General features: G+C 39.6%; 258 protein-coding genes, 5 pseudogenes, 1 riboswitch and 2 other annotated features (1 of these 266 cut by a window edge). Of the genes and pseudogenes, 214 read left to right on the top strand and 49 right to left on the bottom strand.

Annotated features, from left to right (window positions below; genetic code table 11):
- On the top strand, positions 1-867 hold the 3' end of the coding sequence (locus G6554_RS03085) for a DNA internalization-related competence protein ComEC/Rec2 (RefSeq protein ID WP_166238640.1). 1452 nt of this gene lie to the left of the window's left edge; 867 of the gene's 2319 nt are visible here — the last part of the coding sequence; its start codon lies beyond the left edge, outside the window; the stop codon is at positions 865-867.
- 68 nt (positions 868-935) lie between these two features.
- Here the strand turns inward: G6554_RS03085 and G6554_RS03080 are convergent, their stop codons facing one another.
- On the bottom strand, positions 936-1070 hold the full coding sequence (locus G6554_RS03080) for a YqzM family protein (RefSeq protein WP_166238638.1): 135 nt from the start codon (positions 1068-1070) through the stop codon (positions 936-938).
- Positions 1071-1363: 293 nt separating this feature from the next.
- On the opposite strand from G6554_RS03080, the gene holA reads away from it, so the two are divergent.
- Positions 1364-2380 (top strand): DNA polymerase III subunit delta, encoded by a 1017-nt coding sequence (gene holA / locus G6554_RS03075; protein ID WP_166238636.1) that lies wholly within the window; start codon positions 1364-1366, stop codon positions 2378-2380.
- 42 nt (positions 2381-2422) lie between these two features.
- Here holA and rpsT read toward each other — a convergent pair whose 3' ends face one another.
- Positions 2423-2683, bottom strand: coding sequence for a 30S ribosomal protein S20 (gene rpsT, locus G6554_RS03070; RefSeq protein WP_166238634.1), 261 nt, complete (start codon positions 2681-2683; stop codon positions 2423-2425).
- Positions 2684-2890: 207 nt separating this feature from the next.
- On the opposite strand from rpsT, the gene gpr reads away from it, so the two are divergent.
- The 12 genes from gpr (at position 2891) to mtaB (ending at position 17218) form a co-directional block, all read left to right on the top strand.
- Positions 2891-4009: a GPR endopeptidase gene (gene gpr / locus G6554_RS03065; protein WP_166238632.1), complete on the top strand. Its 1119-nt coding sequence runs from the start codon at positions 2891-2893 to the stop codon at positions 4007-4009.
- Positions 4010-4129: 120 nt separating this feature from the next.
- The gene (gene spoIIP, locus G6554_RS03060) at positions 4130-5335 is read left to right on the top strand and encodes a stage II sporulation protein P (RefSeq protein ID WP_166238630.1); all 1206 of its coding nucleotides are present in this window, start codon (positions 4130-4132) and stop codon (positions 5333-5335) included.
- 19 nt (positions 5336-5354) lie between these two features.
- A complete protein-coding gene (locus G6554_RS03055; protein WP_166238628.1) occupies positions 5355-5681 on the top strand; it encodes a DUF3679 domain-containing protein in 327 nt (108 codons plus the stop codon).
- A gap of 119 nt (positions 5682-5800) precedes the next feature.
- Complete coding sequence (lepA, locus tag G6554_RS03050; RefSeq protein WP_166238626.1) at positions 5801-7636, top strand: translation elongation factor 4; 1836 nt, start codon at positions 5801-5803, stop codon at positions 7634-7636.
- Positions 7637-7763: 127 nt separating this feature from the next.
- Positions 7764-8903: a radical SAM family heme chaperone HemW gene (hemW, locus tag G6554_RS03045; RefSeq protein ID WP_166238624.1), complete on the top strand. Its 1140-nt coding sequence runs from the start codon at positions 7764-7766 to the stop codon at positions 8901-8903.
- Between the two features lie 92 nt (positions 8904-8995).
- Positions 8996-10027 (top strand): heat-inducible transcriptional repressor HrcA, encoded by a 1032-nt coding sequence (gene hrcA / locus G6554_RS03040; RefSeq protein WP_166238887.1) that lies wholly within the window; start codon positions 8996-8998, stop codon positions 10025-10027.
- Positions 10028-10132: 105 nt separating this feature from the next.
- Positions 10133-10723, top strand: a complete 591-nt coding sequence (gene grpE / locus G6554_RS03035) for a nucleotide exchange factor GrpE (RefSeq protein ID WP_166238622.1) — start codon at positions 10133-10135, stop codon at positions 10721-10723.
- A gap of 29 nt (positions 10724-10752) precedes the next feature.
- Positions 10753-12582, top strand: coding sequence for a molecular chaperone DnaK (dnaK, locus tag G6554_RS03030; protein WP_166238620.1), 1830 nt, complete (start codon positions 10753-10755; stop codon positions 12580-12582).
- 308 nt (positions 12583-12890) lie between these two features.
- Positions 12891-14021 (top strand): molecular chaperone DnaJ, encoded by a 1131-nt coding sequence (dnaJ, locus tag G6554_RS03025; RefSeq protein ID WP_166238618.1) that lies wholly within the window; start codon positions 12891-12893, stop codon positions 14019-14021.
- Positions 14022-14038: 17 nt separating this feature from the next.
- The gene (gene prmA / locus G6554_RS03020; RefSeq protein ID WP_166238616.1) at positions 14039-14980 is read left to right on the top strand and encodes a 50S ribosomal protein L11 methyltransferase; all 942 of its coding nucleotides are present in this window, start codon (positions 14039-14041) and stop codon (positions 14978-14980) included.
- A gap of 107 nt (positions 14981-15087) precedes the next feature.
- Positions 15088-15837: a 16S rRNA (uracil(1498)-N(3))-methyltransferase gene (locus tag G6554_RS03015; RefSeq protein ID WP_166238614.1), complete on the top strand. Its 750-nt coding sequence runs from the start codon at positions 15088-15090 to the stop codon at positions 15835-15837.
- A gap of 7 nt (positions 15838-15844) precedes the next feature.
- A complete protein-coding gene (mtaB, locus tag G6554_RS03010) occupies positions 15845-17218 on the top strand; it encodes a tRNA (N(6)-L-threonylcarbamoyladenosine(37)-C(2))-methylthiotransferase MtaB (RefSeq protein ID WP_166238612.1) in 1374 nt (457 codons plus the stop codon).
- A 37-nt stretch (positions 17219-17255) separates the two neighbouring features.
- Here the strand turns inward: mtaB and G6554_RS03005 are convergent, their stop codons facing one another.
- A complete protein-coding gene (locus tag G6554_RS03005) occupies positions 17256-18197 on the bottom strand; it encodes a Na/Pi symporter (RefSeq protein WP_166238610.1) in 942 nt (313 codons plus the stop codon).
- 169 nt (positions 18198-18366) lie between these two features.
- On the opposite strand from G6554_RS03005, the gene rpsU reads away from it, so the two are divergent.
- The 24 genes from rpsU (at position 18367) to G6554_RS02885 (ending at position 40162) form a co-directional block, all read left to right on the top strand.
- Positions 18367-18540: a 30S ribosomal protein S21 gene (gene rpsU / locus G6554_RS03000; RefSeq protein ID WP_007087607.1), complete on the top strand. Its 174-nt coding sequence runs from the start codon at positions 18367-18369 to the stop codon at positions 18538-18540.
- A gap of 15 nt (positions 18541-18555) precedes the next feature.
- Positions 18556-19002, top strand: coding sequence for a GatB/YqeY domain-containing protein (locus G6554_RS02995; protein WP_166238608.1), 447 nt, complete (start codon positions 18556-18558; stop codon positions 19000-19002).
- 129 nt (positions 19003-19131) lie between these two features.
- Positions 19132-19767, top strand: coding sequence for an NfeD family protein (locus tag G6554_RS02990; RefSeq protein WP_166238606.1), 636 nt, complete (start codon positions 19132-19134; stop codon positions 19765-19767).
- Between the two features lie 20 nt (positions 19768-19787).
- Complete coding sequence (floA, locus tag G6554_RS02985; RefSeq protein ID WP_166238604.1) at positions 19788-20783, top strand: flotillin-like protein FloA; 996 nt, start codon at positions 19788-19790, stop codon at positions 20781-20783.
- Between the two features lie 33 nt (positions 20784-20816).
- A complete protein-coding gene (locus G6554_RS02980) occupies positions 20817-21272 on the top strand; it encodes a hypothetical protein (RefSeq protein WP_166238602.1) in 456 nt (151 codons plus the stop codon).
- Positions 21273-21355: 83 nt separating this feature from the next.
- Entirely contained in the window at positions 21356-21658 is a 303-nt protein-coding gene (gene yqfC / locus G6554_RS02975; RefSeq protein ID WP_166238600.1) for a sporulation protein YqfC, read from the top strand.
- Positions 21655-22848: a sporulation protein YqfD gene (gene yqfD, locus G6554_RS02970; protein WP_166238598.1), complete on the top strand. Its 1194-nt coding sequence runs from the start codon at positions 21655-21657 to the stop codon at positions 22846-22848. The genes yqfC and yqfD overlap by 4 nt, the downstream gene beginning before the upstream one ends.
- Positions 22845-23825 carry a PhoH family protein gene (locus tag G6554_RS02965; RefSeq protein WP_166238596.1) on the top strand — a complete coding sequence of 327 codons (981 nt, stop codon included), beginning with the start codon at positions 22845-22847 and terminating at the stop codon, positions 23823-23825. The genes yqfD and G6554_RS02965 overlap by 4 nt, the downstream gene beginning before the upstream one ends.
- Before the next feature lie 207 nt (positions 23826-24032).
- Positions 24033-26207, top strand: a complete 2175-nt coding sequence (locus G6554_RS02960) for an HD family phosphohydrolase (protein ID WP_166238594.1) — start codon at positions 24033-24035, stop codon at positions 26205-26207.
- 50 nt (positions 26208-26257) lie between these two features.
- On the top strand, positions 26258-26674 hold the full coding sequence (gene ybeY, locus G6554_RS02955) for an rRNA maturation RNase YbeY (RefSeq protein ID WP_481747897.1): 417 nt from the start codon (positions 26258-26260) through the stop codon (positions 26672-26674).
- On the top strand, positions 26658-27041 hold the full coding sequence (locus G6554_RS02950; protein ID WP_166238589.1) for a diacylglycerol kinase family protein: 384 nt from the start codon (positions 26658-26660) through the stop codon (positions 27039-27041). The genes ybeY and G6554_RS02950 overlap by 17 nt, the downstream gene beginning before the upstream one ends.
- Positions 27042-27238: 197 nt before the next feature.
- Positions 27239-27640, top strand: a complete 402-nt coding sequence (locus tag G6554_RS02945; protein WP_166238587.1) for a cytidine deaminase — start codon at positions 27239-27241, stop codon at positions 27638-27640.
- Positions 27630-28550: a GTPase Era gene (era, locus tag G6554_RS02940; RefSeq protein ID WP_166238585.1), complete on the top strand. Its 921-nt coding sequence runs from the start codon at positions 27630-27632 to the stop codon at positions 28548-28550. Before G6554_RS02945 ends, era begins: the two co-directional genes overlap by 11 nt.
- A 159-nt stretch (positions 28551-28709) precedes the next feature.
- Positions 28710-28853, top strand: a complete 144-nt coding sequence (locus G6554_RS02935) for a YqzL family protein (protein WP_007087594.1) — start codon at positions 28710-28712, stop codon at positions 28851-28853.
- A gap of 36 nt (positions 28854-28889) precedes the next feature.
- The gene (gene recO / locus G6554_RS02930; protein ID WP_166238583.1) at positions 28890-29642 is read left to right on the top strand and encodes a DNA repair protein RecO; all 753 of its coding nucleotides are present in this window, start codon (positions 28890-28892) and stop codon (positions 29640-29642) included.
- Between the two features lie 50 nt (positions 29643-29692).
- Positions 29693-29879 (top strand) — a binding site (T-box leader).
- Between the two features lie 59 nt (positions 29880-29938).
- Positions 29939-31321, top strand: coding sequence for a glycine--tRNA ligase (locus G6554_RS02925; RefSeq protein ID WP_166238581.1), 1383 nt, complete (start codon positions 29939-29941; stop codon positions 31319-31321).
- 112 nt (positions 31322-31433) lie between these two features.
- Positions 31434-32063 carry a transcriptional regulator CcpN gene (gene ccpN, locus G6554_RS02920; protein WP_166238885.1) on the top strand — a complete coding sequence of 210 codons (630 nt, stop codon included), beginning with the start codon at positions 31434-31436 and terminating at the stop codon, positions 32061-32063.
- Between the two features lie 28 nt (positions 32064-32091).
- A complete protein-coding gene (locus G6554_RS02915; protein ID WP_166238579.1) occupies positions 32092-32901 on the top strand; it encodes a pyruvate, water dikinase regulatory protein in 810 nt (269 codons plus the stop codon).
- Between the two features lie 394 nt (positions 32902-33295).
- On the top strand, positions 33296-35104 hold the full coding sequence (gene dnaG, locus G6554_RS02910) for a DNA primase (RefSeq protein ID WP_166238577.1): 1809 nt from the start codon (positions 33296-33298) through the stop codon (positions 35102-35104).
- Between the two features lie 45 nt (positions 35105-35149).
- Positions 35150-36283: an RNA polymerase sigma factor RpoD gene (gene rpoD / locus G6554_RS02905; protein ID WP_166238575.1), complete on the top strand. Its 1134-nt coding sequence runs from the start codon at positions 35150-35152 to the stop codon at positions 36281-36283.
- A 259-nt stretch (positions 36284-36542) separates the two neighbouring features.
- Positions 36543-37682 carry an acyl-CoA dehydrogenase gene (locus G6554_RS02900; RefSeq protein WP_166238573.1) on the top strand — a complete coding sequence of 380 codons (1140 nt, stop codon included), beginning with the start codon at positions 36543-36545 and terminating at the stop codon, positions 37680-37682.
- A gap of 189 nt (positions 37683-37871) precedes the next feature.
- On the top strand, positions 37872-38237 hold the full coding sequence (gene cccA, locus G6554_RS02895) for a cytochrome c550 (protein WP_166238571.1): 366 nt from the start codon (positions 37872-37874) through the stop codon (positions 38235-38237).
- Positions 38238-38328: 91 nt separating this feature from the next.
- A complete protein-coding gene (locus G6554_RS02890; protein ID WP_166238569.1) occupies positions 38329-39060 on the top strand; it encodes a tRNA (adenine(22)-N(1))-methyltransferase TrmK in 732 nt (243 codons plus the stop codon).
- Positions 39047-40162, top strand: coding sequence for a Nif3-like dinuclear metal center hexameric protein (locus G6554_RS02885; RefSeq protein WP_166238567.1), 1116 nt, complete (start codon positions 39047-39049; stop codon positions 40160-40162). The genes G6554_RS02890 and G6554_RS02885 overlap by 14 nt, the downstream gene beginning before the upstream one ends.
- A 43-nt stretch (positions 40163-40205) precedes the next feature.
- On the opposite strand, the gene G6554_RS02880 is transcribed toward G6554_RS02885, so the two are convergent.
- Both G6554_RS02880 and vrrA read right to left on the bottom strand, forming a co-directional pair.
- Entirely contained in the window at positions 40206-41153 is a 948-nt protein-coding gene (locus G6554_RS02880) for a 4-hydroxy-3-methylbut-2-enyl diphosphate reductase (RefSeq protein WP_166238565.1), read from the bottom strand.
- 139 nt (positions 41154-41292) lie between these two features.
- Positions 41293-41985: a VrrA/YqfQ family protein gene (gene vrrA / locus G6554_RS02875; protein WP_166238563.1), complete on the bottom strand. Its 693-nt coding sequence runs from the start codon at positions 41983-41985 to the stop codon at positions 41293-41295.
- Between the two features lie 260 nt (positions 41986-42245).
- On the opposite strand from vrrA, the gene G6554_RS02870 reads away from it, so the two are divergent.
- Complete coding sequence (locus tag G6554_RS02870) at positions 42246-43562, top strand: DEAD/DEAH box helicase (RefSeq protein ID WP_166238561.1); 1317 nt, start codon at positions 42246-42248, stop codon at positions 43560-43562.
- 22 nt (positions 43563-43584) lie between these two features.
- On the top strand, positions 43585-44478 hold the full coding sequence (locus G6554_RS02865; RefSeq protein WP_166238559.1) for a deoxyribonuclease IV: 894 nt from the start codon (positions 43585-43587) through the stop codon (positions 44476-44478).
- Positions 44479-44507: 29 nt separating this feature from the next.
- Here G6554_RS02865 and G6554_RS02860 read toward each other — a convergent pair whose 3' ends face one another.
- Positions 44508-44765: a DUF2624 domain-containing protein gene (locus G6554_RS02860; protein ID WP_166238557.1), complete on the bottom strand. Its 258-nt coding sequence runs from the start codon at positions 44763-44765 to the stop codon at positions 44508-44510.
- Between the two features lie 172 nt (positions 44766-44937).
- Here G6554_RS02860 and G6554_RS02855 point away from each other — a divergent pair, with 172 nt between their 5' ends.
- The 3 genes from G6554_RS02855 to zur are packed head-to-tail and all read left to right on the top strand — an operon-like array spanning position 44938 to position 46966.
- A complete protein-coding gene (locus tag G6554_RS02855; protein WP_166238883.1) occupies positions 44938-45711 on the top strand; it encodes a metal ABC transporter ATP-binding protein in 774 nt (257 codons plus the stop codon).
- Complete coding sequence (locus tag G6554_RS02850) at positions 45708-46559, top strand: metal ABC transporter permease (RefSeq protein ID WP_166238555.1); 852 nt, start codon at positions 45708-45710, stop codon at positions 46557-46559. The genes G6554_RS02855 and G6554_RS02850 overlap by 4 nt, the downstream gene beginning before the upstream one ends.
- Complete coding sequence (zur, locus tag G6554_RS02845) at positions 46556-46966, top strand: zinc uptake transcriptional repressor Zur (protein ID WP_166238553.1); 411 nt, start codon at positions 46556-46558, stop codon at positions 46964-46966. The genes G6554_RS02850 and zur overlap by 4 nt, the downstream gene beginning before the upstream one ends.
- A 34-nt stretch (positions 46967-47000) precedes the next feature.
- Here zur and G6554_RS02840 read toward each other — a convergent pair whose 3' ends face one another.
- A complete protein-coding gene (locus G6554_RS02840; RefSeq protein ID WP_166238881.1) occupies positions 47001-47609 on the bottom strand; it encodes a hypothetical protein in 609 nt (202 codons plus the stop codon).
- 182 nt (positions 47610-47791) lie between these two features.
- Here G6554_RS02840 and G6554_RS26170 point away from each other — a divergent pair, with 182 nt between their 5' ends.
- Positions 47792-48274, top strand: coding sequence for a DUF308 domain-containing protein (locus G6554_RS26170; RefSeq protein WP_166238551.1), 483 nt, complete (start codon positions 47792-47794; stop codon positions 48272-48274).
- A 45-nt stretch (positions 48275-48319) separates the two neighbouring features.
- Here G6554_RS26170 and ispG read toward each other — a convergent pair whose 3' ends face one another.
- The 4 genes from ispG to G6554_RS02815 all read right to left on the bottom strand — a co-directional run bounded on the left by ispG (position 48320) and on the right by G6554_RS02815 (position 51562).
- Complete coding sequence (ispG, locus tag G6554_RS02830) at positions 48320-49420, bottom strand: flavodoxin-dependent (E)-4-hydroxy-3-methylbut-2-enyl-diphosphate synthase (RefSeq protein WP_207342968.1); 1101 nt, start codon at positions 49418-49420, stop codon at positions 48320-48322.
- 117 nt (positions 49421-49537) lie between these two features.
- The gene (locus tag G6554_RS02825; protein WP_166238547.1) at positions 49538-49870 is read right to left on the bottom strand and encodes a hypothetical protein; all 333 of its coding nucleotides are present in this window, start codon (positions 49868-49870) and stop codon (positions 49538-49540) included.
- A 102-nt stretch (positions 49871-49972) separates the two neighbouring features.
- Positions 49973-50749: a DUF1189 domain-containing protein gene (locus tag G6554_RS02820; protein ID WP_166238545.1), complete on the bottom strand. Its 777-nt coding sequence runs from the start codon at positions 50747-50749 to the stop codon at positions 49973-49975.
- Between the two features lie 117 nt (positions 50750-50866).
- On the bottom strand, positions 50867-51562 hold the full coding sequence (locus G6554_RS02815) for a Crp/Fnr family transcriptional regulator (protein WP_166238543.1): 696 nt from the start codon (positions 51560-51562) through the stop codon (positions 50867-50869).
- A gap of 470 nt (positions 51563-52032) precedes the next feature.
- Here G6554_RS02815 and G6554_RS02810 point away from each other — a divergent pair, with 470 nt between their 5' ends.
- From G6554_RS02810 to G6554_RS02705, 22 genes and pseudogenes are all read left to right on the top strand, one after another.
- A complete protein-coding gene (locus G6554_RS02810; protein ID WP_166238541.1) occupies positions 52033-52641 on the top strand; it encodes a superoxide dismutase in 609 nt (202 codons plus the stop codon).
- A 111-nt stretch (positions 52642-52752) separates the two neighbouring features.
- Positions 52753-53976, top strand: a complete 1224-nt coding sequence (locus G6554_RS02805) for an MFS transporter (protein ID WP_166238539.1) — start codon at positions 52753-52755, stop codon at positions 53974-53976.
- Positions 53977-54106: 130 nt separating this feature from the next.
- The gene (locus G6554_RS02800; RefSeq protein WP_166238537.1) at positions 54107-56260 is read left to right on the top strand and encodes a peptidoglycan D,D-transpeptidase FtsI family protein; all 2154 of its coding nucleotides are present in this window, start codon (positions 54107-54109) and stop codon (positions 56258-56260) included.
- Between the two features lie 263 nt (positions 56261-56523).
- The gene (locus G6554_RS02795; RefSeq protein WP_166238535.1) at positions 56524-57447 is read left to right on the top strand and encodes a phosphate ABC transporter substrate-binding protein; all 924 of its coding nucleotides are present in this window, start codon (positions 56524-56526) and stop codon (positions 57445-57447) included.
- Positions 57448-57594: 147 nt separating this feature from the next.
- The gene (gene pstC, locus G6554_RS02790; protein ID WP_308110912.1) at positions 57595-58449 is read left to right on the top strand and encodes a phosphate ABC transporter permease subunit PstC; all 855 of its coding nucleotides are present in this window, start codon (positions 57595-57597) and stop codon (positions 58447-58449) included.
- On the top strand, positions 58449-59333 hold the full coding sequence (gene pstA / locus G6554_RS02785) for a phosphate ABC transporter permease PstA (protein ID WP_166238531.1): 885 nt from the start codon (positions 58449-58451) through the stop codon (positions 59331-59333). The genes pstC and pstA overlap by 1 nt, the downstream gene beginning before the upstream one ends.
- 191 nt (positions 59334-59524) lie before the next feature.
- Complete coding sequence (gene pstB / locus G6554_RS02780; protein ID WP_166238879.1) at positions 59525-60331, top strand: phosphate ABC transporter ATP-binding protein PstB; 807 nt, start codon at positions 59525-59527, stop codon at positions 60329-60331.
- A 12-nt stretch (positions 60332-60343) separates the two neighbouring features.
- The gene (gene pstB, locus G6554_RS02775) at positions 60344-61117 is read left to right on the top strand and encodes a phosphate ABC transporter ATP-binding protein PstB (protein ID WP_166238529.1); all 774 of its coding nucleotides are present in this window, start codon (positions 60344-60346) and stop codon (positions 61115-61117) included.
- Positions 61118-61130: 13 nt separating this feature from the next.
- A complete protein-coding gene (gene phoU, locus G6554_RS02770; RefSeq protein ID WP_166238526.1) occupies positions 61131-61790 on the top strand; it encodes a phosphate signaling complex protein PhoU in 660 nt (219 codons plus the stop codon).
- A 315-nt stretch (positions 61791-62105) separates the two neighbouring features.
- Positions 62106-62615 (top strand): DUF4912 domain-containing protein, encoded by a 510-nt coding sequence (locus G6554_RS02765; RefSeq protein ID WP_166238524.1) that lies wholly within the window; start codon positions 62106-62108, stop codon positions 62613-62615.
- Positions 62608-63867, top strand: a complete 1260-nt coding sequence (locus tag G6554_RS02760) for a glycosyltransferase family 4 protein (protein ID WP_166238522.1) — start codon at positions 62608-62610, stop codon at positions 63865-63867. Before G6554_RS02765 ends, G6554_RS02760 begins: the two co-directional genes overlap by 8 nt.
- Positions 63868-63881: 14 nt before the next feature.
- Positions 63882-64508 (top strand): hypothetical protein, encoded by a 627-nt coding sequence (locus G6554_RS02755; RefSeq protein ID WP_166238520.1) that lies wholly within the window; start codon positions 63882-63884, stop codon positions 64506-64508.
- Between the two features lie 62 nt (positions 64509-64570).
- Positions 64571-64720: a 50S ribosomal protein L33 gene (gene rpmG, locus G6554_RS02750; protein WP_166238518.1), complete on the top strand. Its 150-nt coding sequence runs from the start codon at positions 64571-64573 to the stop codon at positions 64718-64720.
- 235 nt (positions 64721-64955) lie between these two features.
- Positions 64956-65522 (top strand): 5-formyltetrahydrofolate cyclo-ligase, encoded by a 567-nt coding sequence (locus G6554_RS02745; protein ID WP_166238516.1) that lies wholly within the window; start codon positions 64956-64958, stop codon positions 65520-65522.
- Positions 65519-66304: a DUF92 domain-containing protein gene (locus G6554_RS02740; RefSeq protein WP_166238514.1), complete on the top strand. Its 786-nt coding sequence runs from the start codon at positions 65519-65521 to the stop codon at positions 66302-66304. The genes G6554_RS02745 and G6554_RS02740 overlap by 4 nt, the downstream gene beginning before the upstream one ends.
- Positions 66305-66325: 21 nt before the next feature.
- Positions 66326-67279: an L-lactate dehydrogenase gene (locus G6554_RS02735; RefSeq protein ID WP_166238512.1), complete on the top strand. Its 954-nt coding sequence runs from the start codon at positions 66326-66328 to the stop codon at positions 67277-67279.
- A gap of 90 nt (positions 67280-67369) precedes the next feature.
- Positions 67370-67567, top strand: a complete 198-nt coding sequence (locus G6554_RS02730; RefSeq protein WP_242637748.1) for a hypothetical protein — start codon at positions 67370-67372, stop codon at positions 67565-67567.
- A 163-nt stretch (positions 67568-67730) separates the two neighbouring features.
- Positions 67731-69293: a rhomboid family protein gene (locus tag G6554_RS02725; RefSeq protein WP_166238509.1), complete on the top strand. Its 1563-nt coding sequence runs from the start codon at positions 67731-67733 to the stop codon at positions 69291-69293.
- 9 nt (positions 69294-69302) lie between these two features.
- Entirely contained in the window at positions 69303-69512 is a 210-nt protein-coding gene (locus G6554_RS02720; protein ID WP_166238507.1) for a YqgQ family protein, read from the top strand.
- Positions 69513-69521: 9 nt separating this feature from the next.
- On the top strand, positions 69522-70496 hold the full coding sequence (locus G6554_RS02715) for an ROK family glucokinase (protein ID WP_166238505.1): 975 nt from the start codon (positions 69522-69524) through the stop codon (positions 70494-70496).
- A 118-nt stretch (positions 70497-70614) separates the two neighbouring features.
- Positions 70615-71487, top strand: a pseudogene (locus tag G6554_RS02710) (M14 family metallopeptidase); the annotation flags it as partial.
- 254 nt (positions 71488-71741) lie between these two features.
- Entirely contained in the window at positions 71742-72797 is a 1056-nt protein-coding gene (locus G6554_RS02705; protein ID WP_166238501.1) for a YqgU-like beta propeller domain-containing protein, read from the top strand.
- Between the two features lie 25 nt (positions 72798-72822).
- Here G6554_RS02705 and G6554_RS02700 read toward each other — a convergent pair whose 3' ends face one another.
- The gene (locus G6554_RS02700; RefSeq protein ID WP_166238499.1) at positions 72823-72999 is read right to left on the bottom strand and encodes a DUF2759 domain-containing protein; all 177 of its coding nucleotides are present in this window, start codon (positions 72997-72999) and stop codon (positions 72823-72825) included.
- A gap of 210 nt (positions 73000-73209) precedes the next feature.
- On the opposite strand from G6554_RS02700, the gene G6554_RS02695 reads away from it, so the two are divergent.
- Positions 73210-73845 (top strand): MBL fold metallo-hydrolase, encoded by a 636-nt coding sequence (locus G6554_RS02695; protein ID WP_166238497.1) that lies wholly within the window; start codon positions 73210-73212, stop codon positions 73843-73845.
- Positions 73846-74009: 164 nt separating this feature from the next.
- The gene (locus tag G6554_RS02690) at positions 74010-75101 is read left to right on the top strand and encodes a class I SAM-dependent methyltransferase (RefSeq protein WP_166238495.1); all 1092 of its coding nucleotides are present in this window, start codon (positions 74010-74012) and stop codon (positions 75099-75101) included.
- 30 nt (positions 75102-75131) lie between these two features.
- On the opposite strand, the gene G6554_RS02685 is transcribed toward G6554_RS02690, so the two are convergent.
- The 13 genes from G6554_RS02685 to G6554_RS02630 all read right to left on the bottom strand — a co-directional run bounded on the left by G6554_RS02685 (position 75132) and on the right by G6554_RS02630 (position 82177).
- Positions 75132-75374, bottom strand: a complete 243-nt coding sequence (locus G6554_RS02685) for a DUF2626 domain-containing protein (protein WP_066385429.1) — start codon at positions 75372-75374, stop codon at positions 75132-75134.
- A gap of 84 nt (positions 75375-75458) precedes the next feature.
- Positions 75459-76157, bottom strand: a complete 699-nt coding sequence (locus G6554_RS02680; protein WP_166238493.1) for a helix-turn-helix transcriptional regulator — start codon at positions 76155-76157, stop codon at positions 75459-75461.
- A 230-nt stretch (positions 76158-76387) separates the two neighbouring features.
- Positions 76388-76573 carry a YqzE family protein gene (locus G6554_RS02675; RefSeq protein ID WP_166238491.1) on the bottom strand — a complete coding sequence of 62 codons (186 nt, stop codon included), beginning with the start codon at positions 76571-76573 and terminating at the stop codon, positions 76388-76390.
- A 61-nt stretch (positions 76574-76634) separates the two neighbouring features.
- A complete protein-coding gene (gene comGG, locus G6554_RS02670; RefSeq protein ID WP_166238489.1) occupies positions 76635-77018 on the bottom strand; it encodes a competence type IV pilus minor pilin ComGG in 384 nt (127 codons plus the stop codon).
- Positions 77015-77482, bottom strand: a complete 468-nt coding sequence (comGF, locus tag G6554_RS02665; RefSeq protein ID WP_242637752.1) for a competence type IV pilus minor pilin ComGF — start codon at positions 77480-77482, stop codon at positions 77015-77017. Before comGF ends, comGG begins: the two co-directional genes overlap by 4 nt.
- Complete coding sequence (locus G6554_RS02660) at positions 77439-77750, bottom strand: hypothetical protein (protein ID WP_166238487.1); 312 nt, start codon at positions 77748-77750, stop codon at positions 77439-77441. The genes comGF and G6554_RS02660 overlap by 44 nt, the downstream gene beginning before the upstream one ends.
- Before the next feature lie 10 nt (positions 77751-77760).
- The gene (comGD, locus tag G6554_RS02655) at positions 77761-78201 is read right to left on the bottom strand and encodes a competence type IV pilus minor pilin ComGD (RefSeq protein ID WP_166238485.1); all 441 of its coding nucleotides are present in this window, start codon (positions 78199-78201) and stop codon (positions 77761-77763) included.
- Entirely contained in the window at positions 78201-78518 is a 318-nt protein-coding gene (gene comGC, locus G6554_RS02650; protein ID WP_166238483.1) for a competence type IV pilus major pilin ComGC, read from the bottom strand. The genes comGD and comGC overlap by 1 nt, the downstream gene beginning before the upstream one ends.
- A 20-nt stretch (positions 78519-78538) precedes the next feature.
- Complete coding sequence (gene comGB, locus G6554_RS02645) at positions 78539-79615, bottom strand: competence type IV pilus assembly protein ComGB (RefSeq protein WP_347564273.1); 1077 nt, start codon at positions 79613-79615, stop codon at positions 78539-78541.
- Positions 79557-79913, bottom strand: a complete 357-nt coding sequence (locus G6554_RS02640) for an ATPase, T2SS/T4P/T4SS family (protein WP_481747893.1) — start codon at positions 79911-79913, stop codon at positions 79557-79559. Before G6554_RS02640 ends, comGB begins: the two co-directional genes overlap by 59 nt.
- 50 nt (positions 79914-79963) lie before the next feature.
- Positions 79964-81418 (bottom strand): recombinase family protein, encoded by a 1455-nt coding sequence (locus G6554_RS02635; protein WP_166238481.1) that lies wholly within the window; start codon positions 81416-81418, stop codon positions 79964-79966.
- A gap of 109 nt (positions 81419-81527) precedes the next feature.
- A complete protein-coding gene (locus G6554_RS25945) occupies positions 81528-81656 on the bottom strand; it encodes a hypothetical protein (protein ID WP_278187239.1) in 129 nt (42 codons plus the stop codon).
- Positions 81657-81844: 188 nt separating this feature from the next.
- Complete coding sequence (locus G6554_RS02630; RefSeq protein WP_166238479.1) at positions 81845-82177, bottom strand: helix-turn-helix domain-containing protein; 333 nt, start codon at positions 82175-82177, stop codon at positions 81845-81847.
- A gap of 222 nt (positions 82178-82399) precedes the next feature.
- Between G6554_RS02630 and G6554_RS02625 the strand changes: the two genes are divergently transcribed.
- The 51 genes and pseudogenes from G6554_RS02625 (at position 82400) to G6554_RS02375 (ending at position 116258) form a co-directional block, all read left to right on the top strand.
- Positions 82400-82591: a helix-turn-helix domain-containing protein gene (locus tag G6554_RS02625; RefSeq protein ID WP_207627494.1), complete on the top strand. Its 192-nt coding sequence runs from the start codon at positions 82400-82402 to the stop codon at positions 82589-82591.
- 161 nt (positions 82592-82752) lie between these two features.
- Entirely contained in the window at positions 82753-83424 is a 672-nt protein-coding gene (locus G6554_RS02620) for a Rha family transcriptional regulator (protein ID WP_166238477.1), read from the top strand.
- A 121-nt stretch (positions 83425-83545) separates the two neighbouring features.
- Positions 83546-83701, top strand: a complete 156-nt coding sequence (locus G6554_RS02615; protein ID WP_166238475.1) for a hypothetical protein — start codon at positions 83546-83548, stop codon at positions 83699-83701.
- A gap of 32 nt (positions 83702-83733) precedes the next feature.
- Positions 83734-83913, top strand: a complete 180-nt coding sequence (locus tag G6554_RS02610) for a hypothetical protein (protein ID WP_166238473.1) — start codon at positions 83734-83736, stop codon at positions 83911-83913.
- 55 nt (positions 83914-83968) lie between these two features.
- Positions 83969-84202, top strand: a complete 234-nt coding sequence (locus tag G6554_RS02605; protein ID WP_166238471.1) for a YqaI family protein — start codon at positions 83969-83971, stop codon at positions 84200-84202.
- 107 nt (positions 84203-84309) lie between these two features.
- On the top strand, positions 84310-84615 hold the full coding sequence (locus G6554_RS02600) for a hypothetical protein (RefSeq protein ID WP_166238469.1): 306 nt from the start codon (positions 84310-84312) through the stop codon (positions 84613-84615).
- Complete coding sequence (locus tag G6554_RS02595; protein ID WP_166238467.1) at positions 84612-86594, top strand: AAA family ATPase; 1983 nt, start codon at positions 84612-84614, stop codon at positions 86592-86594. Before G6554_RS02600 ends, G6554_RS02595 begins: the two co-directional genes overlap by 4 nt.
- Positions 86594-86776, top strand: coding sequence for a hypothetical protein (locus G6554_RS02590; RefSeq protein ID WP_166238465.1), 183 nt, complete (start codon positions 86594-86596; stop codon positions 86774-86776). The genes G6554_RS02595 and G6554_RS02590 overlap by 1 nt, the downstream gene beginning before the upstream one ends.
- Positions 86769-87656, top strand: coding sequence for a recombinase RecT (locus tag G6554_RS02585; RefSeq protein ID WP_166238463.1), 888 nt, complete (start codon positions 86769-86771; stop codon positions 87654-87656). The genes G6554_RS02590 and G6554_RS02585 overlap by 8 nt, the downstream gene beginning before the upstream one ends.
- Entirely contained in the window at positions 87656-88357 is a 702-nt protein-coding gene (locus G6554_RS02580; protein ID WP_166238461.1) for an MBL fold metallo-hydrolase, read from the top strand. Before G6554_RS02585 ends, G6554_RS02580 begins: the two co-directional genes overlap by 1 nt.
- 10 nt (positions 88358-88367) lie before the next feature.
- Entirely contained in the window at positions 88368-88571 is a 204-nt protein-coding gene (locus G6554_RS02575) for a hypothetical protein (protein WP_166238459.1), read from the top strand.
- 100 nt (positions 88572-88671) lie between these two features.
- On the top strand, positions 88672-88848 hold the full coding sequence (locus G6554_RS02570) for a hypothetical protein (protein WP_166238457.1): 177 nt from the start codon (positions 88672-88674) through the stop codon (positions 88846-88848).
- A 92-nt stretch (positions 88849-88940) separates the two neighbouring features.
- The gene (locus tag G6554_RS25665; protein ID WP_207342965.1) at positions 88941-89987 is read left to right on the top strand and encodes a conserved phage C-terminal domain-containing protein; all 1047 of its coding nucleotides are present in this window, start codon (positions 88941-88943) and stop codon (positions 89985-89987) included.
- Positions 89956-90741, top strand: a complete 786-nt coding sequence (locus G6554_RS02555; RefSeq protein WP_166238455.1) for a DnaA ATPase domain-containing protein — start codon at positions 89956-89958, stop codon at positions 90739-90741. The genes G6554_RS25665 and G6554_RS02555 overlap by 32 nt, the downstream gene beginning before the upstream one ends.
- A 28-nt stretch (positions 90742-90769) precedes the next feature.
- Positions 90770-91024 (top strand): hypothetical protein, encoded by a 255-nt coding sequence (locus tag G6554_RS02550; protein WP_166238453.1) that lies wholly within the window; start codon positions 90770-90772, stop codon positions 91022-91024.
- Positions 91017-91358: a hypothetical protein gene (locus G6554_RS02545; protein ID WP_166238451.1), complete on the top strand. Its 342-nt coding sequence runs from the start codon at positions 91017-91019 to the stop codon at positions 91356-91358. The genes G6554_RS02550 and G6554_RS02545 overlap by 8 nt, the downstream gene beginning before the upstream one ends.
- Positions 91355-91678: a hypothetical protein gene (locus G6554_RS02540; RefSeq protein ID WP_166238449.1), complete on the top strand. Its 324-nt coding sequence runs from the start codon at positions 91355-91357 to the stop codon at positions 91676-91678. The genes G6554_RS02545 and G6554_RS02540 overlap by 4 nt, the downstream gene beginning before the upstream one ends.
- A 234-nt stretch (positions 91679-91912) precedes the next feature.
- Positions 91913-92728 carry a DNA adenine methylase gene (locus G6554_RS02535; protein ID WP_166238447.1) on the top strand — a complete coding sequence of 272 codons (816 nt, stop codon included), beginning with the start codon at positions 91913-91915 and terminating at the stop codon, positions 92726-92728.
- 50 nt (positions 92729-92778) lie between these two features.
- Positions 92779-92982 (top strand): hypothetical protein, encoded by a 204-nt coding sequence (locus G6554_RS02530; protein ID WP_207627514.1) that lies wholly within the window; start codon positions 92779-92781, stop codon positions 92980-92982.
- Positions 92982-93227: a hypothetical protein gene (locus G6554_RS02525; protein ID WP_166238445.1), complete on the top strand. Its 246-nt coding sequence runs from the start codon at positions 92982-92984 to the stop codon at positions 93225-93227. Before G6554_RS02530 ends, G6554_RS02525 begins: the two co-directional genes overlap by 1 nt.
- Entirely contained in the window at positions 93224-93751 is a 528-nt protein-coding gene (locus tag G6554_RS02520; RefSeq protein WP_166238443.1) for a dUTP diphosphatase, read from the top strand. Before G6554_RS02525 ends, G6554_RS02520 begins: the two co-directional genes overlap by 4 nt.
- On the top strand, positions 93751-94137 hold the full coding sequence (locus G6554_RS02515; RefSeq protein ID WP_166238441.1) for a YopX family protein: 387 nt from the start codon (positions 93751-93753) through the stop codon (positions 94135-94137). The genes G6554_RS02520 and G6554_RS02515 overlap by 1 nt, the downstream gene beginning before the upstream one ends.
- The gene (locus G6554_RS02510; RefSeq protein WP_166238439.1) at positions 94127-94309 is read left to right on the top strand and encodes a hypothetical protein; all 183 of its coding nucleotides are present in this window, start codon (positions 94127-94129) and stop codon (positions 94307-94309) included. The genes G6554_RS02515 and G6554_RS02510 overlap by 11 nt, the downstream gene beginning before the upstream one ends.
- A gap of 1 nt (position 94310) precedes the next feature.
- Positions 94311-94670 (top strand): annotated as a pseudogene (locus G6554_RS02505) (DUF1064 domain-containing protein); the annotation flags it as partial.
- 5 nt (positions 94671-94675) lie between these two features.
- Positions 94676-94891: a hypothetical protein gene (locus tag G6554_RS02500; protein ID WP_166238435.1), complete on the top strand. Its 216-nt coding sequence runs from the start codon at positions 94676-94678 to the stop codon at positions 94889-94891.
- Positions 94892-94910: 19 nt separating this feature from the next.
- Positions 94911-95123, top strand: coding sequence for a hypothetical protein (locus G6554_RS02495; protein WP_166238433.1), 213 nt, complete (start codon positions 94911-94913; stop codon positions 95121-95123).
- 181 nt (positions 95124-95304) lie between these two features.
- Positions 95305-95574, top strand: coding sequence for a hypothetical protein (locus G6554_RS02490; protein ID WP_166238431.1), 270 nt, complete (start codon positions 95305-95307; stop codon positions 95572-95574).
- Positions 95555-95728, top strand: coding sequence for a hypothetical protein (locus tag G6554_RS02485; RefSeq protein ID WP_166238429.1), 174 nt, complete (start codon positions 95555-95557; stop codon positions 95726-95728). The genes G6554_RS02490 and G6554_RS02485 overlap by 20 nt, the downstream gene beginning before the upstream one ends.
- Positions 95716-96183 carry a sigma-70 family RNA polymerase sigma factor gene (locus G6554_RS02480; protein ID WP_347564271.1) on the top strand — a complete coding sequence of 156 codons (468 nt, stop codon included), beginning with the start codon at positions 95716-95718 and terminating at the stop codon, positions 96181-96183. Before G6554_RS02485 ends, G6554_RS02480 begins: the two co-directional genes overlap by 13 nt.
- Positions 96184-96439: 256 nt before the next feature.
- Positions 96440-96580, top strand: coding sequence for a hypothetical protein (locus G6554_RS02475; protein WP_166238151.1), 141 nt, complete (start codon positions 96440-96442; stop codon positions 96578-96580).
- Between the two features lie 43 nt (positions 96581-96623).
- Complete coding sequence (locus G6554_RS02470; RefSeq protein WP_166238427.1) at positions 96624-97046, top strand: terminase small subunit; 423 nt, start codon at positions 96624-96626, stop codon at positions 97044-97046.
- Positions 97009-98511, top strand: a complete 1503-nt coding sequence (terL, locus tag G6554_RS02465; protein WP_207342966.1) for a phage terminase large subunit — start codon at positions 97009-97011, stop codon at positions 98509-98511. The genes G6554_RS02470 and terL overlap by 38 nt, the downstream gene beginning before the upstream one ends.
- 141 nt (positions 98512-98652) lie before the next feature.
- Positions 98653-98859 carry a hypothetical protein gene (locus G6554_RS02460; protein WP_166238425.1) on the top strand — a complete coding sequence of 69 codons (207 nt, stop codon included), beginning with the start codon at positions 98653-98655 and terminating at the stop codon, positions 98857-98859.
- A complete protein-coding gene (locus G6554_RS02455; RefSeq protein ID WP_166238423.1) occupies positions 98860-99093 on the top strand; it encodes a hypothetical protein in 234 nt (77 codons plus the stop codon).
- Positions 99086-100858 carry a portal protein gene (locus G6554_RS02450; RefSeq protein ID WP_166238421.1) on the top strand — a complete coding sequence of 591 codons (1773 nt, stop codon included), beginning with the start codon at positions 99086-99088 and terminating at the stop codon, positions 100856-100858. The genes G6554_RS02455 and G6554_RS02450 overlap by 8 nt, the downstream gene beginning before the upstream one ends.
- Positions 100851-100988, top strand: a complete 138-nt coding sequence (locus tag G6554_RS02445; RefSeq protein WP_166238419.1) for a hypothetical protein — start codon at positions 100851-100853, stop codon at positions 100986-100988. The genes G6554_RS02450 and G6554_RS02445 overlap by 8 nt, the downstream gene beginning before the upstream one ends.
- 182 nt (positions 100989-101170) lie before the next feature.
- Positions 101171-101962 carry a hypothetical protein gene (locus tag G6554_RS02440; RefSeq protein ID WP_166238416.1) on the top strand — a complete coding sequence of 264 codons (792 nt, stop codon included), beginning with the start codon at positions 101171-101173 and terminating at the stop codon, positions 101960-101962.
- Positions 101963-101977: 15 nt separating this feature from the next.
- Positions 101978-102808: a major capsid protein gene (locus G6554_RS02435; protein WP_166238414.1), complete on the top strand. Its 831-nt coding sequence runs from the start codon at positions 101978-101980 to the stop codon at positions 102806-102808.
- Positions 102809-102824: 16 nt separating this feature from the next.
- Positions 102825-102956: a hypothetical protein gene (locus tag G6554_RS25940; protein ID WP_278187240.1), complete on the top strand. Its 132-nt coding sequence runs from the start codon at positions 102825-102827 to the stop codon at positions 102954-102956.
- Positions 102957-103020: 64 nt separating this feature from the next.
- Positions 103021-103410 carry a phage tail fiber protein gene (locus G6554_RS02430; protein ID WP_166238412.1) on the top strand — a complete coding sequence of 130 codons (390 nt, stop codon included), beginning with the start codon at positions 103021-103023 and terminating at the stop codon, positions 103408-103410.
- Positions 103410-103661, top strand: coding sequence for a hypothetical protein (locus G6554_RS02425; protein WP_166238411.1), 252 nt, complete (start codon positions 103410-103412; stop codon positions 103659-103661). The genes G6554_RS02430 and G6554_RS02425 overlap by 1 nt, the downstream gene beginning before the upstream one ends.
- Positions 103658-104704: a hypothetical protein gene (locus G6554_RS02420; RefSeq protein ID WP_166238409.1), complete on the top strand. Its 1047-nt coding sequence runs from the start codon at positions 103658-103660 to the stop codon at positions 104702-104704. Before G6554_RS02425 ends, G6554_RS02420 begins: the two co-directional genes overlap by 4 nt.
- Positions 104704-105423: a hypothetical protein gene (locus tag G6554_RS02415; protein ID WP_166238407.1), complete on the top strand. Its 720-nt coding sequence runs from the start codon at positions 104704-104706 to the stop codon at positions 105421-105423. Before G6554_RS02420 ends, G6554_RS02415 begins: the two co-directional genes overlap by 1 nt.
- Positions 105423-107030, top strand: a complete 1608-nt coding sequence (locus tag G6554_RS02410) for a right-handed parallel beta-helix repeat-containing protein (RefSeq protein WP_166238405.1) — start codon at positions 105423-105425, stop codon at positions 107028-107030. The genes G6554_RS02415 and G6554_RS02410 overlap by 1 nt, the downstream gene beginning before the upstream one ends.
- Positions 107031-107108: 78 nt before the next feature.
- The gene (locus G6554_RS02405; protein WP_166238403.1) at positions 107109-108920 is read left to right on the top strand and encodes a DUF2460 domain-containing protein; all 1812 of its coding nucleotides are present in this window, start codon (positions 107109-107111) and stop codon (positions 108918-108920) included.
- Between the two features lie 8 nt (positions 108921-108928).
- Entirely contained in the window at positions 108929-109495 is a 567-nt protein-coding gene (locus tag G6554_RS02400; protein WP_166238401.1) for a hypothetical protein, read from the top strand.
- Between the two features lie 12 nt (positions 109496-109507).
- Positions 109508-110401, top strand: a complete 894-nt coding sequence (locus tag G6554_RS02395; RefSeq protein ID WP_166238399.1) for a hypothetical protein — start codon at positions 109508-109510, stop codon at positions 110399-110401.
- 10 nt (positions 110402-110411) lie between these two features.
- Complete coding sequence (locus tag G6554_RS02390) at positions 110412-114830, top strand: LPD38 domain-containing protein (RefSeq protein ID WP_166238397.1); 4419 nt, start codon at positions 110412-110414, stop codon at positions 114828-114830.
- A complete protein-coding gene (locus G6554_RS02385) occupies positions 114811-115053 on the top strand; it encodes a hypothetical protein (RefSeq protein ID WP_166238395.1) in 243 nt (80 codons plus the stop codon). Before G6554_RS02390 ends, G6554_RS02385 begins: the two co-directional genes overlap by 20 nt.
- Before the next feature lie 39 nt (positions 115054-115092).
- Positions 115093-115494, top strand: coding sequence for a phage holin family protein (locus G6554_RS02380; RefSeq protein WP_207342967.1), 402 nt, complete (start codon positions 115093-115095; stop codon positions 115492-115494).
- Positions 115494-116258: a peptidoglycan recognition protein family protein gene (locus G6554_RS02375; protein ID WP_166238393.1), complete on the top strand. Its 765-nt coding sequence runs from the start codon at positions 115494-115496 to the stop codon at positions 116256-116258. The genes G6554_RS02380 and G6554_RS02375 overlap by 1 nt, the downstream gene beginning before the upstream one ends.
- Before the next feature lie 18 nt (positions 116259-116276).
- Here the strand turns inward: G6554_RS02375 and G6554_RS02370 are convergent, their stop codons facing one another.
- Entirely contained in the window at positions 116277-116549 is a 273-nt protein-coding gene (locus G6554_RS02370; protein ID WP_166238391.1) for a hypothetical protein, read from the bottom strand.
- Positions 116549-116749 (bottom strand): helix-turn-helix domain-containing protein, encoded by a 201-nt coding sequence (locus G6554_RS02365; RefSeq protein WP_166238389.1) that lies wholly within the window; start codon positions 116747-116749, stop codon positions 116549-116551. The genes G6554_RS02370 and G6554_RS02365 overlap by 1 nt, the downstream gene beginning before the upstream one ends.
- A gap of 175 nt (positions 116750-116924) precedes the next feature.
- Here G6554_RS02365 and G6554_RS02360 point away from each other — a divergent pair, with 175 nt between their 5' ends.
- The 4 genes from G6554_RS02360 (at position 116925) to G6554_RS02345 (ending at position 119412) form a co-directional block, all read left to right on the top strand.
- Positions 116925-117104 carry a hypothetical protein gene (locus G6554_RS02360; RefSeq protein ID WP_166238386.1) on the top strand — a complete coding sequence of 60 codons (180 nt, stop codon included), beginning with the start codon at positions 116925-116927 and terminating at the stop codon, positions 117102-117104.
- 302 nt (positions 117105-117406) lie between these two features.
- Entirely contained in the window at positions 117407-117556 is a 150-nt protein-coding gene (locus G6554_RS02355; protein WP_166238384.1) for a hypothetical protein, read from the top strand.
- Between the two features lie 112 nt (positions 117557-117668).
- Entirely contained in the window at positions 117669-118844 is a 1176-nt protein-coding gene (locus tag G6554_RS02350) for an FtsK/SpoIIIE domain-containing protein (RefSeq protein WP_166238382.1), read from the top strand.
- Positions 118771-119412: a hypothetical protein gene (locus tag G6554_RS02345; protein WP_166238380.1), complete on the top strand. Its 642-nt coding sequence runs from the start codon at positions 118771-118773 to the stop codon at positions 119410-119412. The genes G6554_RS02350 and G6554_RS02345 overlap by 74 nt, the downstream gene beginning before the upstream one ends.
- A 35-nt stretch (positions 119413-119447) precedes the next feature.
- On the opposite strand, the pseudogene comGA reads toward G6554_RS02345, so the two are convergent.
- The 3 genes and pseudogenes from comGA to G6554_RS02330 form a co-directional block, all read right to left on the bottom strand.
- Positions 119448-120158 (bottom strand): annotated as a pseudogene (gene comGA / locus G6554_RS02340) (competence type IV pilus ATPase ComGA); the annotation flags it as partial.
- 538 nt (positions 120159-120696) lie between these two features.
- Positions 120697-121488 carry a YqhG family protein gene (locus tag G6554_RS02335; protein ID WP_166238376.1) on the bottom strand — a complete coding sequence of 264 codons (792 nt, stop codon included), beginning with the start codon at positions 121486-121488 and terminating at the stop codon, positions 120697-120699.
- Positions 121466-123154, bottom strand: coding sequence for a DEAD/DEAH box helicase (locus G6554_RS02330; protein WP_166238374.1), 1689 nt, complete (start codon positions 123152-123154; stop codon positions 121466-121468). Before G6554_RS02330 ends, G6554_RS02335 begins: the two co-directional genes overlap by 23 nt.
- Positions 123155-123365: 211 nt before the next feature.
- Positions 123366-123452, top strand: a riboswitch (glycine riboswitch).
- A gap of 219 nt (positions 123453-123671) precedes the next feature.
- Between G6554_RS02330 and gcvT the strand changes: the two genes are divergently transcribed.
- The 3 genes from gcvT to gcvPB are packed head-to-tail and all read left to right on the top strand — an operon-like array spanning position 123672 to position 127597.
- Positions 123672-124775 (top strand): glycine cleavage system aminomethyltransferase GcvT, encoded by a 1104-nt coding sequence (gene gcvT, locus G6554_RS02325; RefSeq protein ID WP_166238372.1) that lies wholly within the window; start codon positions 123672-123674, stop codon positions 124773-124775.
- A gap of 22 nt (positions 124776-124797) precedes the next feature.
- Complete coding sequence (gene gcvPA, locus G6554_RS02320; protein WP_166238370.1) at positions 124798-126144, top strand: aminomethyl-transferring glycine dehydrogenase subunit GcvPA; 1347 nt, start codon at positions 124798-124800, stop codon at positions 126142-126144.
- Positions 126137-127597 (top strand): aminomethyl-transferring glycine dehydrogenase subunit GcvPB, encoded by a 1461-nt coding sequence (gene gcvPB / locus G6554_RS02315; protein WP_166238368.1) that lies wholly within the window; start codon positions 126137-126139, stop codon positions 127595-127597. The genes gcvPA and gcvPB overlap by 8 nt, the downstream gene beginning before the upstream one ends.
- A gap of 99 nt (positions 127598-127696) precedes the next feature.
- On the opposite strand, the gene G6554_RS02310 is transcribed toward gcvPB, so the two are convergent.
- Positions 127697-128080: a rhodanese-like domain-containing protein gene (locus tag G6554_RS02310; protein WP_166238366.1), complete on the bottom strand. Its 384-nt coding sequence runs from the start codon at positions 128078-128080 to the stop codon at positions 127697-127699.
- Between the two features lie 195 nt (positions 128081-128275).
- On the opposite strand from G6554_RS02310, the gene G6554_RS02305 reads away from it, so the two are divergent.
- From G6554_RS02305 to G6554_RS02270, 8 genes and pseudogenes are all read left to right on the top strand, one after another.
- Entirely contained in the window at positions 128276-129112 is an 837-nt protein-coding gene (locus tag G6554_RS02305; protein ID WP_166238364.1) for a lipoate--protein ligase family protein, read from the top strand.
- A gap of 318 nt (positions 129113-129430) precedes the next feature.
- Positions 129431-130873 (top strand): annotated as a pseudogene (locus G6554_RS02300) (vitamin B12-dependent ribonucleotide reductase); the annotation flags it as partial.
- Positions 130874-131532: 659 nt separating this feature from the next.
- A pseudogene (locus tag G6554_RS02295) lies at positions 131533-132651 on the top strand (vitamin B12-dependent ribonucleotide reductase); the annotation flags it as partial.
- 293 nt (positions 132652-132944) lie between these two features.
- Complete coding sequence (locus G6554_RS02290) at positions 132945-133679, top strand: urease accessory protein UreH domain-containing protein (protein ID WP_166238346.1); 735 nt, start codon at positions 132945-132947, stop codon at positions 133677-133679.
- A gap of 245 nt (positions 133680-133924) precedes the next feature.
- Entirely contained in the window at positions 133925-134131 is a 207-nt protein-coding gene (gene copZ / locus G6554_RS02285; protein WP_166238344.1) for a copper chaperone CopZ, read from the top strand.
- Positions 134132-134212: 81 nt separating this feature from the next.
- Positions 134213-136627 (top strand): heavy metal translocating P-type ATPase, encoded by a 2415-nt coding sequence (locus tag G6554_RS02280; RefSeq protein WP_166238342.1) that lies wholly within the window; start codon positions 134213-134215, stop codon positions 136625-136627.
- Positions 136628-136746: 119 nt separating this feature from the next.
- Complete coding sequence (locus G6554_RS02275) at positions 136747-137433, top strand: response regulator transcription factor (protein WP_166238340.1); 687 nt, start codon at positions 136747-136749, stop codon at positions 137431-137433.
- On the top strand, positions 137434-138810 hold the full coding sequence (locus G6554_RS02270) for a sensor histidine kinase (protein WP_166238338.1): 1377 nt from the start codon (positions 137434-137436) through the stop codon (positions 138808-138810).
- A 38-nt stretch (positions 138811-138848) separates the two neighbouring features.
- On the opposite strand, the gene G6554_RS02265 is transcribed toward G6554_RS02270, so the two are convergent.
- Positions 138849-140645 carry an urease accessory protein UreH domain-containing protein gene (locus G6554_RS02265; protein ID WP_166238336.1) on the bottom strand — a complete coding sequence of 599 codons (1797 nt, stop codon included), beginning with the start codon at positions 140643-140645 and terminating at the stop codon, positions 138849-138851.
- Positions 140646-140874: 229 nt separating this feature from the next.
- Between G6554_RS02265 and G6554_RS02260 the strand changes: the two genes are divergently transcribed.
- Positions 140875-141759, top strand: coding sequence for a patatin-like phospholipase family protein (locus G6554_RS02260; RefSeq protein WP_166238334.1), 885 nt, complete (start codon positions 140875-140877; stop codon positions 141757-141759).
- Between the two features lie 13 nt (positions 141760-141772).
- Here G6554_RS02260 and G6554_RS02255 read toward each other — a convergent pair whose 3' ends face one another.
- A complete protein-coding gene (locus G6554_RS02255; protein WP_347564270.1) occupies positions 141773-142165 on the bottom strand; it encodes an SA1362 family protein in 393 nt (130 codons plus the stop codon).
- Positions 142166-142222: 57 nt separating this feature from the next.
- A complete protein-coding gene (locus G6554_RS02250; RefSeq protein WP_166238330.1) occupies positions 142223-143167 on the bottom strand; it encodes a DUF1385 domain-containing protein in 945 nt (314 codons plus the stop codon).
- Between the two features lie 282 nt (positions 143168-143449).
- Between G6554_RS02250 and G6554_RS02245 the strand changes: the two genes are divergently transcribed.
- The 16 genes from G6554_RS02245 (at position 143450) to G6554_RS02165 (ending at position 155667) form a co-directional block, all read left to right on the top strand.
- Entirely contained in the window at positions 143450-143947 is a 498-nt protein-coding gene (locus G6554_RS02245) for a YqhR family membrane protein (RefSeq protein ID WP_242637920.1), read from the top strand.
- Positions 143948-144026: 79 nt separating this feature from the next.
- Entirely contained in the window at positions 144027-145088 is a 1062-nt protein-coding gene (locus tag G6554_RS02240) for a M24 family metallopeptidase (protein WP_166238328.1), read from the top strand.
- 21 nt (positions 145089-145109) lie between these two features.
- On the top strand, positions 145110-145667 hold the full coding sequence (efp, locus tag G6554_RS02235) for an elongation factor P (protein WP_166238326.1): 558 nt from the start codon (positions 145110-145112) through the stop codon (positions 145665-145667).
- Between the two features lie 370 nt (positions 145668-146037).
- A complete protein-coding gene (locus tag G6554_RS25660) occupies positions 146038-146484 on the top strand; it encodes a PCYCGC motif-containing (lipo)protein (RefSeq protein WP_347564269.1) in 447 nt (148 codons plus the stop codon).
- A 10-nt stretch (positions 146485-146494) separates the two neighbouring features.
- Positions 146495-147148 carry a c-type cytochrome gene (locus G6554_RS02220; protein ID WP_166238322.1) on the top strand — a complete coding sequence of 218 codons (654 nt, stop codon included), beginning with the start codon at positions 146495-146497 and terminating at the stop codon, positions 147146-147148.
- A 243-nt stretch (positions 147149-147391) separates the two neighbouring features.
- A complete protein-coding gene (locus G6554_RS02215) occupies positions 147392-148444 on the top strand; it encodes a hypothetical protein (RefSeq protein ID WP_166238320.1) in 1053 nt (350 codons plus the stop codon).
- Positions 148445-148457: 13 nt separating this feature from the next.
- Positions 148458-148910 (top strand): cytochrome c maturation protein CcmE, encoded by a 453-nt coding sequence (locus tag G6554_RS02210; RefSeq protein WP_166238318.1) that lies wholly within the window; start codon positions 148458-148460, stop codon positions 148908-148910.
- Positions 148911-148937: 27 nt separating this feature from the next.
- A complete protein-coding gene (locus G6554_RS02205) occupies positions 148938-150920 on the top strand; it encodes a heme lyase CcmF/NrfE family subunit (protein ID WP_166238316.1) in 1983 nt (660 codons plus the stop codon).
- Position 150921: 1 nt separating this feature from the next.
- The gene (locus tag G6554_RS02200) at positions 150922-151425 is read left to right on the top strand and encodes a cytochrome c-type biogenesis protein CcmH (protein ID WP_166238314.1); all 504 of its coding nucleotides are present in this window, start codon (positions 150922-150924) and stop codon (positions 151423-151425) included.
- 12 nt (positions 151426-151437) lie between these two features.
- Positions 151438-151818: a hypothetical protein gene (locus tag G6554_RS02195; RefSeq protein WP_166238312.1), complete on the top strand. Its 381-nt coding sequence runs from the start codon at positions 151438-151440 to the stop codon at positions 151816-151818.
- On the top strand, positions 151815-152810 hold the full coding sequence (locus G6554_RS02190) for a hypothetical protein (protein ID WP_166238310.1): 996 nt from the start codon (positions 151815-151817) through the stop codon (positions 152808-152810). The genes G6554_RS02195 and G6554_RS02190 overlap by 4 nt, the downstream gene beginning before the upstream one ends.
- Before the next feature lie 24 nt (positions 152811-152834).
- Positions 152835-153539: a heme ABC exporter ATP-binding protein CcmA gene (gene ccmA, locus G6554_RS02185; protein WP_166238308.1), complete on the top strand. Its 705-nt coding sequence runs from the start codon at positions 152835-152837 to the stop codon at positions 153537-153539.
- On the top strand, positions 153536-154216 hold the full coding sequence (locus G6554_RS02180) for a heme exporter protein CcmB (RefSeq protein ID WP_166238306.1): 681 nt from the start codon (positions 153536-153538) through the stop codon (positions 154214-154216). The genes ccmA and G6554_RS02180 overlap by 4 nt, the downstream gene beginning before the upstream one ends.
- A 3-nt stretch (positions 154217-154219) precedes the next feature.
- Positions 154220-154981, top strand: a complete 762-nt coding sequence (locus G6554_RS02175; protein WP_207343021.1) for a cytochrome c biogenesis protein — start codon at positions 154220-154222, stop codon at positions 154979-154981.
- 12 nt (positions 154982-154993) lie between these two features.
- A complete protein-coding gene (locus tag G6554_RS02170) occupies positions 154994-155125 on the top strand; it encodes a CcmD family protein (protein ID WP_166238304.1) in 132 nt (43 codons plus the stop codon).
- 32 nt (positions 155126-155157) lie between these two features.
- Positions 155158-155667, top strand: a complete 510-nt coding sequence (locus tag G6554_RS02165) for a TlpA family protein disulfide reductase (RefSeq protein ID WP_166238302.1) — start codon at positions 155158-155160, stop codon at positions 155665-155667.
- 52 nt (positions 155668-155719) lie between these two features.
- On the opposite strand, the gene G6554_RS02160 is transcribed toward G6554_RS02165, so the two are convergent.
- A complete protein-coding gene (locus tag G6554_RS02160) occupies positions 155720-156403 on the bottom strand; it encodes an SIMPL domain-containing protein (RefSeq protein WP_166238300.1) in 684 nt (227 codons plus the stop codon).
- Between the two features lie 208 nt (positions 156404-156611).
- On the opposite strand from G6554_RS02160, the gene spoIIIAA reads away from it, so the two are divergent.
- The 22 genes from spoIIIAA to spo0A all read left to right on the top strand — a co-directional run bounded on the left by spoIIIAA (position 156612) and on the right by spo0A (position 176028).
- Positions 156612-157538 (top strand): stage III sporulation protein AA, encoded by a 927-nt coding sequence (spoIIIAA, locus tag G6554_RS02155; RefSeq protein ID WP_166238298.1) that lies wholly within the window; start codon positions 156612-156614, stop codon positions 157536-157538.
- Positions 157535-158050: a stage III sporulation protein SpoIIIAB gene (gene spoIIIAB, locus G6554_RS02150; RefSeq protein ID WP_166238296.1), complete on the top strand. Its 516-nt coding sequence runs from the start codon at positions 157535-157537 to the stop codon at positions 158048-158050. The genes spoIIIAA and spoIIIAB overlap by 4 nt, the downstream gene beginning before the upstream one ends.
- 11 nt (positions 158051-158061) lie before the next feature.
- Positions 158062-158265 (top strand): stage III sporulation protein AC, encoded by a 204-nt coding sequence (gene spoIIIAC, locus G6554_RS02145; RefSeq protein ID WP_007084610.1) that lies wholly within the window; start codon positions 158062-158064, stop codon positions 158263-158265.
- A 16-nt stretch (positions 158266-158281) separates the two neighbouring features.
- Positions 158282-158671, top strand: a complete 390-nt coding sequence (gene spoIIIAD / locus G6554_RS02140) for a stage III sporulation protein AD (protein WP_308110909.1) — start codon at positions 158282-158284, stop codon at positions 158669-158671.
- Between the two features lie 31 nt (positions 158672-158702).
- Positions 158703-159902: a stage III sporulation protein AE gene (gene spoIIIAE / locus G6554_RS02135; protein WP_166238294.1), complete on the top strand. Its 1200-nt coding sequence runs from the start codon at positions 158703-158705 to the stop codon at positions 159900-159902.
- A 16-nt stretch (positions 159903-159918) separates the two neighbouring features.
- Entirely contained in the window at positions 159919-160548 is a 630-nt protein-coding gene (gene spoIIIAF / locus G6554_RS02130; RefSeq protein WP_166238292.1) for a stage III sporulation protein AF, read from the top strand.
- Positions 160541-161191, top strand: a complete 651-nt coding sequence (gene spoIIIAG, locus G6554_RS02125; protein ID WP_166238290.1) for a stage III sporulation protein AG — start codon at positions 160541-160543, stop codon at positions 161189-161191. Before spoIIIAF ends, spoIIIAG begins: the two co-directional genes overlap by 8 nt.
- A gap of 16 nt (positions 161192-161207) precedes the next feature.
- On the top strand, positions 161208-161762 hold the full coding sequence (locus G6554_RS02120) for a SpoIIIAH-like family protein (protein ID WP_166238288.1): 555 nt from the start codon (positions 161208-161210) through the stop codon (positions 161760-161762).
- Between the two features lie 252 nt (positions 161763-162014).
- Positions 162015-162530, top strand: a complete 516-nt coding sequence (gene accB, locus G6554_RS02115) for an acetyl-CoA carboxylase biotin carboxyl carrier protein (protein WP_166238286.1) — start codon at positions 162015-162017, stop codon at positions 162528-162530.
- A 14-nt stretch (positions 162531-162544) separates the two neighbouring features.
- The gene (gene accC / locus G6554_RS02110) at positions 162545-163900 is read left to right on the top strand and encodes an acetyl-CoA carboxylase biotin carboxylase subunit (protein WP_166238284.1); all 1356 of its coding nucleotides are present in this window, start codon (positions 162545-162547) and stop codon (positions 163898-163900) included.
- A gap of 19 nt (positions 163901-163919) precedes the next feature.
- On the top strand, positions 163920-164327 hold the full coding sequence (locus G6554_RS02105; RefSeq protein WP_166238282.1) for an Asp23/Gls24 family envelope stress response protein: 408 nt from the start codon (positions 163920-163922) through the stop codon (positions 164325-164327).
- A gap of 192 nt (positions 164328-164519) precedes the next feature.
- Entirely contained in the window at positions 164520-164918 is a 399-nt protein-coding gene (gene nusB / locus G6554_RS02100) for a transcription antitermination factor NusB (RefSeq protein ID WP_166238279.1), read from the top strand.
- A 37-nt stretch (positions 164919-164955) separates the two neighbouring features.
- Positions 164956-165813 carry a bifunctional methylenetetrahydrofolate dehydrogenase/methenyltetrahydrofolate cyclohydrolase FolD gene (folD, locus tag G6554_RS02095; protein ID WP_166238277.1) on the top strand — a complete coding sequence of 286 codons (858 nt, stop codon included), beginning with the start codon at positions 164956-164958 and terminating at the stop codon, positions 165811-165813.
- 71 nt (positions 165814-165884) lie between these two features.
- Entirely contained in the window at positions 165885-167243 is a 1359-nt protein-coding gene (xseA, locus tag G6554_RS02090) for an exodeoxyribonuclease VII large subunit (RefSeq protein ID WP_166238275.1), read from the top strand.
- Positions 167233-167463 carry an exodeoxyribonuclease VII small subunit gene (locus G6554_RS02085; protein ID WP_166238273.1) on the top strand — a complete coding sequence of 77 codons (231 nt, stop codon included), beginning with the start codon at positions 167233-167235 and terminating at the stop codon, positions 167461-167463. Before xseA ends, G6554_RS02085 begins: the two co-directional genes overlap by 11 nt.
- 3 nt (positions 167464-167466) lie before the next feature.
- Positions 167467-168360 (top strand): farnesyl diphosphate synthase, encoded by an 894-nt coding sequence (locus G6554_RS02080; protein ID WP_166238271.1) that lies wholly within the window; start codon positions 167467-167469, stop codon positions 168358-168360.
- A 130-nt stretch (positions 168361-168490) separates the two neighbouring features.
- A complete protein-coding gene (gene dxs, locus G6554_RS02075) occupies positions 168491-170386 on the top strand; it encodes a 1-deoxy-D-xylulose-5-phosphate synthase (RefSeq protein ID WP_166238269.1) in 1896 nt (631 codons plus the stop codon).
- A 3-nt stretch (positions 170387-170389) separates the two neighbouring features.
- Entirely contained in the window at positions 170390-171220 is an 831-nt protein-coding gene (locus G6554_RS02070) for a TlyA family RNA methyltransferase (RefSeq protein WP_166238267.1), read from the top strand.
- Between the two features lie 152 nt (positions 171221-171372).
- Entirely contained in the window at positions 171373-171822 is a 450-nt protein-coding gene (gene ahrC, locus G6554_RS02065) for a transcriptional regulator AhrC/ArgR (RefSeq protein ID WP_166238265.1), read from the top strand.
- A gap of 15 nt (positions 171823-171837) precedes the next feature.
- Positions 171838-173526: a DNA repair protein RecN gene (gene recN / locus G6554_RS02060; protein WP_166238263.1), complete on the top strand. Its 1689-nt coding sequence runs from the start codon at positions 171838-171840 to the stop codon at positions 173524-173526.
- Positions 173527-173652: 126 nt separating this feature from the next.
- The gene (gene spoIVB, locus G6554_RS02055) at positions 173653-174948 is read left to right on the top strand and encodes a SpoIVB peptidase (protein WP_166238261.1); all 1296 of its coding nucleotides are present in this window, start codon (positions 173653-173655) and stop codon (positions 174946-174948) included.
- Positions 174949-175236: 288 nt separating this feature from the next.
- The gene (spo0A, locus tag G6554_RS02050; RefSeq protein WP_166238259.1) at positions 175237-176028 is read left to right on the top strand and encodes a sporulation transcription factor Spo0A; all 792 of its coding nucleotides are present in this window, start codon (positions 175237-175239) and stop codon (positions 176026-176028) included.
- Between the two features lie 224 nt (positions 176029-176252).
- Here the strand turns inward: spo0A and G6554_RS02045 are convergent, their stop codons facing one another.
- The gene (locus tag G6554_RS02045) at positions 176253-176384 is read right to left on the bottom strand and encodes a YycC family protein (RefSeq protein WP_166238257.1); all 132 of its coding nucleotides are present in this window, start codon (positions 176382-176384) and stop codon (positions 176253-176255) included.
- A 37-nt stretch (positions 176385-176421) separates the two neighbouring features.
- Here G6554_RS02045 and G6554_RS02040 point away from each other — a divergent pair, with 37 nt between their 5' ends.
- A complete protein-coding gene (locus tag G6554_RS02040) occupies positions 176422-177150 on the top strand; it encodes a glycerophosphodiester phosphodiesterase (protein ID WP_166238255.1) in 729 nt (242 codons plus the stop codon).
- Positions 177151-177207: 57 nt separating this feature from the next.
- Here G6554_RS02040 and G6554_RS02035 read toward each other — a convergent pair whose 3' ends face one another.
- Complete coding sequence (locus G6554_RS02035; RefSeq protein ID WP_166238253.1) at positions 177208-177441, bottom strand: DUF2627 domain-containing protein; 234 nt, start codon at positions 177439-177441, stop codon at positions 177208-177210.
- Between the two features lie 189 nt (positions 177442-177630).
- Between G6554_RS02035 and G6554_RS02030 the strand changes: the two genes are divergently transcribed.
- From G6554_RS02030 to G6554_RS01955, 16 genes are all read left to right on the top strand, one after another.
- Complete coding sequence (locus tag G6554_RS02030) at positions 177631-179700, top strand: sigma-54 interaction domain-containing protein (RefSeq protein ID WP_166238251.1); 2070 nt, start codon at positions 177631-177633, stop codon at positions 179698-179700.
- 131 nt (positions 179701-179831) lie between these two features.
- Positions 179832-180737 (top strand): phosphate butyryltransferase, encoded by a 906-nt coding sequence (gene yqiS / locus G6554_RS02025; RefSeq protein ID WP_166238249.1) that lies wholly within the window; start codon positions 179832-179834, stop codon positions 180735-180737.
- A gap of 29 nt (positions 180738-180766) precedes the next feature.
- Entirely contained in the window at positions 180767-181870 is a 1104-nt protein-coding gene (gene bcd, locus G6554_RS02020) for a branched-chain amino acid dehydrogenase (RefSeq protein WP_166238247.1), read from the top strand.
- A 205-nt stretch (positions 181871-182075) separates the two neighbouring features.
- The gene (gene buk / locus G6554_RS02015; protein ID WP_481747892.1) at positions 182076-183194 is read left to right on the top strand and encodes a butyrate kinase; all 1119 of its coding nucleotides are present in this window, start codon (positions 182076-182078) and stop codon (positions 183192-183194) included.
- A 22-nt stretch (positions 183195-183216) separates the two neighbouring features.
- Complete coding sequence (lpdA, locus tag G6554_RS02010; protein ID WP_166238243.1) at positions 183217-184638, top strand: dihydrolipoyl dehydrogenase; 1422 nt, start codon at positions 183217-183219, stop codon at positions 184636-184638.
- A gap of 43 nt (positions 184639-184681) precedes the next feature.
- Positions 184682-185677 (top strand): thiamine pyrophosphate-dependent dehydrogenase E1 component subunit alpha, encoded by a 996-nt coding sequence (locus G6554_RS02005; protein ID WP_166238241.1) that lies wholly within the window; start codon positions 184682-184684, stop codon positions 185675-185677.
- 12 nt (positions 185678-185689) lie between these two features.
- Entirely contained in the window at positions 185690-186673 is a 984-nt protein-coding gene (locus G6554_RS02000; RefSeq protein WP_166238239.1) for an alpha-ketoacid dehydrogenase subunit beta, read from the top strand.
- Between the two features lie 15 nt (positions 186674-186688).
- Positions 186689-187978 (top strand): 2-oxo acid dehydrogenase subunit E2, encoded by a 1290-nt coding sequence (locus tag G6554_RS01995; RefSeq protein WP_166238237.1) that lies wholly within the window; start codon positions 186689-186691, stop codon positions 187976-187978.
- 136 nt (positions 187979-188114) lie between these two features.
- Positions 188115-189980, top strand: a complete 1866-nt coding sequence (locus G6554_RS01990; protein WP_166238235.1) for a methylmalonyl-CoA mutase subunit beta — start codon at positions 188115-188117, stop codon at positions 189978-189980.
- 37 nt (positions 189981-190017) lie between these two features.
- Positions 190018-192159, top strand: coding sequence for a methylmalonyl-CoA mutase (scpA, locus tag G6554_RS01985; protein WP_481747896.1), 2142 nt, complete (start codon positions 190018-190020; stop codon positions 192157-192159).
- Positions 192160-193278 (top strand): methylmalonyl Co-A mutase-associated GTPase MeaB, encoded by a 1119-nt coding sequence (gene meaB / locus G6554_RS01980; RefSeq protein ID WP_166238230.1) that lies wholly within the window; start codon positions 192160-192162, stop codon positions 193276-193278.
- Positions 193279-193382: 104 nt separating this feature from the next.
- Positions 193383-193820, top strand: coding sequence for a BrxA/BrxB family bacilliredoxin (locus G6554_RS01975; RefSeq protein WP_166238228.1), 438 nt, complete (start codon positions 193383-193385; stop codon positions 193818-193820).
- A 231-nt stretch (positions 193821-194051) separates the two neighbouring features.
- Positions 194052-194834 (top strand): transporter substrate-binding domain-containing protein, encoded by a 783-nt coding sequence (locus G6554_RS01970; RefSeq protein ID WP_166238226.1) that lies wholly within the window; start codon positions 194052-194054, stop codon positions 194832-194834.
- Between the two features lie 68 nt (positions 194835-194902).
- Positions 194903-195562, top strand: a complete 660-nt coding sequence (locus G6554_RS01965; RefSeq protein WP_166238224.1) for an amino acid ABC transporter permease — start codon at positions 194903-194905, stop codon at positions 195560-195562.
- Entirely contained in the window at positions 195555-196277 is a 723-nt protein-coding gene (locus tag G6554_RS01960) for an ATP-binding cassette domain-containing protein (RefSeq protein ID WP_166238222.1), read from the top strand. The genes G6554_RS01965 and G6554_RS01960 overlap by 8 nt, the downstream gene beginning before the upstream one ends.
- A gap of 181 nt (positions 196278-196458) precedes the next feature.
- Entirely contained in the window at positions 196459-196899 is a 441-nt protein-coding gene (locus G6554_RS01955) for a L,D-transpeptidase (protein WP_242637823.1), read from the top strand.
- Between the two features lie 46 nt (positions 196900-196945).
- Here the strand turns inward: G6554_RS01955 and prli42 are convergent, their stop codons facing one another.
- Positions 196946-197041, bottom strand: a complete 96-nt coding sequence (gene prli42, locus G6554_RS01950) for a stressosome-associated protein Prli42 (protein WP_166238218.1) — start codon at positions 197039-197041, stop codon at positions 196946-196948.
- Positions 197042-197199: 158 nt separating this feature from the next.
- Here prli42 and mce point away from each other — a divergent pair, with 158 nt between their 5' ends.
- The 4 genes from mce (at position 197200) to G6554_RS01930 (ending at position 201867) form a co-directional block, all read left to right on the top strand.
- Entirely contained in the window at positions 197200-197613 is a 414-nt protein-coding gene (mce, locus tag G6554_RS01945; protein WP_166238216.1) for a methylmalonyl-CoA epimerase, read from the top strand.
- 1 nt (position 197614) lies between these two features.
- Complete coding sequence (locus G6554_RS01940) at positions 197615-199165, top strand: acyl-CoA carboxylase subunit beta (RefSeq protein WP_166238214.1); 1551 nt, start codon at positions 197615-197617, stop codon at positions 199163-199165.
- Between the two features lie 217 nt (positions 199166-199382).
- Positions 199383-200504, top strand: coding sequence for a tripeptidase T (locus G6554_RS01935; RefSeq protein ID WP_166238212.1), 1122 nt, complete (start codon positions 199383-199385; stop codon positions 200502-200504).
- A gap of 85 nt (positions 200505-200589) precedes the next feature.
- The gene (locus G6554_RS01930; RefSeq protein WP_166238210.1) at positions 200590-201867 is read left to right on the top strand and encodes a DNA polymerase IV; all 1278 of its coding nucleotides are present in this window, start codon (positions 200590-200592) and stop codon (positions 201865-201867) included.
- 73 nt (positions 201868-201940) lie between these two features.
- Here the strand turns inward: G6554_RS01930 and zwf are convergent, their stop codons facing one another.
- A complete protein-coding gene (zwf, locus tag G6554_RS01925; RefSeq protein WP_242637824.1) occupies positions 201941-203407 on the bottom strand; it encodes a glucose-6-phosphate dehydrogenase in 1467 nt (488 codons plus the stop codon).
- A gap of 224 nt (positions 203408-203631) precedes the next feature.
- Here zwf and rnz point away from each other — a divergent pair, with 224 nt between their 5' ends.
- Positions 203632-204555 (top strand): ribonuclease Z, encoded by a 924-nt coding sequence (gene rnz / locus G6554_RS01920; RefSeq protein WP_166238208.1) that lies wholly within the window; start codon positions 203632-203634, stop codon positions 204553-204555.
- Positions 204556-204598: 43 nt separating this feature from the next.
- Here rnz and namA read toward each other — a convergent pair whose 3' ends face one another.
- From namA to proC, 3 genes are all read right to left on the bottom strand, one after another.
- Positions 204599-205618, bottom strand: a complete 1020-nt coding sequence (gene namA, locus G6554_RS01915) for an NADPH dehydrogenase NamA (protein WP_166238206.1) — start codon at positions 205616-205618, stop codon at positions 204599-204601.
- Between the two features lie 74 nt (positions 205619-205692).
- Positions 205693-206841 (bottom strand): glycosyltransferase family 2 protein, encoded by a 1149-nt coding sequence (locus tag G6554_RS01910; RefSeq protein WP_207627493.1) that lies wholly within the window; start codon positions 206839-206841, stop codon positions 205693-205695.
- 86 nt (positions 206842-206927) lie between these two features.
- The gene (gene proC / locus G6554_RS01905) at positions 206928-207770 is read right to left on the bottom strand and encodes a pyrroline-5-carboxylate reductase (protein ID WP_166238204.1); all 843 of its coding nucleotides are present in this window, start codon (positions 207768-207770) and stop codon (positions 206928-206930) included.
- A gap of 40 nt (positions 207771-207810) precedes the next feature.
- Positions 207811-208034, bottom strand: a binding site (T-box leader).
- Positions 208035-208203: 169 nt separating this feature from the next.
- On the opposite strand from proC, the gene G6554_RS01900 reads away from it, so the two are divergent.
- The 3 genes from G6554_RS01900 (at position 208204) to G6554_RS01890 (ending at position 213269) form a co-directional block, all read left to right on the top strand.
- Entirely contained in the window at positions 208204-209166 is a 963-nt protein-coding gene (locus G6554_RS01900; RefSeq protein WP_166238202.1) for an MBL fold metallo-hydrolase, read from the top strand.
- 33 nt (positions 209167-209199) lie between these two features.
- A complete protein-coding gene (locus G6554_RS01895) occupies positions 209200-209997 on the top strand; it encodes an SDR family NAD(P)-dependent oxidoreductase (RefSeq protein WP_166238200.1) in 798 nt (265 codons plus the stop codon).
- Between the two features lie 95 nt (positions 209998-210092).
- Positions 210093-213269 carry an SNF2 helicase associated domain-containing protein gene (locus G6554_RS01890; RefSeq protein WP_166238198.1) on the top strand — a complete coding sequence of 1059 codons (3177 nt, stop codon included), beginning with the start codon at positions 210093-210095 and terminating at the stop codon, positions 213267-213269.
- A 71-nt stretch (positions 213270-213340) separates the two neighbouring features.
- On the opposite strand, the gene G6554_RS01885 is transcribed toward G6554_RS01890, so the two are convergent.
- Positions 213341-213532 (bottom strand): YqzH family protein, encoded by a 192-nt coding sequence (locus G6554_RS01885; RefSeq protein WP_166238196.1) that lies wholly within the window; start codon positions 213530-213532, stop codon positions 213341-213343.
- Between the two features lie 148 nt (positions 213533-213680).
- On the opposite strand from G6554_RS01885, the gene G6554_RS01880 reads away from it, so the two are divergent.
- Both G6554_RS01880 and G6554_RS01875 read left to right on the top strand, forming a co-directional pair.
- Positions 213681-214940: a Y-family DNA polymerase gene (locus G6554_RS01880; RefSeq protein ID WP_166238194.1), complete on the top strand. Its 1260-nt coding sequence runs from the start codon at positions 213681-213683 to the stop codon at positions 214938-214940.
- A gap of 142 nt (positions 214941-215082) precedes the next feature.
- Entirely contained in the window at positions 215083-215418 is a 336-nt protein-coding gene (locus G6554_RS01875) for a YolD-like family protein (RefSeq protein ID WP_166238192.1), read from the top strand.
- 37 nt (positions 215419-215455) lie between these two features.
- Here G6554_RS01875 and G6554_RS01870 read toward each other — a convergent pair whose 3' ends face one another.
- Complete coding sequence (locus G6554_RS01870) at positions 215456-215662, bottom strand: CDGSH iron-sulfur domain-containing protein (protein WP_166238190.1); 207 nt, start codon at positions 215660-215662, stop codon at positions 215456-215458.
- Between the two features lie 145 nt (positions 215663-215807).
- Between G6554_RS01870 and G6554_RS01865 the strand changes: the two genes are divergently transcribed.
- Positions 215808-216140, top strand: a complete 333-nt coding sequence (locus G6554_RS01865; RefSeq protein ID WP_166238188.1) for an iron-sulfur cluster biosynthesis family protein — start codon at positions 215808-215810, stop codon at positions 216138-216140.
- Between the two features lie 22 nt (positions 216141-216162).
- Here G6554_RS01865 and G6554_RS01860 read toward each other — a convergent pair whose 3' ends face one another.
- From G6554_RS01860 to G6554_RS01850, 3 genes are all read right to left on the bottom strand, one after another.
- Positions 216163-217083 (bottom strand): alpha/beta hydrolase, encoded by a 921-nt coding sequence (locus G6554_RS01860; protein ID WP_166238185.1) that lies wholly within the window; start codon positions 217081-217083, stop codon positions 216163-216165.
- 137 nt (positions 217084-217220) lie between these two features.
- Entirely contained in the window at positions 217221-217361 is a 141-nt protein-coding gene (locus tag G6554_RS01855) for a hypothetical protein (protein WP_007084956.1), read from the bottom strand.
- 79 nt (positions 217362-217440) lie between these two features.
- Positions 217441-218343, bottom strand: coding sequence for a hydroxymethylglutaryl-CoA lyase (locus G6554_RS01850; RefSeq protein WP_481747895.1), 903 nt, complete (start codon positions 218341-218343; stop codon positions 217441-217443).
- Positions 218344-218491: 148 nt separating this feature from the next.
- On the opposite strand from G6554_RS01850, the gene G6554_RS01845 reads away from it, so the two are divergent.
- The 4 genes from G6554_RS01845 (at position 218492) to G6554_RS01830 (ending at position 221450) form a co-directional block, all read left to right on the top strand.
- The gene (locus G6554_RS01845; RefSeq protein WP_166238181.1) at positions 218492-219679 is read left to right on the top strand and encodes an acetyl-CoA C-acetyltransferase; all 1188 of its coding nucleotides are present in this window, start codon (positions 218492-218494) and stop codon (positions 219677-219679) included.
- A gap of 29 nt (positions 219680-219708) precedes the next feature.
- Positions 219709-220398 (top strand): CoA transferase subunit A, encoded by a 690-nt coding sequence (locus G6554_RS01840; protein WP_166238179.1) that lies wholly within the window; start codon positions 219709-219711, stop codon positions 220396-220398.
- 23 nt (positions 220399-220421) lie between these two features.
- Positions 220422-221090 carry a 3-oxoacid CoA-transferase subunit B gene (locus G6554_RS01835; RefSeq protein ID WP_166238177.1) on the top strand — a complete coding sequence of 223 codons (669 nt, stop codon included), beginning with the start codon at positions 220422-220424 and terminating at the stop codon, positions 221088-221090.
- Positions 221091-221195: 105 nt separating this feature from the next.
- Positions 221196-221450, top strand: a complete 255-nt coding sequence (locus G6554_RS01830; protein WP_166238175.1) for a YqkE family protein — start codon at positions 221196-221198, stop codon at positions 221448-221450.
- A 26-nt stretch (positions 221451-221476) separates the two neighbouring features.
- On the opposite strand, the gene G6554_RS01825 is transcribed toward G6554_RS01830, so the two are convergent.
- Positions 221477-222388: an aldo/keto reductase gene (locus G6554_RS01825; protein ID WP_166238173.1), complete on the bottom strand. Its 912-nt coding sequence runs from the start codon at positions 222386-222388 to the stop codon at positions 221477-221479.
- Positions 222389-222466: 78 nt separating this feature from the next.
- Positions 222467-222598 (bottom strand): Z-ring formation inhibitor MciZ, encoded by a 132-nt coding sequence (mciZ, locus tag G6554_RS01820; RefSeq protein WP_166238171.1) that lies wholly within the window; start codon positions 222596-222598, stop codon positions 222467-222469.
- Between the two features lie 72 nt (positions 222599-222670).
- Here mciZ and G6554_RS01815 point away from each other — a divergent pair, with 72 nt between their 5' ends.
- From G6554_RS01815 to G6554_RS01775, 9 genes are all read left to right on the top strand, one after another.
- Positions 222671-223225, top strand: coding sequence for an NUDIX domain-containing protein (locus G6554_RS01815; RefSeq protein WP_166238169.1), 555 nt, complete (start codon positions 222671-222673; stop codon positions 223223-223225).
- Complete coding sequence (locus G6554_RS01810; RefSeq protein ID WP_166238167.1) at positions 223222-224385, top strand: endonuclease Q family protein; 1164 nt, start codon at positions 223222-223224, stop codon at positions 224383-224385. The genes G6554_RS01815 and G6554_RS01810 overlap by 4 nt, the downstream gene beginning before the upstream one ends.
- Positions 224386-224524: 139 nt before the next feature.
- Entirely contained in the window at positions 224525-225169 is a 645-nt protein-coding gene (gene spoIIM / locus G6554_RS01805) for a stage II sporulation protein M (RefSeq protein ID WP_166238165.1), read from the top strand.
- A 111-nt stretch (positions 225170-225280) separates the two neighbouring features.
- Positions 225281-225745 carry a ferric iron uptake transcriptional regulator gene (gene fur, locus G6554_RS01800; RefSeq protein ID WP_166238163.1) on the top strand — a complete coding sequence of 155 codons (465 nt, stop codon included), beginning with the start codon at positions 225281-225283 and terminating at the stop codon, positions 225743-225745.
- A gap of 164 nt (positions 225746-225909) precedes the next feature.
- Complete coding sequence (locus tag G6554_RS01795) at positions 225910-226137, top strand: YqzK family protein (RefSeq protein ID WP_166238161.1); 228 nt, start codon at positions 225910-225912, stop codon at positions 226135-226137.
- 5 nt (positions 226138-226142) lie between these two features.
- Positions 226143-227036, top strand: a complete 894-nt coding sequence (gene xerD, locus G6554_RS01790) for a site-specific tyrosine recombinase XerD (protein WP_166238159.1) — start codon at positions 226143-226145, stop codon at positions 227034-227036.
- A 260-nt stretch (positions 227037-227296) separates the two neighbouring features.
- Positions 227297-228481 carry a phosphopentomutase gene (gene deoB, locus G6554_RS01785; protein ID WP_166238157.1) on the top strand — a complete coding sequence of 395 codons (1185 nt, stop codon included), beginning with the start codon at positions 227297-227299 and terminating at the stop codon, positions 228479-228481.
- Positions 228482-228496: 15 nt separating this feature from the next.
- Complete coding sequence (locus tag G6554_RS01780) at positions 228497-229318, top strand: purine-nucleoside phosphorylase (protein WP_166238155.1); 822 nt, start codon at positions 228497-228499, stop codon at positions 229316-229318.
- Between the two features lie 29 nt (positions 229319-229347).
- The gene (locus G6554_RS01775) at positions 229348-230652 is read left to right on the top strand and encodes a pyrimidine-nucleoside phosphorylase (protein ID WP_166238153.1); all 1305 of its coding nucleotides are present in this window, start codon (positions 229348-229350) and stop codon (positions 230650-230652) included.
- The last annotated feature ends 34 nt before the right edge of the window (positions 230653-230686 follow it).

The following is a 230686-nucleotide window of genomic DNA, read 5'->3' as shown; positions in this document are numbered from 1 at the left end:
TTTTTACTAGCTGCCATCCTATTTACTGTTCAACCTTTTTGGAACTGGGTAAATCCTTATGGAGAAGTGACCATGATTGATGTTGGTCAGGGAGATAGTATTTTGATCCATCTCCCACATGGAAAGGGTAACTATTTAATCGATACTGGTGGAACAATAAGCTTTGCTGAAGAAAAGTGGAGGAAGCGTTCCAAACCATTTGAGGTGGGACGGGATGTGGTACTTCCTTATTTAAAAGGAAAAGGAATTACACAAATTGACAAATTAATCCTTACACATGGGGATATGGATCACATTGGCGGAGCCCTATCCATTTTAACTGAGCTTAAGGTGAAGCAAATTCTAATGCCATCTATGACTGAACCGTCTACCACAGAGCTTGCTATCATCAAGGAGGCAAGGAAACAAGGAATTCCGGTCTTTAAAGTTTCAGTGGGTGATCAATGGAAAGAAAATAAAAGCGAATTCTTCGTCCTGTCTCCTGAAAAAAACTTTACCGGCGAAAGGAATAGCGGATCGATTGCTTTCGTTGCCCGTTTAGGGGGAGTCAGATGGTTTTTTGGCGGGGATCTTGATCAGGAAGGGGAGGAGAAAATAATAAAAAAATATCCTCATTTGACAATAGATGTTCTAAAAGCAGGTCATCATGGAAGTAAGACATCGAGCAGTGAGATTTTTATCAAGCATATTAAACCGAAAGTAGCGCTCATTTCTGCCGGTGAAAATAATCGTTTTGGTCACCCACATCAAGAAGTATTAGATCTTTTAAAAGAAACAAATAGCATTATTTTTCGTACTGATCAGCAAGGGGCGATTACCTACCGTTTTTATCATGGGAAAGGAACCTTTTCAACCTATCTGCCATAGTATAATGTATTCTAATAAAAAAGAACTGCACTTCATTGCAGCTCTTCGTTACCATATGTAGCTATTCATTATGAACCAATTAGCTTAACAACAGTTGCAATAATAAACATTAAAGCGAAAACACCGAAGGAAACCCCAAATCCAATTCCAGAATCAATCGCATCGTTACGCGTATATTGCGGATTTTTTTCAAATTCGTTCATAGTGCACCCCTCCTATTTCATCCTATAGTATAAGCCATTTGTTTGAAAAAATCCAGCTTTCCTTTTCTTGCTTCCTATATTGACAAGAGTTGTCAATATAGTATGACTCGGCAAAGGCTACACTATGATTACAAAAGGAACTCCGCCAGACAATACATGACCATAGGGGCATATATTGCAGGCGTTCATTATAGATCGGGAATTGGCACTTATTAGATAAGTGCTAATTCTCATTAAGTACTTGTCAAATTGTCCAAGCTTCATTACGATAAGATATGAGGGAGATGGACAAAATGGTAGTAGATATTTGGCGGAAAATTAAACAAAACGAAATTTCTCCTTTATATTTAATATATGGAATAGAGGCATTTTTAATAAATGAAACAAAACAATTACTGCTTAACCATATTTTAGACGAGGAAGAAAAGGACTTTAACTTTTCTGCATATGATTTAGATGAAACACCCATTGATGTGGCATTAGAAGATGCCGAAACCTTTCCTTTTTTAGGGGAACGTAAGGTTGTTTTTTTACATAATCCCACCTTTTTAACTGCGGAGAAATCAAGGGCGAAGGTGGATCATAATTTAGTGAAATTTGAGGCTTATCTGAAGGAGCCTGCTCCATATACGGTGCTAGTTATTTCAGCCCCTTATGAAAAATTAGATGAACGAAAAAAAATAACCAAGGAACTAAAAAGAAATGCAGAATTAGTTGAGGCCAAAAAATTAAATGAACATGAATTGAAAAATTGGGTAAAAGAACGAATTAAGGGCAGCGGTATTGAATTTGAGGCAAATGCGATTGAGCATTTGCTTACGCTTGTGGGCACAAATATGTTTATGCTAGCTGGCGAAGTTGACAAATTATCTTTATATGCCGCTGAGGAAAAGCGTGTTGATGTGCATTTGGTTGACAGGCTTGTGGCTAGGTCACTTGAACAAAATATTTTTACCTTGATTGAAAAAGTAGTACAGCGCCGGCTCGATGAGGCGTTACGCATTTATTATGATTTGTTAAAACAAAATGAAGAACCAATCAAAATTTTGGCGTTGCTGGCCGGTCAATTTAGGTTGATTTATCAAGTAAAGGAGCTTTCAAGAAGAGGTTATGGGCAGCAACAAATTGCCAGTTATTTGAAGACGCATCCTTTCAGAGTAAAACTTGCACTTGGACAAGCTGGTAAGTTTACCGACGAAGAATTATCAAACTTAATGAACCTTATTGCCGAAGCAGACTTCCAAATGAAAACGGGCGGGATGAATAAATCATTATTGATCGAGATGTTATTATTTAGGTTAAAAAAATAAAAAAAAACGATTCCTCTAGTGGGAATCGTTTTTTTGTGCTTATTAAAGAGCGTTTGATTTCTTCATTAGACGTGATTTTTTACGAGCAGCAGCATTTTTGTGGATAAGACCTTTTGCAGCAGCCTTGTCTAATTTACTAGCAGCAGTAACTAATGCTTCTTTAGCAGCAGTAGCGTCGTTAAGAGTAACAGCAGCTTCTACTTTCTTAACAGCTGTACGCATTGCAGATTTAGCAGTTGTATTTTGAGCATTTTTAGCTTCAGTTGTTTTTACACGCTTAATAGCAGATTTAATGTTAGGCATTCCATTCACCTCCTACAAAGAATCGAGACTATATGAACTCGACTGTACATTCATCCATAATAATTCAGAACAAGAAGTATTTTATCAAACAGGAGCCTATTTTGCAATACACAAATAAAACCGATAAACAATTAACCTGCATGTTTTATAGTGTATAGGGCAAAAATAGGAAATAGTTTCTATTTATAGCGTTAGGAGTGAATGAAAATGGAAGAGTCGATTGACTTAAGTCAGTACTCCGTTCGAACTGATTTGGCTATTGAAGCAAGGGAAATGGTGATTGCCGGGAAATCAGTGGGGCAAGAGGAAAACCTTTCGCAAATTGAAGGCGTCATTATCAAAGAAAAAGATGTTGACGATATAAAAATTTCATTGGTTGAGGTAACGAAACAAGGCGAAGAGCACCTTGGTAAAAAAGCTGGACGGTATTTAACGATGGAGGTTCAAGGCATCAGGCAGCAAAATACCGAGGTTCAGCAAAAGGTAGAGGAGATTTTTGCCCGAGAATTCGCTTATTTCTTGGAAGGATCAGGTATCAAGAAAACAGATTCCTGTCTTGTTGTCGGTCTTGGTAATTGGAATGTTACCCCCGATGCACTAGGTCCTATGGTCTGTGAAAATTTATTGATTACCCGGCATCTTTACCAGCTTCAACCTGAAAATGTCGAAGAAGGTTACCGTTCCGTTAGTGCCATGTCGCCAGGTGTGATGGGGCTGACGGGGATTGAGACAAGCGATATCATTTTCGGTATTGTTGAAAAGACAAAACCTGATTTTGTTATCGCCATTGATGCGTTGGCATCAAGATCAATTGAAAGGGTTAATTCGACCATTCAAATTTCCGATACTGGAATACATCCTGGGTCAGGCGTTGGTAATAAAAGAAAAGAACTAAGTAAAGAGACCTTAGGCATCCCTGTTATTGCGATTGGAGTTCCAACGGTTGTTGATGCCGTTTCGATTACTAGTGATACCATTGATTTCATTCTGAAGCATTTTGGAAAGGAATTGAGGGAAGGTAATCGTCCCTCTAGAGCGCTTGCCCCAGCTGGAATGAGCTTTGGGGAAAAAAGAAAACTAACGGAAGAGGATCTGCCTGAAGAAAAGCACCGGAAGACGTTTCTGGGAATGATTGGTACGCTGCCAGAGGATGAAAAAAGAAAATTAATTTACGAGGTACTTTCGCCAATTGGGCATAACCTAATGGTAACACCTAAAGAAGTAGATGTGTTTATTGAAGATATGGCCAACTTAATTGCCAATGGGTTAAATGCTTCACTTCATAGTGCAGTCGACCAAGGAAATGCCGGCTACTATACAAAATGAATCGTTACAGGAGCCTACTTGATAAAGCAGAGGCTCCTTTTTCATTCGACCAATTTTTTTGTTCTACCAATTCTAGTAATTACATATGATTTACTAGAATCGTTCATGCGAGGTGGAACTATGAAGAAGGCTAGAACATCAGGCACGTTTTTAATTGTTCAAGGGACAAGCTTACTAAAAATCTTTGCTGCACTATCATTATTTTTGATCTTGGTCTTTTCTATTAGCGGGCTCTTAACCTCGTTAAAGCCGCAATATAGAATTATGTCTGCCTCCGTAAATCAAGCGGCAACAAACGTAAATGGAGAATTGCTCTATCAATTAATGGGCTGGGAAAATCATCATTTTTTAAAAGCGGAAAATAATTGGGCCTCGGCTCCAAAACTAACCAGTTTGGTGTTTAAATTATCAAACAATATCAATCTTGATGATCCTCGAAGCCTTCTTGGAAGAGAACTTCCCGGGTTCTTTCAATTTGATGGAAAAATTCTAGTTGCAGGTGAAGGGACGAATTATACGAATATGCCGATTGAGTCATCACCTCCAATTGATATCATGAAGGCTGAGCGTGAGGCAGCATTGCAGAACTTAGAAGGATTAGATCAACCGACAAAGGAAAATTCATCACCATCGCCAGGACAAACAACCGGTAATCGAAACGTTGTATATGTTTATTTCTCCCATAATCGGGAATCCTATTTACCGTATCTTAAAGGTGTGACAAATCCGAATTTAGCGTACCATTCTCAAATCAACGTCACTAAGATTGGTGATCAGCTAAAATCGAGTTTAGAAGATCGAGGAATCGGAACAGTCATTGATAAAACAGATGTAATGGGGAATTTAACAAAAAAAGGATTGAAAATGCCAAGTGCTTACAAGGAATCTGGTAGTATTGTACAAGCTGCGATGGCCTCTAATCGTGATCTAACCTATCTTATTGATGTGCATCGAGATGCAAAACGTAAAGATCAAACAACCGTTACTATAAATGGAAAACCCTACGCAAAACTCTCATTTATCGTAGGTGGTAAAAATCCAAATTACGAAAAAAATGCGAAGTTAGTAACTGACCTTCATAATCTTTTACAAAGCAAATATAAGGGCCTAAGCTGGGGAGTAAAAATTCAAAATGCTTCTGGTAATAATGGGGTTTACAATCAGAATTTATCTGACAAAGCTATATTGGTCGAATTTGGCGGAGTTGATAATACGTTTGAAGAATTGAATAATTCAGCAGATGCCCTTGCAGATGTGTTTAGTGAATATTACTGGCAAGCAGAAAAAGTGAATCAAGATGATAATCAATCCACTGATAAACAATAGCGGCAGGGGAGCATTTCAAATGAAAATGTTTATGGTAAAAAGTGTGTTTGTTGCAGCACTCATGCTTATCTCCGTTTTAACCGGCATGCAGTTGGCGGGTAATGGGATTCATAAGTTGAAGGGGTATGAAGACCCAAATTTTCAACATGCTGTCTCTATCCATGAAACGAACAATAATATTAGTGCCTCTTTCCTTGGGAATGATGTTTCCAGTCATGATCTCGAGGCGAAAAAGAAAAAGCTAGAGGAAATAAGTGCATTTAATTTCTTCTCTTCGATGGGGAAGAAAATGTCTGACGGAATATCAGGCGCATCGGAAAAAATTATCCATCTCATTGCAGATTAATATGAAATTGCGGCGCCTTTGGTGCCGTTATTTTATTCTAAAAGCATTGATTTCCATCTTTCTCTGCTGATATAATCAAAAATAGTGTATATGTGCGAGAATAGTAGGAGTGAACTACCATGAATAGAGAAGACAGACTGAAACGCCAAGCAAAAATTAGAAATTTTTCGATTATTGCCCATATCGACCATGGGAAATCAACATTAGCTGACCGTATATTAGAAAAAACCAATGCTTTAACATCCCGTGAGATGAAGGATCAGCTTTTGGATTCAATGGATCTAGAAAGAGAACGTGGGATTACCATAAAGTTAAATGCTGTCCAGTTAAAATATAAAGCAAAAGATGGCGAAGAATATATTTTCCATTTAATTGATACACCGGGACACGTCGATTTTACCTATGAGGTATCAAGGAGTCTTGCTGCCTGTGAAGGGGCTGTCTTAGTTGTCGATGCAGCGCAAGGAATTGAAGCACAGACACTAGCGAACGTTTACCTTGCACTCGATAACGACCTTGAAATTTTACCAGTTATCAATAAAATTGATTTGCCTAGTGCTGAGCCGGAACGGGTTCGCAATGAAATTGAAGAGGTCATCGGACTAGATGCTTCGGAAGCGGTGTTAGCATCTGCAAAGGCTGGAATAGGGATAGAAGAAATCCTTGAACAAGTGGTAAAAGCGGTGCCGGCCCCAACGGGAGATCCAGACGCCCCATTAAAGGCCTTGATTTTTGATTCCTTATATGATGCCTATCGCGGTGTTGTTGCTTATATTCGTGTTGTGGATGGTACTGTTAAAGTTGGCGATAAAATCAAAATGATGGCAACCGGAAAAGAGTTTGAAGTAAATGAAGTGGGTGTGTTTTCGCCGAAAGCAACGATGCTGGAAGAATTAACTGTTGGTGATGTTGGCTTTTTAACAGCCTCGATTAAAAATGTCGGTGATACTCGTGTCGGGGATACGATTACAAACGCAAAAAATGGAGCTGTCGAGCCGCTTCCTGGTTACCGAAAGCTAAATCCAATGGTATATTGCGGTCTTTATCCAATCGATACAGCCCGATTCAATGATCTTCGTGAAGCACTTGAAAAGCTGCAATTAAATGATTCCGCTCTCCAATTTGAACCTGAAACCTCACAAGCCCTTGGCTTTGGTTTTCGTTGTGGATTCCTAGGACTGCTCCACATGGAAATCATCCAGGAGCGGATTGAACGGGAATTCAAGATTGATTTAATCACTACCGCCCCAAGTGTAATTTATCATGTCCATATGACTGACGGTTCTGAGGTGAAAGTTGATAATCCATCAAACCTGCCTGACCCGCAAAAAATTGACCGTGTGGAAGAGCCCTACGTGAAAGCAACAATGATGGCTCCGAATGATTATGTCGGTGCAATTATGGAGCTTTGTCAGTTCAAGAGGGGAATTTTCATTGATATGCAATACCAAGGTGAAAACCGGGTCAGTATTGTCTATGAAATTCCATTGGCCGAAATTGTTTACGATTTCTTTGATCAGTTAAAATCAAGCACAAGAGGCTACGCATCCTTCGATTATGAACTGATTGGATATAAACCATCCAGTCTTGTAAAAATGGATATATTGTTAAATGCGGAAAAAGTGGATGCATTAAGCTTTATTGTTCATAAAGATTTTGCATATGACCGTGGAAAAGTAATTGTTGAGAAATTGAAAGAACTCATTCCAAGGCAACAGTTTGAGGTTCCCATCCAGGCTGCAATTGGTCAAAAAATTGTTGCTCGTTCCACAATTAAAGCGATGCGTAAAAACGTATTAGCAAAATGTTATGGCGGCGATATCTCCCGTAAACGTAAACTATTAGAAAAACAAAAAGAAGGTAAAAAGCGGATGAAACAAGTAGGTTCCGTTGAAGTACCTCAAGAGGCGTTTATGGCAGTTTTAAAAATGGATGACAATAACGCAAAAAAATAAAAAACTAGCTGAGGTGAGGACAAGCCCCGATTTAAGGTGGTCCTGCCTCTTTTTATATGGGAAAGGGGCGGAGCGACGCAAGTGGGTAGCTTGGAACACTATATTATTTTTGTAAGGAAGTGGAAACATGATCAAAGCAGCATACCTTCATATCCCATTCTGTGAGCATATTTGCCATTATTGCGATTTTAATAAGGTATTTCTAAAAGGGCAGCCCGTGGATGATTATCTGCAGGCGCTAGACAAAGAAATGAAGTTAACACTTGAACAGGTGCCGACAGATTCATTACAGACTATCTTTGTTGGTGGCGGTACACCAACTTCCTTAAACGAACAGCAATTATATCGGTTCTGTGAGAGTGTGAATCGACATTTGCCCATGAGTGAGTCATTGGAATTTACTTTTGAAGCAAATCCAGGTGACTTAACGAAGGAAAAATTACAAATATTAAAAGATGCGGGAGTCAATCGAATCAGCCTTGGTGTTCAAACCTTTAATGAAACGTTATTAAAAAAAATCGGCCGTACCCATTCGGCGAGGGATGTATATCAAACCATTGATAATGCTAAAACGATTGGGTTTGAAAATATCAGCGTAGATCTTATTTTCAGTTTACCGACGCAAACGGTTCAAGATTTTAAAGAAACGTTAGCAGAGGCATTTACTTTAAATATCACCCATTATTCAGCATATTCATTGATCATTGAACCAAAAACAGTCTTTTATAATTTACTGAAAAAAGGCAAGCTCCCTACCCCGGGTGAGGATATCGAAGCAAGCATGTATGAAATATTGATGGAGGAAATGGAAAAGAACGGTTTTAATCAATATGAAATCAGCAATTTTTCCATACCGGGCTATGAAAGCAGGCATAATTTGACATACTGGAATAATGAATATTATTACGGGTTTGGGGCTGGTGCCCATAGCTATGTGAATGGGATTAGACGATCAAATTCGGGGCCGTTGAAAAGATATATCGAACAAATAAACGCATGTCAGCTACCAGTCTTTGAAGAACATCCAGTAACGAAAGCAGAACAAATGGAAGAAGAAATGTTTCTTGGTTTACGGAAAACAGCAGGCGTTTCAATTCCACATTTTATCGAGAAATTTTCATTGAATCCGCTTGATTTGTTTGAAAAGGAAATTCAGGATTTAGTCAATAAACAATGGATAGAAGTGAAGGATAATCATATATATTTAACTAAAAGTGGCCGTTTTTTAGGAAATGAAGTGTTTCAGGCCTTTTTAGGTGTAATCTAGGTTCTTTTTATTGACATCATATATCCTTTTTTGATAATTTATTAGTATAATTAGCACTCGGTAATGATGAGTGCTAACAGAGGTGATGAATGTTGTTAACAGATCGTCAATTGTTAATTCTGCAAGTTATTGTTGATGACTTTATTCGATCTGCCCAACCAGTCGGCTCAAGAAGCTTGTCGAAAAAGGAGGAAATTTCCTTTAGTTCGGCTACGATTCGTAATGAGATGGCTGACCTTGAAGAGTTGGGGTATATCGAAAAGACACATACCTCATCAGGTCGTGTGCCATCAGAAAAAGGTTATCGGTATTATGTAGATCATTTGTTGCCTCCTCAAGTTGTAAATCAGCAGGATATATCGATTATCAGGTCCATTTTTGCTGAAAAGATTTACGAGTTTGAAGAGATCATTCAAAGATCGGCCAAAATTCTTTCGGAGCTGACCAATTATACCTCGATTGTTCTTGGCCCAGCCGTAAGCATAAATAAGCTGAAAAAAATCCAAATCATTCCGTTGAACAAAGAGACAGCGGTAGCCATTTTTGTTACGGATACAGGACATGTTGAAAATCGAACCTTCTCATTACCAGTCTCTGTGGATGCAAGTGATTTAGAAAAAACGGTGAATATTTTAAATGATCGGCTTTCAGGTGTTTCTTTAGAGAATTTAAACGATAAGATTTATAAGGAAGTAGCGATGCTTTTAAGGCAGCACATTCATAATTATGATTTAATACTGCATACAATCGCTGATTCTTTAAAGATGCCAATCCATGAAAAGCTATTCTTTGGTGGAAAAACAAATATCTTAAGCCAACCGGAATTTCATGATATTTCAAAGATCCGTACACTCCTGATGATGATCGATCAGGAAGAATGGATTTATAATTTAATTCGAAAAGACTCTGCAGGAATCCATGTCAAAATTGGCACGGAAAATAATATTACTGCCATGGACAATTGCAGCCTAATCACTGCCTCCTATGCAGTTGGTCAAGAAAAATTGGGTACAATTGCTATCCTAGGTCCAACGAGAATGGAATATTCACGTGTAATCGGTTTACTCCAATTTTTAAGCAGTGATTTGACTGAAGTCTTGACAAAATTGTATCAAAATAATTAGCACTGGTAATATTGAGTAAGGGTGGAATGCCTTTAATTTCACCCCTTTTACCATGAAAATAGAGTTTTTTTACATGAAACGAACGCTTTAAGGGAGGTGAGTAAGTTGACGAATGAAAAGAATAATACCATTAATGAAGAAGTAGAAATCGAAGTTGAAAATACTGAAAATGTTATACTCACCGATGAAAATGCGGCTGAGGGAGAAGCAACAGAAAATGCCAATGTTGACCCAGTCGTAGAGCTTACGAAAGAAATTCAAATGCTAAATGGTAAGGTAGAGGAAGCAGAGAATCGGTATTTACGACTTCAAGCAGATTTTGATAATTTCCGACGTCGTTCTCGGTTAGATCAAGAGGCGAGTGAAAAATATAGAGCTCAAAAGTTAATTACAGATTTACTGCCAGCGCTTGATAATTTTGAAAGAGCCATGAATGTAGAAGTTGATAATGAACAAATAAAATCATTATTACAGGGAATGGAAATGATCTACCGTAGTCTTTTAGATGCCTTGAAAAAAGAAGGTGTGGAACAAATTGAATCCGTAGGGAAAGAGTTTGATCCCCATCAACATCATGCTGTTATGCAAGGTGAGGATGAGAATTTTGGATCCAATATTGTTACGGATGAACTTCAAAAAGGGTATCTATTAAAAGACCGTGTGATTCGCCCGGCTATGGTGAAAGTAAATCAATAAGTCTACATATATATTAGGAGGAATAGGCAATGAGTAAAATAATTGGTATTGACCTTGGTACAACAAACTCTTGTGTGTCCGTACTTGAAGGCGGGGAACCAAAAGTAATTCCGAATCCGGAAGGAAATCGCACAACTCCCTCTGTTATTGCATTTAAAAACGGTGAACGCCAAGTTGGGGAAGTGGCAAAACGCCAAGCAATTACAAATCCAAACACGATTATGTCGATTAAACGTCATATGGGAACAAATCATAAAGAGAATATTGAAGGTAAAGATTATACACCACAAGAGCTTTCTGCCATTATTCTTCAATATTTAAAATCCTATGCTGAGGATTATCTTGGTGAGCCTGTAACAAAGGCAGTTATTACAGTACCTGCTTACTTTAATGATGCAGAACGTCAAGCAACAAAAGACGCTGGGAGAATTGCCGGCCTTGAAGTTGAGCGAATCATTAATGAGCCTACTGCTGCCGCATTAGCATACGGTTTAGATAAAACAGATCAAGATCAAACGATTCTTGTTTATGACCTTGGCGGAGGTACATTTGACGTTTCAATTCTTGAACTTGGTGACGGAGTATTTGAAGTAAAATCAACTGCCGGCGACAATCGCTTAGGCGGGGACGATTTTGACCAAGTGATTATTGATTATTTAGTGGAACAATTCAAAAAGGAAAACGGCATCGACCTTTCAAAAGATAAAATGGCATTACAACGCTTAAAAGATGCCGCTGAAAAAGCGAAAAAAGATCTATCTGGTGTAACTTCAACACAAATTTCTTTACCATTCATCACTGCGGGTGCTGCGGGTCCACTTCATCTTGAAGTAACTATGTCTAGAGCAAAGTTTGATGAACTATCTGCGAGTCTTGTGGAACGGACAATGGGTCCAACACGTCAAGCACTCAGTGATGCGGGATTATCACCATCACAAATTGATAAAGTTATCCTTGTTGGTGGTTCGACACGAATTCCTGCCGTTCAAGAAGCTATTAAAAAAGCAACAGGTCAAGAGCCACACCGTGGTGTTAACCCTGATGAAGTGGTAGCTATGGGTGCTGCCATTCAAGGTGGCGTTATCACTGGTGATGTTAAGGACGTGGTATTGCTTGACGTAACTCCACTTTCACTTGGTATTGAGACAATGGGCGGCGTGTTTACAAAGTTGATTGACCGTAACACAACGATCCCTACATCTAAATCGCAAGTTTTCTCAACGGCAGCAGACAGTCAAACAGCTGTAGATATCCATGTACTTCAAGGGGAACGTCCTATGGCAGCGAATAACAAAACCTTAGGCCGCTTCCAATTAACTGATATTCCGCCAGCACCACGCGGAATTCCACAAATTGAAGTAAACTTTGATATTGATAAAAACGGTATCGTAAATGTTCGTGCTAAAGACCTTGGTACGAATAAGGAACAACAAATTACGATTAAATCTTCAACAGGTCTTTCTGATGAGGAAATTCAAAAAATGGTAAGAGAAGCAGAAGAAAATGCTGAAGCCGATAAACAGCGTAAGGAAGAAGTGGAGCTTCGCAATGAGGCTGACCAGCTTGTCTTTACAACGGAAAAAACGTTAAAAGATCTTGAAGGCAAGGTAGATGCTTCAGAAGTTACAAAGGCAAATGAAGCGAAAGAGGCATTAAAAGCAGCCATTGAGAAAAACGATCTAAACGAAATCCGTACCGCCAAAGATTCATTACAGGAAATTGTTCAAGCATTAACTGTGAAGCTTTATGAACAAGCCGCACAAGCACAACAAGCGCAGCAGGGTGGAGAAGCTGGAAATACAGCTGCCTCTGATGATGTTGTCGATGCTGAATTCGAAGAAGTTAAGGACGAAAAATAATCGGCTGAGTTAACAACCAAAAAAGTCAAAGTCAGTCAATCGACTTTGGCTTTTTTCTAATATTAGAATTAACATCATTCGACTTTGAGAAAAGTCCAGCTCCAGCGCCCTAGCGGCTAGTGTCCTTCGCTCTCCGCCCTACGATAAGTCAACATCGAATCGCCTCCGGCTCTTCGTGTTTCCTTTATCTCAGTTGGAGTGCTCCGGGCCATACGCCGCTGAACAGGGCGCTTGCGCTTTTTTTATTGCAATAGAACTATTACAGGTGTTAGAATAATCTTTATGTGACAGATTCGGGAGTGGTAATCATGAGTAAACGGGATTACTATGAAGTGCTCGGTGTAAGTAAGGGTGCTTCTAAGGATGAAATAAAAAAAGCTTATCGCAAGCTTTCTAAACAATATCATCCAGATATTAATAAAGAGCCGGATGCGGCTGATAAATTTAAGGAAATCGCGGAAGCATATGAAGTGTTAAGCGATGATCAAAAAAAGGCTCATTATGACCAATTTGGACATACTGATCCAAACCAAGGTTTTGGCGGCGGTGCTGATTTCGGCGGCGGCTTTGGTGGCTTCGAAGATATTTTTAATACGTTCTTCGGTGGCGGAGGCGGTTCGAGAAGACGTGACCCGAATGCGCCAAGGCAAGGAGCAGACCTCCAATACACCATGACTGTTTCCTTTGAGGAAGCAGCATTTGGTAAAGAAACAGATATTGAAATTCCACGTGAAGAAACATGTAATACATGTAGCGGTTCAGGTGCAAAGCCCGGAACAAAACCGGAGACTTGTCAGCACTGCCAAGGATCTGGGCAGTTAAATGTGGAGCAAAATACTCCGTTTGGAAGGATTGTTAATCGCCGTACATGCCATCACTGTAATGGTACGGGGAAAGAAATCAAACAAAAATGTTCAACCTGCGGCGGTAAAGGGAAAGTGCAAAAGCGTAAGAAAATTCATGTCAAAATTCCTGCAGGTATTGATGATGGCCAGCAGCTTCGGATGGCAGGTCAAGGGGAAGCAGGATTTAATGGTGGACCGGCCGGAGATCTTTATGTCGTTTTCCAAGTGCGTCAACATGAGTTTTTTGAAAGAGATGGCGATGATATTTATTGTGAAATGCCTATTACATTTGTTCAAGCATCATTGGGCGATGAAATTGAGGTTCCAGCATTAAATGGAAAAGTAAAGCTGAAAATTCCTGCTGGTACACAAACAGGAAAGAAATTCCGTTTAAAAGGGAAAGGTATTCCGAATGTTCGCGGATACGGTGTCGGGGATCAATACATTATTGTTCGAATTATTACGCCAACTAAGCTTTCAGACAAGCAAAAGCAGCTTTTAAAAGAATTTGCTGAGCTTAGTGGTTCATCTCCCATTGGTGAACATGAAGAAAGTTTTTTCTCAAAAGTAAAACGTGCCTTTAAAAGCGAGTAAGGATTGGAGTTGGTAGAATGAAGTGGTCAGAAATAAGTATCCACACAACAAATGAGGCGATCGAACCTATTTCACATATCTTGCATGAAGCTGGGGCGAGCGGTGTAGTCATTGAAGATCCATTCGAATTGACAAAGGAAAGGGAAGATCAATTCGGAGAAATCTACCAACTCAATCCCGACGATTATCCAGATGAAGGTGTCATGGTTAAAGCCTATTTACCAGTTAACAGTTTTTTAGGGGAGACGGTTGAGGCCATCAAGGATTCGATTAATAACCTTATCACGTATGATATTGACTTAGGTAAAAACGACGTATCCATCAGTGAAGTCCACGAAGAAGAGTGGGCAACTGCTTGGAAGAAATATTATAATCCTGTGAAAATCTCTGAAAAGTTCACGATTGTCCCTACATGGGAGATTTATGAACCTGTCAGCAGTGATGAATTAATTATTGAGCTTGATCCCGGTATGGCTTTTGGTACAGGGACACATCCGACAACTGTTATGTGTATTCAAGCACTAGAAAGAACTGTTCGGCCCGGAGACCAGGTGATCGATGTTGGAACTGGTTCTGGTGTGCTCAGTATTGCTGCAGCAATGCTTGGTGCCGAGAATGTCAGGGCCTACGACCTTGATGAAGTGGCTGTAACATCCGCTAAGTTGAATATTAAGCTTAATAAGGTTAGTAAGACGGTAACCATTGCCCAAAACAATCTTTTGGATGGTGTGGCTGAAAAATCCGCTGATGTGATTGTAGCGAATATTTTAGCAGAAGTAATCGTTAGATTTACGGACGATGTTGCCAATGTCGTAAAGCCGGGCGGAACCTTTATTGCCTCTGGGATTATTCAGCAGAAGAAAGATTTGGTAAAAGAGGCACTTGTGGCTGCTGGATTTGATATTATCGAAACCATTCTTATGGAAGATTGGGTTGCGATAATTGCTAAAAGGAAATAATGAAGGAAAAAAAGGGGTGTTAGTAGCCCCTTTTTATTTTTCAATCTTTCATTATGGCCTAATCTTATGTAAAATAAAGAGTAAAATGTTTTGAGAGGGTGTAAAGTGTGCAACGCTACTTTGTAAGACAACAAGCAAATGATGATCAGTTTATCATTGCTGATGAAGACCTACATCATATTGTAAAGGTTATGCGTATGCAAATTGGCGATCAGATCATCTGTGTTGATCCCGAGGGAAAACATGCTGTTTGCAGGCTTGCAGAAATTACCGATTCAAGTGTCGTTGCAGACGTTGTACAATGGAAAGATGAGGTTTCGGAGCTGCCGATTACAATTACGATCGCAAGCGGCCTGCCTAAAGGGGACAAACTGGAATGGATTATTCAAAAAGGAACAGAACTTGGTGCAGATCAGTTCCTTCCGTTCGCTGCTGCCCGCTCGGTTGTGAAATGGGATGAAAAAAAAGCAGCTAAAAAAATAGAGAGATGGCAAAAAATTGCCAAAGAAGCTGCAGAGCAATCCCATCGCACTGCAATCCCGGAAATTGGTAGTCCGATGAATTTTAAAGAATTATTGGGAAAAAGTAAGGATTTTGATTATAAATTAGCAGCTTTTGAAGAAGAAAGTAGGAACGGAGAAATGTCCGTTTTTTCTTCAACTCTTAAACAAATGAAAAAAGGGGAGTCCCTCCTCTTGGTTTTTGGGCCGGAAGGCGGCTTAGCTGATAATGAGATCCAGCTATTAAAAGAAAATGGCTTTGGTCTATGCGGGCTGGGCCCGCGAATTTTACGGACGGAAACGGCCCCATTGTATACACTTGCGGCCATTTCCTATCATTTTGAATTATTGAGGTGAAGTTACAATGGCAACAGTCGCGTTTCATACACTTGGATGCAAGGTGAACCACTATGAAACTGAAGCCATCTGGCAATTGTTTAAACAAGAAGGCTACGAACGAGTTGATTTTGAAGCAATTTCCGATGTATATATTATCAATACATGTACAGTTACGAATACAGGGGATAAAAAGAGCCGTCAGGTAATCCGCCGGGCTGTTCGAAAAAATCCGGATGCTGTCATTTGTGTAACAGGCTGTTATGCCCAAACATCGCCAGCAGAAATTATGGCGATTCCTGGTGTTGATGTTGTCGTCGGGACGCAGGATCGCGTGAAAATGCTCGATTATATTAAACAATATAAAACGGAGCGCCAGCCGATTAATGGCGTAGGTAACATCATGAAAAACCGTGTTTATGAGGAACTTGACGTTCCTTCATTTACGGACAGAACACGTGCCTCGTTAAAAATTCAGGAGGGCTGCAATAATTTCTGTACTTTTTGTATCATTCCCTGGGCTCGTGGCTTAATGAGATCACGTGATCCAAAAGAAGTGATTCGTCAGGCGCAACAGCTTGTGGATGCAGGTTACAAGGAAATTGTGTTAACAGGTATTCATACTGGCGGTTACGGTGAGGACATGAAAGATTATAATCTAGCGATGCTGCTCCGCGATTTAGAGGCGGGTGTAAGGGGTCTTGAGCGTCTACGTATTTCATCGATAGAAGCAAGCCAAATTACGGATGAAGTCATTGAGGTAATTAAGCACTCTAATATCGTTGTTCGTCATTTGCATATCCCGATTCAATCCGGTTCTAATACGGTTTTAAAGAGAATGCGCCGTAAATATACGATGGAATTCTTTGGAGAGAGACTTGAGCGCTTGAAAGAAGTGCTTCCTGGTCTTGCCGTTACATCTGATGTCATTGTTGGTTTCCCTGGCGAAACAGAAGACGAATTTATGGAAACATACAATTTTATTAAAGACCATAAATTCTCTGAGCTCCATGTCTTCCCATATTCGAAGCGAACAGGAACTCCTGCCGCACGGATGGAAGATCAGGTGGATGAAGAGGTTAAAAATGAACGTGTCCACCGGTTAATTTCTCTTTCTGATCAGCTGGCAAAGGAATACGCCTCACTTTTTGAAGGTGAAGTATTAGAAGTCATTCCTGAAGAGGAATACAAGGAAGAGCCTATTTCCGGAAAATATGTTGGTTACACGGATAATTATCTTAAAGTAGTATTCCCGGCAACTGAAGAGATGGTTGGTAAGATTGTTAAAGTGAAAATTACCAAAGCAGGTTACCCATACAATGAAGGTCAATTTGTCCGAATTGTGGAAGATACTGCGATTGCTAAAGAAGAAGTTTTTAAGCAGGAAGAAGCAGCAATATAAGGAAAAAGGGAAAAGACGGCGATTTCGCCGTCTTTTCTTATGACACTGGACGTTTAGGCCGTCGATCATGTAAAAATAAAATCATTTCACCAAACCGGGTAGCGAAAGGTAAGATAAGCAATGAGGTTGCCACATTAAATATCACACTTATATGCGCAAGCTGGACATCTTTTCTGCTAGCAAGGAATGGTGCATTTTCCGTAAGCAATGGAATTAGCGGGATAAATAGTAAAACTCCAAATACATTGAGCCAGACATGGGCAAAGGCGGCTAACTTTGATTCCTTTCCGCCGCCGATTGAGGCAATAATCGCCGTAATACATGTGCCTATATTTGCTCCCAGCACTATAGCGATACCGGCATCAAGCTGCAACAGCCCCGCGGTTAAAAATCCCATTGCAATCCCTGTCATCGCTGTGCTCGATTGGATAATAGCTGTAATAACAGTACCAGCTAATATACTTAAGAGTAGATTGTCATTAATAGATAAAATAAATTTATTGATAAAACCCATTGTGGTTAAAGGTTCCGCTACTAATTCGAACCCCTTCATGGCGGTAAATACGGAGGCGATTCCAAATAATAGCATGCCAATACTTCTTGCTCTTTTATTTTTAAATAAAATAAGAAGTGCGCCACTAATGGCAAGGGGAACAAGGATGGCATCTAGATCAAAGGTAATGAGTTCCGTTTTAAAGGTTGTACCGATATTGGTGCCGAGAATAATCCCAATTGATTGAGGGAAGGTCATAATTCTAGCCGAAATTAAACCAATTGTGATGACCATTACAGCGGAGCTGCTTTGCAACAGGGCTGTGATGAAGGTTCCTGTTACCATCCCTTTTAACGGTGTGCTTGTAAGTTTTATCAGCCATGTTTTCAATTTATTAGCAGACAAATTAAATAAGCCAAACCGAATAATGGTCATTCCAAAAATAAATAATAAAATACAAAGAACAAATAATAATATGTACAGCATGTCCCGGCCCCCCTCGCTCCATTCTATGGAATTGATGCGAAGGACATGCCAGATTTTAAAAAAAATACTGATTAAGAATTTCAGTTGACCTTGTATCAAGGTTATATTATAATTGCAAGGTACATGGATTGAATGTTAGTGTGTTGTGTTTCGGAGGGAGGGAAAGAGAATGTCTAAAACCGTCGTTCGTAAAAACGAATCGCTTGAAGATGCTCTTCGTCGCTTCAAACGTACAGTATCAAAAACTGGTACTTTGCAAGAGGCAAGAAAGCGCGAATTTTATGAAAAACCAAGTGTAAAACGTAAGAAAAAGTCTGAAGCAGCAAGAAAACGTAAGTTTTAAGAGAGGGTGTAATATATGAGTCTTCTCGAGCGTTTGAATAATGATATGAAACAAGCGATGAAAAACAAGGAAAAAGACAAACTCTCAGTTATTCGGATGGTCAAAGCTTCCTTGCAGAATGAAGCCATTAAGCTTGGAACGAAAGAGCTTTCTGAAGACGTGGAGTTAACGGTCCTTTCTCGCGAAGTAAAGCAACGCAAAGACTCCCTCCATGAATTTGATAAGGCTGGTCGTCAAGACCTAGTTGATAAATTGCATACAGAGCTCTCGATTGTCGAGCTGTATTTACCGAAACAGCTTTCAGAAGATGAGTTATCAGAAATTGTTAAAGAAACGATTGCTGAAGTTGGTGCAACATCAAAAGCGGAAATGGGAAAAGTGATGGCTGCGATTATGCCTAAAGTAAAGGGTAAAGCAGACGGATCTCTAGTTAATAAATTTGTACAACAACACCTTTCATAGTATTCTGACATAAAGACCGCAAGCATCTAGTGCTTGTGGTCTTTTAAGTTATTTCGCCTAAAAATGAAACCTTTTAACGCTTCAAACGTAATGAATAGAGTCAGTTGAAGAGAGAAGGGGGGACCTTGAATGATTGAATTTCTTACTGACCCAATTGTTGTAACCATTCTCCTGACCATTGCAGGAGTGGGAATTGTTCTAGAACTTTTTTCTGCAAAGATAGGGATAGCTGGATTTATTGGTGTGTTTGCGCTAATTTTGTTCTTTTATGGGCATTTCCAAGCCGGGCTTGCCGGTTATGGGACATTAACCTTATTTGTGGCAGGAATCTTGCTTATTTTTCTAGAGTTCTTCTTACCAGGTGCTGTTGCTGGAACGCTTGGTGTTGCTGCCTTAATATTAAGTCTTTTTTTAGCAGGAGAAGATGCCATGCAAATAGGCGTCTCGATCTTTATTGCTATTATGATTTCAATTATTGTTTTCTTTATGATGATTAAGACATTTGGAAAAAAGCTGGTTCTTTTTAATAAAATGGTCTTGTCAGAGATAGCTAGAAAAGAAGACGGCTATGTATCGAATATTAACCGGACTGACCTTTTGGGAAAAGTCGGAACCGCATTAACGATATTAAGACCGGCTGGTACGATTATTATTCATAATGAACGAGTTGATGCAATAAGTGAAGGCGGCTTTATTGAGCAGAATGCTAAAGTAAAAGTCATTAAAGTAGAAGGTGCCCGTATTGTTGTTAGAGAGGTCAAATAAATGATGAGGGGGTTAAAAAAATGGATGTAGTATCAGGTGGAACGATATTTATTATCGCCGTGGTTGTGATAGCTTTAATCTTTTTAGGGATCTTATTATCCTTTGTACCAGTTATGCTTTGGATTTCGGCACTTGCTGCAGGTGTTCGCATTAGTATTTTCACATTGGTTGGGATGAGGTTAAGAAGGGTAACGCCAAGCAGGGTGGTTAATCCGCTTATTAAAGCTCATAAAGCAGGTTTAAACGTCACAATCAATCAGCTTGAAAGTCATTATCTTGCTGGAGGAAATGTCGACCGTGTCGTCAATGCGCTAATTGCTGCACACCGAGCCAATATTGAATTATCGTTTGAACGGTGCGCTGCAATTGACCTTGCGGGACGGGATGTTTTAGAAGCGGTGCAAATGAGTGTTAACCCTAAGGTAATTGAAACACCATTTATCGCAGGTGTTGCGATGAACGGGATTGAGGTCAAAGCAAAAGCGAGGATTACCGTCCGTGCCAATATCGAACGTCTTGTCGGTGGTGCCGGTGAAGAAACAGTTGTGGCCCGTGTTGGTGAAGGGGTTGTCTCAACTATTGGTTCGTCGGATAGCCATAGCAAAGTTCTAGAGAATCCGGATTTGATCTCGCAGACTGTTTTGGCAAAGGGCCTTGACGCCGGAACAGCCTTTGAAATCTTATCAATCGATATTGCGGATGTGGATATCGGTAAAAACATTGGTGCAGAATTACAAACAGAACAAGCTGAGGCGGATAAGAAAATTGCCCAAGCAAAAGCAGAAGAACGCCGGGCGATGGCGGTTGCTTCAGAGCAGGAAATGAAGGCGAAAGTAGTGGAAATGAGGGCCAAGGTAGTGGAAGCGGAAGCAGAAGTACCGCTTGCCATGGCAGAAGCTCTGAAATCAGGTAATATCGGTGTCATGGACTATATGAATTATAAAAACATTTCTGCGGATACGGAAATGAGAGGTTCGATTGGGAAAATGACAGGTGAAAAGAAAGACGACAAATAAACCCCACATTAATTAAAATGGAGGGTGGGAGCTTTGGAAACCATATTATTTTTTATCATTGTAGGTATCATCTCTACCATATTTGGTAAAACAAAAAGGACTCAAGGTCAATCTCCTAGAAAGCCATTTAAAGTAAGTGGTATGGAGGATGTTCGAACGCTAGTTAAAGAACTTACAAATGAAGTCTCGCATCAAGCGGCCCCGGTTAAATCGGCGCAAAAAGTGGAAGTATTGCAAGAGAATAATCGAATGCTTGAACAAGAATATGACCAAGTCAGAAAAGAATCTGAGTCGAGCCGGAGGGCGCTGGCAGCGTCCCGTTTGCAACGAGAAAAGATGAAAGAACAAACCGTTGCGGCAACCATGGACGAAGGTGAACCAAATATTTCGACGGAACCAAATGCGCAATCATTGGTTAATGGAGTGATTTGGGCGGAAATCCTTGGTGAGCCGCGCTCCAAAAAGCCTTATTTTCCAAAAAGAGGGTAAATTAGCTTTAGAAGTGAATAGAAAAATATGTGCTAGAACCCCCTTTCATTTCATAATATGAGATGAAAGGGGGTTCTTTTTTTATGGCAAAAAAATGGGGCCAGCGAATTCGCAACTGGATGGCTAATAAAATGGATCTTCCTCAAGATGTCATGATGGATTTGCCCCGGATTACGATGATTGGACAAATCCATATATATATAGAGAATCACCGCGGCTTGCTCGCATTTACAGATAAAGAGCTCCGCTTATTGTTAAAGCAAGGACAATTATTAATTAAAGGCAAGGCATTTGTGATTAAAACGATTTTACCAGAAGAAATTTTACTCGAAGGAAAAATAGATCAGGTCATATATATTACTGATAATCCGGGAGGAACAAAATGAAGAACCAATGGATTGAATTCCTTTATGGCAGAGTTACGGTGAAGGTTTCGGGAAAGGGTCTTGAACGGTTTTTAAATGTGCTAACACGAAATGGTCTCCATATTTGGAACGTAAAACGGCATGGAACGGAGACGATTACCTTTAAAATGAGAGCACAGGATGCCTTGAAAATTAGAATGTTTGCGCGTAAAAGTGGATGTAAAATTTCCTTTTTACGTCGTAGCGGAGTACCATTTTTATTTAGAAGATTATTGAAAAATAGCGGCTTTATGTTGGGGGCAGCCGCATTTTTATTCATTATTTTTTTCTTATCAAATGTGATTTGGGGAATTGAAATAAAAGGGGCAAAGCCTGCAACAGAGTATCAAATTCGTAAAGAATTGGACAAGATGGGTGTTAAAATTGGGAAGGTGCAGTTTTTTGTTGATAATGTGGAGGGGATCCAAAGACAATTAACAGAGAAAATTGGTGCATTGACATGGGTTGGTGTGGAATTAAAGGGGACAACCTATCATCTGCAGGTTGTTGAAAAGAATGAGCCGAAAAAGGTGGAACAATTATCCCCACAAAATCTTATCGCAAAAAAGAAAGCTGTTATTGTCAATATGTTTGTTGAAACGGGCCAAACCATGGTTAATAAGAATGATGTCGTGGAAAAGGGCGATTTACTTGTTTCCGGAATTTATGGACAAGAAGGAAGCCCGAAAATAGTGGCAGCTGAAGGTGAGGTCTGGGGTGGTACCTGGTATATAAGCACTGTTAAGCTCCCTCTGGTCACGAACTTTAATGTCTTTACTGGGAAGGAAAAGCAAAAACATTCTTTAGTCGTAGGGAATTTGGAAATACCTATTTGGGGTTTTGGGAAACCTGAATTCAAGAAATATAAAACAGAAAAGAATGTTCATCATGTTCATTTCCTAAAGTGGAAGCTGCCGATCTCCTATATGAATAAAACGTTACGCGAAAGTGAGGATGTCAAGCGGTCCTATTCGAAAAAAGAGGCAGAAGAACAAGCACTAGAATTAGCTAAAAAAGAAATAAAAAGCAAGTTAGATGAAGATGCTATCATTAAAGATGAAAAAATTTTACACAAAGAGTATAGAAATGGTAAGGTTATACTAGATATTCATTTTAATGTGATTGAAAACATTGCAGTCGGACAACCGATTTCCAAGGAGACTCCTGAATGACAGAAAAATTAACAACGATCAGTCTACAGCTAGAAAATCCCTCAGAGGCTGTCAACCTGTTGGGAAATGCTGACCAAAATTTAAAATTAATTGAACAGGAACTAGGTGTTTCCATCATCACAAGAGGTGAATCGGTTAGCATGTCAGGTGATGAAGAAAACGTCATCATGGCAGGACAAATATTAGACCGATTACTATTTGTGATTCGAAAGGGAATAAACATTAGTCAAAGAGATGTCCTGTATGCCATTCAAATGGCCCAGAAAGGGACGCTGGATTATTTTGTCAATTTATATAACGAAGAGATTGGTAAAACGGTTAAAGGAAAATCCATCCGGATTAAAACCCTAGGGCAAAGGCAATATGTAATGGCTATTAAAAAAAGTGATCTTGTTTTTGGGATTGGGCCTGCTGGTACAGGGAAAACCTACCTGGCAGTCATAATGGCGGTTAATGCCCTGAAAAATGGACAAGTAAATAAGATTATTTTAACCAGGCCTGCTGTCGAGGCGGGCGAGAGTCTTGGATTCCTCCCGGGTGATTTAAAAGAAAAGGTGGATCCGTATTTAAGACCGTTGTACGATGCTTTAAATGACGTTTTAGGTGCGGAACATACTCAGAGGTTAATCGAACGCGGGACAATTGAAATTGCTCCACTCGCTTATATGAGAGGCCGTACATTAGATGATGCCTTTGTGATATTAGACGAGGCGCAAAATACCACACATGCCCAGATGAAAATGTTCTTGACTAGGCTTGGCTTTGGTTCGAAAATGGTAATTACAGGTGACCAAACGCAAATTGATTTGCCTAAGGGGGCCAAATCCGGCCTTATTGCAGCAGAGGAAATTTTGCTAAATGTAAATGGTATAGCCTTTGTCTTTTTAGAACAAACCGATGTAGTCCGTCACCCGCTCGTTGGCAGAATTATCGAAGCTTATGAGAAAAAGACACCTTCACGGCATAATCAGGGGTAAACCTATAGTGGTTTATCCCTTTTTTACATACGTACGTACCTTTAATTGCTCAGATCTGTGCCTTAGCGACTAGTGTCCTGCATTTTTCTAAAAAGATGAAACTTCTTATTAAAACTGTTATGATTTTACATAAAGCATAGTTTCAGTAATAATATTTATATTCTATTGCGAAACACATGATTTATCGGCCGTTGTGGGGGGGTTTAGTTGGATAAACTACAGCAACATTTCATACGAATTCGAAAGTTACTTGATATTACTTTTTTCCGAATCCTATTTTTCTTTGTATTAGGGGTTGTTCTTTTTGGAGCCATGTACAGTAATGTAAAACCAGAAAAACTGGATTTAAGTCTATTTTCTGTTGCGGAAAAGACAATTCGTTCTCCAGGGACAGTTGAGGATAAAAAAAGTACAGAGAATAAGCGTAAAGAAGCCATTAACCAAGTACAGCCGGTCTATGCATTGAAAAATGAGTACACGCAAAATCGAGTTGATTTAATTACTTCCATTTTCAAAGCAGCAGTAGAGGTAAATGATGAAATAAAAGAGGAAATGAAGAAGCAAGAAGAGATTGTGGAGGAAAAACCGACAAAAGAGGAGCCAAGTGTATCAGATAAAATAACTAGATTAAAAACAAAATTGACATCAGGTGTCGCGAAGGAGCTCCCAAATCAAGTTTTTTCAACCTTAGTTCAAGCTAGTAATGATGATTTATCGATTGCAAAGGATTTAACAGTAACAGCCATCAACAATGTTATGACAAAGAGAATTTCTACAGATGAAGTGGAAAATGCAAAGAAAAGGGTTGAAGAGGAATTAAAGTATACCTCGTTAAATGATAATTTAAGATTAGCTGCAATCGACTTGGGTAGATACGCTGTCATTCAAAATGAATTTTATGATCCTAATGCTACAGAGGAACTAAGGCAGCAAGCAGCAGAAAGTATAGAACCTGTAAAGATTCTCCAAGGGCAAATTATTGTGGAGGAAGGAAAATTAATTAATCAGGATATTTTTCGACAATTAAAGTTAGTGGGTCTTTTAAATAACGATAAATCGTATAAACCTTTTATTGGATTGGTTTTGTTGATTACCATAATTCTTTCAGCGATTTATTATTATTTTTATCAAATGAAATCACTTCCGGAGAAACGGCAAACGTTTTTATTATTGTATGGGATTATTTTTATTTTTTCCATTTTCATCATGAAAATTATTAGTTTGCTGCAAATTTTTAACTTTGCCGGCATCGGCTATATTTTTCCTGCTGCAATGGGGGGGATGCTGATTAAGATTTTAATTGATGAAAAACTTGCCATCCTGATGTCGATAATTATGGCGGTTTGTGGGAGTATTTTATTCAATGAAGGGGTTACGGGAACCCTTAACTTTTCAGAAGGAATCTATATCCTCTTTAGTGCCTTAGCGGCTATATTGTTTTTGAACACTCAAAATCATCGGACCAAGATTTTACAAGCTGGAGCATTTGCGGCGATTGTCAATGTGTTGGCTATCTGTGCATTAATGCTGTTACCAAACGGCCAGTTTTCGGGTGTGGAGTATGGGTATTATCTTCTTACCGCGGTTGTTTCCGGTATTGGTTCGGCTGTTTTAACCATTGGAGTATTGCCACTCTTTGAGGCAAGTTTTGGAATTCTTTCGACCATGAAACTAATCGAACTTTCTAATCCGAATCATCCGCTCCTGAGAAAAATCTTGATGGAAGCACCGGGAACCTATCATCATAGCATCATGGTCGCCAACTTAGCGGAATCCGCTTGCGAAGCGATCGGTGCTAATGGACTACTGGCTAGGGTCGGAAGTTATTATCATGATATCGGAAAAACAAAGCGCCCTAACTTTTTTATCGAAAATCAAATGCATCATGATAATCCCCATGATCGTTTGCCACCTGAAAGAAGCGCGAATATTATCATTGCCCATGTTACAGATGGATCTGCTATTTTAAAGAAATATCATATGCCTAAAGAAATCATTGATATAGCTGAACAGCATCATGGGACAACATTGCTGAAATTCTTTTATCATAAGGCCCTTCAGAGCGATACGGATATAAAGGATGAGGAGTTCCGTTATCCCGGTCCAAAAGCACAGACAAAGGAGTCGGCGGTGGTGGGGATTGCGGATAGTGTCGAGGCTGCTGTTCGCTCATTATCACAGCCTACGGCAGAATTAATTGAATCACTCGTTAAGAAAATCGTGGCGGACCGGCTACAGGATGGTCAATTAAATGAATGCGATATTACCATCAAGGAAATCGAGACCGTATCACACACACTATGCGAAACGTTAAAGGGAATCTTTCACTCAAGAATTGAGTACCCTGAAATGACAAAAACAAAGAAGGTGAAACAAGCATGACATTACTTATTGATTGTACCGATGAAACGAATGAACTATCAGATCAGCAAATGCTTGAAATTGAAAGATTAATCAATTTTGCAGCAAAAAAACAAAAAATTGAAGAGCACAGTGAAGTCTCGATTTCATTTGTTTCGAATGAGAGAATTCATGAGATTAACCGAGAATACCGCGATAAAGATATGCCAACAGATGTAATCTCCTTTGCTATGGAGGAGCTGGGCGAAGGAGAAGTGGAATTAGCAGGTGTAGAGATGCCACGCGTCCTAGGTGATATTATAATTTCGATTCCGAGAACAAAGGAACAAGCTGAGGAGTATGGTCATTCTTTTGAAAGAGAACTTGGATTCCTAGCGGTTCATGGGTTTCTCCATCTCCTTGGATATGATCATATGACAGAGGATGAGGAAAAGGAAATGTTCACACTGCAAAAGGAAATATTAGACGAGTATGGGCTCACCAGATAAGTCATCCACATTCATAAGCTCATTTTCTTATGCACTTTCGGGAATTTTAATGGCACTTAAAACGGAAAGAAATATGCGGTTTCATTTCATTAGTTCAATCCTAGTGGTAGGAATGTCCTCTTATTTTTCGATCACAAAAGTGGAGTGGATATTTATTCTTTTCATTATCGGGGGCATGTTTGCGCTGGAATTAATGAATTCAGCCATTGAACGAGTGGTGGATCTCGTTTCGTTAGACTACCACCCGCTGGCAAAACAGGCGAAGGACTTGGCGGCTGGTGCTGTCTTACTATATGCGGCACTTGCAATTGTAGTGGGAATAATCATTTTCTCACCGTACGTAATAAGACTTTTTAGTGAAATTTGAATTTGCAGTTTGAATTAGACAGAGGAATTCGATAAAATGACATAATCAGCTTTTCATTTTGAAGACAAGTTGATTTATGGGAAAATTCAAATTTTTACAAATTTTATGTTACTTTTTCGTTTCAAGTAATGATTTTCTCTGAATTTTGAGGTAAAATAAAGAAACAGCAGCTACTTGCTGGAAGGGAAGAAGTTTTTGTGAACATCGAACAATTAATTGAAGAAGCAAAAAAGGCAAGAGATAAAGCCTATGTTCCTTATTCCAAATTTGGAGTTGGAGCAGCTTTATTAACAACAGATGGAAAAGTATATCATGGCTGTAACATTGAAAATGCCGCTTACAGTATGTGCAACTGTGGAGAACGGTCGGCTCTATTTAGTGCCTATTCACATGGTGATCGGAATTTTCAAATGCTCGCTGTTGTTGCTGATACTGACCGCCCATGTTCCCCTTGTGGTGCATGCCGACAAGTAATTTCGGAACTATGTCCAAAAGATATGAAAGTGATTCTAACAAACCTTAAAGGCGATATTCAGGAAATAACTGTAGATGATCTATTACCTGGTGCCTTTTCACCGGAGGATTTACATGGTGAATAATGGGGATGAAAGCGGATACAAATCAGGGTTTATTTCAATTATCGGCCGGCCAAATGTAGGAAAATCTACTTTCCTTAACCGAGTAATTGGTCAGAAGATTGCGATTATGAGTGATAAGCCACAAACTACTCGTAACAAAATTCAGGGTGTGTTATCACTATCTGACGCTCAAATGATTTTTATTGATACACCTGGAATCCATAAACCAAAACATAAATTGGGCGACTTTATGATGAAAGTAGCACAAAACACACTAAAAGAAGTTGATTTGATCCTATTTATGGTAAATGCAGAAGAAGGATTTGGACGTGGGGAGGAGTTTATTCTTGAAAAGTTTCAAACCGTCAACACGCCTATCTTTCTTGTTATTAATAAAATTGATCAAATTCATCCAGATAAATTATTGCCAATTATTGAATCATATAAAGAAAAATACTCCTTTAAAGAAATTGTGCCCATTTCTGCACTTGAAGGAAATAACGTCGAGCGTCTATTAGATCAGATAAAATCTTTCCTACCTGTTGGGCCGCAATATTATCCTGCTGACCAGGTAACTGATCATCCGGAACGATTTATCATTACAGAACTGATAAGGGAAAAAGCACTCCACTTAACTAGAGAGGAAATTCCCCATTCATTGGCGGTTGTGCTGGATAAAATGGAGCGGCAAGAGGGTAAAGATATTATTCATGTCATGGCCACAGTAATTGTTGAGAGAGATTCACAAAAAGGGATCGTTATTGGAAAACAGGGAAGTATGCTGAAAGAAATCGGTAAACGGGCCCGTGTCGATATTGAAAATCTCCTTGGGTCAAAAGTATTTTTAGAGCTATGGGTAAAAGTCCAGAAGGATTGGCGTAATAAGATGTCCCAACTGCGAGATTATGGCTTTAATGAAGATGAATATTAACAAATTACCCTAATTAAAATATTAACCTACCCACAAGAATATGCATGGACAACATTAACAAATATTTCGTCTTATGATTTTGGCAAAGGCAGGCTATGATAAATGTAAGGTTGGGATGAACTTAAAGGCTAGTCTAAATAATGAAAGGTGGGGTTTTCGATGATGGATTTTACGTGGAAAGTATTCCTCCAGACAGGCAATATTGACACATATCTTCTCTTCAAAGAGCTTGAGAAGGAAAACCAAGAAATACCCGGAAATCTGAATGAAGAGCTAGCACAACTTGATTTTCCCGTTTCATAGGCAAGTCTTTCGCACGACTTAAGAAGGTGACTTTAAATGCTTCAGAAGTGTGAAGGCATCGTCATTAGAACAACAGATTATGGTGAAACCAATAAAATAGTGACCTTATATACAAGGGAATGGGGAAAGGTAGGCGTTATGGCTAGAGGCGCTAAAAAGTCCAACAGCCGCCTTTCTTCCATTACCCAGCTGTTTACACATGGATACTTCCTCGTAAATAGAGGATCCGGCTTGGGGAGTATGCAGCAAGGTGAAATTGTTTCTTCATTGCGTTCGATTGGAGAAGACATTTTTTTAACTGCATATGCCAGTTATATTGTCGAATTAACAGACAAATGTACGGATGAAAAAAAGCCAAACCCGTTTCTTTTTGAGTTGCTTTTTCAAACATTACATTTCATGAATGAAGGCTATGAACCGGATATTCTTATGAATATTTACGAGATGAAAATGTTAAATGTGATGGGGATGTATCCCGTTTTGAATCAATGTTCCGTTTGCGGCAGTACAGACGGACATTTTTCTTTTTCAATTCGAGAAAATGGATTTATCTGCCATCGATGTTTAAGTAAAGATCCGTACCATTTTAAAATATCACCAGCTGCAGTTAAATTATTACGGCTATTTTATTACTTTGATCTGTCGAGGTTAGGCAAAATTTCCGTTAAGGAAGAAACAAAGGCTGAGCTAAAAAAGGTTATTACGGCCTATTATGAAGAGTACTCAGGTCTTCATCTAAAAACGAAAAAATTTCTTGCTTCTATGGATCAATTTCGCAATCTTTTATAATCACCTTGTTGACAATGTCCGGAGTTTTCGTTAAAATTCTGTTAATATTATAAATTGCTGTGACGGAAAGTAGTATTTAGTCCACTCTATAAAAGCGACCCTAGGATGGTGTGAGCTGGGGTATAGAGCATTAAAGAAGGCGTTCCTGAGCAATCTTGTGTTGATGAAACACAATTCAAAGAGGCTGCTATTTTAGCAGCAATTAGGGTGGAACCGCGGGTAACTCTCGTCCCTATGCTTTTAGAGCATAGAGACGGGAGTTTTTTGTTTGTTAAAAAGAAAGGGAGTTATAAAAAATGAAGGTAACAATGGAGCAAATTGTATCACATGCAAAGCACAGAGGATTTATTTTTCCAGGCTCAGAGATTTACGGAGGTCTTGCAAATACTTGGGATTACGGCCCGCTAGGCGTTGAATTTAAAAACAATATTAAACGAGCTTGGTGGCAAAAGTTCGTTCAAGAATCACCGTATAATGTCGGCTTAGATGCCAGTATCCTAATGAACCCGCGTACATGGGAAGCATCCGGACATATCGGTAATTTTAATGACCCGATGATTGATTGTAAAAATTGTAAAGCTCGCCACCGTGCGGACAAATTAATTGAAAATGCCCTTGATGAAAAAGGAATGGAAATGGTCGTTGACGGCCTGCCGTTTGAAAAAATGGAAGAGCTAATTAAAGAGCATCATATTGCCTGTCCTGACTGTGGAAGCCATGATTTTACCGGAATTCGGCAATTTAACTTAATGTTTAAAACCTTCCAAGGGGTAACAGAGTCAAGCACGAATGAAATCTTTCTTCGTCCGGAAACAGCGCAGGGTATTTTTGTTAACTTTAAAAATGTACAACGGACAATGAGGAAGAAAATGCCGTTCGGAATCGCTCAAATTGGTAAAAGCTTCCGTAATGAAATTACACCTGGTAACTTTACATTCCGTACAAGGGAATTTGAACAAATGGAACTTGAATTTTTCTGCAAACCTGGCGAGGAATTAAAATGGTTTGATTATTGGAAGCACTATGCGGAAAACTGGTTATTGTCATTAGGCCTTACAAAGGAAAATATTAGACTTCGCGATCACTCTGAGGACGAACTTTCGCATTATAGTAATGCGACAACGGATTTTGAATTCAAGTTCCCGTTTGGCTGGGGTGAATTATGGGGTGTTGCTTCACGAACAGATTATGATTTGAAGCAGCATATGGAATATTCAGGGGAGGATTTCCATTACCTTGACCCGGAAACAAACGAAAAGTATGTACCGTACTGTATTGAACCATCATTAGGTGCTGACCGAGTAACACTTGCTTTCTTAATTGATGCCTATGATGAAGAGCAGCTTGAGGATGGTACGACAAGAACGGTGATGCATTTCCATCCGGCAATTGCACCATTTAAAGCGGCTATTCTACCGTTATCGAAAAAACTGTCTGATGAGGCAAAAGAGGTATTTTCTACTTTATCTAAATACTTCACAGTGGATTATGATGAAGCTGGTTCAATTGGTAAACGATACCGCCGCCATGATGAAATTGGAACACCATTCTGCATTACCTACGACTTTGATTCAAAAGAAGATAACATGGTTACTGTAAGAGACCGGGATACCATGGAACAAAAACGCGTTCCAATCGCTGAACTTATCAGCTTTTTACAGGAAAAAGTGGTATTTTAAAACATGAAAAAGGTGCGGGCTTCCGCACCTTTTTCAATAGATGGAATTGCTAGAATATGTGGTATATAATATTCCTAAGATAACTTACATATTAACTGGGTATTTTAAGGTGGTGAGGACAATCGAACTGACTAAACGCCAGGAACATATTTTGCAAATAGTAAAGGACAATGGCCCGATAACAGGAGAGCAGATAGCGGATCAACTTAGCTTAACAAGAGCGACCTTAAGGCCGGATCTTGCCATTCTAACCATGGCTGGATTTCTTGATGCTAGACCTCGCGTTGGCTATTTTTATACGGGGAAATCGGGTGCACAGTTATTGACAGAAAATCTTCAGAAAATCTATGTTAAGGATTATCAGTCAATTCCTGTTGTCATAAGTGAAAATGTTTCTGTCTATGATGCTATTTGTACTATGTTTCTAGAGGATGTAGGAACGCTATTTGTAGTTGATCAACTCTCAAGCCTTGTTGGAGTTCTTTCAAGAAAAGATTTACTCCGGGCCAGTATTGGGAAGCAGGAGTTGACGACTATCCCTGTCAATATCATCATGACGCGGATGCCGAACATAACCATGTGTGAACGGGACGATTTACTGATCGACATTGCTAAGAAATTAATTGAAAAACAAATTGATGCCATACCGGTCGTGAAAAAGTCTGAAAATGGGTATGAGGTAATTGGAAGAGTTACAAAAACAAATATCACAAAGGCCTTAGTTTCCTTAGGCGATGAGTAAACTGAAAAAGAGGAGCTGTTGAGGGAGAATGAGTTTGCCTATTATTTATGTTGTATCTGATTCAGTCGGGGAAACAGCTGAATTAGTGACGAAAGCAGCAATTAGCCAGTTTAATGGTTCTGGAATGAAATTAAAAAGATTTCCCTATGTTGAGGATAAGGATCATATTGATGAAGTGTTATCACTTGTATCACATGACAAAGGAATGGTGGCCTATACATTAGTTAAACCGGATATGAGAATATACTTGAAGGAAAGGGCAGAAGTGGAAGGGATCATTGCGGTTGATTTAATTGGCCCAATCATGGATCAAATTCAAGTTTTCAGTGGGAAGACCCCTTTATGTGAACCCGGCCTTGTCAGGAAGCTTGATGAGGATTATTTTAAAAAAGTTGAAGCAATTGAATTTGCGGTGAAATATGATGATGGCCGCGACCCAAGAGGACTGTTAAAGGCAGATATTGTACTAATAGGAGTGTCAAGAACTTCCAAAACGCCGTTATCTCAATATCTAGCACATAAACGTTTAAAAGTGGCAAATGTTCCTCTTGTACCAGAAGTGGATCCGCCGGAAGAACTCTATAAGGTTCCAATCGAAAAATGCTTTGGCCTAAAAATCAGCCCAGAAAAATTAAATAATATCAGACGGGAACGATTAATTTCATTAGGATTAAATGATCAAGCAAGTTATGCGAACATCGAAAGAATTAAAGAAGAATTAACTTTTTTCGAAAATGTTGTAAAGAGAATAAAGTGTCCTGTGATTGATGTTACAAATAAAGCAGTCGAAGAGACCGCGAACGTTATCATAAATTATATTCAAAAGGGTAGAATCTAACACATAATCCATTGATTATGTGTTTTTTAAGGTAAAAAATTATAAAATAATTATGGTAAAATGATAATGAATATACTATAATAAAAAATTGTGATAAAAATATATCTTTTTAGGTTTAGAGTTGCAAGGGAAGGAATAAACTATTTATTGTTAGATGTCAAGGGGGAGGCCCTGAAAAAATTCGACATAAACCCTTTAATAAAAGTTAGGCGCTTAAGAAGGAATATGTGGAGTGATGTAGAATTAATACTTTATGTAAATAGCAAAACGGCTATTTTTGTCTGTGAATGACAAAATTACATAGGCAACAAAGAATTAACAAAAATTTTGTCGAAATTTGCAGGAATTTAATGATTGCCTGCCGAATACCTGTAGTATAAATGGAGATGTTTTCATGGCAGACCGTATTGCCGAAGAAAAGATTGACCAAATTCGCCAGACTGTTGATATTGTCGAGGTAATCAGCGATTATGTTCAACTGAAAAAACAGGGGCGGAATTACTTCGGGTTATGTCCTTTTCATGGAGAAAGCACCCCATCATTTTCAGTGTCGCCTGACAAACAAATATTCCATTGTTTTGGTTGTGGAGCAGGGGGAAATGTTTTTTCGTTTTTAATGGAGCTTGAAGGAACTTCATTCCAGGAAGCAGCCATTAAACTTGCGGCGAAGGTAAATATCGACCTTGAAATTAATTTATCTGCAGCTAAAGGTGGAAAAAAGATTTCCAATGAGCTTCAATCCATGCTTGATGCTCATGAGCTGTTACGGAAATTTTATCATCATTTACTGGTGAATACTAAAGAAGGTCAGCACGCATTAGAGTATTTGCTTAATAGAGGTTTTACCCGGGAATCGATTGATAAGTTTCAAATTGGTTATTCATTAAATTCATGGGATTTTGTTTGTAAATTCCTTTCTAAAAGGGAATACCCGCCTGAATGGATGGAAAAAGCCGGATTAATTATCAAACGAGAAAGGGACGGAACGTTTTTTGATCGGTTTAGGGATCGAATTATGTTTCCTATTTTTGACCGGCATGGGAATACGATTGCTTTTTCAGGGAGATCACTTGGGGCAGAAGAGCCCAAATATTTAAATAGTCCCGAAACGGCAATCTTTAATAAAAGTAAAATTTTATATAATTATCATTTGGCTAAACCTAGTATAAAAAAAATGCAGCATGCTGTGTTATTTGAGGGATTTGCCGATTGTATTGCAGCCGATCGATCCGGAGTTGAAAATGGAATTGCCACAATGGGGACATCCTTGACAGATGACCATATAGCCCTTTTGCGTCAAAACGTCCAATCCGTGACGATTTGCTTCGATTCCGATAAGGCGGGAATTGAGGCAGCTTACCGTGCGGGAAACCATCTTCATAATGCGGGTTTTCAAATTAAGGTAGCCATGATGGCGGATGGTCAGGATCCTGATGAATATATCAAAAAGAATGGCGCTGATAAATTCCGCAAAGAAGTGATTGGAGCAAGTTTAACCTGGATGGCATTTAAATTTCTCTATTTTCGAAGAGGAAAAAATCTTCAAAATGAAGGAGATCGGCTTGCCTATATCGAAGTGATACTCAAAGAAATTAGCCAATTAAACAAGGCTGTTGAAAGGGACCATTATTTACGACAGCTTGCAGCTGAATTTTCACTTTCGTTAGAGGCATTAATGCAACAGCAAAAGCAGATGTTCTTTGCTGAGAAAAGAAAGTCAAATGGGAAAAATGAGACCTTTCATAAACCCTTAATCATTGCAAAGCGAGCAGAGGAATTAAAACCCAAGCATTATACGGCTGAAAGGTGTTTAATAGCCCACATGCTTAAAAATCGTGATGTGGCTTATAAGGTTCAGGAATTACTTTCGGGAAACACGTTTAATACTGATGAACATCAGGCAATAATAACATATCTGTTAGCCTTTTATGAGGATCATTTGGAACCAGACAGTAGTGCGTTTTTAACTTATATTCAAGATGAAAATCTTAGAAGAATGGTTGCCAACATTGAAATGATGTCAATCAATGATGAGATTAGTACCCAAGAATTAACTGATTATATCAAACAGGTGTTGAATTATCAAAAATTGTTAAAGATAAAAGAAAAAGAAGTGGAACTAAAAGAAGCGGAGCGACAAAGTGATTTTGGTAAGGCTGCCGCAATTGGGAATGAAATTAATCAATTGCGTAAATTGCTTTAAATTCCATTTTTAGTGTCTTTGATTCTGGAAGGAGTGGACCCCCTTATGGCTGCTGAAAAATCAGCCCGTTCAAAAGAGGTTGAAAACGAATTAACGTTAACCCTTGAACAAGCAAAAGACCAGTTAACTGAGCTGGGTAAAAAAATCGGTGTCCTTGCCTATGATGATATTGCGGAAAAGCTAGCTAATTTTGAATTAGAATCTGAGCAAATGGATGAGTTTCTAGAATTTCTAGGCGATCAAGGAATCGAATTGGTCGGTGATAATGATGAGGATCCAGATGTAAAGAAATTAGCTAAAGAAGATGATGAAGAATTTGATTTAAACGATCTTAGCGTTCCTCCGGGAGTTAAGATTAATGATCCTGTTCGCATGTACTTGAAAGAAATTGGCCGGGTTGACTTACTTTCCGCTGAGGAAGAAATTAAGCTGGCAAACCGGATTGAAGCAGGTGACGAGGAAGCAAAACGCCGTCTCGCCGAAGCCAACCTCCGTCTAGTTGTTAGCATTGCAAAACGCTATGTAGGCCGTGGAATGCTATTTCTTGATCTTATTCAAGAAGGTAATATGGGTCTTATTAAAGCGGTTGAGAAATTTGATTACCGAAAAGGGTTTAAATTCAGTACCTATGCTACATGGTGGATTCGTCAAGCGATCACTCGTGCAATTGCTGACCAGGCCAGAACGATTCGGATTCCTGTTCATATGGTTGAAACAATTAATAAGCTTATCCGTGTTCAGCGTCAACTACTTCAAGATCTTGGCCGTGAACCAACACCGGAAGAAATTGGTGAGGATATGGATTTAACCCCTGATAAGGTTAGGGAGATATTAAAAATTGCCCAAGAACCTGTATCACTTGAAACACCTATTGGCGAAGAGGACGATTCGCACCTTGGAGATTTTATTGAAGATCAAGATGCAACATCCCCTTCAGAGCATGCTGCTTACGAATTATTAAAAGAACAGCTCGAGGATGTACTTGATACTTTAACAGACCGCGAAGAAAATGTTCTCCGTCTCCGTTTTGGATTGGATGATGGCCGAACTCGCACTCTAGAAGAGGTTGGTAAGGTTTTTGGTGTAACCCGTGAGCGGATCCGCCAGATTGAGGCAAAGGCATTGCGTAAGTTACGCCATCCTAGCCGCAGCAAACGATTAAAAGATTTCTTAGAATAGAATTAATTTACTATAAAATAGTTTACTTCCTACAGAAGTAGGCTATTTTTTTTGCTTGTGTTGTAAGCACTTTCACTCCTTGTATTTTCTTTATTTTACTGAATTGTCTCTCATTTTGCAAATATCCTTTTGAAATTTTTTTAGGAGTAATTGATCTAGGGGGAGTAAATTTTAAAAATTTTTAAATGTTGTGAAATTCGGATAATTTCTCTTATAATAGAAAAGAAAGCGTATACAATGTTGCTCTGGGGGGATGAATATGAATTTTGATTTAACTTCTGAACAAGAAATGATTAGACGAACATTACGCCAGTTTAGTGATGAAGAAGTGGCGCCTAGTGTTTTAGAACGTGATAGAACAAACCAATTTCCTGTTGAGATCTTTAAGAAACTGGCAGATATGGGGATAATGGGGCTCCCTTTTCCGGAAGAATATGGCGGAGGCGGGGCAGATACGGTTAGTTTTGCTATTGTTGTCGAGGAATTAAGCCGAGTATGCGGATCAACGGGAATCACCTATTCAGCCCATATTTCTTTAGGTGGGGCACCACTTTATCTGTTTGGAACAGAGGAGCAAAAACAAAAATATTTAACACCTATTTGTACGGGCGATTCATTTGGTGCATTTGGATTAACGGAACCGAATGCCGGGTCAGATGCAGGTGGGACAAGAACAACGGCAATAGAAGAAAATGGAGAGTTTGTCATCAATGGAAATAAGTGTTTTATTACCAATGCCAGTTATGCCAGCCATTTAGCCTTAACAGCTGTGACAGGTGAAAGGAACGGGAAAAAGGAGATTAGTGCCATTATCGTCCCGACCACCGCATCAGGTTTTACCGTTATCGATAATTATGAAAAAATGGGCTTACATTCTTCGAATACAACGGAACTTGTCCTAGAGGATGTAAGAGTGCCTGCTGAAAACCTTCTAGGAAAGCGTGGAGAGGGCTTTAGACAGTTTTTAATTACACTTGATGGTGGACGTATTGGAATTGGGGCGATGGCTGTAGGGATTGCCCAAGGGGCTTATGAAAAGGCCTTGGCCTATGCAAAGGAAAGGAAGCAATTCGGTAAATCGATTTCCTCCTTTCAAGCGATTCAATTTAAACTGGCGGATATGGCGATGAAAATTGAATTGGCGCGGAATATGGTTTATAAAGCGGCTTGGTTAAAAGATAATGGAAGAAATTTTTCAAAAGAAGCAGCAATGTGTAAACTATATGCCTCGGAAATATGTATGGAAGTGACCGATCAAGCGGTCCAAATCCATGGAGGATACGGCTATATGAAGGAATATCATGTCGAGCGAATGATGCGTGATGCCAAGCTCCTTGAAATTGGGGAGGGAACATCGGAAGTACAAAGAATGGTTATTTCACGATTAATTGGTTGTTAATAAAAAAATAGGGAAAGATACAAAGAGGCTGTCACAAGACTTAATTGAGCCTCTTTTTTTCTTTTTTATAAAGATTATAGTAATAAAATAAGTTTAGGGCTTTTCCTTCTGTTGATTTTCAAGTAAAATAGTAGTTGTTTGTAGACGAATAATTATTTATCAGCTTACGTACATAAGGGAGGTAGTATCATGAAGAAAAATCCGGTTATTCCGTACATCGTCATCTTTGTTTTTGGTATTGTACTTGTATTTATCCTTTCGTTCAAAGGCCTTGGTGATATGAAGGAAGTCGCCAAAGATAATGGCGAAGGAAAAGGCGGCGAGAAAACAGAAGTTGCCGCATCTAATCCAGAAGATATTTATAAATCTACTTGTATCGGCTGCCATGGTGATCAATACCAAGGCGTTGTGGGTCCTGCATTAAAAAATACTGGTTTATCAAAAGACGAAGTCAAGGACATTCTTAATAATGGTAAAGGAACCGGAATGCCTAAAGGTCTTGTACCAGCAGAACAAGTGGACGCAATGGCAGATTGGGTTTCAAAAATTAAGTAATCGTTATATTGTTTTATCCAAAGATCCTTTGCATCTGTAAAGGGTCTTTTTTATACTGTACATATATAAGTTGAAAAAGTGTGGTGTTCTTGTGAATTCTGATAAATTATCAAACAGGTTAGCAACGGTTGCAAAATATGTTCCTCAGGATGCAAAATTAGTTGATATCGGATCGGATCATGCTTATTTACCATGTTATTTAGCGAAGAATACGGGTATTTCATTTGCAGTAGCCGGAGAGGTGGCTGTTGGTCCCTATCAATCGGCTAAAGGAAACGTCTCAGCGGAAGGATTATCTGAGATCATTTCCGTTCGGCTAGGAAATGGACTTGAGGTTGTTGAGCCTGGAGAAGTAGAATATGTAACGATCGCCGGGATGGGTGGGGCGCTTATAGCGAGTATTTTAGAAAATGGAAAAGACAAGTTGGGTTCTGTGAAGAGGCTGATTTTACAACCTAATATTAGTGCTATTTCTATTCGCCAATGGTTAGTAGATAATTGCTGGAAACTGGTGGCTGAAGAAATGATCGAAGAAGATGGGAAAATCTATGAAGTACTAGTGGCGGAAAAAGGAAGAGACGCCTTTGACTCGTTGGAACCTTATGGTCAACGATTAGAAGAAGGCTTATTGTTAGGACCATACCTTGTGAAAGAGAACCATTCCGTATTTATGAAAAAATGGATGAATGAGAAGAGAAATTGGCAGCGAATTTATCATCAGCTTGAAGGCGCCGTTCAGACCCCAGAAACAATTGCAAAGAAACAGGAGCTGTTACATAAAATGAGACTTGTAGAGGAGGCAATCCGAATTGAAGAATCCTAATGGGCATGAAATCATCCAACTATTCGAACAGTTTTCGCCAAAAGGGCTTGCAATGGAGGGCGACAAGGTTGGACTGCAAATTGGCCGACTGAATCAAAAGGTTGAGCGGATGATGATTGCCCTCGATGTCCTCGAAAATGTGATTGATGAGGCGATTGAAAAGAATGTTCAACTCATCATTGCCCACCACCCTATCATATATCGCCCTCTTAAAAATGTATTGACTGATTCAGTACAGGGGAGGATGATTGAGAAATTATTAAAACATGACATTGCTGTTTATGCAGCACATACAAACCTTGATGTAGCAAAGGGCGGGGTTAATGATCTTTTAGCAGATGCAATAGGGTTAGAAGGTGCAGAGGTCCTTGTCCCTACATATGAAACAAAGCTTAAGAAACTAGTTGTTTTTGTCCCTGCTAGCCACGCAGAAGAGATTAGACAGGTTCTTGGTAATGCTGGGGCAGGTTTTATCGGTAATTACAGTCATTGTTCTTTTTCGGCTGATGGAACAGGCAGGTTTGTACCTGGGGATCAAACAAATCCTTTCATAGGGCAGGCTGGCAACCTTGAGGAAGTAGATGAAGTTCGGATTGAGACCATTATTCCGGAGCCATTATTAAAGAAGACCATTACAGCTATGATAAAAGCTCATCCTTATGAAGAGGTTGCCTATGATGTCTACCCGCTCGATAATACAGGTGAGGCACTGGGCATTGGCAGAATCGGAAAAGTCAATGAAATGACTCTTGGCGAATTTGCGGAAAGGGTAAAAACAGCACTAGAGGTTAATACGGTACGTGTCGTTGGAGATTTGTCCGCTAAGATTAAGAAGGTGGCTGTGCTGGGCGGGGATGGCAATAAATACTTTATGAATGCTAAGTATAAAGGGGCAGATGTGTATGTTACAGGAGATATTTATTATCACACTGCTCACGACGCGATGATGCAGGGCTTAAACATGATTGATCCGGGTCATAATGTCGAAAAGGTCATGAAAAAGGGACTTACCGTTGTGTTACAAAAACTGTGTTCGGAGAAAGGGTATGATGTAGAAATTTTCCCTTCTGTGGTAAACACTGATCCATTTCAATTTATGTAAATGAAATAGAACCGCTCTCACTATGAGAGCGGTTCTATTGTTATTAACCTTCAGTCTTTTTCACTTTAGGTAGTATTCTGCTCAGCTGTACCTTTTTTCTCCGTTCCCATGTTGCTTCGTTGTTTGGATCGAATTGTTCAAGGAAGGTAATCACTTCTTTTGTGATTGGAGTGGGTGTGGATGCACCAGATGTTACTGCAACATTTTTGGCATCTTTAATCCACTCAATTTCCAATTCGGTAATATCGGCGATACGATATGCCTTCGTTCCAGCAATTTCCTCTGAAACTTGTGCTAAACGATTGGAGTTATTACTCATCGGATCACCCACAACAATTGTTACATCCGCCTCCGTAGCTTGCTCGGCAACTGCTTCTTGACGTATTTGGGTGGCATGGCAAATTTCATTATACACTTCGACATGAGGATATTTTTCCTGCACCTTTTTCATGGTATCAGCAACATCCCATTGACTCATAGTTGTTTGATTGGTAACAATGAGTTTGTCACTTTCAACTGTTAAGGCTTCGACATCACTAGGGGTTTCAACAAGATAAACCAGATCTGGAGCTACCCCGACAGCGCCCTCCGGCTCTGGATGCCCTTTCTTTCCAATATAAATGACGTGGTATCCTTCTTTTGTTTTTTCTTCAATCAAGTCATGCGTCCGTGTGACATCAGGGCATGTCGCATCAATTGTTACAAGACCTTTTGTTTTTGCAAGCTCCCGTACCTCAGGGGAAATCCCGTGGGCAGTGAAAATCACCGTACCTGAATCGACCTGATCAAGAATATCTTTGCGATTTTTTCCGTCAAGGGTAATAATTCCCTCTTCTTCAAAGGCATCGGTAACATGTTTATTATGAACAATCATACCTAAAATGTAGATTGGACGAGGCAGCGTTTTGTCTAATGCTGCATTTCTGGCGATGACCATTGCATCCACAACCCCATAACAGTAGCCACGTGGTGAAATTTTGATAATTTGCATATATGAAGTCCTCCTAAAAAAGACATGAATTACTAAACTATGTATTATTATATAAAACTAATAGATATATTACAAAGATACAATTTTCCTTTTATCAAAAACTGCTGCGGGTCAATTCATACCCACAGCGGTTTTTAAACTATATATACATTTTTGGTACGGAACTTCCCTTTTGAGTTTTGCTTCTTTTTTGAGAAACTTGCTTTCTATTTTCTGAAAGAGGTTTTTGACTTTTCTTTCTGCTCGTTGTGTTATTTGATGTCCTAATTTGGGTTGGTTCTTCCATGCTCGAAGATTCTTCCATGACTGCTTCTTTCTTCTTGCTCGATTCTTCTGAAGCTGTATCCGTGGTTTTTGAAGCATTTTTGAAGCCGCGATAAATTTTCCACATAGCGGGGAGATTTTTTACCATTGGACCATATTGCTGAATCATCGGGCCAATAGACTGGGCTGTCTTTAATACATTTTGGGTATTATTTAAAATTCCAGATAATCCGGCCGGATTACTCAAGGATTGTAGTAACCCACCACCGCCACCTGCTGCTCTGCTTGCTCCAGGTAACCCCATTAGCCCACCTGATCCGCCGGCCCCAGTTCCTCTTCCAAGAAGTTTCGAAAGTAACCCGCCGCCGCCTCTGTTCATTTGTGAGGTTCCTGCCATTGCCCGCATCATTTGGTTTCCACCGCCAAATGGTCCAGCCGGCGGTCTCATCATCGGACCTCTTCCGCCAAATGGATTTCCTCCAGGCCCCATCATTGGATTTCCTCCTCCGAAAAGACCGGGTCCCCTTCCCATTCCGCCGTTCATGGGCATTCTTGGTCTTGGTAGCATTCGGATGCCCTCCTTTCACATTTTCTTCCTACTTTAAAATATGCAGGCAACCTAATTTGGTTTAGGTATTCCACACAAGGAAAAAATAAATTTCGTGTTAAAAAGTGAGGGAAACGTAAAAGATGGGAATAAAAGAATAGTTAGCTGGTTATTTAGGCGAAATTTGACTATAATTACAGGATGGAAAGCACGACACTCTAATTAAGGGAAGAAAACTACTCCATCGTATTTATATTACTTTTAAAATAAGGAGCAATTATATGAATGAAAATCAATTTAAACGTTTTACATTTCAGCCGTTTATTATAGAATCCCTGAATCAGTTTGGATTTTTCAAGCCGACTGAAATTCAGGAGCGGATGATACCATTAGTATTAAAAGGGGAAAGTGCGATTGGTCAATCGCAAACGGGAACAGGAAAAACATTTGCTTATGCGTTACCGATTCTCGAAAAAATTGATCCGAAGCGTCAAGAGGTTCAAGCCGTTATTACTGCACCGACAAGGGAATTAGCAACACAAATCTATCAACAAATCATAAAAATTACCGAGCATTGCAGCCCAGATAGCTCAATCATGACGAGATGTTATATTGGTGGAACGGATAAGCAGCGTACCATTGAAAAATTGAAGGTACAGCCACACATTGTTGTGGGTACCCCAGGTAGAATTAAAGATCTGATGATTGAAAAGGCACTTTTCGTTCATACATCAAGTATTCTGGTTGTGGATGAGGCTGATATGATGCTCGATATGGGATTCATTGAGGATGTTGATCAGGTAGCGGCTAAGATGCCGGAGAACCTGCAAATGTTAGTCTTTTCTGCCACAATCCCTGAGAAACTAAAGCCTTTTCTTAAAAAATATATGGAAAATCCAAAGACGATACAGATTGAATCAAAACAAAAAGCAGCTGAAAATTTAGATCATTATCTGCTGCCATCGAGGCATCGCAGTAAAAAACAGCTTGTTCATGACGCTTTGCTTACTTATAATCCCTATTTAGCGATTGTTTTTACGAATACAAAAAAGAAGGCTGAAGAAGTTGCCTACTTTTTAAATGAGAAGGGCTTGAAAGTTGGCCGTGTACATGGTGATTTAAATCCGCGTGAACGTAAAAAAATGATGAAGCAAATTCAAGATTTAGAGTACCAATATATCGTCGCTACTGATCTTGCTTCAAGAGGAATTGACATTGAGGGAGTCAGCCATGTTATTAACTATGAACTTCCAACTGATTTAGATTTCTATATTCATCGGGTAGGTAGGACTGCAAGAGCAGGAAAATCAGGGATTGCTCTTACGGTTTACGAAAGTTCTGATGAGGATGCATTAAATCGCCTAGAAAAAATGGGAATTCAGTTTAAATACGTCGATCTAAAAAATGGCGAAATGGTTGAAACGGATGAACGAAATAAGCGAAAAACAAGAGTAAGAAAAGAGGATGTGGCTGATAAAAAAGCCAAATCGCTGGTAAAGAAGCCCCAGAAAGTAAAACCAGGCTATAAAAAGAAAATGCAATGGGAAATGGATAAAATAAAAAAACGGGTTAGAAAAATCGAGCAGAAAAAAAAATAAATGGGTGATGGGAGAGTAAAGAATGTTAAAAATTGGCTCACACGTTTCGATGAGCGGTAAGAATATGCTGCTGGCTGCAAGTGAAGAAGCAGTCTCATATGGTGCCAATACGTTTATGGTCTATACAGGAGCACCGCAAAACACAAGAAGAAAGAAGATTGAAGACCTTAACATTGAAGCAGGGCGTAAACATATGGAGGCAAACGGGATTTCAGAAATTGTGGTGCACGCTCCCTACATCATTAATATTGGCAACACCACTAATCCAGACACGTTTGAATTAGGTGTAAGGTTCCTTCGCAGTGAGATTGAAAGAACGGAGGCCATTGGGGCTGGGCAAATTGTTCTCCATCCTGGTGCACATGTGGGCGCTGGTACAGAGGCGGGGATCAAGAAGATTATTGAAGGCTTAAATGAAGTATTAACAGGTAAGGAGAAGGTCCAAATTGCTTTAGAAACAATGGCAGGTAAAGGTTCCGAATGTGGGAAGTCATTTGAGGAATTAGCGATGATTATTGATGGGGTCAACTATAGTGACAAGCTATCAATTTGCTTTGATACCTGTCATACTCATGACGCCGGCTACAACCTTGTTGAGGACTTTGACGGCGTTTTAAATGAGTTTGACAAAATTATTGGTCTTGATAAATTGAAAGTGCTCCATATCAATGATAGTAAAAACGACATTGGGATGAGAAAAGACCGGCACGAAAATATCGGGTTTGGTCATATTGGCTTTAAGACGCTTAACTATATCGTGCATCATCCACAACTAATGGAAGTGCCTAAAATACTAGAAACGCCATATGTCGGTGAGGATAAGAACAACAAAAAGGCACCCTATAAATATGAAATAGAAATGCTTCGCGAGCAGAAGTTTAATGATAATTTACTGGATCTAATTATGCAATCCTAAAGTAAGAAGCTGTGCCAGTGCACAGCTTCTTACTGCTTTGTAAACTGCATAAATAATTTGTTGACCTCTCGTGCCGTTTCCGGTCCAGCCGCTTTGGCGATTTGTTTAACAATTTGCGCGCGTTCCTTGGCATCAAAAATATTTACATTTTTACCTTTTAAGTATTCGGCAATTTTCCTCGCTTGCTGTCGATTAACGCTGATATTAAATTGTTCTGCATACTTTAGCAGCTCATCAGCGGTTATCGTGTTTATTTTATGATTAATGATGTTTTCAAATATTTTCACCCTCACCACTCCTCCATGCTAATGTATGAAGAAGAAGGTAGAGTGTGACAATGGGATTAGAGTGGTCAGGCTGCTTTAAGAAGTTTTTCTTCCTTTACATTCAGAAATTCCTAGTGTATACTACTTGAAGTTAAATCGGAATGATTCTTAATTAAAAGTGAGCGTGCAAATGATGCAACCAATAATTGAAATTAAACAACTTTCTTACCGTTACGAAAAGGATACAGTCCTTGAGAATATTAACATGACTATTCCAGATGGTTCTTTTTTAGCTATAGTAGGTCCTAATGGGTCTGGAAAATCAACCTTGTTAAAGCTAATTTTAGGCTTATTAAAACCGCAAAAGGGTGAAATCCTTTTATTCGGCCAAAATATAAATAAATTTAAGGAGTGGCAGAAAATTGGCTATGTATCGCAAAAGGCCAATTCTTTTAACTCTGGTTTTCCGGCAACCGTATTTGAAGTGGTCGCAAGTGGACTAACCAAAAGGTTAGGCTTGTTTACCTTCTTTAAAAAAGAACATGCAAAAAAGGTAAACGAAGCCCTGGAAGCTGTGGGGATGAAAAGATATAGCGGCAGAAACATTGGGGAACTTTCAGGTGGTCAACAGCAAAGAGTTTTTATTGCTCGGGCCCTGGTTAGTGAACCTAGTCTGCTCATTCTCGATGAACCAACTGTTGGTGTTGATGCGGAAAATGTTCAATCTTTTTATCAAATGCTTGGTGAGTTAAATAAAAATCGCGAAATTACCTTATTATTGGTCACACATGATATTGGAACCATTTCGGACCGGGTCACGCATGTGGCTTGCTTAAATAAGCATTTGCACTTCCATGGAGAAACAGCAGAATTTGAGCAGCATAGTGCTGATGGCTTGTCAAAGGTTTATGGTCATGATGTCCACTTGCTTACCCATCATCATGAACAGGGAGGCGTTGGGAAATGATTGAGGGAATTTTTCATTATGAATTTTTACAAAATGCCTTCCTTACAGGGATGATGATTGGGATTATTGCCCCGCTGCTTGGTGTCTTTATTGTTGTGAGAAGATTATCGCTGATTGCCGATGCCCTTAGTCATGTGACACTGGCAGGAATTGCTGCAAGCCTATTGATTGAAAGAAAGTTTGCGATGATGACAGGCTTAAATCCTCTTTACCTCGGAATGGTGTTTTCCGTAGGGGGTTCGTTGTTTATTGAAAAACTTAGAGGGGTTTACAAGCATTATCAAGAATTAGCCATTCCCATTATTCTTTCAAGCGGAATAGGACTGGGAGTCATTTTTATTTCTCTCGCCAATGGATTTAATACCGATTTGTTTAGTTATTTGTTTGGCAGTGTGTCTGCTGTCAGTCGAACAGATTTGTGGGTTATTTTTAGCATTAGTATAGTGGTCATTTTAGTCATTATTTTCTTATATAAAGAGTTGTTTTTACTCTCTTTTGATGAAGAACATGCAAAAGCATCTGGTATTGCGGCGAAAAGTATCCATTTTATCTTTATCGTCATGGTTGCCCTTGTTATTGCAGCTTCAATGAGAATTGTCGGGATTTTGTTAGTTTCTTCATTAATGACATTACCCGTTGCAGCAAGTATTCGAATTGCCAAGGGTTTTAAACAGACAATTTTTATTTCCGTCCTTTTTGGAGAAATTTCTGTGCTTGGCGGACTTTTTGCCGCTTACTACCTTGACCTCGCACCGGGTGGAACGATTGTCATGCTCGCCGTCCTTATTTTAGTGATAACGATTCTTTTCAAAAAATTCTCAGTTGCAGTTGGAGGTGGAGCAGAGTGAACGTACATGAAGCCATTCAATATTTAAAGGAAAATGGATTCAAACAAACGGGAAAACGGGAGGATATGCTCCAATTATTTGCCGATAGCGATAAGTATTTAACCGCAAAGGATGTTCTTGAGCAATTAAAGGATGATTATCCAGGCTTGAGCTTTGATACCATATACCGGAATCTGACTTTGTTTGTTAATATGGGGATATTAGAAATGACAGAGTTATCAGGTGAAAAGCATTTTCGCTTTACGTGTTCAAGACACCATCATCATCACCATTTTATTTGTCTGGACTGTGGTAAAACAAAAGAAATTGAAACATGTCCAATGGATGGATTAAGTGAAAATTTAAAAGGGTACGATATTTCCGGGCATAAGTTTGAGATTTACGGCCGCTGCCCGGAATGCCATTAAAAAACCGCTTGTGCGCAACCCGTACAAGCGATTTTTATTGTTGAATAGAGCTGCTCACTGCTTTATGTTCGATCTCTTCCTGTCTTAACCAATTTGTTACCCAAATATGGGCCTCGCTCCAATTTCGAACCCGTATGACACCATTGGGGATCGACTCCTGATTATAGGGTGTATCAAATAATATAACAGGGATCTGGCATTCCTCATGAATCATGACGGCATTATCATGTTTATCCTCAAAAAAGAGTTCAATTTGATGTTTTTTTACTGTTTCAACTTTATCATGCGATCCAATTAATTCAATATGGCGAAAGGTCAATCCGTGTTGAAAGAACCAATCCTCTGTCACATCAAGTAAATGTGAGCCGCGCGCACTAATAAATATCAAGTCATGTTTGTTTTCCCATTTATTGAGTATTTGTAGTGCACCTTTTGCCGGCGGGGATTCTTTATAGATTAAAGGTTCATTTTCAGAAAACCATTTTGCAAATTCTGCTTCTGAAACATTTACAAAAGGGGTTAACTCATATTGATCAACATGCTCATACTTAATATTCATGCCAAATGCTTTATTGATAAAAGGCAGGATGGATTTTGGGCATGTTACGGTACCGTCAATATCAATTCCAAATCTTCTTCTCATCATATCTTCACCTAACTTTAGGGTTTTCTCCTTTATATTTTACCAAAGTTGCACGAACAATGTTGTATGTATTTCTCGGTTAATGAAATAAAAACCTAATAAAGACAAACATTTACATAGTAAAAGTGAGCGTGAATTGAAACAATAAGTAATGCTCCTATAACTGAAAGTGAGGGATTAGGATGGCAGACGAAAGAGACACGAGAGTACAGGAAGCCCTTCGAAGTTCAATAATTGGTCAAGATATCCCCAATTCTACAGCAGAATTTAGGGAGGAAGCGGCATCAGAATTTGCTGCCCCTATTAAGACTTCATACACATTGAAAAAAGAAGATCCTGTTCCTGAAATCGGTGCATCTGTTCCGTTACGATCTTCACAATATAGAGAGGAAACAGCAGCAGAAATCGCTGCACCCGTTCCTCTCGTGCGAAAAAGGGAACACAATGAAAATCGAGAAAGAGCTGCAGGCGGAACCGGTATGGGTACCCTTGCATTAGCCCTTTCGATTTTATCCCTGTTTGTAATGCCTATTCTTTTTGGTGCCGCAGGAATTGTGTTAGGATTCGTTGCTAGAAGTAGAGGTGCCACAGGTCTTGGTGCTTGGGCGATTGGTATTGGTGTAATATCAATTGTTGTTGGCATCTTCATTCTTCCGTTCTTTTAGGAGCAAAAAAGAAACCCGGTTGTAATTGACCGGGTTTCTTGACGTTTATTTCGTTATCTTCTCTTCTTCAGCTTTTTTTCGGAAATACTCTTCAGCAACTAAGTCAATTTCCTTTTTCAATTCCTCCACCATGTCTGCTTCAGGAACTTTACGGACGATTTCACCCTTCCTAAATAACAAACCTTCTCCGCGGGCACCAGCAATCCCAATATCAGCTTCACGGGCCTCGCCGGGACCATTTACAGCACAGCCAAGGACAGAAACCTTAATCGGGGCTTTAATCGTTGAAATATATTCCTCGACCTCATTTGCAATACTAATTAGGTCAATTTCAATTCTTCCGCAAGTTGGACAGGAAATTAATGTTGCAGCATTGGAAGATAGACCAAAAACTTTTAAGAGTTCTCTAGCGACTTTTACTTCCTCAACAGGATCAGCGCTTAATGAAATACGAAGAGTATTTCCAATTCCTTTATTAATAATCGCTCCTAGACCTGCTGCACTTTTAACTGTGCCTGAGAATAACGTACCAGATTCAGTTATACCCAAATGCAATGGATAATCAAAGGCACGGGCAGCTTTTTCATATGCTTCGATGGCAAGGTTGACATCCGATGCTTTCATCGAAACAATAATGTCATGGAAATCCAGATCCTCAAGAATTTTGATATGATGAAGTGCACTTTCAACCATTCCATCTGCCGTAGGATAGCCATATTTTTCAAGAATTTTCTTTTCAAGGGATCCTGCATTTACACCAATCCGAATAGGGATTCCCTTTTCTTTAGCAGCTTTTACAACCGCTTCGACCTTTTCCCTTTTTCCAATGTTTCCCGGATTAATTCGGATCTTATCGGCTCCGCCTTCAATCGCTTTAAGTGCTAATTTATAATCAAAGTGGATATCGACGACAAGCGGAATGTTAATTCTCTTTTTGATTTCCGGAATCGCGTTCGCGGCACGTTCATCAGGGCAGGCCACCCGAACAATTTGGCACCCAGCTTCCTCAAGGCGTTTTATTTCGGCTACAGTAGCCTCAACATCATGGGTTTTGGTTGTTGTCATGCTTTGTATAAAAAGTTCATTACTCCCGCCAATCGTTAAATTTCCCACTTTTATTGGTCGGGTCTTCGTGCGATGTATAATTTCACTCACGTGGAATTCGCTCCTTTAAATTGGAATTCGAATCATAGGTTACTAAACAATTCGTCTTTATTTTATCAGTCAACTGCTTATTTTGACAACCATAAGCATCTATCCACTTTAGTTTGAGTAATCCGGGAAATGATATGTGGACCCAATTTGGATTTTTTCAGGGGACTGCTTTGGATTTAATTCACGAAAGTCGTTAATCAATTCTGTAATAGACACTGGAAGTGGTTTATTTAATTCGTGCTCGACAATCGATATCACGGTTTCTCCGGGTTTTACCTTTGCTTCAAATGAAGGTATGTCCGAAGTAAAACTATTTGCATCTGCCGCAACTTTTACATCCACTTGCTTTGCATTTGAAGTGGGGAGGGTACCCACAGTGAGATCAAAATATATGACATATAGGACTAATATAGCGAAAAGAAAACCAAATAACTTTTTCATCGGACAAGCCTCCATCAGAGAATGTTTGTACATTCCTATGCTTGTCCAACTGTAAAAAGAACAGAATCGAACTAAAAAAACGCCCAATTTTTGGGCGGATGTCTAGTTTGCTTTTTTCTTCGGTTTTGGCATTTCATTAATGGCTAAGGCTAAAACAATAATGGCGACAATCCAATTAATGACAAAGCTGTTTGAAACGGATGTTTTCATAGCGGCCATTATGGTGAAAAATACAGTTGGCAGTGTTTCACTGTATGCGGCCATTCTCCATAATTGCCTATAGTTCAATTTTCTGCCTAAAAGATTTTTAAGTGCGAGACCAAACAGTGCCAAGATTGATATTTCAATAAAGCTTGAAGCACTTGATAACAAATAAATTAACACGGATACTACTGGGATGATAATTCCCTTCATTCCACTAATTTTATCAGTGAAATTTAGGAAATCGTTCTTTGTGATGTCAAGTCCTTCTAACATGGAATATGGGTAAGTATCAATCCTACCGCCTGAAGAAAGGACAAATTCATTTTTCAACAGTGCGAATGCATTTCCTTCATTCTCCACATCGGCATCTGAGATTACCCCAGTTGGATCAATCATAATGGTGAAGTCATCTTTATCAATTGTAACCGGTACTTTTGTCTCCGCCGAAAGGACACCGTTTTTTATCGAAAAATCAGGTGCTTCATTTTTAATAATGGTCTTTGCAGAATCAATACCGGAAGAAAGCGCAGTACTTATGTAAATGACGGATGGAAGTATAGAAATGAAAGTGAGAAAAAAGACATATAAAATCGTTTTTCCAATCCCTTGAAAACGAAACAAGGCTATATCTCTGGGGGAGTAAATGCTTTTATAAAATTGTTTAAAAATATTCATAGTAGACCACCTTTATGCAGATTCAATCTCTATTGTAGCTTGTGCAATTGTTATATACAAGGATGATGAAGGTTTTCATCAAAGTTAAAAAGCCACTATTAACAGTGGCTTTGAACCCTAATTTAAACCGCATATTTCAAATGAACAATTTTGACAATCCACTTCTTCTTTTAAAAAGGTTAGATTTTTCACGGTGAATTTTTGATTTTCATATGAAACAATATCTTTCTGGCGAAGGTCCATCAAAGCGCGTTGAATGACTTCTCTTGTTCCATAAGTTAAATTGGCTAATTCTTGATGTGTTAAAGGCAGATCAATGAGAATGCCATCTTCTGACTTCACTCCATAAGAATTACAAAGGCGGATGAGGATAGAATATAAACCGCCTTTTTTACCGTTCATAATTAAGTCCTGGCATTTCATCTGTGCTTTTAAATAACCTGTGCTAAACCAAGCTACAAGTGCACTCATGGCTTCAGGGTCAGCTGAAATTAATGCTTCAAATTGTTCCTTTTTAATGAATAGTAGTTCGCAGTCTGTGAGTGTTTTGGCATAAAATTGATAATGAGGCGTAGCTTTGAAAAGCTGGTACTCAACGATTAATTCATGGTCGTTTAAGATTTTTAAAATAAAATCCTTTCCCCGTAAGTGGACTCTGCCAAGGGCGATACTCCCTTTAAGCAATAAGTAAACATATTCAACAGAATCTTTTTCTTGAAATAGTACTGTTCCAGATTTAACTTTTTGGATTGGTTCGCTTTTTTGAAAAAACTCTACCAGTAAATTATATATAGAAAGGCTGCTATTTTGCATATTAGTCACTCCTTAATCTGCCTTCAGCTTGATTAAAATGAATTATTAACATTGTGTCAATATGTAATTTACATGATTTGGAAGGGTGGAGATGGGATTATGACAAAAATCGTTGACAGTATGCTGTTTTGCTGAAACATGACAATTTTTCGAAATCTATAATGTTTCGACTTTGAGAAATGTCCAGCTCCAGCGCCTAGCCCCTCGAGGTCACAAGCCAAGCCGTCCAAAAGGTTAAAAAGCAACCTTTCGGCCGGCTTGTCTTGTGCTTGTCGGGGCTGACCAAGGCGCTTTCGCTTTTCTCGGAATAAAAATCTGATTATCGGGTATTGTATTTATGGTGGAGACTAAGCATTAAATTTGAAACCATGAACAAATTTTGGTATCTTTAGACTAAAGCTTTAGAAATATTCTTAAAAAGTAAGAATTACTAAAGCCTAAAAAATATCCGTACATAGGAGGAACTTATTATGGCATTTGAATTACCGAATTTACCTTACGCAGAAGATGCACTTGAACCGCACATTGACAAAGAAACAATGAATATTCACCACACTAGACATCACAACACATATGTGACAAATTTAAACAATGCATTAGCTGGTAACGAAGAATTACTTTCAAAATCAGTTGAAGAAGTAATTGCTAATTTGGATGCGGTTCCAGAAGCTGCACGTACTGCAGTACGTAACAATGGCGGCGGACACGCTAACCATTCTTTATTCTGGCAAATCCTTTCTCCAAATGGCGGCGGCGCACCTGCTGGTGAATTAGCAGATGCTATCAACAATAAATTTGGCAGCTTCGAGAGCTTTAAAGACGAGTTTGCAAAAGCTGCTACAACTCGCTTCGGCTCTGGCTGGGCTTGGTTATCTGTAAATAATGGCGAATTAGAAGTATCAAGCACTCCTAATCAAGACTCTCCATTAATGGAAGGGAAGACTCCGATCCTTGGCCTTGATGTTTGGGAACATGCGTATTACTTGAAATTCCAAAACAAACGCCCTGACTATATCGGTGCATTCTGGAATGTAGTTAACTGGGATGAAGTTTCAAAACGATACAGTGCAGCAAAATAAATAGAATGAAAAGAGGTAGCCAGCGGCTGCCTTTTTTCGTTTTCCTAAAATATTGAATAAGAACTATGGACCAGATAAAGACTACCCTTATACAAAGGGGAGTTTTTTTTTATGGCAAAAAAATTTAGGATTTTAGGTGATGTAGAATTAACCAAAGATTTATCACTTTTACTGATTATTGGTGGTTTGTATTCATTGAGTGTTGCCTTATCGAACACATTTGTGAATATTTATCTTTGGAAACAAACAGGAAAGTATTCGGATATTGCCCTATATAACCTGTCGATTGTTGTTTTGCAGCCGTTAACGTTTATCCTTGCGGGGCGCTGGGCAAAGAAAATCGACCGGGTTATAGTCCTTCGAATCGGCGTTATTTTTTTGGCAATCTTTTATCTAGCGGTATTAATTTCGGGGGCTAAAGCTTCCGCGTATCTACTATTATTAGGGAGCTTGCTTGGAATTGGGTATGGATTTTATTGGCTCGCCTATAATGTGTTAACCTTTGAAATCACCGAACCTGAGACGAGAGACTTTTTCAATGGATTCTTAGGAATTTTAACCTCCGGTGGTGGAATGATTGGGCCATTAGCAGCTGGCATTATTATCACCAGATTTGAAAAGTTTACCGGATATACATTTGTGTTTGGCCTCTCGTTAGCATTATTTGCACTTGCCATTTTTTTGAGCTTTTCACTAAAACGAAGACCGGCTTCAGGAAAATACTGCTTTAAGCGGATCATTGCAGAGAGAAAACGGAATGAAAATTGGCGTCTCATTACCAATGCCCACTTTTTCCAGGGACTTAGAGAAGGGACGTTTTTATTTGTTATCTCTGTTTTTGTTTATATTTCGACGGGAAGTGAAATGGCATTAGGAACATTTGGGTTAATTAATTCAGGGATATCCTTTGTTGCTTATTATTTTGCGTCGCGGATGATAAAAAAAGAGTATCGAAAAAAAGCCATTCTGATTGGCGGCATCATCCTTTATGCAGCAGTCTTGCTAATCGTTTGGGATATTAATTTTGTGAAATTGTTAATTTACGCAGCGATGATTGCGGTTGCTTATCCACTATTGCTTGTCCCATATCACTCAACGACATATGATGTAATTGGCCGTGGTTGGAAAGCGACGGAAATGCGAATTGAGTATATCGTGGTTCGAGAGATCTTCTTAAATTTTGGGCGTATCGTATCCATCCTTGCTTTTCTTGCTTCGGTCACCTGGTTTAATGAAGCGAAAAGTATTCCCATTTTACTATTGTTTATTGGGGCCGGACATTCGATCATTTATTTTTTTATAAAACGAGTTCAACTACCAGAAATAAAAATGTGATGAAGTTCTTATTTCTCATCGCATTTTTTTAAAAACTGGTAAGTCTTATGCATGGATATATGGGACATTATCTTATAAAATAAAGAAAGTTATGGTGAGCCTTATGTAAAAAAGGAAGTGTATATAGATCTTGGTTAATAAGAAGAAAAAAAAGAAAACACATGTCCCATTTCGTTTGAACATGGTGTTTTTTGTTGTATTTGTACTTTTTTCCATCCTGATCCTTCGCCTTGGTGAATTACAAATTGTTTTTGGAGATGATTTTAAGCGGGAAATTGAACAAAAGGAGATTGTTCCTATAAATTCTTCTGTGCCGCGCGGGAAAATATATGATACTAATGGGAAGTTAGTAGTTGGAAATAAACCGTTAAAAGCAATTACTTATACTCGATCAAATACAGTTACGATGAGCGAAATGCTAAATATTGCTAAAAGGTTAGCTGCGCTTATTAGTAAAGATACTGAGGAAGATTTCAAATCAATTACCAAGAGGGATCGTCAAGATTTCTGGATCATGAAACATCCTAAATTAGCTAATGCCAAAGTAACAGATGAAGATAAGGCAAGGCTGCAGAAAAAAGAGTTAGATAAAAAGGAATATGATAAAGAAATTTATGATCTAACAAGGGAAAGAATTACGGAAGAAGAACTAAATTCTTTTTCCAATCAAGAGCTAGAAGTATTGGCTATTTTTCGGGAAATGTCCAGTGGAACAGCATTATCACCACATATAATAAAAAATAAAGATGTCACTGATGAAGAATATGCAATTGTAAGTGAAAACCTTGATTCTTTACCAGGAGTAGATACGACAACGGATTGGGACAGGGACTTTTTATATAAAACGGAAGATGGGAATGGGCCTTTAAGCTCCATTTTGGGGAAGGTGACCAGTGCAAAAGAAGGCTTGCCAAAAGATAGTCTGGATTCCTTGCTTGCCAGGGGATATAGTCGTAATGACCGGGTAGGAAAGAGTTATCTTGAGCAGCAGTATGAAGATGTACTGCAAGGTCAAAAAGAATCGGTAAAAAATATAACAGATAAATCAGGAAATGTATTGGAATCACAGGTATATAAAGAGGGGAAAAGCGGGAAAGATTTATTATTATCGGTTGATATCGACCTTCAAGAAAAGGTTGATGAAATTATTCAAGATAAGCTTGGACAGGCGAGAGCAGGCCAACCATATATGGATAGGGCAATGGTCACCGTCATGAACCCGAAAACCGGGGAAATTCTTTCTATGTCAGGTAAACAATATGCAATTGATAGTGAAACGAAGAAAACAGAAGTGAGAGATTTTGCGTTAGGGAATATGACCACTTCCTATTCGATGGGTTCGGTTGTAAAGGGAGCAACGGTACTAACTGGATATCAAACTGGAGCAATTTCGCCGGGGGATAGCCTTAATGACCGACCGTTGAAATTTAAGGGTACTCAAGTAAAAAAATCTTGGAATACGGTTGGGTTTGGTCAAATCAATGATTTATATGCCTTAATGAGATCATCAAACGTGTATATGTTCTTAACTGCAATGAAAGTTGGCGGGCAACAAACGTATGTGCCGAATGGACCGTTAACAATAAACAAAGTTTCTGCCATAAATACATTTAGAAATAATTTTGCTCAATTTGGCTTAGGGGTTCGAACAGGCATTGATCTTCCAGGTGAACAAACTGGCTATGGTGCTGGTCAAATACCACCTGATGCCGGTAAAGTGTTGGACTTTGCAATTGGACAATATGACACATATACCACCTTACAGCTTGTTCAGTATATTTCAACCATCGCAAATGGCGGTCTTAGGATCCAACCGCACTTGGTTAAAGAAATTCGGGAGCCGAATAGTAATTCTAATGAACTTGGCCCGGTTATTCAAGAAATAAGACCAACAGTATTGAATAAAGTGGATATGAAAGAATCTTGGATTAACCATGTTAAGGATGGATTAAGGCTTGTCGTCAATGATCCGCAAGGAACTGGGTATGGCTCAATTAAAAATAAGCAATACAAAATTGCCGGAAAAACCGGAACAGCGCAAGCATTATATGATGGACCTTTAGGTGGTCATCCCATGTTATGGAATGTAACATTTGCAGGTTATGCACCTTATGATAACCCTGAAATTGCAATTTCTGTTGTTGTACCTTGGTCAACGACGGACCAAACACATGTTAACCTGTCTATTGCTGATGAAGTATTTAAAGCCTATTTTGATTTAAAAGCATCGAGGGATGCAAATAATACTAACACCACTCAAAATAGCCAGCAGCCCGAACAATAATATGTTGAAACACCTGTCTCGAATTGAGGCAGGTGTTTTTTAATACAAAATAATCTTTAAGACCGTCATAAAATATAGAAATTTGTAAGATATTTTTTAGAAAACTAGAAAATTGATGAAATTTGTTAAATTTACAAAAGAACAATGTATATTTACAAAACCTTTACAGTCGCTTAAAACGCTGTTTACAGTATTCCCTTATGCTTAATCTTGTAAGGCAGACAAACATCATCACCAACAAAAACCTTAGGGGGAAAAAGGAAATGAAAAGTTTGAAAAAATTTAGCCTACTTACATTATTGGCAGCACTAATGGTATTCGCGGCGGCTTGTGGAGGTGGAGCCTCTACAGACAAGACGGAAGGAACAGATACAAAAACAAACGGTCAGAAAAATAAAGAACTGTCCGGTTCATTGAGCGTTTCCGGTTCATCCGCGATGCAGCCTTTGATTGCCGCGGCAGCTGAGGAATTTATGAATGAAAATCCAAATGTAGATATACAAGTACAAGCCGGTGGTTCCGGTACAGGCTTATCACAAGTTGCTGAAGGGTCTGTACAAATTGGTAACTCAGACGTATTTGCTGAAGAAAAAGAGGGTATCCCAGCGGACGAGCTAGTCGATCATAAAGTTGCGGTTGTAGGTATGACGGCTGCGGTTAATCCAAAAGTTGGCATTAATGATATTAAAAAAGAAGATTTAATGAAAGTATTCACTGGCAAAATTACAAACTGGAAAGAACTTGGCGGTAAGGATCAAAAGATCGTTCTTGTAAACCGTCCAGATTCATCTGGAACACGTGCCATATTTAATAAGTTTGCCCTTGATGGTGCAACACCAGCTGAAGGAATTACGGAGGATTCTTCAAACACAGTTAAGAAAATCATTAACGAAACAGATGGAGCAGTTGGTTACCTAGCATTCTCGTACTTTACCGATAATTCTGTTACACCACTATCCATTGATGGTGTCAAACCAACAGCTGAAAATGTACAATCCGGTGATTTTCCAGTTTGGGCGTACCAGCATTCTTATACAAAAGGTGAAGCTGAAGGCCTAGCAAAAGCATTCCTTGTCTACTTAATGTCGGATGATATCCAAACTAGTCTATTAAAAGAACAAGGATATCTTCCTGTTACAAAAATGAAAGTAGAACGGGATGCCGAAGGAAATCAAAAAGATTTATAAACTGATAGTCTAAAAGAATGAAAGGGTAAGTGCACGATGGCATTTACCCTATAGACGCATTTTAGGGGTGTTTAATCCATGTCAGAAAAGTTTATTCCTGCAAAGGACAGATTGTTAAAATCCGAAAAGAACTGGCTGAACGGGGAAATGCGCGGGAAAGTTCTTGTCATATTGTGTGCGGTGATCATGATATCTGCGACCATTTCTATTACCATTTTTCTAGGCTCAAAGGGATTACAATCATTTATAAAAAATGGTGTAAGTCTTATTGAGTTCATAACCAGTACACACTGGAATCCTACAAATAAAGCCAATCCGGAATATGGTGCATTACCGTTTATTTTCGGTTCATTTGCTGTAACGCTCCTATCAGCGCTGGTTGCAGCACCATTAGGGATTGGCGGCGCGATATTCATGACCGAGATTGCACCTTCATGGGGAAGAAAAATATTACAGCCAGTCATAGAATTATTAGTTGGAATTCCATCTGTTGTTTATGGATTCATCGGGCTTACAGTATTAGTTCCATTTATTAGGGAACATGTGGGTGGACTAGGTTTTAGTTTGCTTTCCGGAACGATTGTGCTTTCCATCATGATTTTACCAACGATCACCACCATTGCAACAGATGCGATGAGCTCGCTGCCAAAAAGTTTAAGAGAGGGTTCTTACGCTCTTGGCGCGACCCGTTGGCAAACCATTCGTAAAGTGCTGATTCCCGCTGCACTTCCATCACTAATGACGGCAATTGTTTTGGGGATGTCTCGAGCATTTGGTGAAGCATTAGCCGTTCAAATGGTCATCGGAAATGTTAGAAATTTACCATCAAGTATTTTGGATGCTTCAGCCACTTTAACGACAATTATTACGTTAAATATGGGTCATACGACATACGGAAGTGTGGAAAATAATACACTTTGGTCGATGGGATTCATTTTATTAGTTATGTCGTTTGCCTTTATATTACTCATCCGCTATCTTTCATCAAGGAGGAAGCTGTAATGAAAAGTAAAACAGCTGACCGAATTGCAACCGGAGTATTTGTTGCTATTGCTATTATCATCATTTCAATTCTTGTTGGATTGTTCTCCTATATTTTGGTCAATGGATTTAAACACATTTCGTGGGAGTTTTTAACGACGCCTTCAAGCAATATTCGTGCGGGTGGAGGGATCCGTGACCAATTATTTAATTCATTTTATATTTTACTTATTACGATGATTATCGCTATTCCCCTTGGGGTTGGTGGTGGAATCTATATGGCGGAGTATGCGAAGCCAGGAAAAATAACGGATATCATTCGCTCTTGTATTGAAGTTTTAGCATCACTTCCTTCAATCGTAATAGGGATGTTCGGATTGTTGATGTTTGTTAATATAACTGGTTGGGGATATACGATTATAGGGGGTGCCTTAGCACTTACCGTCTTTAATTTACCTGTTATCGTGCGTGTAAGTGAGGACTCCATACGTAATGTTCCTCGTGATTTGAAAGAAGCCAGCCTTGCCTTAGGTATTACTCATTGGCATACAATAAAAACCGTACTATTACCTAGTGCTTTTCCATCGATATTAACGGGGATTATTCTTGCAGCCGGCCGTGTGTTTGGCGAGGCAGCAGCATTATTATTTACAGCAGGTCTTTCAACTCCAAGACTTGATTATGCAAATTGGAATCCATTTTCAGATCAATCTCCATTAAATATATTTCGTCCGGCTGAAACGCTCGCTGTACACATTTGGTCTGTTAATACACAAGGGTTAATTCCTGACGTTGAAGCGGTATCAAATGGTTCGGCAGCTGTGCTAGTCCTTTCGGTCTTACTATTTAACCTGTTAGCAAGATGGATTGGAAGTATTATAACAAAGAAAATGACTGCGAATTAGAAAAGTGGAAGGCGCCCGCTTATCGGCGTATGGACTGGAGCGCTTCGACTGAGATAAAGGAAACACGGAGAGCGCAAGCGTATCCGTGCTTGACTTATCGTAGGGAGAAGCGCGAAGTACACTAGCCGATGGCGCCTGTAGCTGGACATTGAAAAATAAAGGGCAGGTGAGAACGGATGGTTACGACTTTAATGGAAAAAGAAACGACAGAACAAACGATGCAATCAACCGTCAAGTGGAATATGGACCATATATTAAAAGTAAATAATTTGGAAATTTTCTATGGTGAAAAACGTGCTGTAAACGGCATTTCCATGGATATTGAAAAAAATTCGGTAACAGCTTTGATTGGACCATCAGGCTGTGGAAAATCTACGTTTTTAAGAAGCGTCAATCGGATGAATGACCTGATTCCCGGTGCAAGTGCGCAAGGTGAAATCCTTTATGAGGATATCAATATTTTATCTAAAAAAATTAATGTGGTCGCATTACGAAAAGAAATTGGCATGGTTTTTCAAAAGCCAAATCCATTTCCAAAATCAATCTATGAAAATATTACACATGCCCTGAAGTTCAATGGTATTAAAAAGAAAAATCAGCTTGATGAGATTGTTGAGGAAAGCCTTCAAAAGGCGGCATTATGGGACGAAGTAAAAGACAGGATCCATAAATCCGCTCTATCACTTTCGGGCGGGCAGCAGCAGCGTCTTTGTATTGCCAGGACGATTGCCATGAAACCGACGGTGATGCTCCTTGATGAACCATCTTCGGCACTAGATCCTATCTCAAATGCTAAGGTAGAAGATTTGATTGTTGACTTGAAAAAGGATTATTCGATTATCATTGTCACCCATAATATGCAGCAGGCTTCCCGTATTTCCGATAAAACTGCCTTCTTTTTAAGCGGCGATTTAGTTGAATATGATGCTACTGAAAAAATCTTCACCCATCCTTCTGTCAAGAAGACGGAAGAATATATCTCAGGAAGATTTGGATAAGGGGGAATTGGAATGGCTATTTCAACATTGACCAGAGAAATATTTGATGTGAAGGACTTAAATTTATGGTATGGAGATCATCATGCACTTAAGGGAATCAACTTTCCGATTAACAAAAAAGAAGTAACGGCGATAATTGGACCATCAGGATGCGGAAAATCCACTTTTATTAAGACGCTCAACATGATGATCAATATGATTCCTAATGTTAAAATGACCGGGGAAATCAATTTAAACGGAAGAAATATAGTAGACGAGAAAAACGATCTGGTTGAACTTCGTAAACATGTGGGTATGGTTTTTCAAAAGGGAAATCCTTTTCCACAATCTATATATGACAATGTCGCTTACGGGCCAAGAGTCCACGGAATTAAGAAGAAGAAGCACCTTGATGAGCTTGTCATCAAATCACTAATGGATGTGGCTTTATGGGAGGAAGTTAAGGATCGTCTGACTGCACCTGCTCTTGGTTTATCTGGTGGACAACAGCAAAGGCTGTGTATCGCGAGAGCCCTTGCGACAAAACCGGATGTTTTGTTAATGGATGAGCCAACCTCTGCCTTGGACCCAATTTCCACCCTGAAAATTGAAGAATTAATTTTAGAATTAAAAGAGAAATATACCATTGTCATCGTCACCCATAACATGCAGCAAGCATCTAGGGTATCTGATAAAACTGCCTTCTTTTTAATGGGGGAATTAATCGAACTAGATTCAACGTCTACTATTTTTTCAAATCCAAAGGATTCACGTACTGAAGGTTATATTACTGGAAGATTCGGATGAAGAGGTGGCATAAATGAGTGCAAGAACAAATTTTGATCAAAATTTAAAAGAGTTAAAAGAAATGCTTTTAATGATGGCCCATAAATCGGAATGGCAAATTAAAGAAGCGATGATTGCCCTTATAAATCAAGATATAGATAAAGCGAAGAGGGTAATAGACGGTGATAATGAAATCGATGATTTGGATAATGAAATTAACCAAAAAGCCCTATTATTAATTGCTAGGGAATCACCTGTAGCATCAGATCTTCGACGAATCAGTGTGGCATTAAAAGTTTCATCCGAAGTGGAGCGGTTGGCAGATAGTGCCGTAAATATTGCCAAATCTACCCTCCATATCGGCAATGAAGAATATTTTAAAGAAATGATTGATATACCCAAAATGATGAAGATGGCTTTGGAAATGGTTTCTGAATCTTTCACTGCCTATTATTCCGAAGATATTGAACTAGCTAAAAAATGCGCGAAGAAAGATGATGAAGTGGACAAAATGTTTGGAGACTTGGTACATGAACTATTGAACTATATTCCACAGAATCCGAACTCGACAAACCAAATTATCCAATTAGCATTTGTGTGTAGATTTATTGAAAGAATTGCTGACCATTCAACGAACATTGCGGAAAATGTAATTTATCAGGTAACGGGAAAGCGGGTTAATTTAAACGCTTAATGATAGAATAGGAAACCTTCCAAAGATGAGGCGAATCATGAGGCTTCATCTTTTTCTAATTTCGTGGTAAATAGTGTCGAAATGATTGGCGATTTCCATTTTGAAGGGTGTTGATTACTGTAGAATGATGAACTTGTTCCAATTGGTAAAAAATTTTTTAGCCCATGAACTTACTAGCTATTTGAACTAGCAGGAAACGACAATTTGTGTTTATTGTCTGCCTTTCATTCTGATGGTACGATTAAATTATCAATTAGTTGGAATAATGTAGATCTTTTACGCATATATGGATTGGTTGCAGATTGGAGGAAGAAAATGATTGAAGAAGCGTTACCGGAACAATTGCCACTAAAGGGTGAACTGAAAGCAAAGCTTGTTACCCCTCGTAAAATCATCCTTTTCTGGGATGTTTCCGAATTACCAATAAGGATTACTGAGTTATTTTTTAACCGAAGGTTTGAAGACCTTTTGCATGTTGTAAGAATATATGATGTAACAGATATGTATTTTACTGGGAAAAATGCTCATTATTATCATGAAATAACGGTTCCTTTTGAAAATGGGCATTGGTTTATTAAAGGATTGATGGAAAATCGCAGCTTTATTGCGGAAATTGGTGTTTATATTAAAGGTACTGAATTTTTTCCACTTTATCGCTCTAATTGTATTCATACACCGTCACCAGAAATACCAAAAGGTCATGTATCACAACAGGATTACTTACAATTTAAACGGTATGAAGAACAGCCCCCAAAATGGATGGATCAGGTAAGTACATACAGCTATTACCTGAAATCAAACAGCCTGGAGGGGGAAAATGAATAGTAAAATTCCCCAAAAGGTTGTTTCTGATTGTGAAATGCAAAAAGATTTGAAATTAACCATATTGATGCTTTGCTGGGAGTTCCCTCCTAATATTGTTGGCGGTCTTTCACGACATGTATTCGGTTTATCTGCTCATTTGGCCATGCTGGGTCATGAGGTTCATGTTTTGACAGCGGGTACTAACGAGCTCCCAACATTTGAACAGATGAATGGGGTGAATGTGCATCGTGTAAAACCAATAAATGAGTGGGATGATCATTTCTTTTTTTGGCTTGCCGGACTTAATTTAGCCATGTCCTTCAAGGCTGATCACCTTTCAAAAGAGATTAAATTCGATCTCATACATGCACACGATTGGCTGGTCGGTGCAGCATCTATTGCTTTAAAGGGGTTGCTAAAGGTTCCATTATTAACCACTATTCACGCTACAGAACATGGAAGAAATAATGGTATTCATACAGAAATGCAGCAATTTATTCATGAAAAAGAACAACAATTAATTGTAGAGTCTGATGAACTGATTGTTTGCAGTGAGTATATGAGAGAGGGGCTTATTTCTGTTTTTAAAGCTAAAAATGAAAAAATCAGTATCATACCAAATGGAATAGAACCCTTAAGGGCAGAAATAAATGTTGGGGAAATATATCCTGAACTAAAGCAAAGAAATTACATTTTTTCAATTGGGAGAATTGTTAAGGAAAAAGGGTTTGAAACGATTATTGAAGCGGCCGCATATGCCAAAGAAATGGATTCAGAATGTTTTTTTGTTATTGCAGGGAAAGGTCCATTACTTCAAGCCTACCAAGAGCAAATCATTGCGAGGAATTTGGATAAGCACGTTATATTTATTGGTTATATTTCCGATGAACAACGAAATGCTCTGATCCAAGGAAGTGCGATGGCAGTCATACCTAGCCTTTATGAACCATTTGGCATTGTTGCATTGGAAACGATGATCCTTGGGAAACCAACGATTGTCGCCAATACTGGTGGAATGAAAGGGATTGTAAAACATTTACAAACGGGAATGCTGATGGTTCCTGGTGATGCCAAAAGTCTTCTGGAACAAATAGAATTCTTACTAAATAATCCAGTGAAAGCGGAAGAAATTGGAGAAAAGGGCAGGCAAATTGTTAAAAGTTTGTACGGCTGGAAACGAATTGCCTCAGAGACAAGCAGAAGAATGGCAGATACAATAGTAAATAATCGTGTAAATGAGAATGGGCGTAAGGTAAAACCAAATAATTTGTAAAATAGGTGTAAAAGATGATAAATCTAACGGAACAACAAAAAAGTAAACCGAACTCTAAACCGCACATGCCAATCGATACGCTTCAATTTGTTCCAGGAATATGGGTAAATGGCAAGTATATTTGGCTGCAAAACTGCATGGAAAAGGTTATTTACGACGAAGAATTAATCATGAAAGTGAAGCAGGAACATATTCACTCAAAAATTCGTTTATTCAGCATTTATGTTAGTAATCACAGTAATCAGCCAAAAGAGATAAAGATTTTAGCGATGAATCATTTTTTAAATGTCGGACAGGACCATTTTACCTTTGTTTCACCAACAGATCGTCACATTTTTCATCATGCAGTTAAAAAGGTTTTTCTCGTAAATGCCCAATTTAATCTTTCAGGTATAAAAGAATACACAACCATGCCACTATGGAATGCTTATACTGATCATATCTGGAGTTCTCTACAAAGGGGGAACTTAAAATACCAGCCATTGGTAAAAGGACCTTCGGCTAGTATTTTCGCCATTAAGACATCCATCGCACCTCACCAAACTAATAAAACGATTACTTATACGATTTCTGGTTCAAATAAAAAAGAATTGATTTCAATGGAACAAGCACTTTTGAAAAACACTAGCATTTCCTTTTAATAAATGATATTATAGAAAAGTCGTATGCACGAACTAGCTTAATCGTTTGGAGGGAAATTGACATGCGTGTAAATATTACGTTAGCTTGCACTGATTGTGGGGATCGTAACTATATTTCAACAAAAAATAAACGTAACAATCCAGATCGTCTTGAGCTTAAGAAATATTGCCCAAGAGATAAAAAATCAACAACACATCGTGAAACAAAATAAGCAGTGGGGCTTCCTGCTGCTTTTTTTGTTGTCAAAAACTAATAGGGCGTTTCGCACTTCAATTTATATGGATAGGTAATCAATGAACCCATCCCTGCCAATAAAGGCGGTGTGAGCAGAGCGTGACTTCACTCCATTCATCGTCTGAAATTTAAATCTTCACTGCGATTGGATATACAGATTCACTATTGCGGCGCTCCGCCCCTTTTCCAAAAAAACTACGGAGGTTCTATTTATGAATGATAAAAATTTTGTTCGTAATCAGATAAAGGAGTCTCTCACCAAGATATCTAAACCCCTATATGAAGATTATTCCTATAAAGTTGCAGACAGACTATTTAAAGATGAAGACTTTGAGAAAGCAAACGTCATTGGGATTACAGTTTCGAAACAGCCTGAAGTCGATACATACCAAATTATTCGTAAAGCTTGGGAGCTTGGAAAACAAATCGCAGTGCCAAAATGTCATCCAAAAGATAAAAGATTATCGTTCAGAACCCTAACAGAATTTTCACAGCTTGAAACCGTTTATTATGGTTTACTCGAACCTATTGAAGCAAAGACCACAGAAGTTCCTGCCAAACAAATGGATCTTTTAATAGTTCCAGGGCTTGCCTATACAATGGAAGGGTATCGCTTGGGCTTTGGCGGTGGTTATTATGACCGATACTTACCTAATTTTACTGGTAAAACTCTATCCCTAGCCTTTGAACATCAAATCATCCCCAATTTCCCAGTGGAAAACCATGATATTCCGGTTTCGAAAATCATAACCAATAGTAGAACCATCAAACTAATATGATAGAAGTTATCATCATTATTGGCATCTGCGTAACGGGCTTTGGTGGTTATCGCCATAAATCTTTGACCAAGTCGGGAGCTCTTACTGCTATCATAGTAGGAGCAGCGGTGTATGCTGGTTTTGGTATAAAGGGACTCGTTTTACTTGGTACCTTCTTTGCCACCTCGAATTTTTGGTCAAAATATAAAAGTTCTGTGAAACAACCCATCGAAGAAAAATTGGCTAAAGGTGCAACAAGGGATTGGCGACAAGTGATTGCAAACGGGGGAGCAGCCGGGCTTTTTAGCATCATCCATTATTTTGAACCTGATCTAATCTGGTTAATTGGCTTTGTCGTTAGTCTTGCAAGTGCTAATTCAGATACGTGGGCATCAGAAATTGGCAGCTTGAGCCGGAAGAATCCGATTTACATACGTACATTTAAGAGAGTCGAAAAAGGGACATCTGGTGCCATTAGCTCCTTCGGAAGTGCTGCTGCACTTGCAGGGGCGTTTCTAATTTCCATTACCAGTTTTTTCCTGTTCGATCTGGATGGTAGGTTGACACTCTTTGTTTTTGTATTTGGTTATTTTGGTAATGTCATTGATACAATAATGGGTGCCTATTACCAACAAATGTATGTTTGTCAGCATTGCGGTATTGAGACAGAAAAAAGACAGCATTGTCAGCTGCCGACAACCAGAATAAAAGGGTTTACCTTAGTGGATAATGATATGGTGAATTTTCTGTCAGGCTTCCTTGCTGCGATTGCAGCCATTGGACTAGTTCTAGTTTCAAAATAAACAGCAATTGGAGGAATAGTCATGTTAAAACGTGTGAATAGAGTTGCGCTTATTGGAACAGGCTTTGTTGGTTCCAGTTATGCGTTTGCCCTTTTAAATCAAGGCATTACAGAGGAGCTTGTTTTAATAGACTTAAATAAAGAAAAGGCGGAAGGTGATGCAATGGATTTGAATCACGGACTTCCATTCGCACCGTCACGGACAAAAATTTGGTACGGCGATTATAAGGAATGCGGTGAGGCGGACCTTGTTGTCATCACCGCAGGCGCAAACCAAAAACCTGGGGAGACACGCCTTGATTTAGTTGAAAAAAATACGAGGATTTTTAAAGGCATAGTTGAAAATATCATGGCTAGTGGTTTTGATGGTATTTTCTTAGTTGCCACAAACCCGGTTGACATTTTGACCTATGCAGTATGGAAATTTTCTGGTCTTCCGAAGGAGCGCGTAATTGGCTCTGGAACGATTTTAGATACAGCTCGGTTCCGCTTTTTATTGGGGGATTATTTTGATGTGGATACCCGTAATGTCCACGCCTATATCATTGGGGAACATGGTGATACAGAACTGCCTGTTTGGAGCCATGCTGATATCGCCGGTACATCCATTTCCGAATGGTCAAAAAATAAGAATGGATTCAATCATGAGGATTTAAATCAACTCTTTTTAAATGTCCGTGATGCTGCCTATCATATCATTGAGCGAAAAGGGGCCACTTATTATGGAATCGCAATGGGCCTTGTTAGGTTGACAAAGGCAATTCTTGAAAATGAAAATTCTGTTTTAACTGTTTCTGCTTATTTGGATGGGGAATACGGGCATAAGAACATTTACATCGGTGTACCAGCTGTAGTCAATCGAAAAGGAATTAGACAAATCGTAGAGCTTAATTTAAATGAAGAAGAGAAGGCAAAATTTACGAACTCCGTTCAAGTTTTAAAGAAAACAATGGAACCTGTGTTTAACTATATCTAATATAGTGGTCCTGTTTCTTCCCATTGGAATCTTTTTTATAGTTTGGATAAAATAACTGCCACTATCACAAACTAATAGCAGGAGGGATTAATGATGTCTCGAATGCTAACTTCGATTTTTATGATTGGTTCAATCGGTTATTTTGCATACCGTTTCCGGTATCGAATTATTAACGTCCTGCTAGGCTCAAGCTGGTTGCGCCGGCTTGCAGTTGGTTCGATGATGAGTTTACCTAGTGTGAAAAATAAAATGATGCAATCTGTATTTGGAAGACCATCTGAATGGTGAAAACCACAGATGGTCTTTTTGTTTAATAAATATCCATAATTAAGATCGTTTTAGTCATCTAAAACAGCATCCTTCGTTTATAATAAAAGGAACGCGTCAAAAATAAATATTGTTTGTTATGTCTAAATCTATAGGTACTACGTGATTAGGAAGTAGGGGAGAAATGAGTAATAAAGAGAGTTACATCTTTTGGAGGCTGGCTTATTCTTTCATCTCTGAGCATGGTTATCGAATGATACAATTGTTTGACAATCAAAAAGAACTATGGCTTGAAAAAGTTGAAAATAAGCAGGCACCCATTATTCGTATGCTGCTCCATGATTTAGATTGGAGTAATGCCATGCAGAGAGATATCGAATTTACTGCTGCCAATGGGGAAAGAGTCCGTAAACAACTTGGCCGATCTGAATTACATGTGATGAATATCTATATAAGTCCATTTCCACCTGTTGATGAATATGAATATCGACTCGCCAATCCGTTTATTTTTCCGGAAGGAAATAAAACAATCGTCAGTTCGATTTTACTTGCAAAGGGAGAATTTGATGCGGGATTTAGGCGTATTTCTGAAAGGGTGGGAAAAGAGATTTACTTTGCCTTTGTGGATGAATATACGGATCAGGATGTTGAATCAATAAAGGAAGCGTCCTTGGATTTTGTGAAAAAGGAAGTTAAAACGGAAAGGGCCATTCTTTCAAATGGGAAACCCTTCTTTACATATGTGTTTATCGCCATTCAAGCCATTGTTTTTTTCTGGCTTGAATTACATGGCGGGAGTACGAATACTTCGACACTGATTAAATACGGGGCAAAGGTCAATCAATTAATTTTAGGAGGAGAATGGTGGCGATTTATCACACCCATTTTCTTGCATATTGGCTTTGTGCATTTGGCAATGAATACCCTTGCCCTGTATTTTCTAGGTCTAACTGTCGAAAAAATCTTTGGCAGTATACGTTTTCTGTTGATTTATTTATTCGCTGGTTTCGCGGGTGTAATGGCTAGTTTTATCTTTAGTTCTACCTTATCAGCAGGAGCAAGTGGCGCTATTTACGGTTGTTTTGGTGCGTTATTGTATTTTGGTGTGATTTATCCAAAGCTATTTTCCCGTACAATGGGAATGAATTTGATTATTGTCCTTGGTATAAACCTTGTTTTCAGTTTTTCTGCATCAGGGATCGATGTTGCAGGACATCTTGGCGGCTTGGCAGGTGGATTCTTGGCAGCAGGTGTTGTCCATTTTCCAAAAAAGAAAAAGCTGGGCTGGCAATTACTCTTTTCTTTTGCTTCGATTGCCATTGTCTGGGGAGCAATCAGCTATGGTTATAGCCCATCGGCCAAATCGAATGATGAAAATGCTCACCTACTGATGGCACAAGAATATATAAAACAGAACAAGTATGATCAAGCATACCATGTATTGAAAGAATCTGAAGAGAAAGCAGATCACTTGTCCGAGAAAACCTATTTTCTCCTATCCTTTGTTGAAATAAAGAAGGAAATGCTTTCTGATGCAAAGGGACATTTACAAAAGGCTATTAAACTTGACCCTAATTTCGATGAAGCCTACTATAATCTTGCGCTGATTAATCTGGAGGAAAACGATATAATACAAGCAAAGGTGAATGCTGGTAAGGCTGCAGAACTCGAACCAAAACAAAAACAATATTCTGATTTAGTACGTGAAATTAATCAACATCTTCAATCTATTGGAGAAGGAGGGTAGTTAGAAAGAATGAAAACAATTTATGAAATTCAACAATTTTTAAAGCAATTTGGGACGATTATTTATGTGGGTGATCGTGTCGGGGACCTGGAATTGATGGAGTCAGAATTAAAGGAATTGTACCAGGCGCAGTTAATCGAAACAAGAGAATTTCAAACAGCACTTTTAATTTTACGGCACGAAATCCAAATACAAAAAGAAAAAAGTAAACAAAGATAGGTGGAAACTATGGCGGAACAATGGATAGCTGGTGTTGATCTTGGCGGTACAACTACTAAAATAGCTTTTATTACGTTTGATGGGGAAATTACACACAAATGGGAAATTCCTACAGATAATTCTAATGAAGGTCAAAATATTACTCGAAATATTGCGAATGCACTTTCTGAAAAACTAGCTGAGCTTGCAGTGACAAATGACAAGCTGGCTGGAATTGGTATGGGTGCACCTGGGCCGATGGATTATGAAAGAGGAGTTATTTTGAATGCGGTGAATTTAGGTTGGAAGGATAACTTTCCGTTACAGGAGAGTCTCGAAGCAGCCACCTCCCTCCCGGCAGCGATTGAGAATGATGCAAACTGTGCAGCATTGGGTGAGATGTGGAAGGGTGCTGGGAATGGTGCAAAGGATCTTGTCTGTGTCACATTAGGGACTGGTGTTGGCGGTGGAGTAATTGCGAATGGTACTATTGTTCAAGGAATAAACGGCGCAGCAGGAGAAATAGGACATATAACAGCGGTTCCCTCCGGTGGGGCTCCATGTAATTGCGGCAGGAAAGGCTGCCTCGAAACGGTTGCCTCTGCTACAGGAATTGTTCGATTAGCAATGGAAGAATTAAGTAACCATGAAACATCGGGTGAATTAAGCACACTGCTTGAAGTACATGGGAAAATCACCGCAAAGGACGTTTTTGACACTGCTAGAAAAGGCGACCCATTAGCCAGAAAAGTATTAGATGAGGTTTCCTTCCATTTAGGTTTTGTTTTAGGCGGTATTGCTAATACGCTAAATCCGGAAAAAATCGTTTTGGGCGGTGGCGTTTCTAAAGCAGGGGCTATTTTACTGGACGGTATAAATGAAAACTTTGCTAAATTTACTTTTTCAGCAGTTATGGATTCCACGCAGTTAGCTCTTGCTACGTTAGGGAATGATGCGGGTGTACTTGGTGCAGCCTGGCTTATTAAAAATAAATTAAATAAATAGGTTTCCTTTTAAAAAGCCCGATCCTGAAATTCGGGCTTTTTTTATCATTTTTTTCGGGATCACTCATATGATTCTTTAAGATGGGGGGAGAAATAATATGGATCAATCGCTTAATATTGGAACATATGCTTATGACTATAAAAAGCTTGTTAAAATAATCAATGAATTCAAAAGGAAATATCCTTTTATTGCAGTAAATACCATTGGGAATAGTGTTCTGGGTAATCCGATTCATGAGATTAAGATTGGAAAAGGATCAAAAAAGATACATATGAATGGATCTTTTCATGCAAATGAATGGATTACTACCATGGTATTGATCAGTTTGGTAAATCATTACTTGCTGGCTTTAACGAATGGAACGTTAATGAAAGGTAGCAAGGTTCTCAATCTTTACCAAGAGGTTGAGCTATCCGTTGTTCCGATGGTTAATCCTGATGGAGTAGACCTGGTCCTAAATGGGCCACCAGATCACCTTAGGGAAGAGGTCATGAGGATGAATGAGGGGAGCGATGATTTCATTCATTGGAAGGCCAATATTAATGGAATCGACTTAAATAACCAGTTTCCGGCCAACTGGGACATTTGCAGGCAAAACAAACAACCAAAATCTCCAGCACCGAGGGACTTTCCGGGCCATGCACCATTAACAGAACCTGAGGCAGTTGCCATGGCGGATTTGGTAAAAAAGAATTCATATGATTGTGTTTTAGCCTTTCATACCCAAGGAGAAGAATTTTATTGGGGGTATGAAGGCTATGAACCCTCTGAGTCTGAGAAACTCGCAAAGGAATTTGAGAGAGTAAGTGGGTACCAAGCCATTAGGTATGTTAACAGCCATGCCGGATTCAAAGATTGGTTTATTCAAGAGTTTAAGCGTCCGGGTTTTACACTTGAATTGGGTAAGGGGATCAATCCACTTCCACTATCTCAATTTTTGAAGATCCTTAAAAGTGCCGAAGGAATTTTCTTAGCTGCCCTTAAATTTTGACTTGTAATCCCTCGATATTCTCCATACAATAAGTTAGCAATGTGTACAAAAAAAGTAGAAGCCGTTCACTAAGGCTTTTTTCCTATTTGTTTTAATGTGTTTGAAATATTGAAACATTTCTGTAAAAAAAACGTACTAACAATAGAGAGGAAATTTGGGGGAGGGATCTATTTAAATTGTACCAGCTTAAACGAGTAAGGGGTATTTTATTACTATCCAGCCTATTATTATTGACCCTCCTATTAGGTGGATGCATGAATAATGTAGAGCCTACACATCATGCTAAAAGTGAAAAATCTAAAGCGCCCGTCTCAGCTGTAGAGGATGAATGGAAGATACCTATTGCCATTCCGAACGGTGCGGGGGAATATTACAAAGCTGCTGGATGGCTTTCTGAGACGGAAATAGTTTATATAACCAATCTTGAACAAACTTCAAGAGTCTTTCAATATAATCTTTTTACAGGTAAAAGTAGCTTGATTTACGAGAGCAAGAATCCAATTGTTACTGTACAGATCAGTCCCTCGAAAAAGTATCTTTTGGTTCATTCTTCGCCATCATCATATGAAGGACATGTCACCATCATCGATTTAAAAGGGACAGAACAAATGGAGAAGTCTTTTCCATCCTATGAATTAGTATTTGAATGGAATCCGTATAATGAGTCAGAGATTTTGGTATCGAAATTTGCTGAGGATTGGAGTTTCCAGCTATTTTTATTGGATATGAACAAGGCAACAAACACTGAGGTCTTCTTACGGCAGCCCTTTGTTAAATGGATGAATGGGGAAGAGGAAGTCTTTTTAGATTGGGACCAAGAAAATCCATCCTTATCTGCTCCTCTTATCATGAAAGGATCAAAAAATGGGAACGAAAAAACGGTGATCCAATCAGCAATCCATTTTTCAACATATCGTGATCTGCTCATGGCTGTCTCCGTAAATGAACACGATCAAACGATGGCAGACTATTCATTTTTTGACAAAGAGTTGAAAAAGTTTTTTACCTTTTCAATCCCACAGCTTACAAAGTATTCCGATTGGTTAGTTCCATATTTTGATTTTAATGAAAAGAAGGGACAATTTATCACGTTTAGGCCGCTAAAAAGTGGTGAAATGGATACTTACTCAGATGGGTTCCAACTGGAAAGCTATGATTTGAAAGGGAAAAGCAGTAATCTGATTATGGAAGGCTTGGATAATGAACCGATCTATTTTTCGCCATCTGGTGGAGCCCTACTGTACGGCTACCAATTTGAAAAAATTATCGATCTACAAGCCAAAAAAATATATGAGCTCATACAGAAATAAAAAAGACTGTCATTGACAGTCCTTTTTAATGCGATCCAGTAGGAAATCCAGAATTAATGATTGTCATGACGGTAAACCAGCCAAAAACAAAGAAGGAAGCAACTCCCCAAAATGCACCTAAGAAGTTTTTGTTCTTTAGTGCGCTATACCCACCGAAGGCAGCAAGAACGGTTACGATGGCAAAAATAATAACTAAACCCATGATTAATCCCCCTTTTTAGCATAAGCAGGCAAGAAGCCTTACATGTTCAAAAATATTATGTAACTATATTATATACATTCCAATCCTATTTTATATTCTTTTATTGGATTTGTCGAGAGCAAAAATAGTGCAATATCAGATCAGTGATTTCCTTGTCCACAGGTTATGAGGTAAAATAAACCTATGACATTGCATTGGAGGACCTTTTTTATGAAATGGCAGCAAATTCCCTTAGGGGCATTGCAAACAAATTGTTATCTAGTTGAAAATTCTGACCGAACATGTTTAATTTTTGATCCAGGCGGAGAAGGAAATAAATTGATTCATTTATTGCAGGAGAGAAAATTAAAGCCCGTTGCGATAATTTTAACGCATGCTCATTTTGATCATATAGGTGCGGTCAATGTGGTAAGAGAGGCATATAAAATTCCTGTATACGTTCATAAGCAAGAAGAAAAGTGGCTGGGTGATCCCGCATTAAACGGTTCACAAATGTTTATGCATGTTGAACCTATTCGTGTAAATCCTGCTGATCACATCATCAAAAACGAAGGCACAATGAAAATAGGGGATTTTGAGTTTGATGTTTCGCATACACCCGGACATTCGCCTGGCAGTGTTTCTTTTTATTTTGAGAAGGATGGGTTTGTCATCTCCGGTGACGCCTTATTTCAGGGCAGTATTGGGAGAACAGATCTTCCCGGAGGTAATAACGCCCAGTTATTAAAAAGCATTCATGACAAGCTGTTAACGTTGCCTGAAGAAACCTATGTCCTGTCCGGTCATGGCGCCGTGACTACAATTGGGGAGGAAATGGATAGCAATCCATTTTTGAATGGTTTTTAATATTTTTTAAACCATAAATAGAAAGACCCTTCTCACCGATGAGAAGGGTCTTTCTAGGGGATGTTCTTTTTTCTTATAATGGGAGGGGATATTGTTAAGCTACTATCCTAACAATATAACAAAGTTAACACTATGTCAATAGTGTTAATTGAAAAGGAGTCAAGATGATTACATATTTACAAAAGTTAATTTCAAATTCTAAAAATGGGTTTATCACTTATGCAGACTATATGGAGGCTGTTCTTTATCATCCGAAATTTGGCTATTATATGAAGGAAAAGCAGAAAATTGGCCGCCAAGGGGACTTCATTACGACTAGCAATATTTCGGATGTATATGGAAGGCTAGTAGCAAAATGGTTTTCCCATATCTGTCAAACAACAAGTCTGCCTGCGGTATTTTGTGAAATTGGAGCAGGAAACGGACGCTTCGCAAAGGCATTTTTGCAGGAGTGGAATGATTCAATTAAAACTTCCTTACAATATATTATTGTGGAAAGCAGCCCATATCATCTAAAATTACAACAGGAAATGCTGCTTCCTGAACATTCTGTTGTTCAAGTTGGGAGTCTAAGTGAAATAGATCATTTTGAAGGGATGATTTTCTCAAATGAACTTTTTGATGCCCTTCCCGTTCATGTGATTGAAAAAATAGATGGAAAACTTTTTGAAGTAATGGTTGGAGCTGAAAATAATGGATTGTACGAGATGAAACTTCCGTTAACGAATCCCGAAATTCTGTCATTTTTAGAAGTGGGTAAAATTAATTTAAAAGAAAAACAGCGGATTGAAATTCCGTTGCCAATGGAGAAGGTGATTCAAGAAATAGCAACCGTGTTAGCCAATGGTATAGTTGTGACGGCTGATTACGGTTACACGAATGACGAATGGATGGATCCACGGAGGGCGGAAGGGAGCCTGAGAGGATATTATCAACATACGATGATTCATGATGTCTTGCAGCATCCTGGGGAAATGGATATTACAACGCATATTCATTTTGACTCCCTCATTCAAAAAGGTGCGCAAGTGGGATTACATTTATTAACCAAGCTAAGGCAGGATGAATTTTTATTGAAGGCCGGGATTCTGAAGGAATTAGAAAATCATTATGATCCGAATCCATTTTCAGAGGTAAGCAAGCGCAATCGAGCGATACGAAGTTTAGTTATGCCCTCTGGGATGAGTTCTTATTTTCATATAATTGTGCAACAAAAAGGATTGCAATTAAGTGAAAGTGATCTGTTTACAGAATAAAAAAAGCCGGAGCTTTACTCCGGCTTTTTCTCAATGTCCTCCGCCAAGCGGCATCATGAATGTAGTCCAATACGTGAAGCCAGCGAAAAAAATCGTTAAATATGCTGCGAAAATATGCAAATACATACGCTCAGACAGCTTTAGGTAGCTTAGCAGTACAAAGAATCCTGTTTGAGCTAAAAATAACATTGCAGTTTTATCCATATCACCTAGATAAAACATTACGGTAAAAATGCCCGTCCAGAAACCACAAACTCTGAACATGCGATCCATATGTATCCCTCCTTTTACCCCATCGATACCATCATTACAATATTATAATGTAAAAGGAGGTACAATGTAAATAATGGTTTCGAATTAGTTTGTTACAAGTGCTTGATATGAGCATGTATCACACCCGGAAATCATGTTTTCTTTTTCAATTAATTCAACCGTTTCGAAAAGTGCACCGAACATCCCCTTCAAAAATTGATGATGCATATTGCAAACTGTTTCAGTATGTTCTTCTGCTACCTCTTTAAAAGGGCAGTTGAAAATCTGAAAATAAATTTTAGTTTTATCGCCATTTGCTTCGAATTCCGGGTAAAAACCAGCTAATGTTGCGGCACTTTTTAATATTGTTAGCTTTTGGTCAAATTCTAATTCTTCACCAAAAGATCTTTTTGCCATTTCCTGCTCAATCATTTCCGTACCAAATCGTTTCCCGGTTAAGAATAGTGCTTGTTTCCCGACCTCTCCAAGGGAGATCATCGTCTGAATGGCCACTTTGGCCAAAAGCATGTAGTCACGGTATGGGAAGTGGAGCTGAATGACATCATCGGATAAACGATATAGTCGGCTTGGGCGACCACCTTTCCCTGTTTTTTTTGTTTCTGACACTAACATGTTAACATCTTCTAACTTTGATAAATGCAGTCTCGCCACATTGGGATGAATATTAAAATTTTCAGCTACTTCTTGGACGGTCACTTCTTGATGACGTTTGGTAATGTATTGATAAATGTAGTATCGTGTTGGATCTGACAAGACGTTTGTTATTTTTAATGTTTGTTCCATCTCTATTCACCTCTGGCCCCCATAATTTATTCCATTATAATACAGCAATTATAACAAGGGAATGAGGTTAACAAGTTTAGCACTATATGTTTAGAAAATGTTCACAATTACGGACTTTATATTGTAACAATATTAGAAAGATAGTGGTTTTAATAAAGAATTGCGTTTCGTCAAGCGAAGGGTTATTGGGAATTGTGGCAAAAAAAAGAAGCCGATATAGAATCTGCTTCTTAGAGCTTAAGTCTTTTTTTCACTTCTGTATAAAGGATATAAGGGAGAATCCCAAACCATCGATACCAAAAATCAGCTCTTGTTTGTTTTTTCTCTTTTCGAAGTCGTTTACGTTCATCTTTCGGCTGATCGGCATATTTTACGATGGTTTGGGTCATGTATTTTACGTAATCATTTGTTTTCATGGACACACCTGCCTTTTTAATACACTAAAAGTATGTCCACGTTTTACTTTTTCAAAACTGCTTAATTCACTTCTACCCATTTGACGAGTTTTTTTGATCTTGTATCAAAAAGTCCACGGCCGAAGATCGATTCACCGGATTTGAGACTGAGTGAGAAATTAACCTTTTGGACAAACCCTGATGGAGGATCAGCTTGATAGTTCATAGTTCCATTTTTATAGATAATAGTTCCCTTGGTGGAAATAGTTCCACTAGTTTGAAACTGCCATTCGATTTTCTTTACTGATGAAAGTAAATAATATTCTTCTTGGTGGATCATTGCCGTTTCGTGAGCCATTTTTCTTTCCGTTTGTAATTGTTCCATTTGCATAGAGAAAAATAATAGAAAAATGATGAGTAAGCATAACACTAGCGGATAGGTAAATCCTTGTTCATTATTTTTCATGTACCCGAACTCCTATTCACTAATGGGTAGCATGTCACACCGTATTCTTTTCCCCAACTATCCGTAACTGTAATCTTAACTATGTTGTTGATGACTAAAAAGGTGACCTGTGATACGTTTTGAAGGATAATTTCATGACCAGTTGAATTCACGCGTCTTCTAAGATTCGACCCGTACTTCTCATATTGAACCGTTTCAGTATCCTTATCAAGGATTAATCGGTCCGAGACAACAGTGGCACTTGTGGCAAGCCGTATCTCTTTTTTTACTTGGCTGCAAAAAACCTCCCACTCCATTGACTGCAATTCAGCATCATTAGCTTTTGTATTTAGGATGATTTGAAAAATAGGTGCCATAAAGAAAATGATGGTTGAAAAGATAGAAAATGCGATGAGTACTTCGATAAGGGTAAAGGCTTTTTCATTCAAGGACACCACAAACTTTGGATTCGGACATGAATGCATTTTTTTCAACTTTTACACACACCACCTTTTGAGCGCCCGATTCCGTGTCATTCCAGATGATTTTATATTCTACTTTATTTCGTAGGATGGTGTAATCATTATATGTTTGACTATCGAGTAATTTTGCTTGTAGTTCTTCGTACATTAGCTTACGTGCTGAATTTTCAATTTCCAATTTCCTGGATTGGTCTCTCAGCCCCATTAATAAGGGTAGTAAATAAAGGCTTAGCATTAACAAGGCTGACAATGAAAGCAATAGTTCTAACAAAAAAAATCCCTTATTGCTCCTTAACATAAAACCTTCCCTCTCCAATTAAAATGGTTAGTTGATAGCTCTTCCTTTTCGTATAGATGGTAAAGGAACCAAATTTATTTACATCTCCGTCACCTAAGAATTTGAAATATAAGGGGATGGTACCTTCCCTAAGATTGATATTTGTTGAGTAATCTCTGTCGATAATCGGCGGCTTTCCAGATTGCTCAAGCATATAATAGCGATATTCATTTTGCATAAACACAACGGACACCTCATGTTGATGGGAAATCGCATATTGCTGTGAATAGAGCAGATCTGCCTGTAGTTGAGTGATAAATGCCTCATCTTCCATTACAGAGTGCTGGGGCTTTAAGGAGAAAACTGTAATTGAGGAAATAATCATAAAGATGGTGAGAACTAATAGAGACTCAATTAAGGTAAAGCCTTTTTGGTTTTGACTCATTATGAATTCGTTACTTTTGCAACTGATGTGACGGTTCCATCGGTATCAATTTTAACGGTATCACCATTCGGACAACCTTTGGCATCGTTTAAATAATTCTCTGATTCCAGCTCCGCTAAGGTGGGCACCTTGTTATGTTCCATTTCATACGCCTGAACTTGGGCTTGGACCATTTTTACATATGCCTGACAGCCTTTATTGTTGATATTCGAATTGTGTTTGGCAACGTTCGGAATCGTGATAATTAACAAAACTGAAATGACGAGCATTACAATCATCATTTCTATGAGTGTGAAACCCTTTTCATTATTCTTCATTTTATTAAGCCTCCATTTTCTTATATTCCATCAAGTAGATGGAACATGGGTAATAATATCGCTAAATACATAGAGACAACGAGAAATCCAATAAACAAATAAAGAATTGGCTGAATGGTTTTTAAACTCTTTTCCATCATTTCCTCCATATTGGTGACACAGTGTTTGCTGAAAAATAATAACTCCTGTTCTAATTTCCCATTATCTTGGCCATGTTTTACAATCATTGGAAACTCCCTTTCAAAAAATGAAAAGGTAGCTAAAATCGTTTCCAATTTTTCTCCTGTAACAAGCTTGACTTTAATCTCTTCTGCTATTTTGCTGTAAAACGGTTGTCTTTGATTTTTTTCAAAAAGTAATAAGGCTTCAGAGACTGAAATTCCACCGGATAAGAGAAAGCTGAGTTGAATGGAAAAGTAGTGAGTAAACAGCAATTTGAGGATCCTGCCGACAATGGGGATGCGAATAAGCTGAGACCTTTGTTGAAGGATGGAGAGTTTTCGAAATACAAGAAAATAATAGATTGCCGTAAAGAAGAGAAGCGTCAGCATTACACCGATGACCATCGGAAAATATTGATCAAAAGCATAAATAACCTTGGTGAAAAAATTTGCTTCAAGACCAAGTGATGAAAAAAGCGTTGTAAACCTTGGCAGCAATGTGTTTTCAATAAAAATAAATAGTACACCTGTAATAAAAATGAGTAACATCGGATATTGAAGTAATTTTAGAAGCTTTCGTAAATCCTGATCCTTTAAAAGAGCGAGGTCACTTCCCTCTAACAATGCATCGGCAAAGCTCCCGTGCTGCTCGGCAAAATAAACATAGCCGATTAAATCTTTGTTAAACTTGAGATTGTTTAAGATTTCATGAAAGGGCGTGCCCTTTTTTAGCTCTACTAAACAACCATATAATTCCTCCTTTCGTTTGGTTGGTAGTTGTAATGCTATGGATTCAATCGCTTCCGCAATTGGATACCCCCGTTCCAGTAATTCACCCGTTCTCTTCAAAAAACTTGCTTGTTCATTCGTCTGCCATTTATGGGGCTTCATCATCGTACACCAGCCGTTCATATTCTGATTCTTGAATGTATCCAAGGGCTATTCCCTTGTTAATCACTTCTCTAAGTGTTTTGTAATGTGATTCGACTTTTTCCCCTTTAGCTAACTTCATGGCTGAATGTAAATTTCTTCCCGCTAACAACTCAAACACACTCGCCCTTTTCCATCTTCCATAGGAGTAACAAAGCGGCGAACAATCTCCTTCACAAAATGGGCATGTAAGTTCTACTAGCCTTTGTGCTGTGACAGCAATTAACGTCTGCTCGACCTCTAGCCAATTCGCACCAAATTCACGGAGCCGGTATACTGCACCCTTGGCATCTCTAGTATGCATTGTGGATAGTACCAGATGACTTGTGGTTACAATAGGCACAAAAAAAGAGGTTAGTTAAATCTAACCTCTTTTATTCCGATTGATTCCGGTGTTTTCTCTTTGTTTATTTTATCAACCGTCATGGAATTGACAGTAATTAAAATGAATTGTTTCTTTGTTTCATCGGTCATATGTTGCCAATTTAATTTGAGGTTTGTCCACAATTCGATAGAGGCGCCAATTTGGGAAGTTGACTCTTCCTTGTATGACAGATCCTTTAACTCACTTTGAATCAATTTTTCTTTTTCAGATTCTTCGTTCATCCTCTTTTGAAAGTCTTTATCTGTGATAATTTCATTCGCCCAAGCGTATTGCCATTTCGAGCGGCGCTTCTCAATGTCTTTCAATTCTTGTTTTAAAGTTTCAATGGTTTCTGTGTGGTCCTCAATAGTGGCTGCAGCTTCTTTTTGATTAAGTTCATTTGCTTCTTGATATAAATCCCACTGCTCGGTCATCTGAATAAATTTCTGTTCGAATAAATTTTGACTGATTAGCGGTAAATCGCATAATGAACGTTGACGATTCGGGCAATAATAGCTATAAGCGTAATATGTTTTATCTCCCCGTTTGGATTGTGATGTTTTTCCTATCAGCGTTTTCCCACACCGAGCACACTTTAATACTTTGCTAAAAATGAATTTCGAAGTAGCCTGCCGGGGATGAACATTTTTCCTTTGATTAATCATTAGTTGGGTTAGTTCAAATTCTTCATCAGGGATAATGACCGGCACTACATCATCCACTTCAAAATACTGATCCTTATTCACTCTATAATTGTACCTGGTGGTTCCATGGTAAATAGGGTTAGTCAATATATATTGTACGGTATTCTGCGACCAAGCTTTATTGCTTTTTGTATAAAGCCCTCGTTCATTCAGATTTCTGGCGATTTTGTGCATACCATTACCGGCTAAGTAAAGGGAATATATTTCTTTTACAACAGCAGCTTCAGAAGGGTTAATTTTTAAATTAGATTCCTCTGAATCATATCCAAGCGGTGGAGTACTAACCGTCCATTTTCCTTCTTTTGCTTTTTGCTGCATTCCCATCCGGACCCGTTCCCCAAGATTCTCCCTTTCCCATTGTGCCAATGCTGATACAAGAGTGAGAAATAGTCGGCCTATTGCAGTGGTGGTGTCGTATACTTCTGTAGCTGACTTAAATTTCACATTGTGTTTTTCGAATTTTTCTAAAAGTTGATATAGATCCAAAACAGACCTAGTTAAGCGATCAAGACGGTAAACTAGCACACAATCAAAAATTTCTTGTTCAATACCGTTCAACATACGCTTTAAATCGGTTCTATTTAAGTCTTTTGCGCTCTCCCCTTCGTCTACATACCAAGCGACAATTTCCCACCCCTGTGAGGTGGCATATGCCTCTAAGCGGTTTCGTTGGGCGGCGATTGAATAGCCCTCTTCTGCTTGTTCTGTGGTAGATACTCGAATATAAGCTGCGACTTTCATGTTGGATGTCCTTCTTTCTTTTTGGCTAATCCAATTGTACAAAATGGGCAACTAAACATCAAAACTAATTTTTTCCACAAAAAAAGAACCAACATTTAAGTTAGTCCTTTTATACTGCTATTTCTCCAATTGTTTCTAATTCTTTGTTTTCATACTCCCCTTTTGTACCAACAAAAATAATATCGCCAATCCGAACAGACTTACCAGCAGCTAATTCTTCACATTCCACAATTCTCATTCTTGTTGCCCCCTATTTAAAGAACGTGCGTTCCCTTATTTATCTATTTTCATTATACATCTGAACGATAAATATTGTAAGCCAATTCATCACTATCTAAACTTAACCATTTTCGACACAAAATCGCCGCAAACGTCCTACTTTATTGGTAGTAGAGTTAAACCATTTGCAAGATTTGTCGAAATTTTTTATTGCTTGTTCATCTTTTTGTAAAGGTTTAAAAGAGCTTCTAGTTCTTGGGGGGTTATTTCTTGTTCTTCCAATTTATTTATAGTTGCTGCCCATTTTCCGCCTACTGCCTTCAATTCATCTGGTAGAGTTATTTGTTTTCCAAAAAAGAATGAAACAGATACCTCGTATATATTGGCTATTTGTTCTAATAGTTCCGGTGTGATTTTTCTTTCCCCACGTTCCCATTTTCCAACAGTTGTATAATGCGTATCCAATTTCTTAGCTAGATCTTCTAGCGTGTCTTTATTTTTCTCTCTGATTTCTCTTATTTTGGAACCATATCTATTCATGATATACCTCCTCTCTCTATTCACGACTTATGTATTAAGTTTGTATTACTAAAAGGGAATTTAGACATTCCAATTTCTATTTTACTTATCATCAAACTTTTTTTAAATAAATAAAAATTAATTAGCCAAAAAGGGTAAAAAAAGTATTGACTTAGCCAATATGGGCAATTATAATGAAGGTAGGAATTAGCCAATATGGGCAAATGAAGGTGGTGATAAAAAGTGCCAACAAATTTAAAAAGACTTCGAGAAGCTAAGGGCATTCAACAGCAAGACATGGCTAAACGCTTGGGATATACGGTCCAAAGCTACAACAGAGTAGAAAATGGTAAAAGAAAATTACCCATCGCAAAGGCAATGAAAGCGGCTGAAATATTAGGTTGCTCGATGGATGAAATTTTTTTTAACCAATAAAAAGCCATTTTGGCTAAAAGGAGAGGAGAAAACATGAACCAGCCATCAAAAGAAGCCAAAAAAATGTTACTTATCTTAATCAAACCCATCGCAGATAAAATTCAGCGAGAGATGCAAGAAAAAGAAAATAAAAAAGTTTAGTCGGAGTGGGAGATGGAGAAATGGAACAATTAGTATTCGTAGAAAAAGATCAAGTTGTTACTGATTCGTTAACGGTTTCGGAGGTTTTCGGAAAACGTCATGACAATGTAATTTCAGATATTGAAAATCAAATTATGAAATTAGGGGAAGCGAACGAAATAGAATTTTCACTCCTAAACTTTAAGGAGTCAACTTATACAAACGAACGCGGTAGACAGTATCGGAAAATTAATCTCACGGAAGACGCGTTTACATTAGTTGCCATGGCTTATGTCACTCCCGAAGCAATGAAATTCAAAGTTCAATTTATTCAAGCGTTTAAGAAAATGCGGGAGCAGTTAAGCGGTCCTCGTGTTTTATCTGAAAAAGAGCAGCTTATGGCATCCATGAAATTATCACTGGAAACAGCCGAAGAAATCACTGTAGTCAAAGAGGAAATTAAAGAAGTCCGCGGCATGGTGGAGCAACAAATCACCTTAGACCACGGCGAACAACGTCGAGTACAAAGAGCCATTGGTCATAGGGTTTATGAATTAGAAAATAACCAAGACATACGGTCCCAGCGATTCCGGGAATTGCATCGTGAAATAAGAGACCGTTTTGCGGTTGCTAGTTACCGGGATATCAAGCGCAAAGATTTACTATCTGTTATTGGGTACATCGAGGCGTGGGTGCCGAGGAGAGTTTCCTAATGAATCCCATCGCCATTTATTGTCTCGTTTTTGCTGCAACAATTATCGCTGTAGTCATTGGGGAAATGCGTAAGAGCAAGAGTTGAAGAAAATTCCGAAGTAAGAAAGGATGTTTGAAGATATGGAATTTAAACTTTCAGCTTCCGTAGAGAAAGTTATTAATTTAACCATCGATGCCAGTAATGAAGAGGAAGCGATTGAAAAAGCAAAACAAAAACTTATGGATGGCAGAGAAGACTTTGCACAGATATTAGATGTTTGCGTTGTAGATGATTAATGCAGATTCCGATGATAATGGAGTGAATCTCAATGAAATATTACATTGTTACGTGGCTTGATAAAGAACATCATTTCACTGATATTAAAGAATCAATTATTTGTGCCGAGAATGTAGCAAAAGAATTCAATTGTTGTTCTTACGTTTTCGTTGAAACAATAGACGGTATTCGAGAAGATGAACCTTTTTTTAGATGTGAACTTGAATTTTAATACTGTCATCTTCCGATGGTATTCTGTCGATTACAAAATAGGGAGGTGAAACAAAATGGAACATCCAATAATCAGCGAAATTAATCGCACTGGTTATCCAAGAGAATTAAGCGGTGTCGAAAACGTAGTCACTCAACCTGAATGCAACGGAATCGATGTGTTCGGGGATGAAATTCTCGAAGGGGATAGCGTTGTATTCGATCAAGACAACGGAGAAGTTATCCTCACAGAAAATTTAGAACGATATTTGTTGGAATACTGCAATTTCAAATTTACAACGGCAGAATAAAAGCCCTATCTACCAAATAGGGCGAATCAACGACAAATCAAAACCATTACTCTCATTGTAATGGAACCCGTCTGATATATCAAATACAAATTTGGGAGGAAATAACGATGATGAAAGAAATTAGCATCGATGAAAAGTTAGCGATTATTCGTGAGGCGATTGAAAAAGGTGCAGATGTGAATTTATCCTTCCATGGTGTTATTTCAAAAACAATTGGAGAGGAAATTATTAATCGTATGGCGGAATTAACTGGTGCAAAAGTTTATCACTCAAAAGACATTCAATTATTTAATTTCGAATGTCTCACAAACCCAAAAGGACTAAGAGCTTCAGTTTTTTACGAACTTTCAAAAGAAGAACATAAAGAAAATATAAAAAAACAAATCATTCAATTACAGGAGGAACTGGCATGAATCGTTTAGTTTTAACGGGATTAAATATTAAAAATTTCAAAGGGATTCCATATTTCGCAATGACTTTGGATGGTCTTAATGCTGCCATATTCGGAGATAATGCAACCGGAAAAACTACCTTGTTTGATGCGTTTGTTTGGCTCTTATTCGATAAAGATAGCCAAAACAAAAAGGATTTCTCCATTAAAACCTTAGTGGATGGGAAAGAAGTTCATGGATTGGAACATGAGGTAGAGGCTTCCTTTTCTTATAACGGAACGCCTCTCACACTCAAAAAAAGATACCAAGAGAAATGGACAAAGAAGCGCGGGTCAGTAACAGCGGAATTCAGCGGCCACACCACAGATTATTTTATTGATGGGGTGCCAAGTAAGAAAAATGAATACCAAGCGAAAGTTGATTCCATTATCAAAGAGGATATTTTTAAACTACTTACCAGTCCATCTTACTTTAACGAACAGGTGAAATGGCAGGATCGCCGGAAAACACTTTTAGAAATTTGCGGTGATATTTCAACAGAGGAAGTTATTTCTTCCAAACAAGAACTTTTCAAACTTCAAGAAATTCTTAACGGCCGTTCCATTGAAGACCATCGGAAAGTCATAGCAGCTCGTCGTTCTGAAATCAACAAAGAACTTGAAAAGCTTCCGGTACGCATTGATGAAATTCAACGTAGCTTACCTACACTGGCAGGAGGTGAAAAACAGGCATTAGAAAATCAGATATCCAAATTAAATGATGATATCGATGAAAAGATGACATTAATCAATAACATTCGGAATGGCAGCGCCATTTCTGAAAAGCAAAAAGCCATTCAAGAACTTGAAATCGCCATGCTGCAGATTAAACAGGAACACCAAGAAAGTTCCAACAACAAAGTATTTTCTCTTAAAACGCGCTTTCAAGAAGAAAAATCAAATTATTCCATCATGCAGTCACAGGTAGATACCTTAAAGCAACGTAAAGAAATGAATCAATCTAGCATCAAAACGTTAAACGATAGTATGGACCAATTACGCAAAGAGTGGTCAGAAATCAATTCAAAGGAATTTACCCATGAATCAGATTGTGAGTGCCCTACATGCGGTCAGTCACTTCCGGAGGAACAAGTGCAAACGGCGAGGGAAAAAGCCTTGGCACAGTTTAATAAGTCAAAATCAGACAGTCTTGAAAATATTAATGCGAAAGGTAAGTCCGCAAAAGCAAAAGTAGTTGAATTACAAAATGCTAATGGTGGATTTGATAAAGAAATTGAAAAAGTCGAAAGTCAGCTTCAAACAAAAAAGGATTTACTTACGAGCTTAAAAGACCAATTAACAGCTGTTCAGACTACTATCGTAGACATTTTAGAAGTGCCAGAATATACAGCTAAATTAACTGGAAAGAATGCAATTGTCACTGAAATTAAAGAATTGCGTGACGCTGCGAACCAAACTATCCAATCGATTTATGGTGAGGTTGCTGAATTAAAAACAAAACGTGATCAACTTCAGGGGGAACTAGGGAAATTTGCGGTAGCTACTCAATCACAATCACGGATTGAAGAATTGAAACAACAGCAAAAAACACTTGCTGGAGAATTCGAAAAACTGGAAGAGGAACTTTACCTCACGGAAGAATTTATTCGCACCAAAGTAAATCTTCTGGAAGAGCGGATCAATAGTAAATTCAAATACGCAAAATTCAAGCTTTTCTCAGAGCAAATCAACGGCGGGATTACAGAGGTATGCGAGACATTATTCGATGGGGTTCCTTACTCCTCAGGACTTAACAACGCGGCAAAAATTAATGTCGGTTTGGATATCATCAATACCCTATCCGAACATTACGGTTTCTCTGCTCCAATTTTCGTGGATAATGCGGAAGCGGTCACAAAATTGATTGATACCAATACACAAATTATCAGCTTAGTAGTTTCCGAACAGGATAAGGATTTAAGGGTTGAGCAAATAGAAAATATGGTTGAGGAGGCAGTTTGATGAAAAAATTCATTGTAAGAGAAGTAAAAGAAATCACGCGGGAAGGGGAAGTTGTTGCAGAAACAGCAACCCAAGCTATTTTAAAGTTCAAAAATAATGGAACGGATATCTCAGTATTTTCACTTTCAGAAGAATCGCATATTACCCTAACTGTAAACAAGGAGAGTGAATCTCATGAGTAATCAATTAGCATTGATTAAAAAAGACACAGTGGATGTAGTAGCCATGAAGGTAAAGGAATTTCAGGAAAAGAACGAACTTCATTTCCCAGCAAACTACAGCCCTGAGAATGCCATGAAATCAGCGTGGCTTCTCCTTCAAACTATTAAGACGGGGAAACAGGATGGCTACAGACCAGCTTTGGAAGTATGTACGAAGGATAGTATTGCGAATTCCCTTTTGGATATGGTGGTTCAAGGTTTGAACCCAGCTAAAAAGCAAGGATATTTCATCGTTTACGGTAAGCAATTAACCTTCCAACGTTCTTATTTTGGCACCATGGCCGTTACCAAACGAGTAACCAGTGCAAAAGACATTGATGCTGCTGTCATTTATGAAGGTGACGAGGTTGACTACGAAATGGTTAACGGCCGTATCACTAATCTTACCCATAAGCAAAAATTTGGAAACATCAATAAAGAAAAAATATTAGGTGCTTATGCAACGATTGTTATGGCTGACGGCACGGTTTACCACGAACTAATGACAATTGACGAAATTCGAAAAGCTTGGAGCAAAGCACAGTTTTGGTCTAAAGGGTCAGATACAGAGCAAAAAGGAACTACACATGATGAATTCAGGGGTGAAATGGCTAAGAAAACCGTGATAAATCGTGCTTGTAAGAAATTTATGAATTCTTCCGATGACAGTAGTTTGGTGATGCAGCATATTAATCGAGCCGAAGACGCGGCGGAAGAGGCGCAGCTGGAAGAGGAAATCAAAAATAACGCAAACGGTGAGATCATCGATGTGGAATTTGAGGAAAGACCGGACCAGCAAGAACAGATTCAAGAGCCCGAGTCACAGAATGAAGCAGTAGCTGCTGACGGCTTAGAATTCTAATGATCGAGATAAAAGCTTTGGCATCCAGTAGCGCGGGGAACTGCTATCACATTACTGATGGCAATACTCCCCTCCTTTTGGAGTGTGGCATCCGATACAAAGATATCCAAGGGGCATTGAATTTCAAAATGTCATCGATTGCTGGCTGCTTAGTCACGCATGAGCATAACGATCATGTTAAGGCGATTAAAGATGTCATGAAGGCTGGAATTGACGTATACGCTTCGCTAGGTACGTTTGGGGCGCTTAGTATTGCCAATCATCGAGCGGTACCAGTCAAAGCCCGTGAGCAGTTTCAGATAGGCACATGGACCATACTTCCTTTTGAGGTAGAGCACGATGTTTCTGAACCGATTGGATTCCTTCTAGCCAATCAAAAGGGTGAAAAATTATTGTTTGCCACTGACACCTACTTTATCCGATACAAATTTAAAGGGATCACACACCTCATGGTTGAGTGTAATTACTCTATAGATGTTCTTAATCAAAATGTTGCCGAAGGATTAATCGACAAAGGCAGAAAGAAACGGCTCATGCGCTCCCATTTTAGCCTAGAGAACGTTAAGGATTTCATGAGAGCTAATGATTTATCAAAGGTACAGGAAATTTGGTTGCTGCATCTATCTGATACAAATTCGGATGCGGATCTATTCAAAAATGAAATACAGGAGCTAACCGGGAAAATGGTGTTTGTTCCTTAGGAGGGATGAAATGTACTACCTAATGGATCTCGAAAGGACAATTTCAACCGGACGGACTTGGTTTTGGAAACGGAATCGACACGGGTATACACAATTTCTGTCACAAGCTGGTCTATTTGAGGAAGAGGAAGCACAGAACATCGTTACCGGTGATCGTGATAAACGCACCATTATGATTCACAGGGATACTGTAGATAAAATCTTAACGGAATGATATGGAGGGTAAAACCTCCTTCCTTTTCAGCCAAATGGCGAAATTTGATGATGAAAAATAAGAATAAATTTTTAAGAGAATCATAGGGAGGTGAGGAAAATTGAACAGACCTGAATTGGATTTAAAAAACATCAACGTGGGTTTTGTAGTTACCGGATTACTCGGAATGGTCGAGGATGATGGATTAACTCCTAGAGAAGCTTTTATACTACTGGATGAAATCAAGAATCAAACGTGGCACGCTCTTATGGAAATCCATAAAGAAACAAAAAAATAAGCCTACTGCGCCAACAGTTAGGCTCAAACAAAAAAACACTTATTACTACTATATCACGATGGACAAGTATTTATGCAAGGAAGTGAAAGTAAATGGCTAAATTTAGACAGGTACATGTTGAGTTTTGGCAGGATGGTTTTGTTCTTGATCTAACGCCAGAGGAAAAGTATTTCTATATTTACCTCATGACGAACAGCAAAACATCTCAGTGCGGCATTTATGAACTGCCAAAGAGAATTATTGAAACAGAAACAGGATATAACCGTGAGACAGTAGACAAGCTCCTTCAAAGATTTATAGATTATGGAAAAGCGATTTATAACGATAAAACAAAAGAGATCATGTTGCTCAATTGGCTAAAATATAACACCACAAGCAGTCCGAAAGTGATTGCTTGTATCAAAAAAGAATTGTTAAAAGTTAAAACTAAGGCATTTCGTGATATAGCTTTTGAATTTTTAAAAGAACAGGGTTATGAGGATGGTGCACTTTATAGGATGGCAAATAAATCCGAAATCCCAAGAATACTTGCGGCTAAAATTTTCGAACGAGATGAAAAAAAGTGTCTCAGATGCGGCAGTACAGATGATTTAACTATAGATCACATTTTCCCTCGTGCTATGGGCGGCTCTAACGCAGAGACAAACCTAAGGGTACTATGCAGAAGTTGTAATTCTAAAAGACCTACAGCTGGACAAGGTTTTCTGAATGATTTATCACAAGACGGCTTATCTTTAGATGATTTTGATAGACTATCGATTTTAGGTGATACCCTATCGATTTTTAATGGGGAAGAAGAAGAAGAAGAAGAAGAAAAAGAAAGAGAAGAAGAAAAGAAGAATAATAATATACCCTTTTCGGAAATCGTTTCTTATCTCAATGAAAAAGCTTCAACCAATTACAAAGCATCATCCAAGAAAACAAAGGATCTCATAAAGGCTCGTTGGAATGAAGGGTTTGTTCTTGAAGACTTTAAACAGGTTATCAACAAAAAAACGGCTGAATGGCTGAATGATGAAAATATGAGCAAATACCTTCGCCCCGAAACTTTATTCGGTACCAAGTTTGAAGCGTACCTTAATCAGAAAGGCAAGGGAGCTGGACAAGATGAAACCCATAAGTACGCTAATCTCTTCTAGGTTAAAAATAATCGGGCAAAGAATCTGTGATGATTGTGGTGTTAGTGTGCCAATCATTGAAAGAAACGGAAAAGAAGTAAGTGTCTGTCTTAATTGCGAAAACCTGGCTTTGAAATCAGAAATGGAAGATTTCCGAGATAAATCACTTGCAGAAGCTTTCTTCTACAACAATTCATTAGTACCGAGTGATACAGAAGATTGCCGGTTCGATAATTACCAACCTAAAAGTGAGTCACAGCAGGATGCTTTAACTAAAGCAAAATGGTATGCAGATAACTTTCGAGCAATAGTCGCAGATGGGAAATGGAATTCACTTTTATTCCAAGGGGATTACGGGATTGGCAAATCCCATCTGTCTCACTCTATCGCAATGGTACTGAAAGAAAAACGATTCAAGGTTATTTTTTCTGATACTCCAATGCTTATGAAAAAGATTCAGAGCACTTACGGAAATCATAAAGAATCTGAAATGACAATTTTTAAAAATATCCAAGAAGCTGACTTATTAATTTTAGATGATTTAGGGGCTGAATATGTAAAAAGCAAGAACGGGGAAGAGTCCTGGTCAGTAGATACACTCTTTTCCATCATCGGTTCAAGAGTTGATAAACCCAATATTTACACAACCAACTATGACTCAGAGGGTCTTGCTAAGAAGTACGGTACACATGGGGGAAGGATTGTTAGTCGGATGATGAAAGGTACTAAGCCTATAAAAATGATTGGTGAGGATTTTAGGACGAAGGGCTGGTAAGTAATATTCAATTTTAGGGGTGAGAGAAATGTATAGAAGCGGCGATTGGATCATCGAAAGCGCACATGGGTTGACAGGGACAGTGCTTCACGTATGGCCGGACGGGGTAACAGCAAGATTCGGGGGAATGACGGCCATCCGAGCTAACCATCAAATTCGGTTGGCTCCACTCGATATCCAGCAGGAGGATTTGCTTGCTATGCAGCATTTAGCGGTGGAAACAGGGGATGAAGAATGGTTCCGTGAAATCGGGGAAAGATTGGGGGTTGGGGTGAATGGATGAAATGAAAGCAATAAAAACAGCATTTTCACACGATTTATGCAATAACGATTATCCAATAAGCCTTACTTTTAGTGACATTAAATGGCTAATCACAAAGGTGGAACAGCAACAAAAAGAACTAGCTGATGCCCACAACAAAGAATTAAGCTACATTGATGACATTGAAACCTACCAACTCCAAGAAACTCTCCTCCTTGAGCGATTGAAAAAGGTCACGCTTGAGTACAAGGAACTGAAACGGAACAGCAGATCCATTCGATTTTTCGAAATGGCGGAGGAGAATTTAAAGCTTGCTACGGAGTTGGCACAGATGAAAGGGGAGATTTCAGGGTGACGGACGATGAACGTAGTTTGCTTCTCGCTGATCTAAAAGCAGAGGTCATAAAAGAATTAACTGGTAAGGATTTAAGAGTCGCACAAGGTAACGAATCCAAAGCATTGATGGAGTTATATCACAAATATAAAGATACGTTATATAAAAAATATGGTGTCGGTACCTGGGCACAAGCTTGGGAGTGTATCCGAAAATTAGCGGTTTTTAAAATGGGCAAGCGATATGTCCGGGACCTACTTCCAAGCGAAGAAAAAGAAGCAGCGGAATTTGCAGAAGGAATTTTAATGCAGTTATTGGATGAAGGTGAAATTGATGAATGATAACACCGTCCTAAATTGCCCAAAATGCGGCGAAACCGGTCACGTCATCCGGTACAACACGTTAGGCATTTACGTCCATCTAAAATGCCCACGGTGCAAGGCTAAATGGAAAACACTGTCGGTGATTTGTCATAAGTGTGGAAAACCAAATTGATTCGCGGTGCCAGGGTTATGTAGTAGTTGTTATTCGATAAGCAAGAGTTGAACCAAAATCTGTCGTAAGGAGGGTGAGAAATGAAGGTCAGATCACCTTTAATATGGTTCGGCGGAAAATCAAAATATGCTGAATATATTATCAGCAAAATGCCGACTCATAAGAAATACATTGAACCATTTGGTGGAGCTGCCCACGTTATTGCTCAAAAGGGAAAAATCAATTTTGAGGTTTATAACGATATTGATAATTTGGTGGTTAATTTTATCTTACAAGCGATTGACCAAAAGGAAAGACTAGCTAAACGTGTTTCTGCTTTACCTTACAGCAGAGCATTGTACGAACAATGGAAAAGAGAAGAATTACCTCGAGATCCATTCGAAAAAGCTGTCAGGTTCTTTTACTTAAATCGATGTGGAATTTCGAAGGGCAATGCAGAAGAACGGCCTCAAACAGGATGGAGGCACAGCACGCTAAGTGGTCAAAGCCCTTCAAATGGTTATTTATCTGCTTGTGATGTAATTGAATCATTTGCAGACCGGATGAAAGGTGTATTGATTGAAAACCTTGATTATAAACAGATCATAGAGAAATATGACTCGCCAGATGCGTTGTTCTACGTTGATCCACCGTATGTAGGAAGGGAAAAATATTATGCTGGTGGGTTCACAGAAGAAGATCACAGGGAACTGGCCAGAATGTTAAATCGTGTTAGGGGTAAAGTGATTATTTCGTATTATCATCATCAATTAATTGAAGAATGTTATCAAGGATGGAATATAGAATCATTTAAAGCCCATAAACAAATTGTTGGTATTTCGAACGTTGAAGCTGAGACAGAAGAAATATTATTGATGAATTATAAAATTGAAAATGACCAGTTACAGCTATTTTAGTTACGACGCATTTCGAAACATATTCCGTATTAAAAAAACGAGGTGGAGAAATGAAATATTCTGACATAAAATCGAAACTTCACCATGATAAATTACTACATTTTTATATTACTAGTTTGAGTGAATTAGGGGTCACACACTCGCAGTTAGGCAGGAAAATAACGGATTTAGACCTAGAGGAAGCCCATTACGAATATGTATTATCTGCATTCCGAGAAATCGATGCGGAAAACAGCGAAGAGAAGTGGTTTTAATGCCAATCGACTTAACTATAGCAGCAAGAAAAAACAGAATTATTGTCTTAGAGGAACTGAATTATGTGTGGGACAAGCATGAATTAAAAGAACTAACCACTATGTGGACAAGCGGTGTAAGTGTCGAGGAAATCTCTCGGCACTTTGACCGGGATCCAGATGAGGTGATTTTAGCGATTATGCACTTAGCAAGGGAAGATAAAATAGCGGCCCGGGCGACTGGGCTGAGGGGAGAATTAGTTTGAATTTAGCAAAATTGTTTTTATTGCAGTCGGAATTGGATGCACACATAGAGGAAAGTCACCCGCGGTTAGAAGGGGAAAGCCGACATGATAAAAAGGTTCTTGCTCTTTTAGTGGAATTGGGAGAGCTGGCAAACGAGGCGAGGTTCTTTAAGTTTTGGAGTAAGGACCATAGGCCTAAAACAAGTGGTTACAGAACAACGTTAAATAGTTTCGGTGAGCCTTATAACCCACTTCTTGAAGAGTATGTGGACGGTATCCACTTCTTATTATCCATCGGCTTAGAAAACAGCATCGAAGAATTAAACATCAAGCCAATTAAAAAACACACACTCACAGAACAGTTTTTAGACCTATACAGCGTCTTTAGTCTCATGTATGTGTATTTTACCCCTAAGTGTTATTCGGAAGCGTGGTCGGCTTATGTGGGGCTTGCTGAAATGCTTGGGCTAAGTTGGGACGAGGTCGAAGCGGCTTATATTACTAAAAATGAAAAGAATCACGCTAGACAGGAGGACGGATATTGATGGGCAGGGAGATTAAGTTTCGGGCTTGGTATAAACCAAAAGAGAAAATGTATACTCAGTCACTTGAAAGCATTAACTTAGAAACCAAGGTTTTAGGTGTTTATACAGTTGACCGGGGCTATAGACAATTAAGGTTGTCAGATTTTGAACTAATGCAATACACCGGCTTAAAAGACAAGAACGGTAAGGAGATTTATGAAGGGGATATTATTTATATCTTCGACGATGAAGAACTAGGGAATGGTTGGGGCGAAACTGTAATTTATCATCGGGCTTGTTTTATGGCTGGTGATGAAAATTTACTTGTAAACGTTCATTTTAGAAGTGCTGTCATCGGCAACATTTACGAAAATCCAGAGTTGCTTGGTGAATCCGATGGACTTTAAGAAAGCAACAAACCAACAACTATTAACCATTTTGTCAGAGGATTGTCCTGATCATTATAAACAGCAGGCAATCATTCAGCTCCAAAGCAGAAAAGAAAAACAAATTAGCCGTCAGGTATCGAATTTGAAGCATAAGGCGGCTTATACCAATAAAGTGTATCGGGTGAATTAGGATGGCGAGTAAGTACGGAAATAAAAAAACAGTGGTAGACGGTATCACCTTTGATTCTAAGGCAGAAAGTATATACTACTCACAATTAAAGTGGCTCAAGCAAGCCAAACAGATTAAGGATTTTAAGTTGCAACCTAAATTTGTTCTGCAGGAAGGATTCAAAAAGAACGGGAAAACCTTTCGCAGTATTACCTACAAAGCAGATTTTAAGGTTTATAGATTAGATGGTTCAATCGAGATCGTGGACATCAAAGGCGCAATTACGAAAGAGTTTGCCATCAAACGAAAGCTATTTGAACGGAAATACTTAGATTCACTTACTCTCTTAAAATATGACAAATCAAAAGGGTTTGTGGAGGTCAAATAATGGCCAGTGGATGTATTGTAGGAGATTGCCCAGTCTGTGATTACCCAGTCTTCGAGGATGAATGGAGCGGTCAACTTTATGAACGAACAAAGAAATTTGTCCATCTTGGTAAATGTGCTCAATTATACAGGTCTAAAGGTCATTTGATCGAAGAAAACGAACGTTTGAAAAAAGAACTTCAGGAATACGAAAAATGGTTTGGAAAAATTAAATAGTTTATTTGGAGGGAATGTCTTGCAAAGAGTCATTATTGCGGATGATCGCCCGAAATGGATGGTTAGGGAAGACAACATGATGATTTGCTTCACAAGATGTTCCTTTTATAAACATTGTTCTAGTCGCATGGGTGCTGATTGTAAGCACCTGGGCGGCGATATGATACCAAAGGTGGGTGGTAGGCATGGTAAACAAGGTAAAGCAAAAGCGGCGGTTAAAAAGGGCAATTAAGATCCGATGTAAAGAAAGACTAGACAGAGCATGGCGGCAGATATGGGTGAATAACGGCATTTTGAAAGGGTGAATCAAATGTGGTTTGTTTTCTTTCTGTTAGGCAGTATGGTGGGGTTTTGTACATGTTCGATTTTTGCGGTTAATCAATACAATCGAGGATATAAGGATGGGAAACGGTATGGGCAGTATTAGAAAGATGAAACGGAACCAGCAACCTAAATTTAATCATCAGTTAAATTTGCCCTTCGTGGAATCAGTTGTATTTGACCGTGGATTCTTAGCCGGCGCAAAAGAACAACGAGAATCCGATATTAATTGTTTAGTGGATTTATTGGAAGGCTTGGAAGAGTGGCCAGGGATTGGGGAAATCACAGCGAAAAAGATTCGTCAGCATTTTCTCGCTAAATTCGGGATTGAGGAGGCATCCAATGGGAAGCTGGAGGGATAATCGCCCAAGACAATTGAAAAAAGTAGTCTATGCGATAAATGAAAATAACTTGAAAAAGGTTGTCAGTGACCATGAAAACCGTGGATGGGCAATAGCAAGTGATGCGAGGGAATATGGGTACGGATGGGGGTGCTTGATGAAGTGGAACAAGTAGTAAAACAAATGGATATTACAGAATTAATTCGGGATTACCGCATGATGAAGCGGGAAATTGCCAGACTTCAAAGAATCATTTATGGCACATCTTTTCCTATGCGTTCTTGGGGTGTGGCTCAATACGGGATTGAAGCAGCCATGCCTAAAGGTAGTTCTGGCAAAAGTCAAGTTGAATTAAAAAATATGGATATCCGAGAGCAAAAGCAATTTCGGAGATTAGAAGATTATGAATGCAAGGTGATTGCGATTGAAAGTGCTGGCGATTTGTTGGACAGGGAAATTCTTAAAATCGTGTATGACTGCATGTTAAGCGGTATGACGCGGTACCAAATTGCCGATCATTTGGAAGTTTCACGTGATTCCGTCGATAAGTTTCGTTCGGAGATAAAGGCGCAACTCCACTCTAATACAACTTTTTCCGAGTTGTTGCAAGGTAAAAAAATATCTGTGTAAAATAAAGGCGGGCTACGGAAATAGTCCACGATTAAATTTATGTTATTTCTTTGAGTTATGCTATTTACAGTTGCTAGGCGGTACTGATTATTGGGGTAGTCGGTATCGTCTATTTTTTATGTTCTTTGTAAACTGAATCACTTTCTGTAAGCCTTAATAATTTGACCTAGTATGCAAGGATTGAACGGTTTAAGCGGACGCGCCGATTATTAAGCTGGAGTATTCAGTTTAGAGTGAATATGAGAGGGTGATGTTTATGAAAAAGGATAAACAGCAAGAGAAATCACCTAAGAAGCGCAGGAATAAAGAAAAGCTAACGGTACGAGAGATTGAGGATTTGATGGGGATGCACAAAGATGTGTATACCAGGCGGCATGGTGCGATAAGAAATAAGTAAGAATGGAATAAGAATTGAGTATGATGGAGGTAGGTGCTATGTAATGAAGTTGACCGAAAAACAGCAACGATTCGTTGATTACTACCTATCTAGCGGTAATGCTGAAGATGCAGCAAAGAAAGCTGGATATAATGCACGAGGAAATACTACAAAGTTACTACAAAATACTACAATACAAAATGCTATTGCAGAACGGAATAAACAGATTGAGAGTGACAGAATAGCTGATATGGAAGAGGTAAAACGTTTTTGGACTAATACCATGCGTGATGACGAGGTAGAGTTAAAAGACCGTTTGAAAGCGTCTGAATATATCGCGAAAACGAATGCTGCTTTTATTGAGAAACAACAAATATCCGGCGAAACCACTCACAACATTAAAACAGATGCAGACCTTAGTAAGTTGTCAGTTGAGGAGTTGAAAGAGCTTGAAGCGATCCTCTCAAAAACTGCCGACGCTGATTGATATAAAAAGGGAATTAGCCCGCAAGGATTACATGGAATATGTGGTATTTGCCCATGAAGGTAGATACAAGCGAGCTCCCCATTCTAATTTTATTGGGAATGTGATTCAAACGGCCATCGACAATAAAAAGAAGATGCGAGCCGGGGAGATTGAAACAGCAAACCAGTACATCGCTATCAATATGCCTCCCCGTCATTCAAAGTCGATGACGATTACCGAAACACTACCATCTTATTATTTAGGGCAGTTCCCAGAGGATAGAATCATTGAGATATCCTACAATGATACCTTTGCCCGGAAGTTCGGGAAGAAGAATAAAGAAAAGGTACGGCAGTATGGCAAAGAACTATTCGATATTGAAATAGCCAAGGATAGTTCGGCTCATGATGAATGGACATTAAATAACAACATTGGCGGCATGATTAGCCGCGGGGTATTAGCTGGTATCACAGGTCAAGGTGCTGACTTAATGATTATTGATGACCCAATCAAGAACCGGGAAGAAGCAGACAGTGAAACCCACAGGGAAAAAATATGGGATGAATGGATTGACTCCTTTTCTTCTCGTTTGCATCCTGGGGCGATTGTTATTTTGATTTTGACACGGTGGCATGAGGATGATCTACAGGGGCGGCTGCTGAATCCGGAATATGGTGAGCCTTTGAATTGGCAAGTATATAACTTTCCTCTTGAAGCTGAGGAGAACGATGTATTGGGCCGGGCGGTTGGTGAACCGTTGTGGCCGGAGCGATATGGATATTCTTTTATTGCCGAGAGGAAACGATATCCTGCTTCTTTTAACTCGCTCTATCAAGGGAGACCAACTTCCCAAGAAGGGAATATGATTAAGCGTGATTGGTGGAAGTATTATGATGTGCTTCCAACTATGCAAAAAAGAATTCTTTCTGTAGACGCTACTTTCAAAGATGAAGATGATAATGATTTTGTCGCCATCCAAGTATGGGGCAAAACGAGAGCTGATATGTATCTGATTGATAACTTAAAGGCTCGCATGAACTTCCCTACTACGTTGCAGTCAATTCGCAATATGTTGAAAAAACATCCTGGTATTGCTGGTAAGTATGTCGAGGATAAAGCGAATGGTCCTGCAATTATATCCATGCTTAACAAAGAAATAGGCGGGTTTATTAAAGTTAATCCTCAAGGCGGTAAAATAGCACGTGTGAATGCAGTTTCTGCTTATATCGAGTCAGGTAATGTATATATTCCACGTAATGCGGAATGGGTACATGACTTTGTAGAAGAGGCAGCTTCCTTCCCTAAAGGGAAAAATGATGACCAGGTAGATGCTATGTCACAGGCTTTAAATAGATTTATTTATCATAATGCGGATATACCAGTTGAAGGAGATCCCGACAACCCAACCCCGCAAGAAAAACATGCAAAGGCTATTAAGACAATGACAGGCGGCAAACCGAAAGTATCTGCTTATACGAGGTGGTGAAGTAATGCGGGATAAACCGTATAAACATCGAATGTGCCCAAGGTGTAGGACTTTTATGGAGATAACACGGAGTAAAGTTTACAAATGCCAAAAATGTGGGACTGAAATACAGCGAAAAAACAGTAAAAAGTAGGTGATTACATGGACACATGCCCGAAATGCCAATCATTGTTACAAATCGGCATCACATATATGACGTTTGAAAACGATGATACTCCCGAAGCGGAAACAATCGCTTATAATAATCTCCCCATGATCTGTTTAAATAAATCATGCGACGACTACGGCGGCGAGGATGTCACGAATCCCCGGATAGTTGTAGAAGTCGTCAAGAATAGGATGAATTAAATGGAATTTATCTATGGATTGCTAACTGCTGCAGTCTTTTTTGGTTGCCTTTTTTTCTTCTTTTGGATGGGCATCCGGTACGGTCGACAGAAGAAACCACCGGATAAAGTGCCATCGAAAGATACAGATGAAGCAGTGCGCAAGCAAAAGCAATTGCAGCAGGATTTTATTAAAACCATGAAATATGATGTAGCCCAAGCCACAGCGAGAAGGAAGGTGACAGCGGATGAGTGAGAAAACGAAGGATTGGCAGTTGTATCTCGCTGGAAAGAAGTACAATAACAGCCTAAAACCCAATTATTATGATAATGTGGACGCGAATCTTGAGTTTTGTGCTGGCAACCAATGGCGCAATCTTGAGGCGGATAACATGCCTAAGCCGGTATTCAACATTATTAAACGGGTTGTGACCTTCTTTGTGGCAAGTTTGACGGCTAGTAAGACTAAGGTACACTTTGAACCTCTCTTGAATACTGGCGGCGATGATCACGAGGAATTAACCCCGACGGATATCGCAAATGCCGTGGTAACGAATCTATTTGAAAAGTTCAAGATGGACTTTAAGATTAAGGATGCGCTCTTTGACGGTGCAAACACTGGTGATTATGCAGCCCATTTCTACTTTGATATGTCCAAACAGCCATACGGCTCCATGTACGAGATTAAGGGTGAAATCGAAATGGAATTGGTAGACGGAACCAACGTCTTTTTCGGTAATGCTAACAATCCTAAGACAGAGTCACAGCCTTATATCATTATCTCCGGCCGTGATATGGTCCAGAATTTGCGTGAAGAAGCTAAGAGACATCAGCAAGGTAAGGAAGTCGATGCCATCAAAGCGGATAAGGAATACAGCGAGCAATCGTCAGATAATGGGAAGATCGAAGTAGATGCCGATGAATACGGTAAGGCGCTTTATATCATTGTCTACCGTAAGAAAAAGGTGAAGCGGCCTGTACTGGATGAAATGGGTAATCCTCAGTTTGATGAAATGGGTAAGCCATTAACAGAAGAAGTTGAAGCGGTCACAGCATCCAAGAGCGTGGAAAATGCCTATATCTATAAGGATATTGATACAGGCCTTACTACTTACCCGGTGGCATGGGCAAATTGGGAGAAGCAGAAGAATAGTTATCATGGTCGAGCATTGGCTACAGGGTTGCTACCTAACCAAATCTATATCAATCGTCAATTCGCTATGATTATGTACCACCTTATGATGACAGCCTTTCCTAAAGCGGTGTACAACGCTGATATTATTCCGATGTGGGATAACGAGATTGGGGCGGCTATCGGTGTGAGTGGTATGGATCTCAGTGCACCAATAAAAAATGTTGCTGGTTATTTGGAGCCGGGTAATATGTCTAATCAGATCATTCAAACTATTGAGCTTGCCATGCAGTACACCAAGGAAACAATGGGTATCAGTGACGCAGCATTGGGGCAGATTGACCCTAAGAATACGTCAGCTATCATCGCCGTGCAAAAGTCTTCGGCTATTCCGTTGGAGAATCCAAAGGCTAATCTTTACGAGTGGATAGAGGACATCGGCAAGATTCTCATTGATATGATTGGCACGTATTACGGTACGCGTCCTCTTGTCGTGGATATCCAAGGGCAAAAGCAAGTACAGATGATTGATTTTACCCAGCTAAAAAATACCTGGTTTAACGTAAAGGTTGATGTGGGTGAGTCGTCGTATTGGTCAGAGATTTCAGCCTTAGCGACAATGGATAAATTGCTCGAAGGTCAATACATCGAGTTTATTGACTATCTAGAGCGGATCCCGGATGAATATATCCCACAAAAACAAGAGTTAATCAGTAAAATAAAGCAACAAATGGAAATGCAACAACAGATGGCGAATAGTCCGGAGGCGGCAATATCGGCATTATCTCCCGAGGAACAGCAAGCCTTTTATGCGGCACCTGTAGAGCAACAGCAACAAATATTAGCGCAGTTACAGCAACCACAAATGGGAGGTGTGATGAATGGATAGACTTTCAGCGTTATTTCATTACTTAGAAGAATTAAGAAAACTTGAAGAAATTTCGCCTATGTATAGTGACACAATCAGTAGAGTTATTCACGAAATTGAATTAGAACTAGAAATCCAACGCCTACAATAGGTGTTTTTTATTTTGGGGTGATAAAATGCGAAATGTAATTCCGAAGGTTCACAATACAAATGATTATTTAATTTTTTATTGGTTTGGCTATGAATTAGTTTGGAAGAAGTAAAGCATTGTCCTAAGCACGACATAAAAAGGCTTATTTAAATTGCCCAACCATAGGCAAGGAGGAATTATAAATGTTTGAAGACGAAGATATGATATTACCCGATGATTTCCAAGATGACACACCACAGTCCGAGGAAGTCACTGACACACTAGATACAGAAGATACATTCGATACACCTGACGAACCGGAAGCCCAACCACAAGCGACCGATGAAGCAGAACAGCCAGTAAGCCCATTCCTAAAGGTGAAATTTAATCATGAGGAAATGGAACTGGATGAAATGACAGCCCGTGAATTGGCACAAAAGGGGCTCAATTACGATAAGGTTCAAGAGAAACTGCAGGCTCTTGAATCAGACCCAAGGCTAAACTTCATCGAATCCTTAGCCAATCAAAACGGTATGACAGCGGATGAATATATCCAAGCCGTTACCCAACAAATGGAACAATCTCGCATTGACGAGTTGGTCCAGCAAAACATCCCGGAAGAATATGCCCGTGAAATGCTAGAGAGTCGCAAATTCCGTGAACAACTTGAGCAAGAGCGCCAAACCAAGGCACAGCAAGAAAAGCAAAATGCGGAGTATAACGAGTTCTTCGAGCATTTTAAACAGGCAAATGGGAGGGACTTTGATTCAAACAAAGACGAAATTCCGGAATCTGTATGGCAAGCGACTCAAAGCGGTGTGCCTCTTAAATTTGCCTACATGGCTCACGAAAACGAGCAATTAAGACAGCAACTACAAACCCATAAACAGAATGTGACGAATGCAAACCGGGCGCCAGTGAGTTCTACAACGGCTCATGGTGGTACGGAGATTGCAAGTGAAGATCCATTCTTAGCTGGGTTTGAATCATACTAATAGGAGTGATAGACAATGGCCGTAAACTTAGCGACGAAATATTCAGGTAAAGTAGACGAGCGTTTTAAATTAAAATCTTTAACCGAGGCATCCGTGCATCAAGATTATGATTGGGAAGGCACTCAATCGATTAAGGTGTACAGCATCGCAACCAGCGCCATGAATGACTATACTCGTTCCGGCACGACTCGTTATGGTACGCCAGCTGAACTAGATGACACGATTGCGACTTACACCCTGGCCAAAGACCGTTCATTTACCTTTACTATCGACAAAGGAAACAATATGGACTCTCTTATGGTACGTGAAGCTGGTAAGGCGCTTGCTCGTCAAAATGATGAAGTAGTCGTACCGGAACTAGATATCTACCGTTTATCTAAATATGTAGCAGCAGCAGCGGCTAACGGTGGTCGACCAACAGCGGCAGCCATCACAGCAGCCAACGCATATGTTTCTTTCTTATCGGCTCAAGAGTATCTTGATGAAAACAAAGTACCGGTTGAAGGACGTATTGCTTACGTAACACCTAAGTTTTTCAACCTAATTAAACAGGACGGAACCTTCTCGAAAGCGGCTGATCTAACTGTACAACGCTTAATCAATGGGCAAGTTGGAGATATCGATGGAGTGAAAATCATTAAGGTTCCATCTACTTACTTCCCAACCAAAACACCGTTTATCCTTACTCACAAGTCTGTTATGGTGGCACCTAAGAAACTACAAGACTACAAAATCCATGACAACCCTCCTGGCATCAGTGGTGCGCTTTGTGAAGGTCGTATCTATTATGATGCGTTTGTGCTCGAAGCGAAGAAAAAAGGCGTATACGCTTGGTTAGAAGTATAAGAAGGGGTGATATAGAATGACTCGTATTTTCGTAAAAGAAACCGAAGAAGGCGAATTGGTGAAAGTAGAATTAACCAATGAAGTCATGATTTCTGCCTTTGAAAATGAAGGGTTCAAAGAAGTTAAAGAAGATAAAAAGAAGAAGTAGCAAAAAGGGGAAGTGAGGCAACTATGCTTTGCTTCCCCTTTTTTTGATGAAAGGAGCCGATAACATGACCAAATTAACAAATTACCTTGAAAACAAATTAGTAGACCATGTCTTGCGTAAGACAGCTTACACCTCACCAACCAATGTGTATGTCGCTCTCCATACGGCAGACCCTACCGAAGCCGGTAACGTGGCAGAGGTGACAACGGGCGCTTATCCGGCCTATGCCCGTCAATTACTAACGGTAGGCGCCCCAACGGATGGGGTGGGTGCAAATAGCGCTGATTTAACGTGGAACGTCAATGCAGCTATTACGTTTAGCCATCTGTCAATTTGGGATGCGCAAACAGGGGGGAATCCTCTTTTTTACGGAGCCTTAGCGGCGTCGAAAACGATGGCGAATGGCGATGTATTTCGGATTCCAGCGGGTAGTTTAACTGTTGGGTTTGACTGATGTTTTACTATACCGTTAAAACAATTGGTAGTGGTACAGAATCAGATCCTTTCCGTCCTGATTTACCTGAAGGAACTGCTTTTGTCGGACAGGAAAAAGACGGTGAATATTTAGTCGCTGTCATAAATGAATTGCCCGAACAAGCGGGGCGAAAGAAACAACTTCCTCGTCAGGCTTTAGAAGCAACTGCCAAGGCAAAAGGATTAACATATGACGATGTGATGAAGTGGAACGTTGGTGGTAGCGGGTGACAGTTATTGTTTCAGATTCTTTCAATAGAGCGGATAATCCCACCTCTTTAGGTGTTGCGGATACAGGACAAGTATGGGAAACATACGGAACTTATCCGTGGGGGATTATTAACAATCAGGCATATGGTGCGATAAACGGGGATAAGTGGGCAGTTATTGATACCAATAACTCAGATGTGGTTATTCAGTTTAGTATCGTCATTAGTCATAATTACAACAAACCTGTTTGGAGATTTACTGACAGTAGGAATTATTATTTTATAGAGGGTTCAGGAGTCTATAAAAGAGTAAATGGAACGAACTCCCAAATAGGAAGTACTGGGGCTGGTATGGGTAATGATACTGTTATAAAAATAAAAATCATGAGTAATACTCATGAAATTTATTACAACGGAGAGTTAAAGTTTACTTTCACAGACAATACATTCCTAACTCAGACCAAGCACGGATTCGCCCTTTATGCAAATACAACTCGCTATGATAATTTCCTGGTCGAAGATTTCAACACAGGCGGAACACCCACCACCCAAGACGGTTCAGCCGCCTTAACCGGCACAGGATTACTCACAGCAGACAGTCAACTCGTCAAGCAGAGTACAGCCGATTTAAAAGGGTCGGGCTCTTTTCTAGCGACAGGTCAACGGCTACAAAACAGTTCTGCCTCCTTGCTCGGTCATGGCGCACTGTCCGCAAGCGCAGAGGATTTATCCATTGTAACAGGTTCGGCTAACTTAACAGCACAAGGCATCTTATCAGCCACCCCACAAGCGATTAGGAACACTCAAGCTGAGTTAGTGGGTACCGGAGTATTAGATGCCATTCCCACCGGACGTAGTACGTGGCTGGCTTCTGCTGATTTACTAGGACGAGGGTTTCTAACAGCATTCGCAGTCATGACCAAAAAACAGCGAAATCCCATCGTTTCAGGCATGATGATGCACGGACAGTCACGAGATACCATTTCATTAAGAAGCGGTGCTTCGCCTGGTATTCACCTAAAAAGCACTACACCATCCACCATTACATTGAGAGGAGGGTTCTGATGACCATTCAAAACATTTCGATGCGGGCGGGTAACGCAAAAACCATCACAGCTACCGTGACTGATGTTGTTTTATCCGATGGCTATCTTACATTTAGCTTGTATAAGGACGATACGGTCATCCTCACCAAACAGGACATCACCGTCACAGGTAACACCTTTACACTTTATTTGTTCTCGTCTGATACAAAAGGACTAACAGGGGAATATGCGTATGAAATTACAATTACCGATGATTACGGCAACGAAACCAATTTGTTCGATGGTGTGTTCTCGTTTACAACAGGAAACGGAATCACAGCGCAACAAGTTTTCGTTACAGCCATGGACCTCATGGGCGAAGAATCAGAGGACGGCACGTATGAAGGCTATCCACAAGAATACAAAAAGAAATCATGGTCCGTTTTAACCATGTTGCAGGCGGAATTAACACCGGCAACCGTCACACCGTCCGTGATTATGGACGAAAACAGCCTGTTTTTTCTGGATGACCGTACCACATTGATGGTACTTCCTTACGGATTAGCGGCACATCTGATGATGGAAGAAGACCCAAATAGGGCTTCTTTTTTTAATTCCCGGTATGACGAGTTAAAACGGAAACGTCCGGCGAAAATCACCAAGATACAGGATGTGTACGGTATGTACCCAACAGACGAACAACCACAAATTCAGCAGGAAACAACGACGAGGATTATCTATGACGGGGGTGATTTTTGATGCCAGTTATTAACGCAGATGTGAGATGGAAGAAAGGCCCAAAAGAAAGGCTCCCTGTACTAGAACCGGGTGTTCCTGCTTACACGACGGATACAAAAGAAGCGTTTGTGGGGACTCCGACAGGCAATATCCAATTGGCCAAACAAGAAGCGATTGAACAGGTGAACGAGCGGTTTGACGAAATCGCCAAGGTGAATGTCAATGTCGAGGTGGAAGCGGCCCGTGGCGGCGAGCAAACGTTAGGGGATAGGCTGAATGGGTTTACGACGGAGTTGGCACAAATTACGTTCGATAGCGGTGTTGCTTATGTTTCTAAATTTTATCGTGATTTACAAGAAACAGATGATAACGGAAGATTGCAAAGAGCAATAGATAGTTTACCTAATGGTGGCAAAGTGGTACTTCCTAATAAAACACTATCTATAACAGGGGTTGTTGTTCCACAAGGAATAATTTTAGAGGGTGTTTCATCTGAAAGTTCTAAACTGTACAACACAGGGATATCCCCAGCCATAAAAATAAGTGGAACTGTAGGAGATAATCTTACACATGTAATACTACGAGATTTTGCTATTGAAGGGAATAATATAAATAGCGGTCACGGTATAGATTGCTCGTATGCTACAAATTTAGTTATACTAGAAAATCTGGATGTTACGTACAATGATGAAGGTCTACACACTGAAAACTCATGGACGATAAGAGCAACAAATTGTCGTTTTCAATGGAATAGAAATGATGGTGTAGATTTAAGAAATGCAACAAATAACGTTTTATTTGTTGGGTGTTATATAAATTTTAATTATGGTAATGGTTTTTATAGTAATGGAAATGATGTTGTTTCATTAGTTGATTGTGATATAGAAGGAAACCGCAAAAACGGTGTTTTAAATGTTGGTGGTAATGCGTTCAATATTGTTAGAGGGTATTATGAACAAAACGGACAATTAAATGATGCGATTAACAAATATGCTGATATTGAAATTGGTACATCTGCCTTTCCTTGTAAATTTGCTAGTGTTGGGTATGCTTTTATTAATTCTAAACTGGCGGAGTATAGTTTACATGTTGTAGGTGTTACAGTAATGGAAACTAGACGTAATACTATTTTACAAGCCCAAAATGGAACAACAACAAAAGGAATTTATGTTGAAGTAGGTGCTGACCGTTTTATTTCTGAATATGATCATTTAGGTACTGGATTATCTTATACAGACTTATCAAACGGTGACAGAATAACAAGGGAATTTAACAATAAATACACGAAAAAAACAAAGGGTAACATCATTCACCAATTGGATAGAGGGGATGATACCCGCATATTATCACAACGTTTGTTGAGTAATGGTGTAATAAAAGGTAGTTTAGAATTAGACCCTAACACAAATGATATGGTTTTTGCACGATGGACAGGAACAGCCGGATCGGAAGTTTATAAGGAGTATATGAGATTAAAACAGCAAGGACTAGTAGCGCAATTTTTGGGAGCTATTCAACCCCCAACATTATCGGAAGTAGATGCTCCTAATGGAACATTTTTTACACATATTGGTGATGGAAAATTGAAATTCAAGGATGGTAATGGAGTGGTTAACCCATTATATTGATACAAATTTGGACGATACTCCGTCGTAACAAGGACTGAAAATAATCAGTCCTATTTTTTATGGAAAGGAGGATGATTTATGGCACAAATGGCAGGGTACGCGCAGAAGTCGCAACCACTTTTACGTCTCGAACCATTTCAAGGGTTAGATGTCAGTGGCACAGCAACCCAAATCAGCGACCATCGTTCCCCGGATGCGCTGAATGTGGTTAGTAACGAAAAAGGCTCGCTGGATAAGCGCACGGGGTATGCAAGGGTATTTGCCGACAGCTTAGGCGCGGGTAAAATCAATGATTTGTACCTGTACACCAAGACGGATGGCAGCATGATTTTTTTAATCGCCCACGGTACTAAATTATATACCCAATCCGGGGATGCACAGCCGACTGTCCTATTCGATGGCATTCAAAATGGCAAGATTAATTTCTTTGTCATGGAAGGTAAATGCTACATCATGGACGGAGTGAATTTCCTAGTCTACGATGGTTCGACCATTAAGGCAGTAGAACCATATATTCCTGTGCTGCAGATATCGAAGAATCCTAGTGGCGGTGGTTCAGCAAATGAGGATTTCAACCTAATCGGTAACAAATGGAAAGATTCCTTTTCCGGTGATGGCGAAGCAACTGTTTATCAGATGTCCTTAACGGGATTGGACGCAACAACCGTTTCAGCGGTGGTAGGGACAACTACTATCAATGAGGGTAGCGGCTTATCAGTAGACCGGGTAAACGGCAAAATTACCTTTACGACAGCCCCGGCAAAAGGAACCAACAATGTCATTATCACAGCCGGGAAAACGGTGTCCGGCTACCGTGAGCGAATCATCAAATGTACGATGGCGGTTGGGTTTGGGGGTTCGAATGATACTCGAATGTTTATTGCTGGTAATCCCGATATGCCGGAATACATGTATAGGTCAGGGCTTTACGATGCGACCTACTGGCTCGAAAATGGCTATTACCGGATGTCCGAAAAGATTATGGGGTTCAGCAAACAATATGATTATCTAATTGTAGAAAAGCCCAACGGAAAGCACATGGTTAGTTTTCAGATTACCGAAGAAGGAGTCGTTAGTTTCCCTTCTAAGCCGATTAACAACCAAGTGGGTACGATTGCATCAAATAGTATTCAAATCATCGAGAACAACCCAGTGAGCCTTTCAAAAGATGGGGTATACATGTTGGTGGCATCGAACGTCAAAGACGAGCGAAACGTCGTGCATATTTCTTCTAAGATTGACCGGAAATTGTTGCTTGAATCGGGATTAGATAATGCAGTATCGATTGATTTCGATAAAAAGTATTGGTTGGCGGTAAATGGAAATGTGTACGTCCTAGACTACACGCAAAAGTCACAGGATGCTAAATACGGTGAATGGTATGTCTTTAATAATATTAATGCGTCATGCTTCTTAGTGAAGGATGGCTATTTGTATTTCGGCAGCCAAACAGACGGCTTGGTTTATCGGTTCAAAAAAGAATACGAGGGATTAGCTTACAATGACGATGGGCAGCCGATTAATGCTTATTGGAAATCGAAACAGCTTACTTTCAAAGCGGATGAAATGAAAAAGTATATTGAGAGTGTTTACTTTTCCTTGAAACCAGCTAGCCGAACGAGTGTGGATCTCTATTATTCTTCTGATAAAGCGGAAAATATCTTGATTAATCCCAATAAACCAATTCAATTTAATTTGTTCGACTTCGCCAACTTGGATTTTGGGAATTTCACCTTTTTCTTTTCTAATTTTCCGAAACCATTTAAGCAAAAGGTGAAGGCAAAACAAGTCACTCACTTTCAATTGATGATTCAAAATAACAAGCTGGATGAGAGTCTTTCTGTTCTTTCTATGGGGATTGAGTTCAGGTATCAAAACAAAATTAAGTAGGTGATTACATGTTTGAAAAATTAGTTTCCTTTACAAAAAAAGTGGCGGATTTATCGGATCGTCCTTCCCTTAATCCTAGTGAATTAAAGGCTCAATTTGACGCGGCCCCGGACGAGGTAAGAGTTAATCTTAACAAATTAATAGATGCACTTAAAAAAACGGAAGCAGGTGATTCCGGAGCAAAAAACATCGGGATGACAACTATTACAGGTCTAACCGGAACCGATGTTCAAACGCTACTGGAAAGCTTGAAGACGTACATCGATAAACCACCAGCGGAAATTGACGCTTCGTTACAAAACGGGTGGCAGAATGCCTATGGCGACCAAAAAGCAAGGTATTGGAAAGATGTTTTTGGCATGGTGCATGTGAATGGGCGGATTAAGCTTGGGACACGGACGGATGGCACCACCGTTTTTACCTTACCAGCGGGATATCGTCCAAAGGATCAGTATTATGAAAACAAACGAGGGTTGGATGTGATCATTCTCTCAACCGGCGAAGTAAAAATTTATAACTGTGTATCTAACGCGGATAACGGAATTGATAACATCCAGTTCCGAGCCTATAACTAAGGAGGGAGACACATGGCGGATTACCAAATTGGCGATAACCTGTATGCGGATGCTCAAGGGAAGTATTATCGGTTAAATAACGGAAACAAAGCATTTGAAGCAAGTCCGTTCGATACGATGTCGAGTAAAATTAATTCGATGTATGACGCGCAGCAGAAAAACCAAATAGACCAATTAAAAGCACAGCGAGAAAAAGCTGTTTCGGGCTTTAACCAGCAGAAGAAAGACTTAGCTCCACAATATCAATCACAGCGGAACCAAGCGGACGTGGTAAACGCACAGAATGTATCACGGTTGCGTGAATTGATGGCGGCGAATGGGATTAATGCCAGTGGCGAGAATTTGACCACACAAGCCCAATTAGCGTCCGCAAGGCAGGATTCGTTCCGTGATATCAATAACAACGAGGCGACGGCTATTCGAGGGATTGACCAGCAAATTGCCAATGAAAACGATCCTTCCCGTGAACAGGCGATTATGAATGCCATTGCGGCTGAGAGGTCAAGCAAACTAGCAGATGCATTTAGTCAGTCACAGCAAGATATTTACCAGCGGTATCAGGATTACCGTAATTATCAAATGCAGCAAGAACAATGGGCGTTAGAGAAGAAAATGAAAGAGTTAGAGTATCAGAAGGCACTAGCGGCACTGAATGCAGCGAAGACAGCAAAATCCAGGAAAACGAGCACAGCTAAAACAAGCTCGACAGCTACAGCAAAAGCAACAGCAAGCAAAAGTGCTTATACAGATGCTAAGGCTCCTATTGCGCCACTCGACCAATATTACTCTAATCCTGCTATCATAGCTGGACAGCGCACAGGCTCGCCGTACTTTAAAAACCCGGTACCTCCTGCCCAAAATCCTAACTTGAGTGCGTGGGATAAAATGAAAATGCTAGGAATGTAGGTGATGCCTAATGGCTAAATCAGCTTATCAACTATGGCAAGAAGATCAAGCAAGAAAGAAACAGGTAGCGGCAGAGAATGCCAAAACGGGAAATATTAATTTTAAGGAGGCTTCCAAAGCCTCCCGTGTTCAGTATTCTTTGCCGGGGTATGAGGGGAAAAGTAAGGATAAATCCTATAAATGGGAAACAGATCTATTAAAGCCTCTTAGTATTAAAAAATACGGTAGAAGCTACAATGATAAATTTTCTAAGTTATCTCGTGAACAGGGTATCGATAATGAGGATGAATATCGTCGCCATATGGACTTTGAGGAAGATAGGAAAATCGAGGGGCGCTTAGGACACGGCGCATACACACAAAAGGAAATTCTTGATGGAATTTTTGCGAACATGGAAAAGAATACATCCCAAAGCGTTGAGCGGAATCGCAATAAAGAGATGTACGAACCACCAAAGGTACAAAAAACAACCGTGCAAAAAGAAGAAGTGGTTCCAAAAAAGAAGAAAAACAAAAATTTGCTTGATGACTTAAAGGATATCGGTCGATTAGCGAAAGACACACTTAATCCATTTGATGATGTCAGTGTGGGGCAAGCGGCAAAAAACTATGCGAATCGAAACCAATCCAAAACATTCAGCGAAATTCAAAGGGGCTCGAATCGTGCGGTTGATTCGGCCTCTTTCGGTGTAATAGGCAACCTAGATAAAAAGATGTCTGGCCAAACACCGGACTACCTTTCTCAACGAAAGTTTGGGGAAGGTGGCGGCACTGATATGCTTACCACTGGATTAGGGTATCTTGTTCCGGGTGTTGGGGGATATAAGGCATTAAATTCCTCTAAAGCCGGTAAAGCCTTAACGGAGTTTGGCTCCAAAAGTCTTCCTAAGCGGTTGGTATCGGAGGCTGCCAAAGGTTCAGCGATTGGCGCTGGTATATCCGGGGCAGAAGTGGCAGCAAGGGAAGGGTTTAATCCTACCGATTATAACTGGAAAGATAACGCTAAGTATATTGGCATGAATACAGCGATTGGCGGTCTTGCGGATCCATTACTTTATGGTGCTGGGAAAGGTATTGCTAAGGGATTTGAATCAGCATCCAATCGAACCATGCGAAATCTATTGCCGGACAGCGGACAAGTATCGAAAGCTTTCACCGATATGCAAAGGTCAGTTCAAGCGGATAACGCTTTACCGATAAAACCTAAAAGCAATTATGATAGCTTGATGCCTAACGGAAATGATATTACAAAACCGAACTACTTGCCTAAAATCGAGCCGAAAATTACTCCTAGGGTAGAAGTGCCGAAAGTCGGAAAATCGCTAGATGAAATCATTCCTGCTGCTGACAATGAAATCAACAATATGAGGGTGAACGCTGAACAACCTACCAAGGCATTTGCAAACACTCAAGAATTACTTCCACCTGTTAATCACAAACAAAGTGGTTCATTACCTAGTGGCGTCCAGGCTATGCAAAATGAAATCGTTCCGTTACGTGCGCCTAGCGGCAAACAAGTAAAACCTATCAGTCGTCAAGAATTGCTGAATAACACTCGTAAAAACTTAGGGGTTACTATCCGTCATGGGCGGTTGGGAAATGTTGATGATAACGTAAGTGGATATTTCAAAGTCAATCCGGAGGTTATTCGAACGAAAAACTATGGCGATATCGGAGTTATCTCTCACGAAATCGGTCACCACTTAGACAAGCAGTTTAAGCTCACAGATGCGGCGTTTGATAACGAATTAATGAAGTTGGGTAAAGTAACATCCGGAAAAGGTTACACACCGCAGGAAGTTCGTGAAGAAGGTTTAGCGGAGTTCATTCGTTTATACTTATCTGACCCACAAAAAGCGGTAACGGATGCGCCAATGTTTTCACAACACTTCGAGAATGTGCTGCCTAAAAAGGTAAAACAAGGGTTGTTGAAAACGCAAGGCGATGTAGATCGTTGGATTGAACAAGGTCCCGAAATGCGATTGCGTGGTAAAATTGATCGTACTGGGAAAGAACAAGTGACTGTCGGCGAAAAGGTAGATAGACTATATAGTCAATTTATTGATAAATTCGACCGTTTGAAGAAAGTCGAAAAGCAAGTTACCGGACAATTAAATAGTGCGGAACAATCCCTTTACAAAAAGGCTCGTTTATCCGTTGGGGCTCCTAAGAAAGCTGAATTAATCTTGCATGATTTTAAAGACATATTAAAACCTATTGAAAAATATGGTTATAACATGAAGGATGTATCCGATTACGCGACAGCGGTACATGCAAAAGAATTAGAAACTTTGGACATTGAAAGCGGTATGACCAAAGAAGAAATTGAAAAGGTTATGTCCAAATTCAATACTCCCGAAATGAACCAGGTACACCAAGGATTAATGAAGTATAATAACAAGCTTCTGGATATGTTGAAAGATGGCGGTATCCTTTCAGCAAAAGCAGTAGAAGAAATGAAAAAGAAATATCCGAACTATGTTCCGTTTTATCGTTTCTTTGAGGATGATATTGCATCGGGTCTAGGCGGTGGTAAAGGGTTTGCTAACTTAACTAATCCTGTGAAAAGGTTAAAAGGTTCTACCCGTGATGTTATTGATCCATTGGAGAGTATGGTGAAAAATACTTTTGCAGTGGTAAATGCGGTTGAGAAAAACAAAGTAGGATTAGAGCTTTCCAGATTGGCAGACATCGAGGGTGCAGGTCAATTTGTCGAGCGATTACATGGGGCGCAGGATGTTAAAAAAGAACATATTGTTACCGTGTTCGAGAACGGGGAAAAGGTTCAATACCAGCTTGATAAAGACCTATATGAAGCTATACAACAGCTAGATGAAGACACAACAAACAAAGTCATTCAGTTTTTATCAGTTCCTACTGGTATGCTTAGGGCCGGGGCAACCCTAACACCTGAGTTTATGCTGCGGAATCCTATCCGTGACCAGTTCCAAGCGTTCGTAGTGTCTAATAACGGATATTTTCCGATTATTGATTTACCCGTTGGGGCGTGGAAGGTATTTCAAGGGAAAGCATTAAATAAAGACGGATTGTACAAGCAATGGGTACGAGAAGGAGGGGGGTACGGAAATTACCTTTCACAAGATCGGAATTATCTTCGCGAAACATTGAGTACCTTGAAAAAGGAAGGCACACTTTATCAAAAAGGGTTTAAGACCATTACTAACCCGAAAGAATTCACCAAATTGATTCTTCATACTTTACAGTCTATGTCAGAATTTACAGAGGAAGCAACTAAACTCGGTGAATTTAGAAGGGCGATGAAGAAAGGAGCTACACCCCAAGAAGCGGCTTTTCAATCTCGTGATTTGATGGACTTTGGACGTGTCGGAACAGATATGAGGCAGTGGAATAGAGCGGTTGCTTTCTTGAATGCTAACTTACAGGGTAAAGATAAAATCGCAAGGGCATTTAAACAAAATCCTGTTCGAACTACTATAAAAGCTATTACCGGCGTTACGTTACCAGCCATCGGTGCTTATGTCATGATGGATAAAATGGCAAATGAAAAGCAGAAAGAAACCTATGCTAATACTCCAAAATGGATGAAAGATACTTTCTTTCTTTTGCCGATTCCTGGGACTGATGAATTAGCGCGTATCCCGAAACCGTTTGACTTAGCGCCCGTTTTTGCAAATCCTGTCGAGCAAGTAATGGACTATATAAAACAGAACGATCCGGATAGTTGGAGTAAATTTATTCAACGGCAAGCAGTAGAAATATTAAAAATTCCACATATGTTGACAGGACTAACTCCAATCATCGAAAATATGACTAATCATAGCTTTTTTACTGGTGGGCCTGTTGTTCCTAGACGTGACCAGGATTTATTGCCTCAAGACCAATATGGGCCATCCACTAGCTTAGTTGCTAGGACGGTGGGGAATTTAACCGGAGAAGGCGGTGCGCTTAGCCTATTACCTGATATTTCACCATACAAAACAGATAACCTCATTCGAGGATATGGAGCTGGTCTAGGTAAATACGCAACGGCTGGTGCGGATAATTTACTTGAAGCTTTAAAAGTTGGAAAAACACCACCACAAGAAGCGAAGAAGTGGTCTGAACTTCCTGTTATGAATGCTTTCACGGTTGACTCTACGGGCGGTGGTCAGATCATGACAGATTTCTATGACACCATTGATAAATTGACCAAAGAACGAAATTCAGCGAAACGCAACCAAGAAGGTTATGAGGAAGGGGATGATGTTAATTACGCACGGGTAGACGATTACAAATATCTAACGAAAGTCAGCAGAGACATTAGTGATTTAAGGAATCAATATCGCGCTATTCAATCATCTTATGACTTAACACCTCAAGAAAAACGCTATCAGTTAGATGAATTAGATCGTCAAATGAACTCTCTGGCTAGAGAGGCGCTGATTGATATTGGGGAAAAAACTAAGTAAAAAAGAATATGAAGAACGGTACGGAAAAGATGGCCCGTGGTGGCTGATGTATTTGTTCTTCGTTCCGTTATTCTTGATTGCTATTGTTCCAGAAGGTTTTTTTACTTGGCAAGTAATACTGATCTTCGGATTTATGATGGCTACACCGTTTGCTGTTGCTTGGTGGTTGTATAGTAATAACAGTCCAAAAAATAAAAATAAATCAAAAGGGAGCTCAAATTGAGTTCCTTTTTTTATGCTCTAAATTCGAGGAGGTAAAGGGATGCAATTAGATATGTTTTCTTGGTTACAAGCATGGTTAGCGAACGATGACAGTAAAGTTATTTATTTACTAACATTGATTTTAATTGCAAATATTATTGATTTTTTATTAGGCTGGTTGAATGCGAAGTTTAATTCTAAAGTTAAATTTTCGAGCAGTAAGGCTATTTACGGAATCGCTAGAAAATTAATGTTGTTCATCTTGTTAGTATTTTTTATCCCTGTGTCCTTGCTGGTACCCTATCCCGTAGGTGTAGGAGCACTATATGTGTTATTTGTCGGTTATTTGGTGAGCGAGATCAATTCTATACTTAGTCACTTGAAATTGTCTGAAGACGATAAAAGCATTGATAAATTTGCGGATTTTGTTCAAAAAATTTTTTCTAAAGGAGAGGACAAATAATGAATATCGTTCAAAGATTGATTCCAACCAAATTTAAAGATACGCGGTCCGGTATTAAACTAACGCCTAAGTACATTACCATCCACGAAACGGACAATCCCGGATGGGGAGCGAACGCTGAAGCTCACGCACGTTTGCAAGAGGGTGGCAATAGCCGCGAAGCGTCTTGGCATCTGCAAGTGGATGATTCTCAGGTGATTCAATCTATTCCTTTTAACGAAGTAGCATGGGCGGCCGGAGACAGTGACGGTCCCGGTAATATGTCATCTATCCATATTGAAATTTGCGTTAATAGTGATGGCGATTACAAAAAGGCGGTTAAAAATACCGCGGAGGTTACAAGACAGCTAATGGTTCAATTCAATATTCCAATTGCTAATGTGGTCCAGCATAATCACTGGATGGGAAAGAACTGCCCTAGATATCTTCGCAGCGGGGAAAAGGGGATTAGGTGGAATGATTTTATCAACTTGTTAACTCCACCAAAAGAAACAGGAAAGGAAGGGGAAGAAGTGTTATTAAAAGCAGGCGAAAAAAGTGAAACTGTAAAAGTGCTGAATTATCAGCTGGCTGCATTAGGGTATATCTCATGGGCGGATCGTGAGAGCGACATGTTTGGCAATAGCACATTAAGTGCCTTGAAAAAATTCCAAAAGGAACAGCGCATCAAAGAAACAGGTGTGTATGATGCTGCCACCGCTTTACAGTTTGCTAAAATCTTGGCGATATATTATGACCGATTGAAGAAAAATAAAATGATTTAAATACGAAAAGCCTCCTTCTTAATTGAGGGAGGTTTTTTCTTGTGATTTTTTCTTATTCAATCTAATTAGGTCAATTACCAACCAAATAAATAGAGCGGGCATATACGTGACGAATCCTACAACAATACCCATTGTGTATGACGTAATAACTAAAATCAAAATAAATGATCCTATAAACGATACATAGTGAAGGGTTTTACTATCCAAGAATTTAAACAAAATAATCTTGAACAAATTAAATATAACCCACGTTCCCACTAATGCCCCAATAAACGAATAGATATAATCCATTATTTTTCCTCCTTAGTAACAAGCTGTTCCAGAGATACCATTAATATATCAGCAAGAACGGCTGCTTGAGTCAAATCCGGCTGCGAGCGGTTGTTGATCCAGTTAGAAACCGTCTGGTAACTAACGCCTAATTTTTCTGATATTTTTTTCAGTTTCACTCCTCTTTCCTTCACCCAGTAGCCAATATTGTTTTTGTACATGATATTTCCCCCGACAAGCTTTTATGAATCAATTCGACAAACTTGTACTTTTTCCCTTTATAAAAATTTTTCATAAAAATATTAAAATAATTTATAGGACAAATTCTTTTTTAGGCGGATGCCCATAAAATAAACAGTATAATGAACACTTCATTGAGAAGAGGGGGGATAAGATGTGGATCCATTTACTTTTGGTATGGTCTTTGTTGGAGCGTCGGGCGGAACATTACTAGCGATCACAGCCATGGGTAAAAAGATTCGAATTAACGAATCAGCAGTGAAGTTTGTCTTAGAAGGTGCTAAATACGGGACAATTCTCTATTTATTGAAATATGTGTGGGTTTTATTCTTATAAGAGGTGTTCATTTATTACTGGTATAGGTGAAGTGTTCATTATAGCGTAGAAACTTATTTATATTGCGTTGTTTGTTTTGTCCTATTTTGTTTATTATTATCGGGCCCTTTTGGGTTGTAGGGGGTTTTATTGTTGAGCTTCTTCGAATCTTTAAATGGTGGTTTGGAAGCGATGTTTAAAGAGTTGTCTCAAAATAAGCGAATGAAGAAAAAAAGAGGGATGGCCAGTTTGAAGAATTGCAAAATACTCCCTATTTATTAGACTCATCCTATCTTTTGGATTTATCAGAAGGAGCTAACCAAATGGAGTGTGATTCCATTTTAGATTACCTATATCGTTTTAATAATTTTGAAATCACGAATGATGAAGGGGAAGCAGATTACTTAAATATTTTGGGCATTGATTCCTATAAACAATTGGAACAAAACATTATAGACAGGAAGTGGAAATGATGGAACTTGAATTTTGTGCAAAATGTGGTTGTCAAAAAGACGAATATCATTGGTATTCCAAATTTTGTGAAGTTTGCTTAGAGGAATATGAAAAAGAAAATGAGGTGCATTCATGATTGAATGGTTAGCTTTCCCGTTAGTAATTGCCGGAGCAGCTTTTCTCCCGGGTAAAACAAGCGACAAGAAAAAAATTCAGACCATTTTTGAAAATCGGAAAGTTGCCATTAAAAAAGGAGAATCGCTCCATTACCCCAAATTTATTCGAAAAATTGTTTCTAATAATTACACCTCTTATCTCTACAAACTGCCACCAGGTATCCCTTCTGAAATCTTAGAAACATTATTGCCGGCTATTAAAGAAAATCTCAATAAAGAAGTCGAATATGAATTTAAAGGTGGTTTACTCAAGATGGATGTATTCGAGACTGATCTCCCTGAAAAATGGGATTATGACGAAACGTTACTAAGGACCGGAACTTGGGAAGTACCCATAGGAAAAAATCATCAAGGAATCCTATACCATGATTTCGAAAAATATTGTCATCTTTTGAATGGCGGGGTCACGAGGTTTGGAAAAACTGTTTTTATGAAAGAAGTGATGAACACACTTGTTTTGAACAATCCAGATGATGTTGAAATTTTTATTTTAGACTTAAAGGCTGGATTGGAATTTTATAAATACAAATCGCTCCCCCAAGTAAAAGAAGTTGCTTGTGATGTGTATGAATCAGCGGAATTACTGAACCATATAACCCAAGAATTAAAGAAAAGAGAATTGGTTTTTCGAGAAAAAGGTTACACCAATATTATCGATACCCCGATTAAAAAGCGGACCTTTATTTTTGTTGATGAAGGCGCGGAACTTTCACCTAATATCGTAAAGGACCGTCAAGCGAAAAAGTATGCGGAATTTTGCCAGGCAGCATTAAGTGAAATTGCTCGAATTGGCGGCGGCCTTGGATATCGTCTTATCTACGCAACTCAATATCCAACGAAAGAAGCGGTCCCAATGCAAGTCAAAATGAATATCGTAGCCCGTTTGTCTTTTGTTTGCGCTTCACAAATATCTAGTAGGGTATTGTTAGATGAAATAGGCGCTGAAAGCCTGCCGTCTATCCCCGGAAGAGCCATCTACCTGGTGGAAAAAAAGAGGACCGTCCAAGTGCCGTATATTGACGATAAAATGATGTTTAAAATGATGGAGGAGAAGAAGGATGTTATATTCCGTTCAACAGAAAATAGAAAGCCTGTTGACGACGATCGATCGCCTCGGAGTCGTAAAGATTAAGCACCTTTTAGAAATTCACGATTTGAAAAGTTATGCGAACGCTTGTCGTATAATTACAAAACAATTGCGGCCATATATCCACGAAACGTACTATCAAAAGGAAAAAGTAATTTATCTAAATAAGGCAGGTAGGGATTTGATCGCATCCGAAAAAGAGGATATTCGAATTAACGAGCAAACAATTCATTCTTTGTTACGAAACGAAGTGTTTATTTATTTCAAGTGTCCGCGTGATTGGAAAAACGAACACCCTATTCAAACGGACATTATGAATCGAAATAGCTTCGGAATACAATTTAAGGGGATATCATTATCAAATAATAAGAAAGTCATTAGTGACGCTGTATTTAAGCGAAATGGGTATCTCCATCTTATTGAAGTAGATAACGAGCGAAAGATGTTAGATAACAAAAAGAAGATTGAAGCTTATAAAGAGGTCTTGCCAGCATATCAAGATCAGACTCCCATTCTTTATTTTTTTACTAAAACGGAATTACGTAAACGAAAACTGTCTGAATGGCTAAAAGGTATCCGGCACGAAATAATGACTTATGACGAAATAAGGTAGGTTGTGTGTACGAAAAAGTAGTATGTGCCTATTATAAGTACCAGATGCCCAGTGAGGGCTGCTCGGACAGCTATTTTGGCAGTTTCAGCATCCCTGATTTCACCAACCATGATGATATCCGGATCATGGCGAAGAATTGCCTTTAAACCGGCCGCATACGTAACGCCAGCTTTTTCATTGACCTGGACTTGCAAAACAGAGTCATAGTTTTTTTCGATAGGATCTTCGAGTGTGATGACATTGCGATGAAATAAGTGGGCAGTTTCATTTAAAAGCGAGTAGAGAGTTGTGGTCTTCCCCGAGCCAGTAGGCCCGGTAAAAATGATTAAACCATGTGCATGTTTGAGAAGAGCTAGTAATTTTCGCGTCATTGCCGGGAATAATGAGAGTTGGTGAAATGGAATCTGTTCTTGTTGGGGTAAAAGCCTGATGACAAGGCTCTCTCTATTGTTTGATGGAAGTGTTGAAAGCCTGAGTCCCATTAATTGTCCGTCTACCTCACAAAAAATGGCTCCGCTTTGCGGGCGTCTTCTTTCTCCGATATCCATATTGGCTGTGAATTTAAAATGTGAGATTAATCTGTCGCATTCATCTTTTGGAAGGGATAACCGGGGAATAAGCTTGTTGGTTAAACGGATTTGCACAAGTGTGTCATTTTTCCTGGGTATGATGTGAATATCTGTCGCTTGGTTTCGTGCTGCATCTGTAATGATCCGATTCGCTAAAATTTCAATCGCGCTAACAATAGGTAACACCACCTTTTATTTTTTCTTTGATATATTTCGACATGGTTCTTTCTTTTCCTTCTTTATTTTTTAAAAATATTTTATTTTTCTGCAAAAAATTTATGAGGGTGTCAGGCACCATATGAAAGGTCTAAAGTGTTCTGTTTTGAGGTACTTTTCTTAAATTACGCACCGAAATGACAGACGTATTGGCAGCATTATCGATTATATAAAAAAGTAAAATTTTCCATAGTAATTTGCGAGTTTCGTTTTATCCAGCAAAAGTAAAATAAACGGAGATTTTCCATTTAAATGCAGGATGGAGGTCTTTTGGGGGTAAATAAGGGGAGATTTTCCGATTATGCAAAGAAAGGTCTCCCATTTTCGAATTTTTCGAGTTAATAAGCGGACTATATCCGTCTATTTTAGCTCTTTTTAATAATAATTACTATTTAAGCGGAATTTATCCGTCTATTTATCAGCACAGGTGCTTGACCTGCCCCCAAACCGATAAGTGTGGATCCTCTTGATTTTAGATGCCCAAACAGCAGCATTTATTTTATATCGCTTTTTCCGTCAAATAGAAGAGCCCACCATTAATGAAGGAAATGCTAATCTTTGGTTCGTATTGCTCCTGGAGCGCCTGTTTTTCTGTTGTGTAGCTCTCATTATCATCTTCTGCATCCTCATAAAAATGGTCCAACAACCGTAAATCCTGATCCCAGCGCTTCCGTGCTTCATCAGCCCATGAATGGTCCTCCGCTGAAATGACTGATTTTAAATACGTTTCAACCCTCGCCATTCCACTTTTTGGCCGAACTAAAGGTGATAATGTGAAGGAATAATCCGGTATTTTTGGTGTCAATGGTATTTGCAGTAACCGGTCGTGAAAATTCTCAACCATTTGCCCATTAATGAGCTGCAAACCGATGGATTTAAAAACATCGCGCTTCCGGTCACAATGATAGGAGATCTTAACGTTCATGCACAACCATGGAAGCAAGGGGGTTTGATTCCCCCGCTGCCGATGGTTCTCATAAAGCCGGATATAACTGGCGAGATTTTTGGTTGATTGAAAAATTTGATGCAAACGTGGTGAACCAAAATGAATGACTTCGCCCTTCAAATTTTCAGGGGCATTTTCTTTGTTGGTGATGAAGGTAAGCCGCATTGGATTGGGTATTCCACCGGTCTTTTCTAGAAAGTGCCAGTAAAACGGCCGATTCATTAGTTCTTTATCAAGCTCAATCGTTAGTTGAACTGTTAAATGGCCCAGTTTATTTTCAACTATTGGGCATTCATTGGCTTTAAAATAATTCAAAAGAAAGTTATGAATTTCCTGCTGCTGCATGTGAATCCCCTTCCTTCATACTCTCGGCAAATTCAATCATCGAAGATAAATTCTCCATTTTTATTCGCATCTCTCCTTCAGATGCGGATTGTCCGAAAATATCAATCAAATGATCTTCAATATTGCCAAATTCCAGTTTGGTTAATATATCATCTAGTTCACCGATAACTTTTTCAAAAAGGTGTATTTTTTCATAAAGTAGTTTTAAAATATGTTCTTCCACGGTGTTTTTTATGGCGAAATTGTAAATCATAACATCCTTTTCTTGACCGAGACGATGAATCCGGCCAATTCGCTGCTCAAGCCGCATTGGATTCCATGGTAAATCAAAATTGATAATATGATTACAGAACTGCAAATTAATGCCTTCACCACCAGCCTCTGTCGCGATTAATACTTGTGCATGCTTTTGAAACAATTCCCGCATCCAATCCTTTTTCCCGCGTTTAAAGCCGCCGCGAAATGGTACAGACGAAATCCCATGTTGTTTTAAGAACCACTGCAGGTACATCTGTGTTGCACGATATTCGGTAAAAATGATGACCTTGTCATCCACATTTTGAATCAATTCAAGGGCTTTTTCCGCCTTGGAATTTTGCTGAACGGCTTCCACCTTGTTAATCAGGAACTGTATTTGTTCCTCGAAAGCACGGGTGGGATTCTCTTTTTTCTGAAGCATGTTTTTCAGCGTATAAAAAACCGCTTCTCGGCTGCTGCATGCTTCACGTTGCAGTGTCATAACTGAAAAGGCACTTGACTGAAGCCAATCACCTTCGTTTTTCATAGTATTTATCGCGTCATATAGCTCTTTTTCAGGAGGTGTAAATTCAATCGGGATGGTTTCCACATGCCGTTTCGTCCATTCAATTCCTGTATCAGCGCGGCGGTTCCGGATCATCACCTTGTTTACCAATTCTTTTAAATGTTCATCATCATTTAAAGATCTTGCATCGCGTTTATATTTTTCATAGAATGACGTCTCGCTGCCTAAATGTCCGGGTTTAAGCAAGGAAACAAGATTAAAAATTTCCTCAATACGATTTTGAATCGGTGTGGCAGTTAATAGTAAACAAAACTTCTTTTTAAGATTTTGCACGAATTCGTAGTTTTTTGTTTTGTTGTTTTTTAATTTATGTGCTTCATCAATGATGATTAGGTCGTAGTCCAGATTATAAATAATACTACGATGGGGGTCTCGTTTGGCCGTATCAATGGAGGAAACGACGACATCACATTGTTCCCAGACATAACTTTTCCTTTGGGTAATCGCAGGGATAAAAAATTTGCTATTCAGCTCAATCGCCCATTGGGTTACCAATGAAGCGGGTACGAGAATCAATACCTTTTTTACTAATCCACGAATCATATATTCTTTTAAAATTAAGCCAGCCTCAATCGTTTTTCCTAGTCCCACCTCATCCGCTAAGATGGCTTTTCCGTTCATATGTTCAATTACTTGCTTGGCTGTTTCGAGCTGGTGGGGAAGGGGAGTTAAATTCGGTAAATATCCTGGGGCTTGTAAACCCTCAAATTCAGGTATTACCAAATGTTTTTCAACTCCGATTGCCAGCTTAAAAAGCTCCCAGTTCCCCCATGGGCCATCGTTGTCAATTCTATGTAAAAAATCATCCTGCCAAGAGGAATCAAATTCAATTTCGACCGACATGAAATCAGCTCCTTTTCATACTTTATCTACTCTAGTGTGAAACCAATTTTTAACTTGAGAAAGGGACTCCGTTTTTATCATAAAGTTATTGCCCAATGAGTTGGTTTAATGGTAGGATGAAAATAGCTTTGAAAGTTTTAAATATTTTAATAAGGTAATTTATTTTATAAGTATAATTAGTATGACCAAATTGGAAAATATTATAATGCGAATGACAACAAGGGGAGAGACTACTTTGTAGCGCCGAAGGAGCAAGCAGATTTGTGAATCTCTCAGGCAAAAGAACTCTTGTTTGACGCAGCTCTGGAGAGTGCTGACCAATAGGATCAGCCACCAAAGGGGAAAACCATTTTCGGTAAACTTTCAGGTGCAAGGACAGAGACCTTCTTTATTCAAAGGGAGGTTTCTGTCCTTTTTTATGCTCTTTTTCGGACTAACCACACACCTGTTTGTTTTTCTAAAAAGAAAAAAAGGATAACAATTTTTTCAGAATAAAAGACTGAAGGGGGATTTTTGGATGACTGAATTACAACGTACTCCGCTTTTCGATGTATACAAAGAAAATGGGGGGAAAACCATCGATTTTGGTGGTTGGGAGCTGCCAGTCCAATTCTCAAGCATTAAGGATGAGCATGAAGCAGTCCGCAAACGGGCGGGTTTGTTTGATGTATCCCATATGGGGGAAGTGGAAGTAAAAGGTCCTGACAGTTTACGCTACTTGCAAAAAATGATGACAAATGACATTTCAAAAGTCAAAAACGGCGGTGCCCAATACACTGCAATGTGCTATGAAAACGGCGGTACGGTTGATGATTTACTTGTCTATAAAATCGAAGATGACCATTACCTCTTAGTCGTGAATGCATCAAATATTGAAAAGGATTATAAATGGCTTGAAGAGCATTTAGAAGGTGAGGTTAGCATCGAAAACCTATCAGAAAAAACAGCTCAACTTGCTTTACAAGGTCCGCTTGCTGAAAAGGTATTACAAAAACTTGCGACCGAAACAGATTTAAGTGAAATTGGCTTTTTCAAATTCAAGCAGGAAGTAAACCTAAATGGCAAAACGGCACTTGTATCTAGAACTGGCTATACCGGTGAAGATGGGTTTGAGCTGTACTGTGATGCAAAAGATGTTGTCGAATTGTGGAGAGCAATTTTAGAGGCGGGTAAAGAAGAGGGTGTCATCCCATGTGGTCTAGGTGCACGCGATACCCTCCGATTCGAAGCGAATTTAGCTCTTTATGGGCAAGAACTATCACCGGAAATTTCGCCGTTAGAAGCAGGGATCGGATTTGCTGTAAAAGTAAATAAAGAATCTGACTTTATTGGCAAAGAAGTCCTTAAACAGCAAAAGGAAGATGGATTATCAAGAAAATTAGTGGGGATTGAAATGATTGATCGCGGAATCCCTCGCCACGGATATCCTGTTTACAAGGGTGATGAGCTAATCGGAGAGGTAACTACTGGCACTCAGTCACCTTCTTTAAAGAAAAACATCGGTCTTGCCCTTATTAAGACGGAATTTACTGGGCTTGAGTCTGAGGTAGAAATTGAAATTCGTGGGAAACGTTTAAAAGCTTCAGTGGTTTCAACACCTTTTTATAAAAGACAAAAGTAGACATGAGGAGGGAGTTAGGTTTATGAAACATCGTTATTTACCTATGACTGAACAAGATAAGAAGGCTATGCTTGATACGATTGGTGTTTCCTCAATTGATGAACTGTTTAGCGATATCCCGGAAAAGGTAAGATTTAAGGGTGAATACAACATTAAAGCGGCTAAGTCTGAGACTGCCCTACTGAAAGAGTTATTCATGTTAGCTGACCGCAATGCCGACCTTAAAAGAAATGTCTCATTTCTAGGTGCCGGTGTTTATGATCATTACATGCCCGTCATCGTTGATCATGTAATCTCTCGTTCTGAATTTTATACTGCCTATACACCATATCAGCCGGAAATTTCTCAAGGTGAACTGCAAGCCATTTTTGAATTCCAAACAATGATTTGTGAGTTAACGGGAATGGATGTGGCGAACTCCTCAATGTATGATGGGGGAACTGCACTTGCAGAGGCTGCAATGCTTAGTGCCGGTCATACAAAACGGAAAACAATCGTTGTTTCTAGTGCAGTCCATCCTGAGTATCGCGATGTTTTAAAAACGTATGCAAAAGGCCAGTATCTTGAAGTGGTAGAAGTGCCGGTGAAAGATGGCGTGACAGATGTTGATGCATTAAAAGGAATGGTGAATGAGAATGTTGCAGCGGTAATTGTTCAATATCCAAATTTCTTTGGCAGAATCGAGCCGTTAAAAGAGGTTGAGGAAATCGTTCATGCTGCTAAAGGGATGTTTGTTGTTAGCAGCAATCCATTATCACTTGGCGTTTTAACTCCTCCAGGAAAATTTGGCGCTGACATTGTCATTGGGGATGCACAGCCGTTTGGAATTCCAACTGCATTTGGCGGACCTCACTGCGGCTATTTTGCGGTTACAACTAAATTGATGCGGAAGGTACCTGGACGTCTTGTCGGTCAGACAGTGGACGATCAAGGCCGCCGTGGTTTTGTCTTAACTCTACAAGCCCGGGAACAGCATATCCGCCGTGAAAAAGCTACATCTAATATCTGTTCAAATCAAGCACTTAACGCCCTTGCTGCCTCTGTTGCAATGACGGCTCTAGGTAAAAAAGGTGTCCGTGAAATGGCTGCAGCTAATTTACAGAAGGCACATTATGCAAAAATGGCTTTTAAAGAAGCAGGATTTGAAGTCGTTAATGACGGCTATTCGTTCAATGAATTTGTTGTGAAATTAAATAAGCCTGTTAAAGAAATGAATCAAAAACTGTTACAAATAGGAATCATCGGCGGTTATGATTTGGGACGCGACTATTCTGAGCTCGCTAACCATATGCTCGTTGCCGTTACAGAGCAAAGGACGAAGGAAGAAATCGATACTTTAGTGAAAGAATTGGGGGATCTGCATGCATAATCAAGACCAAGCACTCATTTTTGAAGCTAGCACACCGGGACGAATCGGATACAGTCTTCCAGAAATGGATATTCCTGAATTGGAGATTAGCGACCTGCTGCCCGAGGGTTATCTTCGCGCAGTTGAACCTGAACTTCCCGAGGTTTCTGAGCTTGATATTATGCGCCATTATACCGCTCTTTCGAAAAGAAACCATGGCCTGGATTCAGGATTTTATCCGTTAGGTTCTTGTACCATGAAATACAATCCGAAAATCAATGAAAATGTTGCCCGCTTTAATGGATTTGCCCATGTCCATCCACTGCAGGACGAAAGCTCTGTTCAAGGGGCACTGGGGCTTTTATACGATTTGCAGCAGCATTTAATAGAAATTACCGGTATGGATGAAGTGACCTTACAGTCTGCTGCAGGTGCACATGGGGAGTGGACTGGATTAATGCTAATCCGTGCCTACCATGAGGCAAATGGAGATCTTAACCGGACAAAGGTAATCGTGCCTGATTCTGCCCACGGAACAAACCCTGCTTCAGCTACCATCGCAGGTTTTGAAACAGTAACAGTCAAATCAACGGACAAAGGTCTTGTTGATTTAGATGATTTAAGAAGGGTCGTTGGCGATGATACGGCAGCACTCATGCTTACAAATCCGAATACACTAGGGCTTTTTGAAGAAAATATAATCGAAATCACTGAAATTATTCATGAAGCGGGTGGAAAAGTTTATTACGACGGGGCAAACCTTAATGCTGTTCTTTCAAAAGCAAGACCCGGCGACATGGGCTTTGACGTTGTTCATTTAAATCTTCATAAAACCTTTACAGGTCCACATGGTGGCGGCGGCCCTGGATCGGGTCCTGTTGGTGTAAAGGCAGATCTTATTCCGTTTTTGCCAAAACCAATTATTTCAAAGCGCGGCGAAGAATTCGTGCTTGATTATGATCGTCCGCAATCTATTGGCCGCGTGAAGCCGTTCTATGGTAACTTTGGAATCAACGTTCGTGCGTATACCTATATTCGTTCAATGGGTCCTGATGGCTTAAAGGCAGTAACGGAGTATGCTGTATTAAATGCCAACTATATGATGAGGAGATTGGCTGAGCATTATGATTTACCATTCGATAAGCATTGTAAGCACGAGTTTGTATTAAGTGGTAAACGCCAGAAAAAATTAGGCGTCCGCACATTGGATATAGCGAAACGTCTGCTTGATTTTGGCTATCATCCACCAACCATTTATTTCCCATTAAATGTGGAAGAATGTATCATGATTGAGCCGACAGAGACAGAATCAAAAGAAACACTTGATTCCTTCGTTGATATCATGATTCAAATCGCGAAAGAGGCAGAAGAAAATCCTGAAGTCGTTCAGGAGGCACCGCATACAACGGTCATTGGCCGTTTAGATGAAACGCTGGCAGCACGTAAACCAGTTTTAAAATATCAAAGAGCGTAAAATGGGAAGAAAGATCAGATTCGAAAAATGAATCTGATCTTTCTTAACTTTGGAAACAAAAAAAGCTCCGGGGATATCCCTGGAACTTTAGAGTCATTATTATTTTTTAGTTTTTACTTTACCAGACCACTTCTTGAAACCGCCTTGAAGCTGGGTAAGTTCTTTGTAGCCTCTTTTGTGTAAAAATTGTGCTGCACGCGCACTGCGCATACCACTTTGGCAATACAAGTAAACAGGCATATCTTTGCGAATTTCTGGCATACGCATTTTCATTTGTGACATTGGGATATTACGTGCTCCTAAAATATGGCCGCCATCAAATTCGTTCGCTTCACGAACATCTATTAGTTGTGCCTTTCTGTAACCTGCACGGAATTCTTCTTCTGTTACCGTTTTAACAATCCTCTTCTGAAAGAAATAGGTGGTAACGGAGTAAATGATAACTGCTGCGAGAATGATTAATAAACCATAAAGTGAACTCAACTTCTTTTTGCCCCTTTCAAGCTTTCTTGCTCTAGCTTTTATTATATAAGTCATTAGAGTAAAGATAAAGATGATTAGCGAAAAATCTTTTACTTTTGCCTAATTAAAATTATAGCAGAAACAACTTGTTTTGAAATCATATCAGATTTTGGTAGACTTAAAATCGAAATGATTATAAAAAAATGAGGTTTGTTCATGAACAGAGAAGTTTGGCGTTTTATCGATTCTGGAAATAGTTCACCATCTTTTAATATGGCGTTGGATGAAGCATTGCTAGATTGGCATAGCGAGGGAAAAATCCCTCCCGTCATTCGTTTCTATGGCTGGAATCCTCCGTCCCTGTCTGTTGGATATTTTCAAAAGGTTGAAAAAGAAATTGACATGGATGCGGTGAAAGCACATGGGCTGGGGTTTGTCAGGAGACCTACGGGTGGGCGCGGCGTTCTCCATGAGCATGAGCTTACATATAGTGTCATTGTTTCAGAAGAGCACCCTGCAATGCCTAAAACTGTAACAGAGGCATATAGGGTAATATCGGAAGGAATTCTAAAAGGCTTTCATCATTTAGGTCTTGAAGCTTATTTTGCTGTACCAATGACAGCAGAGGAACGAGATGCATTGAAAAATCCACGTTCTGCTGTCTGCTTTGATGCACCGAGCTGGTATGAGCTGGTGGTGGAAGGCAGGAAGGTAGCAGGTAGCGCGCAAACAAGGCAAAAGGGTGTCATCCTTCAACATGGAGCCATTTTATTGGATTTGGATGAAGATAAGTTGTTTAGTTTGTTTAAATATTCAAGCGAACGGGTAAAGGAACGGATGAAGAAGGCCTTCAAGGATAAGGCGGTTGCCATTAATGCAATCAGTCCAAGGCGGATTTCACTAGAAGAGGCAAAAGAGGCCTTTTATAAGGGGTTTGCTGAGGGGCTGAACATTGATCTTGAACCATATCAATTAACGGATGAAGAACTTGCATATGTTGAAAGAATAGCAAAAGAACGCTATGAGAGTGATGAATGGAATTTTAAACGGTAATTGGTAGCGGCTGCGGCCGCTTTTTCTATTTTCTTTTTAAAAAAAGTGGCAAGCCGCAAAATTTGTTGAATTTTCCTGTTTTAGGGCGAAAAACAAATAATAGCTTTTGTTTTCTCCCAAATCTAGTTTATTTTAAGTTTGACAAAATTAATGTTATTTGCTCGTCATACAATATATAGTGGTGTCGAAAATATTTTCGGTACTATATATTGATTTTTATGATTTATTTTGTTAACGTAAGTGTATTAAGACAACTAGATATAGCAAAACTTACTAGAACTTAACATAAGAGAGATTTATATTGAAGGAGTTGTTCTCATGTCTGTAGTTTTTAGACAAAAAATGAATATTGATTTTGAAAGGTTGAATGAGGATATCCGCCTGTTCCCCCAAGTACACCCGGTTACCCCAGATATGAAAATAACTCATAAGGGTGTTTCACGTTTGGTCATGCTAGACCGTTACACCTTCAAAGACACAGCAAAAATTACCCTAACAAATGGCGACTTTGTTGTTTTAACGATTAAAGAAGATCCGAAATTTCCAGCAAGAGGTTTAGGAACGATCATGGAAATTGACTGGGAAAATAAAAAGGCTAAGGTTTTGATTGAAGAGGAGTTTAGAGGAGCGCTCGACAATCCTGAGGAAACAAGTACAGGGATCATCATCCGGTCTTTAGATGTCATTGAAAAGCCGTTGGAGCTCTTCTACGAGCAAATTGCGAAGCGGAATGCTACAGGCCTTGCATCTGTTGAAGAAACGGAAGAAAAGCGTAGAGAGTGGTTTGAAAGGTTCTATCAAGAGCTTGTAACGATGAACTTTATTCCAGCAGGCCGAGTCTTGTATGGTGCTGGGGCAAATACTGACGTGACATTCTTCAATTGTTACGTAATGCCGTTCGTTGCAGATTCCCGCGAAGGTATCTCTGACCATCGTAAGCAAGTAATGGAAATCATGAGCCGCGGCGGCGGTGTTGGTACAAATGGTTCAACGTTGCGACCGCGTAATACCTTGGCTAGGGGCGTTAACGGAAAATCATCTGGATCGGTATCGTGGTTGGATGATATTGCGAAGTTAACGCATTTGGTTGAGCAGGGTGGGTCAAGACGCGGAGCACAAATGATCATGCTAGCGGATTGGCACCCAGACATTATTGAATTTATTATTTCTAAGATGCAAAATCCTAGAATTTTACGATTCTTAATTGAAAATACCAACGACGAAACGATTAAAAAGCATGCAAAAGATAAGCTGAAGCTCACACCATTGACCCTGCAAGAAACTGCTATGTATCAGGGAATTGTTAACTACAAAAATATCCCAGGTAATGGTGGTTTTGATGAAAATATCATTGCTGATGCAGAAGAAAAATTAGCTACAGGTGGAAATTACACTGTCCATAATTCAGAATTCTTAACGGGTGCAAATATATCTGTATGTTTAACAAAAGAATTTATGGAAGCCGTTGAAAATGATGCTGAATATGAACTTCGTTTCCCGTATGTTGAACACTACAACGAAGAGGAAATGAAAATTTACAATGAAGAATGGCATCAAGTCGGAGATGTCCGCGCGTGGGAAAAACTCGGACATAAAGTACGCGTGTATAAAAAGATTAAAGCAAAAGAGTTATGGAATTTAATTAACATTTGTGCTACTTACTCTGCCGAGCCGGGAATCTTTTTCATTGATAATGCAAACGACATGACCAATGCTAAAGCATATGGACAACAAGTTGTTGCAACTAATCCGTGTGGTGAAGTGGCTTAGTTTGCCTCACGTTAAAAATTGCGGAATTAAGCGGGAAGGCTGAGAGGCTAATCCGAACCGAAGGCTAGATGTAAAAGTTTAGTCAGGGGCAACGCATAGATGGTGAACCTGCACAGCAGAATATAATCCATCCACGAGGCCGCAACATTACACACAAAACCATAGTCGATTATTGAATGAATGGAATTAAGGTGATTAAAGTGAATAGAGGGTATGCGGGTTTTTACAAAGGGCATTATTTAAGAAGTTCTTATGAATACGCATATGCTAGATACCTTGATTTTTATTCGATTCATTGGGCCTATGAAGCCCAGGTATTTGATTTAGGTTATAAATTGTATAAACCAGATTTTTTCTTTTACGATAAAGATAATAAGCTAAAAAAAATAGTGGAAATAAAATCAAGAAATTGTTCTTGCAACTCCTTTCAATAGGGTAAAAACCACTATTAAGCCATTATTAGAAGACATTCAAAAACTGTTCGATGTGAAAGATATTAGGGTCATTTCAAAGGCAGTTTTTGGTGAAGATCGTGGAAGAAAAGAATTGTTAATATTTATGCAAAAAGTGTGTAATGAAAAGATATGCTGAACTAACAGGAATTCAACTGTTAGAACTAGGGGATAAAAAGCCTCTAGGATAACAAACTGGAACAACCTCTCGCACCATTTTCAGTGTGTAACCTAGCCGCTGTTAACCTTGCCGAAATGGCAGACAAAGAAACAAAAACTGTTGACTTTGAGAAATTAAAGAAAACGGTAGAAGTTGGCGTCAGAATGCAAGACAACGTTATTAATGCAACACCATATTTCTTAGAAGAAAATAAAAAGCAAGCCCTTGGTGAGCGCCGCGTTGGACTTGGTGTAATGGGATTACACGATTTACTGATTTACTGTGAAACGGAATATGGTTCACCTGAAGGAAATAGACTTGTTGATCAAGTATTTGAAACAATTGCAACGACAGCTTATAGAACATCAGTTGAATTAGCAACAGAGAAGGGAAGTTTCCCATTCTTAAACGGAGAAACAAGGGAAGATACAAACCGTTTAAGAAAAGCTTTCATTGAAACGGGATTTATGAAAAAAATGCCTGAAGATATCCGTCAATCGATATTAGAAAACGGAATAAGAAATTCCCATTTGCTAACTGTTGCTCCAACGGGGTCCACTGGAACAATGGTTGGGGTTTCCACCGGATTAGAGCCTTATTTCTCATTCTCTTATTTCCGCAGCGGACGTCTTGGTAAATTTATCGAAGTAAAAGCAGATATTGTACAAGAATATTTAGAACAGCATCCAGAAGCAGATGCAGACAATCTTCCAAATTGGTTTGTATCATCGATGGAGTTAGCTCCTGAAGCTCATGCAGATGTTCAGTGTGTGATCCAGCGTTGGATTGACAGTTCAATCAGTAAAACCGTTAACGCACCAAAAGGCTATAGCGTCGAACAGGTAGAAAAGGTTTACGAACGCCTATATCGTGGTGGTGCTAAGGGGGGTACTGTCTATGTGGACGGATCAAGGGATTCACAAGTATTAACACTTAAAGCTGAGGAAAATACAAACGAGCAATTATCGATGTTTGAAGATAAACCAAAGCAGCATGTTGTCCTTGTTGATACCATTACTGACCTACGATCAACAGATGTAACAATCGGTTCTGAGGTTGGCAACACCTGCCCGGTCTGCCGCAAAGGAAAAGTTAAAGAAATGGGCGGCTGTAATACTTGTACCAATTGTGGTGCCCAACTAAAGTGTGGTTTATAGAGTTTTAGGGGATGGAGATTATTTTCCATCCCTTTTTCAAATTTAAATTCAGTGAAGGACAAATCGTGTAATTGGTAAGGTGGATTTGGCATTCATAAGGGAGATGAAGGACAAAGAGGGTGATCGAGAGGAAAGATTTGCCCTTCATGCTGCAATGAGGAGTTCTTTTATCATGCATGAAAGAAGATAAAAATGATCAATATGCGGCAATTATTTGAACAATCTACATTCTTCACATGTTCTTCATCCTATTATGGTATCGTAAATCTATTCCAACATGGCAGGGTGAGTATATGTACAATTTATTTAGTCAAATAAGTTCTGTCTTAAGCCAACCGTTTTTGAATATGACCAATAGTTTAGAAGCCTGGCCGATCATATTTGCATTAATACTAGGACTGGTAGGAGCCCTTGCCCCGTGCCAGCTTACGGGAAATATAAGTGCAATCACGCTGTATGGAAACAGTTCGATTCAAAAAAGAATTGTCTGGAAGGATGTTTTCAGTTTTACCTTGGGTAAAATAGTGGCCTTTTCCCTATTAGGCGGATTAGTTTGGCTGCTGGGAAAAGGAATTGAACAAAATTTCATCCTTTATTTTCCGTGGCTTCGGAAAATTATGGGCCCAATCTTAATCATTGTGGGATTATATATGTTGGGTTTTATAAAATTAAGGGGGACTATCACTCTATTTAAACAATCAACAAAGTACAAGCGGGAAAATCAATTCGGTTCTTTCATGCTAGGGTTTAGTTTTTCTTTGGCTTTTTGTCCAACCATGTTTATTTTGTTTTTCGTCACATTAATGCCAGTAGTGCTGTCAAGCCCATATGGCTTTATTCTTCCCTCCATTTTTGCGTTAGGAACTGCGTTACCGCTCTTATTCGTCATTTTGATTATTTGGTATCTTGGTGGTGGTGGTGTATTAATGAAAAAGGGAAGGAAATTTGGCACTAGTATTCAAAGACTGGCTGGGGTCCTAATGCTCCTGTTAGGTATATTTGATACCTTAACGTATTGGTCACTCTAAATTAAAAAGGCAGTATTGAGAATCAAGTACGTTGCAACTAATTAAGTGATTTTCGACACTGTTTGTACCGTTATAAAAAAATATAATGAAATTATGATTGAAAAAGATTTTGAACAAATGATGAAAAGCCAAAAATCTTTTTAAAAAAATAAAAGCCAACCCCTTTACATAGGGTAGGGGGGTATGGTAGTATACAATCATAGTAGTTCACATATAAAATTTTAACAATGAAAGGTTGGTTTTTTATGGAGAAGATTACTCTAAGCGTACAAGGTATGTCTTGTGACCATTGTGTGAAAGCAGTAGAAGGAAGTGTTGGTGCACTAAACGGAGTTGCCGCTGTAAAGGTAAATTTAAAAGCTGCAACAGTTGATGTGGAATTTAACAAGCAGCAGGTTTCCTTGGATCAAATTAAAGAAACCATCGATGACCAAGGTTACGATGTGAAATAAGTAGTAAAATAACGTGCTTTCTCATAGCACGTTCTTTTTCCTAAATTATATACCTATATGGGGTATAAGGAGTTGGCTTTTATGAGTCATAGTCTCAAAGAAACAAATATACAAATTTCGGGGATGACCTGTGCGGCCTGTGCAACAAGAATTGAAAAGGGTCTAAACAAGCTAGTTGGTGTTGAGTCGGCTAATGTAAACCTTGCCTTAGAAAAATCCGCCATTAAATATGACCCATTGCAAATCAATGTTGACGATATTGAAAAGAAAATTAGAGATTTAGGGTACGAGGTTGTTACTGAGAAGACAGAGCTTGACATCACCGGAATGACCTGTGCCGCCTGCTCAACAAGAATTGAAAAAGGCCTAAATAAATTAGAGGGAGTCATCAAGGCAAATGTGAACTTGGCTCTTGAAAAAGCAACAATAGAGTTCAACGGCTCCGTCCTTTCGACAAACGATATAATAAAAAAGGTTGAGAATCTGGGTTACGGAGCAAAGATTAAAGAAGGAGCGAAGGATTCTAGTGACTATCGCGAAAAGGAAATTGCCAAACAAACGAAAAAGTTACTATTTTCGGCGATCTTGTCAGTGCCCTTATTATGGGCAATGGCTGGCCACTTTTCGTTTACATCCTTTATTTGGGTACCAGAAATATTTATGAATCCTTGGTTCCAGTTTCTACTGGCCACTCCCGTCCAGTTTATCATTGGCAGCCAATTTTATATCGGGGCCTATAAGGCGCTTAAGAATAAAAGCGCCAATATGGATGTACTTGTTGCTTTGGGTACTTCAGCCGCTTATTTCTACAGCCTTTACCAGGCCATCTTAACCATTAGCGGTAAGGTTCATATGGTGGAGCTCTATTTTGAAACGAGTGCTGTATTAATTACCTTGATTATTCTAGGAAAGTTGTTTGAAGCAAAAGCAAAAGGCCGGTCCTCTGAAGCCATAAAAAAATTGATGGGACTTCAGGCGAAGACGGCCGTTGTCGAACGAGAAGGAATGGAGCTAGAAATTCCTCTTGAGGAAGTAGTCGTTGGCGATTTCCTCCATATTAAACCGGGTGAAAAGATTCCAGTTGATGGGATTATTATTGAGGGTCAGTCAGCAATTGATGAGTCGATGTTAACCGGTGAAAGTGTGCCTGTTGATAAAAAAATCGGCGATCCCGTGATTGGTGCAACCATAAACAAAAATGGCTTTTTAAAGGTTAAAGCCGCAAAGGTCGGTAAAGATACAGCGTTAGCACAAATTATTAAAGTAGTGGAGGAAGCTCAAGGCTCAAAGGCTCCTATTCAACGACTTGCTGATAAAATTTCCGGTGTGTTTGTTCCGATTGTTGTGGGCTTAGCAGCTCTAACGTTTATTGTGTGGTATCTATGGGCAACTCCAGGGGATTTTGCGGAGGCTCTCGAGAAAATGATTGCAGTCCTTGTCATTGCCTGTCCATGTGCCCTAGGGCTTGCTACGCCAACATCGATAATGGCTGGTTCCGGTCGTTCTGCTGAATACGGCATCCTTTTTAAAGGCGGCGAACATTTAGAAATGACCCACCGGATTATTGCTGTTGTCCTAGATAAAACCGGCACGGTTACGAACGGAACTCCTGTACTAACCGATGTTTTCCCAGTTGAAACATGGACTGAAGAAGAATTCTTAGTAATCGTTGGCTCAGCAGAAAAACAATCGGAACACCCGCTGGCCGAAGCTATTGTCAAAGGAATAAAAGAAAAGGGAATGCCTTTGAAGGGGGTTTCGAGGTTTGAAGCTATCCCCGGGTTTGGCATTAAAGCAACTGTGGATGGAAATGAAGTGTTAATTGGTACACGAAAATTAATGAACATGTATGATGTCAATGTTGAAAAATCTCTTAAAATAATGTCTGAATTAGAGACGGTTGGTAAAACTGCCATGCTTGTGGCGATCAATGAACAATATGCAGGGTTGGTTGCTGTTGCAGATACCATCAAGGGAACTTCCAAAATGGCAATCGGGCGTTTGAAGGAAATGGGACTCGATGTCATTATGATTACAGGTGATAATCAGCGGACTGCGGAGGCAATTGCCACACAGGCGGGGATTGATCATGTTATCGCTGAAGTTCTTCCCGAGGGAAAAGCCGATGAAATCAAAAAATTGCAGTCACAAGGCAAGAAAGTGGCTATGGTTGGAGATGGAATTAATGATGCCCCGGCATTAGCAATTGCTGACATTGGAATGGCCATTGGCACCGGTACAGATGTCGCAATGGAAGCGGCCGATATCACACTGATTCGCGGTGATTTAAATAGCATTGCAGATGCCATCTTTATGAGTAAAAAGACCATTACGAATATTAAACAAAATCTGTTCTGGGCGCTGGCCTATAACTCATTGGGAATCCCAATCGCGGCTCTTGGGTTCCTTGCACCATGGCTTGCCGGTGCTGCGATGGCATTCAGTTCTGTTTCGGTTGTTCTGAATGCATTGCGATTACAAAAAGTAAAACTATAGAATGTTAACGACAGATTGTTTTTATTGGGCTGACACATAATTGTCAGCCTTTTTCAATTTTTACACTATCTATAGCTATTATACTGAATACATATAAATTCTCGTTAAGGGTGATTTCCATGAATCAGATCTTATTAGTTGAAGATGAACAAAGCGTTTTAGGAGTAATAAAAGCCTATTTAGAAAAAGCAGGATACCTGGTTCGCTCCGCTGATACGGGATTAAAAGGAATTGATCTTTTTATGGCTGAAAGATTTGACCTGGTTATTCTAGATTTAATGCTGCCGGATATTAGCGGTGAAGAGGTCTGTAAAATTGTTCGACAAACCTCTGATGTTCATATTTTTATGTTGACAGCAAAAGGGTCTTTAAATGACCGCATCGAGGGATTAAGGATTGGGGCGGATGAATATTTAATCAAACCATTTAGTCCAAGGGAGTTGATTGCGAGGGTAAACGCTCTTTTCCGCAGACTAAACGGTAGGGTTCATTCATCTAGTGTCATTTTTGATGATGGGAATCTGCTAATAGATTGCGCGAAAAGGACGATTAAAGTTAGCGGTGCGGAAAAGTCCTTTACTCCAAATGAGTTCGATATATTAAGGACACTTGTTGCAAATAAAGGAAAGGTTTTATCAAGGGATCAACTCATTGATACATTATATGGAGAAGAATTTAATGGCTTTGATCGGACAATTGATGTCCATATCAAAAATATTCGTAAAAAGATTGAAAAGGATACGAAGAATCCCAAATATATTGTAACCGTGTTGAAAGCAGGATATAAGTTTGGGGGAGTGTGTTAAATGCACTCCATCAGTAAAAGACTAAGTATTTTATTTATACTGTGTACACTTGCCACCATCCTGCTCGTTACATTGTTTGTCAACTTTACCGTTACCAATAAGTTTGATCAATATATGGTTGATATTCAAAATAGGAGATATCAAAGAATTGTCACCTATTTGGAAGATGTTTACAAGAGAGAAGGGGAATGGTCAGTAAATACTGGTGTTGAGTTGATGCATGAGGCATATATGGGGAATTATTGCTTGACACTAATGGATGATAAGAAACAAACAGTGTGGGGAATGAATCCTAATGAAATCAAAAACCAGCTAAATATGAATGAAATGCCTACTCAGAAGAATGGTGTTTACACAACCAAAACTTTTGCCATAAAGGTAGATTCAAAAAAAGTGGGATATGTCGATATTGGGCAGTATTCATCAATCCTCCTCACAGAGGAGGATATCAACTTTAAAAGCTCCATTAATAAAAGCATTATTGCCAGCGGGATTCTGACCCTCATTATTATAGGCGGATTTAGCTTTTATTTTTCAAAACAATTTTCCAATCCAATTAAAGATGTGGCACAGTTATCAGTAAATTTATCTAAAGGAAATTTTGAAACCAAATCCAGTATTAAAAGTAATCTTTTGGAGCTGGAAGATTTACAAAAAAGTGTAAATATCTTAGCGGGAAAATTAAAGTATCAGGACACACTGAGGAAAAGGTTAGTTTCCGATATATCACATGAAATTAGAACCCCATTAAATGTCTTGCAAAATAATCTAGAGGCGATGATTGATGGCGTATATCCGGTGACAACTGAGAAATTACATGCTTTAAATGAAGAAGTCATCCGGTTCGGAAAATTAATTAATAGCTTAAATGTGTTAAAGCATTTTGAAGCTGAAAGTACAAAGCTAACCTATGAAACCATCTATCTGGATGAATTCATTACTGAAATTTGCAAGGGCTTTTACCTAGATGCAGAAAAAAAGAATATCAGTCTTCAGTATCATGTTCAACCGAATCATAAATACTTGATAACTGGTGACAAAGACCAACTTAAACAGGTATTTATTAACCTTGTCGCTAATGCCATTAAATTTACTACATTTGAAGGCATAGTGCTGATCAAATTATATGAAAATGGAAAAAATATTGTTGTCGAAGTATGTGACAATGGGATGGGAATTAAGGATGAAGATTTGCCCTTTATCTTTGAAAGACTATATCGCGGGGAGATGGGCAGGCAGAAAATTGAAGGGAAGGGGATTGGCTTAACCATCGTGAAGAGTATTCTGCAGCTTCACAATGCTGGTATAGATGTAGAAAGTAAAGTAGGAATCGGAACGAAATTTACGATCTATTTTAATGAAAATAAAAAAAGTTAATAAGTTGGGGATAACATCCCAAATTATTAACTTTTTACTTACTGAATGTATTTGCTTCTCATATCCTCTAAATCAACGGAATTTACATCTTTAACAACATCAATTATTCCAAGCAATTCCTCTTCATTTAGATAAATACCGTATGTGCCAGCTTTCTCGATCGAAAATTCAATATCAACGATTTCCTTCGCGCCAGTAAATTCAGTCACGATTTGTTTAGTATTGGCATTCATGATAATAAAAGATCCGTTAGGCTGATCAAAAGAAGTTAAATCAATGGACATCTTCGTTTTTAATGCTTGATTAGCAACAATGATGAGCGGTTCTAGTTCGTATCCAATACCTTTAATGGCAATGGATTGTTCATTATTTGATAGTTGAATCGTTTGCACTAAACGTTCAGTAGGGACCAAGCTAATATCAGTACCATAAATACTTGGCTTAGTTTGATTAGAAGCCGGTGCCGTAGAATTGGTCGAAGAATCCATACCCTTGGCGCCACTGCTTGCTGTTTTAACTTTCTTTAGGTCATCTACTACCTTAATGACTCCCCGTTTCATTCCCATCCAACAGCTAAACGGAATATCTTCATTACCCGGTGTGAATTCGATAATGTTTTTGCCAGTTTGAAGTTTCTGTTCAACATTGATATCAGGAACAACAATCGTACTATTACAGCCTGTGATTTGTTCACCCTCTACGACCCATTTAACAGGCATACCTTTTTGAACATAAAGCGTATTAGGTGTATAGCCATAAACGTTGGCTGTCATATGTAGAACTTGAATCCCATCCTTGATGGTAGCTTTTGTAGCATTTGCGGCCGAAGCGGAATCATCTCCGGAAGTGATCACATTAGCTAACATAGAGCCGGGGCTAAAATTCATTCCCGCAAGTGCTAAACCCCTATTGCTCATAACTAAGCCAAGAACGACAATGAGAATTCCACTAAATTTAAGGATTTTCTTTGTGTAGCCTTTACTTAAAAGACTTGATACAGCCCCGAAAGTCAACATTAGCGGGACAGTTCCAATGGCAAACATGAACATGGATAGCGCTCCACTGATTGCGCTGCCGGTACCCAACGCATAAAGCTGCATCGTTTGCAGGGGACCGCAAGGCATTAACCCATTAAGCATGCCAATAAAAAACGGTGTCTTCGGTTTTGATTTCGTTAACATTTTTATAGCAGAAGATGGCAGCTTAAACTGAACCTTTCTAAACGCCTTAAAACCTGCCATATTAAAGCCCATCATAACCATGAATACACCGGCAAGAATTTGCATGATAGATTTAGTGGTTAGTGAAAGTGCAAATACAGAACCAATCGCACCAACGATTCCCCCGATGATGATATAGGCTGTAATCCTTCCAAGGTTATATAAAATAGCCGGTTTCATTGCTTCAAATTTATTTTTACTTTCCTTCCCAATGGTTTGTGAAAGCATAATTCCGCCGCACATTCCTACGCAATGGAGGGAAGTAATCACCCCAACAACAAATAAAACGGCATAGGAAGCATTTTTAAGCTTATCTTCCATATTAAAGCTGCCGGTATTTATGCCAAGCAGAAAAATAGCGGCAACAACCATAATGATTCCAATGACCTTAAAGCCTTTGCCATTTTCAGTGCTGTAGCCGATACGATTGATTGCTGCCTTTATCTGGTCCCTGCTACATGATTCCTCATTAAACACAACATCTGCGAATTGGCCCGTAAAATTCGCCTTAACTTCGATCACACCATTTATCTTTTTTACTGTTCTTTCAATCCGCTTTTCGCATGATGTACAGGTCATATCGTACACCTTTATTCTTTCCTTCCGTATACCCATAAGGTTCTCCGCCTTTACAAATTAATGAGAATCATAAAATGATAGGGTAAGTGTATGAAATCGATATGTTGATGATATGAAGAAAAATGATAGACTGGTGAACATTATGTAGACAAAATGGGTACAAAAAATGTCCAGCTTAATAAAAATTTTCCCCCTGTCCAATGTACTATTTTGGCGATGTGCTGATTAAAGATGTAAAAATGAGTTCATCTTAGGAGTGGCTGCCATGAAAATAGACGGGGTTTTTTCCGGAGGGGGAATTAGAGGGTTTTCACTCATTGGAGCTTATGAAGAAATTGAAAATAGGGGTTTGGAGTTTGTAAGAGTTGCGGGAACAAGTGCGGGATCCATTGTTGCAGCTTTAATTGCCGCAGGCTATACGAGTAAAGAAATTTATCAATTAGTTGACGAGTTCGATTTGCCCAAAATGCTCGATGCCCGGAAATCCATCATTCCATTTTCAATTGCGAAATGGCTGCATGTTTATTGGAGGCTAGGTCTTTATAAGGGAAATGAACTAGAAAAATGGATGAAAGAAAAGCTTGAAGCAAAAGGGCTAAGGACATTTTCTGATCTTCCGTCCCATGCCTTAAGAGTTATCGCGTCAGACCTTTCCAATGGGCGAATGGTCGTTTTGCCTGATGATTTGGAAAAATACGGAATTTCCCCTGGCTCATTCTCAATTGCAAAGGCAATTAGAATGAGCTGCAGTATCCCCTACTTTTTTGAACCTGTGAGATTGCGCTCAATAGATGGTGTAAATATTTTGGTGGACGGCGGGGTCCTTAGTAATTTTCCCATGTGGCTTTTTGATAAGGATAATGTAAAAAAAGTTAGGCCGGTACTAGGGATTAAATTGAGCCCCAGCGAATATGAACATGAAAAACATCAAATAAAAAATGGCTTTCAACTAATGGGGGCATTGTTTGAGACCATGAAGGATGCCCATGATCAACGGTATATTTCGAAGAAACATGTCGAAAATATTATTTTTATAAAAGCTGAAGGAGTATCTTTAATTGAATTTAATTTAACAGAGGAAAAAAAGCAAAAATTATTTGAAATTGGAAGAGAACATGCAAATATATTTTTAAATAAATGGGGGTATTAAAAAAATCGAGTGTCTAAAAAGACGCTCGATTTTTCTTTTTTCCCTTTTTTCCGTCGATAACAGTCAAGTGAGCAGGCGATTTCTTTTTGGTCTTGTTGTTTTTCTTTAATGTTGTTAACGTCCCAAGAGAAGAGGTTTTCATGGTTGTATCCCCACTCTTTTGCTGCAATCGTTTTTTTGACCTTTTTGCTGCTTTAAGAAATGCCCGCTGCTCTTTTTTCTGAGGGCTCGAATTTGAAAACTTACGAAAAAGGAAAAATATCGCCAGTCCGATCAATGCGATGACAGCTATTCTCTGAATGAAACCGGCAGGATTGGCTGTAAATGAACCGAAAAGGCCAAGTAGAGCAAGAATAATGAGTATCCCAACAATAATAACAGGCGCCCGATTTTTCAAGAATGCCACCTCCCTAAGAGCATCTTAAGCATTTTTTTATTCTTTTAAACACATAAAAACAAAGATTTAGACAATTTCTTTACTTTCCATTTCAAATTCCGATTCCCTTTCCCGTTTAAGTAATTCGTTAAAGGAAAGAATTGCCACTTCCACTTGATCATTATTTGGTTCCTTCGTCGTTAGCAATTGAAGCCAAAGCCCTGGAAGTCCTAAATACTTCAAAATTGGAATATAACGAAGTTTGTTAGTGACCTGCAAGACTTCAAAAGCAATTCCTAACACGACTGGTATGAGGAGAAGCCGATCGACTATTCGTAACCATAGCGGTGACGTAGGCACTAACATATAAACAAACACACCAACGATAACGGTAAATAAAATAAAACTGCTGCCGCATCGGTAGTGCAGTCGAGAATGTGCCTGAACATTTTCGACAGTTAACTCTACCCCTGCCTCAAAGGTGTTAATTACTTTATGCTCGGCACCATGATATTGAAACACTCGTTTGATTAACGGGGTAAGTGAAACAAAGTATATATAGGTAAGAAGCAACAAAAGCTTAAAGAAACCTTCAACCAAAACTTGAGCAAAATCCGAAGGGAAAATGGGTTTCGTTAGGACTGCTAAAAAGACTGGTATTAACGTAAAAGCAAATTTCCCGAATAAAAAGGAAAGGACACCAATAGCGGCTACACCTAAATACATGGTTAACTTAGAAACTTCTTTTTCTTTTATTGTATCATCGTCTTTTGGATCTACATCGTATCTCTCTGTTGAGAAATTTAAATGTTTTGACCCATTGGCACTAGATTCAATAATCGCAATAATCCCGCGTAGGAAAGGGATTTTCTTAAATCCTGTTAAAGCAGGATTTGCTTTTCGCGGTAAATGAAAATATTCAACAGAACGGTCGTTTCTGCGAACTGCGGTAATATAATGATGCTTTCCGCCAAACATGACTCCTTCAACGACCGCTTGGCCGCCATATACGGGTTTTTGAGAATTGGACATGGTTATGAACACCAACCTAAACTGTAGTTGCACAATTGCAGACATATGAAAAATCTGTTTGTACTTACATTTATTCTACTAGAAAAATGAAAAAACCTCTAGGAAGACAGAATATTTCCAAATAAATTTCGTGAAAAAATTTTTTCATGTAAAGATTGGACAGCAATGGGCATAATAATGCTTGAATTTACCATCATCATATCAAATGAATTGCTTGCTGATCATAAGGCATGGATGGTAAGGATATTTCCAAAGTTAACAAAAAAACAGGGGGTTATTACTTTGTCAGATAATAAAAAGTTAGGAAATTATCCAAAACAAATGTCCTTTACTGTAATGGTTTTTTGGACAGGTTTATTTGGAGGGCTGTTTTGGGGAACGATTGGGTACATTGCGTCCTTTTTTAATTTTACAGAAGTTAGCCCCCATGTCATTATCGAACCATGGGCTCTTGGTGATTGGAAAAATGGCTGGCTCGGGACAGTTATCTCCATTATACTTATGGGTGCATTATCGATTATTGCTGCGTTTGTTTACTACGCTTTACTACGGAAATTCAAAGGATTTTGGTTTGGTCTTGGTTATGGTGTCGTGTTATTTCTATTGGTATTTTTTATCCTGAATCCTCTATTTCCCGGAATGAAGCCATTTTCAGATTTAAGCAGGGATACCGTCATTACATCCATTTGTTTATATATCGTATATGGAATTTTCATTGGATATTCCATTAATTACGAGTTTGAACTTAATAAGGTGCAAGTGAACGAGGCTTCAACCTAAGCCCAAGATTAGTTTGAATTATCAGTTTGTGTTAAACTATTCTTATCCTTGACAGAAGAGAAATGGAGAGTAGAAACTTATGGAAAAAGTAGATAAATTAAGATCGAATTTTTCGCAATATGGTATTGATGGAATTCTAATTACCAGTCCTTTTAATCGCCGTTACATATCTAACTTTACCGGAACTGCCGGTGTTGTTTTCATTACAGCCGATAAGGCGCAGTTTATTACAGACTTCCGCTACATTGAGCAAGCATCAAAACAGTGCCAAGGTTTTGAAATTGTCAAATTTTCTGGTTCCATTCCTGAAGAAATAGCACGACTCGCTAAGGAATTAGGAATTAAAAAACTAGGTTTTGAGGAAGCTCATGTTACCTATTCTTTATTTAAAGTATATGAGAAAGAAGTGGAAGCTGAACTTGTACCGATTTCCGATGTAATTGAAAAGTTACGCTTGATTAAGACCGATGCAGAGATTAAGATATTAAAGGTAGCAGCAGATATTGCTGATGCTGCATTTAAACACATTTTAGACTTCATTCGACCTGGAAAAACGGAACTTGAGGTATCGAATGAATTAGAGTTCTTTATGAGAAGGGCCGGAGCGACCTCATCTTCCTTTGATACTATTGTTGCATCAGGTCATCGTTCTGCATTGCCGCACGGTGTCGCAAGTGATAAAGTGATCGAGGCTGGAGATTTTGTTACTATGGATTACGGTGCCTATTACAATGGGTATGTCTCTGATATAACCAGAACAGTTGCTGTTGGTGAGCCCAATCCCAAGCTTAAAGAAATTTATGACATTGTTCTAGAAGCGCAGTTACTTGGTATGGCAGGATTCAAACCAGGACTAACAGGTAGGGAAGCGGATGCTTTAACTAGAAACTACATAACGGAAAAGGGTTTTGGAGACTACTTTGGTCATTCAACAGGTCATGGCATTGGACTTGAGATTCACGAAGGTCCTGGCTTATCAATGAAATCTGAAGTTACTTTAGCACCAGGAATGGTTGTAACTTGTGAACCGGGTATCTATATCCCAGGTCTTGGCGGTGTTCGAATTGAAGATGATACGCTCATAACCCAAAACGGTAACGAGGCATTTACCCATTCAACCAAAGAACTAATTATACTGTAATGGATTTAGGAGGATTTAATTATGATTTCTGTTAACGATTTTAAAACAGGGTTAACAATTGAAGTAGATGGAGGCCTATGGCGCGTCCTGGATTTCCAACATGTTAAGCCTGGTAAGGGTGCAGCGTTTGTACGTTCAAAGCTGCGTAATCTTCGGAATGGTGCGATTCAAGAAAAAACATTCCGTGCCGGTGAGAAAGTAGAAAAAGCGCAAATCGATAACCGAAAAATGCAATATCTGTACGCAAGCGGTGATTCTCATGTGTTTATGGATATGGATTCCTATGAACAAGTAGAACTTCCAGCAAGCAATATTGAATACGAACTAAAGTTTTTAAAAGAAAACATGGAAGTCCATATTATGATGTTTAATCATGAAACATTGGGTATTGAATTGCCAAATACGGTTGAATTAGAGGTAACGGAAACGGAGCCAGGAATTAAAGGTGATACAGCTTCCGGCGGCACTAAGCCTGCAACCCTTGAAACGGGTCTAATGGTTCAAGTTCCATTCTTTGTTAACCAAGGAGATAAATTAATCATCAATACAACAGAAGCTTCTTACGTGTCACGTGCGTAATTTGTTTCCAATCAAAAGGTCTTTGTCCGAAAACCGGACAAAGACCTTTTCTTTTAAATAAATAAGAAAGTATAGATTTCGACTTCGAGAATTGTCTAGCTCCAGCGCCCTAGCGGCTAGTGTCCTTCGCGCTCCGCCCTACGATAAGTCAACATCGGATCGCTCCGCTCTCAGTGTTTCCTTTATCTCAGTTGGAGCGCTCCAGGCCATACGCCGCTGACCAGGGCGCATGCGCTTTTCATATTATAATTACCACTTTTATAAGATTAAAAACTTCACTAAATAGTAAGAATTAGGAACAATTAGACCAGTCCCTTTTTGTTAAAATAAACTAGAATAAGACCTTAAAGGGAAGGGGTGAAACAGAACTATGAAACGAATAACATCTCTTTTGTTCCTTTTCATTTTAATTGCGATTGCAGCAGCTGGCTGCAGCTCTAAAATGGATGATGTGACGCTTGATAAAAAACATACGCCACTTCCAGATTATGTATTAAATTCTTCGGAAAAAATTCAAGAGACCTATATCTTGGCATCCACCTATCCGGAGGTTGTTGCACAAGTCCCTTGCTATTGCGGATGCTTTGCACAGGATGGTCATAAAAGTAATTTAGATTGCTTTATTGATCAAATGGGATCAAATAATGCTGTTAAAGAATGGGATTCGATGGGTATATCGTGAGACGTCTGTATTGATATCGCCCGGGAGGCGATCGAAATGCATCTTGACGGTAAAAGTCCTAAGAAAATTTATCAGTTAATCACTAAGAAGTATGAAGATTTTGGGGAACCAACTCCAACACCTGAACCAAAGTAGGGAATAACCCATGAAAAGAATATTAATCGGGTTCTATATTTTGATTATTATTGGAATTATTGTTTGTATAAGTAATAGCGATATTTTTGCCAGGAAGAATTCGAAAGCAATTGCCGCAGGAGAAAAGCTATATACAAAAAATTGTCTTATCTGCCATGGGAGCACAGGAAAAGGTGAAGGTGCAAATGCTGGAACTGCACTTAATAGTCAGAACCTTCTTAGCTCTGTATCAGATAAAGACTTGTATAATTCCGTGAAATTTGGCAGGGAAGGCACTGGTATGCCAGCTTATGGACCTAGATTATCCGAAAAGGATTTACTAAATCTTGTCGACTTTATACGGAATTGGCAAACAGAAGATATTGAATTTGATGTACCAAAAGTAATTTCCGGTGATCTGGAACGTGGAGAAAAACAATATAATTTGTATTGTCTTAATTGTCATGGCGAAGCAGGTGCCGGTAAATTGAAAATGGGAACCGCTCTCGCCAATCCCCAGTATTTAAAATACACAACGGATCAGCAAATTTGGATTGGTACAGCCTATGGTCGGGAAGAAACAAGAATGGGCCCTTCGTTAAAAGGACTTGAAGGTGCCAGGCAATTAAAAAAAGAGGATATAACCGATATTGTTACTTATATTCGTTCCTTAGAGAAAAAATAATAGAATGACATCAAAACCCTGAATCCAAATAGGAATCAGGGTTTTTCTTTTTCCTCTTTTGGAATTTGTGTCCATTTTGTGGTGTTTTTTTGACAAAAACACAAACGTTTCTATCCTTTAACAAAATGTTCAAGAGTGCGTCAACAACATTGGTTTGATAGCGGTTATATTTATTTCAAAGAGGTCTATAGTGAAAAACGGAACCTTCTATGAGTAAGTTTTTGAAGGTCAAGGAGGATTAATATGCACAAAAATAAATGGTTGGCATTGTTTGTCATTGCATCGTTCCTCACTAGTTTTATTAGCCCAAAAGCTAGTGCTGAAACTGCATTTCAGGCAGAAAAGTTTCCTTTTAAAGAAATGCAAGTTCAGGTAATGCCGGAGTTTGATTACCCTGAGGATTGGGGAACAAGAGATATCCCGTCATTACTTGTAGGTCAATACGGAACCATCACCAACAAGAGCGGTCAGGACTATGAGGGGAAAATTGAAATTCCCGTCCCGGCATTGGAAAAAGGATTTGAAGCCTATTTGGTAGCGGAGTTTCCAGAAGAGAATAAGCCAGAAGTACAACGTCCATATGATGTAGACAAAGAAAAGGGAATTGTGACCTGGAAGCCGGCAAAAGCAATCAAAAATAATGGAACATATAAATTTGTCATCGAGTACTATACCAAATCTATCGACGTTAAAGATAAAAAGAGCTTTACATATCAACTAGTTAATAATGCTGATATTGAACAATTGGATGTGGTCTTTTACGCACCAATGGAAGCAAAGGAAATCAAGCTTGAGCCTAAGGCGGAAAGCAATACAAAAAGTGAGTATGATGAAGAGCTATATTACTACCAATATAAAAATGTAAAAGCTGGAGATAACTTGAACTATTCCTTCTCCTATAAGAAAGACGGAACAGAATCTACCATGGAAGCAATCAATAAAAAACAACCGCCAAATGATGAAAACCATAGTGGAGTGACGGCAACAGACCAAGTTACTAAAGGAGGAACGGACAATTCAAAGCGTCCAATCATTGGCGTAGGCGGAGCATCGATTATTGGAATTGCCCTTATTATTGCTGGACTATTTGTTTTCCTAGGATTGAAAGGTAATGCCGTAACACGACGAGGAACAGCAAATAAGAATACAAAAAGTAAACAACAACCAAAGCATACGACCGGCAAAAAGGATACCATGTCAGCAAATGTTGAAGAAAAGAAAGAACTACGGAAAAAGCTTTTAACCGGAAAGATTGACCAAGAAATGTATGAAGAAGAAATGAAAAAATTAATGTAATGAGGTGGGTCGAATGAAAAAGAATACGATTGTGATGCTAGGAGGATTTATTATAGCCGGAGCTATTGTGTTCCTTCTTATGGCAGCAACGCCGGGTTCGAGCGGTGTTGAGTTAACAATGAAAGAGTTAATAGCGACACAAGAAAAGCATAAAGAGGACTTTGTTACAGTAGAGGGTCTATTAATTGAAGACTCAATTAAATGGAATCCAGACAAAATTGAATTGAAATTTGATGTAAAAGACAACGAAGGTAACCTTATGCATGTCATTCATAAAGGGCCCAAACCTGATAACTTTTCCGAAGGGGTTATTACCATTCTCCAAGGATCTCCTACTAAAAAAGATACATTTGCAGCTGAATCTGTGAAAACTAGATGTCCTTCAAAATATGAAGGTAAAGACATGAAGGATTATGATCCTGAAACACATAAAGAAAAGTTAAATCAACCACCGAAAGAAAAATAACAGGCTCAAGAATAAGAAGGTGACGACATGTTTTTATTTGCCAACGCAACAATTTATATTGGATTAGCCATTGCCATTTTTTCGCTCCTCATTCTTACCTTGGGGATCAGTACCAAAAACCAAAAATTTATTAATAGCGGAAAAGGTGGAATGATTGCATTATTTATCTGCGCAGCATTTGCGATGCTTTCCTTGTTTTACCTTTTAGCAACATCTCAGTTCCAGTACGAATACGTAAGTGATTATACAAGCAGTGAATTGCCAATCATTTATAAACTAACTGCTCTTTGGGCCGGAAATGCTGGTTCCTTATTATTATGGACATTCTTTTTAACTCTTTACATGATTATGATTACCTTTTCGCGGAAGATGAAAGGAAATCCAATGGTTCCTTACATCTCTGCCATACTGATGGCCAATGCGGTTTTCTTCTTCTTTATCTTAGGATTTGTCGCAAAACCATTTTTATTATTAGATACCGTTCCGATTGAAGGAAAAGGGTTAAACCCTATGCTGCAAAACCCTGGAATGATCATTCATCCTGTTACCCTTTACCTTGGGTACGTAGGTCTTGCCGTTCCATTTGCCTTTGCAATGGCTGCCCTGCTTCTGAAAAATGTTGATGATTTCTGGATTAAAATGACGAGACGCTGGACGATAGTTGCTTGGTTATTCTTAAGTCTTGGAAATATCTTTGGCGGTCAGTGGGCATATGTGGAACTGGGCTGGGGCGGCTACTGGGCATGGGATCCGGTTGAAAATGCTTCCTTTATGCCATGGTTAACAGCTACCGCCTTCTTACATTCCGTGATGATTCAAGAGCGGAAAAATATGCTGAAAATATGGAATATCAGCCTAATAATTGTTTCTTATGCACTTACACTGTTTGGAACATTCCTTGTACGAAGCGGCGTTCTAACATCAGTCCATGCATTTGCAAATTCAAATCTAGGATTATACTTCTTAATCTTCATGGGTATTGCCGTCATTCTCGCATTATATGTTTTAATGAGCCGCTACAACCTGCTTAAACGCAGTGCAGGGGAATTTAATTCGTTTGTATCAAAAGAGAGCAGCTTCTTAGTTAACAATCTACTACTTGTCGGGGCGGCATTTGCTGTGTTCTGGGGAACCATTTTTCCACTAGTATCTGAAGCTATTCGCGGTACCAAAGTAACTGTAGGTCTGCCATTCTTTAATAAAGTGGAAGCACCTATTCTTTTATCGATGATGTTTGTCATGGCCGTTTGTCCCATGCTTGCCTGGCAGCGTTCTACTATTAAAAATCTAAAGAAAAACTTTATGATTCCAGCAATCCTTGCGATTGTTGGCATGTCACTCATGGTGGTATTAGGGATTCAAAAAGCGTGGGCCGTCATTGGCTACGGAGTTATCATTCTATTATTAATTACCCATTTCCTAGAGTTTTATAGAGGGGTAAAAGCTAGAAGAAAAATGACGAAAGAAACACCTATTGTAGCATTATATCGTTTAATGATCCGGAACCGCCGCAGATATGGCGGATATATCGTTCATCTTGGGATTGCTTTCATTACTATGGGGATTATTGGCTCACAAAACTACGATGTTGAGACTATGAAAACGGTACCTCTTGGGGGGACGATTGAACTTAAGGACTATCGGATCAACTATGAGCGTTTAGACCAGAAAAAAGAAGGAATTAACGATATCGTTTATGCAGACTTAACTGTATTTAGGAATGGGAAAAAGTTAGGAACTTTCCAACCTGAAAAAGTATTCTATGGAAACTGGGAACAGCCTTCATCCGAAGTGGCGATTATTTCTTCCGTTAAAGAAGACCTATATATTGTCCTAAGTGCTTGGGAGGATGATGGTAAAGCCACATTTGTAGTGAAAATAAATCCGATGATGAACTGGTTATGGTTCGGTTCTTTCATGATCGTGATTGGTGCACTATTCGCCGTTTGGAACGGAAAATATGGAAATGTCACTCCGAGATACACAGGAGTACGCAAAGAGGTATCTTAAAATGAAAAATAAAATGTATCTTGGGCTCCTCATTATTGCGTTTATCTTTCAAGGTTCTTTTATTCGCGTGGAAGCAAAAGAGTTTGATTATAAATCTCCTGAATTCAAAGCGGTTGCCCAGCAATTTGCCTGCACTTGTGGCTGCGGGCAGGATCATTACGAATGTGATCCCAATACCTGTAATCTGACAACTGATTTTAAAAAGGACTTAGTTGAAATGATGAACAAAGGCTGGGATAAGGATAAAATCCGTGAGTACTATGTCAATATTTACGGTGAAGAAATATTGACTTCACCGGAGAAAAGCGGTTTTAGCCTGACTGCATGGGTTCTTCCATTTGTGGTAATAGGAGTAGCTGGAGTAGCTGTGTTGCTCCTCATCCGTAAATGGGTGAAGAAAAAAGGAACCGAAGAAACAGTCAATGAATATGAGACCACTGAGGATGAAGTGGAAGGAGAAATCCTTTCTTCCATGATCGATGAAGAACGCAAAAAGTATCTTTAGGATGTGAACATAATGCACGATATCTCAATCATTTCGCTGCTTTTCACAGCGGTATTGGCGCTTGTTTGTTTATTTCTACTATTGGCACCGCTATTTAAGTGGGATCGTCTACCCTATTTACATGTAGGAACCAAGGGGCAGGATTTAGCGACAACGAAAGAAGCGCTTTTAACAACTCTAAATGAGATCGAGTTTGAATACAAAATGGATAAAATCTCACATGCAGATTATAGACATTTAAAGAAGCAATACGAAATTGAAGTGGCCAATATTATGAGAGAAGAAGAACAGATCGTTGAACCAGCTGTTGATCATGATTTAATGGCAGAAGTGGAAAAAGAAATTGAAGCGCAAATGAAGAGCTACAAAAAGAAAAAGGGGGAAGAAAAGTGATCAAGAAAATCACCGCCCTCCTCCTTGGAGTGCTGCTGCTAACTCCTACATTTGGTTTAGCAGCCTCCGATGCTAAAATCACCATTGATATGCATTACCTTGTCGTTAGTCCGGCAGAAGATGGTTCAACAAATCTAATGAATATGACGAATTATACCAACACTTCAGCTGCGGAATATAAGGGTGATGGGACAAGTAAGGCAGTATTACATGTAACCTTGCCTGAAGGTGCAAAGGATCTAAATTTTTTAGATAATAAGATTGCTTTTGAACAAGTGGAGAAGGGCTTTATTACCACAACACCAATCCCGGCAAATCAAACAATGGTGCTGCCATACAGTTATCGAATGCCGAAAGATAAAGAAGTCAATGTTGTAGTTGATTATCCTATTCAAATGATGCAGATTCTTGTGCCTGAGGGAAGAGGCAGTATTGAGGTGAAAGGCGCCGACGCAACTAGTCAAGGTCTTTTCAAATTTGATGATCAAAATTACTTTGGGTACAGTATCGAAAGTATTAAGGAAAATCAGAGCTTTACACTTGTCTATAATAAAGACAAACAGCCTGCTGTTGATGAAACCAAAGCCAAAGCCGCAACCAATGAAGGTGAAAAAAATAGCACTGTTACCCATACAGCACCTGCATTTCACAATCCCGGACATTTAAGAATGTGGGGGCAATCACCATTACATCGTTTTAACCCGCATATCTTCATGATTATTATTGGGGCCATTATTATTGCGGGAATTGCCTATTTTGCCTATTTTAGAAGAAAAGCAAGGCTAGAAGAGGAAAGGCTCGGAGCAGATAGGGAGGAGAAAGCCTTTAAGCTCTTGATGATGAAGCAAAAGGCAATTATGGATAAGATTATTGAATTGGAAGAAACCTTTGGAGAGGGTAAGCTTTCAGAGGATGAATATCAGGCAAAGCTTACTGCTTATAAACAGCATTTAGTCCAGGTTAAATTAAATTTACGCAATTTTGTTGAGTAACTGCTTGTTGGGGGGGACCTGCAGATGATAGAAATAAAAAAACTAACCAAGCAAGCTGACAATAAGCTGATACTGCGTGGTGTAGATCTCCATATAGAAAAAGGAGAAACGGTAGCGATACTTGGACCAAATGGTGCTGGTAAGAGTACGCTGTTAAAGGTGCTGGCAACCTTAATAAAACCCACATCAGGACGAGTGCTGATTAATGGAATGGAATTGAAAAAAAACCAGATTGAAATCAAAAAATTATTAGGTTATTTACCCCATTCCAGCTTACTTTATGATCATTACTCCCCGTTAGAAAATCTCGTTTTCTTTGGGAATATATATGGGGTAAAGGATGCCGAACAAAAAGCCGTTCAACTTGTAAAAGAAGTAGGATTGTCCTTCTTTTTAAATGAACCGGTGAAGAATTTTTCACGCGGTATGATTCAGAGGATTGCTATCGCTCGGGCAATTGTTCATGATCCGGCCGTTCTACTTTTAGACGAACCTCATACTGGGCTGGATCAAGGTGCAATTACGATTCTCAACAATGTGATTCTTTCTATGAAAGAAAAGGGTGCAACAACCTTGATGGTCACTCATGATTTCAAACAAGCAGCTGAAATTTGTGACCGGGTCATCATTGTGAAGAATGGGAAGATTGTCGATGACTTTAAGATAGAAAATCAAAATTTAGGCTATGTTTCTGGAAAATATGAGCTTCAAGTGGAGGCTGTGTCATGAATTTATATCGAACAGCCCTCTTCCTAGCAAAAAAAGATTTATATTCAGAGTTAAAAACAAAACAAATTCTCACGACACAGATTATATTTGCGGGACTTGTGATTGTTGTTTTCAGTTTTGCATTTGACCCGGCGAATAACACAACTAAGGCTGTTATTCCAGGAGTCATTTGGGTCATTATCGTGTTTGCTGGTATTTTAGGTCTGAACAGATCGTTTATCTCAGAGCAGCGAAATGATACAATACAAGGCTTACTTGTTGCACCAATGGAAGCCCAAAGTATTTATTTAGGGAAGTTCCTGGCCAATTTTGCGATGATGCTCGTAGTGGAACTTGTTTCCATCCCGTTTCTATTCTTATTGTTTGATTTTAAATTTCTGGGCAGTCTTCCTTATTTTATTTTAACCATTTTCTTAGGCAGCTTTGGATTTATTGCGATTGGAACATTCTTAGCAGCCTTGGCCGCCAATTCTAAAAGCAGTGAGATGCTCTTGCCATTATTGCTTTTTCCCATTACAACCCCAATCTTAATTGGAGTGGTTCAGGCCACGAAAATCATTTTATCGAATATGGAAAAGCTTTCGAGTGCGATTGCCTGGATTCAATTGGTCACGGCGTATGATGTTATCTTCTTTGTTGTATGTTTCTTATTAATAGATTATGTGCTGGAGGTTTAAGTGATGAGTATGAATCTCGAACGAGAGAAAGCGACGCTTCCTAAGACACAGGTGGCAGATGCGAAATCAACTAATCTCTCAAAAATGTTGTTTGCTGCTACAGTCATCTCAATGTTGGTTTCTCTTTACTTTATTTTCATCTTTGCAGCGGAAGAAAAATCGATGCATGCCGCCCAAAAGATCTTTTATTTTCATGTAAGCTCTGCATGGTTAGCGTTTATGGCATTTTTTGTAACATTTGTTTTTAGTATTTTGTTCTTAATCAAGCGGAAAAGAATATTTGATACGTATGCCTATGTTTCAGCTGAAGTTGGAGTTGTGTTTACAATTATTGTATTAACGACAGGTCCTATTTGGGCCAGGTCGGCTTGGAATACATGGTGGGTATGGGAGCCGCGTTTAATCACAACATTAATTCTCTTCTTTATCTATATTGCCTACATAATGATTAGGCAGATGGATGGCGTATGGGATAAAAAGGCTCGACTTTCAGCAGTCTTTGGCATCATTGGTTTTGCAGATGTTCCAATCGTATTCTTCGCCATTCGTTGGTGGCAAACGAAATTTCACCCAATTGTTTTTGGAGATGGCCCATCTCAAAAGGGCGGCGGGATTGAGGATACAATGTTAGCAGCATTACTAATCACAATTACTGCATTTACCATTTTTTATTCCTACCTGCTTTATAAGGGTGTTTCTTTTGAAAATATGCGAATTAAAGTTGAGCAATATAAAGAAAAATTAAGAGAAAAAATGGAAAATTAGGAGGGTTTAATCATGAATTATGAATATATGTTAGGTGCTTATTCTGTTGCTTGGGTGGTTATCTTTGCTTATATGTTTATTATCGGAAAAAGACACGACAAGCTTAAAAAGGAAATTGAATTTTTAAAGCAGCTCGATCAATAGACTGTAAGTCTCGAGTGTCAGGGGGAAATACGATGAACCAGCGAGTTATCAAATTACTCGTATTGATACTGATTGTGGGGATGTTTGGCTTTTTTGGATATAGTTTGGTATCCAAGGGCAAACATACGGATATTGGTGATAAAGCCTATAATTTCGAACTTCCAAAGATTGATGGAAGTAATACCAAGCTCTCGGACTATAAGGGGAAGGTTGTTATTTTAAATTATTTTGCCAGCTGGTGTGCACCTTGTAAAGAGGAGCTTCCGGAACTTGAGGCTTTTCAAAAAGACTATGGTGATCAGTATCCATTTCTTATGATTAATCGCGGTGAGACCATTGATAAGATAAATAAGGTAACAGATCATAATAAAGCAGGAATGAATTATCTATTCGATTATAATGCCAAGGTGTCGAAATTGTATAATGTGACAGGACAGCCTGAAACATTTGTTATTGATAAACAAGGTATCATAAGAGAGCATTTTAATGGACCAGTAACAGAAATGCAGTTATACAACTGGGCAAAGAAATATGACAAATAGCAATAATCAAAAAGGATTGAACCTTATATTTGTGGTTCAATCCTTTTTTTCATTAAAGTGGTGCTTTATATGGTGTTTGATAATGAAATTCAGCAGAGATTGTTGCCTTTACTATGATTTGTCCTGGTTCGAATTGTGTTGAACTGACGCTTTTAACAAATGTTTCAGACTGGTGGTTGAAGGGTTGAACCGTACCCCCTCCCTCCACCACTAAGCTTGGTGTCGGTATTAGCGTTACATTTAATGTCCCGGCAATTGTTTTGGCCTTTTCGATGGCATTTGTAAGGGCAAGGGATAGGGCTTGCTGATAAAATGCATCTTTATTCTTCGCTTTAAATTGTACATTAGAGACATAATTGACACCGTTTTTAACAGCTGTATCCACTACTTTCCCTATGATTGATAGATCTTCTATTTTCACCTGTAATAGATGAGTTATTTTATAGCCACGAAAAATTTGTTTCCCTTGATCGTAATCGTAATCCGATTCAATTCGATAATCGAAGGTTTGTAATTGGTTTTGTGGAATTCCAAGTCCGAGCAGTGCATTGATTACTTTTGACACTTCATCAGAGTTCTGCTGCTGCGCTGCGATTAATTCCTTGTATTCAGTGATAACCCCTAAGTTCACTGAAGCCGAATCTGGCTGGATTGCAAGTTCCCCTTCGCCTGTTACCCTTATTAACTGGCCTTTGTGATGGAATCCATTTCGATTAGGCGGCAAGTATTGATACAAACGTATCTCCCCCTTTACTATTGTCCCTCTTATAAAATACGAAATGGACACCGGAAATGTTCCGTTTTTAAAATCTATTCTTTTAAAGTTAGTTCTACTAATCTTATCCAAAAAATAGAAATGAATTAACAGATTTGAAAGTCATATTGTGTCCAAGCAGGCATACATTTTAACTAATGAGATATGCAAATAAAAGGAGGAAGCATACATGGAAACCATCCTTCCCTATTTACCGAAAAATATTGCCGACCTAATCAACAAAATCCCTCCTGACCAAAAAGAAGAATTAGAGGAAATTCGAATTCGTGTTAACCGGCCAATTGAAATGATGGTAAAGGGAGCCCCGAGGTTTTTATCCTATATTGTTCAATCTGAGGATGCTATTCATCTTCTAAATAAAATTAGCCATTTCTCCATTTATACGCTGGAGGAAGAACTAAAACGCGGGTATATAACCGTATCTGGAGGACATCGGATTGGACTGGCCGGAAAGGTCATTCTTGAGGATGGCAAGGTTAAAGCGATTAGGGATATTTCCTCTTTTAATATACGAGTTGCTAGGGAAAAGGTGGGGATTGCCGAACCTATCATTCCGTTTATTTATAAAGGCAACTGGATGCATACGATGATTATTGGACCGCCACAAACAGGAAAGACGACACTGCTACGTGATATTGCCAGAATTATTTCTACAGGCAACAGGGCAGGAGGAATTCAGGCAAGTAAGGTGGGAGTTGTGGATGAACGGAGTGAAATTGCTGGTTGTGTCCATGGGGTTCCGCAATTAACTTTTGGCCACCGTCTTGATGTGTTAGATGCCTGCCCAAAGGCAGAAGGAATGATGATGCTGATCCGTTCGATGAGCCCAGATGTCCTAATCGTGGATGAAATTGGTCGAAAAGAAGATGCTGAAGCCATTCAGGAGGCTGTTCATGCTGGTATAAAACTAATCATGACCACGCACGGGACGAGCATAGAAGAACTAAGAAAACGGCCATCCCTAAGGGATCTAATTGACCAAAAAATTTTTGAACGATTTGTCATCCTTAGTAGGTCATCGGGCCCTGGGACCATTACCCATATACTTAACGAAAGCGGGCACGAAATGAATCAAAAAGTGAGAGTGACAAAATGATTAAGTTAATTGGCGCCATTATCATTATTGTTGCGACAACTTGGACTGGATTTGAGGCTTCCCGGAATTTTAGTGCACGGCCAAAGCAGCTTAGAGCATTAAGGTCGGCGCTTCAATCTCTTGAGGCTGAAATTATGTATAGCCATACCCCATTGCATGAAGCAGCCCGAAGATTAGCAGCCCAACTTGCTAAGCCACTCTCCACGTTTTTTGAAGCATTCGCAAAAAAACTTACCGATACGGAAACAACAGTAAATGAAGCATGGGAAACTAGTTTAAGAGAGGTATGGAAATCAACTGCTTTAAGACAGGGAGAATTTGAAATTATGAAGCAATTCGGGGAGACTCTTGGCCGTCATGATCGCTTTTCCCAACAAAAACATATTATGCTAACTCTTTCCCACTTAGAAAGAGAGGAAGCAGACGCCATTGACCGGCAAGCCAAATATGAAAAAATGGTAAAAAGTCTCGGATTCTTATCAGGATTATTATTGATCATTTTATTATTCTAGGGGGAAAAGCAATGGGTTTAGAAGTGGATATTATTTTTAAAATCGCCGGAGTTGGCATTGTTGTAGCCTTTTTGCATACGGTACTTGATCAAGTCGGGAAGAAGGAATACGCGCAGTGGGTCACTCTTTTCGGGTTTATCTATATTTTGTTCCAGGTAGCCTCCATCGTGGATGATCTTTTTCAGAAAATAAAATCAGTATTCCTGTTTCAATAGAAAGGAGGTCTTTGCGATTGAAATCATAAAAATTATCGGTTTTGCTCTCATCGCAACCTTTCTTGCCTTAATCATTAAAGAGCAAAAACCAAATTTCGCCTTCCTTATAGTGGTATTTGCTGGCTGTGTCATTTTCCTTTTTTTAGTGGATAAGATTTTTGAAATTATTCATATGCTCGAAAAGCTGGCAGTGAATGCAAAGGTGAATATGGTTTACATTGAAACAATCCTTAAAATCATTGGGATTGCCTATATTGCCGAATTCGCCACCCAAATTACCAAGGATGCGGGACAGGGCGCGATTGCCTCCAAGATTGAATTAGCAGGAAAGATTATTATTCTAGCAATGGCGATTCCGATTCTAACTGTATTGATTGAAACCATTATCAAACTAATTCCGAGCTAATGGACAGACCTTAAAAAAGAGGTGTTACTCATTGAAGCAAAGGCTGCAGATTATTCCTATTATCATTCTTCTTTTTCTTTTCTTGTATATTCCAAGTGTCCAAGCTGCCGAAGAATCTAAAGACACCTTAAACCCACTTTCTCCACAGGAATTAGTAGACGAACAGCTAAAGACCTTGGACTTAACTGAACTCAAACAATTCTGGGAGGATATTACCAATAAATATGGGGGCTTCCTCCCGGAAAGCCAAAAAGGAAGTCTTTATGATTTTGTAAAAGGTGATAAAAAATTCTCATTTAAGCAATGGGGTCAGGGCGTTTTAAAGTTTGCCTTTCATGAGTTTGTTGCGAATGGAAAATTACTTGGTTCGTTGATCATGTTAACCATATTCAGCATGTTTCTTCAATCCATGCAGAATGCTTTTGAGAAAAGCGCGATTAGTAAGGTTGCCTACTCGATTGTTTATATGGTGCTGGTCATCCTGGCCCTAAATAGTTTTCATATCGCAATTAGTTATACTACTGAGGCAATTGGGACAATGACCTCCTTTGTCCTTGCACTGGTTCCTCTTCTGCTCGCCCTTATTGCGGCATCAGGGGGTCTAGTATCCGCTGCCTTCTTTCATCCAGTAATATTATTCCTAATGAATATAAGCGGAACGTTCATGCAATATGTGATCCTGCCACTCCTCTTTTTAGCTACCTTGCTCAGTATTGTCAGCACGATGTCTGAGCAGTATAAAGTTTCACAATTGGCTGCCCTTTTGCGAAACTGGAGTATCGGATTAATGGGACTTTTCTTAACAATCTTTCTTGGAGTCATCTCAGTGCAGGGAGCATCGGCAGCCGTTACTGATGGGGTTGCCATTAGAACCGCAAAATTTGTGACAGGAAACTTCATTCCCGTCATTGGGAGAATGTTTACTGATGCCACGGATACAGTTGTTAGTGCATCTGTGCTTTTAAAAAATACAGTTGGTATTGCCGGAGTGGCCATCCTACTAATAATCGTTGCCTTCCCAGCTATAAAAATATTAATGATTGCCTTTATTTATAAATTTGCAGCCGCCATCCTTCAGCCCTTAGGTGGTGGTCCAGTGATTAAATGTCTAGATATTATCAGTAAAAGTGTTATCTATGTTTTTGCAGCTCTCGGGATTGTATCACTGATGTTCTTTTTAAGTATTACCGTCATTGTTGCGGCTGGAAATTTAACGATGATGATGAGATAGGAGGGTGGGCATAACCATGGAATTTTTAAAAGAGTGGGTAACAAATATTATTCTTTTTATCCTGTTAGCGACTGTGATTGACATGCTGCTTCCAAATTCCAGCATGCAAAAATATACCAAGATGGTCACAGGGCTGCTCCTAATTGCGATTATTCTTACGCCCATTTTTAAATTAATCTCCAAGGACTTTGAATCAGCACTTGGTTCAATCCCCACCTATCAAGTACCTGGAGAAAAAAATATGAAAAATGTAATAGATTCAAAGAAAAAAGAAATACAAGCTTCAACTGATGCATATATTTTAAAAGAAATGGCTGTCCAGCTGGAAAAGGACGTTAAGGAGGAGTTGATGGACCAATACGGATTGGAGATTGAGAAAATTGACCTAGCTATAGACGAAAAAAGCGACCAAGCATTCCCTAAGAACCTCCAAAAGGTAACAGTTCTTCTAAAACAACCGGAACAGGGCGTAAAGACAGTCGAAGTGATTAAACAAATCGAAATAAACACAGAAAAACCTCTTCCTTCTAATGGATCAACAGAAGATACAAAAAAAATAACCGCATTTCTATCACAGAAATGGAATGTAACCAAAGAAGCTGTGGAAGTTTCGATTGAAGGGGGGATTAAAAAGAAGAATGGATAACAATAAAGGGCCATTATCATGGCTCAAAAAAATAATGAAATTGGATGAAAAAGGCGAGAAGAAGCCAGGAAAATATCAGTATATGCTTCTCGTTCTATGTATCGGTGCCGCCTTTATGCTTGCAGGTAACATTTTGTTTAAAAAAGATCCAAGTACTGCAGCGGTGTCTGTTGGAGCAAACGAAAAAGCTGCTTCTGAAGATGTACCGACATTTAGTCTAAAAAAGAGTTCGGGAAATAAGGCAATCGCTGAGTATGAGGAAAAATATGAAAATCAATTGAAGAAAGCACTGGAGGAAATGCTGGGTGTAGATGATGTAACTGTTGTGGTAACCATTGATTCAACCGATAAGAAAGTATTTGAGAAAAATAGAGTAACTAAATCGCAAAAAACCGACGAAACGGATCGAGATGGCGGGCAGCGCACGGTGGTGGATTCTTCTTCAGATGAACAATTGGTCATCATCCGTAAAGGAGACCAAGAGGTTCCAATTGTTGTAGAAACAATAAGGCCGGAGATTCGCGGTGTCCTCGTAGTTGCCAAAGGTGCAGATAATATCGAGGTAAAAAAATGGATTAGGGAAGCAGTTACCAGGGCTTATGGTGTGCCAAGCCACCGGGTTGCTGTTATGCCTAAAAAATAAAAGGGGGATTTAAAAAATGCTTTTGAAAAAACAAACGGTATGGTTATTAACAATGTTAAGTTTAGTGGTGGTGTTATCAGTTTATTACATTACCTCTCCAGAGCAAAAAACGAACGATCTAGCAGCAGTGCAACAAAATGCAAAGGATCAAAATCAGGGTAAAACAAAGACAGAAGTGAAGAAAGACGGCAAGACAGTCGTTTCTACTGTTGCCGGCGATAATGAGTTTGCAGAACTTCGTATGAAGCTTGAAGACTTAAGGAGCGAGGAGCAAACGAGTTTAACCGAAGAGCTAGCCTCGACAGACCTTTCTGCAGACGAAAGAAGTAAAGTGAAGGACCAAATGGATAAATTGAATAAAATAGCCCAAAGTGAAGAAATGCTTGAAACCTTTATTAAAACAATGGGGTTTGATGATGTTCTAGTAAGAGCAGATGGATCAAAGGTAATCGTCACAGTCAAATCCAAAAAGAAGCCTTCTGCCTCAGAGGCAAATAAGATTATGTTAGAAGTGAAAAAGGAAATTGATGAAACAAATTATGTTGCGGTTGAATACCAACATGCAAAATAATGTTCGTTTACAAAGGGAAGTCATTGGCTTTCCTTTTTATTTAGTTTAATATCTTTAGTCAATGGGAAAAATAATTAATTGAATTCAAAAGGCACCCAAAATTCCTTTTTTCTACTAAAAATATTATGATGGAAGTGGGGCATTTGATGGATGTTCGTATTCTTATGATTTAAAATATTGAACTATTACTAAATATTATCGTATAGTATTAGTAGTAAGTCCTAATTAAAGTTGTACAAGGAGTGTTACTCAATGTTAAAAGTACAAGAAATTCGTGAATTGATTAAATTGGTTGACCAGTCCAGTATTGATGAATTTGTATATGAAGTTGAAGGTTCAAAAATTAAAATGAAGAAAAATGCAGCATCAACTATTGTTTCACAAGTAAGTCCCGTTGCACCTGCATCTGAAATAGCGCCTGTGATCCAGGCTGCCCCTATTGCAGCTGCTGCAACAGCAGCTCCTGTTTTGGAAGTCATACAGGAAGCTCCCAAAGCAGATGAAGGGAAACAAGTGGATGCTACAAATCTACACAAAATTACCTCTCCAATGGTAGGTACCTTCTATGCATCGCCAACTCCGGATGCGGACCTATATGTAAAAGCCGGTTCAAAGGTCTCAAAGGATTCCATCGTTTGTATTGTTGAGGCGATGAAACTATTTAATGAGATTGAGGCAGAGGTAAATGGGGAAGTTGTGGAAGTCCTTGTGAAAAACGGTCAATTAGTTGAATACGGACAGCCATTATTTTTAGTAAAGCCAGAATAAGGAGCGGTAACAGGATGATAAGAAAACTGTTAATTGCAAACAGAGGAGAAATTGCTGTTAGGATTATACGAGCCTGCCGAGAAATGGGCATTGAATCTGTTGCTGTATACTCCGAAGCGGATCGTGAAGCACTACATGTCCAATTGGCAGATGAAGCCTATTGTATTGGACCAACATCATCAAAAGATAGTTACTTAAACGTCACAAATATTATCAGTGTCGCAAAACTGACAGGCTGCGATGCTATTCATCCTGGCTATGGTTTCCTAGCCGAGAATGCTGATTTCGCGGAGCTTTGCCGCGAGTGTAATATTATATTTGTCGGCCCAAGCCCTGAAGCGATTACCAAAATGGGCACCAAGGATATCGCCAGAGAAACGATGCGTGAGGCTGGTGTTCCGATTGTTCCTGGTTCAACCGGAATCATCAATGATATGGATGAAGCACTTGAACTTGTCAAAAAGATTGAATATCCCGTCATCATTAAAGCAACAGCAGGCGGGGGCGGGAAGGGAATTCGTGTTGCTAAGAATGAACAAGAATTAATTAAAGGCATAAATATTACCCAGCAAGAAGCCTTAACGGCCTTTGGAAATCCCGGTGTATACATAGAAAAGTATATTGAGGATTTCCGCCATGTTGAAATTCAAGTGCTTGGTGATACTCACGGTAACACCATCCATTTGGGTGAAAGAGATTGCTCTATTCAACGAAGGCTTCAAAAGCTGCTAGAAGAAACACCTTCACCGGCTTTAGATGGAGAAATTCGCGCAGAAATGGGCGAGGCAGCTGTAAAAGCTGCAAAAGCAGTTGATTATTCAGGTGCTGGCACGGTAGAATTTATCTATGACTATCGCAATCGTAAATATTATTTTATGGAAATGAACACAAGGATTCAGGTGGAGCACCCCGTAACAGAAATGGTCACCGGAATAGACCTTATTAAGGAACAGATTCGAGTAGCAAACGGTGAAAAACTAACGATTACCCAAAAGGATGTCACTTTTACTGGCTGGGCAATCGAATGTCGGATCAATGCAGAGAATCCAGAGAAGAACTTTCTACCTTCAGCTGGTAAAATCAAAATGTATTTGCCGCCCGGTGGGTTAGGGGTTCGGATTGATTCAGCAGCATATCCGGGATATACAATTCCACCTTACTACGATTCCATGATTGCGAAAGTTATCACATACGGCAGCAGTAGGGAAGAGGCAATATCCAGAATGAAACGTGCGTTAAGCGAGTTTGTGGTGGAAGGTATCCATACCACGATTCCGTTTCATTTAAAACTGCTGGAAAATGAGAAATTTGTCGAAGGCAACTTCAATACCAAATTCCTAGAATTGCATGATGTGATGAAATCAATCTAATTGCTGGAGGTGTTTTTAAATGAGTGAATTTAATGTCTTAGAAATGGATCAAGGAAATAATGGTCATGGGAAAATTGAAATTGCCCCTGAAGTTATTGAAGTTATTGCAGGCATTGCTGCTTCCGAGGTAGAAGGTGTAGCAGGAATGCGAGGTAATTTTGCCGCAGGTGTTGTCGAACGCCTAGGGAAGAAAAACCATGGCAAAGGTGTAAAAGTTGAACTAACTGAATCAGGAATAAAAGTGGATGTATATTGTTTAATGAAGTTCGGCATATCTATACCAACTGTTGCTGGTGAAATACAAGATAACATTCGTCAGGCGCTGCTAAATATGACGGCCTTAGATGCAGAAGAGGTAAATATTCACGTTGTTGGTATTCAATTTGAAGCTCAAAAGATTGAGCCAGTGATCGAATCAGAGCTATAACAAGTGGAACCAAAGGATTAGTCCTTTGGTTTTTCTTATTTATTCACATTCCTAGCAAATAAAAAATTCACCTTTGTGTGCGATTCTCCTTTAGTTATGCTATTATCTTTTTATGTGTAAACAAGTAACTAATAGTTCTTGTATGAAAAATCGACAAAAATTATTTATATATCTAAAGGAGTTAACGGTATAATGAAGAGAAGAACAGCAAGGGAAAAAGCGCTTCAGGCACTTTTTCAAATTGACGTAAGTAACACGGAACCTTCGGATGCAATTGAACATGTTTTGGAAGGGGAAGCGGGTGACGAGTATCTTTCGAAATTGGTTTTAGGGGTAATCGAACAAAAAAACGAAATTGATGAATTAATCATGCAGTACCTTGAAAAATGGTCTCTTGATCGATTGGCAACGGTAGATCGAAATGTATTACGGATGGCTACATATGAATTGAAATATTTCCGAAATGAAGTTCCTGAAAATGTCATTTTAGATGAGGCTATAGAGATTGCTAAAATATATGGAGATGACCAGTCAAGTAAGTTTATTAACGGAGTTCTTTCAAAGGTGAAACAAAAGCTTCTTACTGACTAATTAATTAGGGCTTCTTGGAATAGGGGGAGATGTGAAAATGACTGCACAAATTATTAATGGACAAGAAATCGCTGCAAAAAAAAGAGTAGAAATAGCTAAAAAGGTTGATGACCTTAAAAGTCAGGGTGTTACTCCAGGTCTTGCCGTTATTCTCGTTGGAAATAACCATGCGTCGCAGACCTATGTAAAAAGTAAAGAAAAAGCATGTAATGAACTTGGTATGTACTCTTTATTAATAAAAATGGAAGAGGAAATTACCGAAAGGGAATTATTGGTTAAAATTGAAGAATTGAATGCTGATCCCAAAATTCATGGAATTTTAGTTCAATTACCGCTTCCAAAGCAGATAGATGAAAGAAAGGTTATTGAAGCCATCTCCCCTTTAAAGGATGTGGATGGTTTCCATCCAATTAATATTGGCAGGATGATGACTGGCCAGAATGCTTTCTTGCCTTGTACCCCCTACGGAATTATGGTGTTACTTGAGGAAACGGGTATTTCCATCCCTGGTAAGCATGTTGTTGTTGTTGGAAGAAGCAATATTGTCGGAAAGCCCGTTGGACAATTGTTCCTTAATCAACATGCAACAGTAACGTATTGTCACTCTAGAACCAAAGATTTAGAATTCCATACAAAACAGGCAGACATCCTTATTTCCGCTGTCGGGATTCCAAACTTTATTAACGCGGAACATGTGAAGGATGGGGCAGTTGTCATTGATGTTGGAATGAACAGAAATGAAGCAGGCAAACTTTGTGGGGATGTTTCTTTTGAAGATGTATCTGAAAAAGCAGGGTATATTACTCCAGTTCCAAAAGGAGTCGGCCCGATGACCATTACGATGTTAATGTACAATACACTAAAATCCGCTGCTGAAAGTTTTGCTCGTATATAAATTGCTTATTGTGGATGTCCCTAATAGGGCATCCACTGTATTCGTTGAATGGTTGAAAAGAGGAATTAGTTATGCAGGAGCAAAGATATCTATCAGTAAATGCCCTAACCAAATACATAAAAAGAAAATTTGATGCCGATCCACATTTACGCGATATTCATGTAAGAGGAGAAATTTCAAATTTCAAACAGCATTCGAGTGGACATATGTATTTTACCTTAAAGGATGAAAAAGCCCGAATTCTTGCCGTGATGTTTGCCAGTCAATCGCGCTTTATGAAATTTTCTCCAGAAAACGGTATGAAGGTGATTGTAAAAGGGGATATCACTGTTTACGAGCCCAGCGGTCAATATCAAATTTACATAAAAGAAATGCAGCCTGACGGAATTGGCGAATTATTCTTAGCTTATGAACAATTAAAGCAAAAGCTTGAAGCGGAAGGTTTATTTGCGCAGGAAGCAAAACAGGCCATCCCAATGTATCCAAGGACTGTTGGTGTTATAACCTCACCAACTGGTGCAGCAATTAGGGATGTGATCACAACCATCAAAAGACGATATCCCATCGCTACTGTTCTTGTGTTTCCAGCTCTAGTTCAAGGCGATAACGCAGCCCCCTCCATTGTTAAAGCAATTGAAAAGGCAAATAATATGAAGGAAATTGATGTTTTGATTGTCGGTCGCGGTGGAGGATCCATTGAGGAACTGTGGGCTTTTAATGAGGAACTGACGGCCCGCGCCATTTTTGCCTCGAAGATCCCTATTATCTCAGCAGTTGGACATGAAACCGATTTTACGATTGCTGATTTTGTAGCGGATTTACGTGCTCCAACCCCAACAGGGGCTGCTGAACTTGCGGTCCCGCATTTGGATGAGTTAATGGATAGGATTCTGCAGCGGCAAACCCGCCTACTCCGTGCGATGAACGGAAAGTTTCAGTTTGAAAAGGAACGCTTACATCGAGTTCAAAAGTCTTATGCCTTTCGCTATCCTCACCGGCTATATGAACAAAAGCTTGAACAGCTAGATAAACTAACAGAAATGCTCGTTCGCGGAACCTCTCGTTTATCGATAGTGAAAAAAGATCAGCATGAGGTCCTCCATAAACGGTTACAGCGAAACCATCCAGACCAAGCACTAAGCAAGGCAAAAATTAATTTTGATCGTACACAAAAAGACATGAAACGTTCTATGCTTCAGATACTTTCAAAAAAACAAACTGACTTCGATCGAATCCTTTCGACCTTACAGGCATTGAGTCCTCTAAAAATAATGGAGCGCGGTTTTAGTTTAGCGTACTCCGAAGATAACCGTCTGGTGAAAAGTGTGAAACAGGTTAAAGAAAATGAGCAAGTCCAGATTCAATTAACGGATGGCAGCCTTTTCTGTAAGGTGGAGAAAATAAAGGAGAGAGAAAATAGTGACCAATGAAAGCACCATAACGTTTGAAGAAGCAATGGTAAAGTTGGAACAAATCGTAGAAAAGCTTGAAGAAGGTGACGTTCCATTAGAAAAGGCGATACTTTTTTATAAAGATGGAATGGAACTATCAAAACTTTGTCACGATAAATTAAAAAGTGTGGAAGAACAACTGACGCAAATCATTACGGAGGATGGTCGGACGGAGAGTTTTTCTATTGAGGAGGAATAAAACGTGGAAACCGGGTTACTGGACGCATTTGCACAAGAATATAAACATCTGTTAGATTCGGAGCTCCGTGCACTAGTTGAAAAGCTGGATGCTCCTTCTATTATTAAGGAATCCATGATTTATTCCCTTGAAGCAGGTGGAAAGAGAATCCGCCCTTTATTGCTATTTGCAACCTTAGACGCATTTGGAATTGATCCCAAAAAGGGACTGCCTGTTGCGGCTGCAATAGAAATGATCCATACCTACTCTTTAATCCATGATGACCTGCCAAGTATGGATAATGACGATTTAAGAAGAGGAAAGCCAACCAATCACAAGGTTTTTGGAGATGCCATTGCTATATTAGCCGGAGATGCCTTATTAACCTATAGTTTTGAAGTAATCGGGTTGCTTCCAGATGAGTTTGCTTCAGCTGATAAGAAAATAAAATTAGTAGTTGAAATGGCAAAAGCTGCAGGAACTGAGGGAATGGTGGGCGGACAAGTTGCCGATATGGAGGGAGAAGGAAAGAATCTCACCCTTAAGGAACTTGAGTATATACATATTCATAAAACGGGTAAGCTGCTTAGATTTAGTGTGATTGCAGGAGCAATTCTGGCGGGTGCTAGTCAAGTCCAATTAGACCATCTATCAGGGTTTGCCCATCATCTTGGACTTGCATTTCAAATACAGGATGATATTCTAGATTTGATCGGTAATCCACAATTAATTGGAAAGCCTGTTGGGAGCGATACGATAAACCACAAAAGTACCTATCCACAATTGTTAACTATGGATGGGGCAAGGGCTGCTTTACATAATCAAATCAACCTGTCAGAAGAATATCTTAAAAAGACAGGTATAATGACGAATTTGCTAAGAGAAATAACGGAATTAGTTGCTTCAAGAGATCATTAATGATGGCTGTTTGAGGTAATGAATGTAGTATGATATAATCGTTTTCAATGTAGAGAACGTTGTGAATGCCGTTATCACAAATTGTGTTAGCGGCTATTTTTTCAAAATGTATGAAAGTGAGTGGTCCAAAATGGATTTATTATCAATAAAGGACCCATCCTTCTTAAAGAGGATGTCGAATAAAGAATTGGAAGTGTTGAGTCAAGAAATTCGCCAATTCTTAGTTGAGAAACTGTCAGTGACAGGCGGCCATATTGGCCCTAATTTGGGTGTTGTTGAATTAACCATTGCATTACATAAATGTTTTGATAGTCCAAAGGATAAAATTATTTGGGATGTAGGCCATCAATCCTATGTTCATAAAATATTAACAGGCAGGGCTCGTGAATTTGATTCCTTAAGACAATTTAAGGGGCTTTGCGGTTTTCCGAAGCGGATTGAAAGCGAGCATGATGTTTGGGAAACAGGACACAGCTCTACATCCCTTTCAGCTGCGATGGGGATGGCAATTGCCAGGGATTTAAAAAGGGAAAAATCCTTCGTTGTACCAGTGATTGGGGATGGTGCCTTAACTGGTGGAATGGCATTAGAGGCCTTAAATCACATTGGTCATGAGAAAAAAGATATGATCGTTATATTGAACGATAATGAAATGTCCATTGCTCCTAATGTTGGGGCTGTTCATAATATCCTTGGCCAATTGCGCACGGCCGGGAAATATCAATGGGTAAAAGATGAACTTGAAGTATTATTGAAAAAAGTGCCTGCTGTTGGCGGTAAGCTTGCGGCAACTGCAGAACGGATCAAGGATAGCTTAAAGTACTTAGTCGTTTCAGGGATGTTTTTTGAAGAATTAGGTTTTACATATTTAGGACCGATTGATGGTCATAATTATGATGCGTTATTTGAGAACCTTAGTTATGCTAAAAAGACGGAGGGCCCCGTTCTCCTCCATGTGATTACCAAAAAGGGTAAAGGGTATCAACCGGCAGAAAGTGATAAAACAGGTACGTGGCACGGAACAGGCCCCTATAAGATCGATACCGGTGATTTTGTTAAACCTGCTAAAAAACAGCCGCCAGCATGGAGCAGTTTAGTAAGTGAAACAGTCCGAAAGCTGGCAAGAAGCGACGAACGAATTGTAGCGATTACTCCGGCAATGCCAGTGGGTTCAAAGCTTGAAGGCTTTGCAAGTGAGTTCCCTGATCGAATGTATGATGTTGGGATTGCCGAACAGCATGCTGCAACCGTTGCGGCAGGTTTAGCTACCCAAAAGATGAAGCCTTTTTTAGCCATTTACTCTACGTTTTTACAACGAGCCTATGACCAGGTTGTCCATGATATCTGCAGGCAAAATTTAAATGTTTTTATTGGAATTGACCGTGCTGGTCTAGTTGGGGCTGATGGGGAAACACACCAGGGTGTTTTTGATATTGCCTTTTTAAGGCACATACCAAATATCGTCTTAATGATGCCAAAAGACGAAAATGAAGGGCAACATATGGTTTATACTGCATTGAATTATGATGATGGTCCAATCGCACTTAGATTTCCGAGAGGTAACGGGCTTGGTGTCGCATTGGACGAGGAATTAAGCGCTATTCCCATTGGCACATGGGAGGTATTAAAGGACGGCGATGATGCAGCTATTTTAACCTTTGGAACCACCATTCCAATGGCTATGGAAGCAGCAGTGGCTCTTGAAAAGAAAGGGATTTCAGTAAGGGTTGTAAATGCCCGCTTTATCAAGCCGCTTGATGGAAAAATGTTGACTAGCCTGCTTGAAAAAGACATCCCGCTTCTCACCATTGAAGAAGCCGTTTTACAAGGCGGATTTGGAAGTGCAGTACTAGAATTTGCTCATGACCATAGTTTTTATCAGGCAAAAATTGACCGAATCGGAATCCCAGACCAATTTGTTGAACATGGGGATGTCGGCTCCTTACTTGAAGAGATTGGCTTAACGACGGATGCAGTCATCCAAAGGATTTCCATTCTGGCAAGGAAAAAACAGCAAAGGGCTTAAATAATGAAAAATAAAGAAAGAGTAGATGTGTTACTCGTGGAGCGAGGTTTAATTGAAACGCGAGAAAAAGCTAAACGGGCCATTATGGCAGGGTTAGTTTATACAAATGAAGAGAGATTAGATAAACCAGGTGAAAAAGTTAAAATCGATATTCCGTTAACTATAAAAGGAAAAATGCTACCGTATGTAAGCCGCGGGGGATTAAAGCTCGAAAAGGCGATAAAAGTGTTTGATGTGAACGTTCAAAATAAAATACTATTAGATATTGGTGCTTCAACTGGTGGGTTCACCGATTGTGCCCTTCAAAATGGGGCGAAAATGTCCTATGCCCTTGATGTAGGTTACAATCAGCTAGCTTGGAAGCTGAGGCAGGACGAACGTGTCGTAGTGATGGAGAGGACTAATTTTCGCTACGTCACACCAGCTGACTTAAACGGGGAAATGCCGAACTTTGCGTCGATTGACGTATCATTTATATCCTTAACATTAATATTACCCGTGTTAAAAACACTTCTTATACCAGGAAGTGATATTATCGCCCTTATTAAGCCGCAATTTGAAGCCGGACGAGACCAAGTAGGTAAAAAAGGGATTGTTCGGGATGAAAAGGTCCATTTACAAGTAATAGAGAAAATCATCCATTTTTCTGTCGAGCAGGGATTTACCGTAACAAACTTATCGTATTCACCTATAACCGGCGGTGATGGAAATATTGAATATTTGCTTCACCTTAAATGGAGAGGCGATGAATCAGCTGGACAAATACAGTTACCAGTCAGCCCCTCCGAAATTGTAAATGAATCACATAAAGAATTTCATTCGAAATTAAACTAGAAAGGATGGGCCATGCCTATCCTTTTATTGCATATACATGTATTTTTATAAAGAATAAATGTACAAGTTTGGAAAAATGGGCTAACATATGGGTAGATACGACATTATAGTACAAAATACTCTAATGTTTTCTATGACTATGGGGTGAAAAGATGAATAAAGGTCAACGCCATATAAAAATCAGGGAGATCATTGCCAGGAATGATATTGAAACACAGGATGATTTAGTGGATGAACTGAAGAATGCAGGATACAATGTAACGCAGGCAACCGTGTCACGAGATATTAAAGAATTACATCTTGTAAAGGTTCCATTGATTGATGGCCGGTATAAGTATAGCTTGCCTGCAGACCAAAGATTTAATCCATTGCAGAAATTAAAGCGTTCATTAATTGATGCATTTGTTAGGATAGATTCGGCCGGACACCTACTGGTCCTGAAATGTCTGCCTGGTAATGCAATGGCTATCGGTGCATTAATCGACAATCTTGACTGGGAAGAAATATTAGGAACAATTTGCGGTGATGATACGATGTTAATCATATGCCGCACACCGGAAGATACCGAGGTCATCACAAACCGGTTCCTTGATATGCTTTAATTGGGGGAGAGTTTCTTGTTAGCAGAACTATCAATAAAAAATTTCGCCATTATCCAAGCTCTTGAGATTAGTTTTGAAAAAGGATTAACCGTTTTAACCGGTGAAACAGGTGCCGGAAAGTCCATTATTATTGATGCTATTCATTTATTAGTTGGTGGAAGAGGTTCAGCAGAATTTGTTCGCCATGGAGAAGACAAAGCTGAAATAGAAGGTTTATTCCAATTGGATACCCCGAACCATCCTATTCTATTGAAAGCATTAGAATTCGGGATAGATATTGAAGAAGGAATGGTGGTTTTACGACGAGATATTTCCCGGACAGGAAAAAGTGTGTGTCGTATTAACGGAAAATTAGTGACGATAGCAACCCTTCGGGAAATGGGCGGAACTCTTGTCGATATCCATGGTCAGCATGAACACCAAGAATTGATGGATGAGACAAGACATTTAACATTGCTGGATCAATTTGGTTCTGAGGAAATCCAAGCTTCACTGGGAGAATACACTGATGTATTTCGCCGATACGAGCATACATTACATAAGCTTAAAACTTTAAGCGAAAATGATCAGCAAACAGCCCATCGCCTTGATTTAATTCAATTTCAATTAGACGAAATTCAAAAGGCTAAATTAAAGCCAAATGAAGACGAGGAGCTTTCCGAAGAAAAAAGAAAACTTGGTAATTTCGAACGGGTATTTGAATCCATTCAATCAGGCTATAATGGCCTAAATGGTGAACAGAAGGGCCTTGATTGGGTTGGAATGACTATGGGGTACTTGGAGGATGCAGCCTCCCTTGACACGGCCTATAAAGAAATATTTGAATCTGTTTCGAATAGTTTCTATCAATTGGAGGACGCAGCACGATCATTAAGAAATGAATTGGATGCTCTGGAGTATGATCCAGGAAGGTTAAATGAAATTGAAGACCGCTTAAATGAAATTAACCAGTTAAAACGAAAATATGGGAAAACCATCAATGAAATAATGGAATATGGTGCAAAAGTTGAGGAAGAAATTGAAACACTTATGAATAAAGAAACACATATAGAAGAACTGAAAAAAGAATTAGCATCCATTATGAAGGACTTAGTCCTAGAGGCAAAACAATTATCCGAACTCCGCCAAAAATGGGCTAATAAGCTGACAAAATTAATTCATACTGAATTAAAAGAATTATACATGGAAAAAACGGTTTTTGAAATTCGTTTTGAAACAGATCTTCAGCATTTTTCTAAAAACGGCGTGGACCATGTTGAATTTTATATTTCGACGAATCCGGGAGAACCATTAAAGCCATTATCAAAAGTGGCTTCTGGAGGAGAGTTATCACGGATCATGTTGGCGTTGAAAAGTATTTTTTCGAAACATCAAGGTGTTACTTCGATTATCTTCGATGAAGTGGATACAGGTGTGAGCGGAAGGGTTGCTCAATCCATCGCAGAAAAAATTTATAAAGTTTCTTCAGGCTCACAGGTTTTGTGTATTTCCCATTTGCCACAGGTCGCTGCAATGGCAGATACACATCTGTTTATTGCTAAGATGATAAAGGGTGGAAGAACGAAAACCTCGGTTACACCACTAAGTATTGATGAAAAGATTAGAGAGATCGGCCGGATGATATCTGGTGCAGAAATCACCGACTTAACAAAAAAACATGCTGAGGAATTGTTACAATTAGCAGTAAAGACGAAGGTAAATTGAAAAGCTTCCCAATTTGGGTAGCTTTTTTATGTTTATACCAGTTATAAATGATTGTCAAGGAGGCAAAATTAAAGATGTAGCCATTTTTGAAGTGTGTAGTGAAAAGAAGCGAGGAGAGTGAAGAATTTGAAGTTAGAAATAATTAGAAAGATTATTGGTGGAATTCTCCTTGTTTCATTAATTAGCCTTATATTTTTTCAGCCGTTACAGCAATACCTGGCAATCCCTAAGACGATTACTATGTTTGAAGGACAAGATTATACCTTCCAGAAGGCTGCTCCGGTATCTGCAGCTCTAAAAAATAATTCTCACAAATCGAATATTACACTTAATCAGGAAAATCATTCAATATCCGTGAACGCAAATGAAAAAGGCAAAAATGAAGTGCTACTAGAATATGCAGGCATTCCGATTAAAAAGGTCGATGTACATGTCTTAAACGATTTTCGAGTACTGCCCGGTGGTCAATCAATTGGTGTGAAATTAAATACTGTAGGCGTATTAGTAGTTGGACACCATTTGATTAATACAGAGGATGGCAAAAAATCACCCGGTGAACTTGCAGGAATAAAAATTGGAGACATGATTACCGAAATCAATGGTAGCAAAATTGAAAAAATGACAGATGTTGCTCCGTTCGTACAAACGGCAGGACAAGATGGTAAAGCTCTTGATATGGTTATCAGTCGGGAAAGCGGCAAAATTACGACTAAACTCACCCCGTTAAAAGATAAAGGGGAAAACACCTATAAACTTGGATTATATATTAGAGATTCAGCAGCTGGAATTGGAACCATGACTTTTGTACATCCACAGTCTAAAAAATATGGTGCCCTTGGACATGTTATTTCAGACATGGATACAAAACAGCCAATTGTGGTGGAAGATGGTCAAATTGTCCGTTCCACTGTAACGTCTATTGAAAAGGGTAGTAACGGTGATCCAGGAGAAAAACTTGCCCGTTTTTCTTCAGATCGTGAAATTGTTGGTAATATTAAAAAGAACAGTCCATTTGGTATTTTTGGTGAATTAAACAAAGAATTAAAAAATGGGGTGCTAGATAAACCACTCCCAATAGCACTATCCCATCAGGTTAAAGAGGGACCGGCAAAAATTTTAACAGTAGTGAATGATGACCGAGTGGAAGAATTTTCGATTGAAATTGTCAGCACAATTCCGCAAAAGTTTCCGGCTACAAAGGGCATGGTGATTAAAGTGACCGATCCAAAGCTCCTTGAAAAAACAGGAGGTATCGTTCAAGGCATGAGTGGAAGTCCGATCATTCAAGATGGAAAGCTGATCGGAGCAGTTACACATGTGTTTGTAAATGATCCTACATCTGGATACGGTGTGCATATTGAATGGATGCTAAATGAAGCTGGAATTAATATATACGAAACACCAAAAAATAAAGCGAGCTAAACATTGTTTAAGCAAAATAGGTATATTTCCCTATTTTGCTTCTCTTTTTATATAGAAATTATTCGACAAAACCATGTTATTAAATGGTAATAATGCGAAATTAGTCGAAAAGAGAAGGAAAACAAAGAAAAGATAAGATTTTATCACTATTTTAAGAAATATTAAAAAAATGAAAGGATTTTTAGTTGCATTGTCGAATTTCTTATTTAGAATAGAATTTAGAGATGATAAATGAATAATGCGGTATGATGAAAATAGAGATTTGATTTGAATGAGGAGGAACTGGAATTGAAGAAAATAAAGGTTTGTGTCGTGGATGATAATAGAGAGCTGGTTGGACTATTAGAGGACTATATTTCGTCCCAAGAAGATATGGAAGTTGTCGGCATCGCCCATAACGGTCAAGAGTGCTTAGAAATGTTAGCTTCAACAGACCCTGATGTCTTAGTATTAGATATTATTATGCCGCACCTTGACGGTTTGGCAGTGCTTGAGCGCTTGCGTGAGTTGAAAAAAGGAACATTACCGAATGTTATTATGTTAACAGCTTTTGGTCAAGAGGATGTAACCAAAAAAGCCGTTGAACTTGGTGCTTCCTATTTTATTTTAAAACCATTTGATATGGAGAATTTAGGAAGCCATATTCGGCAGGTTAGTGGAAACGCCAGCACCTTTATTCGTAGGGGCCCCGCTACAAGCTACCGTTCCCAATCAGAACAAAAACCAAAAAATTTAGATGCAAGTATTACAAGTATTATTCACGAGATCGGAGTTCCAGCACATATTAAAGGTTATTTATATTTGCGTGAAGCGATTTCGATGGTGTACAACGATATTGAGCTTTTAGGTTCCATAACGAAAGTATTGTACCCTGATATCGCCAAAAAATATAACACGACAGCGAGCCGCGTTGAGCGTGCTATCCGCCATGCAATCGAAGTGGCTTGGAGCCGTGGTAATATTGATTCGATCTCAAGCCTTTTTGGATATACGGTAAGTATGTCAAAAGCAAAGCCAACCAATTCTGAGTTTATTGCCATGGTGGCTGATAAACTTCGTCTTGAGCATAAGGCTTCTTAACAAAATAAAACATAAAAAAGCCTTCATTTCAGTAAAGTGAATGAAGGCTTTTTCTTGTATGAATGAAATTTCTAGGTTGGGAAATGTCCAGCTCCAGAGCCCTAGCGGCTAGTGTCCTTCGCTCTCCGCCCTACGATAAGTCAAGCACGAATGCGCCTCCGGCTCTTCGTGTTTCCTTTATCTCAGTTGGAGCGCTCCAGGCCATACGCCGCTGAACAGGGCACTTACGCTTTTCTTAGTTCCATTAGTTTTTGGATGAGAATATGCTGCGGCATATGCATAAGCTGTTCTATCGGTACATTTAATTTCTGAGAAAGTTTTATTGCTGTTTCCGGTGATAACTGTAAAGGTTTCATTTGTAATGCCTCCATAATAAAGTTGGGAAGTGAAAAAATGACACAGATTTTTGCTCATCGCGGTTATTCTGCTTCTAATGCAGAAAATACTATGGCAGCCTTTTGGGAAGCAGAAAAGGCAGGTGCAGATGGTATAGAGCTTGATGTTCAATTGACAAAGGATGGCGAAATTGTTGTAATCCATGATGAAAAAGTTGACCGAACAACAAGCGGAAATGGCTTTGTCAAAGATTTTTTATATAAAGAAATTAGAAAACTTAATGCCAATAAAAAGGGAGTCAAAAAAGAACCCATTCCCTCTTTAACAGAAGTTTTGGAATGGATGAAAACAAATAAGCTCATTTGTAATATAGAGCTAAAAAATGGGCTGATTCCCTATGAAGGCATGGAAGATAAGGTCATCGAGTTAATCCGTAAATACAGTCTAACGGACAGGGTTATTCTTTCTTCTTTTAATCACTATAGTATCGTCTATAGTTATCGGATAGCACCGGAAATTGAAACAGCCCCGCTTTTTATTGAGGGGATCTATATGCCTTGGATTTATTCACAGTCCATAAGAGCAAAAGGGATTCATCCAAAACATTCAGCGATGTCTGATAACATCATCATTCATACGATGGAAAATGGAATTGCCGTACGTCCTTATACCGTTAATAAAGAAGCTGACATGAACCGGCTCTTTAATATTAATTGTACAGCCATTATTACTGATGACCCTGCAAAGGCACTTCGAATAAGGAAACAGTATGAAAAGAGACCATAACGGCCTCTTTTTTGTTTAGCTCCATCTCCTGGCATAGCGCTCCCGCCGCTTTTCTTATTACTTTTTAAACCTTCCCTGTACTTTATTTCTTTTACGATCCCTGCGAAAAATAAAGCCGGCTACAAAACCAAGTCCGCCAATAAAAAAGATCAATCCAACTAAAAATTGTAACAACAAATTTGGAAATGGCGCCTGTAGAATCCCAAAAGTCATATCGCGCATTAATTTAATTCCCAAGGCAGCTAAAGCACCGGGAATCACAACGATGAAAAGGGCTATAATACGTATCATAAATAAATCCTTCCAATTTCGATTTTACTTTTTCGGTATATGTAAATTATATCTCATGAAAATATTATTACATAGCTGAAAATTGTCAAGGTTTGTGTTTGAATATAAAATAGATAATAATGAAGAAAATTGCATGTATTTCCTAAAATGGGATGAAATAAGTTTCTTGACATAAAAGGGGTAGAAAAAATGCAAAACATTATGATTGTTGGTGCCGGCAAAGGTGGAACGGCAATCTTAAAAATATTAAAAGAATCAGAGGTCTTAAATGTCGAAGTGGTCATTGACAGAAATGAAGATGCACCAGGCATTTTATTGGCAAAAGAGGAGGGGATAAAAACAGGAACAAGCTGGCAGCCTTTTCTAACTAAACACATCGATATTATTATCGAAGTAACAGGGGATGACACTGTTTTTCAAGAATTACGAGAGACAAGAAATAAAAAAACTGTATTAATTCCAGGAAGTGTGGCCTTCCTTGTTTCAAAATTAATAGAGGAAAAAGAGGAACTGGTTGCTAAACACCAAAATGAATCATATCAGCAGGAACTAATTTTTAACGCTACAAATGATGGAATGGTGGTCATTGACCAACATGGAAAAGTGATTTTGTTTAATAAACGCGCTGAAGAAATTATGGGCGTGAAAAAAGCGCAAGCAATCGGAAAAACGGTATTAGAAGTTATTCCTTCAAGCAGGCTTCCCATCATCTTAGAAACGAGGAGAACAGAGGCAAATCAAGAAATGGTTTTAAGTAATGACCGAAAAATCATCACAACACGGATTCCGATTATTGAAGAAAATGGTACATTAATCGGTGCCTTTGCGGTTTTTAAGGATATAACAGAGGTTGTTAATCTGGCAGAGGAAATCACAGATTTAAAGGAAATTCAAACCATGCTGCAAGCCATCATCCATTCGAGTGATGATGCTATATCTGTTGTCGATGAGAATGGACGGGGAATCCTGATAAATCCTGCCTATACCCGCTTAACAGGACTGACAAAAGAGCAAGTAATAGGGCAGCCTGCAACGGCAGACATCTCTGAGGGTGAAAGTATGCATATGAAGGTACTGCAAACTAGAAGGGCTGTTCGGGGTGTGCCGATGAGAGTGGGGCCAAATAAAAAGGAAGTAATTGTGAATGTTGCCCCGATCATTGTTAAAGGGAAATTAAAAGGCAGTGTCGGAGTTATCCATGATATGTCTGAAATGAAATCACTAAGCAGGGAATTAAGCCGAGCAAGACAAATTATCCGTACCCTAGAGGCCAAATATTCCTTTGAGGATATCATTGGCCATTCTGATGAAATGATGCTTGCCATAGAGCAGGCAAAGTTAGGAGCTAAGACACCTGCAACCGTCCTTCTTCGAGGTGAATCAGGAACGGGTAAGGAGTTATTTGCCCATGCTATACATAATGCAAGTGATCGTAAATATAACAAGTTTGTCCGTGTCAATTGTGCGGCTATTTCTGAATCGTTATTAGAAAGTGAATTGTTTGGTTATGAGGAAGGGGCTTTTTCCGGTGCTATTCGTGGGGGCAAGAGAGGTCTTTTCGAAGAAGCAAATAATGGCAGCATTTTTCTAGATGAGATTGGGGAGCTTTCAGCTAATACTCAGGCAAAGCTATTACGGGTACTACAGGAAAATGAAATCATTCGTGTTGGCGGAACAAAGCCTGTTACCATCAATGTAAGAGTCATTGCTGCTACGAATGTTAATTTAGAAAAGGGTATTGCAAAAGGATCCTTTAGGGAAGACTTATACTATCGTTTAAACCGCATGCCAATTCATATTCCACCGTTACGGATGCGAAAAGCAGAGATTCCCGTTTTATGTGAGCGGTTGATTCAAAAAATAAATCGGGATTATGGTAGAAATGTTGAAGGGGTAACGCACGCGGCTTTACTCCAATTAATGGGCTATAACTGGCCCGGAAATGTACGGGAATTGGAAAATATTCTTGGCAGAGCCATTATTTTTATGAATTATTATGAGACGTTAATAGATGTTCATCATTTACCCGAGTTGAAAAAAGCAGGAAGTGAGCCTCCTGTCACAAGTTTTAATGAATCCTATGAGTTAGAGCAATCATTATCAGATATGCTGGAGACATATGAAGCCAAAATCATCAAGCAAACTCTATTCCGGTTAAATGGGAATAAAACATTAACAGCTAAAACACTTGGATTATCCGTGAGAAATTTATATTATAAACTAGACAAATACAAAATTGAAAAAAATAGCATGCAATAAATTGCATGTATTGAAAAATTTTGCGCAACGAGAATACGGAGAATAAAGCGTTTTCATTAATTTATTCTTGGCATGGTTCTTGCATATTAATATATCGGTGTTGCAGAAAAGGGGAAAGGGTTGATGACAACTTGTTGCTAGATTCACTAATTGACAGAGCAACCCAGGGAAGTAAAAATACAGTTGCGGTTGCTGCGGCAGAAAATGCTGAAGTTATTGAAGCAGTGATTGATGCATTGGACCGAAATCTTGCACGTTTTATCCTGTTCGGTGATCAAAAAGAAATTATTTCTCTAATTGAAAAGAAAAAGAATAAGCCGATAAACAGGAATGAAATAAAAATTGTGGAAACCGGATCCATTGCCATGTCTGCTGAGTTAGCCGTTAAGTCTGTATCTAACAAAGAGGCAAATGTATTAATGAAAGGTAATGTTCCAACCAACGTCCTTTTAAAAGCTGTTCTGAATAAGGAATTTGGTCTTAGAACCGGAAACGTTTTATCGCATGCTGCTTTTTTTGAAATTCCTGGTTACGATCATTTTACTATTATAACTGACGCTGCAATGAATATTGCCCCTGACTTAGAACAAAAGGCGCAAATTATTATGAATACCGTTTCACTTGCTAAGTCAGTTGGAATTGACAACCCAAAAGTGGCGCCAATCGCCGCAGTCGAGGTAGTTAATCCTGTCATGCAGGCAACAATGGATGCAGCAGCGTTAACGGTAATGAATAAACGAGGACAAATATCCGGCTGCATCGTGGATGGGCCGCTTGGCTTAGATAATGCTGTATCAACACTGGCTGCCGAACACAAAGGAATTATCAGTGAGGTTGCAGGAAAAGCTGATATCCTATTAGTACCTACCATCGAAGTAGGAAATGTATTGTATAAATCGTTAATTTATTTTGCAAATGCTAAGGTTGGTGCGATAATTGCGGGAGCAAAAGCACCAATTGTGTTAACATCTAGAGCTGATTCTGCGGAAAGTAAGCTGTATTCGCTTGCCTTAGCGCTATGCTGTGTAAAAAAATAGATAGTCAACATTCGAGGAGGAAACAAACAATGGAATTATTCAAGTACTTAGAGAAATTTGATTATGAGCAAGTCGTATTCTGTCAAGATAAGCAATCTGGTTTAAAAGCGATTATAGCTATTCACGATACAACCCTAGGGCCAGCATTAGGCGGCACCAGGATGTGGACATATGCATCAGAAGAGGCTGCAATAGAAGATGCCCTTCGTCTAGCCAAAGGGATGACGTATAAAAATGCGGCAGCTGGATTAAATCTTGGCGGAGGGAAAACCGTTATTATTGGCGATCCTCGGAAAGATAAAAATGAAGCTATGTTCCGAGCATTTGGCCGATACATTCAAGGATTAAATGGCAGATATATTACAGCAGAAGATGTGGGTACAACGGTGGCTGATATGGATTTAATTCACGAGGAAACCGATTATGTTACGGGAATATCCCCTGCATTCGGATCATCAGGTAATCCATCACCAGTTACAGCTTATGGCGTTTACCGCGGAATGAAAGCTGCTGCAAAAGAGGCATTTGGAACGGACTCGCTTGAAGGGAAAGTAGTAGCGGTTCAAGGTGTTGGAAATGTAGCGTATACCTTGTGTGAATATTTGCATAAAGAAGGAGCGCAACTGATTGTTACAGATATAAATAAAGAAGCAGTTAATCGGGCGGTTGAAGCATTTGGTGCACTTGCGGTAGACCCTGATGAAATCTATGGTGTTGAATGTGACATTTACGCCCCATGTGCTTTAGGAGCGACCATTAATGATGAAACAATCCCACAATTAAAAGCGAAAGTAATTGCCGGTTCGGCTAACAATCAATTAAGGGATACTCGCCATGGTGATATCATTCATGAAATGGGTATTGTCTATGCACCGGATTACGTTATTAATGCGGGCGGAGTGATCAATGTTGCGGATGAGCTTTACGGATACAACCAAGAACGGGCAATGAAAAAGGTTGAACAGCTCTATTCAACAATTGAAAAAGTAATCGAAATTTCAAAACGTGATAGCATCCCTACCTATGTGGCAGCTGACCGGATGGCGGAAGAAAGAATTGAGAGAATCCGTAATTCCAGAAGCCAATTTTTGCAAAATGGCCATCACATTCTTAGCCACAGAATTTCTAGGTAATCGGAAAAGCGTAAGCGCCTTGATCAGGGGCGACAGGCATAAGACGAGCCGGCGAGAAGGTTGTTCTTTACCTTCTTGACGGATTGGCTTATGACCCCGAGCCCCTAGGCGCTGGAGCTAGACAGATATTCATTGAAATATTAGAACGGCAAAGCGCTGAATGGAAAATTCAGCGCGTTTGCCTTTAATTAAGATGTTTTTGTTAATGGAGGTCACTACGTTGCCAGATAATAAATATCGGATTCTCATCATCAACCCAGGCTCAACATCAACCAAAATCGGAGTCTTCGATAATGAAATTTCCATTTTTGAAAAAACAATCCGCCATGAGGCGGAGGAAATTAATCATTTTTCAACTATAATTGATCAATATGAATTTAGAAAAAATACTATTTTGGAAACACTGGATCATGAAGGGATCAACATTTCTAAATTATCGGCTGTTTGCGGACGGGGTGGATTGCTGCGTCCGATTGAAGGCGGAACTTATGCTGTTAATGAATTGATGCTAAAGGATTTACGTTCTGGTTTTTACGGACAGCATGCATCGAACCTAGGTGGAATTATTGCTTATGAAATTGCCAATGGTCTTAATATTCCTTCTTTTATTGTCGACCCGGTTGTTGTCGATGAACTGGATCCAATTGCACGGATCTCTGGATTCTCCTTAATTGAGAGAAAAAGTATTTTCCATGCCTTAAATCAAAAAGCTGTCGCAAGAAGAGTGGCAGGGGAGATGGGGAAAAAATACAACGAATTAAATCTGATTGTGACCCATATGGGCGGCGGAATTACCGTTGGCGTCCATAAACATGGTAAAGTAATAGATGTCAATAATGGTCTGCATGGTGATGGCCCCTTTAGCCCTGAGCGCGCAGGAACTGTACCGGCTGGTGATTTAATAGCCCTTTGCTTTTCAGGAGAACATTACCGGGAAGAAATCATGAAAAGACTTGTTGGTCAAGGGGGTCTTGTTGGCTATCTCGGAACAAATGATGCCGTTAAAGTAGAACAGAGAATAGAAGCTGGGGATCAAGAGGCAAAGCTTGTATATGAGGCGATGGCTTATCAGGTGGCAAAGGAAATTGGGGCAGCTAGTACTGTACTTTCCGGCAGGGTGGATACGATTATCCTTACAGGGGGACTGGCATACGGGAAAGACTTTGTGAAATCCATTACAGATCGGATTAATTGGATCGCCGACGTTATTGTTCATCCAGGTGAAAATGAACTTCAAGCATTAGCTGAAGGCGCTATAAGGGTCTTACGTGGTGAGGAAGAAGTAAAGTTATATCCGGGAAATTTTACAACTGCAAAAATTTAAAGAGAATGGGGAGGAATAAGAAATGTCACAGGAATACGATTTAGTCGTTCTTGGCGGTGGAACAGGCGGCTATGTAGCTGCTATTCGCGCCTCACAGCTTGGCTTGAAAACAGCGATTGTAGAAAAAGGAAATCTAGGCGGCACATGTCTTCATAAGGGCTGTATTCCCAGTAAAGCGCTGCTAAGAAGTGCAGAGGTGTTTGCCACTGCCAAACATAGTGAGGACTTTGGAGTCATCACGAGCGAAGTATCCTTGAATTTTGGTAAAGTACAAGAAAGAAAAAATAAAATAATTGATCAACTACATAAAGGTGTCCAACATTTGATGAAGCAAGGTAAGATTGATGTGTATGAAGGGCTTGGCAGGATTCTTGGACCATCTATCTTTTCGCCAATGCCTGGAACTATTTCGGTTGAAATGAACAATGGGAACGAAAATGAAATGCTTATTCCTAAAAATGTAATTGTTGCTACTGGTTCAAGACCAAGAACACTTCCCGGACTCGAAATAGACGGCAATTATGTGATGTCTTCTGACGAAGCTTTACAGCTTGAAGCACTTCCAAGTTCCATTATTATCGTGGGCGGCGGTGTTATTGGCATCGAATGGGCATCCATGCTTTCTGATTTCGGTGTTGAGGTTACTGTGATTGAATATGCTGATCGCATTATTCCGACGGAAGATAAGGAAGTTTCAAAGGAAATGCAACGGCTGATGAAGAAAAAAGGTATTAAACTTGTAACAGGTGCAAAGGTTTTAGCCGAGACGCTTGTAAGGGATAACGGTGTCGCTATTTCTGCGGAGGTTAAAGGTAGCGTGAAGGAATATAAAGCTGACAAACTCCTTGTCTCTGTTGGTCGTCAGGCAAATACGGAAGGAATTGGACTAGAAAATACCGAAATCCAAGTGGAAAAAGGCTTTATTGCCACAAATGAATTTTTCCAAACGAAAGAATCACATATTTATGCTATTGGCGATGTGATTGGCGGATTACAATTGGCCCATGTGGCATCACATGAGGGGATTGTAGCTGTCGAACATATTGCCGGTAAAGATCCGTCACCATTTGATTATAATTTAGTGTCAAGATGTATTTATAGTAATCCAGAGGTATCCAGCGTTGGGATAACAGAGGATCAGGCAAAAGAAAAAGGTTATAAAGTAAAGGTTGGAAAGTTCTCTTTCAGGGCAATTGGTAAGGCACTTGTTTTTGGAGAATCCGATGGATTTGTGAAAATTGTCGCCGATGATGAGACCAATGATATTCTAGGGGTGCATATGATTGGTCCGCACGTAACAGATATGATTACAGAGGCGGGACTTGCAATGGTTTTAGATGCGACACCATGGGAAGTGGCTCATACGATTCATCCACATCCAACTTTATCAGAAGCGATTGGCGAGGCTGCACTTGCAGTCGACGGGAAAGCAATTCATTCATAAATAAATAATTTTTTTAGGCGAACATTCGGGAGGTATGGAATTAATGGTAGAAAAGCGTCATGAAGCTTTAGGTCTAAGCGATGAAAAGGTTTTGGAAATGTATGAAACGATGCTTTTGGCTCGCCGTATAGACGAGCGGATGTGGTTATTAAACCGTGCAGGTAAAATCCCGTTCGTTATTTCATGTCAAGGTCAAGAAGCCGCCCAAGTTGGTGCTGCCTTTGCCCTAGATAAGGATAAGGATTACGTACTGCCATATTATCGTGATATGGGTGTGGTGTTAACGTTTGGTATGACACCAAAGGAATTGATGCTTTCAGGTTTTGCCAAAGCGGAAGATCCGAATTCCGGCGGGCGGCAAATGCCAGGTCACTTTGGTCAGAAGAAAAATCGGATTGTTACTGGTTCATCGCCGGTAACGACACAAGTTCCACATGCAGTAGGTGTTGCCCTGGCAGGAAAAATGGAAAGAAAAGATCTTGTAACCTTTGTCACGTTTGGTGAAGGTTCTTCTAACCAAGGGGATTTCCACGAGGGTGCAAACTTTGCTGGTGTTCACAAGCTTCCTGTCATATTTATGTGTGAAAATAATAAATACGCCATTTCCGTCCCGATTGAAAAACAATTAGGCTGCGAGAAAGTATCGGATCGAGCAATTGGCTACGGAATGCCAGGATTTACTGTTGATGGGAACGACCCGCTCGAAGTCTATAAAGCGGTAAAAGAAGCTGCTGACCGCGGTCGCCGCGGTGAGGGCGCCACGTTGATAGAAACGGTTTCTTACCGTCTGACACCGCACTCATCTGATGATGATGATCGTTCATATCGGGCACCTGATGAAGTGGCCAAAGCAAAAACACAAGATCCAATTATCACTTTTGGCGCTTATTTAAAAGAAACTAGCGTCATGAATGATGAGCTGGAAAAAGAAATCAATGATCGCGTAATGAAATTAGTAAACGAGGCTACTGATTATGCAGAAAATGCCCCGTATGCAGCACCAGAGGATGCATTGAAATATGTTTATGGGAACATGTAAGGGGGACGGAACATGGCAGTAATTTCTTATATTGACGCAGTAACAATGGCCATTCGAGAAGAAATGGAACGGGATCCAAAGGTGTTTGTTCTTGGTGAAGATGTTGGTGTAAAAGGTGGCGTTTTTAAAGCTACTCAGGGTTTGTATGAGCAATTTGGCGAAGAAAGAGTTATTGATACACCACTTGCCGAATCTGCAATCGCGGGGGTAGGAATCGGTGCCGCGATGTACGGCATGCGTCCGATTGCTGAAATGCAATTTGCTGATTTTATCATGCCGGCAGTAAATCAAATTATTTCAGAAGCGGCAAAAATTCGCTATCGATCAAATAACGACTGGAGCTGTCCGATGGTGATTCGGGCACCATACGGCGGTGGGGTGCATGGGGCACTTTATCATTCCCAATCGGTTGAGGCCGTATTTGCAAACCAACCCGGATTGAAGATTGTGATGCCTTCTACTCCCTATGATGTAAAAGGTCTATTGAAGGCAGCGATTCGTGATAATGATCCTGTGCTATTTTTCGAACACAAACGTGCCTATCGCTTAATTAAAGGCGAAGTACCAACAGAAGATTATACATTACCAATCGGAAAAGCAGATGTAAAACGTGAAGGCGATGACATCACGGTAATCACTTATGGACTATGTGTTCATTTTGCCCTTCAAGCAGCAGAAAAACTTGCTAAGGATGGAATCTCAGCTCAAATTCTTGATTTACGTACCGTTTATCCACTTGATAAAGAAGCGATCATTGAGGCCGCGTCTAAGACAGGTAAAGTGCTGCTTGTAACAGAGGATACAAAAGAAGGAAGCATTATGAGTGAAGTCTCAGCAATTATCGCCGAGCATTGTTTGTTTGACCTGGATGCTCCAATTAAGCGCCTGGCTGGTCCTGAGGTTCCGGCAATGCCGTATGCACCAACAATGGAAAAATTCTTTATGGTAAACCCTGAAAAGGTCGAAAAAGCAATGCGCGAGCTTGCTGAGTATTAAGGAGGTTTGGAAATAGTGGCAATGGAACAAATTAAAATGCCTCAGTTAGGGGAAAGTGTAACCGAAGGTACGATTAGCAAATGGTTAGTATCTGTCGGCGATAAAGTCAATAAATATGATCCCCTTGCAGAGGTAATGACAGATAAAGTAAATGCGGAAGTCCCATCCTCCTTTACAGGTGTGATCAAAGAGCTAATTGCAGACGAAGGCGATACATTTGCCGTTGGGGAGATTATTTGTACGATTGAGATTGAAGGCGGTATTGCTGAGGAACCGTCAGCATCTGGAAGCGAACAAAAGGAAACGTCCAGTGACACTGTTGATGCGATTCAAGCAGAACAAGGCAGCAAAGCCCGTTATTCACCTGCTGTTCTGAAAATTTCACAAGAACATGGGATTGATTTAACCCAAGTGTCAGGTACTGGTGCGGGCGGGCGGATTACAAGAAAAGACCTGTTGAGAGTAATCGAGTCAGGAAATATTCCTACTACTTCTCAAAAGGTTGAAGCGCAGAAGGAGCCAGCATCGGCACCGTCTACTAAACAAGATGTAGGAAAGCCAGTGTCTACCCCAGCCCCAGCGGTAAATGTTCCAGTGGCAGCCGGCGATATTGAGATACCTGTAACAGGCATTCGAAAAGCAATCGCTGCAAATATGCTGCGCAGCAAGCATGAAGCACCACATGCCTGGACAATGGTCGAAGTCGATGCAACCAATTTGGTGGAATATCGAAACTCTCTTAAAGATGAATTCAAGAAAAAAGAAGGATTTAATCTAACTTTCTTTGCTTTCTTTGTGAAGGCAGTTGCCCAAGCTTTAAAAGAATTCCCGCAGATTAATTCGATGTGGGCCGGGGATAAGATTATTCAAAAGAAGGATATCAATATCTCAATTGCGGTTGCAACCGATGATGCGCTTTTTGTTCCTGTTATTAAGAATGCAGATGAAAAGACGATAAAGGGGATTGCCCGTGAAATTTCTGAGCTTGCTGTGAAAGTGAGAACTGGAAAGTTGAAGTCTGACGATATGCAGGGTGGAACATTCACGGTAAACAATACAGGCTCGTTTGGCTCTGTTCAATCAATGGGAATCATCAATTACCCACAGGCTGCGATTCTCCAAGTGGAATCCATTGTCAAACGCCCAGTTGTGATGAACAATGGCATGATTGCGGTCCGTGACATGGTGAACCTATGTATGTCACTTGATCACAGAGTCCTGGACGGACTTGTTAGCGGCCGATTCTTACAGCGTGTGAAAGAAATTCTAGAAAATACATCAAAATCTACAACGTCAATTTATTAAGAAATAACCGCTGCATCCGATGCAGCGGTTGTTTGGTTTAATGTATTGCTAGTCTTATGTAAATACCATAAAATAGTACGTAGGAGAATTAATTGAATTTTATTTCAATTAAATAAGTGGAAGGGAGTTGAGAAGATTGGGGAAAATAAAAAGTCAGGCATTTGCTATTAAAACAATGGATGAATGGAAGGAGAAAGCGGAGTCATCTCTAAAAGGAAAAACAGTTAAATCCTTAGAAACTACTACATATGAAAATATAGTTTTGAAACCGCTTTATTCCAAGACAGATGAGCAGCCAATTTCGGAATTTCCAGGTGCTTCGGATTTTAGAAGAGGGATTTACCCGCTTGGATATAGGACAAATGAATGGATAGCCGCACAGCGTATTTCCTATCAAACGCCTGAAGAGTTGCAAGTGAAACTCCATCAATCGTTTGAAAAAGGACAATCTGCTATTTCATTTGATGTTAAGGAGGCACTATTTGAAAGAGAAGAAAGCCTTGTCAACGTTTTAGGGAATTTCAATGTCCAATACCCATTTGCTATCAACGCCAAAGATTTACAATTGGCTTTTCATAAGCAAGTAACTAATTTGGATGGACAAGACCAAATCTGCGGATATATCGGTGCTGATCCGGTTGCACTATTTGCAGAGGATGGTCTTATTTCAGAAGAATTTCTCAAGGATTGGCTTAAAAATATCCAACAATCGAGTATATTATTTCCTAATTTACGTACGATCTTAATCGACACGGTGCCATATCATAATGGCGGGGCGAATGGGGTTCAAGAGCTCGGTATTTCTTTAGCAGAAGGGGTATATTATCTCGAAAAGCTTCAGGAAAAAGGAATGGAACTAGAAGAAATCCTCGGTAAAATGGTCTTTCAATTTGCGATTGGCGGAAACTTTTTCATGGAGATTGCTAAACTGAGGGCAGCACGTGTTCTGTGGAATCGAATCACCCAACTATACAGTGTAAATGAAAAGTCTCGCGGAATGATGATTGCTGCAGAAACATCTTCTTCCACTAAAACTGTACATGACCCACATGTAAATTTACTTCGAGCAGGGAATGAAGCATTTGCGGCTGTCATTGGTGGTGTTCAATATTTACATGTAAGTCCTTTCGATGAACACAGTGGCGCAACACCCTTTTCAGAAAGGATTGCTAGAAATGTCCAACTTCTTTTAAAAGAGGAAGCACATCTGAAAAAAGTGATTGACCCTGCAGGTGGTTCCTGGTATGTGGAAGAATTAACAAACCTATTAGCTGAAAAGGCGTGGTCCTTCTTTCAACAAATCGAAGCCAGTGGCGGCATCCTTGAAGTATTAAAAACGAATTGGCTGCAGCATGAAATTACCTCTGTCTATGAAAGAAGGAATCTTGATATTCAGACAAGGAAGCAAAGTATTGTTGGCACAAATGTTTATGCGAATTTAGATGAAACAGTACCCAGCAGACCACTTTCGAGGGAACAATCTCGTTTTGCAGGTGGAGTAAGAATCGAAGCTGTCACATCTAAGAGATTGGCCGAACCATTTGAGGAATTGCGCAGTAAAGCGAAGTATCTTGAAGGGAAATTTGGATCTGTACCGACTGTCGGCATGATTTGTCTAGGAGAATTAAAACAATATAAGTCAAGACTCGATTTTATGAAGGGATTTTTTGCTTCCGGTGGCATCAACACTGTAGAAGGCCGCCCTATTTTAACGGTAGAAGATGCTAGACAATTTGTTACACAACAACCCGTTAAATACTTTTGTCTATGTGGTACGAATGACCAATATGAATCCTTGGGTCATGAAATTTTAATGGGCTTGAAGGCAGAATTGCCTGAGCGAACTTTTTACTTAGCGGGGCTCCCTGAAAAAGAAAATCAAGCCAGGTGGATGAACGAGGGTATTAAACAGTTTATTCATTTAAAAAGTAACTGCTATGAAGCCATTTCCACCCTTTTAGCTGACATGGAGGTGAACACCATTGAAAAGACAAAAGCCTGATTTTCAAAATAGTTCATTGTTTGATGAGCAGAAATTTATTACTAAGGAAGAATGGCAGGAAAAAGTTAAACAGGAAATTGTAACGACTATTGATGACTTACTGTTTGAAACAAATGAGCAAATCACATTAAAACCGCTTTATACAAAAGAAGATCGGGATGAGCTAGAGCATCTTGAAAACCTTCCAGGACTCCCTCCATATACACGAGGGCCATATCCAACCATGTATGTAAACCGTCCATGGACGGTAAGGCAGTATGCAGGATTTTCAACTGCTGAAGAAAGTAATGCTTTTTACCGCCGCAATCTGGCCATGGGGCAAAAAGGATTATCGGTCGCCTTTGATTTAGCTACACATCGCGGCTATGACTCAGACCATTCAAGAGTGGTTGGGGATGTGGGGAAAGCGGGAGTTGCAATCGACTCAGTCCTTGATATGAAAACACTATTTGATGGGATACCACTTGATCAAATGTCCGTTTCGATGACAATGAACGGTGCTGTATTACCAATCTTAGCATTCTTCATCGTGACGGCGGAGGAACAAGGGGTAAGTCAAGAGAAATTATCAGGCACCATCCAAAATGATATTTTAAAAGAATATATGGTGCGGAATACGTATATTTACCCACCGGAGATGTCGATGAAAATTATTGCCGATATTTTTGAATACACTTCCAAATACATGCCAAAGTTTAATAGTATCAGTATTTCCGGCTATCATATGCAGGAGGCCGGTGCACCTGCAGATATTGAATTGGCTTATACTTTAGCTGATGGGTTGGAATATGTAAGAACTGGCCTTAAAGCGGGAATAGAAATTGATTCATTTGCTCCAAGGCTATCGTTTTTCTGGGCAATCGGGATGAATTACTTCATGGAGGTTGCTAAAATGCGTGCGGGACGCTTGATTTGGGCAAAAATGATGAAATCATTCAATCCTAAGAATGAAAAGTCATCGGCATTGCGAACACATTCGCAAACATCCGGCTGGAGCTTGACGGAACAGGACCCATTTAATAATGTCACAAGGACACTCATTGAGGCACATGCAGCAGCAATGGGTCATACACAATCCCTGCATACTAATGCATTAGATGAAGCGATCGCCCTGCCAACAGATTTTTCGGCCCGAATCGCACGTAACACGCAATTGTTTTTACAAGAAGAAACGGGTATTACCAACGTGATTGACCCATGGGCGGGCTCTTATTATGTAGAAAAGCTGACGGATGAATTAGTCCAAAGAGCATGGACGCATATTGAAGAGATTGAAGGTCTTGGGGGTATGGCGAAGGCAATTGAAACAGGACTGCCGAAAATGAGGATAGAGGAGGCTGCTGCAAGGAGGCAGGCACAAATTGACTCCGGGAAAGAAACAATCATTGGCGTCAATCGTTATCGTCTTGAAAAAGAAGAGGCCATTGATATTTTGGATATTGATAATACTGCTGTCCGATTAAAACAAATTGAAAAATTAAACGAATTAAAGTCCGCCCGTGATGACCAAAAAGTTGGCGAGGCACTTAGCGCATTAACAAAAGCAGCGGAAACAGGGGAAGACAATTTGTTAGGTCTTGCGGTTCAAGCGGCAAGAGTAAGAGCAACGCTAGGAGAAATTTCTGATGCAATAGAGCGTGTTGCCAGCAGACATAAAGCGGTAATCCGTTCGATTAGCGGTGTATATAGTACCGCCTTTAACAATGAAGAAGAGATAGTAGAAGTGAAAAGAATGACCGATGAATTTCTTGAGAATGAAGGAAGACGACCGCGGATCCTCATTGCCAAAATGGGGCAGGACGGTCATGATCGCGGGGCAAAGGTTATTGCCACAGCATTCGCTGATCTTGGGTTCGATGTGGATATCGGCCCGTTATTCCAGACACCCGAAGAAACGGCGAGGCAGGCTGTTGAGAATGATGTCCATGTTATTGGGTTCAGTTCGCTTGCGGCAGGACATAAAACTTTATTACCGCAGCTCGTGAATGAATTGAAAAAATTAGGACGAGAAGATATTTTAGTTGTCATCGGTGGTGTTATACCGGCTCAAGATTATCAATTTTTGTATGAACATGGAGCCTCGGCCATATTTGGTCCGGGAACGATTATCCCAGTGTCTGCACAAAAAGTAATCAAGGAGATATATAAGCAACTTGGTTATGAGGAAGTGGCACAATAAATGGGCACGGATCATAAACCGGAATGGAGTGACCCAAATAACCCAGGAAGCTGTTCTAGCGTTGTAAGAAAGGGACAGGAGATCGAGGGTCAAACGGCAGCCATTCAAAAAAATATCCGTTTTCAAAAACGCAGTTCCTCTGAGCCCACAGTTGATGAGCTCTATGAAGGAATCATAAAAGGAGATAGGGGAATTCTGGCAAGGGCGATTACCCTAGTGGAGAGCAATGCCGGGCAGCATTTCAAGAAGGCGCAGCAGCTGCTGCAAAAGCTCCACCGCCATAGCGGGAAGTCGATACGAATTGGTATCACCGGTGTGCCCGGTGCCGGCAAAAGCACCTTTATTGAAGCGTTTGGAACTTACCTCTGCGGCTTGGGCCACAATGTAGCCGTGTTAGCCATTGATCCAAGCTCCAGTATTAGCGGCGGTAGTATCCTAGGGGACAAAACAAGGATGGAACACTTGTCTAGAAATCCGAGGGCCTTTATCCGCCCTTCTCCAACAGCGGGAAAACTGGGTGGGGTTCATCGAAAAACGAGGGAAGCGATGTTACTTTGTGAGGCTGCCGGTTTTGATGTGATTCTAATCGAAACGGTTGGTGTTGGACAAAGTGAGGTCATTATTCGCGATATGGTGGATTTTTTCATGCTTCTTGTACTGACGGGAGCCGGTGATGAGCTCCAGGGAATGAAAAAAGGGATTATGGAATTAGCTGATTCCATCCTTGTTCATAAAGCAGATGGTGAGAATAAGCCAAAAGCAGAGCAGACTAGAAAAGAGTATAACCGAATCCTCCATTTTCTGCAGCCTGCAACAAAAGGCTGGGCAACAAAGGCATATACCTGTTCCTCCATAACACATGAAGGAATCAGTGGAATCTGGGATGTTATTCAATCGTTCGAACAAACGGGGAAAAGATCAGGGGTATTTGAAAATAGAAGAAAGTCTCAGTCGCGAGAATGGCTTTATTCCATGATTACCGACCAGCTCCAATTTTATTTTTACCATCATGAGGGTGTTAAACAGGAACTGCCAAAATTAGAAAATGAGGTTATTGCGGGTGAAACCACAGTGGCGATTGCTGTAGAAACATTATTCCATACTTTTTTAAACGAATGAGCTGCCGGTTTCGGCAGTTTTTTTAGATTGGAAAAAATGCATTTTTACTGTTATGATGTAGTTATATTGTTATATACATTACATAACATAAAGGAGTGTTTTTTATGAGCATGGATTTTAATTTTTTCATGAATGATGTGGTTAACCAGGCACGTCAGGAAATTGCATCAGCTGGATATAAAGAACTGAAAACACCTACTGACGTAGAAGAGGCATTGTCGCAAAAAGGAACGACTTTAGTTATGATCAATTCTGTTTGTGGTTGTGCCGGTGGTGTGGCAAGACCCGCAGCAGCACATGCCGTCCATTATGATAAACGTCCTGATCATCTAGTTACCGTTTTTGCTGGACAGGATAAGGAAGCAACGGAAACGGCGCGTAGCTATTTCACAGGCTATCCGCCATCCTCACCTTCTTTCGCCCTATTAAAGGACGGCAAGATTTGCTCCATGGTGGAAAGACATCAAATCGAAGGCTTTGATCCTGCGACAGTCGTTTCCAAACTGCAGAAGGAATTTGATGAATACTGTGAAGAATTTTAATGAAGTAAAGAGCCAATCTCCCAATGGAGATTGGCTCTATTTTTTTGGAAAAAGTTACTTTAAAAAAATTTAAATGAATCTTTAAAAATATATTTGCATAATTATTAGTTTGTGTTAAAATTCATTACAATGAATAATTATTAATCAAACATTCTATTATTCTTGAAAATTGGACTATTTAAGGAATAGGTTAATATTTCAATTTTCAGATAAGTTATAGGGGGAAAACAAATGAAGAAGGCACTTATTTTATTATTAATAATGATGATGACTGTAGGTTTACTTGCTGCTTGTGGTACAAGTGAAAAAGCTAGCAAGAAAAGCGGGGAAAAGAAGGTATTAGTGATGGCAACGTCTGCTGACTATCCGCCATTTGAATATGTGGAAACAGGAAAAAGCGATGAAATTATTGGTTTTGATGTGGATTTGGCTAAAGCAATTTCGAAAAATCTTGGCTACGAAGTAAAGGTAAAGGATATGGATTTTGGCGGTTTAGTTCAATCACTTAAATCAGGACAAGCTGATTTTGTATTGGCAGGTATGACACCTACGGAGAAAAGAAAGAAAAACGTTGATTTCAGTGATATCTATTATACAGCCCAGCACTTAATTGTTTCTAAAAAGGACAGCGGGATTGAATCGGTAGAAGATTTAAAAGGTAAAACAGTTGGCGTACAGCTTGGTTCCATTCAAGAAGGAAAGGCTGAGGAAATTAATAAACAGGTTCCTATTAAAATAGAAAACCGCAACCGTATTCCAGACCTAATCCAAGAAATTAAATCAGGCCGCTTTGATGCTGCTATCATTGAGGATACTGTTGCCAAGGGTTATTTTGAAAAAGAAAAAGAATTTAAAGGTTTTACGATTAGTGATGACCCAGAAGAAGCGGGCTCAGCGATTGCTTTCCCAAAAAATAGTGATTTAACAGCAAAGTTTAACAACGAGTTAAAGAAAATGAAGGAAAACGGTGAACTGCAAAAGTTGGTTGTCAAGTGGTTCGGTGGGGAACAATAGGTCTAGGTGTACTAGAGACGTTCGATTCTGAACGTCTCTCCATTTTTGATAGAGAGGACGGACGATGAATGAACTTAGATTTTACTCAATTCATTCCCTCCATGCCATATATTTTAAAAGGTATCCTGGTTACCCTTCAAATCGTGGTACTAGCAGGGGTATTGGGGTTTGTGCTTGGAATTATTTTATCATTATTTAAAATTAGCTCGATAAGAATTCTTAATTGGTTTGCAGATGTGTATACGTCGATTTTTCGCGGAACACCGCTTGTTTTGCAATTAATGTTGATTTATTATGGTTCACCACAGGTGATTGGCTATCAAATCGAACCATATACAGCAGCAATATTATCGTTCGCACTAAATTCTGGGGCGTATATCTCGGAAATTATTCGCGCTGGTATACTTGCCGTTGATAAGGGACAGCAGGAAGCGGCGATGGCCCTAGGGGTACCGTACGGAAAAATGATGTGGGATATTATCCTTCCGCAGGCACTAAAAAACATTCTTCCCGCCTTAATGAATGAATTTATTTCATTAACGAAAGAATCTGCCATTGTCACAACCATTGGGGTTATGGATATTATGCGCCGCTCTTATCAGGTTGGCGCTGAAAATTACTCCTTTTTTGAACCATTACTAATAGCCGGGTTAATCTATTATTTAATGGTTATTACTTTGACCTTCTTAGGAAAAGCGCTTGAGAGGAGAATGAGACGCAGTGATTAAGATTGAGAACTTGTATAAAAGTTATGGCAGTCTTGAAGTATTAAAGGGGATTTCCACTACTATTAAAGCGGGAGAGGTTGTAGCGATCATTGGCCCATCAGGATCAGGGAAATCTACTTTCCTACGTTGCTTGAACCTGCTGGAGGAACCTACCAATGGAGAAATTTGGATTGACGATAAAGAGGTAACCGATAAAAAAACTAATATCCTTCATGTGAGACAGAATGTTGGTATGGTTTTCCAACACTTTCATTTGTTCCCTCACAAGACGGTCCTGCAGAATTTAACCTATGCACCTATGAAGGTAAAAGGATTGTCGAGGGATCAAGCTGAAAAAGTTGCCTTTGAATTATTAAAACAAGTAGGATTATCGGAAAAAGCTAATGAATATCCAACAAGATTGTCCGGTGGGCAAAAGCAGCGGGTGGCCATTGCCCGGGCATTAGCGATGGAGCCTGAGGTTATGCTTTTCGATGAACCTACCTCTGCACTTGATCCAGAAATGGTTAAAGAGGTTTTGGAAGTAATGAAATCACTTGCCCATACAGGAATGACAATGGCTATTGTCACGCATGAAATGGGCTTTGCGAGAGAAGTGGCTGACAGAGTCTTATTTCTTGATGGCGGGGTGCTTGTTGAAGATGCACCGCCAAGTGAATTCTTTGCTAGTCCTAAAAGCCAGCGTGCCCAAGATTTCTTGCAAAAAATGCTTTAATAATGATCTGCAGAAAGATGGTCTTTATGATCATCTTTTTTTCTTTAACAGTAGCGAATAATACCTGTTAAATGATGCAAACTATGGAAAAAAAGAGGTGGTGGCTCCATTGATAAAACTTCTATCGCCGATCCTAATTTCTTTTTTTATTTCACCGCTTTGGCCGTTAGGGGCGAACCCGATGCCTGGTGATCCGTTTGTCATCATTAACAAAACGAAAAATGAGCTAGCCTTTATTAATGAAAATAAAGTTCAAACTGTTGTGAGTGTTGGTACAGGTAAAACGCAAGAATTAACTCCAGAAGGACTCTTTACGATTACCGTAAAAGCCAAAGATCCCTATTTTCGTAAAGGAAATATTCGCGGAGGAGACCCAAAGAACCCGTTAGGAGCTAGGTGGATTGGCTTTGATGCCAGGGGAACTGATGGCAGAACCTATGGGGTTCACGGGACAAATCAGCCTGCCTCGATTGGCAAATATGTCTCACAGGGATGTATTCGCAGCCAAAATGAAGTGATCTCTTCACTCTTTCCATTAATCCCATTAGGGACGAAAATTTTAGTTATTTCATCAAAAAAGTCGTTTGAGAAGTTAGCGCAAGAAAATGGTGCAATTGATTAATAGAGAAGGGACTGCCCTTAGTGGAACAGTCCCTTATTTATGTTTGTTACAGTAATGAGCCAATTCCAATTAGGAGAGTAGAGGCAAGCATGGCGAAAAGCATTAAATAAACGATAATTTTCCTAGTCTTCCTATTTTTCAAAAATGAAACCTCCCTAACATTTAGGCTTTTATTACATTGTACATGGAAAAGCCCAAATGGACAACGGAACTACTTAGCAATTTTGGGAAGGATTTATGAACTTTTTACCGAATACAGTAATTGTCGAGTAAATTTAATAATGGAACAGAGGGGTATACATGATTAAAAAGGTCGACCATATTGGAATTGCCGTAAGGTCTCTAGATGAGACACTTCCATTTTATACCGATGTGTTAAAGCTGACGCTATTAGGGATTGAAGAGGTAGCTAGCCAAAAGGTGAGGGTTGCCTTTTTACAAGCAGGTGAAACGAAGCTAGAACTGCTTGAGCCGGTATCAGCGGAAAGCACAATTGCTGCTTTTATCGAAAAACGCGGTGAAGGGATCCACCATGTGGCGCTTGGAGTTACATCGATAGAAGCAAGAATTGCAGAAATGAAAGAAAATGGAATTCGAATGATTGATGAACAGCCAAGACCGGGTGCAGGAGGAGCAGATATTGCTTTCATGCATCCCTCATCATCATCAGGTGTTTTATACGAGCTTTGCGAGAAGAAAGGGATGAAGGGGTAACATGATAGACATCTATGAAAAATTAAATGAATTGTATGATAAGAGAAGAGAAGTTGAGCTTGGCGGCGGTGACGACCGGATTGATAAACAGCATGAAAAAGGGAAATTAACAGCACGTGAAAGAATTGAATTGCTAGTGGATAAGGGCACGTTTGTCGAATTAAATCCGTTTATCGAGCACAGGACAAATGATTTCGGACTTGATGAACTGAAAGGACCCGGGGACGGAGTTGTAACAGGGTACGGGAAAGTGAATGGCCGGCCAATCTATTTATTTTCGCAAGACTTTACTGTTTTTGGCGGTGCATTAGGGGAAATGCATGCAAAGAAAATAGCCAATGTTATGGATTTGGCAGCCAAAAATGGGACACCATTTGTCGGCCTAAATGACTCCGGCGGGGCCCGGATTCAAGAAGGGGTTGTTTCCCTGGATGGCTACGGTCATATTTTTTATCGAAATGCTATTTATTCTGGGGTAATTCCGCAAATCTCTGTTATTATGGGTCCGTGTGCCGGCGGTGCCGTGTATTCACCAGCGATTACTGATTTTGTGTTTATGGTCGAAAAAACGAGTCAAATGTTTATTACCGGTCCGAAGGTAATTGAAACAGTAACAGGGGAAAAGATTTCAGCAGAAGATCTTGGCGGGGCAAACGTTCATAACTCCATCAGCGGCAATGCTCATTTTCAAGGTGAATCAGAAGCTGAGGTTTTAGAAAATGTCCGCAGACTGTTAAGCTATTTGCCGCAAAGCAATGAAGAAAAGCCGCCTGTACTCAAGGTAGAAGCTGAAAACGATTATCGCCCGGATTTAACAGACGTCATCCCATTTGATGCAGTAAGACCTTATGATGTCCGGAAAGTAATTGAACAAGTTGCCGATGCCGACTCGTTTATGGAAATACAAAAGGATTTTGCGAAAAATATTGTTGTCGGATTTGCCAGAATCAAAGGAGAAACAGTTGGTCTTGTTTGCAATCAGCCGAAAGTGATGGCGGGGGGGCTTGATATCGATTCATCCGACAAAGCAGCTAGATTTATCCGTACCTGTGATTCTTTTAATGTCCCGATTATTACGTTTGAAGATGTAACCGGATTCTTTCCAGGAGTAAAGCAAGAACTAGGGGGAATTATTCGCCACGGGGCAAAGATTTTATTTGCTTATTCAGAAGCAACTGTGCCTAAGTTGACTGTTATTTTACGGAAAGCTTATGGTGGTGCATATGTAGCCCTAAATAGTAAGTCGATTGGTGCTGACTTGGTATTTGCTTGGCCGAATGCTGAAATTGCTGTCATGGGTCCGCAAGGGGCTGCAAATATTATTTTTGCAAAGGAAATTAACAATAGTGAAAATCCCGAACAAACAAGACAGCAGAAAATTGATGAATACCGGGAAAAGTTTGCGAATCCCTATGTAGCCGCAAGCAGAGGTATGGTCGATGATGTCATTGATCCAAGGGAAACAAGAATTAAAATTATTCAAGCATTGGAAATGTTACGGAATAAAAAGGAATCAAGACCATACAAAAAGCATGGAAATATCCCTCTATAATGTGAAACTCACTGTTTCTTTCATTTGATGATAAGAATAATAAAGAGGTATACTGATATAGAAAAGCGGAAGCGCCTTGCCCAGGGGCGTGAGTCTAGACAAGCTGGCAGGAAGGTTGTTCTTTAACCTTCTTGTCGGATTGGCTTATGACCCCGAGCCCCTAGGCGCTGCAGCTAGACAATAGTGAGTAGAGTACATAATCGGAGGGGTTTAAAAAATGGTGAATCAAGAACGTCTTTTGAATGAATTTTTAGAACTTGTACAAATTGACTCGGAAACGAAATATGAGACTGAAATTGCAAAGGTTTTAAAGCAAAAATTTACCGACTTAGGTCTTGATGTTTTTGAGGATGATACAACGGCTGTAACGGGCCATGGAGCTGGGAACTTAGTTTGCACCCTGCCTGCGACGAAAGAGGGAGTAGATCCGATTTATTTTTCCTGCCATATGGATACCGTAACACCTGCAAAAGGTGTTAAGCCATCGATTAAGGATGGATATGTTGTGACCGATGGTACAACGATTTTAGGGGCAGATGATAAGACAGGTATATCAGTAATGCTTGAAACCATCCGTCTGTTAAAAGAAAACAATCTACCACACGGTTTAATTCAATTTGTGATCTCTGTCGGAGAAGAGTCTGGTCTGCATGGCGCGAAGGCACTAGATCCATCATTATTAAAGGCGAAATATGGTTATGCCCTTGATAGTGACGGTTTAGTAGGTAATGTGGTCGTTGCCGCTCCAACCCAGGCAAAGGTTACAGCTGTTATTTACGGTAAAACAGCCCATGCGGGTGTTGCACCTGAAAAAGGTGTTTCAGCGATAACCATCGCAGCTAAATCCATTGCAAGGATGCCGCTAGGTAGAATTGACCATGAAACGACTGCAAATATTGGCAGATTTGCAGGTGGGCAAGCTACTAATATCGTCTGTGACCGCGTTGATATTTTAGCGGAAGCACGTTCACTTATTCCGGAAAAAATGGATGCACAGGTCAGCAAAATGAAAGAGGCATTTGAAACAGTTGCAGTAGAGATGGGCGGCAAAGCAGAAGTTAAAGTGGAAATCATGTATCCAGGCTTTAAATTTGGCGAGGGCGACCATGTTGTCGAAATCGCTCGCAAAGCAGCAGCCAAAATTGGCCGCAGTTGTGAATTGCAGCATAGTGGTGGCGGAAGTGATGCCAATGTATTTAACGGTTTCAACATCCCAACTGTAAACCTTGCAGTCGGCTATGAAGAAATCCACACAACAAACGAACGCATGCCGCTTGAAGAATTATACAAACTTGCAGAAATGACGATTGCAATTATTGATGAAGTAAATAATCAATAATTGTAGCAGCTTTATGAGGGAGAGCCATTGGTTCTCCTTTTTGTTATAATTAAGGAGCAATAAAGGTTTTAAGGATGTGTTTGACGTGAAGGAAATGTATCCAAAGAACGGACGAGTCATTTTACATGTTGATATGAACAGCTTTTACGCTTCAGTTGAAATGGCTTATGACCCGACACTGAAGGGCAAACCATTGGCCATTGCCGGAAACGTTGAGGAGCGTAGAGGAATTATTGTCACCTGTAGCTATGAAGCAAGGAAGTTTGGCGTCAAAACAACGATGCCACTTTGGGAAGCGAAAAAGCTTTGTCCACAGTTAATTGTGAGGAGTCCCAATTTTGATCGATACAGAGCGGCATCGATGGGCATGTTTGAAATTCTTAGAAAATATACTGCACTCGTTGAACCTGTTTCCATCGATGAGGGGTATCTGGATATCACAGAAAGCTTTGAATTTGGCAGTCCGATTGAAATCGCCGAAAGTATTCAAAAACGAGTCTTTGAGCAGCTTGATTTACCTTGCAGTATCGGTATTGCCCCCAATAAATTTTTAGCTAAAATGGCGTCTGATATGAAGAAACCAATGGGGATAACCATCCTTCGTAAGCGTGATATTCCCAAGGTACTATGGCCCTTGAACACGAATGAAATGCATGGGGTTGGAAAAAAGACCGCGGAAAAACTGACAACGATAGCTATCTACACCATCGGTGATTTAGCAAAAGGAAATGAAATCCAACTGAAATCTCTCCTCGGCATTAACGGGCTTCGAATAAAAGACCGTGCAAATGGAATTGATCACCGCCCAGTTGACCCAGATTCAATAGAGGAGTTTAAAAGTATTGGGAATTCAACCACATTACCTCGAGATATTAGCAACCAACAAGAGCTTTTTCATGTGCTGGAAGCATTAGCGGAAACAGTTTCGATAAGGCTAAAGCGGAAAAATGTCCTAGCATCTGCATTAGCCATCACAATCCGGTATAAAGATCGGAAGACGATTACCAGAAGCAAAAAACTTCCGAATCCTATTCATCAAAAAGAAGAGGTTGCCGCGTTTGCCAAACAGCTTTTTCTAAAATCCTGGAATGGTGACCAGATCCGATTATTGGGGATTACTGGTAATGATTTAGTCGACCAAGATCATGCATACAGACAGTTAGATTTGTTTTCTTATGAGAAGGATGCAAAGAAAGAACCGCTGCTTAAAACACTTTCAAGTCTTCGCGATAAATATGGGAAAAATATTATTGAAAATGCAGGATCCCGTAATGTTGATCCTAATCATAAAATTGGAACTGGTACAAGCTTTAATAAAGACTTTCTTCGCTCTTTTCCTGAAAAAAATAAAGAAGATGATTAAAAAGCTCCACTTTGCTATAAGAACAAAGTGGAGCTTTATCGTATATGCCGCTATCAAAGGCTTAGCGCTTTTCTTACTTACATATATCTACATCTAAACCCGTTACTGGCCACCAGAATCTGCCGTCTTGTTCTAACAGTTCATCCGCTTCCTTAGGCCCCATTGACCCGGACTCATAATTAGGAAAGTTGGCCTTTGTCTTTTCCCATGCTTCTGAAATTTTATCAACAAAAGCCCAAGAATAGGCAACTTCATCCCAATGAGTGAAATTGGTGGCATCGCCGCGCATACAATCATATAGAAGTTTTTCATAACCTTCGGGAGTATTCATCGCATGAACCCCTGTATTAGCGAAGCTCAATTTCACTTCCTGTGCATCCAAATGCCCGCCTGCTTTTTTGGCATTCAGGTGCAGGGTTATCCCTTCCTCCGGTTGAATATGAATCACGAGTAAATTTGGATTTAGCAATTTATCAGTTTGATAATATAAATTCATCGGAATGTCCTTAAATTGAATCACAATTTTTGTTGACTTTGTGGTCATTCGTTTACCAGTACGGATGTAAAAAGGTACACCCGCCCAACGGAAATTATCAATCATGATTTTGCCGGCAACAAAGGTTTCGGTATTGGATTCTTGATCCACCATGACCTCATCACGATATTTTGGAACTTTCTTATCTTCTATTACGCCTTCGCCATATTGGCCGCGGACGAAATAGTCATTCACTTTATCCCCTTCGACTGTTCTTAACGCCCGGAATACTCTCACTTTTTCAGACCGGATTTCATCAGTTGTCAGATTAATTGGAGGTTCCATCGCAAGTAGCGCTACCATTTGCAGCATATGGTTTTGCAACATATCCCGTAAGGCTCCACTTGTTTCGTAATAACGGCCGCGTTCTTCGACCCCAAGTGTTTCACTTGATGTGATTTGAATATTGGAAATATATCGGTTATTCCATAGTGGTTCAAAGATGGCATTGGCAAAACGAATCACTTCGATGTTTCGAACCATCTCTTTCCCCAAATAATGGTCAATTCGGTAGACTTCTTTTTCTAAAAAAGCACTTCTAATTTGCTTGTTTAATTCCTTGGCAGATGCTAAGTCGTGTCCAAATGGTTTTTCAATTACAAGCCGTTTATAGCCTTTGACCTCTGTAAGCCCATCCGATTTTAGATGCACAGCAATGGGGCCGAAAAATTCCGGTGCCATGGCTAGATAAAAAATGCGGTTCCCTTCAAGCTGATAATTTTCGTCTATCTGGTCAGCAAACTTCCTTAACTGTATGTATGAGCTTGAATCTGCTACATCATGTGACTGATAGTAAAAATGGGAGATAAATTGATCAAGATTATCCTTATTCCCTAAAGCAGATACCACGGATTCCTTTACAGACTTCTGGAACTCATCGTTGGATAAAGTTCTTCGCGCCACACCAATCACCGCAAATTTATTTAGTTTGTTTTTTGAAAATAAGCGATAAAGGGAAGGAAATAACTTTCGTTTTGCTAAATCACCCGTTGCACCAAAAATCATAATTAACGAAGTCATGTTTTGTTCCACGTTTTGAACCCCTCTTCTAAAAGCCTGATTGCTCAGTAAATAGTTTTATCAAGTATTAAATTTATCTCTTTTGTCTAGGATTCGCAAATAGTTTGTTTTGCATGTAACAATTATTTTACACAAGAGCATCTGAACGATTATTGTGATATATTATCACTAGTAAATAACATGTGCGGATACGAAAGGAGTTATTTATTGTGGATATTTTTTTCTTAGGAACGGGAGCGGGAATGCCTGCCAAGCTTCGCAATGTAACATCGATCGCCTTTAAATTGCTGGAAGAGCGCGGAACTGTTTGGCTATTCGATGCAGGAGAAGCAACCCAGCATCAAATTTTACATACATCCATCAAACCACGAAGGATTGAAAAAATTTTTATTACTCACCTTCATGGTGACCATATATATGGTTTACCTGGTCTGTTGTCAAGCCGTTCTTTTCAAGGCGGGGAATCAGAGGTAACCGTGTACGGGCCAAAAGGGATAAGAGAATATATTCAAGTAAGTCTTTCTTTGAGTCAGACGTATTTAAAATATCAGTTGACGGTTATTGAAATCGAAGAGGGTATTATTTTTGAAGATGAACAATTTACAGTAGAGGCACGTCTGCTTGAACATGGTATCCCTTCATACGGTTATCGGATTTTTGAAAAGGATCGCCCGGGAACATTACTTGCTGATAAGCTTATGGTGGCAGGAGTACAGCCGGGGCCTATTTTCCGCAAAATAAAAAATGGTGAGAGTGTCACCCTTGAAGACGGCCGGGTAATTGAACCAGATGAGTTTTTAGGACCCGTGCAAAAGGGGCGCATTGTCACGATTCTTGGGGATACAAGGTATTGCGAAAATGCTCTGTTACTAGCAAAAAATGCTGATTTATTGATTCACGAGGCAACCTTCTCCAAAGGAGAGGAAAAGCTGGCATTTGATTATTTTCATTCGACCACCCATCAGGCTGCCGACATTGCCTTACGGGCAGGTTGTAAGCAGCTGTGTTTAACCCATATAAGTTCGCGCTACGATCGAAATGATTGGCGTGAATTGGTGAAGGAGGCAAAGGAAGTATTTGAGAATACGGAGATTGCCGAGGATTTTAAAGAAATGACTATTCCCCTTAAATAATAGAAGCACTTACCGTGAGGGCAGTGCTTCTATTTTGGAAATATTATATCCAACCACGTTCATATTGTATGGGTGCTTCGATGTTTACACCGAGTTCTTTTGCAGCTGTTCTTGGCCAGTACGGGTCGCGTAGTAATTCACGGGCTAAAAAGACCAAGTCCGCTCTGTCATTTTGTACTATTTCCTCTGCATGGTGTGGTGAAGTGATTAAACCTACTGCACCTGTAGCGATTTTAGCTCCATTCTTCAGCGTTTCCGAATATTTTACCTGATACCCTGGATAGACATGAATACGGGCTGGAACAACCGACCCAGAGCTGACATCAATTAAATCGACGCCTTGCTCTTTCATCCATTCGGCAAATACAATGTAATCTTCCGCGGTTAATCCCTCCTCATGATAATCATGAGCGGAAACTCTTACAAATAACGGACCGTTCCAAACAGTTTTAACCGCATCAATGACCTCACGAATGATCCGGTAACGATTTTCATTACTTCCGCCGTAATCATCGATTCTTTTATTGGATAGTGGTGAGAGAAATTCATTTAGCAAATATCCATGTGCACCGTGAAGCTCGATTACATCAAAGCCAGCTTTGGCAGCACGTTCTGCTCCTTTTTTAAAGGCATCGACAGTTTCAGCGATATCTGCTAAAGTCATCTCGTTAGGTGATTTCGATTCTTCATTAAAGGCAATAGCAGTTGGGGCGATAATATCGCCTTCTAAATTCGCTTTCCTGCCAGCATGGGCGAGTTGTATCCCTGTCTTGGCACCATGCTCCTTCATCAGATTCACGATCTCTTTCAATCCCTCTACATGTTCATCACTCCAGATGCCTAAATCCATAGGTGATATCCGGCCTTGTGGTGATACTGCCGTTGCCTCAACAATAATCAGGCCGACTTGCCCTACTGCTCTGGTTGTGTAATGAGTACGATGCCAGTTTTGGATGTGGCCGTCTTCGTTGTGGCTGGAATACATGCACATGGGTGACATTACGATTCTGTTTTTAAAAGTAACTCCCTTAATGGTATAGGGAGAAAATAATTTTGCCGCCATTTGAGAATCCCTCCTTTACATATCTAAACCCCTTTAGTATAACAAATGACGGGCAAATAATGTGATGTCCTGCTTTACTCTTTGTCTCGCAGTTCACTTAAACGGTAAGTGGTGCCCCGCCAGACAATGCCACCTCGTTTAAACGTAAGAAAACTTGCCCTGATAATTGAGTAAATAAAGAGAAGCGCTGTAATTGGTACTACAAGAAAAAGGGCAGCGGAGAAAACTGTCATTCGCTTGATGACCAAGACATATAGAATCCCGCTGGTAATAATATTTCCTAGGCTTAAGAGGACGATAAAGGTATTTCCAGAAAATATGGTCAGAAATGGAAGGACATTTGTGATAAACACGCCGAAAATAGAAAAGAAAACCATACTGATACGATAATTTAACCCAGCAAATGTATTTTTTTCAAGCCCGACAAAGGCCTCCTTTAAACTTCCATACCATTCTACTTCTATTAGGTGAAGTGCCGTGACAATTCGTTGGCGGAAGCCAGCCCTTTTCATTTGCATTCCTAGCTGCAAATCGTCATCGGGTCTCATTTTTATTTTTTTATGGGTACCAAATGATTCATACGCCGCTTTCGAAACAAGATTGAACGCTCCAATTCCTGTTCCAATCTTCGATTTTGGATTGTTTGCCATCCATGGCCGTTTAAAATAGGAAAAACCAAAGAGAAAAAAAGCAACAAATGACTTTAGCCAAAAACGGTTAGCGTTTAAATTTGGGGCTGCCGTTAAAAGATCTAACTGGTGTTTTTCAAAGTAATGCAGCGCCTTTCCGAATGCCTCCTTTTCAAATCTTACATCAGCATCGGTAAACAATAACCATTTTCCTGAAGCATTTAGCGTTCCTTTATACAAGGCATGATTCTTGCCAAGCCATCCTTCAGGTAATTCATTGATATGAAGTACATGTATGCGTGAATCTATTTCTTGCAGCTCGTTCATTATATTTCCAGTATTATCGGTGGAACGGTCATTAACCATGATCCATTCGACATGTTGATAGGTTTGCTTTAATTGGCTAAGCACACTTGCCTTGATTTGCTTTTCTTCATTTCGTGCCGCTATGATTACCGAAAGCACGGGACCCGGTGCGAGCTCCGCTTCTTTTTCAAGTGCGTCTAAATTTCGAAAACCAAGCAGTGCATCAATAAGAAAAACTAGCCACACAAGAATGCCTATTGTGAATAAAACGATTAGGATATTTTCCATTTCCTCAAGCCCTTTTTATATTGTTATAGCCCGCTATTTCCGAGCTTTACAATTAGTTTATGGCATCCGGGAATAAACATCCAATATTAAGAGGATTTTCCGACTTTGAGTTGTGAACAAAGGGCATTTCCCATCTTTTTCGATTGGGCTGTGGCTGCTTGAATACAAGAAATGAATGCTTGCTGCACCCCATGTTCCTCCAGAACCTTAACTCCTGCCTCTGTTGTTCCACCAGGGCTTGTCACTTCCCGTCTTAATTGTTCAGGTGATTTTGAGGAGTGCTTCACCATTTCTGCAGCGCCAATTAAAGTTTGGACAATGAGTTCTTGTGCCATTTCTTTTTCAAGGCCAATTTCAGCGGCACTATTTTCCATTGCCTCGATAAGATAATAAATATAGGCAGGGCCGCTTCCAGACAGTCCCGTTACCGCATCAAGTTGTTCTTCTTCAACAAATTTTGCTAATCCCACGGTTGCAAAGAGTTGTTTCGTGGTTTCGAGCTGCTTTTCGGAGACACGGCTATTTATGGCGATGGCGGTAGCCGATTTTCCAACCGCTGCCGAGGTGTTAGGCATGGCCCTGGCAATTGATAGTGAATTTTCCGCTAGTGATTCTATTGTAGTCATTGAAACCCCCGCTAAAACGGAAATCACCAGCATTTGCTTGGTTAAGTGATGACGAATGGTCGTGATTGCTGTGTCCGCATCTTTTGGTTTCATTGCCAACATAACCACATCGGCATTGTCAAAAAGTGTGTCTAAATCATACGTACTGCAAATGCCATATCGCTCATTAAGACTTTCCAACCTTTTTACATTTGAATGATTAGTCACCCAGATACTTTTCCGATCAATTAGTCCTTTTTCGAGAATACCTGAAATGAGCGCTTCGGCCATCGAACCGGCCCCAACAATGGCAATCTTTTTCATGACATTTCCCCCTTTTCTCATACAAAAAGACCCTTCATCCATAAAGGACGAAAGGTCTAGCTTCCGCGGTACCACCTTCATTTACCCTAATTTAATGGTTACAAACAGGGTTCACTTGATTCCCGATAACGTGGGAGGACGTTAGGTTTTCCTAAGTGCTCATAAGGTAGGTTCAATGATTAAGAGGGCGGTGAAGTCTTTCAGCCGTAGAACTTCACTCTCTTTCGCCGTTTCACATTTACTGGCCTTATTCATCGCTTTTTAACGAATCAAATTTTACTAGTGATTATCCTTGAAAAACAGCCTGTCTGTCAAGAGAAAAATAGTATGAATTTTTTATTTTTTCTAAAAAGTTATGTAAGAATAATGACATTTGGTGGAAAAATCGCTACACTGTATTTACTTAGATTTTTAACAGGTAAGGAGTTTTTATATGCCAGAATGGAAAAACGGAATTGCTAAGATTACTTTACCAACGCCTTTTGCAGTTGGTGATGTAAATGCCTATTTGATTAAAGGGGAGCGCTTAACTCTTGTAGATGCAGGAGTGAAAACGGATGAATGCTGGAATTCATTTGTAGGGCAGATGGCTGAATTACATTTAACTCCAAATGACATTGAACAAGTAGTGCTTACCCACCATCACCCTGACCACACCGGGATGCTTGACTTTTTTCCTGATTCAGTAGACGTGTTTGGCCATCCGCTGAATGAACGCTGGATTCATCCTACTGAAGAATTTTTCCAAATACAAGAAGAATTTTTCAAAGTGAACTTTCAAGAGTTCGGACTGTCAGCTGAGTATATCCCATTACTTTCTAAACTCAGAAAAACAGTGAAGTATTCGTGTAATCGTTCCTTAACCGGACATCTCGTTGAGGGGATGCAACCGCCGGGGTTGGGCGGCTGGCAGGTTATTGAAACACCAGGACATGCTCAAAGTCATATTGCCCTTTTTCGGGAAAAGGATGGGATCTTAATTGGCGGCGATCTCATTCTTGCTCATATTTCACCGAATCCACTGATGGAGCCGCCTGCCCCTGGTGAAAAAGAAAGGCCCAAATCGCAGTTACAGCTGAATGACTCGATGAGGAAACTTTTATTTTATCCGATTCAATGTGTCTATACAGGTCACGGTGAGGAGGTTTATCAGTTAGAGGAACTGATTAAAAAAAGACTTTCGCGGCAGCATGAGCGTGCGATGATGGTTAATAATTGGCTGAAGGAAGAGCAGCTTACAGTATTTGAAATTTGTAAACGGCTTTTTCCGACGGTTTATCAGCGTGAGCCGATGTTGACCATTTCGGAAACAGTTGCCCAGCTTGACTATTTAGCCTCTATCGGGGAAATTAGTAGTAGTAATAGTCAGCCCGTTCTCTTTCAAGCTAAATTGTAATCGTGCGGGCTTAGGCTCTGATGAGGTGTTAGGATGGTAAGGGATCAGTTAAAAGAGAAAAATGTTGTAATTACCGGGGCATCCGGTGGTATTGGGGCAGAAATTGCCAAGCTTTGTGCGGCAAGCGGGGCTAATCTAATTCTCCTGGCACGAAGCTTTGATAAGCTTGAGCAGATGCAATCCGATTTTCAACAAAAGTATCAAGTGAAAGTGGATGTTTTCAAACTTGATGTGTCAGACACCAATCAAGTTCAGATCGTTTTTGAGGCGATTTTTGATGCAATCGGAAACATTGATATTCTTGTGAATAATGCTGGCTTCGGAGTATTTCGTGAAGCCCATGAAGCTTCAATCGACGAAATTAAAGGGATGTTTGAAGTCAATGTGATTGGGCTGATGGCATGTACAAGCATGGTCTTACCAAAGATGCGCGCTCGTCGTTTTGGCCATATTATTAATATTGCTTCACAGGCTGGAAAGATTGCCACGCCAAAATCGAGTGTCTATTCCGCAACGAAACATGCCGTGCTTGGCTATTCAAATGCACTGCGAATGGAAATGGGTGATTACAATGTCCAAGTCACCACAGTAAATCCTGGGCCAATTGCCACCAATTTTTTCACCATCGCGGATGAAAAAGGTACTTATGTCAAAAGTGTGCAGCGGTTCATGCTGCAGCCGGAATTTGTTGCAGGTAAGGTTGTTGACAGCATGCTGACAAAAACGCGGGAAATCAATTTGCCGCGCTGGATGAACATGGGAAGTGCCGTTTATGTTCTTTTTCCACGGCTGTTTGAGCGTATTGGCAAACGAATGCTGAATTCTAAGTAATTGGCTGCCTTTTTAAAGGCAGTCTTTAATTTTGGGTTAATGGTATAATGGTTTAATCTATTAACATAGATGTCTTCCTGGAAAGGAGCAGTCATGTGGATATTAAAATAACGCAAAAAATGATTAAAGAGTTGTGCGGGGCTGTCTCCTTCAAACGGGGTGAGGCATTTTTCCGTGCGAATAAAGTAACCATTGAAAAATATAATCCTAATTGTTGTGAAGCTATCGTAGCGGGAACAGAGGATTTTCAAGTAGTGATTGAAAAGAAAGATGCAGATAGTTTTCAATCCAAGTGCAGTTGCCCCAAGCTTGCTTCATTTCAAAAGGACTGCCAGCATATTGCCGCGGTTTTGTTAGCAATTGACGATAATCATCGAAAAGTAACGATCCCGCTGGGCGACAGTACCAGCACTACAAACGACGAGCGGAATTTGGCCGGAGGTTTACTCAAAATTTTCAATAACCAGCCAAAACGGACAAGCGGTCATCAGCTTCATTTTGAAAACAGGCAAGTACTTGATGTGGAGTTTATCATTAAACCCGTTATGCTAGAATCGGAATCCTGCATGTTTGGAATTGAATTGTTCATCGAACAAACAAAGGTAGAAAATATCAGGCGTTTTCTAGAGGCTGTGAACCAGGGGCATTCAAGCTCGTTATTGTACAATCCAAGCCTTCACTGCTTCCAAAAAGAAGCTGATATCGTGATTCAGCATCTTATCCAGGTAGTTCAAGATGATCAGAGCCCATCAAATTACACTAGTACGGAGCTGCTGCTGCTTCCCTCATCTTCCTGGAAACAACTGCAGGCATTGCTTACCAGGGCACCATTGGTGAAATTGGAATATGAAGGTCATGTGTACGATGGATTGTCTGTAACAGATGAGCTGCCTCCTCTACAATTCGATTTTACTGAAGCGGAAGGTAACGGCTATTTGTTAAAAGTTAAAGGGCTATCGCGGATGATTTTATTTGAATTCTATGATTCTGTATTATCGGCTGGAAAAATCATCAGAATGAAAACCGAGGATTGTCAGCGGTTGGCGGATGTTAAACAGATGCTTGATGTTTCAGGAACGAATCAAATTTTCATTCCCCACGAGCAGATCCAGCATTTTTTCGAAAAAGTGATTCCGGGTTTAAAAAAATTAGGTCATGTTCAATTATCCACTTCGCTAGCAAGGGAATTTATGAAAACACCGCTGAATGCCAAGCTGTACCTTGATAGAGTGAAAAATCGTTTGCTCGCAGGTCTGGAGTTTCACTATGAAAATATTATCGTCAATCCCTTGGAGGAACGAGGTATTATTGCGGGTGCTAGAATCATTAGAGATGAAGAGAAGGAGAACGAAATTCTGGCGCTGATGGAGGAAAGTTCGTTCGCCAAAACCGAAGGCGGCTTTTTTTTACACAATGAGGAATTAGAATATGAATTTCTAACCCATGTTGTTCCGAAGCTGCAAAAGCTGGTGCAAATTTATGCGACCACTGCAGTGCGAAATCGAATTTTTCGCAGCAATACTCCTCCAGCCATTAGGGTGAGACTAAAAAAGGAACGGACGAATTGGCTGGAATTTAAGTTTGAACTAGATGGAATCTCACATCAGCAAATCAAAGAGATTCTAGCGGCACTGGAGGAAAAAAGGAAATATTATCGTCTGCGGAGCGGCTCGCTCCTTTCATTAGAATCCAACGAGTTTGGAGAAATTCAACGTTTTTTAAATGGGTTTTCGGTGGAAAATAAAAACCTGGAAAATGGCTTCGAGGTTTCAATTTTACAGGGGCTTCCATTGCTTGATTCAATTGATGAAAGTCACGTGCTTATAGTTGAGGACTCTTTCCGACAATTTCTTGATAACCTTATCCATCCTGAGGCTATGCAGTTTGAGGTACCTGAAAGCTTGGAATTCATTTTGCGTGACTATCAAAAACGTGGTTATCAATGGTTGAAAACGATGGCTCACTACGGGTTCGGCGGTATTCTTGCCGATGATATGGGGCTTGGTAAAACGCTGCAAAGTATTACGTTTATTTTATCAGAGCTTGCTGTTATTCGTGAAGAGAAACAGCCAGTCCTAGTTGTTTGTCCGTCCTCTTTATCATATAACTGGCTAAGCGAAATGATGAAATTTGCCCCGGAAATGGAAGTGGTTGTCGTGGATGGAAATCAAGCAGAACGGTACGATATCCAGAGAGAGGCCATGAATATGGATGTGATTATCACATCCTATCCGTTACTACGGCGAGATATTAAGTGGTATGAGAAACAAACCTTCCACACGGTCTTTTTCGATGAGGCACAAGCCTTTAAAAATCCAGTGACGCAAACCGCCCGGGCAGTAAAAAGACTTAAATCCAATTTCCGTTTCGCGCTTACCGGTACACCAGTGGAGAATTCAACGGAAGAGCTCTGGTCTATTTTTCATGTTGTTTTTCCCGAACTATTCAAGGGATTGAAGGAATTCAGCAATCTTACGAGGAAAAAAATCGCACGAAGGGTCCGCCCCTTTTTGCTACGCAGGATGAAGGAGGATGTGGCTTCCGAGCTTCCAGAAAAATTGGAATTTGTCGAGCTGGCTGAACTGCTTCCAGAGCAAAAGAAATTGTATGCTGCTTATTTGGCCAAGCTGAGGGAAGATACGCTGAAGCATCTCGATAAAGATACGATTCGGAAAAATAGAATCAAAATTCTTGCTGGCTTGACAAGATTACGGCAAATTTGTTGTCATCCGGCGTTGTTTGTGGATGGGTACAAGGGCGGCTCCGCGAAATTTGACATGCTAATGAGTATTGTAGAGGAATCCAGGCTATCCGGTCGAAGAGTACTGATTTTCTCCCAGTTCACGAAAATGCTTCAGCTGATTGGAAGGAATTTAGCGGAAAAGGGACTGCCCTTTTTCTACTTGGATGGCGGAACTCCTTCCGAAAATCGATTGGAGATTTGCCGGCAATTTAATGAAGGAGAACGTGACTTCTTCTTGATCTCTTTGAAGGCCGGGGGAACAGGGCTTAATTTGACGGGAGCGGATACGGTCATTTTGTATGATATCTGGTGGAATCCAGCCGTTGAGGCGCAGGCAGCTGACCGAGCGCACCGCATCGGCCAGAAAAATGCCGTTCAAGTGATTAAGCTTATAACCCGTGGAACCATTGAAGAGAAGATTAGTGAATTACAGGACAAAAAAAGATATTTGATTAAGGAAATTATTGATTCTAAGGAGCAACGTAGTTCTACTTTGACGGAAGATGACATTATGGAAATCCTGTCTTAAAAAATATTCATGTGGACAGTTTTCATAGATCATTGATGATTAATGTCCTCATGGTATCATCATGAGGACAATCAACCTGCTAAAAACTCATATACGACATCATTTACAACCTCAAATAAATCCGCAGTTGGATCTTCTTCTTTTATTTGAAAAATCCGCCCAGCCAGATCTTTTAAATCACTATCACTAATCGGTACCATATCCGCCTCATAATACTGTTTAAAACAATTCCTGATCATTTTGAGCACAAGCTTTTTCTCCATCGACGCACACCTCTCCAAACAGTATATCTCTTTTCTTAATCAGAATCCTGCGAAAAATTTCCATTGAACACGAACGCATATTCGCTTATGATATTATATATAATATAAAGGAACGTATGTTCCTAAAAGTAAGTATGGGGGAAAGGTCATGGTCGATTACAACGCATTACCGAAAAGTAAAATTTTATGCGTCGACATGAAGAGTTTCTATGCAAGCTGTGCCGCTGTCATACTCGGGCTCGACCCTTTGAATTGCTATCTGGCAGTGGTTGGGAACAAGGAGCGGCAAGGGAGTGTCGTGCTTGCTGCCTCACCACGGCTCAAAAAAGAATTTGGCATCAAAACCGGATCTAGGGGTTTTGAGATTCCCGACGATCCGCGTATCCAAATTGAGGAGCCCAAAATGGCAACCTATTTGCGGATTGCAACAGAAATTTCCCGTGTGTTTAATCGCTATGTACCAAAAGAGGCCATTCATGTCTATAGCGTCGATGAAAGCTTTATTAAAGTCGACGGTGCCATTCATTTGTGGGGTGATGCCCACACGATTGCTCAAAAAATAAAAAATGACATTGAGCGGGAGTTTCAGCTCCCGTGTGCCGTTGGAATTGGCCCCAATATGTTACTCTCGAAGCTTTGCCTTGATCTTGATGCCAAGAAAAAAGGAATAGCTGAATGGACGTACGAAGATGTCGAGACAAAGCTTTGGAACGTATCGCCGCTCCGGGAAATGTGGGGAATTGGCAGGCGTGTTGAGAAAACATTAAATGGCATGGGCATCTTCACGGTTGGGCAGCTAGCCCGCTATGATTTAGAAAAGCTGGAAAAGAAATTCGGCATTATGGGGAACCAGCTTTATTATCACGCCTGGGGGGTCGATCTTTCCGATTTAGGCGCACCACTCATTCAAGGACAGATCAGCTTTGGAAAAAGCCAAATTTTATTAAGGGATTATAAAGAGGAAGAGGAAATTAAGGCGGTTATTCTAGAAATGTGTGAAGAGGTCGCCCGAAGAGCACGGACGCATCGCAAAGCGGGGAGAACGATTAGTCTCGGAGTTGGCTACAGTCAAGATGAATTTGGCGGCGGCTTTCATCGCTCCAGAACCATCCAGCAGCCAACGAATGTGACAATGGAGCTTTACCGCGTTTGCCTTGAACTGTTTCATGAGCATTATACCGGGAAGACGGTACGGCAGATTTCGCTAGCCATCAGTAATATTATCGATGACCATGAGCTTCAGCTTGACCTCTTTGATATGGGTGCTTATAAGAGGCGGGAGCTTGGCTATGTAGTGGATTCTGTCCGCAAGCGCTTTGGCTCAGGTTCACTCCTGCGTGCTGTATCCTATACGGCTGCAGGAACAGCCAAGCACCGTGCAACGTTAGTTGGCGGACATAAAAGGTAGTAAGAAAAGCGTAAGCGCCTTGCCCAGGGGCGACAAGCATAAGACGAGCCGGCGAGAAGGTTGCTCTTTAACCTTCTTGACGGATTGGCTTATGACCTCGAGCCCTAGGCGCTTACGCTTGACAGAGGGAGGTAGAAACGGTATGATTCGCGACCGTGGGAGAATCAAATGGACGTCAATGATGCTTCCTGAACATGTGAAATTGCTCAGGGATTGGGTAAAAGAAGATGGATACGAACAGAAACGAGAAATGGATGAGCAACAGCTGGAACTCATGAACGAAACCTTATCTGAGGCAATTGAGTTCGATCAATTCGTTACGATTACTCATTATCAAAATCGAAATTATGAAATTGTAATTGGAAAAATTCATTACTGGGATGAACTAACACAAAGGCTTCATGTGATAGATCGCTTTGAAGAGGTGCACCGGATTCCAACTAATGCAATTGCCGACATCAGGATGACAGATGCATAAAAAAAGCGGCCCCAAACGGATGCCGCTCTTCTCTCCTTTAATCCTCTTTTGGAACACGAACTTGGGATTGGAAATTCCCTTTATGCGAGCCATCACAAAACGGTTTATTTTTAGACAAACCACAACGGCAAAGAGAAAAAGAAGGTTTTGTTGTATATACGTTGCCTTCACCATCTAACAATTCTACATCACCAGTAATTCGCAGCGAACCATTATCGTTTACCTTAATTTGAATCTTTGACATAAAGAGCACCCCTTTAATACGTAATTAGTTTGAGAATAACTGGAATAACAGGGAAATGCAAACAAAAGGCGGTCAAGCAGAACAATAAGCAGTGTTTAAAAACTGTGATACAATCATTGTATGCATAGTAAGGGGGGTTTTACGTATGGAAATAATCATAACAGAAGCAGCAGCTGAAAAAATAAATGCGAGAACAGAGAGTAGAGAAGGGTATCTAAAACTAAAATACGATACAGACGGCTGTGGTTGTGCCGTAAATGGTGTTGTTGCCTTGTGGTTTGTTCCGGAAACAGCAGACGATGAAATCGCCATCGAAACAAATGACAGAACCGTTTATCTAGAAAAGTCAAAAATGGTTTTCTTTGATGAGCAAATGAAGATTGATTTTTCGCGAAGCACCAATTCCTTCCAATTAAAAAGTCCACAACAAATGTTAAATGGATACATGAGCCTGATTGTCAAAGAAAAAACAGACTGATCCCAAATGGGCAGTCTGTTTTTTAACTAGGTAAGGCAGGATCAATATATTTCTGTAAAAACTCATCAATGACCCGTTCATAATCAGCACGATTTTCGTTAAAGGATTGGGCATGTCGGCCGTTTTCAGCGATATATAGCATCTTTGGGCCCTTTTTTTGTTCAAATAAATCCTTCGACATGGATGGCAAAATAAAGTCGTCTTTTCGGCTATGGATAAAAAGGACAGGATGTTTGATATTTTCAATCACCGAAATCGGTGAGACGTTTCGAATTGAATATTTGTCTCGCAGCCGTAAAAGGGCATCCCCAATCGGCAGTAAAAGACCAGGGATAAGCTTGAAGTCTTTTTTTATCAAGTAGGCAAGCTGCTCCTTAAAATCAGAGAATGGACAATCGGCAATATAAAAATCAGCACCGTCCTCAAGAAGCCCGGCGTATAACAGCATGGTAGCGGCCCCCATTGATTCACCGTGGATACCAAGTTCCAATTCAGACCCTTTCTCCCTTTTGAGCCAGTCAACGACCGTTTTTAAATCGAATTTTTCATAATGGCCGAAGCTGGTCGTCTTGCCTCCGGATTCCCCATGGCGGCGATGGTCATAAATTAAAGCATTAAACCCGCGCTCTAAGAAAAGGTTCGCATATTTAATCGAATTGATTTTCGTTTCTGTTACACCATGTGAAATGATGATATAGCGATTGGTCTTATGCGGCTCTACCAGAACGGCTTTAATCATATAGCCAAATGGAGAGGGGATATCAACATCCCGCTTAGGCAAGGATTCAAATTCATCAGGTTTATACCTGCCTGCTTCCTTTTCCCGCCGTAAAATCAATTCCTCATCCTTCTTTTTCATATACATGACACGATTTGTAAAATATAATGCAAGTGATAACCAGAAAAATAACAACACAAACAGGGCTCGAAATGCCTTCCTCAATAAAGGCCACCTCCCGAAGTATGATTTTAAATAGGATATGGTAAACAAGTTCTCTATGTCCATAAATTAACAATTTTTATTGTAACATGAAAAAAGCCGCGGACACCAATGGGCGGCTTCTAAGTTTCGAGGATCCTTTATTGCTCTGAATTCTGCCTTTTCGTTGGGTGCAGGGCTTTTTCAAGTTCTTCGGCGGCGATCATCCGCTTGCCTCCACCTGCTGTATCAGCATAGTTTTTCCCGCTTTGACTGTTTCCTTTATCGCGTTTTTGGCTCATGAATATAATCTCCCTTCAAAGTTAGTCCCATTTAATAAGATGGATTAGTAGAAGATTGATTATTCATGATAAAAATATTCTAGACAATTTGGGCATGAAGCCGATAGTAGCCGGTTTCAATCTGCCTTGATAGATGTGGGCGAACAATTTCAATCGCATCCATCAACTTTTTAAGATTAACAGAGGTATCAATCCCCATCCGCTCAAGCATATAAACAACATCCTCCGTCGCAGCATTTCCGCTCGCACCCGGTGCAAACGGACAGCCGCCAAGCCCACCTGCAGAGGTATCGAACCGATCAATCCCAGCCTGAAGGGAAGCAAAAATATTTGCAAGGGCAAGCTTCCTCGTGTCATGGAAATGGGCGGTTAAGAGGATGTCAGGGAAAACTGCTTTTAATTTAGAAAATAAAGAGTAGGCTTCATTCGGTGAAGCCATCCCAATCGTATCTGCTACGCTTAATTCATCAACCCCTGCCTCGACAAATTCACGGCAAAGCGCTAACGTATCACTTTCATTGATTTTCCCTTCATAAGGACAATAAAACGATGTTGAAATGCAGGCACGGACAAAATAATTTTTTTGTTTTAATTCGTGGATCATTGGTTTCAGCTCTGACATACTATCCTCAGTTGTCTTGTTAATATTTTTACGATTAAAGCTGTTACTGACACCAACGAACACAGCAACAGCTTTACAGTTAGTAGAATAGAGCCGGTCAATCCCTTTACGGTTTGGGGCTAAAACAATATCTCGAGAATTTCCGTCAAGGCAGTCGGCCACAATTTCAGCAGCATCCCCCATCTGTGGAACCCATTTGGGTGACACAAATGAAGTCAACTCCATCTCCTGCAAACCGGCTTCCCTTAAACCAGCTATAAATTGTTTTTTTATTTCAGTCGGTACGAATAACTTCTCATTTTGCAGCCCATCACGTGGTCCAACCTCAATAATCGTCACTTTTTTAGGTAAAGTAAACATCATGATCTACCTCCATTCTTCATACTTTCATTGTAGTGGGTTTAATTTCAAAAAATCAAGAATTATAGAAATTTTGACAAAATAAGAGGATTTTCTTTTGTTTTCCTAGAAGTAGTAAAAGTAAAAAAGGTTGAAGGAGAGAAGCATAATGAGTCTGGAAGAAGTAGTTATTGTTAGTGCGGTTCGGACTGCACTTGGGAATTTTAATGGGGGTTTAAAACATGTATCTGCACCTGAATTAGGCGGCACGGTGATTAAGGGAGCGCTTGAACAAGCCGGGATAAAGCCAGAACAAGTCGATGAAGTCATCATGGGGAACGTGCTTCAAGCAGGCCTAGGACAAAACCCGGCAAGACAGGCAGCCTTTAAGGCGGGGATTCCTGAAAGCGTTTCCTCGTTGACGATAAATAAGGTTTGCGGTTCCGGGTTAAAAGCTGTGCACCTGGCTACACAGGCTATTTTAGCAGGAGACGCTGAAATCGTTGTGGCCGGTGGGATGGAAAATATGAGCCAGGCACCATATCTGTTAAAAAATGCCCGCGACGGTTTTAAAATGGGCGACCAAAAATTAGTCGACACGTTAACATCAGACGGGCTTACATGCGTCTTTAATGATTATCATATGGGGATAACGGCTGAGAATTTGGCAGAAAAGTATTCAATTACTAGGGAAGAACAAGATGAATTTTCCGCATGGAGTCAGGAGAAGGCAGTTGGGGCAATGGAAGCGGGCAAATTTAAAGATGAAATCGTTCCGATTGTTATCCCACAGCGTAAAGGTGAACCCATCATATTTGAAACGGACGAATATCCGAAAAAGGGAACTACGGCGGAAAAATTGGCAGGTCTCCATCCAGCTTTTAAAAAGGATGGCAGTGTAACAGCAGGAAATGCCTCCGGAATCAATGACGGGGCAGCGGCTGTTGTTGTAATGAGCAAGGAAAAAGCTGATGAACTTGGCATAAAACCATTAGTTACAATCAAAGCAAACGCAAGTGCCGGAGTAGACCCAAGCATCATGGGAATCGGTCCGGTACCAGCAGTAAGAAAGGCACTTGAAAAGGCATCTGTTTCAATCGAGGATCTAAACTTAATTGAAGCAAATGAAGCCTTTGCGGCACAATCTTTGGCAGTTGACCGCGAACTGCATTTTAATAAAGAAATCCTAAACGTAAATGGCGGTGCCATCGCCCTCGGACATCCAATTGGAGCTAGCGGGGCAAGAATTCTCGTAACCTTAATCCATGAGATGAAACGCAGAAATGCACAGACAGGATTGGCTACTCTTTGTATTGGCGGCGGTCAAGGGGTCGCAACGATTGTTGAGCTAGCGTAATACCTTACTATGAGGGGGAGAGGGCAAAAATGAAGAAGATTTGTACATCCTTCAAGGATGCGGTTGCCGATATTCGGGATGGGGCAACATTAATGGTTGGCGGGTTTGGTTTATGCGGGATTCCAGAGAACTTGATTTTAGCATTAGCAGAAAAAGGTGTGAAGGATTTAACGGTCATTTCAAATAACTGTGGAATTGATGAGTGGGGACTTGGTCTTCTATTAAACAATAAACAAATCAAAAAAATGATAGGCTCATATGTAGGTGAAAATAAAGAGTTTGAGAGACAGGTTTTAACAGGTGAACTTGAAGTAGAATTGACCCCGCAAGGCACATTGGCAGAGAAAATCCGCGCAGGTGGGGCAGGTATACCGGCATTTTATACGCCAGCAGGTGTAGGAACGCCGATCGCCGAAGGAAAAGAAACGAAAATGTTTAACGGTCGGGAATATCTTCTAGAAGAGGGGCTGACGGCCGACTTTAGTTTGGTAAGGGCTTGGAAAGGTGATAAGATGGGAAATCTTGTTTACCACAAAACAGCAAGAAACTTTAATCCAATAATTGCCGCAGCCGGGAAAGTGACGATTGCCGAAGTTGAAACACTTTATGAAATCGGTGAACTGGATGCTAATTTTATTCATACCCCAAGCATCTATGTTCAGACAATTATTGAAGGAACACAGGAAAAAAGAATTGAGCGATTAACCGTGAAAAAATAGAGTGGAGGAAGGGAGAAACATCGATGGCAAATGAAAAGGCCTCTGTCAGAGAAAGAATTGCAATTAGAGCAGAAAAAGAAATAGAAAACGGCTTTTATGTCAACCTAGGTATCGGGATGCCAACCCTCGTTGCCAATTATATTACGGAAAATAAGCAGGTTGTCCTGCAATCGGAAAATGGACTTCTCGGCATTGGTCCATATCCTCACGAAGACATGGTCGATCCTGATTTAATAAATGCCGGGAAAGAAACGGTGACGGCCATAAGTGGTGCAGCCTATTTTGATAGTGCTGAATCGTTTGCGATGATTCGCGGCGGACATGTCAATCTAGCAATTCTCGGCGGTATGGAAGTATCTGAAACAGGGGACTTGGCGAACTGGATGATTCCGGGAAAGATGATTAAAGGAATGGGTGGTGCAATGGATCTTGTCCATGGAGCACAGAAAATCATCGTCATCATGGAGCATGTAAATAAAAAAGGCGAATCAAAAATCTTAAAAGAATGCACCCTTCCACTAACGGGAAGAGGGGTAGTCAACCGAATTATCACCGAGCGCGCAGTCATGGATGTGACTGATTCCGGGTTAAGGCTTGTGGAAGTGGCCCAAGGGTTTACGGTTGATGAAGTTGTCGCGTCAACAGAAGCAGCATTGCATGTGGATGAAAATGTTATATTAGAAGCTTTTTAAATCGTGAAGGTAGACTGAGCAAGAACAGTCTACCTTTTTAATATTAAGAAGATTGTTTGAAATGGTATAATAGAAAACGAGATTTTGATTTTGGAGGCGTTTAGAATGAAAAAGCAAAGGAAACAAAATAATCAATCTAAACCAAAAAAGGAAGATTCAGCGGTAACACTGAAAGATTTAATTGATCCTAACTTAATGAAGCAATTAAAAGAACAACAGGATCACCTTAAGGCTGAAGAGGAAAAAAGAAAAGCAGCGGATGAAGAGCGAAAGCGGGAAGAACGAAGGCTGAAGGAAAAAAATAAATCCTTCGAAGAACTGTTAAACGAGAGCGGAATGAATTGGAAGGAATTTAAATAAAAAGGGAGAGCGGCAAGCTCCCCTTTTTAACGATGATCCTTATAAATACTCGCTTTCGTTAACTCCTTAATCACTGTAACCTCCTCATCAGAAAGCGACTGGCTTCGAACTGCCTCGGCATTATTCTTTATCTGCTCTGGGCTGCTTGCACCGGCAATAACAGATGCTACAGTAGGGTTAGCGAGATTATACTGTAGAGCGACTTCCGTAAACGAACGGGTTGCAGCCACTTTTTCCTTTAACAAAGGTAATATCGCACGCAGCTCTTCATAGTTATAATCGAGATACCCTTTTTCAGAAGCCTTTTCTAACAATTTATCACTTAATAGTCCCTTGGCAAGTGGCCCACGAGTGACAACACTAATACCCTGTTCCCGAAGAAGAGGTAATGCTTCTTCCTCAGGGCGGCGGTCTAGCATATTGTATTGCATCATCACAGACACAATGTCGGACTTCTCAACATACTCCCTGATTACGTTTGGACGGATCGATGAAATTCCATAATAGCGAATAAAACCTTCTGCCTTCAATTCTTCAAACGCCTCAATTGTTTCCTCAATCGGGTCTTCGATCGTGCCTCCATGTAATTGATAAAGATCAATATAATCGGTTCCAAGCCGCTTCAAACTATTTTTCACCGCTTCTTTTATATACGTCTTTGAAGGATCCCACGACCATCCTTCCTGATTCTTGTTCCAGCGGTTCCCGACTTTTGTGGCAATAATGACTTGTTCCCGGACATCTTTCAAAGCCTGTCCAACTATCTTTTCATTTTCACCCAAATCATATAAATCGGCCGTATCAAAAAAATTGATGCCCTCCTCAAGTGCTGCCTCAATAATTCTCTGAGCAACCGCCACTTCTGTGCCAACAGACATACAACCAAGCCCTAATTCGCTCACATACAAATCGGATTTCCCAAGCTTTCTCTTTTTCAAAAAATCACCCCGTCCTATTCCTTGACTAGCTCTCTTATAATTTTACGCAAGGACAGGGCAGACTACAAACAACAGGTCTTATTTTTGCGTTACATTTTGAATCCAATCGGAAACGGAAGCGTATTCCTTGTTATATTCCTTAAGCTTTTGCAGGATTTCCCAGCCCTTGCCAACAAGGGTAATTCCCTTTTCATGCACGATAACCTTCATCCCATACCCCTCCATTTAAAGTATGATAAAATGTATGACGAGAACTAATTGGAAAGAACAGGAGAGACAGTAATGACTAAACTCGAAGAAAAAACGCTCCATAGCGAAGAAATTTTTTCAGGAAAAATAATCAGCCTCCATCTGCAGGATGTTGAATTGCCGAATGGTAAACAGGCGAAACGTGAAATTATAAAACATCCTGGTGCTGTCGCCATATTAGCTATTACGGATGACAACAAAGTGGTAATGGTTGAACAATACCGCAAAGCGTTAGAAAGAATAATTGTAGAAATACCGGCAGGAAAACTTGAAAAAGGCGAAGAACCGGCACTTTGCGCGCGCCGCGAATTAGAGGAAGAAACGGGTTATGAATGTGAAAGTCTGGAACTACTTACTTCATTTTATACTTCACCCGGATTCGCCGACGAGATCGTCCATGTCTATTTAGCAAAAGGACTTACCAAAAAGGAAAATGCTGCTGCTCTTGACGAAGATGAGTTTGTCAATCTTGAGGAATTAACGCTTGAAGAAGCGGAACAATATGTAAAGGAACAAAAGATTTATGATGCAAAAACAATATTTGCTGTTCAATACTTACAATTACAAGAGGCGTTGAAAAATAAATGAATCGCTACTATGTAGACTTACATATTCATATCGGCCGGACATGGACTGGAAAGCCGGTCAAAATCACCGGGGCCAAAACATTAACGTTTACGAATATTATTGAACATGCGCGCCATGAAAAAGGGCTCAATATGGTTGGAATCATTGACAGTCATTCTCCTGAAGTCATTCAAGAAATGGAAAGCCTGATTGAAAGTGGAGAAGTCTTTGAACATCCGGAAGGCGGGTTGGTCTTTGGCGATTTAACTGTGATCCCCGGTTCGGAATTGGAGATATATGATGAAGGGTGTAACGGCCCGATTCACTTACTGTGTTATTTCCCGAATCTTTCAGTGATGAGGGAATTCTCCATGTGGCTTTCGGGGCATTTGAAAAATATTCAATTAAGTTCTCAACGAATTTACGTCACTGGTCGTGTCCTGCAAAAAAAAGTAAAGGAATTGGGCGGTATTTTTATACCGGCCCATGTGTTTACACCCTTTAAAAGCTTATATGGTAAAGGGGTTAACAAGTCATTAACAGAGGTATTAGATCCGAAGTTGATAGATGGGATTGAACTAGGATTAAGCTCTAATACCGAAATGGCAGACCAGATAAAAGAGTTACACCAATATCCCTTTGTAACCAACTCTGATGCTCACTCGCTGGCGAAAATTGCCCGTGAATACCAAGTAATTGCGATGGAACAACCCACGTTTTTAGAATTGCAAAGGGCGTTAAAGGGAGAAGACGACCGAAAAATTATCGCCAATTATGGCCTTGATCCATATCTCGGAAAATACCACAAAACAGTGTGTGCGGAATGTCATAATCCAGCCACTGATGATGACCAAATATGCACGCTTTGCGGAAGCAAAAAGATTATTAAAGGGGTAGCAGACAGAATTCTGGAACTGAAGACAGCTGAAAAAGGACGGGAAGACCGGCCCCCATACGTCCATCAAGTACCGCTTGAATTCATTCCAGGACTCGGACCAAAGTTACTTGAAAAGCTTGTCAACCACTTTGGCAGTGAAATGGCTATTTTACATGAGGTTCCATATGAGGCACTACATGAGGTGGTCCCGCCCAAGATTGCTGACCTTATCATGAAAGCACGCGAAGGCAAAGTGAATTTAGCTGCAGGCGGCGGTGGTAAATACGGAAAAATCGCTGATTAAAAGTATAGAACGAAAACGAACCCGATAGCCTCAGGCTATCGGGTTTTTAGATACTCTATTAAATAAAATTTGGTCATAGAAAAACTAGATCGGCATAGAATGTAATAACTTACCTTGAGAATTATAGGAGGAAAAGCAGATGAAAAAACGATTGTACCAGTCCGATGCCGCTACTTATTTCCGTGAGCATTCCTCAATTTTCCTATTTATTGTCGTATTATTTTTAATGGGGGTAATCTTCGGGGCTATCGTTGTCAATAGCATGAGCATTACTCAGAAGGAAGATTTATTCTACTATCTGTCTCAATTTTTTGGCCAAGTTTCTGACGGTAAAGTGGCAGAAGACAACGACTTATTTTTGCAAAGCCTTTTCCATAACGGTAAGTTTATCGGCCTTATGTGGATCCTTGGAATATCGATTATCGGCCTGCCAGTAATCCTTATCCTCTTGTTTATAAAGGGGATGGTGGTTGGATTTACAGTTGGCTTTCTTGTTAGCCAGATGGGATGGAAAGGCTTCATGCTAGCCTTGGTATCGATTTTGCCCCAAAATGTGATTATCATCCCTGTGTTCATTTTGATGGCTGCATTCTCAGTAATATTCTCATTAAGAATGATTAGAAAGCAGTTTATGAAAAAATACTCCCAGCCTATTATACCGTTTTTTAAAGGATATATTTTTGCTTTGATGGCTGCAGTCATTTTTATCTCTGTGGCATCTGGGATTGAAGCCTACTTATCACCATGGTTAATGAAGACTATCATTAGTTCTACTAGTTTATAATAGTTATTAAATAATATAAATTATATATTCTTGTTTATAATAATTTTATTTTGAATCTCTTTTGTCATCTGTTATAATGAGAATTAACAGTGGCGAGGGAGGGCCTTCAAGATGGAAACTAGAATCGATAGAATTAAGAAACAGTTGCATTCTGCAAGCTATAAATTAACGCCCCAGCGTGAAGCAACTGTTCGAGTTTTGCTAGAAAATGAAGAGGATCATTTAAGTGCAGAAGATGTGTACCTCCTCGTAAAAGAAAAATCGCCTGAGATTGGTTTAGCAACTGTTTATCGGACCTTAGAATTGCTAACAGAATTAAAAATTGTCGATAAAATAAACTTTGGTGACGGAGTATCCCGCTACGATCTTCGCCAGGAGGGGGCAGCTCATTTTCATCATCACCTTGTTTGTATTGAATGTGGTGCTGTTGATGAAATCCAGGAAGATTTACTCGAAGACGTAGAAGAGGTTGTCGAGCGCAGATGGAATTTTAAAATCAAAGACCATCGCCTTACCTTCCACGGAATCTGTTACCGATGCCAAGATAAAGTGAAAGAAGAAGAGAAAGCTGAATAATAAGAATAAGGTCCTTTTAATCGAAAGGGCTTTTTTTCATTCCTGGCCACATGGGTGACGCATTGATTCGGAACAAATAAATCCCTCCATTTCTGATTTACAGGTATAAAACTTGTACAATTAGGCATACCTTTTACTAGATAATCGCAAATGGGGGAAGAAGGATGATTTCTTTTATTAAAATGGCGCTGCAAACGGTAAAGGTTTTTATCCTATTCACCGGGTGCACGATTCTATTTTATTATGGTATCATGTGGGTATCCGAAGAATACCAAAATTATCATCGCTATGATGAACCAGAAGGTGCTGCATTAAGAGTTTCAACGGCAGTGAGTGAAAAAAGTTCATCCATGTTGGATCGGCTGATGTTGTTTTATTTAAATGGGGAGTAAAAGTGATGGAAGAACAGTTAAAAGCTTTTATAAATTACTTGAATGTAGAAAAAGGGTTGGCTAAGAATACAATTGTTTCATATGAGCGTGATTTAAAAAGCTATCTTCATTATCTAAAAGAAGTGGAGTCCATTCAAGCTTTAAATGAGGTACAACGTGTCCATATCATTCATTTTTTAAGCTTTTTAAAGGATCATGGGAAGTCCGCAAAAACACTTGCAAGACATATTGCCTCTGTTCGCTCTTTCCATCAATTTTTATTAAGGGATAAGGCAACAGACCAAGACCCATCCGTTCTAATTGAGTCACCAAAGCTTGAAAGGACGCTTCCAAAGGTATTAAGTTTAACCGAGGTTGAGATTCTGTTGAATGCACCGGATCCACATGACCACTTTGGAATAAGGGACAAGGCTATGCTAGAGCTTTTATACGCAACCGGTATTCGTGTAAGTGAGCTAATTGGCCTTGATATGGAAGACATCCATCTGACTATGGGATTCGTTCGTTGTATGGGGAAAGGTAATAAAGAGCGAATTATTCCAATCGGAAGAACTGCTGCGGAGGCAATTAAGCAATATGTTGAAAATGGAAGACCTCATTTTGTTACCATAAAACACCGTGATGATGCCTTGTTTTTAAATCATCAAGGTCATCGATTAACAAGACAAGGGTTTTGGAAGATCTTAAAAAGACTAGCAAAAGAAGCCGGAATAGAAAATGAGCTTACACCTCATACCCTTCGCCATTCGTTTGCCACACATTTACTGGAAAATGGTGCAGACCTAAGAGCCGTTCAAGAGATGTTAGGACATGCAGATATTTCCACTACGCAAATATATACAAGTGTTACAAAGACAAGATTAAAGGATGTATATAGTAAGTTTCATCCGCGAGCATGATAGACTGCTAGTTTGGGTAAAGTGAAATTTTCATCAGTTACGTTCTCCGCCCGTTAATATATGAACAAAAGTGTCAAAAAGTTGCCGAAATTTTGGGCAGCTTTTTTCTTGTAATTTTTAAATCATTTAGTACAATATAGATGTCAGACTTCTGACGAATAAAATTGAATAGGTTTCATATTCTTTAGAAAAATGGGAAACATAGCAGTGTTACTTTTATGTTTGCAAACGGTTTCTATTGAAAGAAGGAGGAAGAATCTATGTCTCTAACTACATATAAACGTATTTTTATCATTGTAATGGATTCGGTTGGTATTGGTGAGGCACCCGATGCAGAAAAATTTGGTGACAAAGGTGCCGATACTTATGGACATATTGCGGAAAAAATGAACGGGCTTACCATGCCAAATATGGCAATGTTAGGTCTCAGTAATATTCGTGAAATTAAGGGGATTGAAAAAGCAGAAAAACCGCTAGCATTTTATACAAAAATGATGGAGGCCTCTAATGGGAAGGATACGATGACAGGGCACTGGGAAATCATGGGTCTTAATATACAAACTCCCTTCCGCGTTTTCCCAGAAGGGTTTCCTGATGAACTTTTATCTGAATTAGAAAAAAGGACTGGTCGAAAAATTATTGGCAATAAGCCTGCAAGTGGAACAGAGATTCTTGTTGAGCTTGGCGAAGAGCACATGAAAACGGGCGCATTGATCGTCTATACTTCCGCGGACTCGGTCCTTCAAATTGCTGCTCATGAGGAGATCGTCCCTCTTGAAGAGCTATATACTATTTGCAAAATTGCACGTGAGTTGACACTTGATGAAAAATATATGGTAGGTCGCATTATTGCCCGGCCATTTTTGGGCGAACCAGGAAACTTTAAACGGACACCAAATCGACACGATTATGCTTTAAAACCATTTGACCGTACGGTGATGAGTGAATTAAAAGACTCCGGCTTTGATGTTATTGCCATCGGAAAGATTTCTGATATTTATGATGGGGAAGGTGTGACTCAATCGCTTAGAACAGTTTCCAATATGGATGGCATGGATAAACTTGTCGAAACCTTTGATATGGATTTTACAGGAATTAGTTTTGTGAATTTGGTAGATTTTGATGCGTTATACGGCCATCGCCGTGACCCTGAAGGCTATGGGAAAGCACTGGAGGAATATGATGCCCGTTTGCCAGAAGTGTTTGCAAAAATGAAGGAAGATGACCTGTTAATGATTACAGCTGACCACGGAAATGATCCTGTTGCTCCAGGTACAGACCATACAAGGGAATATGTGCCATTACTTGTTTACTCAAAAAGTATGGCAGAAGGAAAAGAACTTCCTTTACGGGAAACATTTGCTGACTTAGGAGCAACTGTTGCTGACAACTTTAAAGTGAAAATGCCTACCTATGGTAAAAGCTTTTTAAATGAATTGGAATAAGGAAGGAGAAAAAGGATGAACTTTGAGAATATCCAAAATGCAGCTAGCTTTTTAAAAGAAAAATATCCAAATACGCCAAGAATAGGTCTTATTTTAGGTTCTGGATTAGGGGTTCTAGCAGATGAAATTACAACCCCTGTAAAAATACCATACAATGAAATTCCAGATTTTCCAGTATCAACAGTTGAAGGTCATGCCGGACAACTCGTATTTGGATTACTGAATGGTATCGAGGTTGTCGCCATGCAAGGCCGGTTTCATTTTTATGAAGGCTACAGCATGGACAAGGTGACATTCCCAGTTCGTGTCATGAAAGAACTTGGCGTTGAAATGTTAATCGTCACCAACGCTGCAGGTGGAGTAAATGAAAGCTTCTCTGCCGGAGATTTAATGATCATTACCGATCATATTAATAATATGGGGACTAATCCGTTAATTGGACCTAATGACTCTAATCTTGGTGTTCGTTTTCCTGATATGTCTGAGGCATATTCAAAAGAATTGCGTGCGGTTGCAAAGGAGGTTTCAGGCCGCTTAAACATCAAGGTTAAAGAGGGTGTTTATTTTGGAAATCCAGGGCCAGTTTATGAAACCCCAGCGGAAATTCGAATGGTTCGGGTAATGGGGGGGGATGCGGTCGGCATGTCTACCGTACCTGAGGTCATTGTTGCCCGCCACAGTGGGATGAAGGTTTTGGGTATTTCATGTATTTCGAATATGGCTGCCGGCATCCTTGATCAACCGTTAACACATGATGAGGTAATTGAAACGACTGAAAGAGTGAAAGCTGATTTCCTTTCCTATGTAAAAGAAATTGTAAAAAATATCGCAAAATAAATGACCAATTTAATGAAGTGGTGATAAAAATGAGAATGGTTGACCTAATTGAGAAAAAAAGAGATGGACATGAACTATCAACAGAAGAAATAAACTTTATTATTAATGGATACACCGACGGTTCTATACCAGATTATCAGGTAAGTGCCTTAACAATGGCTATTTACTTTATGGGAATGACGGAAAAGGAAAGAGCCGATCTAACGATGGCAATGGTTGAATCGGGTGATCAAATTGATTTATCGCAAATCGAAGGAATTAAAGTGGATAAACATTCTACTGGAGGCGTAGGTGACACAACCACACTTGTTCTTGGGCCGCTTGTTGCTGCACTGGGCGTCCCTGTTGCCAAAATGTCTGGCCGCGGCTTAGGTCATACAGGCGGCACGATTGATAAATTAGAGGCGGTTAAAGGCTTCCATGTTGAAATTGAAAATGATGAATTTATGGATCTTGTTAATAAAAACAAGATTGCCGTTATTGGGCAAAGCGGTAATTTAACACCTGCTGATAAAAAGCTATATGCGTTAAGAGATGTAACAGCTACTGTTGATAGTATTCCGCTCATCGCAAGCTCCATCATGAGTAAAAAGATTGCTGCCGGTGCGGATGCGATTGTTCTTGATGTTAAGACAGGTGCTGGTGCCTTCATGAAAACACTGGACGACTCACGTGAATTAGCTAAGGCAATGGTTCGGATCGGGAATAATGTGGGCAGAAGAACAATGGCTGTTATTTCCGATATGAGCCAGCCCTTGGGATTTGCTATTGGAAACGCACTTGAGGTAAAGGAAGCGATTGATACCCTAAAAGGGGAAGGTCCTGAAGATTTAACAGAGCTTTGTTTAACCCTTGGAAGTCATATGGTCTACTTAGCGAAAAAAGCTGATTCATTAACAGAAGCCCGTACCATGCTGGAAAATGTGATTAAAGATGGTTCTGCACTTGAAAAATTAAAAGTATTTTTAAGCTCTCAAGGCGGGGATGCTTCCATTGTCGAAGATCCATCTAAAATGCCGCAAGCAAAATATATTATTGAACTTGAAGCAAAAGAGGACGGCTATGTAGCTGAAATTGTGGCCGATGAGGTTGGGACGGCAGCCATGTTGTTAGGAGCAGGAAGAGCAACAAAAGAATCCGTAATTGACCTAGCGGTAGGCCTTGTATTAAGAAAGAAAATCGGAGACCAAGTGAAAAAAGGCGAATCAATTGTAACCATATACAGCAACTTTGAAAATGTTGAAGAAGTAAAAGAAAAACTATATCAAAATATTAGGATTTCAACAGCCAAAATAGATGCACCAATCCTCATTCACGAAGAAATAACACAATAAACACAATAGAAAAATGGTAAAGGGTGACAGGCAC

Source organism: Bacillus sp. MM2020_4, assembly GCF_011250555.1.
Taxonomy (GTDB): Bacteria; Bacillota; Bacilli; order Bacillales; family Cytobacillaceae; genus Neobacillus.
Note: the sequence above shows the minus strand (reverse complement) of the source record. Positions and strands in the feature narration are given on the sequence as shown.

What these genes read in the sequence shown, in the direction of transcription:
- G6554_RS02445 (WP_166238419.1), top strand. Translation starts at nt 100,851, where the DNA reads ATGGATAGACTTTCAGCGTTATTTCATTACTTAGAAGAATTAAGAAAA.
- G6554_RS02915 (WP_166238579.1), top strand. Translation starts at nt 32,092, where the DNA reads ATGAGTTTGCCTATTATTTATGTTGTATCTGATTCAGTCGGGGAAACA.
- G6554_RS02795 (WP_166238535.1), top strand. Translation starts at nt 56,524, where the DNA reads ATGAAAAGTTTGAAAAAATTTAGCCTACTTACATTATTGGCAGCACTA.
- recO (WP_166238583.1), top strand. Translation starts at nt 28,890, where the DNA reads ATGCTTCAGAAGTGTGAAGGCATCGTCATTAGAACAACAGATTATGGT.
- G6554_RS25945 (WP_278187239.1), bottom strand. Translation starts at nt 81,656, where the DNA reads ATGAGAATTGTGGAATGTGAAGAATTAGCTGCTGGTAAGTCTGTTCGG.
- G6554_RS02410 (WP_166238405.1), top strand. Translation starts at nt 105,423, where the DNA reads ATGCCAGTTATTAACGCAGATGTGAGATGGAAGAAAGGCCCAAAAGAA.
- G6554_RS02105 (WP_166238282.1), top strand. Translation starts at nt 163,920, where the DNA reads ATGAGTGAATTTAATGTCTTAGAAATGGATCAAGGAAATAATGGTCAT.
- G6554_RS02335 (WP_166238376.1), bottom strand. Translation starts at nt 121,488, where the DNA reads ATGCAGCAGCAGGAAATTCATAACTTTCTTTTGAATTATTTTAAAGCC.
- G6554_RS01900 (WP_166238202.1), top strand. Translation starts at nt 208,204, where the DNA reads ATGCCAGAATGGAAAAACGGAATTGCTAAGATTACTTTACCAACGCCT.
- G6554_RS02175 (WP_207343021.1), top strand. Translation starts at nt 154,220, where the DNA reads ATGAGTATGAATCTCGAACGAGAGAAAGCGACGCTTCCTAAGACACAG.
- G6554_RS01850 (WP_481747895.1), bottom strand. Translation starts at nt 218,343, where the DNA reads ATGTTTACTTTACCTAAAAAAGTGACGATTATTGAGGTTGGACCACGT.
- dxs (WP_166238269.1), top strand. Translation starts at nt 168,491, where the DNA reads ATGGATTTATTATCAATAAAGGACCCATCCTTCTTAAAGAGGATGTCG.
- G6554_RS02365 (WP_166238389.1), bottom strand. Translation starts at nt 116,749, where the DNA reads ATGTACAAAAACAATATTGGCTACTGGGTGAAGGAAAGAGGAGTGAAA.
- G6554_RS02390 (WP_166238397.1), top strand. Translation starts at nt 110,412, where the DNA reads ATGGCTAAATCAGCTTATCAACTATGGCAAGAAGATCAAGCAAGAAAG.
- ybeY (WP_481747897.1), top strand. Translation starts at nt 26,258, where the DNA reads ATGCTTGAAATTGAAAGATTAATCAATTTTGCAGCAAAAAAACAAAAA.
- G6554_RS02165 (WP_166238302.1), top strand. Translation starts at nt 155,158, where the DNA reads ATGAACCAGCGAGTTATCAAATTACTCGTATTGATACTGATTGTGGGG.
- rpmG (WP_166238518.1), top strand. Translation starts at nt 64,571, where the DNA reads ATGCGTGTAAATATTACGTTAGCTTGCACTGATTGTGGGGATCGTAAC.
- G6554_RS02760 (WP_166238522.1), top strand. Translation starts at nt 62,608, where the DNA reads ATGAATAGTAAAATTCCCCAAAAGGTTGTTTCTGATTGTGAAATGCAA.
- G6554_RS02990 (WP_166238606.1), top strand. Translation starts at nt 19,132, where the DNA reads ATGATTGAATTTCTTACTGACCCAATTGTTGTAACCATTCTCCTGACC.
- G6554_RS01775 (WP_166238153.1), top strand. Translation starts at nt 229,348, where the DNA reads ATGAGAATGGTTGACCTAATTGAGAAAAAAAGAGATGGACATGAACTA.
- spoIIIAF (WP_166238292.1), top strand. Translation starts at nt 159,919, where the DNA reads ATGGAATTTTTAAAAGAGTGGGTAACAAATATTATTCTTTTTATCCTG.
- G6554_RS02735 (WP_166238512.1), top strand. Translation starts at nt 66,326, where the DNA reads ATGTTAAAACGTGTGAATAGAGTTGCGCTTATTGGAACAGGCTTTGTT.
- G6554_RS01880 (WP_166238194.1), top strand. Translation starts at nt 213,681, where the DNA reads ATGGTCGATTACAACGCATTACCGAAAAGTAAAATTTTATGCGTCGAC.
- G6554_RS02555 (WP_166238455.1), top strand. Translation starts at nt 89,956, where the DNA reads ATGAAACCCATAAGTACGCTAATCTCTTCTAGGTTAAAAATAATCGGG.
- G6554_RS01815 (WP_166238169.1), top strand. Translation starts at nt 222,671, where the DNA reads ATGACTAAACTCGAAGAAAAAACGCTCCATAGCGAAGAAATTTTTTCA.
- G6554_RS02605 (WP_166238471.1), top strand. Translation starts at nt 83,969, where the DNA reads ATGGAACATCCAATAATCAGCGAAATTAATCGCACTGGTTATCCAAGA.
- G6554_RS02820 (WP_166238545.1), bottom strand. Translation starts at nt 50,749, where the DNA reads ATGAATATTTTTAAACAATTTTATAAAAGCATTTACTCCCCCAGAGAT.
- G6554_RS02215 (WP_166238320.1), top strand. Translation starts at nt 147,392, where the DNA reads ATGCACAAAAATAAATGGTTGGCATTGTTTGTCATTGCATCGTTCCTC.
- bcd (WP_166238247.1), top strand. Translation starts at nt 180,767, where the DNA reads ATGGAATTATTCAAGTACTTAGAGAAATTTGATTATGAGCAAGTCGTA.
- G6554_RS02355 (WP_166238384.1), top strand. Translation starts at nt 117,407, where the DNA reads ATGGAGTGTGATTCCATTTTAGATTACCTATATCGTTTTAATAATTTT.
- G6554_RS02290 (WP_166238346.1), top strand. Translation starts at nt 132,945, where the DNA reads ATGTACAATTTATTTAGTCAAATAAGTTCTGTCTTAAGCCAACCGTTT.
- G6554_RS02740 (WP_166238514.1), top strand. Translation starts at nt 65,519, where the DNA reads ATGATAGAAGTTATCATCATTATTGGCATCTGCGTAACGGGCTTTGGT.
- spoIIIAA (WP_166238298.1), top strand. Translation starts at nt 156,612, where the DNA reads ATGGAAACCATCCTTCCCTATTTACCGAAAAATATTGCCGACCTAATC.
- G6554_RS02240 (WP_166238328.1), top strand. Translation starts at nt 144,027, where the DNA reads ATGGAAAAAGTAGATAAATTAAGATCGAATTTTTCGCAATATGGTATT.
- G6554_RS02530 (WP_207627514.1), top strand. Translation starts at nt 92,779, where the DNA reads ATGAAATATTCTGACATAAAATCGAAACTTCACCATGATAAATTACTA.
- G6554_RS02195 (WP_166238312.1), top strand. Translation starts at nt 151,438, where the DNA reads ATGCACGATATCTCAATCATTTCGCTGCTTTTCACAGCGGTATTGGCG.
- G6554_RS01975 (WP_166238228.1), top strand. Translation starts at nt 193,383, where the DNA reads ATGAGCATGGATTTTAATTTTTTCATGAATGATGTGGTTAACCAGGCA.
- G6554_RS02690 (WP_166238495.1), top strand. Translation starts at nt 74,010, where the DNA reads ATGATTACATATTTACAAAAGTTAATTTCAAATTCTAAAAATGGGTTT.
- G6554_RS01780 (WP_166238155.1), top strand. Translation starts at nt 228,497, where the DNA reads ATGAACTTTGAGAATATCCAAAATGCAGCTAGCTTTTTAAAAGAAAAA.
- G6554_RS02000 (WP_166238239.1), top strand. Translation starts at nt 185,690, where the DNA reads ATGGCAGTAATTTCTTATATTGACGCAGTAACAATGGCCATTCGAGAA.
- G6554_RS02600 (WP_166238469.1), top strand. Translation starts at nt 84,310, where the DNA reads ATGATGAAAGAAATTAGCATCGATGAAAAGTTAGCGATTATTCGTGAG.
- comGD (WP_166238485.1), bottom strand. Translation starts at nt 78,201, where the DNA reads ATGAGTCAAAACCAAAAAGGCTTTACCTTAATTGAGTCTCTATTAGTT.
- spoIIIAG (WP_166238290.1), top strand. Translation starts at nt 160,541, where the DNA reads ATGGATAACAATAAAGGGCCATTATCATGGCTCAAAAAAATAATGAAA.
- G6554_RS02035 (WP_166238253.1), bottom strand. Translation starts at nt 177,441, where the DNA reads ATGATACGTATTATAGCCCTTTTCATCGTTGTGATTCCCGGTGCTTTA.
- G6554_RS01835 (WP_166238177.1), top strand. Translation starts at nt 220,422, where the DNA reads ATGGCAAATGAAAAGGCCTCTGTCAGAGAAAGAATTGCAATTAGAGCA.
- G6554_RS02380 (WP_207342967.1), top strand. Translation starts at nt 115,093, where the DNA reads ATGCAATTAGATATGTTTTCTTGGTTACAAGCATGGTTAGCGAACGAT.
- G6554_RS02265 (WP_166238336.1), bottom strand. Translation starts at nt 140,645, where the DNA reads ATGGGTATACGGAAGGAAAGAATAAAGGTGTACGATATGACCTGTACA.
- G6554_RS02430 (WP_166238412.1), top strand. Translation starts at nt 103,021, where the DNA reads ATGACCAAATTAACAAATTACCTTGAAAACAAATTAGTAGACCATGTC.
- G6554_RS02180 (WP_166238306.1), top strand. Translation starts at nt 153,536, where the DNA reads ATGAATTTATATCGAACAGCCCTCTTCCTAGCAAAAAAAGATTTATAT.
- G6554_RS01830 (WP_166238175.1), top strand. Translation starts at nt 221,196, where the DNA reads ATGAAAAAGCAAAGGAAACAAAATAATCAATCTAAACCAAAAAAGGAA.
- comGG (WP_166238489.1), bottom strand. Translation starts at nt 77,018, where the DNA reads ATGAAAAATAATGAACAAGGATTTACCTATCCGCTAGTGTTATGCTTA.
- G6554_RS02675 (WP_166238491.1), bottom strand. Translation starts at nt 76,573, where the DNA reads ATGAAAACAAATGATTACGTAAAATACATGACCCAAACCATCGTAAAA.
- G6554_RS02935 (WP_007087594.1), top strand. Translation starts at nt 28,710, where the DNA reads ATGATGGATTTTACGTGGAAAGTATTCCTCCAGACAGGCAATATTGAC.
- G6554_RS02575 (WP_166238459.1), top strand. Translation starts at nt 88,368, where the DNA reads ATGTACTACCTAATGGATCTCGAAAGGACAATTTCAACCGGACGGACT.
- G6554_RS02455 (WP_166238423.1), top strand. Translation starts at nt 98,860, where the DNA reads ATGGAATTTATCTATGGATTGCTAACTGCTGCAGTCTTTTTTGGTTGC.
- G6554_RS01940 (WP_166238214.1), top strand. Translation starts at nt 197,615, where the DNA reads ATGATAGACATCTATGAAAAATTAAATGAATTGTATGATAAGAGAAGA.
- G6554_RS02900 (WP_166238573.1), top strand. Translation starts at nt 36,543, where the DNA reads ATGAATTTTGATTTAACTTCTGAACAAGAAATGATTAGACGAACATTA.
- G6554_RS02485 (WP_166238429.1), top strand. Translation starts at nt 95,555, where the DNA reads ATGGGAAGCTGGAGGGATAATCGCCCAAGACAATTGAAAAAAGTAGTC.
- floA (WP_166238604.1), top strand. Translation starts at nt 19,788, where the DNA reads ATGGATGTAGTATCAGGTGGAACGATATTTATTATCGCCGTGGTTGTG.
- gcvPA (WP_166238370.1), top strand. Translation starts at nt 124,798, where the DNA reads ATGAAACATCGTTATTTACCTATGACTGAACAAGATAAGAAGGCTATG.
- G6554_RS02755 (WP_166238520.1), top strand. Translation starts at nt 63,882, where the DNA reads ATGATAAATCTAACGGAACAACAAAAAAGTAAACCGAACTCTAAACCG.
- pstA (WP_166238531.1), top strand. Translation starts at nt 58,449, where the DNA reads ATGAAAAGTAAAACAGCTGACCGAATTGCAACCGGAGTATTTGTTGCT.
- yqfC (WP_166238600.1), top strand. Translation starts at nt 21,356, where the DNA reads ATGGCAAAAAAATGGGGCCAGCGAATTCGCAACTGGATGGCTAATAAA.
- G6554_RS02030 (WP_166238251.1), top strand. Translation starts at nt 177,631, where the DNA reads ATGCAAAACATTATGATTGTTGGTGCCGGCAAAGGTGGAACGGCAATC.
- G6554_RS02460 (WP_166238425.1), top strand. Translation starts at nt 98,653, where the DNA reads ATGGACACATGCCCGAAATGCCAATCATTGTTACAAATCGGCATCACA.
- G6554_RS01935 (WP_166238212.1), top strand. Translation starts at nt 199,383, where the DNA reads ATGGTGAATCAAGAACGTCTTTTGAATGAATTTTTAGAACTTGTACAA.
- G6554_RS02515 (WP_166238441.1), top strand. Translation starts at nt 93,751, where the DNA reads ATGGGCAGGGAGATTAAGTTTCGGGCTTGGTATAAACCAAAAGAGAAA.
- xseA (WP_166238275.1), top strand. Translation starts at nt 165,885, where the DNA reads ATGCAGGAGCAAAGATATCTATCAGTAAATGCCCTAACCAAATACATA.
- rpoD (WP_166238575.1), top strand. Translation starts at nt 35,150, where the DNA reads ATGGCTGCTGAAAAATCAGCCCGTTCAAAAGAGGTTGAAAACGAATTA.
- G6554_RS02405 (WP_166238403.1), top strand. Translation starts at nt 107,109, where the DNA reads ATGGCACAAATGGCAGGGTACGCGCAGAAGTCGCAACCACTTTTACGT.
- lepA (WP_166238626.1), top strand. Translation starts at nt 5,801, where the DNA reads ATGAATAGAGAAGACAGACTGAAACGCCAAGCAAAAATTAGAAATTTT.
- deoB (WP_166238157.1), top strand. Translation starts at nt 227,297, where the DNA reads ATGTCTCTAACTACATATAAACGTATTTTTATCATTGTAATGGATTCG.
- G6554_RS03005 (WP_166238610.1), bottom strand. Translation starts at nt 18,197, where the DNA reads ATGCTGTACATATTATTATTTGTTCTTTGTATTTTATTATTTATTTTT.
- pstB (WP_166238879.1), top strand. Translation starts at nt 59,525, where the DNA reads ATGGAAAAAGAAACGACAGAACAAACGATGCAATCAACCGTCAAGTGG.
- G6554_RS02880 (WP_166238565.1), bottom strand. Translation starts at nt 41,153, where the DNA reads ATGCAAATTATCAAAATTTCACCACGTGGCTACTGTTATGGGGTTGTG.
- G6554_RS02070 (WP_166238267.1), top strand. Translation starts at nt 170,390, where the DNA reads ATGAAAAATAAAGAAAGAGTAGATGTGTTACTCGTGGAGCGAGGTTTA.
- gcvT (WP_166238372.1), top strand. Translation starts at nt 123,672, where the DNA reads ATGACTGAATTACAACGTACTCCGCTTTTCGATGTATACAAAGAAAAT.
- xerD (WP_166238159.1), top strand. Translation starts at nt 226,143, where the DNA reads ATGGAAGAACAGTTAAAAGCTTTTATAAATTACTTGAATGTAGAAAAA.
- G6554_RS02040 (WP_166238255.1), top strand. Translation starts at nt 176,422, where the DNA reads ATGACACAGATTTTTGCTCATCGCGGTTATTCTGCTTCTAATGCAGAA.
- G6554_RS02490 (WP_166238431.1), top strand. Translation starts at nt 95,305, where the DNA reads ATGGGCAGTATTAGAAAGATGAAACGGAACCAGCAACCTAAATTTAAT.
- G6554_RS01810 (WP_166238167.1), top strand. Translation starts at nt 223,222, where the DNA reads ATGAATCGCTACTATGTAGACTTACATATTCATATCGGCCGGACATGG.
- buk (WP_481747892.1), top strand. Translation starts at nt 182,076, where the DNA reads ATGGAGGTCACTACGTTGCCAGATAATAAATATCGGATTCTCATCATC.
- phoU (WP_166238526.1), top strand. Translation starts at nt 61,131, where the DNA reads ATGAGTGCAAGAACAAATTTTGATCAAAATTTAAAAGAGTTAAAAGAA.
- holA (WP_166238636.1), top strand. Translation starts at nt 1,364, where the DNA reads ATGGTAGTAGATATTTGGCGGAAAATTAAACAAAACGAAATTTCTCCT.
- G6554_RS02330 (WP_166238374.1), bottom strand. Translation starts at nt 123,154, where the DNA reads ATGTCGGTCGAAATTGAATTTGATTCCTCTTGGCAGGATGATTTTTTA.
- G6554_RS02720 (WP_166238507.1), top strand. Translation starts at nt 69,303, where the DNA reads ATGAAAACAATTTATGAAATTCAACAATTTTTAAAGCAATTTGGGACG.
- G6554_RS02475 (WP_166238151.1), top strand. Translation starts at nt 96,440, where the DNA reads ATGAAAAAGGATAAACAGCAAGAGAAATCACCTAAGAAGCGCAGGAAT.
- G6554_RS02350 (WP_166238382.1), top strand. Translation starts at nt 117,669, where the DNA reads ATGATTGAATGGTTAGCTTTCCCGTTAGTAATTGCCGGAGCAGCTTTT.
- G6554_RS02850 (WP_166238555.1), top strand. Translation starts at nt 45,708, where the DNA reads ATGATTGAGGGAATTTTTCATTATGAATTTTTACAAAATGCCTTCCTT.
- hemW (WP_166238624.1), top strand. Translation starts at nt 7,764, where the DNA reads ATGATCAAAGCAGCATACCTTCATATCCCATTCTGTGAGCATATTTGC.
- G6554_RS01795 (WP_166238161.1), top strand. Translation starts at nt 225,910, where the DNA reads ATGATTTCTTTTATTAAAATGGCGCTGCAAACGGTAAAGGTTTTTATC.
- dnaK (WP_166238620.1), top strand. Translation starts at nt 10,753, where the DNA reads ATGAGTAAAATAATTGGTATTGACCTTGGTACAACAAACTCTTGTGTG.
- mciZ (WP_166238171.1), bottom strand. Translation starts at nt 222,598, where the DNA reads ATGAAGGTTATCGTGCATGAAAAGGGAATTACCCTTGTTGGCAAGGGC.
- G6554_RS02170 (WP_166238304.1), top strand. Translation starts at nt 154,994, where the DNA reads ATGAATTATGAATATATGTTAGGTGCTTATTCTGTTGCTTGGGTGGTT.
- fur (WP_166238163.1), top strand. Translation starts at nt 225,281, where the DNA reads ATGGAAACTAGAATCGATAGAATTAAGAAACAGTTGCATTCTGCAAGC.
- G6554_RS02865 (WP_166238559.1), top strand. Translation starts at nt 43,585, where the DNA reads ATGTTAAAAATTGGCTCACACGTTTCGATGAGCGGTAAGAATATGCTG.
- G6554_RS02580 (WP_166238461.1), top strand. Translation starts at nt 87,656, where the DNA reads ATGATCGAGATAAAAGCTTTGGCATCCAGTAGCGCGGGGAACTGCTAT.
- G6554_RS02855 (WP_166238883.1), top strand. Translation starts at nt 44,938, where the DNA reads ATGCAACCAATAATTGAAATTAAACAACTTTCTTACCGTTACGAAAAG.
- accC (WP_166238284.1), top strand. Translation starts at nt 162,545, where the DNA reads ATGATAAGAAAACTGTTAATTGCAAACAGAGGAGAAATTGCTGTTAGG.
- mce (WP_166238216.1), top strand. Translation starts at nt 197,200, where the DNA reads ATGATTAAAAAGGTCGACCATATTGGAATTGCCGTAAGGTCTCTAGAT.
- lpdA (WP_166238243.1), top strand. Translation starts at nt 183,217, where the DNA reads ATGTCACAGGAATACGATTTAGTCGTTCTTGGCGGTGGAACAGGCGGC.
- copZ (WP_166238344.1), top strand. Translation starts at nt 133,925, where the DNA reads ATGGAGAAGATTACTCTAAGCGTACAAGGTATGTCTTGTGACCATTGT.
- G6554_RS02765 (WP_166238524.1), top strand. Translation starts at nt 62,106, where the DNA reads ATGATTGAAGAAGCGTTACCGGAACAATTGCCACTAAAGGGTGAACTG.
- G6554_RS02715 (WP_166238505.1), top strand. Translation starts at nt 69,522, where the DNA reads ATGGCGGAACAATGGATAGCTGGTGTTGATCTTGGCGGTACAACTACT.
- G6554_RS01965 (WP_166238224.1), top strand. Translation starts at nt 194,903, where the DNA reads ATGAACTTAGATTTTACTCAATTCATTCCCTCCATGCCATATATTTTA.
- G6554_RS02620 (WP_166238477.1), top strand. Translation starts at nt 82,753, where the DNA reads ATGGAACAATTAGTATTCGTAGAAAAAGATCAAGTTGTTACTGATTCG.
- G6554_RS02370 (WP_166238391.1), bottom strand. Translation starts at nt 116,549, where the DNA reads ATGGATTATATCTATTCGTTTATTGGGGCATTAGTGGGAACGTGGGTT.
- G6554_RS01855 (WP_007084956.1), bottom strand. Translation starts at nt 217,361, where the DNA reads ATGAGCCAAAAACGCGATAAAGGAAACAGTCAAAGCGGGAAAAACTAT.
- G6554_RS02415 (WP_166238407.1), top strand. Translation starts at nt 104,704, where the DNA reads ATGACCATTCAAAACATTTCGATGCGGGCGGGTAACGCAAAAACCATC.
- G6554_RS02810 (WP_166238541.1), top strand. Translation starts at nt 52,033, where the DNA reads ATGGCATTTGAATTACCGAATTTACCTTACGCAGAAGATGCACTTGAA.
- comGC (WP_166238483.1), bottom strand. Translation starts at nt 78,518, where the DNA reads ATGAAGAATAATGAAAAGGGTTTCACACTCATAGAAATGATGATTGTA.
- G6554_RS02250 (WP_166238330.1), bottom strand. Translation starts at nt 143,167, where the DNA reads ATGTCCAATTCTCAAAAACCCGTATATGGCGGCCAAGCGGTCGTTGAA.
- G6554_RS02680 (WP_166238493.1), bottom strand. Translation starts at nt 76,157, where the DNA reads ATGGAACAAACATTAAAAATAACAAACGTCTTGTCAGATCCAACACGA.
- dnaG (WP_166238577.1), top strand. Translation starts at nt 33,296, where the DNA reads ATGGCAGACCGTATTGCCGAAGAAAAGATTGACCAAATTCGCCAGACT.
- ahrC (WP_166238265.1), top strand. Translation starts at nt 171,373, where the DNA reads ATGAATAAAGGTCAACGCCATATAAAAATCAGGGAGATCATTGCCAGG.
- G6554_RS02280 (WP_166238342.1), top strand. Translation starts at nt 134,213, where the DNA reads ATGAGTCATAGTCTCAAAGAAACAAATATACAAATTTCGGGGATGACC.
- cccA (WP_166238571.1), top strand. Translation starts at nt 37,872, where the DNA reads ATGAAGAAAAATCCGGTTATTCCGTACATCGTCATCTTTGTTTTTGGT.
- pstC (WP_308110912.1), top strand. Translation starts at nt 57,595, where the DNA reads ATGCGCGGGAAAGTTCTTGTCATATTGTGTGCGGTGATCATGATATCT.
- spoIIM (WP_166238165.1), top strand. Translation starts at nt 224,525, where the DNA reads ATGAAAAAACGATTGTACCAGTCCGATGCCGCTACTTATTTCCGTGAG.
- G6554_RS02550 (WP_166238453.1), top strand. Translation starts at nt 90,770, where the DNA reads ATGTATAGAAGCGGCGATTGGATCATCGAAAGCGCACATGGGTTGACA.
- G6554_RS02345 (WP_166238380.1), top strand. Translation starts at nt 118,771, where the DNA reads ATGTTATATTCCGTTCAACAGAAAATAGAAAGCCTGTTGACGACGATC.
- G6554_RS01870 (WP_166238190.1), bottom strand. Translation starts at nt 215,662, where the DNA reads ATGTCAAAGATTCAAATTAAGGTAAACGATAATGGTTCGCTGCGAATT.
- G6554_RS02725 (WP_166238509.1), top strand. Translation starts at nt 67,731, where the DNA reads ATGAGTAATAAAGAGAGTTACATCTTTTGGAGGCTGGCTTATTCTTTC.
- G6554_RS02700 (WP_166238499.1), bottom strand. Translation starts at nt 72,999, where the DNA reads ATGGGTTTAGTTATTATTTTTGCCATCGTAACCGTTCTTGCTGCCTTC.
- G6554_RS02635 (WP_166238481.1), bottom strand. Translation starts at nt 81,418, where the DNA reads ATGAAAGTCGCAGCTTATATTCGAGTATCTACCACAGAACAAGCAGAA.
- G6554_RS02640 (WP_481747893.1), bottom strand. Translation starts at nt 79,913, where the DNA reads ATGCATACTAGAGATGCCAAGGGTGCAGTATACCGGCTCCGTGAATTT.
- G6554_RS02435 (WP_166238414.1), top strand. Translation starts at nt 101,978, where the DNA reads ATGGCCGTAAACTTAGCGACGAAATATTCAGGTAAAGTAGACGAGCGT.
- dnaJ (WP_166238618.1), top strand. Translation starts at nt 12,891, where the DNA reads ATGAGTAAACGGGATTACTATGAAGTGCTCGGTGTAAGTAAGGGTGCT.
- G6554_RS01970 (WP_166238226.1), top strand. Translation starts at nt 194,052, where the DNA reads ATGAAGAAGGCACTTATTTTATTATTAATAATGATGATGACTGTAGGT.
- G6554_RS02585 (WP_166238463.1), top strand. Translation starts at nt 86,769, where the DNA reads ATGAGTAATCAATTAGCATTGATTAAAAAAGACACAGTGGATGTAGTA.
- ccmA (WP_166238308.1), top strand. Translation starts at nt 152,835, where the DNA reads ATGATAGAAATAAAAAAACTAACCAAGCAAGCTGACAATAAGCTGATA.
- G6554_RS01910 (WP_207627493.1), bottom strand. Translation starts at nt 206,841, where the DNA reads ATGGAAAATATCCTAATCGTTTTATTCACAATAGGCATTCTTGTGTGG.
- G6554_RS02840 (WP_166238881.1), bottom strand. Translation starts at nt 47,609, where the DNA reads ATGAGAAGAAGATTTGGAATTGATATTGACGGTACCGTAACATGCCCA.
- mtaB (WP_166238612.1), top strand. Translation starts at nt 15,845, where the DNA reads ATGGCAACAGTCGCGTTTCATACACTTGGATGCAAGGTGAACCACTAT.
- zwf (WP_242637824.1), bottom strand. Translation starts at nt 203,407, where the DNA reads ATGATTTTTGGTGCAACGGGTGATTTAGCAAAACGAAAGTTATTTCCT.
- G6554_RS01875 (WP_166238192.1), top strand. Translation starts at nt 215,083, where the DNA reads ATGATTCGCGACCGTGGGAGAATCAAATGGACGTCAATGATGCTTCCT.
- proC (WP_166238204.1), bottom strand. Translation starts at nt 207,770, where the DNA reads ATGAAAAAGATTGCCATTGTTGGGGCCGGTTCGATGGCCGAAGCGCTC.
- G6554_RS03055 (WP_166238628.1), top strand. Translation starts at nt 5,355, where the DNA reads ATGAAAATGTTTATGGTAAAAAGTGTGTTTGTTGCAGCACTCATGCTT.
- G6554_RS01955 (WP_242637823.1), top strand. Translation starts at nt 196,459, where the DNA reads ATGCCTGGTGATCCGTTTGTCATCATTAACAAAACGAAAAATGAGCTA.
- prmA (WP_166238616.1), top strand. Translation starts at nt 14,039, where the DNA reads ATGAAGTGGTCAGAAATAAGTATCCACACAACAAATGAGGCGATCGAA.
- G6554_RS02870 (WP_166238561.1), top strand. Translation starts at nt 42,246, where the DNA reads ATGAATGAAAATCAATTTAAACGTTTTACATTTCAGCCGTTTATTATA.
- gpr (WP_166238632.1), top strand. Translation starts at nt 2,891, where the DNA reads ATGGAAGAGTCGATTGACTTAAGTCAGTACTCCGTTCGAACTGATTTG.
- rpsU (WP_007087607.1), top strand. Translation starts at nt 18,367, where the DNA reads ATGTCTAAAACCGTCGTTCGTAAAAACGAATCGCTTGAAGATGCTCTT.
- G6554_RS02260 (WP_166238334.1), top strand. Translation starts at nt 140,875, where the DNA reads ATGAAAATAGACGGGGTTTTTTCCGGAGGGGGAATTAGAGGGTTTTCA.
- G6554_RS02305 (WP_166238364.1), top strand. Translation starts at nt 128,276, where the DNA reads ATGAACAGAGAAGTTTGGCGTTTTATCGATTCTGGAAATAGTTCACCA.
- G6554_RS02425 (WP_166238411.1), top strand. Translation starts at nt 103,410, where the DNA reads ATGTTTTACTATACCGTTAAAACAATTGGTAGTGGTACAGAATCAGAT.
- G6554_RS01845 (WP_166238181.1), top strand. Translation starts at nt 218,492, where the DNA reads ATGAGTCTGGAAGAAGTAGTTATTGTTAGTGCGGTTCGGACTGCACTT.
- gcvPB (WP_166238368.1), top strand. Translation starts at nt 126,137, where the DNA reads ATGCATAATCAAGACCAAGCACTCATTTTTGAAGCTAGCACACCGGGA.
- spoIIIAC (WP_007084610.1), top strand. Translation starts at nt 158,062, where the DNA reads ATGGGTTTAGAAGTGGATATTATTTTTAAAATCGCCGGAGTTGGCATT.
- G6554_RS02535 (WP_166238447.1), top strand. Translation starts at nt 91,913, where the DNA reads ATGAAGGTCAGATCACCTTTAATATGGTTCGGCGGAAAATCAAAATAT.
- G6554_RS02695 (WP_166238497.1), top strand. Translation starts at nt 73,210, where the DNA reads ATGAAATGGCAGCAAATTCCCTTAGGGGCATTGCAAACAAATTGTTAT.
- G6554_RS26170 (WP_166238551.1), top strand. Translation starts at nt 47,792, where the DNA reads ATGGCAGACGAAAGAGACACGAGAGTACAGGAAGCCCTTCGAAGTTCA.
- G6554_RS02950 (WP_166238589.1), top strand. Translation starts at nt 26,658, where the DNA reads ATGGGCTCACCAGATAAGTCATCCACATTCATAAGCTCATTTTCTTAT.
- G6554_RS02470 (WP_166238427.1), top strand. Translation starts at nt 96,624, where the DNA reads ATGAAGTTGACCGAAAAACAGCAACGATTCGTTGATTACTACCTATCT.
- G6554_RS02005 (WP_166238241.1), top strand. Translation starts at nt 184,682, where the DNA reads ATGGTAGAAAAGCGTCATGAAGCTTTAGGTCTAAGCGATGAAAAGGTT.
- vrrA (WP_166238563.1), bottom strand. Translation starts at nt 41,985, where the DNA reads ATGCTACCAAGACCAAGAATGCCCATGAACGGCGGAATGGGAAGGGGA.
- G6554_RS02270 (WP_166238338.1), top strand. Translation starts at nt 137,434, where the DNA reads ATGCACTCCATCAGTAAAAGACTAAGTATTTTATTTATACTGTGTACA.
- comGF (WP_242637752.1), bottom strand. Translation starts at nt 77,482, where the DNA reads ATGCATTCATGTCCGAATCCAAAGTTTGTGGTGTCCTTGAATGAAAAA.
- G6554_RS02440 (WP_166238416.1), top strand. Translation starts at nt 101,171, where the DNA reads ATGTTTGAAGACGAAGATATGATATTACCCGATGATTTCCAAGATGAC.
- G6554_RS02825 (WP_166238547.1), bottom strand. Translation starts at nt 49,870, where the DNA reads ATGAAAAAGTTATTTGGTTTTCTTTTCGCTATATTAGTCCTATATGTC.
- G6554_RS02120 (WP_166238288.1), top strand. Translation starts at nt 161,208, where the DNA reads ATGCTTTTGAAAAAACAAACGGTATGGTTATTAACAATGTTAAGTTTA.
- G6554_RS02995 (WP_166238608.1), top strand. Translation starts at nt 18,556, where the DNA reads ATGAGTCTTCTCGAGCGTTTGAATAATGATATGAAACAAGCGATGAAA.
- rpsT (WP_166238634.1), bottom strand. Translation starts at nt 2,683, where the DNA reads ATGCCTAACATTAAATCTGCTATTAAGCGTGTAAAAACAACTGAAGCT.
- G6554_RS02705 (WP_166238501.1), top strand. Translation starts at nt 71,742, where the DNA reads ATGAATAATGTAGAGCCTACACATCATGCTAAAAGTGAAAAATCTAAA.
- G6554_RS02375 (WP_166238393.1), top strand. Translation starts at nt 115,494, where the DNA reads ATGAATATCGTTCAAAGATTGATTCCAACCAAATTTAAAGATACGCGG.
- G6554_RS02510 (WP_166238439.1), top strand. Translation starts at nt 94,127, where the DNA reads ATGGACTTTAAGAAAGCAACAAACCAACAACTATTAACCATTTTGTCA.
- spoIIP (WP_166238630.1), top strand. Translation starts at nt 4,130, where the DNA reads ATGAAGAAGGCTAGAACATCAGGCACGTTTTTAATTGTTCAAGGGACA.
- G6554_RS02210 (WP_166238318.1), top strand. Translation starts at nt 148,458, where the DNA reads ATGAAAAAGAATACGATTGTGATGCTAGGAGGATTTATTATAGCCGGA.
- G6554_RS02200 (WP_166238314.1), top strand. Translation starts at nt 150,922, where the DNA reads ATGAAAAATAAAATGTATCTTGGGCTCCTCATTATTGCGTTTATCTTT.
- G6554_RS01885 (WP_166238196.1), bottom strand. Translation starts at nt 213,532, where the DNA reads ATGGAGAAAAAGCTTGTGCTCAAAATGATCAGGAATTGTTTTAAACAG.
- G6554_RS25940 (WP_278187240.1), top strand. Translation starts at nt 102,825, where the DNA reads ATGACTCGTATTTTCGTAAAAGAAACCGAAGAAGGCGAATTGGTGAAA.
- G6554_RS02045 (WP_166238257.1), bottom strand. Translation starts at nt 176,384, where the DNA reads ATGAAACCTTTACAGTTATCACCGGAAACAGCAATAAAACTTTCTCAG.
- G6554_RS02615 (WP_166238475.1), top strand. Translation starts at nt 83,546, where the DNA reads ATGGAATTTAAACTTTCAGCTTCCGTAGAGAAAGTTATTAATTTAACC.
- G6554_RS02630 (WP_166238479.1), bottom strand. Translation starts at nt 82,177, where the DNA reads ATGAATAGATATGGTTCCAAAATAAGAGAAATCAGAGAGAAAAATAAA.
- pstB (WP_166238529.1), top strand. Translation starts at nt 60,344, where the DNA reads ATGGCTATTTCAACATTGACCAGAGAAATATTTGATGTGAAGGACTTA.
- G6554_RS02450 (WP_166238421.1), top strand. Translation starts at nt 99,086, where the DNA reads ATGAGTGAGAAAACGAAGGATTGGCAGTTGTATCTCGCTGGAAAGAAG.
- G6554_RS02610 (WP_166238473.1), top strand. Translation starts at nt 83,734, where the DNA reads ATGAAATATTACATTGTTACGTGGCTTGATAAAGAACATCATTTCACT.
- G6554_RS02525 (WP_166238445.1), top strand. Translation starts at nt 92,982, where the DNA reads ATGCCAATCGACTTAACTATAGCAGCAAGAAAAAACAGAATTATTGTC.
- era (WP_166238585.1), top strand. Translation starts at nt 27,630, where the DNA reads ATGGTGAATAATGGGGATGAAAGCGGATACAAATCAGGGTTTATTTCA.
- G6554_RS02545 (WP_166238451.1), top strand. Translation starts at nt 91,017, where the DNA reads ATGGATGAAATGAAAGCAATAAAAACAGCATTTTCACACGATTTATGC.
- nusB (WP_166238279.1), top strand. Translation starts at nt 164,520, where the DNA reads ATGAAGAGAAGAACAGCAAGGGAAAAAGCGCTTCAGGCACTTTTTCAA.
- G6554_RS02400 (WP_166238401.1), top strand. Translation starts at nt 108,929, where the DNA reads ATGTTTGAAAAATTAGTTTCCTTTACAAAAAAAGTGGCGGATTTATCG.
- G6554_RS02395 (WP_166238399.1), top strand. Translation starts at nt 109,508, where the DNA reads ATGGCGGATTACCAAATTGGCGATAACCTGTATGCGGATGCTCAAGGG.
- spoIIIAB (WP_166238296.1), top strand. Translation starts at nt 157,535, where the DNA reads ATGATTAAGTTAATTGGCGCCATTATCATTATTGTTGCGACAACTTGG.
- G6554_RS02590 (WP_166238465.1), top strand. Translation starts at nt 86,594, where the DNA reads ATGAAAAAATTCATTGTAAGAGAAGTAAAAGAAATCACGCGGGAAGGG.
- G6554_RS02275 (WP_166238340.1), top strand. Translation starts at nt 136,747, where the DNA reads ATGAATCAGATCTTATTAGTTGAAGATGAACAAAGCGTTTTAGGAGTA.
- G6554_RS01865 (WP_166238188.1), top strand. Translation starts at nt 215,808, where the DNA reads ATGGAAATAATCATAACAGAAGCAGCAGCTGAAAAAATAAATGCGAGA.
- G6554_RS02220 (WP_166238322.1), top strand. Translation starts at nt 146,495, where the DNA reads ATGAAAAGAATATTAATCGGGTTCTATATTTTGATTATTATTGGAATT.
- G6554_RS02965 (WP_166238596.1), top strand. Translation starts at nt 22,845, where the DNA reads ATGACAGAAAAATTAACAACGATCAGTCTACAGCTAGAAAATCCCTCA.
- efp (WP_166238326.1), top strand. Translation starts at nt 145,110, where the DNA reads ATGATTTCTGTTAACGATTTTAAAACAGGGTTAACAATTGAAGTAGAT.
- meaB (WP_166238230.1), top strand. Translation starts at nt 192,160, where the DNA reads ATGGGCACGGATCATAAACCGGAATGGAGTGACCCAAATAACCCAGGA.
- G6554_RS02595 (WP_166238467.1), top strand. Translation starts at nt 84,612, where the DNA reads ATGAATCGTTTAGTTTTAACGGGATTAAATATTAAAAATTTCAAAGGG.
- accB (WP_166238286.1), top strand. Translation starts at nt 162,015, where the DNA reads ATGTTAAAAGTACAAGAAATTCGTGAATTGATTAAATTGGTTGACCAG.
- G6554_RS02745 (WP_166238516.1), top strand. Translation starts at nt 64,956, where the DNA reads ATGAATGATAAAAATTTTGTTCGTAATCAGATAAAGGAGTCTCTCACC.
- G6554_RS01840 (WP_166238179.1), top strand. Translation starts at nt 219,709, where the DNA reads ATGAAGAAGATTTGTACATCCTTCAAGGATGCGGTTGCCGATATTCGG.
- G6554_RS03080 (WP_166238638.1), bottom strand. Translation starts at nt 1,070, where the DNA reads ATGAACGAATTTGAAAAAAATCCGCAATATACGCGTAACGATGCGATT.
- namA (WP_166238206.1), bottom strand. Translation starts at nt 205,618, where the DNA reads ATGGCGGCAAAATTATTTTCTCCCTATACCATTAAGGGAGTTACTTTT.
- yqfD (WP_166238598.1), top strand. Translation starts at nt 21,655, where the DNA reads ATGAAGAACCAATGGATTGAATTCCTTTATGGCAGAGTTACGGTGAAG.
- folD (WP_166238277.1), top strand. Translation starts at nt 164,956, where the DNA reads ATGACTGCACAAATTATTAATGGACAAGAAATCGCTGCAAAAAAAAGA.
- G6554_RS02205 (WP_166238316.1), top strand. Translation starts at nt 148,938, where the DNA reads ATGTTTTTATTTGCCAACGCAACAATTTATATTGGATTAGCCATTGCC.
- G6554_RS02815 (WP_166238543.1), bottom strand. Translation starts at nt 51,562, where the DNA reads ATGCAAAATAGCAGCCTTTCTATATATAATTTACTGGTAGAGTTTTTT.
- G6554_RS02805 (WP_166238539.1), top strand. Translation starts at nt 52,753, where the DNA reads ATGGCAAAAAAATTTAGGATTTTAGGTGATGTAGAATTAACCAAAGAT.
- G6554_RS02730 (WP_242637748.1), top strand. Translation starts at nt 67,370, where the DNA reads ATGATGTCTCGAATGCTAACTTCGATTTTTATGATTGGTTCAATCGGT.
- G6554_RS01895 (WP_166238200.1), top strand. Translation starts at nt 209,200, where the DNA reads ATGGTAAGGGATCAGTTAAAAGAGAAAAATGTTGTAATTACCGGGGCA.
- G6554_RS25665 (WP_207342965.1), top strand. Translation starts at nt 88,941, where the DNA reads ATGGCTAAATTTAGACAGGTACATGTTGAGTTTTGGCAGGATGGTTTT.
- G6554_RS02685 (WP_066385429.1), bottom strand. Translation starts at nt 75,374, where the DNA reads ATGGATCGCATGTTCAGAGTTTGTGGTTTCTGGACGGGCATTTTTACC.
- G6554_RS02925 (WP_166238581.1), top strand. Translation starts at nt 29,939, where the DNA reads ATGAAGGTAACAATGGAGCAAATTGTATCACATGCAAAGCACAGAGGA.
- G6554_RS02500 (WP_166238435.1), top strand. Translation starts at nt 94,676, where the DNA reads ATGGCCAGTGGATGTATTGTAGGAGATTGCCCAGTCTGTGATTACCCA.